General features: G+C 47.1%; 201 protein-coding genes and 3 tRNA genes (2 of these 204 only partly in view). 95 read left to right on the top strand and 109 right to left on the bottom strand.

Annotated elements, in window-relative coordinates; translation table 11 throughout:
• From ACZ5PW_RS03105 to ACZ5PW_RS03075, 7 genes are all read right to left on the bottom strand, one after another.
• A protein-coding gene (locus ACZ5PW_RS03105) for a GspE/PulE family protein (protein WP_464557946.1) crosses the window boundary here: on the bottom strand, positions 1-990 show its 5' portion. 492 nt of this gene lie to the left of the window's left edge; the window shows 990 of its 1,482 coding nt (coding positions 1-990); it begins with the start codon at positions 988-990; the stop codon falls past the left edge of the window.
• A gap of 11 nt (positions 991-1,001) precedes the next feature.
• On the bottom strand, positions 1,002-3,008 hold the full coding sequence (gspD, locus tag ACZ5PW_RS03100) for a type II secretion system secretin GspD (RefSeq protein ID WP_464557945.1): 2,007 nt from the start codon (positions 3,006-3,008) through the stop codon (positions 1,002-1,004).
• Between the two features lie 147 nt (positions 3,009-3,155).
• A complete protein-coding gene (gene mrtJ / locus ACZ5PW_RS03095) occupies positions 3,156-3,608 on the bottom strand; it encodes a JDVT-CTERM system glutamic-type intramembrane protease MrtJ (RefSeq protein ID WP_464557944.1) in 453 nt (150 codons plus the stop codon).
• A 41-nt stretch (positions 3,609-3,649) separates the two neighbouring features.
• On the bottom strand, positions 3,650-4,684 hold the full coding sequence (locus ACZ5PW_RS03090; protein WP_464557943.1) for a glycosyltransferase family 9 protein: 1,035 nt from the start codon (positions 4,682-4,684) through the stop codon (positions 3,650-3,652).
• A 141-nt stretch (positions 4,685-4,825) separates the two neighbouring features.
• Positions 4,826-5,200, bottom strand: coding sequence for a GtrA family protein (locus ACZ5PW_RS03085; RefSeq protein ID WP_464557942.1), 375 nt, complete (start codon positions 5,198-5,200; stop codon positions 4,826-4,828).
• Between the two features lie 5 nt (positions 5,201-5,205).
• A complete protein-coding gene (locus ACZ5PW_RS03080; RefSeq protein ID WP_464557941.1) occupies positions 5,206-6,159 on the bottom strand; it encodes a glycosyltransferase family 2 protein in 954 nt (317 codons plus the stop codon).
• On the bottom strand, positions 6,159-7,676 hold the full coding sequence (locus tag ACZ5PW_RS03075; protein ID WP_464557940.1) for an ArnT family glycosyltransferase: 1,518 nt from the start codon (positions 7,674-7,676) through the stop codon (positions 6,159-6,161). The genes ACZ5PW_RS03080 and ACZ5PW_RS03075 overlap by 1 nt, the downstream gene beginning before the upstream one ends.
• 250 nt (positions 7,677-7,926) lie before the next feature.
• Between ACZ5PW_RS03075 and ACZ5PW_RS03070 the strand changes: the two genes are divergently transcribed.
• Positions 7,927-8,508: a hypothetical protein gene (locus ACZ5PW_RS03070; RefSeq protein ID WP_464557939.1), complete on the top strand. Its 582-nt coding sequence runs from the start codon at positions 7,927-7,929 to the stop codon at positions 8,506-8,508.
• Between the two features lie 255 nt (positions 8,509-8,763).
• On the top strand, positions 8,764-9,738 hold the full coding sequence (locus tag ACZ5PW_RS03065) for a 3-oxoacyl-ACP synthase III family protein (RefSeq protein WP_464557938.1): 975 nt from the start codon (positions 8,764-8,766) through the stop codon (positions 9,736-9,738).
• Between the two features lie 42 nt (positions 9,739-9,780).
• On the opposite strand, the gene cysC is transcribed toward ACZ5PW_RS03065, so the two are convergent.
• Complete coding sequence (gene cysC, locus ACZ5PW_RS03060) at positions 9,781-10,404, bottom strand: adenylyl-sulfate kinase (protein ID WP_464557937.1); 624 nt, start codon at positions 10,402-10,404, stop codon at positions 9,781-9,783.
• Positions 10,404-12,041 carry a mechanosensitive ion channel family protein gene (locus tag ACZ5PW_RS03055; RefSeq protein ID WP_464557936.1) on the bottom strand — a complete coding sequence of 546 codons (1,638 nt, stop codon included), beginning with the start codon at positions 12,039-12,041 and terminating at the stop codon, positions 10,404-10,406. The genes cysC and ACZ5PW_RS03055 overlap by 1 nt, the downstream gene beginning before the upstream one ends.
• A 240-nt stretch (positions 12,042-12,281) precedes the next feature.
• Between ACZ5PW_RS03055 and ACZ5PW_RS03050 the strand changes: the two genes are divergently transcribed.
• The gene (locus ACZ5PW_RS03050; RefSeq protein ID WP_464557935.1) at positions 12,282-12,518 is read left to right on the top strand and encodes a hypothetical protein; all 237 of its coding nucleotides are present in this window, start codon (positions 12,282-12,284) and stop codon (positions 12,516-12,518) included.
• A 162-nt stretch (positions 12,519-12,680) separates the two neighbouring features.
• The gene (locus tag ACZ5PW_RS03045; RefSeq protein WP_464557933.1) at positions 12,681-13,022 is read left to right on the top strand and encodes a hypothetical protein; all 342 of its coding nucleotides are present in this window, start codon (positions 12,681-12,683) and stop codon (positions 13,020-13,022) included.
• A gap of 10 nt (positions 13,023-13,032) precedes the next feature.
• Here ACZ5PW_RS03045 and wecB read toward each other — a convergent pair whose 3' ends face one another.
• From wecB to ACZ5PW_RS03010, 7 genes are all read right to left on the bottom strand, one after another.
• Positions 13,033-14,130: a non-hydrolyzing UDP-N-acetylglucosamine 2-epimerase gene (gene wecB, locus ACZ5PW_RS03040; protein ID WP_464557931.1), complete on the bottom strand. Its 1,098-nt coding sequence runs from the start codon at positions 14,128-14,130 to the stop codon at positions 13,033-13,035.
• A gap of 189 nt (positions 14,131-14,319) precedes the next feature.
• A complete protein-coding gene (radA, locus tag ACZ5PW_RS03035; RefSeq protein ID WP_464557929.1) occupies positions 14,320-15,639 on the bottom strand; it encodes a DNA repair protein RadA in 1,320 nt (439 codons plus the stop codon).
• An 88-nt stretch (positions 15,640-15,727) separates the two neighbouring features.
• Positions 15,728-17,188 (bottom strand): DUF3426 domain-containing protein, encoded by a 1,461-nt coding sequence (locus ACZ5PW_RS03030; RefSeq protein WP_464557927.1) that lies wholly within the window; start codon positions 17,186-17,188, stop codon positions 15,728-15,730.
• Between the two features lie 75 nt (positions 17,189-17,263).
• Positions 17,264-17,788 (bottom strand): hypoxanthine phosphoribosyltransferase, encoded by a 525-nt coding sequence (gene hpt, locus ACZ5PW_RS03025; RefSeq protein WP_464557925.1) that lies wholly within the window; start codon positions 17,786-17,788, stop codon positions 17,264-17,266.
• A 26-nt stretch (positions 17,789-17,814) separates the two neighbouring features.
• Positions 17,815-18,273 carry an N-acetyltransferase gene (locus ACZ5PW_RS03020; protein WP_464557923.1) on the bottom strand — a complete coding sequence of 153 codons (459 nt, stop codon included), beginning with the start codon at positions 18,271-18,273 and terminating at the stop codon, positions 17,815-17,817.
• 6 nt (positions 18,274-18,279) lie between these two features.
• On the bottom strand, positions 18,280-18,765 hold the full coding sequence (locus ACZ5PW_RS03015; protein WP_464557921.1) for a TlpA family protein disulfide reductase: 486 nt from the start codon (positions 18,763-18,765) through the stop codon (positions 18,280-18,282).
• Positions 18,766-18,897: 132 nt separating this feature from the next.
• The gene (locus ACZ5PW_RS03010) at positions 18,898-21,318 is read right to left on the bottom strand and encodes a homocysteine S-methyltransferase family protein (RefSeq protein ID WP_464557919.1); all 2,421 of its coding nucleotides are present in this window, start codon (positions 21,316-21,318) and stop codon (positions 18,898-18,900) included.
• A gap of 421 nt (positions 21,319-21,739) precedes the next feature.
• On the opposite strand from ACZ5PW_RS03010, the gene ACZ5PW_RS03005 reads away from it, so the two are divergent.
• From ACZ5PW_RS03005 to tkt, 8 genes are all read left to right on the top strand, one after another.
• A complete protein-coding gene (locus tag ACZ5PW_RS03005) occupies positions 21,740-22,720 on the top strand; it encodes a sigma-70 family RNA polymerase sigma factor (RefSeq protein ID WP_464557916.1) in 981 nt (326 codons plus the stop codon).
• Positions 22,701-23,489, top strand: coding sequence for an HD domain-containing protein (locus ACZ5PW_RS03000; protein WP_464557914.1), 789 nt, complete (start codon positions 22,701-22,703; stop codon positions 23,487-23,489). Before ACZ5PW_RS03005 ends, ACZ5PW_RS03000 begins: the two co-directional genes overlap by 20 nt.
• Positions 23,486-25,240 carry a tetratricopeptide repeat protein gene (locus ACZ5PW_RS02995; protein WP_464557912.1) on the top strand — a complete coding sequence of 585 codons (1,755 nt, stop codon included), beginning with the start codon at positions 23,486-23,488 and terminating at the stop codon, positions 25,238-25,240. Before ACZ5PW_RS03000 ends, ACZ5PW_RS02995 begins: the two co-directional genes overlap by 4 nt.
• A complete protein-coding gene (locus ACZ5PW_RS02990) occupies positions 25,237-26,046 on the top strand; it encodes a hypothetical protein (protein WP_464557910.1) in 810 nt (269 codons plus the stop codon). Before ACZ5PW_RS02995 ends, ACZ5PW_RS02990 begins: the two co-directional genes overlap by 4 nt.
• Before the next feature lie 11 nt (positions 26,047-26,057).
• Positions 26,058-26,375, top strand: a complete 318-nt coding sequence (locus ACZ5PW_RS02985; RefSeq protein ID WP_464557908.1) for a hypothetical protein — start codon at positions 26,058-26,060, stop codon at positions 26,373-26,375.
• 22 nt (positions 26,376-26,397) lie between these two features.
• Positions 26,398-26,482 (top strand) — tRNA-Tyr (locus tag ACZ5PW_RS02980).
• Between the two features lie 164 nt (positions 26,483-26,646).
• Positions 26,647-27,081 (top strand): ribose 5-phosphate isomerase B, encoded by a 435-nt coding sequence (gene rpiB, locus ACZ5PW_RS02975; protein ID WP_464557906.1) that lies wholly within the window; start codon positions 26,647-26,649, stop codon positions 27,079-27,081.
• Positions 27,082-27,219: 138 nt separating this feature from the next.
• Positions 27,220-29,199, top strand: a complete 1,980-nt coding sequence (tkt, locus tag ACZ5PW_RS02970; protein WP_464557904.1) for a transketolase — start codon at positions 27,220-27,222, stop codon at positions 29,197-29,199.
• A 439-nt stretch (positions 29,200-29,638) separates the two neighbouring features.
• On the opposite strand, the gene ACZ5PW_RS02965 is transcribed toward tkt, so the two are convergent.
• The 3 genes from ACZ5PW_RS02965 to ACZ5PW_RS02955 all read right to left on the bottom strand — a co-directional run bounded on the left by ACZ5PW_RS02965 (position 29,639) and on the right by ACZ5PW_RS02955 (position 34,280).
• On the bottom strand, positions 29,639-29,920 hold the full coding sequence (locus ACZ5PW_RS02965; RefSeq protein WP_464557902.1) for a hypothetical protein: 282 nt from the start codon (positions 29,918-29,920) through the stop codon (positions 29,639-29,641).
• Positions 29,921-30,204: 284 nt separating this feature from the next.
• On the bottom strand, positions 30,205-30,420 hold the full coding sequence (locus ACZ5PW_RS02960; RefSeq protein ID WP_464557900.1) for a YtxH domain-containing protein: 216 nt from the start codon (positions 30,418-30,420) through the stop codon (positions 30,205-30,207).
• Positions 30,421-30,566: 146 nt separating this feature from the next.
• Entirely contained in the window at positions 30,567-34,280 is a 3,714-nt protein-coding gene (locus tag ACZ5PW_RS02955; protein WP_464557898.1) for a DUF748 domain-containing protein, read from the bottom strand.
• A gap of 183 nt (positions 34,281-34,463) precedes the next feature.
• Between ACZ5PW_RS02955 and ACZ5PW_RS02950 the strand changes: the two genes are divergently transcribed.
• From ACZ5PW_RS02950 to ACZ5PW_RS02935, 4 genes are all read left to right on the top strand, one after another.
• Positions 34,464-35,072 (top strand): DUF4390 domain-containing protein, encoded by a 609-nt coding sequence (locus ACZ5PW_RS02950; RefSeq protein ID WP_464557896.1) that lies wholly within the window; start codon positions 34,464-34,466, stop codon positions 35,070-35,072.
• A 14-nt stretch (positions 35,073-35,086) separates the two neighbouring features.
• Entirely contained in the window at positions 35,087-37,279 is a 2,193-nt protein-coding gene (locus ACZ5PW_RS02945) for a sensor histidine kinase (protein ID WP_464557894.1), read from the top strand.
• A gap of 129 nt (positions 37,280-37,408) precedes the next feature.
• Positions 37,409-38,800, top strand: a complete 1,392-nt coding sequence (locus ACZ5PW_RS02940; protein WP_464557892.1) for an HD domain-containing phosphohydrolase — start codon at positions 37,409-37,411, stop codon at positions 38,798-38,800.
• Positions 38,801-38,811: 11 nt separating this feature from the next.
• Positions 38,812-40,197 (top strand): sigma-54-dependent transcriptional regulator, encoded by a 1,386-nt coding sequence (locus ACZ5PW_RS02935; protein ID WP_464557890.1) that lies wholly within the window; start codon positions 38,812-38,814, stop codon positions 40,195-40,197.
• An 85-nt stretch (positions 40,198-40,282) separates the two neighbouring features.
• Here the strand turns inward: ACZ5PW_RS02935 and ACZ5PW_RS02930 are convergent, their stop codons facing one another.
• The 5 genes from ACZ5PW_RS02930 to ACZ5PW_RS02910 all read right to left on the bottom strand — a co-directional run bounded on the left by ACZ5PW_RS02930 (position 40,283) and on the right by ACZ5PW_RS02910 (position 43,033).
• Complete coding sequence (locus ACZ5PW_RS02930; RefSeq protein WP_464557888.1) at positions 40,283-40,912, bottom strand: redox-sensing transcriptional repressor Rex; 630 nt, start codon at positions 40,910-40,912, stop codon at positions 40,283-40,285.
• A 343-nt stretch (positions 40,913-41,255) separates the two neighbouring features.
• Positions 41,256-41,579, bottom strand: a complete 324-nt coding sequence (gene atpE / locus ACZ5PW_RS02925) for an ATP synthase F0 subunit C (protein WP_015853585.1) — start codon at positions 41,577-41,579, stop codon at positions 41,256-41,258.
• Between the two features lie 92 nt (positions 41,580-41,671).
• Complete coding sequence (gene atpB / locus ACZ5PW_RS02920) at positions 41,672-42,358, bottom strand: F0F1 ATP synthase subunit A (RefSeq protein ID WP_464557886.1); 687 nt, start codon at positions 42,356-42,358, stop codon at positions 41,672-41,674.
• Positions 42,359-42,363: 5 nt separating this feature from the next.
• A complete protein-coding gene (locus ACZ5PW_RS02915; protein WP_464557884.1) occupies positions 42,364-42,786 on the bottom strand; it encodes an ATP synthase subunit I in 423 nt (140 codons plus the stop codon).
• On the bottom strand, positions 42,764-43,033 hold the full coding sequence (locus tag ACZ5PW_RS02910) for an AtpZ/AtpI family protein (RefSeq protein ID WP_464557882.1): 270 nt from the start codon (positions 43,031-43,033) through the stop codon (positions 42,764-42,766). The genes ACZ5PW_RS02915 and ACZ5PW_RS02910 overlap by 23 nt, the downstream gene beginning before the upstream one ends.
• Before the next feature lie 515 nt (positions 43,034-43,548).
• On the opposite strand from ACZ5PW_RS02910, the gene ACZ5PW_RS02905 reads away from it, so the two are divergent.
• The 6 genes from ACZ5PW_RS02905 (at position 43,549) to ACZ5PW_RS02880 (ending at position 50,175) form a co-directional block, all read left to right on the top strand.
• A complete protein-coding gene (locus ACZ5PW_RS02905) occupies positions 43,549-45,975 on the top strand; it encodes a Lon protease family protein (RefSeq protein ID WP_464557880.1) in 2,427 nt (808 codons plus the stop codon).
• A 5-nt stretch (positions 45,976-45,980) separates the two neighbouring features.
• Positions 45,981-46,751 carry a hypothetical protein gene (locus ACZ5PW_RS02900; protein WP_464557878.1) on the top strand — a complete coding sequence of 257 codons (771 nt, stop codon included), beginning with the start codon at positions 45,981-45,983 and terminating at the stop codon, positions 46,749-46,751.
• A gap of 56 nt (positions 46,752-46,807) precedes the next feature.
• Positions 46,808-47,299 (top strand): LysM peptidoglycan-binding domain-containing protein, encoded by a 492-nt coding sequence (locus ACZ5PW_RS02895; protein ID WP_464557876.1) that lies wholly within the window; start codon positions 46,808-46,810, stop codon positions 47,297-47,299.
• Between the two features lie 111 nt (positions 47,300-47,410).
• The gene (locus ACZ5PW_RS02890; RefSeq protein ID WP_464557874.1) at positions 47,411-48,604 is read left to right on the top strand and encodes an ion channel; all 1,194 of its coding nucleotides are present in this window, start codon (positions 47,411-47,413) and stop codon (positions 48,602-48,604) included.
• Positions 48,597-49,112 carry a cyclic nucleotide-binding domain-containing protein gene (locus ACZ5PW_RS02885; protein ID WP_464557872.1) on the top strand — a complete coding sequence of 172 codons (516 nt, stop codon included), beginning with the start codon at positions 48,597-48,599 and terminating at the stop codon, positions 49,110-49,112. The genes ACZ5PW_RS02890 and ACZ5PW_RS02885 overlap by 8 nt, the downstream gene beginning before the upstream one ends.
• A 193-nt stretch (positions 49,113-49,305) precedes the next feature.
• Positions 49,306-50,175: a septal ring lytic transglycosylase RlpA family protein gene (locus ACZ5PW_RS02880; RefSeq protein ID WP_464557870.1), complete on the top strand. Its 870-nt coding sequence runs from the start codon at positions 49,306-49,308 to the stop codon at positions 50,173-50,175.
• Positions 50,176-50,523: 348 nt separating this feature from the next.
• Here ACZ5PW_RS02880 and ACZ5PW_RS02875 read toward each other — a convergent pair whose 3' ends face one another.
• Positions 50,524-50,817 (bottom strand): integration host factor subunit alpha, encoded by a 294-nt coding sequence (locus ACZ5PW_RS02875; RefSeq protein WP_464557868.1) that lies wholly within the window; start codon positions 50,815-50,817, stop codon positions 50,524-50,526.
• A 122-nt stretch (positions 50,818-50,939) separates the two neighbouring features.
• Positions 50,940-51,362 (bottom strand): HIT family protein, encoded by a 423-nt coding sequence (locus ACZ5PW_RS02870; protein WP_464557866.1) that lies wholly within the window; start codon positions 51,360-51,362, stop codon positions 50,940-50,942.
• 179 nt (positions 51,363-51,541) lie between these two features.
• Here ACZ5PW_RS02870 and ACZ5PW_RS02865 point away from each other — a divergent pair, with 179 nt between their 5' ends.
• Both ACZ5PW_RS02865 and ACZ5PW_RS02860 read left to right on the top strand, forming a co-directional pair.
• Positions 51,542-52,573, top strand: coding sequence for an elongator complex protein 3 (locus ACZ5PW_RS02865; protein WP_464557863.1), 1,032 nt, complete (start codon positions 51,542-51,544; stop codon positions 52,571-52,573).
• Between the two features lie 238 nt (positions 52,574-52,811).
• Complete coding sequence (locus ACZ5PW_RS02860; RefSeq protein ID WP_464557861.1) at positions 52,812-54,479, top strand: FAD-dependent oxidoreductase; 1,668 nt, start codon at positions 52,812-52,814, stop codon at positions 54,477-54,479.
• 65 nt (positions 54,480-54,544) lie between these two features.
• Here the strand turns inward: ACZ5PW_RS02860 and ACZ5PW_RS02855 are convergent, their stop codons facing one another.
• The 11 genes from ACZ5PW_RS02855 to ACZ5PW_RS02805 form a co-directional block, all read right to left on the bottom strand.
• On the bottom strand, positions 54,545-56,122 hold the full coding sequence (locus tag ACZ5PW_RS02855; protein ID WP_464557859.1) for a hypothetical protein: 1,578 nt from the start codon (positions 56,120-56,122) through the stop codon (positions 54,545-54,547).
• A 140-nt stretch (positions 56,123-56,262) separates the two neighbouring features.
• Positions 56,263-58,035: an ATP-binding protein gene (locus ACZ5PW_RS02850; protein ID WP_464557857.1), complete on the bottom strand. Its 1,773-nt coding sequence runs from the start codon at positions 58,033-58,035 to the stop codon at positions 56,263-56,265.
• Positions 58,036-58,273: 238 nt separating this feature from the next.
• On the bottom strand, positions 58,274-58,963 hold the full coding sequence (locus ACZ5PW_RS02845) for a response regulator (protein ID WP_464557855.1): 690 nt from the start codon (positions 58,961-58,963) through the stop codon (positions 58,274-58,276).
• Between the two features lie 70 nt (positions 58,964-59,033).
• Complete coding sequence (locus tag ACZ5PW_RS02840; protein WP_464557853.1) at positions 59,034-60,875, bottom strand: methyl-accepting chemotaxis protein; 1,842 nt, start codon at positions 60,873-60,875, stop codon at positions 59,034-59,036.
• A 13-nt stretch (positions 60,876-60,888) separates the two neighbouring features.
• On the bottom strand, positions 60,889-62,082 hold the full coding sequence (locus ACZ5PW_RS02835) for a SpoIIE family protein phosphatase (protein WP_464557851.1): 1,194 nt from the start codon (positions 62,080-62,082) through the stop codon (positions 60,889-60,891).
• Between the two features lie 2 nt (positions 62,083-62,084).
• Entirely contained in the window at positions 62,085-63,107 is a 1,023-nt protein-coding gene (gene cheB / locus ACZ5PW_RS02830) for a chemotaxis-specific protein-glutamate methyltransferase CheB (RefSeq protein WP_464557848.1), read from the bottom strand.
• The gene (locus ACZ5PW_RS02825; RefSeq protein ID WP_464557845.1) at positions 63,104-65,878 is read right to left on the bottom strand and encodes a response regulator; all 2,775 of its coding nucleotides are present in this window, start codon (positions 65,876-65,878) and stop codon (positions 63,104-63,106) included. Before ACZ5PW_RS02825 ends, cheB begins: the two co-directional genes overlap by 4 nt.
• A gap of 36 nt (positions 65,879-65,914) precedes the next feature.
• Entirely contained in the window at positions 65,915-66,571 is a 657-nt protein-coding gene (locus tag ACZ5PW_RS02820) for a chemotaxis protein CheW (RefSeq protein WP_464557843.1), read from the bottom strand.
• Between the two features lie 11 nt (positions 66,572-66,582).
• Entirely contained in the window at positions 66,583-67,842 is a 1,260-nt protein-coding gene (locus tag ACZ5PW_RS02815; RefSeq protein WP_464557841.1) for a CheR family methyltransferase, read from the bottom strand.
• A complete protein-coding gene (locus tag ACZ5PW_RS02810) occupies positions 67,842-68,330 on the bottom strand; it encodes a chemotaxis protein CheW (protein WP_464557839.1) in 489 nt (162 codons plus the stop codon). Before ACZ5PW_RS02810 ends, ACZ5PW_RS02815 begins: the two co-directional genes overlap by 1 nt.
• Positions 68,331-68,332: 2 nt before the next feature.
• Positions 68,333-70,555, bottom strand: coding sequence for a methyl-accepting chemotaxis protein (locus ACZ5PW_RS02805; protein WP_464557837.1), 2,223 nt, complete (start codon positions 70,553-70,555; stop codon positions 68,333-68,335).
• A 251-nt stretch (positions 70,556-70,806) separates the two neighbouring features.
• Between ACZ5PW_RS02805 and ACZ5PW_RS02800 the strand changes: the two genes are divergently transcribed.
• A complete protein-coding gene (locus ACZ5PW_RS02800; protein WP_464557835.1) occupies positions 70,807-71,022 on the top strand; it encodes a hypothetical protein in 216 nt (71 codons plus the stop codon).
• Positions 71,023-71,185: 163 nt separating this feature from the next.
• Here ACZ5PW_RS02800 and ACZ5PW_RS02795 read toward each other — a convergent pair whose 3' ends face one another.
• From ACZ5PW_RS02795 to ACZ5PW_RS02780, 4 genes are all read right to left on the bottom strand, one after another.
• A complete protein-coding gene (locus ACZ5PW_RS02795; RefSeq protein WP_464557833.1) occupies positions 71,186-71,671 on the bottom strand; it encodes a phage regulatory CII family protein in 486 nt (161 codons plus the stop codon).
• 369 nt (positions 71,672-72,040) lie between these two features.
• Positions 72,041-72,889: a diaminopimelate epimerase gene (dapF, locus tag ACZ5PW_RS02790; RefSeq protein WP_464557831.1), complete on the bottom strand. Its 849-nt coding sequence runs from the start codon at positions 72,887-72,889 to the stop codon at positions 72,041-72,043.
• 77 nt (positions 72,890-72,966) lie between these two features.
• Entirely contained in the window at positions 72,967-73,647 is a 681-nt protein-coding gene (locus tag ACZ5PW_RS02785) for a queuosine precursor transporter (protein ID WP_464557830.1), read from the bottom strand.
• A 375-nt stretch (positions 73,648-74,022) separates the two neighbouring features.
• Positions 74,023-75,495 carry a GGDEF domain-containing protein gene (locus ACZ5PW_RS02780; RefSeq protein WP_464557828.1) on the bottom strand — a complete coding sequence of 491 codons (1,473 nt, stop codon included), beginning with the start codon at positions 75,493-75,495 and terminating at the stop codon, positions 74,023-74,025.
• Positions 75,496-75,832: 337 nt separating this feature from the next.
• Between ACZ5PW_RS02780 and ACZ5PW_RS02775 the strand changes: the two genes are divergently transcribed.
• From ACZ5PW_RS02775 to ACZ5PW_RS02765, 3 genes are all read left to right on the top strand, one after another.
• A complete protein-coding gene (locus tag ACZ5PW_RS02775; RefSeq protein WP_464557827.1) occupies positions 75,833-77,485 on the top strand; it encodes a glycosyltransferase family 4 protein in 1,653 nt (550 codons plus the stop codon).
• Positions 77,482-78,570, top strand: a complete 1,089-nt coding sequence (locus ACZ5PW_RS02770; protein WP_464557825.1) for a glycosyltransferase — start codon at positions 77,482-77,484, stop codon at positions 78,568-78,570. The genes ACZ5PW_RS02775 and ACZ5PW_RS02770 overlap by 4 nt, the downstream gene beginning before the upstream one ends.
• 220 nt (positions 78,571-78,790) lie before the next feature.
• Positions 78,791-79,759 carry a chemotaxis protein gene (locus ACZ5PW_RS02765; RefSeq protein WP_464557823.1) on the top strand — a complete coding sequence of 323 codons (969 nt, stop codon included), beginning with the start codon at positions 78,791-78,793 and terminating at the stop codon, positions 79,757-79,759.
• 237 nt (positions 79,760-79,996) lie between these two features.
• Here the strand turns inward: ACZ5PW_RS02765 and ACZ5PW_RS02760 are convergent, their stop codons facing one another.
• Positions 79,997-80,743: a purine nucleoside phosphorylase YfiH/LACC1 family protein gene (locus ACZ5PW_RS02760; protein ID WP_464557822.1), complete on the bottom strand. Its 747-nt coding sequence runs from the start codon at positions 80,741-80,743 to the stop codon at positions 79,997-79,999.
• On the bottom strand, positions 80,731-81,306 hold the full coding sequence (locus ACZ5PW_RS02755; RefSeq protein ID WP_464557819.1) for a 5-formyltetrahydrofolate cyclo-ligase: 576 nt from the start codon (positions 81,304-81,306) through the stop codon (positions 80,731-80,733). The genes ACZ5PW_RS02760 and ACZ5PW_RS02755 overlap by 13 nt, the downstream gene beginning before the upstream one ends.
• A 217-nt stretch (positions 81,307-81,523) precedes the next feature.
• Here ACZ5PW_RS02755 and ACZ5PW_RS02750 point away from each other — a divergent pair, with 217 nt between their 5' ends.
• Genes ACZ5PW_RS02750 through ACZ5PW_RS02740 form a run of 3 tightly spaced genes read left to right on the top strand, consistent with a single transcriptional unit; the run spans position 81,524 to position 82,946 of the window.
• Complete coding sequence (locus ACZ5PW_RS02750; RefSeq protein WP_464557817.1) at positions 81,524-82,195, top strand: metallophosphoesterase; 672 nt, start codon at positions 81,524-81,526, stop codon at positions 82,193-82,195.
• Positions 82,196-82,200: 5 nt separating this feature from the next.
• The gene (locus ACZ5PW_RS02745) at positions 82,201-82,671 is read left to right on the top strand and encodes a 23S rRNA (pseudouridine(1915)-N(3))-methyltransferase RlmH (RefSeq protein ID WP_464557815.1); all 471 of its coding nucleotides are present in this window, start codon (positions 82,201-82,203) and stop codon (positions 82,669-82,671) included.
• Between the two features lie 59 nt (positions 82,672-82,730).
• Positions 82,731-82,946 carry a hypothetical protein gene (locus ACZ5PW_RS02740; RefSeq protein WP_464557813.1) on the top strand — a complete coding sequence of 72 codons (216 nt, stop codon included), beginning with the start codon at positions 82,731-82,733 and terminating at the stop codon, positions 82,944-82,946.
• Between the two features lie 140 nt (positions 82,947-83,086).
• Here ACZ5PW_RS02740 and rsmG read toward each other — a convergent pair whose 3' ends face one another.
• The 3 genes from rsmG to ACZ5PW_RS02725 are packed head-to-tail and all read right to left on the bottom strand — an operon-like array spanning position 83,087 to position 85,707.
• Positions 83,087-83,779, bottom strand: a complete 693-nt coding sequence (gene rsmG / locus ACZ5PW_RS02735; RefSeq protein ID WP_464557811.1) for a 16S rRNA (guanine(527)-N(7))-methyltransferase RsmG — start codon at positions 83,777-83,779, stop codon at positions 83,087-83,089.
• Positions 83,780-85,204 (bottom strand): MFS transporter, encoded by a 1,425-nt coding sequence (locus ACZ5PW_RS02730; RefSeq protein WP_464557809.1) that lies wholly within the window; start codon positions 85,202-85,204, stop codon positions 83,780-83,782.
• A gap of 47 nt (positions 85,205-85,251) precedes the next feature.
• A complete protein-coding gene (locus ACZ5PW_RS02725; protein WP_464557807.1) occupies positions 85,252-85,707 on the bottom strand; it encodes a MarR family winged helix-turn-helix transcriptional regulator in 456 nt (151 codons plus the stop codon).
• Between the two features lie 195 nt (positions 85,708-85,902).
• Here ACZ5PW_RS02725 and ACZ5PW_RS02720 point away from each other — a divergent pair, with 195 nt between their 5' ends.
• The 3 genes from ACZ5PW_RS02720 to ACZ5PW_RS02710 all read left to right on the top strand — a co-directional run bounded on the left by ACZ5PW_RS02720 (position 85,903) and on the right by ACZ5PW_RS02710 (position 90,164).
• A complete protein-coding gene (locus ACZ5PW_RS02720) occupies positions 85,903-87,069 on the top strand; it encodes a lysylphosphatidylglycerol synthase transmembrane domain-containing protein (protein WP_464557805.1) in 1,167 nt (388 codons plus the stop codon).
• Between the two features lie 73 nt (positions 87,070-87,142).
• Positions 87,143-88,624 (top strand): sigma-54-dependent transcriptional regulator, encoded by a 1,482-nt coding sequence (locus ACZ5PW_RS02715; RefSeq protein WP_464557803.1) that lies wholly within the window; start codon positions 87,143-87,145, stop codon positions 88,622-88,624.
• A gap of 127 nt (positions 88,625-88,751) precedes the next feature.
• A complete protein-coding gene (locus tag ACZ5PW_RS02710) occupies positions 88,752-90,164 on the top strand; it encodes a sensor histidine kinase (RefSeq protein WP_464557801.1) in 1,413 nt (470 codons plus the stop codon).
• 4 nt (positions 90,165-90,168) lie between these two features.
• Here ACZ5PW_RS02710 and ACZ5PW_RS02705 read toward each other — a convergent pair whose 3' ends face one another.
• The 3 genes from ACZ5PW_RS02705 to acs form a co-directional block, all read right to left on the bottom strand.
• Positions 90,169-92,715, bottom strand: coding sequence for a cache domain-containing protein (locus tag ACZ5PW_RS02705; protein WP_464557799.1), 2,547 nt, complete (start codon positions 92,713-92,715; stop codon positions 90,169-90,171).
• A gap of 332 nt (positions 92,716-93,047) precedes the next feature.
• A complete protein-coding gene (locus tag ACZ5PW_RS02700; RefSeq protein WP_464557797.1) occupies positions 93,048-93,503 on the bottom strand; it encodes a pyridoxamine 5'-phosphate oxidase family protein in 456 nt (151 codons plus the stop codon).
• 12 nt (positions 93,504-93,515) lie between these two features.
• Positions 93,516-95,492 (bottom strand): acetate--CoA ligase, encoded by a 1,977-nt coding sequence (gene acs, locus ACZ5PW_RS02695; protein ID WP_464557795.1) that lies wholly within the window; start codon positions 95,490-95,492, stop codon positions 93,516-93,518.
• 323 nt (positions 95,493-95,815) lie between these two features.
• Here acs and ACZ5PW_RS02690 point away from each other — a divergent pair, with 323 nt between their 5' ends.
• Positions 95,816-98,512, top strand: coding sequence for a bifunctional acetate--CoA ligase family protein/GNAT family N-acetyltransferase (locus tag ACZ5PW_RS02690; RefSeq protein ID WP_464557793.1), 2,697 nt, complete (start codon positions 95,816-95,818; stop codon positions 98,510-98,512).
• A gap of 6 nt (positions 98,513-98,518) precedes the next feature.
• Here the strand turns inward: ACZ5PW_RS02690 and ACZ5PW_RS02685 are convergent, their stop codons facing one another.
• From ACZ5PW_RS02685 to ACZ5PW_RS02675, 3 genes are read right to left on the bottom strand one after another with little or no spacing between them, the layout of a single operon-like run.
• A complete protein-coding gene (locus ACZ5PW_RS02685; RefSeq protein WP_464557791.1) occupies positions 98,519-99,256 on the bottom strand; it encodes an adenosylcobinamide-GDP ribazoletransferase in 738 nt (245 codons plus the stop codon).
• A gap of 54 nt (positions 99,257-99,310) precedes the next feature.
• A complete protein-coding gene (locus ACZ5PW_RS02680; protein WP_464557789.1) occupies positions 99,311-100,132 on the bottom strand; it encodes an SAM hydrolase/SAM-dependent halogenase family protein in 822 nt (273 codons plus the stop codon).
• Between the two features lie 4 nt (positions 100,133-100,136).
• Positions 100,137-101,003 carry a YitT family protein gene (locus ACZ5PW_RS02675; protein ID WP_464557787.1) on the bottom strand — a complete coding sequence of 289 codons (867 nt, stop codon included), beginning with the start codon at positions 101,001-101,003 and terminating at the stop codon, positions 100,137-100,139.
• 251 nt (positions 101,004-101,254) lie between these two features.
• Between ACZ5PW_RS02675 and argS the strand changes: the two genes are divergently transcribed.
• The 3 genes from argS to ACZ5PW_RS02660 all read left to right on the top strand — a co-directional run bounded on the left by argS (position 101,255) and on the right by ACZ5PW_RS02660 (position 104,669).
• The gene (gene argS / locus ACZ5PW_RS02670) at positions 101,255-102,898 is read left to right on the top strand and encodes an arginine--tRNA ligase (protein WP_464557785.1); all 1,644 of its coding nucleotides are present in this window, start codon (positions 101,255-101,257) and stop codon (positions 102,896-102,898) included.
• A 19-nt stretch (positions 102,899-102,917) separates the two neighbouring features.
• A complete protein-coding gene (locus ACZ5PW_RS02665; protein WP_464557782.1) occupies positions 102,918-103,631 on the top strand; it encodes an SPOR domain-containing protein in 714 nt (237 codons plus the stop codon).
• Between the two features lie 342 nt (positions 103,632-103,973).
• Positions 103,974-104,669, top strand: coding sequence for a carbonic anhydrase (locus ACZ5PW_RS02660; protein ID WP_464557779.1), 696 nt, complete (start codon positions 103,974-103,976; stop codon positions 104,667-104,669).
• A gap of 194 nt (positions 104,670-104,863) precedes the next feature.
• On the opposite strand, the gene gap is transcribed toward ACZ5PW_RS02660, so the two are convergent.
• The 13 genes from gap to ACZ5PW_RS02595 form a co-directional block, all read right to left on the bottom strand.
• Positions 104,864-105,883 (bottom strand): type I glyceraldehyde-3-phosphate dehydrogenase, encoded by a 1,020-nt coding sequence (gene gap / locus ACZ5PW_RS02655; RefSeq protein ID WP_464557777.1) that lies wholly within the window; start codon positions 105,881-105,883, stop codon positions 104,864-104,866.
• 26 nt (positions 105,884-105,909) lie between these two features.
• The gene (locus ACZ5PW_RS02650) at positions 105,910-106,467 is read right to left on the bottom strand and encodes a GAF domain-containing protein (RefSeq protein WP_464557775.1); all 558 of its coding nucleotides are present in this window, start codon (positions 106,465-106,467) and stop codon (positions 105,910-105,912) included.
• A 462-nt stretch (positions 106,468-106,929) separates the two neighbouring features.
• Positions 106,930-109,575 (bottom strand): response regulator, encoded by a 2,646-nt coding sequence (locus ACZ5PW_RS02645; protein WP_464557773.1) that lies wholly within the window; start codon positions 109,573-109,575, stop codon positions 106,930-106,932.
• Between the two features lies 1 nt (position 109,576).
• Entirely contained in the window at positions 109,577-110,719 is a 1,143-nt protein-coding gene (locus ACZ5PW_RS02640) for an FIST signal transduction protein (RefSeq protein ID WP_464557771.1), read from the bottom strand.
• A gap of 76 nt (positions 110,720-110,795) precedes the next feature.
• Positions 110,796-112,097 carry a 4Fe-4S binding protein gene (locus ACZ5PW_RS02635; RefSeq protein WP_464557769.1) on the bottom strand — a complete coding sequence of 434 codons (1,302 nt, stop codon included), beginning with the start codon at positions 112,095-112,097 and terminating at the stop codon, positions 110,796-110,798.
• A gap of 74 nt (positions 112,098-112,171) precedes the next feature.
• Positions 112,172-113,509, bottom strand: coding sequence for a cadaverine/lysine antiporter (gene cadB / locus ACZ5PW_RS02630; protein WP_464557768.1), 1,338 nt, complete (start codon positions 113,507-113,509; stop codon positions 112,172-112,174).
• Between the two features lie 111 nt (positions 113,510-113,620).
• Complete coding sequence (locus ACZ5PW_RS02625; RefSeq protein WP_464557767.1) at positions 113,621-115,003, bottom strand: amino acid permease; 1,383 nt, start codon at positions 115,001-115,003, stop codon at positions 113,621-113,623.
• Positions 115,004-115,064: 61 nt separating this feature from the next.
• Positions 115,065-117,365 carry an Orn/Lys/Arg family decarboxylase gene (locus ACZ5PW_RS02620; protein WP_464557766.1) on the bottom strand — a complete coding sequence of 767 codons (2,301 nt, stop codon included), beginning with the start codon at positions 117,363-117,365 and terminating at the stop codon, positions 115,065-115,067.
• 203 nt (positions 117,366-117,568) lie between these two features.
• Positions 117,569-119,557, bottom strand: a complete 1,989-nt coding sequence (locus tag ACZ5PW_RS02615) for a methyl-accepting chemotaxis protein (RefSeq protein WP_464557765.1) — start codon at positions 119,555-119,557, stop codon at positions 117,569-117,571.
• 444 nt (positions 119,558-120,001) lie between these two features.
• A tRNA-Phe gene (locus ACZ5PW_RS02610) sits at positions 120,002-120,077 on the bottom strand.
• Positions 120,078-120,249: 172 nt separating this feature from the next.
• A tRNA-Phe gene (locus tag ACZ5PW_RS02605) sits at positions 120,250-120,325 on the bottom strand.
• A gap of 53 nt (positions 120,326-120,378) precedes the next feature.
• Entirely contained in the window at positions 120,379-122,160 is a 1,782-nt protein-coding gene (locus ACZ5PW_RS02600; RefSeq protein ID WP_464557764.1) for an aldehyde ferredoxin oxidoreductase N-terminal domain-containing protein, read from the bottom strand.
• Complete coding sequence (locus ACZ5PW_RS02595) at positions 122,160-122,588, bottom strand: 4Fe-4S binding protein (protein ID WP_464557763.1); 429 nt, start codon at positions 122,586-122,588, stop codon at positions 122,160-122,162. The genes ACZ5PW_RS02600 and ACZ5PW_RS02595 overlap by 1 nt, the downstream gene beginning before the upstream one ends.
• Positions 122,589-122,971: 383 nt before the next feature.
• Between ACZ5PW_RS02595 and ACZ5PW_RS02590 the strand changes: the two genes are divergently transcribed.
• Positions 122,972-123,241: a hypothetical protein gene (locus tag ACZ5PW_RS02590; protein ID WP_464557762.1), complete on the top strand. Its 270-nt coding sequence runs from the start codon at positions 122,972-122,974 to the stop codon at positions 123,239-123,241.
• An 88-nt stretch (positions 123,242-123,329) separates the two neighbouring features.
• Here ACZ5PW_RS02590 and ACZ5PW_RS02585 read toward each other — a convergent pair whose 3' ends face one another.
• On the bottom strand, positions 123,330-124,253 hold the full coding sequence (locus tag ACZ5PW_RS02585) for an ACP S-malonyltransferase (protein ID WP_464557761.1): 924 nt from the start codon (positions 124,251-124,253) through the stop codon (positions 123,330-123,332).
• A 263-nt stretch (positions 124,254-124,516) separates the two neighbouring features.
• Between ACZ5PW_RS02585 and ACZ5PW_RS02580 the strand changes: the two genes are divergently transcribed.
• Both ACZ5PW_RS02580 and ACZ5PW_RS02575 read left to right on the top strand, forming a co-directional pair.
• On the top strand, positions 124,517-125,635 hold the full coding sequence (locus ACZ5PW_RS02580; RefSeq protein ID WP_464557760.1) for an FIST signal transduction protein: 1,119 nt from the start codon (positions 124,517-124,519) through the stop codon (positions 125,633-125,635).
• Positions 125,632-126,495, top strand: a complete 864-nt coding sequence (locus ACZ5PW_RS02575) for a PAS domain-containing protein (RefSeq protein WP_464557759.1) — start codon at positions 125,632-125,634, stop codon at positions 126,493-126,495. Before ACZ5PW_RS02580 ends, ACZ5PW_RS02575 begins: the two co-directional genes overlap by 4 nt.
• A 20-nt stretch (positions 126,496-126,515) precedes the next feature.
• Here ACZ5PW_RS02575 and ACZ5PW_RS02570 read toward each other — a convergent pair whose 3' ends face one another.
• Positions 126,516-126,875, bottom strand: a complete 360-nt coding sequence (locus ACZ5PW_RS02570) for a response regulator (RefSeq protein WP_464557758.1) — start codon at positions 126,873-126,875, stop codon at positions 126,516-126,518.
• A 510-nt stretch (positions 126,876-127,385) separates the two neighbouring features.
• Between ACZ5PW_RS02570 and ACZ5PW_RS02565 the strand changes: the two genes are divergently transcribed.
• The 4 genes from ACZ5PW_RS02565 to ACZ5PW_RS02550 all read left to right on the top strand — a co-directional run bounded on the left by ACZ5PW_RS02565 (position 127,386) and on the right by ACZ5PW_RS02550 (position 133,173).
• Entirely contained in the window at positions 127,386-128,894 is a 1,509-nt protein-coding gene (locus tag ACZ5PW_RS02565) for a sodium-dependent transporter (RefSeq protein WP_464557757.1), read from the top strand.
• A gap of 3 nt (positions 128,895-128,897) precedes the next feature.
• Positions 128,898-128,993: a MetS family NSS transporter small subunit gene (locus tag ACZ5PW_RS02560; protein WP_464557756.1), complete on the top strand. Its 96-nt coding sequence runs from the start codon at positions 128,898-128,900 to the stop codon at positions 128,991-128,993.
• Positions 128,994-129,210: 217 nt separating this feature from the next.
• Positions 129,211-132,027, top strand: a complete 2,817-nt coding sequence (locus tag ACZ5PW_RS02555; protein ID WP_464560475.1) for a DEAD/DEAH box helicase — start codon at positions 129,211-129,213, stop codon at positions 132,025-132,027.
• Between the two features lie 42 nt (positions 132,028-132,069).
• Positions 132,070-133,173 carry a hypothetical protein gene (locus tag ACZ5PW_RS02550; RefSeq protein WP_464557755.1) on the top strand — a complete coding sequence of 368 codons (1,104 nt, stop codon included), beginning with the start codon at positions 132,070-132,072 and terminating at the stop codon, positions 133,171-133,173.
• Between the two features lie 57 nt (positions 133,174-133,230).
• Here the strand turns inward: ACZ5PW_RS02550 and ACZ5PW_RS02545 are convergent, their stop codons facing one another.
• Entirely contained in the window at positions 133,231-133,578 is a 348-nt protein-coding gene (locus tag ACZ5PW_RS02545; RefSeq protein WP_464557754.1) for a carboxymuconolactone decarboxylase family protein, read from the bottom strand.
• 133 nt (positions 133,579-133,711) lie between these two features.
• Between ACZ5PW_RS02545 and ACZ5PW_RS02540 the strand changes: the two genes are divergently transcribed.
• Positions 133,712-134,524 carry a LysR substrate-binding domain-containing protein gene (locus tag ACZ5PW_RS02540; protein WP_464557752.1) on the top strand — a complete coding sequence of 271 codons (813 nt, stop codon included), beginning with the start codon at positions 133,712-133,714 and terminating at the stop codon, positions 134,522-134,524.
• 80 nt (positions 134,525-134,604) lie between these two features.
• Here the strand turns inward: ACZ5PW_RS02540 and ACZ5PW_RS02535 are convergent, their stop codons facing one another.
• The 5 genes from ACZ5PW_RS02535 to ACZ5PW_RS02515 all read right to left on the bottom strand — a co-directional run bounded on the left by ACZ5PW_RS02535 (position 134,605) and on the right by ACZ5PW_RS02515 (position 143,110).
• A complete protein-coding gene (locus tag ACZ5PW_RS02535) occupies positions 134,605-135,393 on the bottom strand; it encodes a tetratricopeptide repeat protein (protein WP_464557750.1) in 789 nt (262 codons plus the stop codon).
• Positions 135,393-137,846 carry a DNA gyrase subunit A gene (gyrA, locus tag ACZ5PW_RS02530; protein WP_464557748.1) on the bottom strand — a complete coding sequence of 818 codons (2,454 nt, stop codon included), beginning with the start codon at positions 137,844-137,846 and terminating at the stop codon, positions 135,393-135,395. Before gyrA ends, ACZ5PW_RS02535 begins: the two co-directional genes overlap by 1 nt.
• Positions 137,847-138,114: 268 nt before the next feature.
• A complete protein-coding gene (gene gyrB, locus ACZ5PW_RS02525; protein WP_464557747.1) occupies positions 138,115-140,508 on the bottom strand; it encodes a DNA topoisomerase (ATP-hydrolyzing) subunit B in 2,394 nt (797 codons plus the stop codon).
• Entirely contained in the window at positions 140,508-141,671 is a 1,164-nt protein-coding gene (gene dnaN / locus ACZ5PW_RS02520; RefSeq protein WP_464557745.1) for a DNA polymerase III subunit beta, read from the bottom strand. Before dnaN ends, gyrB begins: the two co-directional genes overlap by 1 nt.
• A 134-nt stretch (positions 141,672-141,805) precedes the next feature.
• Positions 141,806-143,110, bottom strand: coding sequence for a DnaA ATPase domain-containing protein (locus tag ACZ5PW_RS02515; RefSeq protein WP_464557744.1), 1,305 nt, complete (start codon positions 143,108-143,110; stop codon positions 141,806-141,808).
• A 318-nt stretch (positions 143,111-143,428) separates the two neighbouring features.
• Between ACZ5PW_RS02515 and ACZ5PW_RS02510 the strand changes: the two genes are divergently transcribed.
• From ACZ5PW_RS02510 to ACZ5PW_RS02500, 3 genes are all read left to right on the top strand, one after another.
• Positions 143,429-144,604 carry a homocysteine biosynthesis protein gene (locus ACZ5PW_RS02510; protein WP_464557743.1) on the top strand — a complete coding sequence of 392 codons (1,176 nt, stop codon included), beginning with the start codon at positions 143,429-143,431 and terminating at the stop codon, positions 144,602-144,604.
• 264 nt (positions 144,605-144,868) lie between these two features.
• Positions 144,869-145,750 carry a DMT family transporter gene (locus ACZ5PW_RS02505; RefSeq protein ID WP_464557741.1) on the top strand — a complete coding sequence of 294 codons (882 nt, stop codon included), beginning with the start codon at positions 144,869-144,871 and terminating at the stop codon, positions 145,748-145,750.
• A gap of 514 nt (positions 145,751-146,264) precedes the next feature.
• The gene (locus ACZ5PW_RS02500; protein ID WP_464557739.1) at positions 146,265-146,774 is read left to right on the top strand and encodes a nitroreductase family protein; all 510 of its coding nucleotides are present in this window, start codon (positions 146,265-146,267) and stop codon (positions 146,772-146,774) included.
• A gap of 77 nt (positions 146,775-146,851) precedes the next feature.
• Here the strand turns inward: ACZ5PW_RS02500 and ACZ5PW_RS02495 are convergent, their stop codons facing one another.
• The 4 genes from ACZ5PW_RS02495 to ACZ5PW_RS02480 form a co-directional block, all read right to left on the bottom strand.
• Entirely contained in the window at positions 146,852-147,535 is a 684-nt protein-coding gene (locus ACZ5PW_RS02495; RefSeq protein WP_464557738.1) for a dienelactone hydrolase family protein, read from the bottom strand.
• The gene (locus ACZ5PW_RS02490; RefSeq protein WP_464557737.1) at positions 147,532-148,488 is read right to left on the bottom strand and encodes a cation diffusion facilitator family transporter; all 957 of its coding nucleotides are present in this window, start codon (positions 148,486-148,488) and stop codon (positions 147,532-147,534) included. Before ACZ5PW_RS02490 ends, ACZ5PW_RS02495 begins: the two co-directional genes overlap by 4 nt.
• Before the next feature lie 152 nt (positions 148,489-148,640).
• The gene (locus ACZ5PW_RS02485; protein WP_464557736.1) at positions 148,641-149,417 is read right to left on the bottom strand and encodes a dimethylarginine dimethylaminohydrolase family protein; all 777 of its coding nucleotides are present in this window, start codon (positions 149,415-149,417) and stop codon (positions 148,641-148,643) included.
• Between the two features lie 24 nt (positions 149,418-149,441).
• Positions 149,442-149,900 carry a hypothetical protein gene (locus tag ACZ5PW_RS02480; RefSeq protein WP_464557735.1) on the bottom strand — a complete coding sequence of 153 codons (459 nt, stop codon included), beginning with the start codon at positions 149,898-149,900 and terminating at the stop codon, positions 149,442-149,444.
• Between the two features lie 172 nt (positions 149,901-150,072).
• Here ACZ5PW_RS02480 and ACZ5PW_RS02475 point away from each other — a divergent pair, with 172 nt between their 5' ends.
• From ACZ5PW_RS02475 to ACZ5PW_RS02460, 4 genes are all read left to right on the top strand, one after another.
• Positions 150,073-150,831, top strand: coding sequence for a glycosyltransferase family 2 protein (locus ACZ5PW_RS02475; protein ID WP_464557733.1), 759 nt, complete (start codon positions 150,073-150,075; stop codon positions 150,829-150,831).
• Between the two features lie 88 nt (positions 150,832-150,919).
• A complete protein-coding gene (locus ACZ5PW_RS02470; RefSeq protein ID WP_464557729.1) occupies positions 150,920-152,635 on the top strand; it encodes a tetratricopeptide repeat protein in 1,716 nt (571 codons plus the stop codon).
• A gap of 207 nt (positions 152,636-152,842) precedes the next feature.
• Positions 152,843-153,457: a TetR/AcrR family transcriptional regulator gene (locus tag ACZ5PW_RS02465; protein WP_464557728.1), complete on the top strand. Its 615-nt coding sequence runs from the start codon at positions 152,843-152,845 to the stop codon at positions 153,455-153,457.
• Positions 153,432-154,445: an efflux RND transporter periplasmic adaptor subunit gene (locus ACZ5PW_RS02460; RefSeq protein WP_464557726.1), complete on the top strand. Its 1,014-nt coding sequence runs from the start codon at positions 153,432-153,434 to the stop codon at positions 154,443-154,445. Before ACZ5PW_RS02465 ends, ACZ5PW_RS02460 begins: the two co-directional genes overlap by 26 nt.
• 51 nt (positions 154,446-154,496) lie before the next feature.
• On the opposite strand, the gene ACZ5PW_RS02455 is transcribed toward ACZ5PW_RS02460, so the two are convergent.
• Positions 154,497-155,867 carry an aminotransferase-like domain-containing protein gene (locus tag ACZ5PW_RS02455; protein ID WP_464557725.1) on the bottom strand — a complete coding sequence of 457 codons (1,371 nt, stop codon included), beginning with the start codon at positions 155,865-155,867 and terminating at the stop codon, positions 154,497-154,499.
• A gap of 211 nt (positions 155,868-156,078) precedes the next feature.
• Here ACZ5PW_RS02455 and ACZ5PW_RS02450 point away from each other — a divergent pair, with 211 nt between their 5' ends.
• Both ACZ5PW_RS02450 and ACZ5PW_RS02445 read left to right on the top strand, forming a co-directional pair.
• Entirely contained in the window at positions 156,079-156,669 is a 591-nt protein-coding gene (locus ACZ5PW_RS02450; protein ID WP_464557724.1) for a LysE family translocator, read from the top strand.
• 99 nt (positions 156,670-156,768) lie between these two features.
• Positions 156,769-157,647 (top strand): NAD(P)-dependent oxidoreductase, encoded by an 879-nt coding sequence (locus ACZ5PW_RS02445; protein WP_464557722.1) that lies wholly within the window; start codon positions 156,769-156,771, stop codon positions 157,645-157,647.
• Positions 157,648-157,817: 170 nt separating this feature from the next.
• Here ACZ5PW_RS02445 and ACZ5PW_RS02440 read toward each other — a convergent pair whose 3' ends face one another.
• The gene (locus ACZ5PW_RS02440) at positions 157,818-158,762 is read right to left on the bottom strand and encodes a LysR family transcriptional regulator (protein WP_464557720.1); all 945 of its coding nucleotides are present in this window, start codon (positions 158,760-158,762) and stop codon (positions 157,818-157,820) included.
• A gap of 131 nt (positions 158,763-158,893) precedes the next feature.
• Here ACZ5PW_RS02440 and ACZ5PW_RS02435 point away from each other — a divergent pair, with 131 nt between their 5' ends.
• Both ACZ5PW_RS02435 and ACZ5PW_RS02430 read left to right on the top strand, forming a co-directional pair.
• The gene (locus ACZ5PW_RS02435; protein WP_464557718.1) at positions 158,894-159,607 is read left to right on the top strand and encodes a 5'-methylthioadenosine/adenosylhomocysteine nucleosidase; all 714 of its coding nucleotides are present in this window, start codon (positions 158,894-158,896) and stop codon (positions 159,605-159,607) included.
• Between the two features lie 44 nt (positions 159,608-159,651).
• Positions 159,652-160,131: an S-ribosylhomocysteine lyase gene (locus tag ACZ5PW_RS02430; RefSeq protein ID WP_464557716.1), complete on the top strand. Its 480-nt coding sequence runs from the start codon at positions 159,652-159,654 to the stop codon at positions 160,129-160,131.
• Between the two features lie 277 nt (positions 160,132-160,408).
• On the opposite strand, the gene ACZ5PW_RS02425 is transcribed toward ACZ5PW_RS02430, so the two are convergent.
• Together ACZ5PW_RS02425 and ACZ5PW_RS02420 are read right to left on the bottom strand one after the other, a co-directional pair.
• On the bottom strand, positions 160,409-160,936 hold the full coding sequence (locus tag ACZ5PW_RS02425; protein ID WP_464557715.1) for a shikimate kinase: 528 nt from the start codon (positions 160,934-160,936) through the stop codon (positions 160,409-160,411).
• A 58-nt stretch (positions 160,937-160,994) separates the two neighbouring features.
• A complete protein-coding gene (locus tag ACZ5PW_RS02420) occupies positions 160,995-161,675 on the bottom strand; it encodes a class I SAM-dependent methyltransferase (protein ID WP_464557714.1) in 681 nt (226 codons plus the stop codon).
• Positions 161,676-161,861: 186 nt separating this feature from the next.
• On the opposite strand from ACZ5PW_RS02420, the gene cbiQ reads away from it, so the two are divergent.
• The 4 genes from cbiQ (at position 161,862) to ACZ5PW_RS02400 (ending at position 164,225) form a co-directional block, all read left to right on the top strand.
• Entirely contained in the window at positions 161,862-162,635 is a 774-nt protein-coding gene (gene cbiQ / locus ACZ5PW_RS02415) for a cobalt ECF transporter T component CbiQ (RefSeq protein ID WP_464557712.1), read from the top strand.
• Positions 162,632-163,333, top strand: coding sequence for an energy-coupling factor ABC transporter ATP-binding protein (locus ACZ5PW_RS02410; RefSeq protein WP_464557710.1), 702 nt, complete (start codon positions 162,632-162,634; stop codon positions 163,331-163,333). The genes cbiQ and ACZ5PW_RS02410 overlap by 4 nt, the downstream gene beginning before the upstream one ends.
• A 22-nt stretch (positions 163,334-163,355) precedes the next feature.
• Positions 163,356-163,757 (top strand): 3D domain-containing protein, encoded by a 402-nt coding sequence (locus ACZ5PW_RS02405; RefSeq protein ID WP_464557709.1) that lies wholly within the window; start codon positions 163,356-163,358, stop codon positions 163,755-163,757.
• Positions 163,758-163,889: 132 nt separating this feature from the next.
• A complete protein-coding gene (locus tag ACZ5PW_RS02400; protein WP_464557708.1) occupies positions 163,890-164,225 on the top strand; it encodes a restriction endonuclease in 336 nt (111 codons plus the stop codon).
• A 95-nt stretch (positions 164,226-164,320) separates the two neighbouring features.
• Here the strand turns inward: ACZ5PW_RS02400 and ACZ5PW_RS02395 are convergent, their stop codons facing one another.
• From ACZ5PW_RS02395 to ACZ5PW_RS02375, 5 genes are all read right to left on the bottom strand, one after another.
• Positions 164,321-165,664: a glutamine synthetase family protein gene (locus ACZ5PW_RS02395; RefSeq protein ID WP_464557706.1), complete on the bottom strand. Its 1,344-nt coding sequence runs from the start codon at positions 165,662-165,664 to the stop codon at positions 164,321-164,323.
• Between the two features lie 202 nt (positions 165,665-165,866).
• On the bottom strand, positions 165,867-166,817 hold the full coding sequence (locus ACZ5PW_RS02390) for a hypothetical protein (RefSeq protein ID WP_464557705.1): 951 nt from the start codon (positions 166,815-166,817) through the stop codon (positions 165,867-165,869).
• A gap of 508 nt (positions 166,818-167,325) precedes the next feature.
• Positions 167,326-169,212, bottom strand: a complete 1,887-nt coding sequence (locus ACZ5PW_RS02385; protein ID WP_464557703.1) for a molybdopterin-dependent oxidoreductase — start codon at positions 169,210-169,212, stop codon at positions 167,326-167,328.
• A gap of 68 nt (positions 169,213-169,280) precedes the next feature.
• The gene (locus tag ACZ5PW_RS02380) at positions 169,281-169,436 is read right to left on the bottom strand and encodes a hypothetical protein (RefSeq protein WP_464557702.1); all 156 of its coding nucleotides are present in this window, start codon (positions 169,434-169,436) and stop codon (positions 169,281-169,283) included.
• Positions 169,437-169,565: 129 nt separating this feature from the next.
• The gene (locus ACZ5PW_RS02375; protein ID WP_464557701.1) at positions 169,566-170,708 is read right to left on the bottom strand and encodes a geranylgeranyl reductase family protein; all 1,143 of its coding nucleotides are present in this window, start codon (positions 170,706-170,708) and stop codon (positions 169,566-169,568) included.
• 108 nt (positions 170,709-170,816) lie between these two features.
• On the opposite strand from ACZ5PW_RS02375, the gene ACZ5PW_RS02370 reads away from it, so the two are divergent.
• Complete coding sequence (locus tag ACZ5PW_RS02370; protein WP_464557699.1) at positions 170,817-171,485, top strand: HAD family hydrolase; 669 nt, start codon at positions 170,817-170,819, stop codon at positions 171,483-171,485.
• 146 nt (positions 171,486-171,631) lie between these two features.
• Here ACZ5PW_RS02370 and ACZ5PW_RS02365 read toward each other — a convergent pair whose 3' ends face one another.
• From ACZ5PW_RS02365 to ACZ5PW_RS02345, 5 genes are all read right to left on the bottom strand, one after another.
• Positions 171,632-172,735 carry a DUF362 domain-containing protein gene (locus ACZ5PW_RS02365; protein WP_464557697.1) on the bottom strand — a complete coding sequence of 368 codons (1,104 nt, stop codon included), beginning with the start codon at positions 172,733-172,735 and terminating at the stop codon, positions 171,632-171,634.
• A gap of 370 nt (positions 172,736-173,105) precedes the next feature.
• Positions 173,106-174,773 (bottom strand): dihydroxy-acid dehydratase, encoded by a 1,668-nt coding sequence (ilvD, locus tag ACZ5PW_RS02360; protein ID WP_464557695.1) that lies wholly within the window; start codon positions 174,771-174,773, stop codon positions 173,106-173,108.
• Between the two features lie 308 nt (positions 174,774-175,081).
• Positions 175,082-175,963 (bottom strand): cell division protein FtsX, encoded by an 882-nt coding sequence (locus ACZ5PW_RS02355; RefSeq protein ID WP_464557693.1) that lies wholly within the window; start codon positions 175,961-175,963, stop codon positions 175,082-175,084.
• Positions 175,957-176,646, bottom strand: a complete 690-nt coding sequence (ftsE, locus tag ACZ5PW_RS02350) for a cell division ATP-binding protein FtsE (protein WP_464557691.1) — start codon at positions 176,644-176,646, stop codon at positions 175,957-175,959. The genes ACZ5PW_RS02355 and ftsE overlap by 7 nt, the downstream gene beginning before the upstream one ends.
• A gap of 21 nt (positions 176,647-176,667) precedes the next feature.
• Positions 176,668-177,021, bottom strand: coding sequence for a hypothetical protein (locus ACZ5PW_RS02345; RefSeq protein ID WP_464557689.1), 354 nt, complete (start codon positions 177,019-177,021; stop codon positions 176,668-176,670).
• A 335-nt stretch (positions 177,022-177,356) separates the two neighbouring features.
• Between ACZ5PW_RS02345 and ACZ5PW_RS02340 the strand changes: the two genes are divergently transcribed.
• From ACZ5PW_RS02340 to ACZ5PW_RS02325, 4 genes are all read left to right on the top strand, one after another.
• The gene (locus ACZ5PW_RS02340) at positions 177,357-178,532 is read left to right on the top strand and encodes a pyridoxal phosphate-dependent aminotransferase (protein ID WP_464557687.1); all 1,176 of its coding nucleotides are present in this window, start codon (positions 177,357-177,359) and stop codon (positions 178,530-178,532) included.
• Positions 178,533-178,634: 102 nt separating this feature from the next.
• A complete protein-coding gene (locus tag ACZ5PW_RS02335; protein ID WP_464557686.1) occupies positions 178,635-179,978 on the top strand; it encodes a glucose-6-phosphate isomerase in 1,344 nt (447 codons plus the stop codon).
• A gap of 125 nt (positions 179,979-180,103) precedes the next feature.
• Positions 180,104-181,537 carry a sensor histidine kinase gene (locus ACZ5PW_RS02330; RefSeq protein WP_464557684.1) on the top strand — a complete coding sequence of 478 codons (1,434 nt, stop codon included), beginning with the start codon at positions 180,104-180,106 and terminating at the stop codon, positions 181,535-181,537.
• A gap of 17 nt (positions 181,538-181,554) precedes the next feature.
• Positions 181,555-182,928, top strand: a complete 1,374-nt coding sequence (locus tag ACZ5PW_RS02325; protein WP_464557682.1) for a sigma-54-dependent transcriptional regulator — start codon at positions 181,555-181,557, stop codon at positions 182,926-182,928.
• Positions 182,929-183,160: 232 nt separating this feature from the next.
• On the opposite strand, the gene rnhA is transcribed toward ACZ5PW_RS02325, so the two are convergent.
• From rnhA to ACZ5PW_RS02310, 3 genes are all read right to left on the bottom strand, one after another.
• Positions 183,161-183,625 (bottom strand): ribonuclease HI, encoded by a 465-nt coding sequence (gene rnhA / locus ACZ5PW_RS02320; RefSeq protein ID WP_464557680.1) that lies wholly within the window; start codon positions 183,623-183,625, stop codon positions 183,161-183,163.
• A gap of 12 nt (positions 183,626-183,637) precedes the next feature.
• Positions 183,638-184,210: a TPM domain-containing protein gene (locus ACZ5PW_RS02315; RefSeq protein WP_464557678.1), complete on the bottom strand. Its 573-nt coding sequence runs from the start codon at positions 184,208-184,210 to the stop codon at positions 183,638-183,640.
• Positions 184,211-184,432: 222 nt separating this feature from the next.
• Positions 184,433-185,800, bottom strand: a complete 1,368-nt coding sequence (locus ACZ5PW_RS02310) for a phosphomannomutase/phosphoglucomutase (protein WP_464557677.1) — start codon at positions 185,798-185,800, stop codon at positions 184,433-184,435.
• A 236-nt stretch (positions 185,801-186,036) separates the two neighbouring features.
• On the opposite strand from ACZ5PW_RS02310, the gene hflK reads away from it, so the two are divergent.
• Positions 186,037-187,134 carry an FtsH protease activity modulator HflK gene (gene hflK, locus ACZ5PW_RS02305; protein WP_464557675.1) on the top strand — a complete coding sequence of 366 codons (1,098 nt, stop codon included), beginning with the start codon at positions 186,037-186,039 and terminating at the stop codon, positions 187,132-187,134.
• A 15-nt stretch (positions 187,135-187,149) separates the two neighbouring features.
• Entirely contained in the window at positions 187,150-188,007 is an 858-nt protein-coding gene (hflC, locus tag ACZ5PW_RS02300) for a protease modulator HflC (protein WP_464557673.1), read from the top strand.
• A 78-nt stretch (positions 188,008-188,085) separates the two neighbouring features.
• Here the strand turns inward: hflC and ACZ5PW_RS02295 are convergent, their stop codons facing one another.
• The 8 genes from ACZ5PW_RS02295 to ACZ5PW_RS02260 form a co-directional block, all read right to left on the bottom strand.
• A complete protein-coding gene (locus tag ACZ5PW_RS02295) occupies positions 188,086-189,192 on the bottom strand; it encodes an HD domain-containing phosphohydrolase (protein WP_464557672.1) in 1,107 nt (368 codons plus the stop codon).
• A 186-nt stretch (positions 189,193-189,378) separates the two neighbouring features.
• The gene (locus ACZ5PW_RS02290) at positions 189,379-189,888 is read right to left on the bottom strand and encodes a peptidylprolyl isomerase (RefSeq protein WP_464557670.1); all 510 of its coding nucleotides are present in this window, start codon (positions 189,886-189,888) and stop codon (positions 189,379-189,381) included.
• 47 nt (positions 189,889-189,935) lie between these two features.
• Positions 189,936-191,222: a DUF401 family protein gene (locus ACZ5PW_RS02285; protein WP_464557668.1), complete on the bottom strand. Its 1,287-nt coding sequence runs from the start codon at positions 191,220-191,222 to the stop codon at positions 189,936-189,938.
• A gap of 229 nt (positions 191,223-191,451) precedes the next feature.
• Positions 191,452-192,111: a DUF3431 domain-containing protein gene (locus ACZ5PW_RS02280; protein ID WP_464557667.1), complete on the bottom strand. Its 660-nt coding sequence runs from the start codon at positions 192,109-192,111 to the stop codon at positions 191,452-191,454.
• A 2-nt stretch (positions 192,112-192,113) separates the two neighbouring features.
• Positions 192,114-193,475 carry a Na+/H+ antiporter NhaA gene (gene nhaA, locus ACZ5PW_RS02275; RefSeq protein WP_464557665.1) on the bottom strand — a complete coding sequence of 454 codons (1,362 nt, stop codon included), beginning with the start codon at positions 193,473-193,475 and terminating at the stop codon, positions 192,114-192,116.
• Positions 193,476-193,619: 144 nt separating this feature from the next.
• On the bottom strand, positions 193,620-194,537 hold the full coding sequence (locus ACZ5PW_RS02270; protein WP_464557664.1) for a DMT family transporter: 918 nt from the start codon (positions 194,535-194,537) through the stop codon (positions 193,620-193,622).
• A gap of 37 nt (positions 194,538-194,574) precedes the next feature.
• A complete protein-coding gene (locus ACZ5PW_RS02265) occupies positions 194,575-195,369 on the bottom strand; it encodes an AraC family transcriptional regulator (protein ID WP_464557662.1) in 795 nt (264 codons plus the stop codon).
• 160 nt (positions 195,370-195,529) lie between these two features.
• Positions 195,530-195,919 (bottom strand): hypothetical protein, encoded by a 390-nt coding sequence (locus ACZ5PW_RS02260; protein ID WP_464557660.1) that lies wholly within the window; start codon positions 195,917-195,919, stop codon positions 195,530-195,532.
• A gap of 218 nt (positions 195,920-196,137) precedes the next feature.
• Between ACZ5PW_RS02260 and ACZ5PW_RS02255 the strand changes: the two genes are divergently transcribed.
• The 17 genes from ACZ5PW_RS02255 (at position 196,138) to fliQ (ending at position 213,602) form a co-directional block, all read left to right on the top strand.
• Positions 196,138-196,575: a Fur family transcriptional regulator gene (locus tag ACZ5PW_RS02255; protein WP_464557658.1), complete on the top strand. Its 438-nt coding sequence runs from the start codon at positions 196,138-196,140 to the stop codon at positions 196,573-196,575.
• 159 nt (positions 196,576-196,734) lie between these two features.
• Positions 196,735-197,106, top strand: coding sequence for a phosphoribosyl-AMP cyclohydrolase (gene hisI / locus ACZ5PW_RS02250; RefSeq protein ID WP_464557656.1), 372 nt, complete (start codon positions 196,735-196,737; stop codon positions 197,104-197,106).
• Positions 197,106-197,981, top strand: a complete 876-nt coding sequence (gene hisG, locus ACZ5PW_RS02245; RefSeq protein ID WP_464557654.1) for an ATP phosphoribosyltransferase — start codon at positions 197,106-197,108, stop codon at positions 197,979-197,981. The genes hisI and hisG overlap by 1 nt, the downstream gene beginning before the upstream one ends.
• A gap of 448 nt (positions 197,982-198,429) precedes the next feature.
• On the top strand, positions 198,430-201,600 hold the full coding sequence (locus ACZ5PW_RS02240; RefSeq protein WP_464557652.1) for an efflux RND transporter permease subunit: 3,171 nt from the start codon (positions 198,430-198,432) through the stop codon (positions 201,598-201,600).
• Positions 201,601-202,065: 465 nt separating this feature from the next.
• Positions 202,066-203,391, top strand: coding sequence for an APC family permease (locus tag ACZ5PW_RS02235; protein ID WP_464557650.1), 1,326 nt, complete (start codon positions 202,066-202,068; stop codon positions 203,389-203,391).
• Positions 203,392-203,598: 207 nt separating this feature from the next.
• The gene (locus ACZ5PW_RS02230; RefSeq protein ID WP_464557649.1) at positions 203,599-203,892 is read left to right on the top strand and encodes an Hpt domain-containing protein; all 294 of its coding nucleotides are present in this window, start codon (positions 203,599-203,601) and stop codon (positions 203,890-203,892) included.
• A gap of 123 nt (positions 203,893-204,015) precedes the next feature.
• Positions 204,016-206,418, top strand: coding sequence for a type I DNA topoisomerase (gene topA / locus ACZ5PW_RS02225; protein ID WP_464557648.1), 2,403 nt, complete (start codon positions 204,016-204,018; stop codon positions 206,416-206,418).
• A 328-nt stretch (positions 206,419-206,746) separates the two neighbouring features.
• A complete protein-coding gene (gene era / locus ACZ5PW_RS02220; protein ID WP_464560473.1) occupies positions 206,747-207,667 on the top strand; it encodes a GTPase Era in 921 nt (306 codons plus the stop codon).
• Between the two features lie 107 nt (positions 207,668-207,774).
• The gene (locus ACZ5PW_RS02215; RefSeq protein WP_464557646.1) at positions 207,775-208,482 is read left to right on the top strand and encodes a YggS family pyridoxal phosphate-dependent enzyme; all 708 of its coding nucleotides are present in this window, start codon (positions 207,775-207,777) and stop codon (positions 208,480-208,482) included.
• A 61-nt stretch (positions 208,483-208,543) separates the two neighbouring features.
• Positions 208,544-209,305, top strand: coding sequence for a motility protein A (locus ACZ5PW_RS02210; protein WP_464557645.1), 762 nt, complete (start codon positions 208,544-208,546; stop codon positions 209,303-209,305).
• Between the two features lie 34 nt (positions 209,306-209,339).
• Positions 209,340-210,173 carry an OmpA/MotB family protein gene (locus ACZ5PW_RS02205; protein ID WP_464557643.1) on the top strand — a complete coding sequence of 278 codons (834 nt, stop codon included), beginning with the start codon at positions 209,340-209,342 and terminating at the stop codon, positions 210,171-210,173.
• Positions 210,174-210,181: 8 nt separating this feature from the next.
• The gene (locus ACZ5PW_RS02200; protein WP_464557642.1) at positions 210,182-210,910 is read left to right on the top strand and encodes an OmpA/MotB family protein; all 729 of its coding nucleotides are present in this window, start codon (positions 210,182-210,184) and stop codon (positions 210,908-210,910) included.
• 22 nt (positions 210,911-210,932) lie between these two features.
• Entirely contained in the window at positions 210,933-211,433 is a 501-nt protein-coding gene (locus tag ACZ5PW_RS02195) for a flagellar basal body-associated FliL family protein (RefSeq protein WP_464557641.1), read from the top strand.
• Between the two features lie 91 nt (positions 211,434-211,524).
• Complete coding sequence (fliN, locus tag ACZ5PW_RS02190; RefSeq protein ID WP_464557639.1) at positions 211,525-212,208, top strand: flagellar motor switch protein FliN; 684 nt, start codon at positions 211,525-211,527, stop codon at positions 212,206-212,208.
• The gene (gene fliO / locus ACZ5PW_RS02185; RefSeq protein WP_464557637.1) at positions 212,201-212,566 is read left to right on the top strand and encodes a flagellar biosynthetic protein FliO; all 366 of its coding nucleotides are present in this window, start codon (positions 212,201-212,203) and stop codon (positions 212,564-212,566) included. Before fliN ends, fliO begins: the two co-directional genes overlap by 8 nt.
• Positions 212,499-213,293 (top strand): flagellar type III secretion system pore protein FliP, encoded by a 795-nt coding sequence (gene fliP / locus ACZ5PW_RS02180; RefSeq protein ID WP_464557635.1) that lies wholly within the window; start codon positions 212,499-212,501, stop codon positions 213,291-213,293. The genes fliO and fliP overlap by 68 nt, the downstream gene beginning before the upstream one ends.
• Before the next feature lie 39 nt (positions 213,294-213,332).
• A complete protein-coding gene (fliQ, locus tag ACZ5PW_RS02175; RefSeq protein WP_464557633.1) occupies positions 213,333-213,602 on the top strand; it encodes a flagellar biosynthesis protein FliQ in 270 nt (89 codons plus the stop codon).
• 86 nt (positions 213,603-213,688) lie between these two features.
• On the opposite strand, the gene rlmB is transcribed toward fliQ, so the two are convergent.
• Entirely contained in the window at positions 213,689-214,450 is a 762-nt protein-coding gene (gene rlmB, locus ACZ5PW_RS02170; protein WP_464557631.1) for a 23S rRNA (guanosine(2251)-2'-O)-methyltransferase RlmB, read from the bottom strand.
• 428 nt (positions 214,451-214,878) lie between these two features.
• Between rlmB and ACZ5PW_RS02165 the strand changes: the two genes are divergently transcribed.
• Both ACZ5PW_RS02165 and ACZ5PW_RS02160 read left to right on the top strand, forming a co-directional pair.
• Positions 214,879-216,498, top strand: coding sequence for a lytic transglycosylase (locus ACZ5PW_RS02165; RefSeq protein WP_464557628.1), 1,620 nt, complete (start codon positions 214,879-214,881; stop codon positions 216,496-216,498).
• 153 nt (positions 216,499-216,651) lie between these two features.
• Positions 216,652-218,016 carry an NAD-dependent succinate-semialdehyde dehydrogenase gene (locus ACZ5PW_RS02160; RefSeq protein ID WP_464557625.1) on the top strand — a complete coding sequence of 455 codons (1,365 nt, stop codon included), beginning with the start codon at positions 216,652-216,654 and terminating at the stop codon, positions 218,014-218,016.
• Between the two features lie 207 nt (positions 218,017-218,223).
• On the opposite strand, the gene aroE is transcribed toward ACZ5PW_RS02160, so the two are convergent.
• The 6 genes from aroE to queA form a co-directional block, all read right to left on the bottom strand.
• Positions 218,224-219,042, bottom strand: a complete 819-nt coding sequence (gene aroE / locus ACZ5PW_RS02155; RefSeq protein ID WP_464557623.1) for a shikimate dehydrogenase — start codon at positions 219,040-219,042, stop codon at positions 218,224-218,226.
• Between the two features lie 369 nt (positions 219,043-219,411).
• Positions 219,412-219,954: a 2-oxoacid:acceptor oxidoreductase family protein gene (locus ACZ5PW_RS02150; RefSeq protein ID WP_464557620.1), complete on the bottom strand. Its 543-nt coding sequence runs from the start codon at positions 219,952-219,954 to the stop codon at positions 219,412-219,414.
• A gap of 1 nt (position 219,955) precedes the next feature.
• Positions 219,956-220,714 carry a thiamine pyrophosphate-dependent enzyme gene (locus ACZ5PW_RS02145; RefSeq protein WP_464557618.1) on the bottom strand — a complete coding sequence of 253 codons (759 nt, stop codon included), beginning with the start codon at positions 220,712-220,714 and terminating at the stop codon, positions 219,956-219,958.
• The gene (locus ACZ5PW_RS02140; protein ID WP_464557617.1) at positions 220,714-221,784 is read right to left on the bottom strand and encodes a 3-methyl-2-oxobutanoate dehydrogenase subunit VorB; all 1,071 of its coding nucleotides are present in this window, start codon (positions 221,782-221,784) and stop codon (positions 220,714-220,716) included. Before ACZ5PW_RS02140 ends, ACZ5PW_RS02145 begins: the two co-directional genes overlap by 1 nt.
• Entirely contained in the window at positions 221,784-222,017 is a 234-nt protein-coding gene (locus tag ACZ5PW_RS02135; RefSeq protein ID WP_464557616.1) for a 4Fe-4S binding protein, read from the bottom strand. Before ACZ5PW_RS02135 ends, ACZ5PW_RS02140 begins: the two co-directional genes overlap by 1 nt.
• Positions 222,018-222,194: 177 nt before the next feature.
• Positions 222,195-223,280: a tRNA preQ1(34) S-adenosylmethionine ribosyltransferase-isomerase QueA gene (gene queA / locus ACZ5PW_RS02130; RefSeq protein WP_464557615.1), complete on the bottom strand. Its 1,086-nt coding sequence runs from the start codon at positions 223,278-223,280 to the stop codon at positions 222,195-222,197.
• 148 nt (positions 223,281-223,428) lie between these two features.
• On the opposite strand from queA, the gene ACZ5PW_RS02125 reads away from it, so the two are divergent.
• From ACZ5PW_RS02125 to ACZ5PW_RS02090, 8 genes are all read left to right on the top strand, one after another.
• Positions 223,429-224,106: a hypothetical protein gene (locus ACZ5PW_RS02125; RefSeq protein ID WP_464557613.1), complete on the top strand. Its 678-nt coding sequence runs from the start codon at positions 223,429-223,431 to the stop codon at positions 224,104-224,106.
• 175 nt (positions 224,107-224,281) lie between these two features.
• The gene (locus ACZ5PW_RS02120) at positions 224,282-224,776 is read left to right on the top strand and encodes a hypothetical protein (RefSeq protein ID WP_464557612.1); all 495 of its coding nucleotides are present in this window, start codon (positions 224,282-224,284) and stop codon (positions 224,774-224,776) included.
• On the top strand, positions 224,776-225,987 hold the full coding sequence (coaBC, locus tag ACZ5PW_RS02115) for a bifunctional phosphopantothenoylcysteine decarboxylase/phosphopantothenate--cysteine ligase CoaBC (RefSeq protein ID WP_464557611.1): 1,212 nt from the start codon (positions 224,776-224,778) through the stop codon (positions 225,985-225,987). The genes ACZ5PW_RS02120 and coaBC overlap by 1 nt, the downstream gene beginning before the upstream one ends.
• The gene (locus ACZ5PW_RS02110; RefSeq protein WP_464557609.1) at positions 225,963-226,757 is read left to right on the top strand and encodes a hypothetical protein; all 795 of its coding nucleotides are present in this window, start codon (positions 225,963-225,965) and stop codon (positions 226,755-226,757) included. Before coaBC ends, ACZ5PW_RS02110 begins: the two co-directional genes overlap by 25 nt.
• 68 nt (positions 226,758-226,825) lie before the next feature.
• A complete protein-coding gene (locus ACZ5PW_RS02105; protein WP_464557607.1) occupies positions 226,826-228,130 on the top strand; it encodes an NfeD family protein in 1,305 nt (434 codons plus the stop codon).
• Between the two features lie 28 nt (positions 228,131-228,158).
• Positions 228,159-228,941, top strand: a complete 783-nt coding sequence (locus tag ACZ5PW_RS02100) for a slipin family protein (RefSeq protein WP_464557604.1) — start codon at positions 228,159-228,161, stop codon at positions 228,939-228,941.
• Positions 228,941-229,948, top strand: a complete 1,008-nt coding sequence (locus ACZ5PW_RS02095) for an NAD-dependent epimerase (RefSeq protein WP_464557601.1) — start codon at positions 228,941-228,943, stop codon at positions 229,946-229,948. Before ACZ5PW_RS02100 ends, ACZ5PW_RS02095 begins: the two co-directional genes overlap by 1 nt.
• A 254-nt stretch (positions 229,949-230,202) precedes the next feature.
• Positions 230,203-230,686: the 5' portion of a ParA family protein gene (locus ACZ5PW_RS02090; RefSeq protein ID WP_464557598.1), read on the top strand. 296 nt of this gene lie beyond the right edge of the window; 484 of the gene's 780 nt are visible here — the first part of the coding sequence; the start codon lies at positions 230,203-230,205; its stop codon lies off the right edge, out of view.

Raw genomic sequence — 230,686 nt, 5'->3', positions numbered from 1 at the left:
TGTTTCCTGATCTCTAATTTCCCCAACAAGAATAATATCTGGGTCCTGTCTCAAAAAAGATCGGATGGTTTTCGCAAAGGTCATTCCAGCAGCTTTATTAACCTGCACTTGGTTAATACCCGAAAGCTGGTATTCGACAGGGTCCTCTACTGTAACAATATTTTTGTCGTCACGGGGGAGTTCACTTAACCCTGCATACAGGCTGGTTGTTTTACCAGATCCAGTAGGCCCTGTAACCAACACAATACCATGCGGCTGTGCAAGTACAGTCCTAAACTGATCCAAGTCTTTACCTTTCAGACCTAACTCCTCAAGATTAAGGATATTTTTAGAACGATCAAGCACACGCAAAACAGCCTTTTCGCCGCTCATGGTAGGAATAGTGGACACTCGAACGTCAACTTCTTTCTGACCAAGTTTAAGAAAGATACGACCGTCCTGAGGCTTGCGGCTCTCTGCAACATCCATCTCACCCATTACTTTGATACGGGCTATTACTGTAGGCTGAAGGCCCTTATCAAGACGTTTAACCGCCTTAAGTACACCATCCTGACGATAACGGACAACAAAGCCGCTGCCCTGTCCCTCAAAATGGATATCACTTGCCCCGGTTGAAATTGCCTGATGTAGTGTTTTATTAACAAGCCTCACAATAGGAGCGTCATCGTGGGACCATCCTAATAAATCCTGCCCGTCCTCACTTTCATCAGACTCTCCTTCCGACTCAACAGAACTTTCCTCTTCCCAGACGGTAAGGGCCTGCTCAAGAAGTGGAAAAAACTCCTCTTCATTTACAATTTCCGTGACCAGATTCTTTCCGAGCTTCCAGGCCAGAAAATCTGCCATAGGCAATGAGTTCTCGTTCTGGAGTAGCACCTTGATTTCCTTCTCACCCGCTTCAACCGGAATAAACTCATTTCGCTGAGGAAAGGTGAGAAATAAGTCGACCACCTCGCGTGGAACATGGTTCAGATCGTAAATGTTACTCAAAGCCTTACCTGCTAACCATCAGACATCGTGGATGAGACATTGTCATCAGTCTTTGCGGAATCGTTCTTGTAGGTATTGAACTCCTGCTCAATAAACTCATCAAATCTTTCGCGCTGATTTCGGTATTTATCCATTTTAGCTTTACTAAGGGCCTCAAGCTGCTCTGTTGTTTGAATAATTCTTGCTGAGAGAAAAACCATAAGAGTCTGCTTGTTTCCGCTTCGTGAAGTTGTTTTAAACAACCAGCCAAGAAGCGGAAGATCTGAAAGATATGGGACCCCGCTCTCATTGCGGGTCTGGTCGGACTGAATCAATCCTCCGATAACCATAGTGGACCCGTCTGCCATTAAAACTTTGGTTTGTGTTGTCCGATCCCTGGTTACCGGAAGCTCAAGTGTACCTGCAGTAGTCGATACAGTATTATAAGTCTGATAGACATCCAATTTTATTAATCCTTCTTCTCGATTAATATAAGGAGTTATTTTCAGCTTGATACCGACATCTTTATACGAATATGTGGAAACAACTGAATCACCAGAGGTTGAGCTCTCACCTGTTTTGAAAGGTCTATTCTCACCTACGAAAATTTCAGCTTCAGTATTATCCAGTGTCATAATTTGAGGAGCAGAAATTAAATTAAAATCTCCTGCTGACTTGGTGAAGTTGACTAAAGCGCCAATAGTGGGAAAAGTATTTCCTGCATAGGAAATAGTATCACCCAGAACACCCATGGAGTATCCCCCAGGAACACTGGAAGGATTCGCGGCGTACCCAGGCAGGTTGCTATTTTCAGATTTCGTATATCCAAGAGTGGCTACACTGCCTCCCAGATCAATACCACCCTGCCATTCCACTCCGAACTCTTTAGCATTATTCAGAGTAGTTTCCAGAACCAGAGCCTCAATGAAGACCTGATCCTGAGCACGATCCAGTTGTTCGACAAATTTGTCAATCTGTGGAATCTGGCTGGCATCAGCCATAACGATCAAAGTATTCGTACTTTCATCGGCAGAAACCTGAGCTCCATCCATCCCGGCTGAACTTGACGAGACGGAACTCCCTGCTTTTCCGGCAGCGGCCTTTCCATCGCCAGATTTTGTAGAAGAACTGGATATTCCCCCTCCGGTAAGAAGGCTTTGCAAAACATCTCCGGCAACAACCGCTTCAATATTATGAAGCCGATAAACTTTCAGCTTTGAATAGGATTCACTGGTCTTATCAAGCTTGGCTACAAGTTTTTCAATCGAATTTATCTGATCCCCAGTCCCTGAAACCAAGAGACTGTTAGCCCAGTCGATGGCCTCTACGATCGGAGGAGCTCCCGTTTTCCCAGCTTGAACCAGCTTTTTGTAAAAAGCATTAATTTTACTTGCCACAGACTTCGCGTTGCTGCTGTCAAGTTCCAGGACAACACTTTCACTCGAATCACCAGATCGCCTTATTATATCAAGCAGTTCTTTCATTCTCTTAACATTACTCTGTAAGTCTCTGACAAGAACGGAACTGGCCATCGGAACAGAGTTAACCTGACCAATATTAGATGCGAATGGCTTTAAAAGTGTGGCCACCTGATCCGCCGACATTTCTTCTTTTAGTTGAAAAACAGAGGTAATGATCTCTTCGCCTTTACCGGGGCTTGGCGAGGATTTAATAACGGGTGAAATTTTCTGGGCATCACGCAGTGGCAGTATGTATGTTACATTATCTCTTGTAACAGCATAGAATCCCGCACCACTGAGAACCTGTTGAAAAACAGCCATCAACTCTGATTCGCTCAACGACTGGCCTGCATAGATACTGATATGAGATCCCGGAAGAGCTCCTTTCTGAAATACAATATTTCGTCCGGTATAACGCCCGACAAACTTGATAAACTCCACCAGAGAAATGCTTTCAAGGTTGGCATGAACCGCATCTCCACCTTCAGGCTGGGCCATAGCCCCCGAAGCTAACATGGTGAAGGAAACCAGAATCGCAAAAAATGAATATTTTATTTTACCAAGCATAATCAGCTTCATAAACTCCACCGGTATCACCCGGGTAAAGCTAAAATTGCCCCCAAAAATTAGATGTGGGGAATTAAAATCGAAAAACAGGCTATCTAAACAATCTATTCATCCTATACTTGCCCCAATCAGTCAAGCACGCCATGACCATGGCCCAGACTACATGAACTGATAAAATAAACAGGCGTTATACGCGAAGTGGATTAAGGTCCCGGGGACTACACTTCGATACCTTTGCCAGATATAGCCGAAAGCTAAAGACGGGACAGAGGTGAGCAGAGCCCAATGAGCCGGCTGATGAATCAGATGCATACAGGCGAAAGTCAGCGAAGCCATAACATTCGCCAGACTCAGCGGCCCGAGCCTCCACCTGTACTTAAGCAGACGGTCGATACCTTCCTGCAAAAGAAATCTGAAAAAAAACTCTTCAATAAATGCTTTGAAAAACAGCCATCCCAAAGACAGCTTTATGTCAGGACTTGGGACATAGAGACCTAAAAATCCAAAGGATAAAAACAGATAAAAGATGGGATCGGTTAAGCTCAACAAGCCCCACTTCAGCTGACACCAAATCCCTTTCAAGATTCGGTTTACGAAATAATCATAAACCATATTAGCTGCGTAATCTCCATTGATACACTGAACCAAGCATACTACACTTTCTCCAGAACCCTATCCAGAACATCTTCAGGCAATAGAGTCTCCAGACATGCCAGATCACCTCTATCACAACTCTCACTTCCGCAAGGCTGGCAGGGAAGGTCAGGAACGACCTCCACATGATCAGGTGAAGGCAATGTCCAGGCGCTGCTGGAAGATCCCGGCATTGTTACGGTTGCAGTTCCGACACCTGCGGCAAAATGCCGGGGCGCGGAGCAGTTACCGATATGAAGCTCGGCCTTCTCAATAAGAGCGGCCATCAGCCTGAGCGAACCGGGCTTTTCAAGCATTACGCATTTATCGCCCAGCCCGGAAATTTCCTTAACTTCAAGAGCAACATCCTTTTCGCCGGGACCGTAGAGAATAAAGAACTTATGGGACGGTCTCTTTTCAGAAATCAATACCAACAGCTTACCATAGTGAGATGCCGGCCACCTCCGGGTATATCTCCGGTGTGAAGGATCAACTGTAATTAGAGGGTCCTCCTCTCTCACTCCCAAAGACTCCAGACACTCGCGGGCCTGTATTCTTTCATCATCACTGACATAAATTTCGGGCCCCTCGCCATTCCATTCAATACCGAGCGGTTTAAGCACCCCGGCTTTATACCCTCCGGCATATCCGTCAGGAATGCTATCCGGCCAGTTCGTATAAAGAAACCTGTTATACCAGGGTGGCATGAATGTAAGCTTGACTGGAGCGTTGCAGAACATCATAACCCAACGGCAACGGGGAAGCTGCTGAAAATCAACAACAAGATCATATCCGGCCCGTCCGACCCTGCGATAAAAACATAGCGCATTAATAGGATTACGCAAATCATCCTTAACAATCTGCCAGACATGACTGACCGCAGGGTGATTGTCAAACACCTGCGCACACTTCTCCTCAGTGAGAATGTGTATTTCAGCCTCCGGAAACCTTTTATGCAAAAGAGCCACCGAAGGGGTGGAAAGAACGACGTCTCCGATCTGCCTGAGCTGGCAGACCAGTATCCGTCTGGGGTTAATCGCGCTTATATCTTTCACTACTTTAAAAGCTCACTATTTAATCAAGCAGAAATTTCTTACCTATGTTTGCATCAAGCAGGCATTGAAGCAGAGCAGCTAAGCATACCCGGCAGCGAAAGTCCAGAACATGCTTATTGTCGAAACAACCTGCCCTTAAGGTCAGCGGAACACATAGCACACAGACATTATATAATTGGCAACCATAGCTGCAGCAGAACCGGCAACAAGAGGAATAATCAGGGGCACTTCAGACCAGAGCAGCACAGCCGCATAGGCGGTATAGTTGATTAGACTCCCAACTCCGTTTGTTATGGCAAATTTATACCATCCGCTCCATGGGGCAGAGCCCTGCTTACGGAAAGTAAAGCCATGGTGTAGATGATAACAGACTGTCAATGCGGCAATGATGGCCGGAATCCTTGCGGCGAAAGAATCCATGCCCATCAGAACAAGGCCGTAGGTCAGGCTGGAATCTATTACAAAGCCGATCCCCCCGATACAGCAAAAACGCAAAAAACGGCTGCTAACTTTCAAAATCATCAATCCTTGCGCTCTTCACAGCATTCGGAGGCACACATACCGGGAGAAGAAAAGTGTAGATATTCCAACCTGCGCATTTCCATGTGTCCTCTGCTAACGCTATTAAGAATTATGCCTATAGCAAAAGAAATACAGGAAATGATACCCACGGAAGCTGAGAGTACAGCTGTTGGAAGCTTGGGAACCAGCCCGGTCTGCAGCCACTCCGTGACAACGGGAATTCCCAGAGCCAATGAAATCAACGCCAGAACTGCCGCAATTCCCGCATAAAACTTAAACGGCGAAATATGCCTGAAAAGATGAACCATGGTCAGCAGTATTCTGAGACCATCCCGATATGTGTTCAGCTTGCTGTGGCTGCCTTCCGGTCTTTTACCGTAAGTCGTAACCATTTCGGCAACAGGCAGACGCGCTGTGATGGAATGGATACTCATCTCCATTTCAATTTCAAAGCCCTGGCTTAGACATGGAAAAGTTTTAACAAAACGTCTGGAAAATACCCTGTATCCAGAAAATATATCTGTAAATGTTCTTTCGAAAACCATGCCGAGAAATTTATTGAATACAGCATTTCCGGCCTGATGCCCTGCACGGTAAGCTTCATCATCATTCTCATGATCCCTGATCCCCACAACCATATCAAGATTCTCAGTGAGCAGTTTTTCAACCATTCCCGGTGCAGCCGAGGAATCGTAGGTATCATCTCCGTCAACAAGGACATAAACGTCGGCCTCAATGTCGGCAAACATCCGTCTGACGACATTGCCTTTTCCCCGTCTGGGTTCAGTTGAAACTATTGCTCCGGCGGCCTTCGCCACTTCCACGGTACGGTCGCTTGAACCGTTGTCATATACATAAATTTCAGCACCCGGCAGACGTCTGGAAAAATCACTGACAACTCTCGAAATTGCGCCTTCTTCATTAAGGCAGGGAATCAGCACAGCCGTTTTCATTAATTTACACCTCTGATAATTTTATCGGGCAGGGAATCGGAAGAAAAAATCAAAAGCTTGTGCCCTTTACGGCTGAAATCCGAAACAGCAACTTTTGATGCTTTGGCAAGAATCGCAGAATTTCCACGGAAAAAATAGTAATAACCGTCTATGGTCTGGGGCTTAAGGTTTTGACCACCTAATTCTCCGAAAAGCATGATTCTCATCCTGCGGGCATTTTTGCGCATTTTCACGTCTTCATTGATTTTAAGGCGTTCTGTACGCTCATATCCTGCCAACCTCATGGCAACATCCTCAATCACATTGGGAACCCACGCATTGTAGCGCATAAGTACAGGCAGATTCTGTTCGCTGACGAGAGCGGCACTCTTCATATCACTTTTAAGCCTGAGAAGGGTATTCTGCTCCGGAACATTTTTAAGGGTAAAAGCCGCAAAAGCGATGATCAGGATCCACTTCACATACAACGCTGCTTTAGGAGCCCTTCCGGCCCAATGCTCCAGACCGATCAGAATCGTAAGCAGCATATAGGGAACTCCGGCAGTAAGATACCTGCTGCCCACCGGGGCCGCTATCTTTAGCGGAGCAAGACTGGATATCATGTACACATTAAAGAAAAGCCCACCAAGAAACAGAATAGCAATGCATTTTTCATTACTTTTTCCTCGCCGGACAACCCAGATTCCAATCAACAATCCGGCGATCAAAACCGGGAGAAGCCCCCTGAATTTGATCAGATTGGTGAAATTCATGAGATACTGAGGGAAGCTGACAAGTAACTCTTCGCGGGTAACGTGAGTCTGAGTCATCACACCGATCCTGCCAAGAATATTTCCGGTATCCAGATAAAAATAGGTCCATTCAAGACCTACAATTAGAAAAAAGAATAAAGAGAAAACAAGAACAGGATTCAACCTGCGCTTCCCTATGAGAATGAGTGCCAGTATTCCCGGTCCGTAATAAATACCTGTCACTCTGGAGCCCCAGACACACCCGGCCAGTATTCCCGCCAATGCCAACAGCCACCAGCTTTCATTTCTGCGCCAGACAAGCAGGCACAGAACACAGCCGAGCAGCCAGGTCATTTCATAAACACCCGGCCAGAGCTGACTGCCCATTGTGGTCATTTTAGGATAAAGGGTAAGCAGAACTGCAGAAAGGACCGCAAAGTTTCTATCCATGACTTCCGAGGCCACAAAGTACATGAGCACAGAAGCCGCAATAGAAAAAAGAACCGGCTGGATATAATAAGTATGGGGTGTGGCACCGAAAATTTTAAGCACAGCCAAAAGAGGCACATTGATTGCCCAGCGCATTGTATGGTGGTTCCATTCAAGATAATGCCCGGAACTGAGAAAGTTGACCATATTCTCCCAGACATCAAGAGAATCTCCCCCTATCTCAATATATTCAAGGGAAGCAATCCGGACTAAGGCTGTAAAAAGAATAAGGAAAAAAACCGGAAGGATATCGGGGAACCTTCGGGAAAAGGAAACAGAAGCTGATTTTGAATCCATGATCTCTGATGATTATACATTAAAATAATGTCCGCACGGGAGCGGAAACTGATACAGCAAGTAAACTACCACCTGCCTCCGGTCAAGACGTTAGCGAAGGATTAACAGAACAACAATATCAAAATCCATCATTCTCAAATGGCAGGAATATATATTTCTAAAACATCTTTGACAATAAGAGCACAAATCCATTAACTTTATTAAGCGTAAATCTTTTATCTTCTTATTCTGTCAAACAATGGGAGAAATCATGAAAAAAAATGTCCTGTGCCTTTTTCTGCTTATGACCTTCATTACGGTCCTTCCCGGACTAAGCACGGCTGATGACAACCTTAGAGACACGATTCTGGAGCTGGAATATACTCCTATCAAAATGGATATTCCTCCATGCTCCTCAAAAATAGCTGTGGTTAAATTCACTGAAACATCCCCAATAAAAGATGTTGGACAAAGCAATCTTTTCAGATACATCCCATCAACCGACATTGGAACATGGATGGGAAAAGCTGTTTATGAGCAGCTGAAGTCTCAAGGATTCGACGTTGAGTATTTTAAAACAATGGATGATGCCGGAGACCTTTTCATCATTACCGGCGTTGCCAATAAGGTCTATATCAACCGCCCCGGACAGTTGGACATGAAATACAAAGTGCAGCTTGACGGCATGGTCACCCGGCAGAACAAACTGCTTTACGCCATGAACTACACATCAAAACAGGAAAAAGACCTGATCAATACCGGTGATAACGCAGGAAAACTTATGGCCGGACTGCATGACACTCTGGGGATCTTTCTCCCAGAAGCAATCAAGGCAATAAACGAAAACAAATAGATAACTACAGGCCCCTTTCATCTACCCCTGTCCGCTTCCCGGGCAGGGGATTATTCATACACTGAAGAAGGTATATAATTTTATTTCTACGTACTTGCTCCAACCCTTAAATACAGCTATTAGAGTTTTTTTCAGGGTTGGACAGGACCTCATCCACTGAGCTCTTCATAGCTTTTCCCGACCTCATTCTCAGTAATTTATTACTGCAACCCCCTTTTGAACCGGCATTTTTGCCTGCAAGATACTTCACGACCAATGAACAATTTCATAAAAAATATAAAATTTCATCTTCCGGAAGCGACTGTAGACTGTCATGAGCTTGATAAAACCAAACCTCACTGGCATGTACAGAACTCACTGCCTAAAACCGGGGTCCGCTACCTGCACCATGCTGCCAAAGAGGAGTCGACCCTTCAATTGGCCTATAAAGCTGCATCGAAAATCATGGACGAGTGTCTACCTGATAACATTCCAGACACATTGATTGTCTGCACTCAGACTCCAGATCAACTTCTTCCCCATGTCTCAGCCTGCCTTCAGCACGAACTGGGGCTTCCCCAGTCCACAAAATGCTTCGATATCAGCCTGGGCTGCAGTGGATACTGTTACGGATTATCGATAGCTTACGGTTACATGGCTGCTGGAATATCAGAAAGAGTACTGCTGGTAACAGTAGATAATTATTCCAAAATAATAGATCCTGAGAATAAGACATCCTACATCATATTCTCAGATGGTGCTGCTGCAACCCTGCTGGAAAAACCGGAAACTGCTCCCGTATTTCTGATGGGAACCGATGGCAGCCGCTGCAGATCAATTCTCTGTGAGAATTCAGGAATCAGCCCAGTTACATCAAATGGCCGTGATGCCTCCATTGCCGCCCCGGACTTTCAGATGGACGGATACAGCGTTTTTCAATTCACGGTAAAGACAATTCCGGCAGAGATTGAAAAACTTGCCCGCCAATCCGGAAACGAGATGGAGGATATCGACATGTTCGTTTTCCATCAGGCCAGCCGCAAGGTACTGGAAACCCTTGGTAGAAAACTCAAAATACCTGAAGAAAAACTTCTAATAGACCTGCATGAAGTCGGAAACACAACCTCTTCAACAATTCCGATTGCCCTGAAGCGTGCTGAGCAGAAAGGACGAATCAAGCGCGGCTACAAAATCATGCTTTTCGGGTTTGGAATCGGGCTGAGCTGGTCCGGAACTGTTCTCAGATACTGATTTCATAAAAACGCTCCTGTATCGCTGCAGGGGCGTTTTTCTTCATCTACCCGCCTGATCCTGCAGCCTCACCTTTTCCAAAACAAACTGCATTACTTTATCCACAGACTCCTGCAGTGTTTCCCCATCCGTATCAACTATCAGATCAGGACTTTCCGGCGCTTCGTAAGGAGCTGATATTCCCGTATAGTTTTTTATCTTACCTTCCCGGGCTAATTTATAGTAGCCCTTCACATCCCGGGATTCACAAAGTGAAAGAGGGCAGGTTATGTAAACCTCGTAAAAATCTCCATCATCAATTACAGCCCGGGCCAAGTCACGATACTCTTTGAGCGGGGAAATAAACGCGCACATACATATTGTACCATTATCGACAAAAAGATTGGCAACCTCGGCAATTCGTCTGATATTTTCTGCACGGGCTGCAGAGGAGAAACTGAGATCGCTGCAAAGCCCGTGACGCACATTGTCTCCATCAAAAACATAGACACGCTTACCCGCATCAAAAAGCTTTTTCTCAACACCATGGGCAATGGTCGATTTTCCTGCTCCAGAAAGACCGGTAAACCAGAAAACAGCCGACCTGTGACCATGCTTATTCTCGCGGTCCTTTCTTGAAACTTCACCTCGAAACCGTTTGAGATGCTTTTGCTCTTCTCCAGCCACTATTCCCCCTCCCGAAAGATATGAACATCTCGCTGCGGAAATGGAATACTGATACCTTCCTCATTAAAGCGCCTGTATATAGAACTGTTTAACTGATGGATGAGCCTGCCCCGATCATGGGGACGCTGGGCCCAGCATAGAAGCTCAAAATCAAGGGCGGAATCACCGAATGAGCGGAACCTTACCCTTGGCTCGGGATCAGAAACGGCCAGAGGATTCTCTTCAGCTATCTGCACAAGAATCCGCTCGACCTTCTCAATATCCGTACCGTAGGCCACACCAATTTTGACCCGTATCCTGAAAGAGGGATACGGCATACTCTGGTTTACGACTTTGCCATTGGTTATGACCGAGTTGGGTATGGTGATCATTACATCATCACGGGTCTGCAACCTTGTACTGCGCATCCCGACCGCTTTAACCTCGCCTCTTTCACCGCTGCTCAGCACAACATAGTCTCCGGCCCTGAAAGGTCTGTCCAGAAAGATTGAGACTCCGCCGAAAAAGTTGGCCAAAGTCTCGCGAGCGGCGAGAGCTACAGCCACACCGGCAATACCGGCTGAAGCGAATATGGCGGTAACAGGTACACCGAAATAGGCTCCGACCCTGTAGAATAGGGCGAAAACAAGTCCGAATGTTATGAGGCGGCAGACGAGTTTGATAACATCGGCATCCAGCGCCTCTTCCTTGATCTTGGACGAAGCGATAATACCCCGCATGACGATATCTCCAGAGACAATTATACCCATACCAGCTGATACAGAGAAAAGCAGCCCCAGTAGAACCGTCAAATATGCAAGGACATCACCAGTGATATTAATCTGTTCAACTGCAATATACTTTATGAACACACAAGTCAGCATGCCTATTACCGGAAAGAACAATCTGCTCAACCTGAGTTTAGTCTTTCTGACCTGATTGTATCTTCGCTGTAGAACAACGACACCCCAAAGCATTATGGAACAGACAATAAATACAATTACAAGCCCCAGCCACTGCCACACTGACTGCCCGTAATATCCTTCGAGCATCCAGTCTGGAAGCCTTTTTAAAAAGCCATCCGGTATCATCCAGCCGGAAGAATAAATATACTGCTCATAAAACCCCGTATAATTATCCCCCTTCTCCGGGCGGTAGCCTATATGCCTGACCTCATTATAAAAACCTTCAAGACGCTCCACTGTTTCAGGAGTAAAAAGAAAAGCCCCCATGCGCGGGCCTTTCTCAACCCTGCCGATGACTATCTCTGTGTGGGGTATGCGCCATTTGACTAAATTATTCGCTTTTACTTCATTCAGGTCAGGAATCTCTTCAAAAGGGGGAAGCTCCATGCGATCCAGAATTTCCCTAAGACGTAATACGGATTCAAGCCTGACACTGCTCTGAAGTGTAGGTGGAACCTGACTGAGATCAAAACAGCGCTCGGCCCGCTGAAGAAATTCCTTGGCCAGAACCATATTATCTTCCAGATCGACACCGGCAGCATATAGTTCGTCAGTATAATAAATAAAACTGCTGAGTGTATCTCTGGGACTGGAAGTATTCGGTGGTTCAAGAGGAAAAAGATTGGAAGCCTGTGCTGGTATTGCCCAGAACAGGAGAAGTAGGAACATGAATCGTTTTATTAAAGCAGACATTTATTCACCCCGCATTTGATGTAATAAACTTATAGCACAAGTATCCAAAACTTTTCTAATTATTTATCATTCAAAGCGCAGAAAATATACTCACGGACTTGGAAAATTCTGTCTGCAATGAATCTTTTAACCTGTAAACGATACTTTCAAGGTTTATGCTTGGTGAAAACTCAAAGCAGAGGGTATGCTGCTAAGGCTCATAAATCTTTAAAGGGCAGTCCCGAAAGCATAGGCGGCATCATGATGAATTATAACAACATCACCGACTCATCTGGATATTTCATCAAAACAGTGCTGACCTTTCTGGTTCTTCAGTCACTGGTAATCCTGATGCATGAATTCACCCACAGCACTGTGGCCTGGCTGCTTGGAACCGGGCATTCACCATTTGGAATCGTATGGGGCAATCCGGTGACCATGACCGGATGGGATGAAGGAGTTGACTATGAGCTTCTGTTTTCTTCCGGGCATGGATAAAGGCTGACGCAACCGGAGTCAGCCCTCTCATTATGCATGGAATTGTCGTTGCCTGCGGTTTAAAATACCTATGCAGCAAAGAACGGCAACTACCCGGATGGAGATTCCAGCTAGTATACTGATTTCTGGTCGCAAATCCATGGAGCTGGTCGCGTACACTACATGCGGCCATTTTACGGCCACGGGGACACAGGCCTTTTCAACAGGGGAACCGGCCTGTCACCATGGTGGCTGTTTATCATCGGGGGAAGCCTTTTGAGCTGGCCTCTCTGGACCCTGTTCTGCAAAGCTCTGCCCAGACTCCAGAAAAATTACTTTCCATCCAACCGTGCAGGACGGTGGACAATTCTGGCTATGACTTCCTTTGCCGTATTTCTTTGGGGCAGCGGAATAAGGGTTATGGCTTACATGGAAGGAACAGACAGAATCTATGGATTCATGGGAATCCCACTCATGCTTTTAAGCCTCTATTTATTCCGCCCCCGCAGCAACAGATCGCAGTAATTATTTTGCTCTACTGAAAGAAATCCACAATTACTTTCCAGATACGTTCAGAAGCATGGCCGTCCCAGCCATCAATTTGAGGTGCTGGGTCACCAGTCCTGTGAAGGGCCGATGCAGTTTCACGCAAAATATCTGTCCCGCAAATCCCGGCCAGTACGTTTGTTCCCTTTTCAATGGTAACCGGACGTTCTGTATTCTCCCGGACCGTCACACAGGGAACTCCTAGAGCTGTGGTCTCTTCCTGTAATCCGCCGCTGTCGGTAATAACCACCTGTGCATCTTTCCAGAGGTAAAGAGACTCGCGGAATGAAAGCGGCGGAAATGTGTGCACTTTTTCGGAAAATGAAATGCCGAACTGTTTCATCATTTTCTCGGTGCGTGGATGAATAGGGAACAGCAGAGGCAGGTCTTCGGCTATTTTATTAAGCGCGCTGACTATCCCCTCAAGGACATCCTTTTTATCCACATTTGAGGGCCGATGCAGGGTCATAAACCCGTACCTTCCAACGTCTTCCTTTAACTTGCGACATTCATATTTCTCAACAACCTCAGGACCGAGCCGCTTCACATTGTGAAAAAGGTTGTCAATCATCACATTGCCTACATGAAAGATAGTATCCTCGGCCTTGCCTTCACGCAGCAGATTTTCCCGTCCGTGGTCTTCCGTCGTGAAAAACAGATTGCTGATGGAATCTGTAACCATTCGGTTTATTTCCTCAGGCATGTCCATATCACCGCTTCTAAGGCCCGCTTCCACATGGGCGACAGGAATATGAAGCTTGCGGGCGGTCACCGAACAGGCCAGTGTAGAGTTAACATCCCCTACAACGACGACAAGATCCGGCTTCTCTTCCATGCACATTTTCTCAAAAGCGATCATGATCGCCCCGGTCTGCTCGGCATGGGTTCCTGTTGATTTGCCCATGTTGAATCTCGGTTTGGGAATATCGAGATCTTCAAAAAAGACCTGTGACATCTGCCGGTCATAGTGCTGACCTGTGTAAACCATTTCACACTGGATGGAATCAATATCGCGTGCAGCACGGAAAATGGGTGCCACCTTCATCAGGTTGGGCCGTGCCCCTGCAACAAGAAATACTTTTTTCATGGATATCTCCAATGCCCAATCAGGGCTTTCCGGGACTAATGAGAGCGACTTAAACGTTGTTCTCCCGCTCAAGGCCCCTCCAGAAATTTCAACAGCCTCCGCCCTCAGGCGCAATTTTTAACTGCGAATCAAATACTCAGAACCTGCCCGGCAATAATGTTCCGCGGTTCCAATTGCCTTTGCGCCAAGTTACTCCGGGCCGAACAGTTTCGCCTGCAACTCATCAAGAGTACGGCAGGTCTCGGACTGATAGATAGGTCCATAACCCAGCCTTTTAGCCTGCTTCAAACGGGTTTCTCCTCCGGAAGCGGGACGAATGCGCCCGTTCAGGTCCACCTCCCCCCAGAAAACAGCTCCCGGCTGGAGCGGGAGGTCATAGAATGAGGAAAGCACCGCAGCTACAACACCCAGGTCAAGCCCGGGATCACGCATGGCCAGACCGCCGCCGATCTTGGCATAAATATCAAGTTGACCCAAGTTCAAATTAAGCCTTTTTTCCAGTACCGCCAGAATCAAATTTAATCGGTTGGTATCAAACCCTAGCGCGGTGCGGCGTGGTATGGATAGCACCGTACGGCTGGCCAATGCCTGCACTTCAACCGCAAAAGGCTTATGCCCGTCCATAGCCATGACTACGGAAGCACCCGAACAGGAATCATCCCGGTCACCCAGAAAAAGAGTCGAGGGGTCTTCCACGATCTCCATCCCTGATTCACGCATGGAAAAAACCACCAGCTCATCACTTGGGCCGAACCTGTTCTTAAGTACCCGCATAATCCGCATCATGTGCTTACGGTCACCTTCAAGGTAAAGAACCGTATCAACCATGTGCTCCAGTAATTTAGGACCGGCAATCTGTCCGTCCTTGGTCACATGGCCCACTATTATCAAGGTTGTGCTTGTTTTCTTGGCAGCTTCAACCAGATCAGACGAAACAGCCCGAACCTGACTGACACTTCCGGGAATTCCTTCAGCACGCGGTGAAGTAAGAGTCTGAACCGAATCAATAATTATCAGGTCCGGTTTCTCCGGTGCTTCTAAGAGTGCCAAAGCCTCTTCAGCATTTGTTGAGGCGACTGCAAGCAGTCCGGAGTGCAACAGGCCAAGACGGTCGGCCCGCCCCCTGATCTGCGCCAGGGACTCTTCACCGGAAAAATAAACAGACTGATTCCCCATACGGGCCTGTTCCGCAGCAAGCTGGAGCAGAAGGGTTGATTTGCCGATCCCCGGTTCACCTCCCAGCAGAACCGCTCCGCCGGGAACAAATCCCTTGCCGAGAACATTATCAAGAGCCCTGAAACCGGTAGAACGGGCTTCCGTCTGCTCCACTGGAATATCAGCAAGAAGAACCGCCTGAGAAGAAGACGGAGAGTGAACCAGTCCGCCTTTCTTACGGACCACAACCTTTTCCTGCAGTGTATTCCACTCCCCGCAGCGGGGGCACTGCCCCTGCCATTTAAGGGCCTGCGCACCGCAACTGGAACAAACAAACACGTCTTTGGTCTTCACTCAAATCTCCTGTTTTAATGAGAAAAGCCGAGCAAATCGCCCGGCTTTCCATAAAATAGCTGACAGAACTAGCCAGTAAAAACCGGCCTTATTTCTCTGGAGGATTCTTGGCATCCACCACGTTGATCACATACTCTTTAACAGCCGGGGAAGGTTTGAAAAAGACCACCATAAAAGGAGTATCCATGCCCGGCTTCAAGAGGGTGTTATTTGAAAGGATCCCGACCTTAGAGGCCAGTCCGGCTTCAATTTCCTCTTTGGACTGTACTTCAAGCTGAAACAGCGAAAGAGTATTTCCGCACATCAGACGCCTGGAATCAAGCACCTGGCCTTTATCATCAAAAAGCTGTGCCTCAACTTCAATCAACTCCTTGGGAGTATTGAAGTTGTTCACAACCTTGCCCTCAATAATAAATAGCTGTCCGGCCTTATCGTTGTTCACATAAAACTGGCGCAGATCCTTGAATGAGAACTTGCTGAAACGCTTGGACGGAGGTTCTTCCTGATCACTGGTTCCGGCATCATCTGATGAAATGAAGGGAATTGAAAATGGAAGGGACTCCCAGACCTTGAAATACCAGGCCGCTCCTGCTCCGCCCCCGAAAAGGAGAAGCAGCACCAGAGTGAGAATCAACCCTTTGCCTTTTTTCTTCTTTTCAGAAGTGGGCAAAGAATCAAGGTCGTCATCAAGGTCAAAACCTACAACATCATCTTCGTCAAAGCCGTCTATCTCTCCATCATCGAGAGCCAGTCCGTCATCTTCCGAGAAGTCCTCTTCATCGACATCTTCATCATCTTCGAATCCGTCAATGCCGGAGTCATCCTCTACAACCTCTTCATCATCTCCGAAAAGCTCATCCTCCGAAAAGTCCTCGCTTTCTTCTTCATCACCGAAAAGGTCGTCATCATCAAAAGGATCGGCACTCTCCTCAGAAGAAATGCCTTCGTCTGATCCGGCTTCGGGATCATCATCCGCACCGAAGAGTTCGTCATCTATATCGAAACTCTCCTCGCCTGCGGGTTCTTCCACGGAATCATCGTCATCAAAAAGATCCGCACCGATTTCAGCATCGTTAGAATTATCGTCAGAACCGAAAAGGTCATCTTCGAATTCATCGACTTCACTGTCGGCAGTATCAGCGCCTATGTCACCAAAAAGATCATCTTCAAGCTCACCTCCGAGTTCGTCAGCGGCTTCACCGAAAATGTCCTCATCAAGGTCCGAGTCATCAGACGCGCTTTCCGGTTCCGGCTCTGGCTCTGGTTCCGGCTCTGGCTCTGGCTCTGGCTCTGGTTCCGGCTCTGGCTCTGGCTCTGGCTCTGGAACGGGAGCAGGCTTAGGCTTTGGTTTCGGTGCAGGTGGGGCCTGTTCCTCGTGAGTATGCTCATCCTGAAGAATAGACGCTACTTCATCTTCAGGCTCCGGAGCGGGAGGGGTCACCTTAAAAATATTACCGCACTTGGAGCATTTAACTTTTGCTCCGCCGGCGGGAATCTTACTCTCGGGTAAATTGAACTTGGTCTCACAGTTTGAACACGTAATAATCATGGACCGCTCTACCTGCCATTCAATAGGTTTAACTGACTAAAAAATCAGATTATAATTCTAAATCAACAGTTTGAACTAGACATTTTCCAGTTCATACACTGCACTTAAATACCTGTATTTCTCAGCATAGTCCATTCCGTAACCTACCAGAAAGCCACTATCAACCACAAAACCGGGAAATTCTACTTCAAGATCAATCTCACGGCGTTCTCTTTTATCGATAAGGGAACAGGTCTTTACGGAAAGCGGGCGACGCTTTTCAAAAACATGCTTGAGAAACTCCACCGAATGTCCGGTATCGACAATATCTTCTATTATAAGAACATGCTTGTCGGCAATGGAAACTTCCAGATCCTTGGAAAAATTCATATTTCCGGTCCTGCTTGTTCCACTGCCGTAGCTGGAGAGCCTGACAAAATCAATTTCAGGATCAGAGCTAAGAGCACGGGTAATATCCGCGAAAAACAGATAAGCCCCTTTGAGCACACAGACACAGATAAGAGGCTCCTGTTTGTAGGTCTCGGATATTTCCTTACCCAGCTCTTCAATTCTTTCAGCGATTATCTCTTTGGAAAAAACTTCTTTAAGGCTGTGGGCCATGACAGTTTTCCTTCATATTTTAACGGTTAAAGTTTCAAAGTCATCGGGATTTCATCACAATCAGGAAACAGAGGACAATTGATGCAGTCCGCCCATATTTTCTGGGGCAGCACATTCTTATCCGTTTCCACAAAACCGAGTTTTGAGAAGAAATCCTCAATGTTGGTCAGCGCAAAAACCTCTCCGATCCCCAGATCGCGGGCTTCCTGAATACATGATTCCACAAGCCGAACACCTAATTTTTCACCCCGGGCTTCTGGAACCACAACCAGAGAACGGACTTCTGCCAGATTATCCCAGCTGATGGCAAGGGCACAGCAGCCGATAATTTTACCGTCGTCCGACTCGGCAACAAAAAAATCACGTAAATGGCCATAAACTGAATTGAGGGGCCGGGGAAGAACCATGGCATCTTTGGTTCTGTCCTTGATGATGAGGTGAATTTCCTTGGCATCCTTCATCACCGCTTTTCTTATTCTGATCATCTAAATTTACCGGTCCTTCAACAATTTCTTGATATAATTTTCAAACATAGCTCCGGGATAGCTGCCTTCCTTATCGAAAACCCGTTTTCCCTGAGTATCGTACATAAGGGTTCTGGGTATGGACTGAATCCTGAAGTAGCTTCCCACATCCTGGTCGGCAAAATAAATGGGATAGTTGAAATCTGCGCCCTTGAGCACAAATTTATCCACGGCGTCACTATCGGCATCAACAGAAACTCCGATCATCACCAGTTCATCATCACTGAATTTCTTGCGCAATTCGATGAGTTCGGGAATCTCAGCACGGCAGGGAGGACACCATGTGGCCCAGAAATTGATGAGTACAACCTTGCCTTTGTTGCCGCTGACAATATCCTGAACACCCTGAGCATTGATCGTCTCGACACCTTCGGCAGTCTCCGCCTTATTGCATCCTGCAGCCAGCACCAGAAACAACGTCAGAAACACACTGAATTTGAAACTTTTACTCATATTTACCCCAATGTTGAAAAATAGACCCGATGCATAAGCTAATGCATTACCAGATTCCCTTAAATAATTCAAAAACACAAAAAGAACACCGCCGCAGAGAATTACTGCGGCGGCACGTATTCATCTATTAAACTACTGCAGAAGATCTTTAGCTACCTTGACCGCTGCCACCGCATCCGTGGACCAGCCGTCCGCACCGATGGAGTCACAGAATCCTCCGGTGATAACAGCTCCTCCGATCATTACCTTCACATCCAGCCCACGCTCCTTAATGAGCTTGATGGTATCTTCCATCCGCACCATGGTCGTGGTCATCAGGGCTGAAAGGCCTATGATCTTTGCGCCATGCTCCACAGCGGCGTTAACGATATCTTCAGCCGGAACATCCTTGCCAAGATCAACGACATTATACCCGTGGTTCTTGAGCATCAGGCAGACAATATTTTTACCGATATCGTGAATGTCACCTTCTACAGTGGCCATTATGATAGTATCTTTTTCGTCTTCTCCACCAGCAGCCTCAAGGAGAGGTTTGAGTTTTACAAAACCCTTCTGGAGAGTTTCCGCAGACTGTAAAAGCTGGGGCAGGAAGTATTCCTTGCGCTCGTACTTTTCACCGACATCCATAATCGCGGGTATGAGGTCTTCATTGACCAGAGCAAAAGGATCACGTCCACCTTCAAGATCGCGCTCAATAAGACCGACGATACTTCCCCGGTCACCTTTGACGACCGCATCAAAAAGGTTTTCAGCTCCTGACTTTTCCTTCTTACTGCCGCCGCCTGCCCCGGAAGCGCTCCCGCCATCCCCGGAAGGAGTCCAGTCGGCATAATTCTCAATATACTGCTCGGCCTGTGGGTCACGGGCGAGCAGAACTTCGGCGGAATGAAGAGATTCCTGCAGACGCGCAGAGTTCGGGTTTGCGATAAACGCGCAAAGCCCCTGTCCCTGACAGAGAGTCAGGAAAGTGGAGTTGAGAAGCTCACGGGCTGGCAGGCCGAAAGATACATTTGAAAGCCCCAGTACGGTGGGCAGATTCCACTCTTCCCTGCAATGGCGAATAAAATCAAGACAGTGACGGGCCGCAGTCGGTTTGGAAGAAACAGTCAGCGCCAACGCGTCAACCATTATAAGTCTGCGCGGAATTCCAATTTCATCAGCCTGCCTGAGCAGTTCGGAAACAACCTGAACTTTTTCTTCACAGGTGAACGGAAGTTTGCTTCCGACAATGGGAAGCAGGATGAAAGGAGCTCCGAACTTTTTGCAAAGCGGTCCCAGACGCTCCATTCTTCCGGGCTCACCGCTGATGGAGTTGACCAACGGAGAACCGGGATACTCCCAGAGAGCTGCTTCAACAGCGTCAGGGTTGGTGGAGTCTATGCTCAGCGGGGCAGGATGCTGAGCGAAAATTTCTCTGGTCAGAGCCGGAAGAATTTCCACCTCGTCCACCATGGGCGCCCCCACGTTGACATCAAGAATGGGAGCTCCGGCAGAAAGTTGTTCCTCGGCAAATTTCATTGCTTCAGTAAACTGGCCCTTCTGCAACTCTTCAATGAGCACTTTTTTGCCGGTAGGATTGATGCGCTCTCCGATGATTGCACCGCGCTGCTCAAAACCGATAGCTACAGAACGGGAACGGGAAGTCAGAACCATCTGACAGTCATCAGAAGGAACAGGGCGCTGCCATCCCGCATCACCGACAGCATTGCGAAGAGCTCTGATATGATCCGGACCGGTTCCGCAGCAGCCGCCTATGAACTTAGCTCCGACTTCAACAAAGCGGGCTGACTGCTCGGCAAAAGGTTCAGGCTGAAGACGGAAAACAGTATTCCGGTTTTCATCAAGTTCAGGCAGTCCGGCATTAGCCTCCACCAAGAGAGGAGAAGAAAGGCGGGGCTGCATGTTTTTCAGGACTTCATAGATTTGTTCAGGTCCCGCACTGCAGTTGGTCCCCATGAGCTCTACACCCATGTTCTGCATGGTATCAATGAAAGTGAGCGGAGAAGAACCGGTGAGACAGGCATTGGGGGATTCAAAAGTCATGGAGATCGCAACAGGCAGGTCGCACACCTCACGGGCGGCAATAACCACCGCACGGGCTTCGGCAAGGTCAAAATGGGTTTCACCGAGGATCAGATCAACGCCCCCCTCAACAAGCCCCTGAATCTGCTCCTTGTATATTTCCACCATTTCCTTGAGAGTCATTTCACCGAGCGGACGCACAAAATGTCCGGTAGGACCGACACTGCCGCCGACGAAGACACGGTCTCCGGCAACACTGCGGGCTATCATCGCCATTTCACGGTTAAGACCTACCACGTCCACATCAGCACCAAGTTTGGGCCGGCTTCCCCCGAAGGTATTCGTGGTAAGAACATTCGCGCCGGCATCGACATAATCCTGATGGACAGATTTGATTACTTCAGGACTTTCAAGCCCGAAAATTTCCGGCGACATTCCCGCAGGCAGACCTCTGCTCTGTAGAAAAGTACCGTATCCTCCATCAAAAAAATATACTCGTCCGTCACCCAGGGCTTTGCGAAAATCAGGCATGGTCTGCTGCTCCGAAAATTTTATGAATGAAAATACCAGCCAAAAAGCTGATCCGATCCAGTTATTCTCTATGAAATAATGTTCCGCACCAATCCCGGCAAAAGCGAGTTCAAGCAGGCTTGAGCCTGAATTGCCTTACAGCTTGCTGTTGTGATTACGCCTGTGGTGGTCGAAGCGACTAGGTCCTTGAGCCACCTGTAAGGGAAAAGTCTTTCTGAAAAAGGAAAGTCGAGGCTTATCACGAAGCTGCATAAAACTGCAAAGCGGTCGAAAAGGAGGGTCTGGTGCGTTGAAACGCTTCTACTTAAAAACATTGAAAAGGACAAATAAAAACTATACCCTTGGAGTTTACAGATATGATCTCAAGTTTTCCATATAATATTCAATTAATTTCAGCCGAACAGGATAACTACCCCGGCCAATGACATCAAAAGACGACCCCATAGAACTGGAAATCGTTGAAAAAGAGGACAAAGTAGAGGTTCCCAAACCGGACTTTCTGCCCACGCCCAAAGCTCGTGGAGAAGTTGCAACCAGAGATCCGCTGCATCTCTACCTGCAGGAAATCAGCAGATTTCCCCTGCTGGAACCCGACGAAGAATTTCAACTGGCCAAGCGCGTGCAGGAAAACGGCGATCAGGAAGCTGCCTTCCGACTCGTATCCTCACACTTGCGGCTGGTTGTTAAAATCGCCATGGATTTTCAACGACGCTGGATGCAGAATGTGCTGGACCTGATTCAGGAAGGCAACGTTGGCCTGATGAAGGCCGTGAACAAGTTTGACCCTGACAAGGGAATCAAATTTTCCTATTATGCCGCTTTCTGGGTGAAAGCCTATATCCTTAAATACATTATGGACAACTGGCGCATGGTCAAAATCGGCACCACCCAGACCCAGCGCAAGCTTTTTTATAATCTCAACAAGGAAAGGCAAAGGCTGCAGGCACTGGGCTTTGATCCGACCACGCAGAAACTTTCCGAGAACCTTAATGTCAGTGAAGATGAAATTACTGAGATGGACCAGCGGCTGGCCAAGAATGACCTCTCCCTGAACCTGAAGTTCGGGGAAGATTCCGAAGCCACACGCATGGATTTTCTGCCCGACCTTGGACCTGGAGTGGAAGAAACTCTTGCCAACAAAGAGATTTCCACATTACTGCTGGAGCAGCTCAGAACAATTGTTCCCGATCTCAACGAAAAGGAACAGGTGATTTTGAACGACCGTCTCCTTTCCGACTCCCCTAGAACCCTGCGGGACATCGGTGAGGAATTCGGTGTTACCAGAGAAAGGGTGCGCCAGATCGAAGCAAGGCTTCTAGGCAAGCTTAAAGAGCGTCTGGCTGGTAAAATAAAAGATTTTTCTCCTGACTGGATACCTGAAGATGAACAAACTGCTTATTGAACTTAAGAAGGAAGCCAAGGCAATGGCCTCGGCCATGCCGGTCCCGGTATTTTACCGTGACCTGGATACCCAGATCGAATTTGCCCGGGACATGTTTTTCGACCATCCACTGGTCATCAGGCTGCAGGAAGATGTGCTGCCTTTCCTTTATGATGAATACGCCCACGGTGTTTACCATTCCAAAAAGGTGGCAATAGAAGCCGGGGCAATTATTCTCAAAGAAGGCGAGGAGATGGATCCTGACCGGATTCGTGAACTTGTGCTTCTGGCGCAGTTCTGCGGACTACTGCATGACAGTTGCCGCCTTGATACCGAACATGCCCTGCGTGGAGCCGAGACTTCAAGGGTGATTCTCAAAAACTATCCCCTATCTGAACGCAGCAAGGATCTCATTGCCGAAGCTATCGCACGGCATGAAGCTTTCAAACCCGAACAGCCGATAGAGAACGATCCCGAATTGGAACTTTTGAGTGGAGCGCTCTATGACGCTGATAAATTCCGCTGGGGGCCGGACAACTTTTCCACCACCCTCTGGGAAATCTGCGACTATGAAGACTGGACCATAGATGAAATCACTGAAAAATTCCCCAAGGGACTAGAAATCATCAAATCCATCGAATCCACCTTCAGAACAGAGACAGGAAGACAGTACGGTCCGGAAATGATAGCTCAGGGAATAAGCATCGGGTCCGCTATATATGAAAAACTGACCGAACTCGCCAAAGATCCCAAATACCAACCCGACGACAAGCCGGAAAGGACTATATGATCCAAAAACGCGGTACTTCCAGAGCTTCCTTAAAGCTGGGCTGCACTTTTGTCCTGCTGTGTTCACTTATGACCGGAGGATGTGCGGCCAAAAACGCCAGAACACCTGAAGTTCAACTCCCTCTCAGTCAGGAAGCACAGCTAACATACGACTATCTGGTCTACATGGACTACAGATCCCGGCTGGGGCAGCTTCTCAGCCGAGGAGTCCGCAGCCCAATGGAGATCAATGAAGCCGCCAAGCTCCAGAAAAAAGCTCTTGAAGCTCTGGACAAAATCATTACAGCCGAACCTTCCGTCCAGCTCTACATTGATAAATTTGCCATATACTGGACCTCTCAGCGGCTTGATGAAGCGAGGTTCACCCTCAAAGAAGCCTTAAGGAAATATCCCTACAACAGGGACCTTACCATCAGCCTCGCCAACACCTATCTGGTCGACAACCGCAATAAAGACGCAGAAGCGGTCCTCAAGGAATATCTTCTGAAAAAACCGGGCGACCTCATAGTAAACACCCATCTGGCGAGGATTTATCTTGAACAGAGAAAGTTCGCACAGGCTCTGGATATACTGAAAGTTATTCCCAAATCTGAACGCAGCGCTCAGATTCACTATCTGCACGGCAAAGCCAGTGCCGGACTCGGTTTGAGAAAACAGGCCATAAACAGTTTCGGCATGGCAGTTGAATCCAAACCAGACTTTCTTGAAGCCTGGGGAGAACTTGCTTACCTGCATGAACAGGAAAAGGATTACGCGGAAGCGGAACGCATTTATTACAAAATGCTCGATTTTCCCAATACCTCGGACCACATAAGGGTTCGTCTGCTGGAACTTTCCCTGAAGCTGAACAATCCCGAGCAGGCCCTTAAGCTCGTTCTGGAAGGCCCTAGAAACAACAGCTTTCTGCTTGAAGCGGCTCAGGCTTTTCTGAGCGCTAAATTTTTCGGACAGGCTTCAACCATTCTTGACATCTTCGCTCAGCAGAAACCTGTCCCGGATGCTTATTACTTCTTCAAGGCATCTATCGCCTATGAAGGAGAAGACGATCCGGCAAAGGCTCTTGAGTATCTGAACAAGATCAGTCCCGAGAGCGATCACTTTGACCGCAGCCTGCAATTCAAAGCCCATCTGCTTCTCGATCTTGAACGTAAGGTTGAAGCTATTGAAGTTATCCGTGAAGGCCAGAACAAATTTCCCGAAGCTGCAAACTTCTACCTGCTTGAAGCCGCACTGCATTCAGAAGCGGGAGAGTTGCAACAGGCGGACGAAGCCCTGCAGCGCGGAAACAGGAATTCTCCGAATGACCCGCAGATACTCTTTCAACTGGGAGTCAGCGAGGAACGCAAAGGAAATACTGAAAAGACCCTGCAATACATGGAACAGATTATTTCCCGTCACCCGGACCATGCGGATGCCCTGAATTTTATAGGGTACCTCCTGGCCGATAAGGGCGAACAGCTTGACCGCGCTCTGGTGCTTATTTCAAGAGCCAACAAACTTGAGCCGGACAACGGTTATATCATTGATTCCCTTGCCTGGGTCTATTACCGCATGGGCAATTTCCAAGAAGCATGGAAGCATATCCAGCGGGCTGTATCGTTAAAACCCGGCCAGCCCGAACTCTGGACCCACTACGGCGATATTGCCAAAGCTCTCGGCAAGAAAAAAGAAGCAGAAAAAGGATACAGGAAGGCCCTGCAGTTCAAACCTGAAAACAGAGCTGAAATACAGAAGAAACTGGATGAATTATGATTCTGAACGTCCGTTTTTTACTACTGCTCTTCTCAACACTCCTGATCTGCGGCTGTGCTGCAAGGCAGTTGCCTGAAAAAGGTCCGGCCAAACTTTACTCCTCTTTTCACGCCAGATATTCACAATGCAACGAAACTGGCATCAGAGCAAAAGCCAGTCTCTACTATACATCCCAAAACAGAGGGCACAGAACAACCATGACCCTCTGGGGAGACTTAGACACCCCCCTGCGCCTGGACGTGCGTGCAGGAATCGGAGCTTACATTGCCCACATCCGTGAAGATGAGACAGGACTGACGGCATTTTATCCGGACCAGAGAACAGCTTACACGCATTCCTCGGCCACACGCGGTGTACAGCAGCTTGGACTGCCCTTTCCTTTTTGCCTTAAAGACCTTGCCGGACTCATCTCCGGCTGCTATCAATCACTCATTCCGGCGAATTATGATTCCGCTATTTCCGTTAATGAAAACGGAAACATGCAATATATATTTAACAGCGGTCCTGTCAGCTCAGTAACGCTGAACGGACAGGGGATACCCGTCAATATGACCGGACGCGGTGAAATTCCATGGACCATGGAACTAGCCTCATTCGAAAATAACAGTAAGGGAAAACCTCTTCCCGGAAAGATAACCGTGTTCACCGAAAACGGTGACAAAGCCGTCCTCCGAATCAAGTCCCGCGAATACGCCGCTGAAAAGTGGCCTGCCGACTCCCTTACTCTGGAGTTGCCAGAAGGGACTGAGACCATTGCACTGGACCGGGATGGCTACCTGCAGTTAATTGAAAAAGAAGCCTTATAAGGGAGGGTGTTATGAGCGGGCAGGAGATGAGCCAGGAAAAAAAAGGAATTGTCGATATTTTCAAAATAGGTCTTGACGTATGGCTGCAAGAAATGAGAGGAGTCTTCTCCAAGCTTATGGGGAACTTCGAAGTTCGTCAGCTTGAAAAACGTCTTGAAAAGGAATACGCACTTCTCGGAAAGATCACCGGAGGTGATGCAAAAGGAGATGCGGAACTCTGCAGTAAGCAGATAGACTTCTTCAAAGACGAAATCAGCAAGCTCAAAAAGGAGCAGGCTGCTAAGCGGGACGTCAAGTACCGTGACAATGAACGTAAAATGGATATCTGATCAGGATATTGCATAATATAGTGGTGGGGTTCCCGAGTGGCCAAAGGGAACAGACTGTAAATCTGTCGGCAACGCCTTCGGAGGTTCGAATCCTCCCCCCACCACCACTTTAATCCTGAACAGACCATTAACAAAACCTAAAAGTACAGGGTGTTGACCTCAGACACCGGAGCACAGCAGTTGAACCAAGGCTCTGCGGAAAACCTTTCCACAGAGCATGTTTATTGTTGTGCCTGTTGGCGTTTGAGCACCCGGCTAAGGAGAAAACGAGATGGCCGGTAAAGTAGTAATCGGTTCGGACCACGGTGGTTTTACTCTCAAAAAATTCGCGATCAAAGTTCTCACTGATATGGGATATGAGGTCGTGGATGCCGGTCCTGAAGAAGCTGTTAGCTGCGACTATCCCGTATACGCTGAAAAAGTGGCAAAAATGGTTACCGAAGAAAATGTCATCGGTATCCTTGTTTGCGGCACTGGACTCGGAATGTCCATGGCAGCCAACAAACATAAAGGCATCCGCGCTGCCATTTGTACAAACGAGTACATGGCTAAAATGTCCCGCGCCCATAACAATGCCAACATCCTCTGTCTGGGTGAACGCGTGACCGGTCCCGGTTTGGCTGAGGACATTATCCGCACATTCATGACATCCGAATTCGAAGGTGACCGCCACCTCCGCAGAATCAGTCTTTTTGACCCTCAGTAGTTCACATCCCGCCAGCAGCATTGCAGGCGGGATTTTTAATTTATAAACAAAAAAACACAGCATTCCAGGGAAATGCGGATTTAATCCGGCATTGATGCTGTCTAAAAAATATCCACTTTTCAAGGGGAGCTCTACAAAATGAGTAATAACCAGCTGGACCAGAAAGCGGTCAATGTTGTCAAAGGACTTATCATGGATTCCATCCGCAAGGCCAACTCCGGCCATCCCGGTGGCTCCATGTCCTCCGCTGACTTTGCCTATGTCCTTTACAAGGATTTCCTTAAATTTGACCCCAGCAACCCCGAATGGGCAGACCGTGACCGTTTCGTCATGGCCGCAGGGCACGAATCCCCGCTGCTCTACTCCATCCTGCATCTCTGCGGATTCCTGTCTATCGAAGACCTCAAACAGTTCCGTCAGTTGGATTCCATCACACCCGGTCATCCCGAGCACGACATGACCCCTGGCGTTGAAGCCACCTCCGGTCCTCTCGGTCAGGGTTTCTGTGTTGGTGTCGGCATGGCAACCGCCGAGGCTTTCCTCAACGCCAACACCAACGATGACGTAGTTGACCACCACACCTATGTCCTTTCATCCGACGGCGACTTTCAGGAACCTGTAGCTCTTGGCGCTGCAACCCTCGCAGGTCTCTGGGGACTCGGCAAACTCATCGTTTACTATGACTCCAACGACATCCAGCTCGCAGGCCCCACCAGCAAGTGTGACTGCACCGACTTCAAAAAAGTATTTGAAGCCATGTGCTGGCACGTTGTTGAGATAGACGGTCATGACCACACAGCCATCCGTGATGCGATTAAAGCCGGTCAGGCTGAAACCGGTCGTCCGACCATGATCATCGGTAAAACCGTAATGGCTAAAGGCGCTGCAACCTGTGAAGGAAGCCACTCCACACACGGCTCCCCTCTTTCCCATGAAGAAATCGAAGCGACCAAAAAGTGCTTCGGGCTTCCTGAAAAAGAAACTTTCTACGTGCCCGAAGATGTTGTTGAACACTTCCAGACACGTTTCCCCGATCTCAAGGCTCTGGCAGCGCAGTGGAAAGAAAAAAGCGACGCAGCTCTCGCAGCTGATGAAAAAATCGCTGCTTTCTGGGCACAGGCCAACACTCCCCGCAACGAAATCAAACTCGAACTGCCTGAGTTTGAAGCAGGTCAGTCCATCGCTACCCGTAAAGCCTGGGGAGCATGCCTTGATGCTATCACCGACGCTCTGCCCACCCTCGTGGGCGGTTCCGCCGACCTCGATCCTTCCAACCAGACTGCGAACTTCCGCAAAAAGGTTGGCGACTTCGCCATTGATGGTAAAACCGCACGCAACCTTGCTTTCGGTGTGCGTGAGTTCCCCATGTCCGTCATTCTTAACGGCATGGCCCTGCACGGCGGCGTGATCCCCTTCGGTGCGACCTTCCTGACCTTCTCCGACTATTGCAGAAACGGCATGCGCATGTCCGCCCTGCAGCATCTGCCTGTCATCTACATCTACACCCACGATTCTTTCTACGTAGGTGAAGACGGTCCTACCCACCAGCCTATCGAGCACGTGGCATCGCTTCGTCTCATCCCCAACATGCTGGTGCTGCGTCCCGCAGATGCACGCGAAACCGCAGTCTGCCTCGAAATCGCCATGGCTCAGACCAAGCGTCCTTCCTCCCTCATGCTCACCCGTCAGGGACTGCCTGTCCTCGGCAAGGATGAGTTCCCGCAGGTTGAAGAAGGCGTTAAGCGCGGCGGTTACATTGTGAAGGACTGCGAAGGCACTCCCGACATGATCGCTATCGCAGCAGGTTCCGAAGTATCAATAGCAATCGAAGCCGCTTCAATGATCGAAGGCAAAAAGATCCGCGTGGTCTCCATGCCTTCCGTTGAACTCTTCGAAGAGCAGGATCAGGAATACAAGGATTCCGTACTTGATCCTAACGTACGTACCCGCGTGGCTGCCGAAGCTGGCCGCCCCGAAGGCTGGTACAAGTACGTGGGAATGGACGGCGCAGTGCTCGGTATCGACCACTTCGGCGCTTCCGCTCCCGCAGCACAGCTTGCTGAAAAGTACGGCTTCACCGCTGCCAATCTCGCTGAGCTGATGAAGAAGCAGTTCTAGTCGCTGGTTAGATATAGAAATTGTAAAGCCCGCCGGACTTGTTCTGGCGGGCTTTTTATTTGATGATTTGTATGTCTCCGACGGCCTCGCGGGGCGTTTGGCCTCCGGCGGCTCTCCGAGGGCGCTTTCAGCAGGACCAGAAGGGCTAAGCCCCTCTGGACTCCCTACCAAGCTATCGCAATCTTAAACGTTGCATTCAAAGACTCGAACTTTCGCTTGAAAAAAATTAATGAATGTGAAGTTGATCGTCTTACTTTCAAAGATATCTTTAGGCATGGTTTCAAACACAGCTTTATTGGAGAAGCTGAAGACAGAGTTTAAAGAAAGCAGAATTCCTTTTCTTATTGATGTACTACGCTGGAAAGTATTCCTGATTACTTTCAAAAGGAAAGCCAACAAGAATATATCATCGTTAAAATTGAATCATCAGCTTCTGTGGCTACCCCGCCAACGCATCCGCCACAGCCACACAAACAGCCAAAGCCGCATTATCACTGCGCCCGGCATACTCCTTGCCGTCTTTGATAAGAACAGCCTTCCAATCTGTCTCTGTAAGACTTCCACGACTCAGGTCCTCAAGTTTGAAGGCCCATCCATCGGTTTCCATCTTTTCTGTTATTTTCAATGCTTCGTGGATGTCATCCATTGCGTATTCAGGCAAATCCTCACCAAGCTTTTCTTTTAACAGCAGGTAGAGGGTTTCGTAGGTATATTCAGCCATGGCATTTCCTCCATATCGTACGGTTATTCAGATGAGCCAATGAAGCACTGAACCGCAAGCAAGTCAACTTCCCTAATCGTCCTCCCTGACCTCAAGGCAAGTCACCAGAGTGACCAGAATATTGATAAATGCTGAAAACAAAAAACACCGGGACAATGAGTGCAGCTACACTACATTGTCCCGGTGTTTATAAATCAATAACAGGTGTCAGCTTTTGAGGACTAGAAATATTACCCACAACCTATACAACAGATTATGGTTGAAAGCAGAAGATTAATACTACCTTAATTTTCCATGGCCTCATTTGCCTTATCTTTCATATCCTCATAGGCATCTTTGGCCTGATCACTCATCTCATCCATTTTATCCTTTGCAGAATCCATGGCCTCATCTATTTTTTTACCAGCCTTTTCCGCAGGTCCTTCTTCACCACAACCGGTCATTGCTCCGAGAAATGCCACCAGACACAGAACAAAAACCAATCTTTTCAACCAATTCATATTGACCTCACAGGTTTAAATCATTCTCTCTTGAGTAGTTCTTACTATGCACACAATATTTTATCATAACTTGTAGCGAAGCATATCAAAAAGTTTTAGGATTCTTAAACCCTTTTTCAAAAGGGTTTAAGCCGCCGGAGGCAAAACTACTTCAAGCCAAGCTCAACACGGGGCCCTGTGGACTTGCCTGTTGCGGACATTCCTTTCAAAAAGACCCGTTCCGCTGCAATGCCTGACTTTTCAGTTAACATCTTTCGGATAGCCTCAGCCCGTTTCCTTGCGAGTTCTGCAAGATCGGTATCGGTAACTTTAATATTGTCACGCAAAGCCTTTTCCATGTCAGGCACAGGCAGGGTTTCAACAAAACCGAGAAAATTCTTCGGTTTCTCAAAAGGAGCATCCTTATAGGCTATTTCCAGATACTCGGGATACTCTTCCTGCGAAATCTCAACTTCCTGAACAGTTTCCGGAGCTCCGCCTTTCTCCTCAAGTTCGAGAAATTTGGGCATTGCAATCTGTCTCTTGAACTCCGCCTGTTCCATGGCGGGAATATCCTCAGGTGAGCTGAACCCGCTTATTTCAAGATTCAATCCCGGGCGCTCGGTCATTGCCTTTGCAACAGATTTGACCTTGGAAAGCTCGTCCTCTTTAAGAACAACCTTACCGGGCTCAAAGGCGATTACATCCATGTTTTCGCTACCGCCCACCAGAGCACCGATCAGTGCGAAGGGTGAAGTGACGGCCTTGACAAGAAGATTGACAATGGCACGCCCGATAACACGCCCCAGACGAAATTGAGGATCAGACAGGTCGCCCTCTACCGGAATATCAAGCCGGATGTTGCCGCTGCTGTCCCTGAGCAGTGCCAGCCCCAGCCCTATGGGAATATTGGGGGCATCGGGATTGTCAACCTTCTGACCTACATCAAACTGGTAGATATCGAACACATTGTTAAGCGCGATATACTCGCCGCGGAGGTTTACCGATACATCCGAACTCAACATCCCGGTACTCACGGGGTAGGCGATAAACTTGGTTGTATAGGGAGAAAGCTGAGTCATATCCAAATTAGAGAGGGCAACCCTTATATCAGTATCCGCTCCCTTATCTGTAGGCAGAATAAAGCCCTCAGCAACAAGAGGGGCCTGCTGGTCAATGGTGGCATTGAAAGACAGGTCCATCCGCTCACCACTGGGCAGTTCAAGATTGCGGACCGCCGAAACCATTTTGGTAATATCCAGATTAAAGGCCGGGGAGACTGACTGATCGGTAAAAAGCACAGTACCGTTAGTCATGAACATCCTGTCCACAAAAATAAAATTCTTCTGTTTCTCTTCATCGCTCGGAGCCTTAACCTCTTCAACCTGAGGGGTTACTGCTGCCGTCTGATCTATGACAGCTTTTTCCGCCACCTTTTCGGCCTGTTCCTCCACAAGGGTCGCGTTGACAGGATCAGCGCGCTTTCCGGTCACCATGCGCGCTATATTAAAAGTCAGATCCGGCTCACGAACCAGCTGTACCTTTGGTTCCACAACACCAATGTTTTTCACTTTCACAGATAATGGCTCGGAAACAAAGTCTATTCCCCTGACTCCAAGTTCATTCAGATGAAAAAATTCCTTATCTCCCTGTGCATCTCGCAGCAGTAGATCCTTCAACTGGACTTTACCCCGATAGGATGCAACAGGCTTATCCGCTGCTGAAAAACTCCAGTTTCCGTTAACGTCGATATGGCCGCGGGCAATATTCATCTGCATCTGTGGTGGGAAGTATCCGTTAAAATCGCGCAACCTGAACTTACGTAGCCTCACACTGCCTTCAGCTTTCAGAGACTGAGGTCCTGCCTTGCCTGCAATATCCAGATAACCACGTTCATTGATCACTGCGGATAAGAACAACTGCATGGGATTTTTTTCCGGGTAGGTAAGATCGTTAACACCGACTTTGATTTCGCCGACTCTGGTTACTGTTTTGCCGGTTGCCGCAAGATCAGTAAATTCTACAACGGAATTATCCAGTAAAAACCTGTTCAGCTCGATCTGCCACTCTTCCTGTTCTGCTTCAGTAACAATTGCCCCGGCTTCTTCAACAACCTTTTCTTCATCAACAGCAGTTTGCCCTGCTTGTGAGTCTCCTTCCGGTGTATCCTTACCCTCAACTGAATTCCTGCGATGCTTCTCAATATAGCTGAGAATATCTATGTTCCCTTCGCTATCCCTCAGCAGCCGCAGGATTGCCTTATTCAGATTGATGGAATCAATGTAAACGGATTTCTCTTTTACATCGACAGTACCGTTGGTCACGGCAAAGCCGTTAAGGCCGATAAGTGTTCTGCCACCCCCTTTCGGAGTAAGTGCCAGATTGCCAACCTCTGCACGAATATTTTTCAACCGGATAGTATCACTCTCCGGAGCAAATATAAAATCACTGCCAAACCCGACTTTACCGGAATCGACATCAAGAGGGAACGGCCCGTCCAGGTAAATATGATAATCCGGTATATCAAGGTCTGACAGAGCTACCGAACCATTAACGGCAAAAGGCTTCAGAAGAAGTTTCCCCTGACCGCTCACAATCTCCGTGGAATTGGAACCTATCTGGAAACCATAACTGGCAGTTGCGTTTTCAGTAGTGCTGACCTCGTCCGCGCGGACATGAATCGGCCCAATTCTCTTCTTGAATCCCTTGCTGAAAGCATTATCAGTAAAATCCACATGTCCGTTTTCCAGTTCAAAACTGCTTACCAGCAGAGCAAGGGCCGGCCCGGTATCCTGCTGATCCTCTTTTGATTTCTCCCCGGCCTCGGCCGAAGGGGCCAGATAATCAAGAATATCCGGTGAGCCATCTTCTTTGAGGCCGATCTTCAGGTAAGGATCACTTAGTTTCACAGAACCGATATGAAGTACCCTGCGCAATATACTGAGCTGGTCAAACCTCACTGAAAGGTCCCTGAATGCGAGCAGAGAAGGACCGCCTTTAGCGGCAAGATCGAAGTTGCTAACCCTGGCGTCACCCTTGATCAGTACACGGGGCATCATACTTTCGCTACGATCAAAAGACAGGGAAAGATTTGCGTTGAGTGTGCCACTATTGAGTGATGTCGTTTCGTATATAGGCAGATAGGCCCAGTAATCTGAAAGGACAGCGTCCTTGAGTGAAAAATCAAACTCAGTCTTGAGGGTGCTGTTAAAAGGCAGGGAATGTCCATCAAGAGTAAACGGGGTACCGTTAATCACCATTTCAAGGGAAGGCTGAACCTGTTTTTCATTATCCCTGCTAAGCGAGGAAGTAAAAGGTACGTATAGATTAATATCCGAAACGACATGACGCATGTCACGAACTTTGTCGTATAGTACAAATGTACCATTGCTTACATTCAGATCTCTCAAGATAAATGGAAATATTTCCTGTTCTTTTTCAGATTCCTCCTCAGGCGTATCTGCTGGCGGAGTCTCGGGAATCAAATCGGATATGCTGCTCCCCCCACGAAAGATAGACAAATCCACCTGTGGATCCACAACCGCGATACTGTCAAATACCGCTGACAGCCTGAAGATGGATAATCCGTCCAAATTTATATCAAACCTGCTGAAGGAAAAGAGATTTCCCTCCCCTTCTTTTTTTCCTATTGCAAAGTCATCAATTTCCAGATGCAGTGTATAAGGATTGAAAGCAACACGGGCTATTTCAACAGGTCTGTTCAGAAACTCCGGAAGTTTGGAAAGAGCCACTTTATGGGCGGCAAAGGGAATGAGCAGAAAACCGACAAGGGTATAGAAAATCAGAACCAGAACGGTAATTACTCCTGTTTTACCCCACCTGTTCAACTTGCTCCATTCGTTGCGCACTTTACTTAGCATACTGTGAATCTCCGTTCCGAACTGAAAGTAACTTTTTCCATTATAAACGATACCAACTTAATACATTATTATCGGCTGAAAAGACAGGGTCATCTCAATTTGTCAACAATACCGATATTGAATAAATATGATGCGGCTGATAGGCTGACAGCGAAAACCACCTTTCGCAAGGAATTAAAAACAATGGCAGAATCAACAGACACAAACACATTCCCCGAAAAAATTAATCCCGGCAGTATCAGCCGGGCTGTTTTATTCTGTTTGCTGTGCCTGCTGCTGTTTTTCTCCTCTTCTGCATCAGCTTCCACGTTGCAGCTGAAAAATCTTGTTCTGGACAATCAGGCCGGAGCCATCATGGCCCGCTTCGGTATCGAGCTACAGACCGATACACAGGTTGAAGAAGCTTTGCTGAACGGTATCCGGCTTAAGCTTGAATGTGAAGCCCGCCTTTTTGAACACAGGAGTATGTGGCCTGATTCAGAAGTTGCGGGGAAGGAATACTTCAACAAACTATACTATGACTCCCTGTCCAAACAATTCGTACTTGAAAAGCCGGGAGCGGATAAAGTTTACAAAAACAAAAGTCTTACAATACTCCTCAGAGAGGAATGGAAAACCATAATTCTCGACCTTGGCCCCTGGTCCACCCTTCAGCGGGAAGAACGCTACAAACTGAGACTCAAAGTGCGCCTTGACCAGACTGATGTTCCCGACTGGCTTAAGAACACATTGTTTTTCTGGTCCTGGGACATTATCCCTTCCGCAACGTATCAACTTGATTTCACCTACTGATCCCGTGTGGTGCCATGACTGAAAAACCCATCAAAATCAGTGTCCCGGACACTAAAGAGCGCAAACGCAGACAACGTGAATATATCATAGCTTTTTTATGTCTGGTGATTTTTGTCGCGCTGGGATTTGTTCAGCTCAAATACATAGGGGTAAACTCCTATCTTTTCGTTGGACTTTTCAACCTCAACTTCATCCTGCTGCTGATAGTTCTTTTCATTGTTGTGCGAAACGGCGTGAAGCTGCTCCTTGAAAGACGCAGAAAAGTCCTTGGCTCAAAGCTGCGCACCAGAATGGTTCTGTCGTTTATGTCTTTGTCGCTTGTCCCCACACTGCTGATGTTTTTCATGGCCATGCAGTTCGTGCAGATCTCAGTGGACTACTGGTTCAAAAATCAGGTTGAAGAATCCATGGTCCAGTCACTTGAGCTCGGCAGGGCATTCTACGCATCCGCCCAGGAAGGACTTGAACGGCGCGGTGTTAACATTATCGAGACCATCAAAGAAAGCCGCTACGCGTGGGGCGGAAAATCCATGCGCAAATTTCTGGGCAACAAACTCGGCGAATACGACCTCGGACTTTTAGGTGTTATAAGGCCTGACGGAAGCAAGCTGAACTGGTATTCTCAAGGCTCGTGGGATAAGGCCTGGAGTGAAATAAACGCCAAAGTTGACTGGGGAGACATGAAGAAGAATCCCCGGTTCTGGTCCACCATTCATCCGATGCCGGGCAACGACATGGTAATAGGCATACTCCCTGTTGATGAAGGCAAAACCGGATTCATGATCCTTGGCGAAAATATAGGACAGGGACTTCTTTACAAGCTGGACAGGGTTGTACAGGGCCTTGATGAATACAAACAGCTCAAGACACTGAAATATCCGCTTAAAATGAGTCTCTACCTGACTCTTGGTGTCACCACGCTGCTGATCATTCTGGGCTCCATCTGGTTCGGCTTCCGGCTGTCCAAGGAACTCTCCGCACCTATTCAGGCCCTTGCCTCCGGTTCCCAGAGGATTGCCAGGGGAGACCTTTCCGTCCGCCTCGAAGACCGGTCCGATGATGAACTGGGATTCATGGTCCAGTCGTTCAACCGCATGGCTGAAGATCTGGAAGAAAGCCAGAAAAGCCTGCAGACAGCCAATGAAAGACTTGCCCAGCAGAATCAAGAACTTGAACGGCGTGGTCGCTATATGGAAGCGGTGCTCAATAACATCACCGCCGGAGTTATCTCCCTTGACGAGGATGGCAAAATCAGCACAGTCAACTCCGCCATTGAAGAAATGCTGGGGATTGATGCCCGCTTTGTTCACGGCAAGGACCCTTTGACCTTGATTCCCGAAGGGGAGCTTTCATCGCTTATTTCCGATGCCCGTTCACACATGGCCAGCAGCCCATACTCCCAGTGGCAGCGGCAGTTGTCCCTCACCCTCGGAGGCAGACACCGTAAATTTCTGGTTAACGTTGTAGCGCTGAAATCAGGCGATTCCAGTGCAGGGATAGTCGCGGTGTTCGAGGATATTACCGAGCTTGAAAAAATGCAGCGAATCGCAGCCTGGCGTGAAGTGGCCAGACGAATCGCCCATGAAATAAAAAACCCGCTGACCCCCATCAAGCTTTCCGCCCAGCGTATGCAGCGCAAATTCGGCAGCCAGATCGAAGATAATGTATTCAGGGAATCCACTGATCTGATTATCTCGCAGGTTGAGCAGATGCAGCAGATGGTTCAGGAATTTTCAGCATACGCCAAACTACCGGAAGTCAGACTCAAGCCGGACAATATTGCTCTTCTACTTGAAGAAATAGTCAGTATGTACCGCAACAGCCATAGCAACATAAACTGGAGCCTTGAGCTCCTCTCCGACCTGCCTCAGCTTGAACTGGACCGTGAAGCAATGCGCAGGGCATTGATCAATCTGCTGACAAACGCAGCTGAAGCTCTGGACGGATGCGAATCTCCATCAGTATCCATAACTGCCATGCACGATCCGACACTTGGGTGGGTAAGAATTGAACTTGAGGATAACGGCCCCGGTCTTTCAGCGGATGAACGGTCCAGAATGTTCGAGCCTTACTTTTCCAGCAAAAAAAGCGGTACAGGACTTGGACTCACCATTGTCAAATCCATTGTTACAGACCATCGCGGGTTCATAAGGGTTAAACCTGCCGAGCCCCACGGAACGATTTTCGTTCTTGAACTGCCCGGCTGATAATTTAACCCTGTCCTTGCCTGCAAACCCACAATCGTGTTTTAATCACAATATAACAGTTGGCACGTACAGATTAAAACCTTACGTTCAGCGCTTCAAAACAGTAAATACGAATATACAGGTATTGAAATGACTACCGATCTTTCATCCTCCAATCCCCTGAACAGTTCATCACGCATCCTGATTGTTGAAGATGAGGCAATTGTTGCCCTTGATATCAAAGGCCGCCTTACGGCTTTAGGGTATGTGGTGACTGGAGTGGTTCCTTCCGGTGAAAAAGCCCTTGAACAGGTCTCGGAACATAGTCCGGACCTGATACTCATGGATATCATGCTTGAAGGGGATATGGACGGTATTGATACAGCTGCCGTAATAAAGGAAGAACACAATATCCCGGTGATCTACCTGACAGCATACGCCGATAACGAGACTCTTAAACGAGCCAAGATAACCGAGCCCTTCGGATATATAATCAAACCCTTTGAAGACAGGGAACTGAACCTGACAATTGAAATGGCCCTGTACAAGCACAAGGCCGAATCAACACTAAATGAAAACCGCCGCTGGCTGACCACTACTTTCAACAGTATCGGTGACGCAGTTATCACCACCGACCGCCACGGACTTATCAAGTCAGTAAACAAAGCGGCCAGTTTCATGCTCGGCAGCACCATCGAATCCCTTTACAACAAGAATTTTCAGGATAAAATCGACATTACTGAATCGGGCTCCATGAAGCAGATCAACCTTTTTGAAAACTTCAAATCCGGGACCATTATTGATGACGGCGTACTTAAGACATCCTCCAAGATAATTCCGGTTTCAATGAATGCTTCAAGCATTGAAGATAAAAATACCGTCATCGGCACTGTGATCGTTTTAAGAGACATTTCGCAACTGAAAAACAGTGAAGCGGCCCTGAAAAACAGCCTTAAGCAGTTGCGCCGTACTTTTGAAGAAACGGTAGTATCCCTGACGGCCATGTCAGAAAAACGCGACCCCTATACTTCCGGTCACCAGCAGCGGGTGGCGGAACTGGCCTGCCGCATAGCAGTGAAAATGAACATGTCCTCCGAAGAGATCAACTGCATCAGGATTGCCGGAATTCTGCATGATATCGGTAAAATATCCATACCGGCTGAAATCCTTTCCAAACCGACAAGACTGACCGATCTGGAAATGGATATGATGAAAACCCATTCTGAAGCCGGGTATGAAATCCTGAAGAATATCTCCTTTCCATGGCCGGTCGCCCAGATAGTGCTGCAGCACCATGAACGTATGGACGGCACAGGTTATCCGAACGGACTCGGCGCAGACAGGATTCTTATGCCGGCAAGAGTCATAGCCGTATCAGATGTTGTGGAAGCTATGAGTTCTCACAGGCCTTATCGGGCGGCCCTTGGTCTGCCCAGAGCAATGGATGAAATAATCCGCGGTCGAGGGACTTCCTATGACCCTGAAGTAGTCGATGCCTGCACTCAGGTAATCGAAAACGATAAATTTACATTTGATTTCTAACGGACCACCAAATGAGCAAAACCATACTGATTGTTGATGACGAAGACGGGATCAGGTACTCGCTGCGGGGAATTCTGGAAGATGAAGGATTTCGCATCACCGAGGCAGACACCGGAGAAAAGGCACTTGAGGCACTCACTGATGACCAGCCGGATCTTGTTTTCCTCGATATCTGGCTACCGGGAATGGACGGTCTCGAGGTGCTGGACAGAATAAAGAAAGAATGGGACTGGATGCCCGTTGTTATGATTTCAGGGCATGGAAATATCGAAACAGCTGTGTCCGCTATTAAAAAAGGCGCCTTCGACTTCATTGAAAAGCCCCTATCTTTAGAGAAAGTGGTCATTACTGCTGAAAAAGCAGTTGAATTTTCCCGGCTCCAGTCTGAAAACAAAGCCCTGAAGACACGTATAGAAGCAGAACAGCCGGCCAGACTCACAGGCCAGTCAGTTACCATTGAATCCATGCGCGAAGTTATCGGTCAGGTAGCGCCAACTGATGCCTGGGTGCTGATTACAGGGGAAAATGGTACAGGCAAGGAGATAGTAGCCCGCTCCATTCATTCACAGAGCCTCAGAGCTGATAAACCATTGGTAGCTGTGAACTGTGCAGCAATTCCGGAAGAACTCATCGAGTCAGAGCTGTTCGGACATGAGAAAGGAGCTTTCACCGGAGCTGAAAGAGCGCAGGAAGGCAAATTCGAACTCGCTGACAACGGAACCCTTTTTCTCGATGAAATTGGCGACATGAGTCTGAAAACACAGGCTAAAATACTGCGCATTCTGCAGGAGCAGAAATTCGAGCGAGTCGGTGGAAGAAAAACCATCCATGTCGATGTGAGGGTAATTGCAGCAACGAATAAAGATCTTTTTCAGGAAATCAAGGAAGGTAATTTCCGCGAAGACCTATATTACAGACTCAAGGTTTTCCCCCTTGAAGTTCCACCACTTCGCGAACGGTCTGAAGATATTCCTTTGCTGATTGATGAGTTCCTAGCCCGCCTTAACCGCAAGCACGGCTTCAAACCCCTTACTTTTACGAACTCCGCACTTAAGGTACTCACCAGTTATTCATGGCCGGGTAATGTCCGCGAACTTAAAAACTTTGTGGAAAGGATGCTTATCATGTTTGGTGGAAAAGAAGTCGGACCGGATAAGATTCCACCTGAAATCGTAGACGGCCCAAAAGCCGACAACAAAAATCAGGAACAGCCTTCCATGCCGCTTCCGGAAGGTGAAGTAGACTTCAAAAAAGCACGCGCCGCTTTTGAGGCACAATTTCTGGAAACCAAGCTTCGTGAGTACAATGGCAACGTTTCAAAACTTGCTGAAGCGGTCGGGCTGGAAAGAAGCTCACTTTATAGAAAGCTAAAAGCCTATGAAATTCAGGTCGACTAATCTCAGACTTACCCTTACCCAAATAAAAAACAGCCGCAATCCTTTGGAATGCGGCTGTTATTGCTTGCAGAGTAAATATCTCTTTTTATTCCATTGAGCTGATATTAAAAGCCACGGAATAAAAGTGATGTGTGAAGTCCACATATTCAACGGGAACTTCCTTAGGCACATCAATTCGTGCCTGAGCAAAATTGACAATGCCCTTGATCCCGCCATCCACCAGATAATTGGCTGCTCGTTGAGCACGTTCAGGCGGGGTGGTTATAATTCCTATTTCGAGTCCGAGCTCATCCACCCTGCCTTTAAGCTGGCGGGTGCAGACAACTTCAAGCCCGGAAACAATCTCACCAATCTTATAGGGATCACAGTCGAATGCCGCACGAATGGAGAAGCCGCGAAGGGCAAACTCTTTATGGCGCAACAAAGCACGTCCGAGGTTACCGACACCGACAAGCGCGCAACCCCAGACCCGGTCCACACCGAGTGACTGCTTGATGGATGAAATCAACTCGTGCACGTAGTAACCGACTCCGCGCACTCCAAACTCACCGAAATAAGCAAGGTCCTTACGGATCTGAGAAGGGTTGACCGAACAGGCCTTGGCAAGTTTTTCCGAAGAAATAACTTCTACACCATCCCTTTTGAGACCGGTAAGAACTTGTATATAAACAGCGAGCCTTTTAATGGTCGCTTTGGGGATATTCTGGGTTTTCACTTTAGTTTCCTTTTTCAATGCCTACAGGCATGAAAAGTATGGGTTGGTCGATTCGGGCTGCAGGTATAAGGAGCCCATACCCTTCCTACCGTTCCGGTATCAAGTCTGATTTGAGCTATCACCGGAAACCCTCTTCTCCGCCACCTTCCATTTGAATACTTTATACACTAAAACCCTTACTTTCGGCTACCCCGTCAGCACGAAATAATTAATTTATGCAGGGTATTATAATGACATCTGTAAACCCCGGACAGATGTCGAAAGTATGTGAAAAAATTAACAATAATATTTTAAAAAAAAGGAGGTCCGAAGACCTCCTTTAAATATTTCCAGCTCCTTGAAATTAGCCGATCAGGGGGTTAGCGAAGAGCAGGATCAGGTTAACAACGAGAGCGTAAATGGCCAGGGATTCTACGAATGCCAGACCGAGAATGAGGGTAACAGTGATTTTACCACCAGCTTCGGGGTTACGTGCAGTACCTTCACAAGCAGCTTTCAGACCGAGGCCCTGACCGATACCACAACCGGCAGCAGCAATAGCCATACCGATAGCGGTAGCAGTAGCGGTAGCGGAAGCAACTTCAGGAGCTACGCCAGCAGCGAATGCTGCACCAGCAGCGAGAACCAGAGCCATGGTGTTCAGAACGATAAGCAGAGCTTTACGCATTGTAAAATCCTCCAAAATATAAGTTTATTTAAGCGGTCGTACGACCATTTCCCCAAAATTAGTTTGCCTTCAATGTTCTTAGAGCCTCACTCCTAGTGAGCTTCTTCCAGAGAGCCTTTCAGATAAATCATAGTCAGCATGAAGAAAATGAAAGCCTGGATCACTTTTGCCAGCATGAACAGGAAGTACATGGGCAGAGTGGCAAATACAGGAGCAAGAATGAACAGAAGAACCAGAACGATTTCCTCACCTCGGATGTTACCGAACAGACGCAGAGTAAGCGAAAGCGGACGGGAGATGTGGGAGACCAGTTCAATGATGAGCATCAAGGGTGACAGAGCCGGAATCGGGCCCATGAAATGCTTGATGTATCCGGCACCGTGAAGTTTGATGCCTATGTAGTTGTAGTAAAGAAAAGTAGCTACGGCCATTGCCGCGTTGGTGTTGACGTTCGCGGTGGGAGCGTCAAACCCGGGAACAAGTCCCATCAGGTTCAGAACCAGAATGTATACGAAGAGTGTACACATGAAAGGAAAAACTTTGCGTCCGCCCTCACCGACGTTGCTAACGACAAAATCTTCCAGTCCGCCGATTATGATCTCGGCCAGGTTCTGTACTCCTCCCGGAACCAGACTGAGTTTTCTGGATACAATGAAACCCAGAATAAAAAGAACCCCCATTCCGAACCATGTGTACCACACGTGGTTGGGAATTTGAGTTCCCAGAGCATGGTTAAGCTCTGTCATGATCAATAATGGATGTGGTAAACCTCCAGCCATGATCCTTATGCCTCCTTCACTTTTTGCCGAAATCCGGCTACGCCCCAAAATATCGCATTCACAACTACCGTACTAAGACCTGCCAGAAGAGCGTATATCGAACACTGCCCCCAGACTATGAGTCCGTATATGGCCAGCCCCGATATAAGCAGCCGACCGTAGAAGCGAACTAGCAAGGACACAACTGCGCCCTTACGCATATAAGCCAGATGCTGACCGAATTTAGCCAGCGACCAGAAGTTGAACGTAATCAGAACCGCTCCTGCTGCCAGACCCAGTGCCCAGTTGGCAAACCCGATGGATAACACGGCAGCGATCAAACACGTTCCTGCAACCAGATACAACTGATTTCGTACAAGGCTGCGTACGTCCGGATGAGTGAAGCCCCGCCTGTGGAGGAATGATTCAATCTTCTGATTTATTTTCATTGTTGCCGGGACCTTTCCCCTGATCCTTTTTCTGGATCCGCTGCACTTCTCCATAAACATTCTTGAAACCGGCAGCGATTCCGAAGCACAAGAAAACAAGCAGAAGCCAAGGCTTCGTTCCCAACCATTTATCGAGATACCACCCGATAGCCAGCCCGACAAAGGTAGAGGCAACCATGTGGGTTCCAATCGTTGCGGCATTGCCTAGCAGATCGAGAACCTCTTTATTCCCTTTAAAAAAGAGCATTGCCACTGTTCCTTAATAATAATTCGGGGTGGACTTTTCGCGCAAAGAGGACTTTGCGCAAACCTTCACAAGTGAGATTCGTCTAGCACAATCACCAATCCTGAGTCAACGGAATCTTTGATCCAGATCCTCTATTTCACTGAAAATTATCAAATGAACGACCAATGAACGAGCATATTGGCAAAAATCACATGAAAGTCATATCCTTGAAGAGCTTTCTGTGCAACAGCTATTTTGTTTTTGAACACTCATTCAGCCCTTAATTACATTTCAAAAAAACATAAACATTTAGTATTTAAGATAAATTTATTTTGTATAAAATTTCACAATCAACTTTTGCATAATTGACCCAATTGACAGAACTTGAAATATAACAGCAATGGCAACCTGCCGTTTTTCATGCCACTAATTTCACCTGTCCTCATGCCGGGAAGTGACATTTTGCACTTAACAACGTAAGTCTAAATAAACAGACTTAACTTTACCGTTTCAACCACAGGATACTTTCAATAAATATGACAGCAAAAGAACTATCTCTGAGCAGACTGAGCTCTCGCCTTGATCCCTCTAAAATCCAGTATGAATCAAGCCTTGATATTCCGGAATCTGCCGGAGACTACGATCTGTTCCAGCCCAGAGCCCTGCAGGCTTTCCGGATGGCTCTGGCCATAAAAGGAACCTGTCACAACCTTTATCTTTCCGGCGATGCAAACTTAGGGCGCAGCTACTTCTCCAGGGAGTATTTTAAAATCAGGGCAGCAAACCAGCCGACCCCGCCCGACCAGCTGTACCTGCACAATTTTTCTCATCAGGACCGTCCAATAGCGGTCTGCCTGCCGGCAGGGAAAGGTAAGGAATTCAAGGAGGCCATGTCGGAAGCGGTTTCACAGCTGAAAGACCAGCTTCCGGCCTGGTTTGAGCGCGAACCGCATATCAAAGCCCATGAAGAAATTTCTCGTTCTTTTCAGGACGAACGGGAGGACCTCTTTACCGATATGGAAGCCCTTGCCAAAGATCGCGGCTTCAACCTTGAAATTGATGATCAGGGCGGACTTACCCTGATTCCGCTGATTGAAGGGCGAATTCTCAATGATGAAGAGTTCGAGCGGCTTGACCCCGATTTGCGCAAAACTCTACGCAACTCAGCTGACGATCTTCTGGCTGAAGTTACTGCAATACTTCGTCGCATCAGCAAAACAGAAGAAGGGTTTCGCAAGGATGAACGCAAGCTTCATCAGGAGAGTGCCAGCGAGTTGCTCAAGGAACTGCTTGCCCCCCTGCACAAGGACTTTGATCAGTTTGAAATTATCAAAAACTACCTCGAAGATATAGAATCGGAGCTTCTCGATAATGTAGACCTGTTCATGGGCAGAGACCAGCAGGGCTCCTCACCTATCCCGGGCCTCCAACTGCCGGAGTCCTCGCCTTCGGATGAACTTTTTTCAAAATTTGAAGTCAATCTTCTGGTGGATAACAGTGAAACACAGGGGGCCCCGGTGGTCATGGCCGACCATCCCACAGCTTTCAACCTGCTGGGTTCCATTGAAAGGGAATCTGAAATGGGAGCCCTCTACACAGACTACACTCTGATCCGGGCCGGAGCCATACACAAGGCTAACCACGGCTATCTGATCGTCTACGCCGATGACATTCTGACCACTCCTTCATCATGGGAAGGACTGCTCAGGGCCCTGCGCACTGGACAGGCCAAAATCGAAGACCCGGTTGAGGGAGAACAAATCCGGACCAAAACAATTGAACCGGAGCCGATTCCCCTGGATCTAACAGTCATTCTTATCGGATCTGAAGACACTTATGAACTGCTGCTTTATAATGATGAGCGGTTCGGCAAATATTTCAAACTCAAAGCCCACCTGCAACTGGCTGCTGACCGGAATGCTGAAAATGTGAGAAGGTTTGTCAAAGTTCTGGGTAAGATAATCAGAGAAGCCGATCTGCTCCCTTTTGACCGCGAGTCACTGGCCCGTATTGTTGACCACTCCAGCCGACTGGCGGAAGATCAGAAAAGGCTTTCCCTGCGTATCCCTCTGATCAAGGAAGTTCTGGTTGAAGCCTCGGCGCTGGCGAAACTGGACGGAAAAACCATGGTCGACATTGCCTCTGTGGCTGAAGCTATCTCCATGAAGGACTTCCGGGCCAATCTTTATGAAGACGAATTCATGAAGGAATACGACCGCGAAGTTATCAAAGTTGAAACCACGGGGGAAGGAGTCGGACAGGCCAACGGTCTTTCCGTAACCCTTTTCGGAGATTATGAATTCGGCCTTCCGCACCGCATCTCCTGTACAGTGGGCGTTGGGCACGGCGGGATTCTGGACCTCGAACGCGAAGCGCGCATGGGTGGCCCGATCCACACCAAAGGCATGATGATCATCAAAAGTTATCTCGTAGGCCTTTTCGCCCAGGACAAACCAATAGTCCTTACCGGAAGCCTTTGCTTTGAACAAAGCTACGCTGGCATAGAAGGAGACTCTGCCTCGGGAGCTGAACTTGCCTCACTGCTCTCATCCATTTCCGGAGTACCCATCAAGTTTGACTATGCCTTTACCGGTGCAGTAAGTCAGTCCGGTACCATAATGGCTGTCGGCGGAGTAAGCCGCAAAATAGAAGGCTTTTTTGAAGTATGCCGCCGCCGTGGATTAAACGGCAGCCAGGGAGTTCTCATTCCAGCTGATAATGTGCTAAACCTCATGCTGAGGGATGAAGTGGTTGATGCAGTTGAACAGGGTAAATTCCATATTTACCCTGTTAAGACAATTGAAGAGGCCCTCCATATTCTCACCGGAGTAAAAGCCGGGACAAAAGGAAGGAACGGTAAATTCCCGGCCGGAACCATCTACAGTAAAGCGGACAAAAGACTGGCGGAACTGGCAAAGCTGGCGGCACAGGCCGAATGTAAAGCAGTTAAAAGAACAGGATAGGAACCATGTCCAACTCATGGATAAAGGAAAAAATGCCCGAATTTGTACGGGACACCTTCAGGGACTTCTGTCTTGCAGGCAGCGCCCTTGAAGAACAGTTCGAAACCTTTGACCGGGAACGCAGTGTCAGTTTCGAAGTTCTTAACGATCTTATAGGCAGTAACATGCACAAGGGACTGCTCTGGAGACTTAAGGATACTGCCCACCTTCTCTTCCGCAATGAGGAGGCAAACCACCTGTCCGGGAGATTTCTGGACTGGGGAATGGGATATATATTTCACGAAGCTTTCAAGCTGCGTGAAGACGCATACCAGAACCTCAATTACGCACCGCTCTTCTCCAATCTTCGCGGCAGGGAAACAATGCTTCCTGAATCCGAGATAGGTCAGGATTTTGTGCAGGTTGTTGAACAGACTGAAGAAAGCATGGAGCGTGAGATAAGCCGAATCCGGTTCATTATCGCCCGTTGCCGCAAACTTTTTCCTATCTATCTGAACAACCACAGCGACAACACCCTGCTGGGACGACTTCTTTTTTCCCAGAATATGCTTATCAGAGAAGTATTTCGTGAAGAATATGAAAACCTTGTGGACACAATTTACGGTGAACACCCCGAGATGCTTTTTGTGCTGGCTTCGAGGAGCCTGAGAAAGGGGGGATGGATGGATAAAGCCGTTGAAGCGGCAGGGCAGGCTTATAAGCTGAGCCCCAAAAATCCCAAAGTGTTGCAAGAAAAAGAAATAGTTGATAATTGGACAAAAACAGTTAAAGTATAACTTGTTGAAAATGGGTACCCAAGTTAATTTACTAATGTGAGGAGGCCTCGAAAAAAATGAAAAAACTGATCTGGCTCGCAATTGCCTTCAGCCTGATGTTCGCATGGGGATGTGCCAAAAAGCAAGTTCCTCAAGAAGAGGTTGTGGTAGTTGAAGAAACCGAAGTTGTTGTAGTTGAAGAAGAACCCGCCGTGGAAGTTGAGGAAGTTGTTCCTCCGACTCCCATGGAAATCTACGAAAGTGAATACAGAAACCTGCCCACTTCCCATGTGGTAACCAAAGGCGAGTGTCTGTGGTGGATTGCTGAATACCAGCAGATTTACAATGATCCCTTTATGTGGCCCCTCATTTATAAGGCCAACAGGGACATGATCAAGAACCCTGACCTGATTTACGCTGGCCAGAACCTTGAAGTTCCCCGCGCAGGATTCAGTCTTGAAGAAGTTAAAGCAGCCCGCAAGCAGGCCGGTGCTCCCTGGAAGGCTCTTGAGCCTCAGGAAGATGCAGTTGTTCCCGGTGAAATGAAAGCTGCTCTCGGTTACCTGTAGAAATACACGTAATTTCCGGACGTTAAGCCCGGCAGTCCATTATGGACTGCCGGGCTTTTCCTTTTCTTTATCCTTGAAAGTGAAACTGAAACAAAGCTATAGTTGGTAAAGGTGGAATCATTTTATAAACCGGTGCTCAACCCCATATTAAAAACTATGTCTTTCAAAGAGTGGCTAAAATCAGGATTCGGTAAACTGGTCATTGCCACCGGAGTTCTGCTGCTGCTCAGCACTCTGGGGTTTTACTGGCTGGAATTGCAGGAAGGAAGTGACACAGGGATTTCCGGAGCTTTATGGTGGGCAGTAGTAACCCTTACTACTGTCGGATATGGAGATATGGTCCCCGCAACTGTTCCGGGCAGAATTCTCGGAGCACTGGTCATGATCTCCGGTATCGGAATGGTTTCTTCATTGACCGGTAATATGGCCTCCATGCTCGTGGAGAGGAAGGCCAAAAAACGCAAGGGACTTTTGAAAGTGAAGATAAACAACCACGTCATTATCCTTGGCTGGAACGACTACGCCATAGGCCTGATCGACTCGCTCAAAAAACAGCCGGACCGCAAGCACTTCAGCCTGGTAATTGTCAGCAGCCTTGAGCAGCAGGAACGCGACGAAATAGCCTTCAAGCTCGACCTTGGAGAGAATCTGCACTTTGTTCACGGGGATATCAGTCAGGCCAATATAATATCCAGATCAAGCCCTGAGACAGCACGAACAGTATACGTTCTATGCCAGGACGGAGTTGAAGCAAAAGAATCTGACCAGCAGGCTATCTATGCTGTACTTGCCCTGCGCACACTGGCCCCCAAAGTTCCGGTCTACGCTGAAATAGCCATGCCTAAAAATAGAGAGCACCTGCTCAGGGCCGGTGCGAATGAAATTCTCGTGCGCGGTGAGATTTCCAGCCGCATGATGGGAATGATGGGAATCAATCCATCCATGTGGTCCTTCTTCAGAAATCTTCTTGGGATTGATAATCCTGGACGCCTCCAGTTCAAACCCTGTTCGGCAGAAGAAAAAACTAAAAGCTGGAAAGAACTGAGCAACCATGTCCGGGAAAACGAAGGAGGTCTTCCTGTCGCGGCCTGCAGGCTGGGCAAAAGCCTCTCCCTTCAAGATGTAATGGATGAGAGTTCGGCGCTGGACCAGTTTATTGTCGAACTTTTCAGATCTTCAGGGCAAGATACCTCTTTGGGCATGCAGGGTCCTGAAGTTGTGATCAATCCTCCGGACAATGAACCGATGTCAAACTATGACGCTTTACTGATCATCAACGCCTCAGGAGGCGAAGGTGATGTTTGATAAAATGAAATCCATACCTCTGTTCCAGGATTTGGACGAAAATGAACTGCTTCAGGTAAAAACAATTTTTGCCAGTATCGCTGTCCGCTCCGGGACAAATCTTATATCAGAGGGAGAGGAAGGCGATGAGATGTTCATTTTAATTGACGGAAAAGTTCGTATCTCCAAACGTATGCTTATAAAAGGCATGAACATCCCGCTGGCGGAAATGAACAATCCGCGCAAGGTTCTGGCAAACCTTGATGACAGCAGCTATCCGGTATTCGGTGAAATAGCGCTCATTGACCGTGATATACGTTCAGCCACTGTAACAGTTGTAGAGGACTCGGAATTTCTCGTAACTGACCGCGACAAATTCTTTGGGCTCATTGAAAAGCACCCGGCAATAGGCTGCAAACTTTTTATGACCATAGGCAGAAGACTTAGCGCCACGGTAAGACGCAGCAATAGTGAAATAGTAAAACTTACCACAGCTCTGGCACTGGCCCTTTCCCGTGCCGGGCAGTGATCTGTTCCTTTAAAAATTCCCTTCACTTTCATTATCAGTTGCATGAGGCTTTTAAAGAACATACTTAATTACAAAATCCAGTTTATAACCCGTGATTCTGGACTTTAATTCCACCTGCAACTATGGAGGAATAAAAGTTTGTCATTTAATCGGTCATTTCAGATCAATGCATTTCCCATAAAAGGAGGGCTCTATGTCGAGATACTGTATAATCCTCGCTGCCCTGTTGCTCTTATTTTCAGCAGGCTGTGCCAAAAAAAGAATTTACTCCACCCCGCCCGTAAGCAGGCACAAAGTTCAGAAACAGGACTCGCCCGAGGTGGTTAAACCGGTATTGAAAACCGATCCATACACTGTACACGGAAGAACCTACATTCCGCATCTCTCTTCAAAAGGATATAAGGCTGAAGGGCTTGCTTCATGGTATGGCGATGACTTTCACGGAAAGACCACGGCAAACGGTGAGACCTACAACATGTACGCCATGACTGCAGCCCACAGGACCCTGCCCATGGGAAGCATGCTTGAAGTGACTGACCGCCACAGCGGCCGTAAAGTTATCGTCAGGGTCAATGACCGTGGTCCTTTTGCCGACCCGGATCTGAGGATAATTGATCTTTCCTATTCAGCTGCCTCAAAGCTGGGAATTGTCAACAAAGGACTGACACCGGTTGAACTGAGAGCTATAGACGATGTCAACGTGGAACCGGTTTCATCCGAGGATATTGTAGCAAGTACTGCTGCACCGGCAAAGGATATTATAGTTGAGCAGACAGTTCAGGCTGAACCGGAAGTCGAAGAGATACTCATATCTGAAACTGCTACAATGCAGGACACTTATTACGTTCAGGTAGGCTCATTTACCGAGTATGATCGAGCAACCGCTATCCTTGAAGACCTGCGTAGCCGGGGTTATGAGGAATCAAGAATGGTTGAAGTAATTGTAAATGGCCAGAAATACATGCGTGTTCAAGCCGGACAGTTTTCCTCCATACCTACCGCTGAAGATGCCATCAGCAGTCTCAGCCCCGACTATGGGGAAGTATTTATTGTGACCCAGTAATAAATAAAACGGCTGCGAATACAATTCGCAGCCGTTTTTTTAATCTTTTGCCAGTAGTAATTGATTACACAAACGCAGAATGAGAACTAGCCGGCAACCCGGTATACTTTTCGAAAAAAGCGATACAGTTTTGACCCAGAACTGCCGTAAATAAACACAGCCGGAAAACACCGGTCCAGCAGTTCATGAAGTTTAACTCAAACGCCAAATCGCGCAATCCCGAAAGTTCGTAAAAAATCAAACATCAGACAGGTGTTGCTCTGGCAGCAGTTCAATGCAAGGGATCTATACAGACGCACTGATCCCTTTTAATTGAGAAATGAATCCCCGCCTGAAAAACAGACCAGACTAACCGTTCAGTTCTGATCTGAACTTACGTGAAAGTCTGAAAACAACCACCTTGCGCGCGGGCAGAGTAATTGCTTCGTTGGTTTGGGGGTTACGCCCCTTGCGAGCATTTTTGTCATAAGCTTCAAATTTACCGAAACCGCTGATGAGCATTGCGTGGTCTCTTTTCACAGCAGTCTTCATGATGTCCAGAATGGACTCCACAAGCTCTTTGATCTCAGCTCTGTTCCGATCAGTCTTCTCGTAGATGTAATCAACAACGCTGGCTTTTGTAAGGGTATTTCCGGTAGCCATTTCCTTTCCTCCGTTGTCCCCGGCCCTGGGGTCAGGGGCGGCGGGTTTAATGTTTTCCGCTGCAGCAGCTACAGTCGGCTATTCAGGTAAGGCGTTATCGCAAGGGGCAAGTTATTTTCAACTTAACCCCTTATCATCTTTTCTATCTTCCGGGCAAGTGCCTGGGCTTCATCCATACTCTCGTACTGACTCTGGTCCCAGTGCTTGATCCCGTCATCTTTGAAACGGGGTATTAAATGCAGGTGGGCATGAAAAACCAGCTGCCCCGCCACTTCATTATTATTCATCATAAGGTTCAATCCGTCAGCCCCGGTAGCTTCTACAATAGCTTTACCGGCAACCTGTGCAGCTGAGACTATTTCGCTTCCCAGATCGGATGGAATTTCCCAGATGTTCTCATAGTGCATCTTGGGAATAATAAGGGCATGCCCCTTGTTGACCGGTCCGATATCAAGAAAACCAAGCATCTGCTCTGTTTCATATATCTTGAAGCAGGGAATCTCTCCGGCTACTATCTTACAGAAAATGCAGTCCTGTTCACTCATGGCTGACTTTTGTCCGTTCTCTAGTGTTGCATGTTACAGTAAATAGTCTTAAACGGCTTTCAAAAGAACGTTTAAGACATTTTTACATAATATTTACCCGACCATTTTTTTTTAATCAAGCTAATTTATTAAATAAAGGCTTAATTTGAGTAATTATTCTACATTGGACCGGCCCTGATATGACCAGCATAAGATTCAAACATCCCGAACCAGAACAATACAAAACCCGCATATGGCCGGTATTTATGCCTTTTATAGGCTGCCCGGCCCGGTGCGTTTACTGCTCACAGGAGAGACAGACCGGAACAGGTGCTAAGTCATTAACTGAAATATATCAAGCTATTGAATATGAAATACCTGCTTTTTTCAGCAACGGGGACCGTTCCCCAATGGAGCTTGCCTTTTTCGGAGGAACATTCACGGCCCTGCCATTCGATTGGCAGATAAAATTCATGAAGCTTGCTGCGCGGTTCAAAAAAAGCGGCTTCATCACCAGAATAAGATTTTCTACCAGACCGGACTGTATCACCCCGGAACAGCTTGGGGAACTCAAAGAAGTCGGACTTGATACCGTAGAACTTGGAATACAGTCCTTTTCAGCCCGGACTCTCAAAAGATCCGCCCGCAACTACAGCCCTGAAACTGCCATGAAGGCATGCCGGACCGTAAAGCAATCGGATCTCCAGCTTGTCATTCAGCTTCTTCCCGGACTACCCGGGTCCTCAGACGGCGATTTCCAACAAGATATCGGACAAACAATTGAAATTGCGCCCGAAGCTGTGCGCATATACCCCTGCCTTACAGTTAGGGGAACTGCTCTGGAAAAATTGTACATCGCCGGAAGATACACTCCCTGGTCGCTGGAGAGAGCAGAAAAGGAAATCGCCGCAGCACTAATCAGGCTATGGGAAGCCCGGATACACGTAATCCGTATCGGTGTCGCCCACGAGGAAGGCTTTGAAAAGAATATTGTTGCCGGCCCGTTTCATCCTGCTCTGGGCCAGTCAGCACGCTCCAGGGCTCTTTACCTTTTTCTTTGCTCTAAACTGGAAAAAAATGGAATCACCCCCAGATCACTCTCAATCCCCTCAAAATATTCGGGAGAATTGTGGGGCCACAAAGGAAATCTCAAACCTCATTATGAAAAGCTCGGAATTTCAGCTAAGAATACTGACTTTTCAAAATCAGCCTGTTTTGAGCTCCATTTCTGATTTCCATATTTTATAAAATGATTTACCTTCCTTTCAGTAATTATTCCTGATAACTAACAGAACTTGGGAAGGGATTACACAATTTTTTACTGATGTTCCCTTTTCCGAATAGAAAAAATAAGTCATATTCAAACTGAATCAGGTTATTTTTTAATATCGACCCCGAAGTTATATAGGCACAGCAGAATATGCCTTTTCCCGGGGGATATTCAAATACTATGAAGGAGATAATGCTGTCATGAGTTCACTTAGCGCCGAAGAAAAATATCACAACTACATTCCGGAAGAGAGCCGCAAATATCTTGAAAAAATGTTCGCGACCTTCAAGGAAAGCGTAAAAATAGAAGTTTATACAGAAGAAGGTCCGCACAAGGAATATAATGATTTCACCCTGAATATCTGCCGGGCACTCGCCACCCTGACCGATAAAATAGATCTGCAGGAGTACCAGATTGACAGCGACATGGGCCGCAAAAGAGAAATTATAGCTTCCCCTACGGTTCTGATTGACCCTGATAAATATGACATCCGCTTTCTTGGAGCTCCTGCGGGCGAGGAAGGCAGAGCTCTGGTGGAATCACTTAACCTGGCCTCTAAAGGCGAGGAGGGAGTTTCCCCCACCACAATAGAAATTCTGGGCAAACTAAGTGAAGACAGGCTTATCAAAGTGTTTTCAAGCCCGACCTGTCCATATTGTCCGGGACAGGCGGTTAACGCCTTCAAAGCTGCGATTGCCAATCCAGCCAAAGTCTCAGCATGGTGCGTATCTACTCTGGATAACGAAAATATGGCTCGCCAATATAATGTAGGCTCAGTACCCCATACCGTTATTAATGATAGCGCTACATTTCTCGGTCTTGAGCCGGAAGAACGCTTTATGGCCCAGGTGGTTTTTCTCAAACCTTTGGAAGAAATTCTTGAGGAAATGCGCGAGGAAAGCCCCGCACCGGAAGAAAATGAATTTGAAAATGTGGATCTGGTTATCATCGGCGGCGGTCCGGCCGGGATGAGTGCAGGGATTTATGCAAAGCGCAGTGGATTAAGCTGCATAATCCTTGAAAAACAAGGAGTCGGCGGGCAGGTTGCCCTGACCCCTAAAGTTGAAAACTACCCCGGTTTTACCAATGTTCAGGGATTTGAATTGGTTGAGATTCTTGGCGCGCATGCCCGTGAATACACGGATATTCACCAGTTCGCAGAAGTCCGGGATATCAAAGCTGACAAGCTTTTTGAAATCTATACCGATGAAAAGAACTACCGGGCAAAAGGAGTTCTGCTTGCCACGGGTGTTAACGTGCGCATGCTGGGCGTTCCCGGTGAAGACAAATTTTACGGGCACGGGGTCAGCTATTGCGCCACCTGCGACGGTAACTTCTACCGTGGCGGTAAAGCCATAATCGTGGGAGGCGGTAACACGGCTCTTACCGACGGCCTGCACCTCAAACACCTCGGCGCAGAAGTCACTATAGTTCACCGCGGAGACAAGTTCCGGGCTGAAAAAGTTCTGCAGGAGGCCGTAACCCGTGAGGGCATCAATATCATGTGGGACAGTGAAGTTACGGAGATAATCGGTGATGACCACGTGGAATCAGCCCGGATAGTAAACCGGAAGGACGGCAGTGAAACAATTGTAGATACCGATGTGGTCTTTGTGGCCATCGGCCATACCGCGAATACCGGGCTTGGGGAGAAGCTGGGTGTCGAACTTCGGGATGACGGTTTCATCAAAGTTGACCCCAACCAGCGAACCAGTGTGGAGAGAGTCTACGCGGCCGGGGATGTAACAGGTGGTGTAAGACAGATCATCACGGCCACCGGACAGGGTGCTGCCGCAGCTCTTGCCGCATTTGACGATTTTACCCGCATGTTTGACGAGGATCAGCAATTGACCAAAAATATCTGGTAATCAGCTTAACAGTCAGGAATGGCCGCCCCTAACAGGGAGCGGCCATTTTTACTACAGCTGCCGGACTATCCTTTGTCCGTAAAATCTTCTTCGTTGTTTGTTATTGCAGGGCCATCACTTTTTTCATCACCAGCATCAACCCCGGACAATGTTTCAACATTTGAACATGAGTCGTCATCCCGGCGTGCGGATTCTGTTTCAGGGTCAGCCTTAAGTCCCCTTTCAACGCTTTTCCTGACCTGCCTTGTCCCGAAGTGGTCATCAATCACCTCGTTACGAAGTGCCGTTATGCTGAATATTTCTCCCTTGCCGATTTTGGCGACTACACGGTTCAGGAAATCACGGATTGAAGCCGCGAGATCATCTTCCTCTGCCCCGCTCTCACTGCTCACCTCGGCCAGTTCCTGAAGCCCGTTTATCATCAGTTTGGCTTCAGGATTGTCCTTCAGTTCAAACAGACCGGCTAGAAGGGACGCGTCAATCTTGCCCAACCCATCAGCCAGAGCCGCATAGATCTGGAACTCTTCAACCAGATCACCATCCACTATACCTTGAACCACCTGCAGTAATGATATGTCCTCACCTTCTCCCTCACTGCTGAAAATAACCCGCCAGCGCGCTTTAAGCTCTGTCGGAAGCTCTGAATCCACGATCTGTTCTGCGCTGAGAGTTCCCTTGAGAAAACTCTGAAAAAGAACTCTGCTTGACGTGTTGATGCGATCAATCTCATTGCGCCTTTCCAGCATACGGCTCCGCACACGCTCCGCCACAACCATTTCCGCCAATTCGTCACGCATATCAGGATCATCAATGTCCTCCAGTTCGGCTTTCAGCATTTCACCGTCCAGATTTTTCAAAGATTGAAATTCCATTTTAATGCTTTGATTGCGGGCCCGAGGTTCGAAACGTTCCTTAAGATTTTCATAGCTTCCGTCATCGATATGATCCCTCCACCCGTCGAGTACGATAACCGCGGTAACGGGATCACTGGCAGCAATTGCTTCAAGTGCTCCGTTGTACAGGGCCTGTTTTGCCGAGCTCAGCTTCTTTGACAGGACTTCCGGTGCACTGGAGCGATAGAGTCTTAAAATTGTCCCTTCAAGCAATTGTTCACCATGAAGCAGGGAAGCTGCGTCAGGACTTATGCTGACAACCTTTAGAATTGAATCAATTGTCCGGGCCGCGGTGCTGTCTTTCCATTTCTGATATTCCCGGGTCTGATGCCTCGCCACGGCATTTATGGCGGTTCTACGCCGCGAAGACAGAATGTCCATAAACCGTTCCCTGCATTCATCATCAGGCAGCTCATCGCAGAGCCTGCTGCCCTCACTGCTGAAATAATCATTAACCTCTGTAACAGCAGCCTGTGCCGCCCCTGCTCTCTTCTGCATCACCCCTGTCTCGGGAGCAGTTAATATCTTCTGCAACCCGTCTTCAAAACGGTTGTATGCATCCAGAACCCTCAGATCGCGTTCTTCATCCGCCCTTGCCCGGGCCCTTTCAAGAACCTCAGCGGATGTGCCTGCGCGGATCCCCGTCATCACGGACTCAAAACTGCCCATTTTACTTTTCCCCACCGAGAGCAGACCTTCAGGAATTCCACCCGCATACATTGATCCACTTTCACCTGCTGTAATTTTCATTTTCTGTTTCTCCTTTTGCATTTTGAAATGAAATAAAAACAATTGAAGACAGAAAAATAACAGCCAGGGCGGACATGATTAACCCAACTCATGTCCGCCCTGGCTGTTTTATTAAAATTATCTGTTGATTCTATTGAGGCTTAAACAGCAAGCACTAGAGGAATAGTAAAAATGAAGGCCGTACCATGTGTCTGCCCCTCAGGAGGACTCTGCACCTTAATACTTCCTCCATGATTGGAAACAATATGCCTTGAAATGGCGAGCCCCAGCCCTGTCGAGCCGAAATCATTGCGCCTGAACTTCTCCACGGAATAAAAACGCTCAAAGATACGCGGCTGGTCCGCAGCAGGAATGCCAAGCCCTTCATCCTGAACAATAATTTTCAAATGATTATCCTCAACAAGATGGCCTACCATGACCGGTTTGTTCTCGGGACCATATTTAATAGCATTCTCAAGAAGATTACGGAGGAGCTGCATCAATTGGTCAGGGTCGGCATGAACTGCATACTCCCCGGAAGTCATCCCGGTAACTAGCTCGACATTTCTTTTCTCTGCAAGGCCGGAACAGGCCTGCCAGGCATTGAAAAGGGCCTCGGCAGGGTCCACCCTGACGAAAGAGCTTCGGTCTCGGCCGCTCTCAAGCCTGGAAAGATTAAGCAGATCATCAACAATCTTACACATGTGATTTGCGTTCTTTTCGATCGTGGACAGAAAATTTTTCTGTACTGATTCAGGTGGCGGAGGATCGGACAACAGCGTTTCCGCATAGCCTTTGATGGATGTCAAAGGAGTACGCAGTTCATGGGATACATTCGCAACGAAATCCTGACGGACAGTCTCAAGCCTTTTGATTTTACTTATGTCATGAAAAACAGCTATCGCTCCGGGACCCTGCCCCGGTTCAACTGTATGCGGAGAGCGGACAATATTGACATCATAAACCCTTTCATCGGGAAGTATCACCTGCACAGTCACCGCGTCAGGACCTTCCGGGGAAGTCAGTTCATGGCAGGCATCCTGAAATTCCGGGCTGGGGATGACCTCCAGAGGATGACGGCCAATACCATTATGAACTTCCGGAAAAATGTCCTGCAACGCCCTGTTCACACTCTGAATGCGGCACCGGCAATCCATTACCATGACTCCGTCCCACATTCCGTTCAGCACTGCCTGAAGCTTATTCTTCTGGCTTGTAATTATCCCTACGTGCTCATCAATTCGTTCAGCCATCCAGTTGATGGATTCCGCCAGCGGTATGAATTCCTTGTCTGGAAAATTCCTGATCCTCCGCTTGTAATTCCCCTGCCCGACCGCTTCGGCTGTTCTGACCATGGACTCCACAGATGAACTGAGTTGAAGCGCCACAAAGCGGATAACCCCATAGCAGACGAGGGCGACAATAGGCAGCGCCCAGAAAAAAACCTTACGCACAGTCCCCATCCGTTCACTCAGTCCGGTCAGGGATTCTTCGATAACAAGAAACCCGGCAGGTGTCCCCGGGGATTCATCCACTCTGATCGCGGCATATAAAACCTCGCGGCCATAAGTGGGATCATTGCGGGTTTCAAAGCCAATACCTTCAGACTCCGCCTGAAGCAGTTCAGAACGGATAAGCTGCCAGTTGCTGCCGGACCAAGAGGTCGGTGAATTGATTCGCCCGTCAGGCAGAACAAAAGCCACCTCCTCACCAAGCATATTGGAAACGGCTGCAATCCGTCCTGCGGGGTCTTCACTTTCAGCTTTGATAAATATACGCCGCGCAAGCTCCAGTTTTTCTTCAGCCATATCTATTGAATCTGCAGCCAGATCCGCTTTCAAAAGATAATATGCAAATCCCAAAGGAAGGCTTACGCATATTGCGGCAGTAAGGCACACGGCTATAAAAAGTTTTGTTTTTATAGAGAATCTCATCTTATTTTTGCACAAAAACAGTTACAGATTATGAGAGGGCAGAGATAGACTAGCACTTGATTCATAAATAAAAATACAGTCCGGTTACAATTGAATGCTAATATCTTTACAGACGCAAGCTAAGACCCCGCCTATGAAAACCGGGTGTTAAATGGATTCTATTTCCACCTGCTGAAGGAAAATATCACGCATGTCAGGGTGGCAAACCCTGCCCGTCCAGATCAGGACGGATTAAATACTAAACCTGCTTGAAACGGTATCCAACCCCTCTGACAGTCTCGATATAGTCAGCGTAGGGCCCCAGCTTCTGGCGCAACCTGCGTATATGTGTATCTACTGTTCTGGAATAGCCCTCAAAGTGGGTGTCCCATACAGTATCGAGAAGATGATCGCGTGTGCGGACTTTGCCTTCGTGCTGCAGAAGCTCGGAAAAAAGTTTGAACTCCGTGGCGGTCAGGGCGACAATTTCACCATCGCACTCAACTGTGTGGGCTTCAAAATCCACGGCCAGACCTTCACGGCTCCATTTACCGGGACGCTTCGGCTCGGCTTCGGTGCTGCGGCGAAGTACGGCCTTAACTCTCAAGACCAGTTCGCGGGGACTGAAAGGCTTGACTATATAGTCGTCCACACCGAGTTCAAGACCTACGACACGATCCACTTCCTCACCCTTGGCGGTGAGCATTATCACCGGAATATGCTGGGTTGCGGTTTCCTGCTTCAACCGACGGCACACTTCAAGTCCGTCGATACCGGGAAGCATCAGATCAAGCAGGATAAGATCGGGACTTTCAGCACGTGCCTGTTCAAGGGCCTTGTGTCCATCCATGGCGGTAACAACCTCGTACCCGGACGAAGTCAGATTGTACTTCAACAATTCTATAGTATCATTATGATCTTCTACGACCAGTATTTTATCTACTGACACATTACTCTCCTTTTGGACGGACCATACCTGTAACAATAATACGCATTAAGACGGGACTGTTACAACTATGTTAATTATCGGTTCCATCGTCTGATTTGTCATTATTACCGGCCTCTGCCACCTCATTAGATGCAAAAATATCAGCGTCCTCCACAATCCTGAAACCGTCAACAGCCCCATTAAGTGACTGCACGGTATAGTTCAGGCTGGCAACGGTACGCTTGAACTCCTCAATGGACTCTGTAGTTCCGGCCGCAGTATCACTCAGATCGGACATCGCTTCACTGATCTGCTCGGCACTGTCGGCCTGATCGCCCATGGAACTGGAAACATTTGCAAACCGCGGCCCCAGAATACGGACCTGATCCACTATACGTCCCAGATCGGCACTCATCTTCTCCACCTCATCCACACCGGACCGGACTTCGGTATTGAACTTTTCCATCTCCATAACCCCGGAACTTACAGCTGACTGCATATCCCTAACCATAAGTTCAATGTCCTCGGCGGCAATTACGGTCTGGTCCGCCAGCCTTCTTATTTCACGGGCAACAACGGAAAAGCCCTGTCCGAACTGTCCGGCTTTTTCCGCTTCGATGGCGGCATTAAGTGACAAAAGGTTGGTCTGATCGGCTATGCGGGCGATAGTGGTAACGATCTGATTAATTTTACTGGCTTTTTCATTAATCGCTCCAAGGCGGGAAGAAACATTATCCGTCGAATCCACCAGACTAACCAGAGACTTCTCACGTCTGGCAATGTTTGATTGCAGTGTTTCAGCCATTTTCGCGGATTCACCGGCACTTTCGGCGACATCATCCATGACTTCAACCAGATCTCTGGAGGTCCGGCTGATAAGCCTGCTGGTGGCGGTGACTTCGTTGGTGGAAGCGGCCTGCCTGTTGACAGCGGAATCAATCTGTTCGGCGGTCGCCCGGATCTTGCTGCCCGCCACCGATACGCTGTCACCTGAATCACGTACTTCTCCTATTATACTGGAAAGCCCGAAAATCATTGTTTCAAAGGAAACGACAAGATTTCCAATCTCGCTTCCCGGTTTCATGAACCTTCCTGCAAAGAAGCGATCCTCGGAACGGTGGCGCATTTTGCGGATGGCAACATGGGCATTCTGCAGGTCGCCCTCGGCAATCAGTTTGGCAATATCCGTAATACGTGAAACCGGCTTGAAAATGAGATTAAGACCGAAAATAAGAAAAAACAGGGTAACCGCAATGAATACAATTCCCATGAACACAACAGTTCCCAAAGTCTGATTGGCGGCCCTGTTCATTGCCGCCAGAGGTACGGAAGTTATCATAGCGCATTCTATACGTCCCGGTTTACGAAAATACCCTGCATCCTTTTCAACCGGATATCTGTCCTTCATTGTTTTTGGGGCATCCGCCGGGTCACCGTGACAAACCATGCAATCCGGCTTGTTGGATTCACCTTCAGCCGTAATAAATGACTCTATCCCGTTAATATTGCGTATTTCGGCTATGAAAGGCCTTTTGCCCTCCTGAGCCATTGCGTCCAACTCCTCGATCACGGCGGCTTCATCACCGGTTGCCATATTGGCTGGATTGCGGGGCTTCGTGGAGGCTGTTTTGAAAGTCAGGTCATGTTTATACTGATCAGGTATACGGCTGAATACTCCGTTGGCGGTAAATGATGTTGACTGAAGCTCGGTGACAAAGTGCCCCTCAGGCAGCAGTTCCGTGGCTTTCGGGCGGATAACCGCCCCTGTATGCTTGCGGACGGCCTTCATGGAATGCAGCATGATTTCTGCCTTGCCCCGGTATTCATTCATCAGGGTCTTACGGGTATAGTCGGAAATCAGCCACATGATGGCCACGGTAAGGGCGATGCAGAAAATTACACACCCGATCATGAACTGCTTGCGGATACTCATCACTTAAGCCTCTTTAGATAAATACAAATTCCACCATTGAAAAATCATCTTCATACATCTCGGCACCCTGAAGAGTCCGGGTATACTCGATAAGCTGGTCAATCGGCGCGCCAAGCGGGCCATCGGTCCCGATCATGAATTCGGTGAACCCTTCGAATTCCCACATTTTTCCGTCAGTGGCCTTACGCAGCTCATAGACACCGTCACTGTAGAGGAATAGCCGTGTCCCCGGATCAACCGTAACACAATCACTGCTATAGGTCATATCCGGCATACCACCCACAATCATCCCCTGGGTCCGCAGCTGCTTTGCCTGACCGTCGGAAATAAGCAGGGCAGGGGGATGTCCGCCGCTGGCAAAGGTCAGTTTACGCTCAGACTTGCAGTAAACTCCGTACCACATGGTAAAATAGAGGTTATTCTGCTGATCCATCTGGAAAGAATTGTTCAGTGCTTCGAGCACCATCTCCGGCTTGAGAAAATCGGTGTCAGGCAGAGTCTGCGAGCGCAGAACATTCATGGCAGAAACTGAGAGCAGGGCGGAACCTACCCCGTGATCACAGACATCAAGAAGATACATGGCAAAATGATCGTCATCCAGCCAGTGATAGCCGAAAGAATCTCCGCCAAGCGAAGCCGAAGGTATAAACCGCCAATCGGTCAGAATATCACCTTCTTTCAACGGATTCGGAAGCAGGGAAGTAACGTAGTCTGCAGCCACGGCAAGTTCCTTGCGCAATTCATCCCGACTTTCCATGAGCTGTTTATAGGCTTCATTTCTCTGGAGAAGGTTTATGTAACCTTTGGAGTGATAGCGGATACGGGCCAGCAGCTCGATCCTGTCCGGAAGTTTGACCAGATAGTCATTGGCTCCAAAAGCGAAGGCCTCTGCCTTGGTTGTGGCTTCCTCTTTGGTTGAAAGGACTATCAGCGGGATGTCCTTAAGCTTAGAGTTGACCCGCATGAACTTGACCATGGTCATGCCGTCTATTTCCGGCATGACCAGATCCTGCAGGATCACGGTGGGCTGCAGATCTTCCGCAGTGGGAATAGCTCTGGTGGGATCACTCACAAAATGAAAATCTATGTCCTCTTCACCTTCAAGCATCCGGCGCACAGCCTCACCGACCATGGGTTGGTCATCTATCAGCAGAACAGAAATTTTATGCTGCGTTAGCAGTTCCTGACTGGAATCCGCATCCTTCATGGTTATTTCTCCTGAAATTTTCGATTAAAATGCCTGATCAGCAAAGCCGGAATATCATTAATCGGGCTCACTTTAACAGCCGCCCCCATCTTCACCGCCGCTCCGGGCATGCCCCATACCACGCTGGATTCTTCATCCTGAGCAATGGTCAGCCAGCCGTACTTTTTGAGCTTGAGCAGCCCCTTTGCTCCGTCAGCACCCATACCGGTCAGAATGACAGCCACAGAGTCCGGTGGAAATCCGGAACAGCAGAGACTTTCAAAAAACAGATCAACAGAAGGAACATAAAGAGAACCGCCGGACCCGGAAGTTATCTGCACCTTGCCTCCGGGGCCCATAATCATATGCCTGTTACCGGGCGCAACGAGCACTTCCCCCTTTCGCAGGGGATCACCGCTCCGGGCTATGCTGACTTTCAGCGAAGTCTGGCTGTCCAGCCACTGGGCGAAATTAACTGAAAACTGCCCGTCAACATGCTGAACAACTGCTATGGCAGCCGGAAAATCCTCCGGCAGTGCTCCAAGAAGCGAAGCAAGGGCGGAAGGTCCTCCTGTAGAGCTTCCTATGGCAAGAACAGGAGGAACTATTCTTTTCTCTGCTGTGGCTGCGGGTCTGGATCTGGACGACCTGCCATTACCCTGAAGTTTGCTGATAACTGAAATTTTGGAGATCAGCCCGGAGGCTCCTTCCAGACTTCCACCCGGACCAAGCTCGGGAGTGGCAACAACATCGAGGGCTCCCGCCCCCATCGCCTTGAAAACCTTTGTTGAATGACTCTCAATACTGGCAGTGACGATAAGAATGGCGCATGGGCAATCCAGCATTATCCTGCGGGTGGCCTCTACACCATCCATCACCGGCATAACAAGGTCCATTAGTACCAGATCAGGAGTATCAGCGCAGCACTTCTCAACACCTTTCTCACCGTTCAAGGCGACCCAGGCAACTTCATGTCCGGCAGAGGAAAGAATCTTCTTCAATACCTCCACAGCCATGGTCATATCATTTACAATCCCTATTCTCATTCGCCCGCACCGCCAATAAGATCTTCAACCGCGGAAAGCAGGGTTTCATCATGAAAACTGCTTTTGGTCAGGTAGTAGTCGGCTCCGGCCTCGAGACCGCGCAGCTTGTCCTCTTTGCGGTCCTTATAGGAAACCATCATAACCGGCACGGATTTCAGATCCGGATCAGCCTTTATTTTTCGGGTAAGCTCCAGCCCGTTCATCCTCGGCATATCCACATCAGTTATAACAAGATCATATTCTCCGGCCAGCAGAGCGTTAAGCCCGTCCTGCCCGTCAACTGCCGTATCGACATCGTAACCGTTATTTGCAAGCAGCTTACGCTCCACCTCCCTAACGGTAAGTGAGTCATCCACCACAAGTATTTTCTGAACCTGCACCTGCTCCCGGGATTCCATCCCGACCTTGCCCAGCCTGCCGCCGGAAAGCAGATTATCTATGGAACGCACCATGTCTTCGGCATCCAGGATCAGAACCGGAGAGCCGTCAGGCATAAGCGCAACCGAGTTTACATCGGGGACTTTTCCGAAACGGTGATCCAAAGGACGCACAACAAGATCCTGTTCGCCGAGAAAATCATCAACCACCAGTCCATATCTGTTCATCCGGTCACTTATCACAACAACCTTAACCGGACCTGAATCCGTGGCGCTGAATGGAGTTCCCAGTACCTGCGCCGCGGGAACCAGCCCCACGTTCAGGCTGTCGAGGGAAACATACTGGCGGTCCTCCACCATCCGCAACTCTTGAGGAAACACGGAAGCAATCCGGGTTATTCTGCTAAGGGGAATGGCATAGGGATGACCGGAAATCTGGACAAGAAGAGTCCTTACCACCGAAAGAGTCAACGGCAACTGCATGGAAAAGGACATCCCATGCCCGGGCTCGGACTCCGCCCGCACAGTACCACCAACCTCCTGAACCATGGCATGAACCACATCCAGACCTACCCCGCGCCCCGAAATTTCGGTAACTTTGCCCGCGGTTGAAAATCCCGGCAGAAACAGAAATTCCATGAGCTCGGCACGGCTCATCTCTGCGGCCATCCTAGCCGGAGCCAGTTTTCTTTCCACTACCTTTTCCCGGATGCGTTCAGGGTCTATGCCTTTTCCATCATCACGGATTTCAATGAAAAGCATGCCCGCACGATGCCCGGCTATAACCCTGACAGTTCCTTTCTGCTGTTTGCCCGCGACAACCCGCTCCTGCGGCATTTCGATTCCATGATCCACCGCATTACGGATCAGGTGGTTGAGAGGTGCTTCGAGTTTATCCAGAATATCCCTGTCAACAGAGGTGTTTTCACCTTCAATTACAAAGTCCACCTCTTTTCCCAGTGACCGCGAAAGATCTCTTACAAGACGTGGAAAACCCAATCCACCGTCGGAAAAAGGACGCATGCGGCTGGCAATGACTTCATGGTAAAGCCGTCCGGAAACATTGTCTGAACGTCTGCGGAAAAGATCGAATTCGTTAATGTGCTTAACGAGATTCACCTGACACTCGGCCAGGGCTGTTTTCAGATCATCCAGAACCTCCGAAGGGCATTCCCCATTAATCACCCTCTCTGAGCCGTCTTCCAGCTCTTTCATCAGATCCCGCTGACAGGACTTGAGTCTTAAAAGAGAAGAAGTGAAACCGGACAATCTTCCGGATTCCACCAGAGCTTCTCCGGCAAGGGCCATTAGCCTGTTCAGATTGCCCGCAGAAACCCTGACAACTGCATCATCAAGCGGAACAGACAAAGATGCTGACTTTTCTTTTTCGTCAGTTCCCTCTGTGGAATTTATTTCTGAAGAATAGTCATTGTCCGCAAATTTTCCTGAACTTGCTTCAGACTCAATAACCGAAGGGGGAAGACCTACCGGACAGACTTTATCACAAACCTCCCTGGCTGCATCCTCATCCCCGCGCAGAGCCTTTTCCATACGCTCCATCAGAGTTTTTTTATCAGCCAGAAATCCCTGAATTTTCTCAGTGCCGAGCTTTGACACCTCTTTATAAATATCTGTAGCCGCAAGGAGGAGATCAATCTGGGTGGAAGAAAGAACAATTTCCCCCCGCTGGCAGGAAACCAGAAGCTCCTCCATGGCGTGAGCCAGCTCAACTGCGTCATTCAGGCCCACAATTCTTGCCGCTCCTTTCATGGAATGTGCGGCACGCATCAGCGGTTCAACCCGGTCCGGAGACTGATTCTTCTCAAGCTCAAGCAGCCCGCTGTTCAAGGATTGTGAATGGCTCTCAGCCTCCATTCTGAAAAGATCAAGCATGGACAGATCTGCCAGTGGCGCATCCTGAACGGAATCTTTCTTCTGCTCAATTGAAGGGGGAGAATCATTTTCTGATTCATTTTCAAGCTTATATGCCATCAACTCGGTGGGATTTCTGAACACAGAGAAAAGTTTTTCAATCTCCGGAATATTTTCATCCAGCCAACCGGAAAGACGTTCCATTTCAAGATCACCCAATGCATTAAAAAATCCGGTGGCATTCCGCAGAAGATCGAAATCGGCAGGGCTAAGATTTCTTTGCCCCTTCCGGCAGGATTCAAGCATTTCCTCCATGGCGGCAGCAAGCGAGACCAGTTCATTCAACCCTACAATTCGAGCCGCTCCTCTCAGTGAACGTACAGGGACCATCAGAGACTCAACAGCTTCCGGAGACTGGTCTTTCTCCAGCTCGGAGAATCCGTTGCTCAGGGAGCGTGAATGATTCCGGGCCTCCATTTTAAAGAGTTCCAGCATTGAAAGATCGGCGATATCACGTGCCACTTTACCTGCTCCCTGTCTTGCTCATTATTTCATGACCTATTTGATTGCACGGTTGAAGGCTTCAAACAACAGTTCTTCATCAAGCAGTGAAATTCTTTTATCCCCGACCTCGAAAAGCCCTCTGGTGTAAGCTGCCGGAGCCTTAGCTACTGTGGCAGGAGCTTCAAGCAGTCCGTCCGCATAGTAGTGCTGAACACCCAGCACCTCATCCGCCGCAAAAACCCATCTTCCGGCACCACGGTCCACACAGATAAACCTGCTGTAAATCCTGAACCCTTTTTCCTCATCAGTAAGATGTTCAGCCTCAAGACCCAGCAAATCCCTGACTGAAACCACAGGAACTATCTGCCCCTCCAGACTGGTCACTCCCCTGAAAGCCTTGCTGTTGCGGTGGGGTACATAACGAACAGCCCTCTTTTCAAGAACCGAGACAAAGACATGGGAAGAAAGAGCAAGCCACTCCCGCGCAATACGGAACACAACCGCTCCGGAAGTTTCCGCATTCTCCTCTTCCTTTACCACTGAAACAGCCCTGGTGTTCTCTTCCAGATAACCGTCCGGTGGTTCCCGGTCCAAAAGGGAAAGACCGGCATCTATAAACTGCGGACAATTATAGCAATGGTTCCAGCTTTCCAGTTCCCGGCAGCTCCGGTCACCGGCATAACCTATGGAATTCCAGCATGATTCGTTCATTTCAGACCTCATCAGTCGTTTCCGGCCCGTCTGACCCGGTTCCTGAGCAATCCGGCCCTGCGGACTTCACCCCGGTTCTCAAGAAGCAGGGCAAGATGCACCAGAGACTCCAGATGGCGCGGTTCCAGATACAATGCTTTTCCATAAAATTCCTCTGCCTTCTCATTATTCCCCTGTGCTTCATAAAGAAGTCCGCACAGGTGAAAAAAATCCGCATCAGGCCCGAGCTGCTCAATTGCCTCTTCACACAACCGCAAAGCTTCTGATGTTTTGCCCAGATCCGCAATTTTCCTTATTTCCGCCACATCCTGAATCATACTTTCCGGATTCAGAGGAGCAGTGCGCCCGCCGGGATCAGCAAGCTGCCTTCTCGACTTGTCCGTAAGTTCAGGAATCACCTCGTCCTTCCTCAAGGAGAAAGCAGGCCTTTTGTCGGCAAAAGAAAACTCATTGGGCCGGAAAGAAATTGAATCCGGGTCATTGAGAAGCGCAGCCACCCTGCGCTTACCCTTTTTGAGGGCAAAGGTCCCCTGCCTGCGCACGGGCGTAAACCATTCATTGAAAACAGGCAGAATTTCAGCATGCCCGACAAACAGCAACCCATCTTCCTTGAGCTTGCAACTCAAAATTTCAGCAAGATTTCTTTTATGCCGCTCATCAAGATAAATCAGCAGATTGCGACAGAATATCACATCATATTTTCCAGAAGGCAGCATCCCTTCAAGGATATTACCGATATGAAAATCCACCGATTTCAAAATCCTGTCTGAAAGTCTTCTTCCCCCCTCACACTTCTGAAAACAATTCAAAGCGTAAGCAGGCAGTTTCGTACGGAATGAGTTTTCCGTAAAAAGGCCGGTTCTAGCTTTTTCTATCGATCTGCGGCTGATATCAACCCCGTCTACCTGAAAGCATGAAGTATCAAATCCCGCGGCAAGGAGAGTCATAGCCACCGAATACGGTTCCTCGCCTGTCGAGCATGGAGCACTCAAAACCCTGAAGTCTTCCCCGCCTTTCTTCGATGCAGCCTCAAACAGCAGGTCAAAAGGTTTTCCGTCCCGGAAGAACCACGTTTCGGGAACTACTATCTCTTCAACCAGTTCGCCCTGCTCTTCAATACTCTCAACCAGTAATTTAAGGTAGGACTTTTCATTACATCCGGTAACTCGCATCCGCTTGCTCAGAGCATGACTGATCCCGGACCTTCCAAGAGATTCCGGAGAAAGTCCCATGGCTTTGTTAAGAATTTTGTAGAAGGGCTCCAGATTCATTATTTACCATCTTTTGTAAGGACGTTCTCATCCGGGAAAAGCACCTTGCGCAATTTATCCGTCAAAAGCCTTTGCGGCTCCACAAGCTGCAGCATGCAATCCTTTATGCGGGCAACTCTTCCAAGCCAGGGGGCCTCAGGGATTACGACACCGGGAGCTTCAAAATCAGCTTCCTTCAGTTTGACGGTCTCGGTTATATTCTCCGCCAGCAGACCGATGAATTTTGATCCTTTGTCACTTTCCCCATCAAGATCAGCTACATCCAGAATTATTATCCGGCTGGACATAAGAGACTTGCACGCAATGTCACAGGCAAGCATGGATAGATCCACCACCGGTGTGACCGACCCCCGATAGTTGAAAAGACCTTTTACAAACTCCGGAGACCGGGGCAGCTCCTTGTAAATTGCGGGAGGCACGACTTCGGTAATCATAGAAGCTTTCAAACCGTAGATGTATTCCCCTATTCTGAATGTAAGTACCAGCATGACTATTCACTCACCTTGAATCGGGTAACTTCCTCTCTCAACCCCTGAACGGCTTCATTGAGCTGTATGGCAGCGCGGTTGAACTCACCAAGGGCATCAGAAGTGTCCGAAGCGGTATCCGAAAGCTGGGCCATGGCTTCACTGATCTGCTCCGCGCCTTCTGCCTGAGCACTCATCCCGTCATTGACAGTATCAATGCGCGGGGTAAGGTCCCGCACTCCTCCCATTATACCTTCCAGTTTCTTTCCGAGTTTTCCGGCTTTGGTAACTCCGAACTGAACATCAACAGCAAATTTGTTCATTTCCTCGACACCGGTATCAACCGATATTCGCATATCCCCGATCATCTTCTCAATTTCAATGACAGCGACCGCCGTCTGATCCGCCAGCCTGCGTATTTCTCCGGCAACAACTGAAAATCCCTGACCGAATTTCCCGGCCTTTTCCGCCTCGATGGCCGCGTTCAAGGAGAGAAGGTTGGTACGGTCCGCTACCTTGGTAATTGTGGACACAATGCCTTCAATCGAATTGGCCCGCTCATTAATTTCAGCCAGTTTTCCGGTTATCGATTCTGTTCCACGGCTCAGTTCGTCCATTATCCTGATCATGGTTTTCAGACCGTCCTGACCGTCAGAAGCCAGCTCTCCCATGCCTGAAGCAGAATGGTTAAGCTGATCCATAGTCCCTGCAAGTTCCATGGAATTCGCGGAAATTTCGGAGCTTGTTGCACTTATCTGGCTTGTGGCCGCCGCCTGCTGGGTTATCGTTACCTCCAACTGACGGGCTGATGCCGCAATCTCGGTAGAAGAAGTGGTTACCTGAATACCGGAACGCTGAACCTGAGCCACCAGGGAAAAAAGATTTTCAACCATCTCCCGGACCGCAAGATAAAGCTGGCCGGTTTCATCAAGGTTATTCCTTTTATCTCTATGCTTGATTGCCTTCCGGGCATTGGGACAGCTCTGGTCCACTTCCTCGATTATTTTTTTCGCCGATAACAGATCTCCACCGGCGACAACTTTAACAAGCTCGACCATATGGCTAACCGGATTGGCAATGAGGCCGCTTGCCCAGAAAGAAATCGCAAGAGTAATTACCAATAGGACAAATCCCGTGCCTGTAAGCCAGGTTACAAGAGTATCGAGGACTCCCGTAAGCCTCTGAGTTACTCCATTGTAGTCATCCAGATATACCCCGGAACCGATAATCCATCCCCAGGGCTTGTAATAGGTAAAAACCGAAATTTTGGTTCTTCCCTGTGAATCATTTCCCGCCTTCCAGAGATACTGCTTTGTACTGAGCTTACCTTCGCCGGCCTTTACGGCCTGATCTATAATCTCTTCTACAAATCCCTCACGCCCGCCAACCGCGTCCACCAGAGCTCCGTCAGTATTGGCTGAATTAGAAACAATGAACCGGCCCCTGTTTTCTCCTTTGACTCCTAACACCCATACATATCCGGTCTTGCCTATGGTCGTTTTAAGCATGGACTTGCGCAGAACTTCGACAATATTATCCTCCATATGCACAGCAAACATGCCGGTGATAAAATTGTCCTGATCTCTAAGAGGTGAATAGATCACAAACCGGGTCCCATGGTCCTGGGACTCAAACTTTTCAACGGTACGGCCGGACAGCACATCGTCAATGACCATGCTGGCCTGCCCTTTGTCGTCAAGAGAATAGAAAATATCACCCAGCCTGCGATTACCGTTCTCCGCAGGTGCTGTGCTGTCAACGACCAGCATGTCCCCTTCTGGGTTGATGCGCTGAAAAATGGTGCAATACGCTCCCGAGATTCTTGAGGCTTCTTTCAGGGCCGTAATAGGTTTGGCACGTCTTTCCTTATAAATAAGCCTGTTATCACCTATCGAAAGAATCGGCAGAGTCACTTCTGCCACCCCCTCGGTGCGATGGTTGTTTACCGGCCAGTCGGAAACTTTCTTTGAAACGGTTACAGACTGCCCGCCTCCAAGAAGGGACTGCAGAGCCATGGCAGCGCGGCGGGTTTCTTCCGTCAACAGACTGGAGGAGGTAAGGCACTCTTCATAAAGATCGCTGGTCAACTGGGATACATGAGACTCTACAAGAGCCTGCACCTCCTCTTTCATGCAGCTCTCCATCTGCCCTTCTAGTATATCGGTAATGATGAGCATAGCCACAATGGGTATAATCGCGGCTCCGCAGGCAATGGTTATGATCTTTCTTCGAAGTGAAAAGCGCATCGGATAATTCCTGTGTACCGTTGCTGAAGATAAAAACAACGGCCTTTTTTACAGTTTAAATAATTTCAGCTCCACAGCCTTTCCTTTGTATTTTTTTTAGGTGATTAAATCAATGACCATGGGGCTCTCAGGTTATTTCATGAAATATATCATTTCAGGGCGTAAAGAGATCCTACTTTCGGACGATAGTTTAAACATGAACCTGTGGGATATTCCATCCAAGGTATCCCCGCCACTCATGGAGGAGTGTTATGTATTATCACGGATTTGATAATAAGGCCGTATCAGCCACAAAGTACTGGACCAACAAAGATGACGAACTTGTATCCATCCTTTTCGCCAAGATAATCAACAAGACCGTGACCACACAGGACACCTGCCCCGAACAGGAGCAACTGGTAGAGCAGATGGTCAACAACCTCTTTGATGTCTGTTTCTATATCAATAAAGACGTGCACAACTGCTAAACAGGGCAACTGCGAATAAGCTTTCATCCTGTTTACACCAAATTACCGTTCTGAACGGTTAGATTTGGAGCTGAAAAAAGCCCCGGCAAAATAATTTTGCCGGGGCTTTATCAGCGTCCAACTCCCCGTGCGGGGAAATGACTGCAGTCAATATGAGAAAAGTTTAGCCGATCTGAGCCAGACGGGGCGCATTCTTGGCCTTCTCTTCTTCAGATCTCTTACGCAGGTAGTGAACCATGGTAAGAATTGCGGTAATAGCTTCAAAACCTTCCTGCTCAACAGAATCAACAAGATCATCGGAAGGATCAGTCTGCAGGGCACTTTTCAGGGCCTTGGAGTATCTGCCGAAACCGTCCATGAGATCAAGAGCCATGTAGTTGGCTTCATCAGGATCTTCAGGATTGATATCCATGGGAACCAGTACATAACCCATGATATTGGCCAGTCTGGTCAGGGGGCGGATGCTGCCGGTGGACTTCATGATGGGAATCAGTTCTTCAACGCCGACCTTTGCACCTTTATCCTCGGGATTGATCTCACGAAGAAGTGTGGGGTAAGGCTTGCTGATTTCATTAGCAATGTCACGGGCAGGCTTATCATTTTTAAGAACAACATCCTGCAGAAGCTTGGTCAGTTCATTATTTGCCATGGTATTTCTCCCTTGTTTGAATTATTTTGTGTTTACCACTCACCCAGACTAATAGCGATATTCATGCCATTTTGCCGGGCAATAATAAGTTAATTTTTTATATAGCAAATTAAGTGTGTTAAAAAATCACACTTACATTCGACAACGGCTTTTTTGCTGCCTCACAGGAATTATTCTTACATCACAAGAAAAAGAATTATCCCGCAAATCACTGCAGAAGCACAAAGAAGGCTATACAGCGAATGCACATCTCTTGCAAGGCTTGATTTACGTAATATCAATCCCCTATGTCAAGGTATGAATTCGATGCATTAAAAAAAGGACACTGCTTATAAACAGTGCCCTAAATGTAGTTGAGCAACTCTTGATTTACTGATCAATGCCTAGAGAATCAAGATAGACTTCTCCGGAAAAGGTAAGTTCCGCCCCGCCTTGAAGAAAAACATTGGAATCTTCGATGATTACCTTGAGTATTTCACCACCGGAAGTCTTAATCCGCACGGCATCATCGGTCAGCCCGAGTCTGTTCAGGGTAACCTGAACCGCACTGACTCCCGTACCACAGGCGTAGGTTTCATCCTCAACACCTCTTTCATAGGTACGCACTATCAGGCTGTCATTATCATCTATCTGGACAAAGTTTACATTTGTCCCGGCCGGAGCAAACGCCTCATGATACCTGAAGGCACTGCCAAGCTTTTTGATATCAACATCTTTAACATCAGCAACCTGGACAACCACATGCGGGACGCCGGTATTTGCAAAGTGATATTCATAATCCTGACCGTCAATGGAAAGAGTCTGCTTTAGTGCTACATCCTGAGGAGGGGTCAACTGAACCTTCACTTCTTCAAGAACAGGAAAAACCTGCACTTTTATAGGTCCGGCATCAGAGCCGAAAACATGCTCTTCTCCGGCAATTCCGAGTGCATGGGCAAGCCTGCCGGCACAACGGGATGCATTACCGCACATTTCTGCCCTTGAGCCGTCTGAATTATAAAACTGCCAGACAAAATCAAGATCTGAATCTTCAGGGGCATTCTCGATGAAGAACAATCCGTCAGCATATACGCCGAAAGACCGCTGGCAGAGTTTCTCTGCCCAGAGAGGCATTTTTTCCACTGGAACACCAAGCTCGCGGTTATCAATGATTACAAAGTCATTTCCGCAACCCTGCATTTTATAGAAAGGAATGGATTTACCGAACATATCACTCATCAGAAGTCCCTCCGTAATTCTTCATTATCAAAACATGCATTATCAATCACACTGATCACTTAGTCAAGTTTACCTGCTTACGCTCCATAAACCCGGGTATGAATGCGTCTGGCCATATACAGGAAAGGAGTATCCATTACCGCCACAATGACCTTGAACATGTATGTTGTCAGCAGAATTTCAAGCCAGACATCGAGCGGGAAAAGGCCCCACAGAGCAACAAAACAGAAGACAGATGAATCCAGCAGCTGGCTGACAAGGGTTGAAGCATTGTTGCGCAGCCAGAGGTGCCTGTCTCCCATCTTTTCTTTCAGCAGATGGAAAACATACACATCATGCAGTTGAGAAACCAGATAGGCGCAAAGGCTTCCCAGTGCTATTCTAGGAAGAAAGCCGAAAATAACTTCAAGGTGAGGCTGGGCGAAATCATCCGGAGCGGGAACAAATTCAAGGGCCAGCTGCATGTATCCGACAGCCATCACCAGAATGATAAAACCGAGATACACAGCCTTTTTCGCTTCTTTTTTACCATGAAACTCACTGAGCATGTCGGTTGAAAGAAAAACACTGGCATAAAGGATATTACCCAGTGTTGTCGTTAACCCGAACAGTTCTATGGTTTTTAGAACCTGAACATTGCAAAGAATCAGGTTGAATACAATCAGCCCGAACAACCCTGTCTTTCCAAAAAATCTGTAAAGAACCAGCACAAGGCTCAAATCCAGCAGCGCGAACCCAATCCATAATATTTCGTTCATTCTAATGTCTCCGGCGGCCGGAAAATATGAAGAGAGCCGTCCCCCTTCAAGCAAATCAATGCCGACTCCCCGACCGCTTCTAACCCGATATTTATAATTCCTGTTTAGATCGTATCAATACAAAAAAATCATCACCCGAGCCAAGCAGGCTCAAGTTCGATTTTGCTCCTAGCTCAAATCATCAGTAAAGACCATGTCTCAAGACTACATATTATAATTATACAAACAGAACATCAATCTATTGTGTGGAATGGCCACGCGATAAATTCAAAATACACAGCATATTGAGCAGAAAGATAAAAAGCACCCGTCCAATTCCGGACGGGTGCTTTTAAACCAGCCTGACAGCTATAGGCTGATGGAGACCTCAGTAATTTACATTATTCTCAACTTGGGGCGAGCAGGAGAGATAACAACCCTGTTCCGCCCGTTCTGCTTTGCCTCGTAAAGAGCCTCGTCTGCTCTCTGGACAAGCCCGTTTTCAACAGCGAAACCGGCAGGGCATATAGAGGAGACGCCTATGCTGGCAGTGACGTTGAAGCTTGTTCCGTCAAAAACCATGTTGGTTTCCTCAATCCTCTTCCTGATTCGCTCCGCAAGCATTTGAGCATTATTTTCTGTGGTATGGGGGAGAATAATCACAAACTCTTCCCCTCCGTACCGGGCGATAAAATCTGTTGAGCGCAGAGTACATTCAAAAAGCCTTGCAACCTTTTCCAGAACCATGTCCCCGGCCAGATGCCCATACGTATCATTAATGTACTTGAAATGATCAAGGTCGATCATAAGCAGTGATAAATCAGTCTTCAGACGCTGGTGACGCTTGAATTCCTCTTCAAGACGCTCGTCAAAGCTGCGGCGGTTATAGACCCGGGTCAGGCCGTCACGGTCAGCACGGGTCTTGATCTTGTCAAACATCAGAGCGTTGTTCAAAGCCAGTGAAAGATGGTTCACGGCAGCGTTGAGGGTTGAGACCTGATCCTTGGCCAGTCTCACATTCCGCTCACACAGCATAACCAGACAACCGAACTTGTCTCCCCGCGCAACCAGCGGCAGGGCCAGCACGCGGCCTGAAGCGGGACTGTAGGACATGCTGTTTTCACACACAGAAGCCGTTTCGGATACGTTATATCCCGCAACATCCAGTCCGCTAAGCGAACTGATGTTATCAATCATTAAATTTGTCCATTCGCCCTGAATTTCGGGCATCATTCCCGGTGTGAGATATATTTCCGCTTCAACATGCTTTCCAGTTCCAAGAACGTTCCAGAATGCACCCTGAACAGAAAGAACAGGAAGCATCATCTTAAGGTCCCTTCCGGCCTGAGCCAGAATTTCTGCAACTTCCAGCCTCTCCGTTGCATTGGAAAGAACGGTATTGAGAAACATAAGTTGCTCTGTCTTGCGGCTGAGCAACTCGCGCTCCAGAATGATCTCTTCCGTCATCCGGTAAAGATCCCCATAAAGACTGGAGACTTCTTTGGCCCTGAAAAGGGCATCCTGCACTTTTGAGCTTGTCAGCGGTGAACTTACAACTGCCAGAAATCCGTCTTCGAGAACTTTCTCAAGGTCGACATTCTCCTGATCATCCTGAATAAGAATACGCTGGGTGGATTCAAGATTGCGATATGCATCCCGAAGAGATTCGGGAAGATAATCCCAAACACGCTGCGGAATCCAGGTAGCCGAAGGCTTCTCCCTGGCTTCAAGTTCCTTTTTACCGGGAAGGCTTCTTTCCGAGAAATTCCTCAAAAAGAACCCGGGACCGAGAGAATCCTCGATCTTTCCGGCTTCACTACTGTTAAGACCGAACCCCCAAAGCAGTTCGGGCCTGCTTCCACTTTTCATTTCTGGTCTCCTTCTTTGCTATAGTCAGCTGTCAGAAAAACTTTTCAGACATGATTATGCAAAAAAAAGACCATTCAACCATTATCCCCTTCCCCGGCTAAACGCTAATCTTCAAGTCCAGCCGGGGATCATACAAATTAATTCTTTCTATTTCGGGAACCTGAGCAAAGTTAAATTTATAACACGACTCAATCTGGTGTAAGGGTGAAGCATACACCCAAAAGCAGGATACAGTTAATAACAGGAATCGACTGCCGGATTTCCGGCACCCTGAAAACCTTTGCCCGGCAAATAAATCCTTTGACAAGAATGGTGCAAATATGGCTTGAAGAACATTATGGAAACTCAAAGAATATGGGGAACTTTGGATCCCTTCTACGAGGCAGGGCCGATACTTGGCAGAAAAGTAGCCAACATCGGATTTATAAGCGCGCTTTTCAACTTAGATCCGTTTGATGAATACCATTTTTTCCTCTCCGGATCCGGTGCGCGCAACGGATTAAAGGAATTTTTAAACCGCAATTTCCCTGCATTACTCAATTCCGGAAAGATAAAGATCATGGACCGCAGGGAACTTCCCTCTGCAATCTCCAGTCAGGAGTATTTCTGTTTCCACCAGTCGGACTGCATACTCTATCCTCCCCATCTGGCAAGAATAAGAAACATGCTTGCCAAAAACATATTTCCCATCACCGGGACCACCCATTCTTTGAGCTACAGCAATTACGGATCTTCTTTCCTTAATTATCTCTGGAAAGGCACTACCGATAGAGACTGCATTGTCGGTACGTCCTCGCTCGGAACAAAGGTTGTTGAAAACTACCTCAAGCAGCTGCGCGAAGGTTACGGACTGAACGAGCAGGACTATCCATCGCCCCAACTCAAAACAATACCCCTTGGAATCAATCCGGAGCCGCTGTCTCCACCTGAGGAAGAGCAGAAAAAACAAGCCTCTCAACAACTGGGCTTTGCAGAAGACGAAAGGGTGAATATTCTGGTTTTCGGCAGAATCGCCCACTACTCCAAAATGGATCTCCTGCCCCTTCTGCGGGCGATGCAGCGACTTTTTGCCTCTGGCATGAAACGGGATAAGGTGCGGCTGATTCTTGCCGGATGGCTGGATGACGAGGATGATTTCCCGGAAACCATGGCCCAACTGGCAAAAAACATGGGGCTGGAACTGGTAATAGTTGCCCGTCCTTCGGAAACGGTCAAACTGGATCTGTACCGCGCCGCCGACATCTTTATTTCCATATCCGATAATCCGCAGGAAACATTCGGACTGACCGTACTTGAAGCCGGAGCCATGGGCCTTCCGGTTATTGCATCGGAATATGATGGCTATCGGGATCTGGTTGTAGACGGTAAAACCGGATTTCTGATTGAAACCATAGGCCCTGCCGAAACTCAAGATCTGGACCCGATGGCTCCCCTGTGTTTTGACAACCAGTACCATCTTATGATGGCGCAGCAGACAGCCGTGCTTACTCCAGCCCTGGCACAATCTCTTGAAAAGCTTATAAACAATAAAGCGTTACGCCAAGAAATGGGACAGGCAGCAGTCGAACGGATACAGAAGCAGTTCACATGGAAGCAGGTTGTATTACAGTATGTAAAACTCTGGGAAGAGCTGAATACTGTCCCGGTCAAGACCGAGACTCTCCGCAAGGCTAAGCATCCAATACAGGTAAGATACGGGGAGGCTTTCGGGCACTACACATCATCCACCATCACCCCTAAAACAATGGTTGCCACCGGAGTTACAGGGCAGGCAATCTATCACGGTCGTGAGTTTCCGCTTATCTACCGGGGAATTGAAAGATCTCTGCAGCAGGAAGTAATTAAAAAAATGGCTTTTTTCGCCCGCAAGCCCATCAGCGTCAGAGATCTGACCGGGAAAATAAGAAAACTGGCCCCCACCCTTTCAGACAGCGAAGCACGGTTTCATATTCTATGGTGTATCAAACATGATATTCTGGAAAAGTTATGATTAAAAAAAAAGTCATACACCACAGCGCGCTGGCTGCAAGCGGAGGAGCCACGAGAGTAGCCCAGCTGATCATGAAAGGAATGGAGGAGAATGGCTATGAATATGCCCACAGTTTTGAAGCTTCCGAGAAACCGGGGGAAAAACTGATCAGCCCGGAAGAAGCCGCTGTAGCTATCCCCGAAAATTCAATTGTCCACCTGCATTCATCAGCAGACCCGGCCGCATTTCTTTCAACCCTCCCTGCTTCTGTGAAAATAGTAGCTACCCTTCATGACACCCAGATGATCACCGGCGGCTGCTCCTACCCTTTGGACTGCCCTCATTTTGCCAAAAAATGTATGAATCCATGCCCGAGAAATTTTCCTGATTCAGAAAGAAAAAGACAACGTAATATACAGGCCCTTATAGAGAGCAAAGTCCTGCTTGTTTCCCCCTCCAGATGGCTGGCCGGGCTGGTTCGGAATGCCCATAAAGACCTGAAGGCCAGAATTATTCCTAACGGCATTCCCTGGCCCGAAAATCCCGGAGACAAAAGAAGGGCCCGTAAATACCTAGGGCTGCATCCGGCCTCAAAGGTTGTCCTTTTTGTCGCGCACGGAGGACAGAAGGCAGGGTACAAATCCGGTCCGCAATGGGCCGACTACTGGTCCCTGATCAAAAAGAAAACACCGGAGGCTGTTGCTTTCGCCATTGGCGGAGAAAAAAATGAACGTAATGGGGATTTTGTAACCATACCTTATGTTGACAGAGATACACTTACCCGATTTATGCTGGCTGCCGACGTACTCGCCTACCCCACACTTGCAGACAACCACCCTCTTGTCATTCTGGAAGCAATGGCAAACGCCCTTCCCGCAGTCAGCTACTCGGTCGGCGGGATTGTGGAGCAGATAACAAATGGTGAAAACGGCATCTTGATCCCCCCTTATGAAAAGGATAATCTCGCCGATACAGTTTCAACACTTCTGAACAACAGGCTCGTTGCGGAAAAACTCGGAAATGCGGGATTCCATAAGGGCCGAAGCAGATTCAGCAGTACGCGAATGGTCAATGACTATTTAAAATTATATTACAGACTGGTTTAAAATTGTATTTTTGTGTTATTTTTTCATAGAATTCACTAAAAGAGGATTGATTCCAGTTGACATTTCTCCGAGTTTACACTGGAAATACAGGCTCAAACCAAATTATAAAATTGAAAAACATCTTTCATAAACAGCAGTTTCAAGCTAAATTAAACTGAGTAGTAGCAGTACAAAATGTTTAACGCAGGCATGACACGTCATATAAATAGGGGGGATGAGAATGGCCCATACCAATATACTTCTTGAGTCAGGCACCAATGAGCTTGAAATAGTTGAATTTTACATTGATGAAATTGACAACGTCCATGACGACTCCACTCGCCGCAGCTACTACGGCATCAACGTTGCCAAAGTTGTTGAGATAATCAGGCTGCCCGAACTCACAGACATGCCTGACGCTGCCAACGACGCTGTCCTCGGTGCTTTTGACCTAAGATCCGAAATTATCCCCCTGATTGATCTCAGCCGCAGAGTGGGAAAAAACAGGATTGAAGATGAAGCTCCGAAAGTAATCGTCACTGAATTCAATAAAATTTCCACTGCCTTTCTTGTTTCCGGTGTAACAAGGATTCACCGCATTAGCTGGGAACAGGTTGAAGCTCCGAGCAAGCAGGTTTCTTCCCTGACCGCAAACTCCATAACAGGTGTGGTCAAACTGGAAGGGCGAATCGTATTTTTGCTGGACCTTGAAAAAATTGTCGCCGACCTCAACCCCGGTATGGATCTAACCGATCTGCCGGAAGCGGACCTGATCAACAAGATCGAGCAAAGGCAACTCAAAGCCCTCATTGCAGACGACTCCACCATGATCAGACGTATGATCGGTCAGATGCTTGAGGACGCCGGGTTTAAGGTGACCAGAAGCCATAATGGTAAAGCTGCGTGGGATAAAATCATGGAATGGCGGGCAAGAGCAGATTCCGAAGGAAAATCCATTGACGATTACGTTGACATCGTTGTCACCGATATTGAAATGCCGGTAATGGACGGTCACAACCTTACCAAGCGCATCAAGGATGACCACGAGCTACGCCATATCCCCGTATTGCTTTGCTCCTCAATCATTACCGATACCCTTTACCATAAAGGGGAATCAGTAGGAGCCAACGATCAGATTTCAAAAGCTGAAATCAACCAGCTTGCAGAAAGAGTTTTTAAACTCATTGAGTCGTCAAAGCAGTCCGAATAAAAACAGATCTTACTTGATAGCAACAAATCCGGAAAACTCCGCAGAACCATTGGTTCTGCGGAGTTTTCTTATTTTGCTGAGACAAATGATACAATCAGAATATGCAGGACAACCCCTGTAAAAGGAACCTGCCCCCCTTTCCGAAGAGCATCGGATCATATTACCGTTTAAGCAGCTACTTGGATGGCTGCTGCTCCGCCTCTCTTTATCCACATTCCGGATTACAGGCTTTAAAAATTATCTGATCCAGATCAAGGAACACATTCGCCCTGTTTCTTTATCCCTGCGGTAAGAAAAGAATGTCTCGGGCATTGAATAGGTACACATGTCCATGGAATAAATATTCCGTGGTTCAAGCCCTGCCTTCTGCAACTGGTCTTCAGTCATTTTCCATAAATCAACAGTGCTGTCTGATTTATTGAAGTACTCCTCAAACCCCGGCTCGAAATCAGTTTCAAAATTCACAAACTGCGCAGTCTGCGGACTGAGGCTTGGTCCCCTTACGGCAAAAAGGTCGCAGGGATCGCATGAATAATGCTCACATATGCGCTTAACACCGTTCCCGGGAAAGTTCATAGCGTTGCCGCGCCAGCCGTTATGCAATGCTGCAACGAAATCACCGTTTTTATGGGCCAGCAGAATGGGCTGGCAATCTGCGGTTTTAACGACCAGAGCATGTCCTTTCAGGGAAGTGGCCAGCCCGTCGCCATCAAGTTCGGACTGGTCCCCGGGAGAACCGGTCTCCAGATCGAAATGGATTATGTCACCATGAACCTGCCTGCATTCATGCCAGTAGCCGACACCAAGAGATGCGGCAAGTTCAGTACGATTGGCCCTTACATCAAAAGGATCATCGCCGACATCAAAGGACAGGTTTCCACCATCAAACGGGGCCTTGCATTTACCGCCCTTTCTGGTTGTGAAAACAGCTGATACATTTTCAAGTCCCGGAAAAACAAAGGGAATATAAGTCAGTTTCGCCATATCATTTCCTTATCGGTACAAATCAGTTCAACAGGCTGGTCCCACGGTTCACGGGGAAAACCATCTACAATCTGAAAAGAATAACAGACTCCCACGGAAATAAAACCTTCCTTACGGGGTCTGGCGAGAAAACGGTCATAATAACCGCCACCGAATCCTATGCGATAACCGTCTCTGTCAAACCCCACACCCGGAACAATCACCAGATCCGGATTGACCGCGTCGGGGAATTCGCAACGGGACCTGCACGGCTCCTTGATACCAAAAGAACCGCTGGTCAAATCCTTTTCAGCCCGGACAACACCGAAGTCCATATGTCCGGGTTCATCACGCCGGCAGCACGGCATAAATAATCTCTTTCCCTCAGCCCAGGCATCCTGCAGGAGTGGGCGGACATCCACCTCGTTCCTGACAGGCCAGTAAAGAAGAACCTCTGTAGCGTCCTTCCACTGCTCAAGCTCCATTACCGTTTCGATTATATCACGGCTCGCAGAGTCAACTTCAGGACCGGCCATGCCGGAACGCAGCTCAAGAAGCCTTTGCCTCAAAACATTTTTATCCATTACCGTTCTCCTCTCCTGAATTAACGGTTCAATTGATTTCATCATGCATTTGAGGGAAAAATCAACAAGAGAGTGAAACAATAAAGCGACTTTCAAATGTCCGCCAACCCATCAGGCTCTTTCCGGACCATTGGTTTTTACAAATGAAAATGGTATCTAAGGTACCCAAGCAGATACGAAAACAGCTTTCTCAATATTTCAATAAACCGGAGTTAGTATGTCTCAACAAACCAGATTCTGGATAGCTTTCGGAGATATTCACCAGAGCACCAGTCTGCCGAAACTTATTCCAGACATTGATAAGGCGGACGGGATCATCCTGACCGGAGACCTGACCAACCACTCCCCCGAAGGGGCTGTGGAAAAGGTGTGGGAATCAGTATACTCGCGCAATGCCAACATACTGGGGCAGGCCGGAAACATGGACCGCTCCAATGTAACTGATTTTCTCAAAAGTAAAGAAGCCAACCTGCATTGTGAAGTAAGAGAACTGGCTCCGGGTATAAAAATCATGGGAGTCGGCTGCTCCATCCAAACCCCATTCGGAACTCCCAGTGAAGTGAGCGAAGAAGAAATGTCCCAGATGCTCGAAGAAACTTACGCAAAAGCAGGATATTACGACAGATTAATACTTGCTGTACATGATTCCCCTCACAATACCGCCCTTGACGTAATAGGCAACGGTATGCACGTAGGCAGCAAATCAGTCCGCGCATTCATCGAAAAACACCAGCCAGATATTGTCATCAGCGGCCATATCCACGAAGGATTCGGGGAAGATGTTATCGGGGAGTCACCTGTTTTCAACCCCGGGATGGCTTCCGGAGGCGGATACGTAAAGATTAGTCTCAAAGATGGTGAACTCAACGCAACACTCAAAAAAGTTTAGGTAGAATGAGTAAAATCAGATTTGTGTGGGTTGGAAAGCTCAAAGAGCCTTTTTTCAAAGATGCCTGCGACCATTATACAAAAAAACTGGGCCGGTTTCATAAACTGGACGAAACCATCCTCAAAGACGCGCCCGGCAAACTTCCGCCCGAAGAGAAAGTTCAGCGGGAAGGGAAAGCCATACTCGATAAAATCAAGCCTTCGGACCTGCTTATCTGCATGGATGAAAAAGGCAAGGAAATGACTTCGGTAGAGCTTTCCCGACAACTGCAGCGCTGGACCGAAGACCCGAACCTCACTCCCTGCTTTGTAATCGGGGGGCCCTTCGGTTTATCTGAAGATGTGAAGAATGCCGCCAGAGTAAAACTGTCGCTGAGTAAAATGACATTGCCCCACGAACTGGCCCGGACAATGCTTCTTGAACAGCTGTACCGTGCTGCTTCTATTTTACGCGGCTCGCCTTACCATCACGTTTAAAAAGCAGCTACAAATGGTATGAGGCAAACACCAATCAGAAAAAAAGGGATAAAATCAAGATGATTAATATGGAATATCTCGAAAAGCTCGAAGAATACATGACTTCCGGAGACATGAAATTCGAGTTCGACAATGGAACTGAAGAAAAGCGCTTTGAAATACTTGAATTTCTGGAAAAGCTCATGGATGTTGCTGAAATAGCGGATGAACACGCAACAAAGCTCATCTTCAAAGAAGGCATGCTCAATCAGCTTGCCGGTGGCGGACAGGAATAATTTTTTAAGCCGGTCAGGATTTTAAATATCCTGACCGGCCATTATGTTTTCAGATATCGGGTGAAATAAAGCCTGAAGCAGTCATCTTAACCCTGATTCCATCATATACACCCAGTCAATTTTTATCCCGGAAGAACCTCTTAAACCTGTGCTGCTTTCAGTGCCCAGAAATAATGTGTCTTCTCCCCGGCTTTGTAATCCCTTACTGCTTCAAGACTGAACCCGAAAGACTCAATTTCGGAATTCTCCGGCGCCTGATCATTGGACAAGATGATCACCCGGCCATTTTCTGCAAGCATTCCTGAAACGAAGGGCAGAAGTTCCTTCCATGGCATAAAAGCCTTGCTGAGGATCAGGTCCGCGGGGAGATCTTCTTCCGAAATATTTTCAGCCCGCCCCTGAAAAACAACTGTCCGTGGGAGTTTCATGGACCGCAGCGCGGTACGCATAAAAATGGAACGTTTCTGGCGGGATTCCACCAGATGGTAACTTCCTTTCTGCCATACACAGCGCAGGGGTATTCCGGGAAGTCCTGCTCCCGCCCCGAGGTCCAGTGTGACCGGTTCTTCAGGAAGGCTCAGCGAGTTTAGAAAATCCGCAAGATGCAGGCTATCAATAACCAGAGAACTGAATACCTCTCTCCACCCCGAAGGGCCGACAAGGTTCATGGATTTATTCCACTTCACCAATAGATTGAGATATTCCGCGAGGACTTCAGCCTGCTTTTCTTCCTGATCGAAACCATCGCCAAGACTTTGATCGTCTGTCAATTCCCTGCCTGCCTTTCTGGCGGCTTTTATAACTTCTTCGCTGGTGACATTCTCCGCGGCCATCTAGTCCTCCTTATTGTTTCCGGCAGATTGCACACAAAGAGGTTCTTTGACAACTGTGGACTTTCTTAGCATCGCGCGGAAGGATATGAAGACTGCCAGAAGACACAGTCCTGAGAGAGTAATCAGGGAATAGCGCATAACACTCAGAAACTCGGTTGCTGACTCAGGTGAAACCGGAGCATTCCCCATAATGGTGGAAAGGAAAATGGCGATGATAACCATACTCGCCACCATTCCCAGAGTCCTCAGCCCCCCGGTAACAGCCGAAGCAAAACCGAAACGTGACGGAGGGACACTGCCCATTAAAATCATCATGTTCGGCGAGGAAAACAGGGAAAATCCAATGCCCAGTATAACAAACATTGTATAGAGATAAGACAGTTCAGTTTCCTGCGTAACCATTGCCCCCATTACAGTACCTATTGTACAGGCGATCATGCCCAGTAAAGCAAGGAAACGGGGGGACACCTTATCCGCAAGCCTTCCGCATGGAGGAGAAAGCAGTGCCTGAATTACAGGCTGAACAACAAGAACAAGCCCCGCGTCATGAGGGCTGAGGCCTTTGACACTCTGCAGGTAAAGGCTGAACAGAAAGACTATCCCGAACGTTCCGGCATAGTTGATAAACTGAACCAATGATGCATCGGCAAAATCCAGCCGTTCCTTGAAAAGCTTCAGTTCCACCAGAGGGGACGAAGACCTGTTCTGCATCCAGATGAACAATCCGAATCCAGCCAGTCCGCACGCCAGAAGAGACGGACCGAACCAACCGGCATTAAGGCTTGTACCTCCGAAGACTATTCCGGCAATTGAAAAAACAACTACAAAACTGCCGCCGAAATCAAATTTCTCGGTTGAAGCGCGGAAGCGGCCATTCAAATTGCGGTGAGCTACTATGTAGGAAATTCCAAGCGGAATCATACCCAGCCAGTAAAGCCAGCGCCATCCAAGATGCGAAGCTACCAGGCCACCGACGTAAGGTCCGGCGGAAAGCCCCAGATAAACCGCGGCAACAGCAAGCCCCATTGCCCGGCCCCGCTCTTCTTTGGGGATAGAATCGGTCAGGAGAGCCATGTTTGTGGCAATACCCATTGCTCCCGACATTCCCTGAGCCATCCGTAGAAGTATTACCGTGTCAATTGACCGGGCAAAGCCGATCATGAAAGTGAAAACAGCGAAAAGTAGAACACCGAGCCTGAACATGGGCTGTCTCCCATGCATATCGGCAAGTCTACCAAGAGGAAGAAGAAGTGCTGCAACGCTTCCTATGTAAATTGATTCAACAAGGCTGAGATCAAGGCCGCTCGCCCCCAGATCATGCCCCATAACCGGCAGGGTTATGCCTACGGCTGAAAACATGAACGGCATGGTGAACTGGGTCACAGCCACAGTGAATATCACCGCTTTCTGTTTAGATTCATTCATAAATAAATTACCTGCTGTGGCCTTATGCCACTCTTAACATATAATACTTAAAGAGCATCCCAGTCTATGGATGTGCCGAGCTTTGCTCTGCAGCTGTCAATAATCCTGACCATAAACCCCAGCATGAGTTCTTTTTCTTCAGCATCAAGACAGGCAAGCATACTGTCGTTGCTTTCCTGCAGGGCAATATGCAACTCATCAAACACATCCAGGGCTTTCTCTGCCGGATATACAAGTTTCTGGCGTTTATTATCAGGATTCTCCTCTCGATAGAGGAAACCTTCTTTCTCGAGTTTAGCAACTGTTCTTGCAGTTGCGCCTTTATCAATACTCAAAATTATTGAAAGTTCATCCTGAGTTCTCCCGGGATGCCTCACGGCCTGCATGATGAACCCTATCTGGCCGTAAGTAATTCCGAATTTATCAAGTCTTTCTGAAAGGACTGTTTTGTGCAGCCTGACCATCTGCGCGGCCATGTATCCGAATTTCACCTGCTGAGACACTTATACCTTCCAATTTTAATTATTGTTGCACAGTCAACTGTTGACCTAGCAACTATACACATATTCTCTTCCTGTCAAACCATTACAGTTACCGGTATGTTAAGATTTACCCAGTGCCATTGTATAAGGATTATTGCCTGAAAATCTTAAAATGGGTAGAAACTGCTCATAACAACGCAATAAGGAACTGTAACCTTGAACTACCCGAATCCGAATACAGATAAAAAATCCGCCTTACTCTCAAATCTTTTCCGGCTTACGCTGGCCGCGGGGCTCTTATGGTGGCTGATCAGCTCGGGGAGCATTAAACCTGAATACCTGACGGTTCAATCCAGCCGTCTTCCGCTTCTTCTCAGCGGTGCAGTTGCACTCCTAACCGCCATGAGTCTCAGCGGTATCCGTTACAGAGAGCTTCTCAAAGGCGGAGGAGTTGTCTTTCCCATCAGCGAAAGCATGAAAGCCAGCTCCATAATGTATTTTTTCACCCAGTGTGTACTGGGCCCGGCCAGCGGGGATGTAGCCCGTTTTTTCTATACAGTTAAAAGAACGGGAAACAAATCCGGCACGGGAGCGGCCATAATGATTGACCGTTTTATAGGAACCATGGGGCTTTTCATGCTTGCCGGCCTGGGCATGATTCTCAACTGGGAACTTGTTGAGTCATCACAGACTCTGCGTTTGATTGCAGTACCTCTTCTAGCGCTGCTTTGCGGTCTATGGATGAGCTTCTCACTGGCATTTCTGGCTTTGATCAAAAACAGGAAAACAGCCTTGCTCCTTGGAACATCATTCCCGGTAATGGCAGGCATTCTATGCTCTGGCGAATTCTCCTCTTTTGTAAGTGATGAGATTGGTCCCGTATTGCTTGCAGTTTCGGCTTTCTCCCTTCTCGCTCCTGTACTTGCTCCTGAAATGCTTGAAAACGGCATTATAAGAAAAAAAATACTTAGAAATTCGAAAATTGGCGAAAAAACATCAGAGTTCATCTCTGCGGTTTTCCTATACCGAAACAGCCCTGACATAATTCTGAAGACAGTTGTTGTCACAGCCGTCCAGCATCTGCTGCTGATCCTGTCTCTTTTTCTTTTCTCTCTTTCCCAGAATCTGCCGAGTACACCGGATTTCATGGCAATCTTCTTTTCCGCGCCATTGTCATTCCTCGCGGGAATCATTCCCGCTCCGGCAGCGGGACTTGGAGTCAATGAAGCGGCATTCGAGACCCTCCTGCGGCTCGCCACAAACGAGACAGTTAACGCAGGAGCATCAGTTTATCTCATGCACAGAATATGGACCACCATGTTCAGCCTTTCCGGGATTCCATTTATCCTCAGCAAGAAAGGGAAAAAGGTTGCCTCTACATAAAAGCTATGCTCAACTGAATATATATCCCACTGCCCTGATAATTTATTCACTATCTGATTAAACAGGTTCCACTATGGCAAACGTTCTGATTATTGATGACGATCCTTTCATCGGTGAACTGCTGGTCGCAATTGCCAGTGATCTAAACCATCATGCTGAAAATGCCCTTACCTTGAAAGAGGGCATGGCTCTGGCCCGTGAAGAAAGATTTGACGTTGTTTTTCTTGATGTTGTCCTTCCGGACGGCAACGGACTCAACGCCCTTCCCGAGCTTCAGCAGTTGGGAAATGTTCCCGAAGTTGTAATCATCACCGGGAAAGGTGACAGCAAGGGAGCGGAACTGGCCATCAACTCAGGAGCATGGGATTACATTTCCAAACCTGCAAGTGCGGAAGAGTACATGCTTCATATGCAGAGGGTTCTGCAATACCGGACTGAAAAACAGGCCTCCAGACCCAAGCTTGGGCATCACAACATTGTCGGCCGCTCAAACTCCATTATGCGCTGTCTGGATCAGGCGGCAAAAGCCGCCGAAAGCCATGTCGGAGTTCTGATTCTGGGGGAAACCGGGACCGGAAAGGAACTTTTCGCAAAAGCGGTCCATGACAACAGTTCCCGCCGCAAGGGTCCATTTGTGATTGTCGACTGCGCCTCCATTCCGGAGAACTTGGTAGAGTCCATTCTTTTCGGCCATGAGAGGGGAGCATTCACCAGTGCGGACAAATCGCATCAGGGACTGATCACCAAAGCTGACGGGGGAACACTTTTCCTTGATGAAGTAGGAGAGCTTCCCCTATCTCTGCAGAAATCTTTTCTGAGAGTGCTGCAGGAACGCACTTACCGCCCTGTGGGTGGGCACGAAGAGCTGGAAAGCGATTTCCGTCTCGTAGCAGCAACCAACCGGGACCTGGAAGCTCTTGTGCATGCCGGAAGATTCCGGCAGGATCTGCTATACAGACTGCAGGCTTTTACGATTGAACTTCCTCCTCTGAGACAGCGCGGAAGTGACATCCGCAGGCTTGCCCAGTATTATCTGAATAAACTGGCTGTGGACTTTGAATCTCCCCCTATCAGTGTTTCAACCGATTTTTTTGAAGCGCTAAAGTCCTACGCCTGGCCGGGAAATGTCCGTGAACTGTTCAATGTTCTCGAGCAGGTATTTACAGCCAACAGCGAAGCAGGTGAGTTTCTGCCGATACACCTTCCGGTTAAAGTCCGAGTTGCAGCGGCACAGGCATCCGTACTCCCCAAGGCCGAGGCCAAAAGCACACTAACCCTCATAGCCGGAAACAAATTCAAAAAGAACAAAGCCGGTTCACCCGGACCGGAATTTTCTTTCCCTTCCTGCAGAGATAAGGAATCAAAAGATTTTCCCCAGTTGAAAGACTACCGGGAGCAGGCACTGGAACAGGCTGAAAAGCTCTATCTGGAAAGTCTGATCATGCATTGCAAGGCCAATATGGGACAGGCGGCAAAAACCGCGGGGATATCTGTTTCCCGTCTTTATGCGCTATTGAAAAAACATGACATCAAGAAAAAGTTCATTCTGAATTGATCTCAACCCGTGAATATGAGGTTCTTTTTCCAAAATTAAACATTCCCGATATTGCAATAACAGGTCTTCTACAGTTATATTCATTAACAAACTCTATCCGGATAACTAATGATTTCCAAGGAAGCGTATGGACAACCTGCCCAGCCTCAAAAAATTAGGTGAAAAACTGGACCTGTTAAAGAAACTCAAAGATGAAGGACATGATGAACAGGCCGAAGCTTTGGCCCAGAATATTTTTGAAAACTATGCTTTTGCCCGCGACAACTGCCTGCGCATGGAAGACAACCTGATTGCAACACGCAATACTATTACTGAACTTGAATCCAACAACCGGAATCTGGAACAGAAACTCAAGGAAACGCTAGCTGCATACAATTCCGACTTCAGAACATTTCAAAGATTTTCCAATGCCCAGACATATGTAAACAACCTTAAATCAGTTTCTGCACTGCCTGACATCCTCGGACAGATCGCTTCTGAACTGGGTGCTTATAAAATTTCCATCGTTCTTGACCGTGACACATGTTCCGGACTTCCCCTTGACGGTATTCCCACTTTCCATCTTAAAGGCTGTATGCGTTATATTGATGCGACATTGTGTAAGGAAAAAAATCGTATTTTCATAGGGCCCATCTCTAAAATGATGCGTCCAGATATTTTCTTCGGAGACCCTGATATGTCACCGGAAAACGGAGGTTCATGCTTTGCCTTCGGACTTATGGATAAATACCACCCTGAAAAAATGATCGGGCTGCTGTCTTTCTATGACCCGTCAGTGGAACGCTACCACCCTGAAATGGGAACGGACTACCTTGAACATTTCTGCTCTTCCCTGGCATCGGCGGTAACGGATGTCATCACCCACCAGAAATCCGAATTGCTTCATCAGGATGTGGACCGCATAACCCGCCACGACCTGAAAACACCGCTGAATGCGGTAATAAATCTCCCGCACCTGCTCCTTGCTTCGGAAACAGACCACAGCCGCAAGGAAATGATAAAAAGCATTCAGGATTCAGGCTACAAAATGCTCGCGCTGATAAACAGATCCTATGATATTTACCGCATGGAGTCCGGCAGTTACGTGCTCAAGCCGGAAAAAGTGGATATGTTGCCCATGGTCGGGCAGATCAGGATGGACCTGCTGGATAGAATTGAATCAAAGCGTCTTGAACTGGTCATAACTGTTAACGGACAGGCTCCTGATGGCGCAGTTGGTTTTTTTGTTCGGGGAGAAGAACTCCTGCTGTTTTCGATGCTTGCCAATCTGCTGAAAAACAGTGTCGAAGCTGCTCCGGAAAACAGTTCAGTCAACATAGCTCTCTCTGATTCGGAGGGTGCTACTGTGAGGATACATAATCTCGGAGAAGTCCCCCCTGCCATCAGGGACATTTTTTTTGAAAAATATTCAACAGCAGGAAAAGCGGAGGGCACTGGCCTTGGAACATACTCCGCAAAACTGATCGCCAATGTACATGGCGGAGACATCAAAATGGAAACCTCTGCTGTAAACGGAACAACTGTTACCGTAACCCTTTAAAACTTTACCGGATAACTCTTGCATTCACTGGCAGCTTGAAAACAAACTTTGCCCCCTGCCCCGGACTGGACTCTATACTGAAGCTTCCCTCGTGATTTTCAGTAATTATAAAATAAGAAACCGATAAGCCAAGACCGGTTCCCAATCCTTTGGGCTTGGTGGTAAAGAACGGTTCAAAAACCCTTCTCCTGACTGAATCATCCATTCCCGGGCCATTGTCCTTCACTTCCGTGACCACATAATCGCCCTCGGAATAAACCCTGATCGTAATCTGTGGCTCCGTTTTCCGGTCTTTTATTTCGTGCATAGCCTGTGCTGCGTTGCCCAGAAGGTTTAATAATACCTGCTCAATTTCTGTTGGAGAGCATATAACGTGAGGCAGATCATCTTCAAAATCTCTGATTATTTTTATCTGTCTGAAATCATATTTTTTATCCAGATCATAATCCTTTGAAGCCAACTCAACGGCTTTTTCCGCCAGTTCATCCAGACGGCATGAAGTCCTATGGACATCGGATTTGCGGCTGAAATTAAGCATATTGGTAATAATATTGGCAGCCCTTGAAGCCGCATCCCTTATACCGGAAAGCATCCGGAAGATACCCCGGCTTTCAATGTAATTGTTAACAGCCTCGATTGAAGTTCCCGATCTCTCAGCTTCCTGAGCATTCATTTTCAAATCAGGAGAAAGCCTTCTTTCTATATTCTGAGCCCCCTGCATGATCCCCCCAAGGGGATTATTTATTTCATGGGCCATACCGGCAGCAAGACCGCCCACAGACATCATTTTTTCCGTCTGAACCATAACCTCTTCAATACGGACCCGGGAGGTAACATCATCCAGGCGCACTACCGCCCCCTCAAATCCATTTTTGACCAGTGGATAGACAGTTATATTTTCATATCTGATCTCGCCATTGACCCTGCGCGGGATGCGAACTCTTTCTTCAACTTTACCATCTATAACCGCAGTCCTGGCTTTTTCAAACTCTTCTGCCAGTTCGGGAAGAACTTCCCTCAACGGTAAACCGCGGACTTCATCATAATTTTTACCGGTGGCATCCGCTGCCCGCGCGTTCCACTGGTTAACAGCACCAGATGCATCCACTCCCACGAGAATGGAAGGCATGGAATCAAGTATATTCTGCTGATGGTTGCGCAAAGCAAGCAGTTCCTGTCTGGCCTTGTCATGCTCCTCAATCTCGGATTCCAACTTGAGATTTGTGGCTGAAAGCTCACGGTTACCCTGCTCCAGTGCTTCCATCAGCTTTTCTTTCTCAGCTATACCTGTCCGGATTGATACTATCATTTCGCGGATAACCATCCCCAGTTCCTTGGTTTCCGTCGGACCGCCCACAGGAATCTTGGAAGCATCCACTCCACTCTCGCGAATGGCCCTTGCTCCTGCAGTCAGCTTAAGCAGAGGGAGAACTATGCTGCTTGACCAAATAGCCGCAAAAGTAAGTGCAAGCGCCAGAACACCTACGGAAATAGCTGTTATTTTCCTGCGCAATTCCAGGCCGGGATCTTTCAATTCATCTTCATAAACAGTTGAGCAGACATACCAGTCCAATGGTTCGAAATGTCTGACATATGCTCTTTTGCGGAAACGAAAATCCCCGACATTACCCGGAGGTTTATCCCACATATAATCATGGACGCCAATCCCCTTTGCTGCAGTAATCAATTCATCAAACAAAGGAGCTCCTGTTTCCGGATTAATGAGAGTATCCACATTCTTTCCCTCATAGGATGGATGAATTATAATCTCTCTTTCTCCCGAAATAATAAAAACATAACCACTGTTCCCTATTTTAATTTCAGAGAGAGTCTGCCTTAATTCATCCAGAACAGCTGCAAAACGCTTCTCAACTTCTTTATCTATATCATCAATATAGACTCCTGATCCGATAACCCAGTCCCATTCATCAAACAGGCTTACATAGGATAGTTTGGCCCGCTCTTCGCTCACCCCCTCAGCTAAAGGCTTGGGCCAGAGATAGTCTACATATCCGCCACCATAAGCCTCACATACTTCTCGGAAAGCGACAAAAATATTGTTACCAACTCCCTGAGCACGTTCGAATTCGGGATTATCGAGAATTTCACCTTCAAGCTCAGTCATTATCGGATGCATAACCATTCTGGGTACCGGAGAAGTGGTATCGTTAACCCAGATATATCCTACCCCATCATCGTAACGTATACCTCTGAGTTGCTGTAGGCTTAACGCCTTGGCCTCATCCTCTGTAAACCCACCCTCTTTATACTTCCGGTAATTCATCAGAACTATACTGTAGGCGATATCAACAATGTCCTGCAGCTCAGCCTTGCGCCGCTCAATGGCTGCATCCCGGAAAAAGACAAGGCTCTGATATTCAATAGAAACATTAAGGAGAGTCGACTTTATTATATCCTCTGCATGCCGGAACTCAGATTGATAAACGGCTTCCGTGACATACTCCTGAGCAAAATAAGACAGTCCGACCGTGGTGAAAATCACCAGACCGGCTACGAAAAGCAGTATTATTGCCCGCATGGATTTAAACATTAATTCCTCGCGATCCGGAAACAGAAGTCATCAAGATCAATACAGGGTTCAATTAGTTGCTATAAATATTACCACACTAACAAAACGCGGTAAAACTAATTGGGTCATGTGAAGGGAATAATGTTATGTCGGGCTTAATGTCGGCTTAAAAGACAGAATTCTGTCAGGGCTGGACTGATTATTCAGGAATTACATAATTACGGCGCAAAAAAATGTCCGGGGGATGCAGCCGGACAACCTGTCGTTCAGGTTTTCGCTGCATCCCCCGGACTAAACATACTATTATTTAATGAGTCTGATGACAAATCGCTCCGCTCAAAAAGACGCCCTATCTATAACTTTCCAGAAAAAAAGGCTTTCTCCGGTCCATCAAGTAGCAGGAAAGAATTTACCTTAATACGGATAACCGAACACTCCGGACCATAAAAAACCCTCGCGATTGAATCCGTTGATTCCGAAATCAGGTCCATAATTTCTCTTTCTTCATCCTTATCGGATACCTGCACAAACTCACCTTCAACTGTGAGGGCTTTTATGCTTTCCCGGTTGTTCTCCAGCTTTCCATCACGGTCATCAATCAACAGACTAACCTTACGGCTGTATTTCAGATTCTCCCATTTCTGGCTGTCTCTGCTGCTCAGCATGTAGATTTCCCGTCCGTCACCAGCGCAGCAATACCCCATAAGCGAAGTATATGGGCCTTCGGAGCCCTGCGTGGCAAGCACGAGCATGCTATTCCGGTTCAAAAAATCAATACACTCTTTTATTTTCTGCTCACGATCAGACATTAAAACTCCAGTTTACTCGAAAAGTTCTTTCTGCCCTTCGATAAGGCCACCGATAATCGATGCATCAGAAAGAGTTGAGGTGTCCCCGAAATCATCATTACCCACAGCTATACGTCGAAGAATACGGCGCATGATCTTACCGGAACGGGTCTTGGGCAAGCCTTCGGAAAACTGGATAGCCTCAGGAACAGCAATGGAGCCTATTTCCTTACCGACCCAATCCTGAAGTTCCTCACGCATTTCATCATCCTCATCAATTCCGTCCCGCAATGTGACGTAAGCATAAATGGACTGTCCCTTAATCTCGTGAGGAATACCTACCACCGCAGCTTCGGTTACATCAGGATGAGCCACCAGAGCCGACTCTATTTCAGCAGTCCCCAGACGGTGACCGGAAACATTGATCACGTCATCCAGACGACCCATAATCCAATAGTTTCCGTCCTCATCAACCCGTGCACCGTCACCTGTCTCATACTTGCCGGGAAAGCGCTCGAAATATGTTTTCATGTATCGCTTTGAATCGTTGTGAATACCGCTCAGCATCCCCGGCCACGGCTCGTTGATGACCAGGTGGCCACCTTCATTGACATCAGCCGGAGAACCGTCACTGCGCAACACGGAAGCACTGACTCCCGGAAGGGGCTTTGCTGTGGAGCCGGGTCTGAGTTTATCAACATAGGGTAGTGGAGAGATAAGAATTCCGCCTGTTTCAGTCTGCCACCATGTATCAAGCAGGGGGATTTTTCCTTTGCCCACATGTTCGTGATACCACATCCAAACTTCGGGATTGATGGGTTCGCCCACTGTTCCGAGAATACGCAGCGATGGCATGTCGTGTCTTGCGGTCCATTGCGTTCCTTCGCGCATCAGAGCCCTTACCGCAGTGGGAGCAGTGTAAAAGACACTCACTCCGTAACACTCCACAATCTCCCAGTACCGGTCCGGTCTCGGATAAGTGGGAACGCCTTCATAGAGCAGTGTTGTCGCTCCCAGTGAAAGCGGACCATAGACTGTATAACTGTGCCCGGTGATCCAGCCGAGATCAGCGGTGCACCAGTGAACGTCATCATCCTTGAGATCAAAAACCCACTGTGTCGTGTGGGCCGTTATGGCCATGAAACCGCCTACAGTCTGGACTATGCCTTTTGGTTTGCCGGTGCTTCCCGAAGTATAAAGAATGAAAAGAGGATCATCCGACTTAAGCTGTGCGGGTTTGCAGTAATCAGAAATGTCCGCGGCCGAGATTTCCTCGTGCCACCAGGTATCACGCCCCTCAAAGAATTCAACTTCCGCTCCTGTCCTTCTGACCAGAATAACCTGCTCAACAGAAGGACACTCGAAAAGAGCTTCATCCACGTTACGTTTCAATGGGATGACCTTGCCCCCACGCAAAACTCCGTCCGCGGTTATAAGAATCTTAGCGTCGCAATCGAGAATCCTGTTCTGAAGGCTCACCGCTGAGAACCCGGCAAAAACAACAGAATGAACAGCACCTATGCGGGCACACGCCAGCATGGCCACCACCAGTTCGGGAACCATAGGAAGGTAGAGTGCGACCCGGTCTCCTTTGCCTACTCCCATTTTGAGAAGCACATTTGCAAATCTGCACACTTTGCGGTGCAGCATGTGGTAGGTATATACCGACACATCCTCTTCAGGCTCTCCCTGCCAGATCAATGCCGCCTTATTGCGGCGACCTTCTTCAAGGTGACGGTCAAGGCAATTGTACGAAGCATTCAAACGGCCACCGGAAAACCATTTGTATTCCTTTTTATCCGGATCAACTTCAAGAACGGTCCTGAAATCCCGTTGCCAATCCAGAAGTTCACGCGCCCTTTCAGCCCAGAATTCCTGATTATTTTCACCCGCCTTACGGCAGGCCTCTTCGTATTTATCCTTATCCAGAAAAGCCTGTTTCTGCATATTTTCGGGAGGGTCAAAAGTTCTCTGTTCATCCATCAGGCTTTCAATAGCGTTATCAATCATATTTAATGGCTCCGGCTCACCTTTTTTGAATAAATTATGCACTTCTGTTAGTCATATACTCTGTTTCCGTAACCTTGAACAGTGCTGTTCCACCTATTGCCCGGGAAGAATTCCAAAGTAAAAACAAATACTGACCCGGTTTTGCTTGATATGGTAAGCAATAAACAGATATGTTTTTATAAATTGCAGCGGTAACCTCAAATCAGAACTTATTTATCGATAAATCCATGCCCGGAATCAATGAGTGCCGTTGATATTATTTCTCCTCTGCCAGCCGGAGGAATCTTAAAAAGCGCAAAGCGCATCAGCTTCAAGAGGAATTCATGAGCGTCATCAATCTGGAATATCTTTTTCAGCCGAGATCAATCGCGGTTATCGGCGCCACCAATGATCCCTGCAACCCCGGACAGATTCTCATGCGTAATCTGATGGGCGGAGGATTTCTCGGCCCGGTCATGCCAGTCAGCACGGACGCCGAAGCAATTTCCGGAGTTCTGACCTATAAAGATGTGGAAGATCTTCCCAAAGTTCCTGATCTGGCTGTTATCTGCCGCCCACTGCAGGATTGCCCGGCTCTTCTTTCAAAGCTCAGTGAAATAGGTGTCAGAGCGGTCGCATTAATCGGTCCCGGATTCAGCGCCATGCCAGAGGATGAAAAAAACAAACTGAGAGGAGAGCTTCTGCGTGCCGCAAAATCCCCGCAGATGAGAATTCTGGGGCCCAAAAGCCTTGGTTTCATTATCCCTACCCAGAACCTGAATGCAAGTCTCGCCCCTCTTCCGGCAAAGGCGGGAAAGATAGCTTTTGTCTCCCAGTCGGACAGTTTTATCCCCACCGTTCTGGACTGGGCCGCTACAAATGATATCGGATTTTCACATGTAATTTCCCTCGGCAGCCGCATAGATTTGAGCTTTGCGGATGTGCTTGACTACCTTGGTTCGGATGCCCAGACCCGCTCGATTCTGCTCTATATCGAGTCCATAAATGATGCCCGCGAATTCATGTCCGCCGCAAGGGCTGCCTCACGCAATAAGCCTGTTCTGGCAATACGCCCGGGACAGTCGCTGCAACATGTCACAAACGAACTGGCCCATCTGGACAATCCCATGGCCGCCAGAACGGATGAAGCGTACGATGTTGCTTTCCGCAGAGCCGGTATGCTGCGGGTGCAGACCATAGATGGACTGTTTGACGCGGCCCAGACTCTGGCAAGCCTTCGGCAGCCGGTGCGTGGGGACCGTCTGGCCATTATTGTAAACGGTACCAGCGCCGGACTGACTGCGGCAGACGGCCTCATGAGGCGGGGGGGCAAACTTTCCAAGCTTTCCGAGGAAACAGTAACCAAACTTGATGATATCTTTGAAGGGCAATGGAGCAGATCAAACCCGGTTACAATTCGCTACAATACCTCCGGCCAGAAATACCTTGATGCCCTTAAGGTACTGATCAAGGACAAAGAAGTAGACGCGGTTCTGGTGGTTCATGTTCCTTTTGCGGGGATCTCAAGCATGGAAGTTGCCGAAGTTCTGGCCAAAGGGCTGAAAAGAGTCCGCCGAATGGTGCTTACATCATGGCTAGGCTCTGATATGTCCCGAAAATCCAGAAGAATTTTTTCGCAGTCTGGCATTCCCACATATGAAAGCGCGGATCAGGCTGTGCGGGCTTTCATGTATATGGCCGAATACCAGCGAAACCAGGAGCTGCTTACTGAAACCCCTGATTCACTCCCCACGGACTTCTTCCCCGACACCACCACCGCCCGTGAGACAGTCCGCAAGGCTCTTTCCGAAGGAAGGGAACTCCTTAACGAACCCGAGGCGAGAAAAGTCCTTGCGGCATACGGATTGCCGGTAGTTGAAACAAAAGTAGCTATATCAGCCCGTGAAGCGGTGATTGCCGCAGATGAAATAGGGTGTCCGGTCGCCCTTAAAATACGCTCTCCCCAGATCAGCCAGCCCTATGATGTCGGAGGAGTAGTGCTTGATCTTGAAAGTCCGGAAAAAGTATGGGAAGCGGCGGCGACAATGCTTACCCGGGTCAACCGCCAGCGCCCGGACGCCTATATCGAAGGGTTCACTGTCCAGAAAATGGGACGCAGACTCGGAGCCCACGAACTTTTCATCTCAGCTTCGGCTGATACCACTTTCGGCCCAGTAATCCACTTCGGTCACGGCGGCATGACCCGCGAAGTTGTCCTTGATCAGGCCATCGCCATGGTCCCGCTGAATATGAGTCTGGCGAGGGAGCTTATCAGCAGGACCCGTATTTCAAGACTGCTTTCCGGAACCCCCACCCAGCCCCCGGCTGATATCGATGACCTCTGCCTGACCCTGATACAGGTTTCTCAGCTGTTCATTGATATTCCACAGATAGCGCATCTTGATATCAACCCTCTTTACGGGGACGACACAGGCGTACTCGCTCTCGGTGCTAAAATTTCCGTTGTGGAATGCGGGGAGGACTGCCCGCAACTGGCAATCAGGCCCTATCCCCGCGAACTTGAAGAGTGTGTGGTGCTTAAGGACGGCAAACAGGTTACCCTGCGCCCTATTAGACCGGAAGACGAACCTGCTCATTACGAATTTCTGGATAAAGTTTCAGATGAAGACATGCGCATGCGCTTTTTCGGAGTTGTGCGCCGGGATTTCGACCATAAGGATATGTCCCGTTTTACACAGATAAACTATGACCGCGAAATGGCGTTTATCGCTACAGCAAACAATGAACACGGCAAGCCGGAAACACTTGGTGTTGTGAGAACATCCACCAAGCCGGATAATTCCGAAGCTGAATTTGCCATTGTGGTCCGCTCAGATCTCAAAGGCAGCGGTCTGGGATCGATGCTCTTTCATAAGATAATCAGATATACAAAAGACCGTGGCACTCACTGGCTTGTGGGACAGACCCTTTTTGAAAACAAGGCAATGCAGGGCCTCTCCCGCAAATTCGGATTTGAAATCAGCGAGAATTACGAAGAAGATCTGGTAGAAATGAGGTTGGACTGCTCCAAACCTGATTAAACAGGATCAATTGATTGCGGCAAAGGCCAAAAGGGCAGATAATTCTGTAAGCACCAGAGCAGCACCAAGAAAATCACCATTAGCTCCGCCTACCTTTTTCGCAAGCCTGTATAGAAATAGAAGAGCAGCGGAAAAAACAGCAAATCCGGACAGCAGGGTATATGGCGAAACTGTTAACAAACCTACTGCCAAAGCTGTAAACAGTCCAAAACAAAGCGAGAGGCTATCTGCTCCTTTCATGGTCAGAATGCCCTGTCCCGGTCTTGCAATGGGAAGAACCAGACGCCCGAAAAAGGCATTACCAAACCTTCCCAGCGTAAACACCCACAGAACAGCCCCGAATGCCTGAGCCTCATAAATATAGTAGAATCCAAGCACCTGCCCCAAAACAGCCAGAACAGCCGCGAGAACACCGAAAGCTCCGGCACGGCTATCCTTGATGATTTTCCAGAATCTGTCAGGGTCAGGATAAGGTCCGGCACCGTCTGCTATGTCGGAAATACCGTCAAAATGCAGCCCGCGGGTAAGATAAACGGAACCTGCTACAGTCAGCCAGGCCTGCATCCAGAACTTGCCGTCAAAAAGTCCCATGTAAAAAGGCAGAACTATTACAGTTCCCAGCACAAGGCCGGTCAGCGGCATCCACTTTACGGTGCGGGCGAGATCGTCTGCTTCAATATCCATCACCGGACCAAGTCTGCTCATGAATCCAAGAGTTATTAGAAAGTCACGGAATATATTCATAATTTAGTCATTATGCCCAACACAGCCGGATGACTCGCAACAGAAGGACAATGTTTATTTTTCAGGTGGACACCGGGTAGTCCATTTAAGGGTAAGTTTATCGCCGGGCTCAAGGCCCAGCATTTCAGAAGCAGCTCCCCTGTTCAAGGCAAGTTCGTAATAGCCCTGACTGCCCGCCAGAATCCCGGTAGCTCCGGCTGCAAGCTCGGAATAACAAGAAACCCGCTCAACACAACTGGGATCATTACCGGAAAGTAATTGCTCTTCAGGAATGAACATGCGCTCGGGGATATCATGATCATCAGGAATATTCAGAACAAGGTTTCCGAAGCGATCCTTATGCAGCACAGTCACATCCACCCCGTCTGATCTCAACTGCGGTCTGTTTATCCCCAAACGCACAATGTCTCTCAGAGGAAGCTTCGGCCCGAGAGATTCCAATAATGTACCGCAGGCAATCCCGGCAGCAATCGGAGCGAACAGATCTCGGCCATGAAACGTGGCTGAACTATTTATTTTTCCGGCAGTTTCACTGAGATCAGTCACAATCACGGTTCCACCGAATTTGTCCTCCGCCAGTTCTATTATGCCGTTATCCGGAGCGATAACTGTCCTGCTCCCGAACTCCGCGCCAATCAGACGGCGGGAACTGCCCACACCGGGATCAACAACTGTTATAAAAACAGTATCCTCCGGAAAATGATCAATTGCCGCCGCCAGAAAAAAGGCTGCCTGCGAAATACAGAACGGCTCAACCCCGTGGCTGACATCTATAACTTTGGAGTCAGGTGCATGTGCTTCCAGAACTCCCTTCAACTGTCCAACATAGGGATCATCCAATCCGAAATCCGTCAAAAGCGCGATGGGCCTGCTCATTTAACTACCTCGGTACGGAAAAACCTTTTCCGAGAACGCTGAATGTTGATTCAATAATTACAAACGCTTTGGGATCAATGGTCATAATCGTGGCTTCAAGCCTTTTAAGCCGGAATGAATCGACCACGGTCATGATAACCGTCTTGTCCTGTCCCGTATAGCCCCCGCGGGCATTAAGCAAGGTAGTTCCTCTGCCAAGTTTGGACATTATCGCCCCTGAAACATCCTGTGGGCGGGAAGTAATGATAAACACCATCTTGCGCTGGTTGAACATCCGCTGGACCGCGTCTATGGCAGCTGAAGCCACATATATCATTGCCAGCGAATACAGAACATCATCCAGATCAAGCCATAAAGTTCCGGTTCCAAGCACCACGGCATTGAACCCCATTGAAAACTGACCGACCTTGATCCCCAGTCTTTCGCGGGCAAGCACCTGAAGAACTCCTATACCACCGGATGACCCCAGCGAACGCAGACAGATACCTGAACCAAGACCGAGGATGACCCCGCCTGCAAGCACTGCCAGCCACTTATCATTAAAGGGTATGGTCCAGGGAACAAGCTCAATAAAAACACTGAGTGTGACCATGCCGTAAAGACTGTACCAGAAAAATCTTCTGCTGATAAAAAACCAGCCGACCATAAAAACAGGAATATTGAGCAGAAAAACCCACAAGCCGGAAGAGAGCTCTGGAAAAATATAATATGTCAGCAGTGCCAGCCCTGAAATACCGCTGGGCAGAAAAGCATTGGGAATTATCACCGCCTTCACCGCAAGGGCTGTCAAAAAAGAACCTAGACTTAATAATCCAATATTCCAAGGTATTGCATAGCTTATTCGCTGAAAGCGGCTAACGACTGCATCCATTTTCTTTTCTCCTTTATATGGAGCCGTTTTTTATTGTATTAGTAAAAATGAAAAGGACGATTTACGATTGTACCGAAATAAGACTCTTATTGTAGTCTGTAAATACATTTTTACCCCCGTAATGAATACTTGGAAGCCTCAACGAAAGATGATAAGCGAAGCTTGCGCAAAGCTACGAACAGCCCCCCGGAGATATAAACCCAGATAGAGAGGGCTGCTTATCATAATTCCATAAGGAGATTTCATCCGAAATGAAAGCTAAACAACACCTCGAAAAAGTTCTCGGTTCCATTCTTGAAGAAAAAGGTTGGGAATGGCCGGAAAAGGCTGTCATCGAACCTCCCAAAGACAAGAAATTCGGCGACATGTCCGCAAACATTGCCATGATGCTTTCCAAGCAGGCAAAAATGAATCCGCGAGCCATTGCCGAAGAGATCAAGAACCGACTCGAAGGCGACAAATATATTGAACAGGTCGATATAGCCGGACCCGGCTTTTTGAACTTCACCTTTTCCAGTTCCTTCTGGCAGGACATGATTCCTGTTGTTCTGGATAAGGCAGATGACTACGGCCGCAGTGAAATCGGCAAGGGTACCAAAGTTCAGGTAGAATATGTCTCCGCCAACCCCACCGGCCCCCTGCACATCGGTCATGGACGCGGAGCCGCAATCGGTGACTGCCTTGTGCGCATTCTCGACTTCACCGGATTTGATGTCGAAGCGGAATACTATGTTAACGATGCCGGACGCCAGATGCTGATCCTCGGCAACTCCATATGGGTCCGTCTGCAGCAGTCACAAGGGCGCGACATTGCTGATCCTGAAGATTTCTACAAAGGTGAATACATCAAGGATCTCGCAGCCGAGGTGCTGGAACTCAATCCCGGCATTCTCGACATGAGCGAAGATGAAGCTGTAGCCATCTGCCGCGAATACGGCAAAGACCAGATTCTCGAAGGCATCAAGAAAGACCTCGCGGCCTTTGATGTCCGCCATGATGTCTGGTTTTCTGAAAAAAGCCTTGTGACCGCCGGGAAAGTTGAAGAAACCTTCGCGGACCTCAAAAAACGCGGAATGGCCTACGAAGATGACGGGGCACTTTGGTTCAAATCCACCGAACTCGGTGACGACAAGGACCGTGTGCTGCGCAAATCCAACGGCGACCTCACTTATTTCGCATCCGACATCGCTTACCACGATGACAAGTATAAACGAGGATTTGACCTTGTTGTCGACATCTGGGGTGCTGACCACCACGGTTACATTCCCCGCATGCAGGCCGCTGTGGAAGCTCTGGGCAAAAAAGGCCAGCTTGATGTTATCCTCGTTCAGCTGGTAAACCTGCTGCGTGGGGGCGAGCAGATCGCCATGTCGACCCGCGCCGGTAAATTCGAGACTCTTGAAGATGTTGTGAACGAAGTCGGCCGCGACGCGTCCCGCTTCATGTTCCTTTCACGCAAAAGTGACAGCCATCTTGATTTTGATCTTGATCTGGTCAAACAGAAGACTATGGACAACCCTGTCTACTATGTTCAGTACGCACACGCTCGTATTTGTTCTGTTATCCGCAAGGCTGCAGAACAGGGAATCGATATCCCCGAAGTTGGGGCGGCGAGCCTTTCCTGCCTGACCAACGAAGAAGAACTTTCCCTGATGAAACTCATGGACCAGTTCGCCGATGTTGCCGAAAATGCGGGTAAAAACATGAGTCCGCACATTATCAGCTACTATCTGCGAGATCTGGCGAGCGCGCTGCACAGATTCTACACAATGCACCATATTCTCTCCGCTGATGAAGAAGTCATCAAGGCGAGACTGCTGCTGCTTAAGTCCGTTGGCCAGACTCTGGCAAACGGACTGCAGCTTCTTGGTGTTTCCGCCCCTGAGCGTATGTAATTACTAAACGGAGATAAAAATGGCTGCTCCCAAAGGCAAAAAAAAGACCGCAACAACACAGGAAAAAACCTACACTTTCACATTCACGGTCCCGGAAATGATCGGGCTGTGCGCCGGGAGTGCGGCTGCCCTGTGCGCTTTCTTTGTACTGGGAATACTGCTGGGGCGCGGCTATCAACCGGAAAAAGATATGCCTGAACTGGCAATGATGATGCCCAGCCAGTCCAGTAACGGTTCCGGTGAAATCAAAGGCGGCGTACTCAAGCCCGAAGATCTTGACTACATTGACCAGTTAAAGAAAAAACCTGAATCAGCTGTTCGCAAAGAAGAAAAAGATGAGCAGCCAGCAAAAGCAGCTGTAAAGAAAAAGGAAGAAAAACCTGCAGCTAAGCCGACTGAAAAACCAGTCCAGGCTATAGCCCCTAAAACCGCTCAGCCGGAAACAAAAGTTGAAATCGATAATCCTGAAGAAACTAAAGGACCGGTTTACAATTACACATATCAGGCTGCATCATTCGGTGTTGAAAGCAGAGCCGCTGATTTCAGCGACAAGCTCAATGCAAGCGGACTGAAATCATATGTAGAACCGGGGGAAAGCGGAAACCGCACTTGGTACAGGGTATTTGTCCTTCATACAGGAACTCCGGAATCAACAGACGGTATGAAGCGGATTCTCCTTAAATTCGGCATCAAGAAACCTCTTCTTAAAAACAAAAAACCTGTTTCTCAGTAAATGAGATTAGATTCAAATCATAAAAAGACTCCCTGGAAGTTTCACACTTTCAGGGAGTTTTCATTTTCAAAAAACAACATCATGCCAATCCGTTTTTCCATATGAATTATCTTTATGGATTCATAAGCTAACGGACGGACATGATACCAAACATCGGAGTCTACATTGAAAGACTCCAGAAACCCTCCCGATTGATGTCTTTTATATCTAATCGGAGACTCCGGCATTAACTTTATATTCATATAAAACTCTTTTCGAGCACTTACTTGCAAAACTGCGGGTATACTATGTATGATCTCTCAAACAGACATTAATACTAATCATAACCGGCGGAGATCTGAATTGATAAAAACGCTTCCATTGCTAACATTTACAATACTTCTGATCCTGATCTGCAGTCCTGCCTCAGCCGGAAATGAAACAGCAGTTGAAGAACTGGTAAGCCCTGCAGACAACTCACTCCTGCTCTTGAGGGAAGGCAATCTGCGTTTTGTGAAAGGGACCAGTGTCTACCCGAATCAGACTTCCCACCAGCGCAAAGTTCTGGCCATAAAGGGGCAGAGGCCTTACGCCACAATCATCTGCAGCTCTGACTCAAGAGTTGATCCCGTACTCATATTCGACCGGGGGCTGGGAGATCTGTACGCAATCAGATCCGCCGGAAATGTGGTGGGGAAGGAGTCTCTGGCATCCGTTGAATATTCAATGCTTGCTCTGGAGACACCTCTTCTTGTAGTCATGGGGAACACCAGAAGCAATCTGATAAGAGCGGCTGTGGATAAACTGAAAATGGAAGGACACATGCCCGGACTTCAGCAAAAACTGGAGCCGGCAGTAAAAATGACTAAAATTCTGTATCCTTCCCTTGACGGGGAGAAGCTTATCGACAAAGTTGCTGAGACAAATGTCAGACAGGTTATGAGAGAAATTTTAAGCCAGTGCCCGGCTGTTCTGGAGAAAATAAGATCCGGAAACGCCCGTATCATGGGTGCAATTTACGATACTGACAGCGGTACTGTGCGTTGGTTAGGACCATAAAATGAAAAACCGGCAGCTCCAGATGTAGGGATCTGAATCTACCGGTTTCTCAAATCTTAAGTACCACCCTTCGAGCGGGCCGGAGCCAATCTCCGGCCCGTTCAAAAGTTTTCGGGAGGTTGCGTCTCCCGGAAGGCGCGTAAAGGCAGCTTCCACTCATGCCTTACACGCCTGACAGGGTTCTCACCCTTATGCTACAATCCGCACTTGCCCATGTAATCAATGAGGTCGGCAACGCGGCAGGAGTAGCCCCACTCGTTATCGTACCAGGCGTATACTTTGGCGAGGTTGCCGCCCTGTACGACTGTGAAATCAGCTTCAACAATACCGGAATGAGGATCGGCAAGGAAGTCACTGGAAACCAGAGGAGCTTCGGAGTAGCCCATGATTCCTTTGAGATCGCCTTCTGCTGCACCCTTGAGAACGGCCTTGAGTTCTTCAGTTGTGGTATCCTTGTTAAGAACTGCAACGAAGTCTACGAGGGAAACTGTGGGTGTTGGAACACGCACTGAGTAGCCTTCGAAGCGTCCGGCCATTTCAGGAATAACCAGAGCAACTGCTTTAGCAGCACCGGTGGAGGTCGGGATCATGTTGCAGGCAGCAGCACGTGCACGGCGCAGGTCCTTGTGCGGCTGATCGAGAATACGCTGGTCATTGGTGTAGGCGTGGACAGTAGTCATAACACCTTTTTCAATGCCGAACTTCTCGTGCATGGTCTTTACAATCGGTGCCAGGCAGTTGGTGGTGCAGGAAGCATTGGAGATAATGTCGTGCTTCGCAGGGTCGTAATCGGTATGGTTAACGCCCATTACCACAGTGATGTCTTCTTCCTTGGCGGGAGCGGAGATGACAACTTTTTTTGCGCCGCCTTCAAGATGCTGCGCAGCAGTGGGTCCGGTGCGGAAAATACCGGTTGCTTCAACTACAACGTCTACACCGCACTCTCCCCAGGGAATCCTTTTAGGATCACGCTCTGCGAAGTTCTTGATAGTGAAGTCGGAACCGACATACATAGTGTCGCCTTCAACTCTGACTTCAGCAGGAAATTTACCGTAGTTGGTATCTCTTGCAAAAAGGGCAGCGTTGGTTTCAATATCGAATAGATCGTTGACAGCAACAACTTCAACAGTGTCGCGATGTCTTTCCCAGATGGTTTTTACAACCTGACGGCCGATACGGCCGAAACCGTTAATACCTACTTTTACTTTACTCATTTCTATATCCTCAAAAAGGGGACGGGCTAGTCGTCTACCCGGTAAATGTATTCGTTTGCCAGTTCACTCGCACGTTTGAGCGCGGAGTACATGCGCGCATTCTCAAGAGCAAGACCGGAAAGGTCGGCAACGCACTTAAGAAAATCAAGTTCTTCCTCAGTGAATTCACGTTCCTCAGCGGAGTAAACACGCAGAACACCAATCACCTTTTCACCGCGTGCGGTGAGGGGAAGAACAACGAGAGAAACGAGACCTTCTTTCGCAGCTTCCTCGGGATACTGGAAACGGTCATCGCTGCGGACATCCTTGATGGAAACAATCTTACCTTCGAGAACTTCCTGATCCAGGCGGCTCTTTGCAACCTCAACCGGACCTTTTTTCTCATAACGAGCAGAAAGACCGAATGAAGCGTCTGCCAGAAGAGTTTCACCCTTACGATCAAGCAGCCTGATAAAGCAGCCTTTGAGGTCCATTTCTGTTGCCACTTTCTCGGCAATGTTATTCAGAACCTTTTCAGGCTCCAGGCTGGAGTTGACAGCTCTGGTAATTTCAAAAATCGCTTTGTAGAGTCTGGTTGCACCCATTTCTCATACCTGCCTTTTTTGTGTTTATTTAAAAATCAGGACCCTCCACTGCAGGTCCCTTATTTCTAGCCTTTCATCCCATTCAGGTTACTTGCAATCTAACAGATAAAAAAATAATTTTCATGTAAAAAATGACCACTTTCCAACATTTTTTTAAAAATTACTGCTAAACCTTGTTCGTTTCTGAACATTTTTTTCGGTTTCGACATCAATTCACGGCACCATATTATCAAGTAAATCACACGACTATAAAAACAAAAAGCTGTCGATAAAACCGATTTAAATCAACATATTAAACTCAAAAGACAATAATATGACAACTATAACACAATAATAACAGAATTAAATATCTAAAATGAATCTTAAGTAAAAATACAGTCTAAGGAAGAGGGATAAAAGGAAATAAAAATCTAGATCAATCAGCTATGAATTGTGCTTGGGGCATATCTAATAATTACCTGGCTACTTCAATGAACTCATCCGCTCCATAAATGAATCAACTTTGTTTTCCAGAACATGAAAAAGGTTCTCCACTTCTGCACCGGCTTTTTCATAGCCCGCTCTCTCAAGCTCCATGGCTGCATAATACGCCCCGGTTTTGCCGAAATTACCAAGCATGCTTTTAAGGGCATGGGATTCAAGTTCTATAAGGGAATAATGTTTTTCATCGATTGCCTTATTAATTTTTTCAATTCTGGCAGGAAGCTCGACCTTGAGCACTTCGATCATCTGAAACAGAAACTCTTTATCATCATTGAATCTTGCAATCAGTTCCTCAAGAGTTGGGATTTCCTCATTATCTGAATATAGAGTTTTCTTTTCCCCGAAATAAAAATCATCTAGTGGATGGTCACGCTTTGAGTCCATACCTTTTGAAAATTCTTCAAGCCTTGAAAAAAGTCCCTTCCAATTGATAGGTTTCGAAATATAATCATCCATCCCCGCCTCAAGGCATATATCAGCATCGCCTTTAAGGGCATGCGCCGTCATGGCCAGAACAGGAGTTGGTTTGAGCCCGTTTTTACTTTCATAGGCTCTTATGTGGGCAGTGGCTTCAAGGCCGTCCATCACCGGCATCTGCAAGTCCATCAAGACCAGATCAAAATCACCGGATATAAACTTTTCAAAACCCTCATGGCCATCCTCGGCAATAGTCAACTCGTGACCCCATCCTTCAATCATGTACTTTGCAACATTCTGATTGAGCCGTGTGTCCTCGACAAGCAGAATCCTCATAGGTGATGAACTGATCAGGAAGTCAACCTTTCCGGGTTCCGGACCGGATTTCAGGCATGAATCATCCGAAAGGGCATGCATAAGAGAAGCAAACAGATCTGAAGATGTTACCGGCTTGTAAAGAAAAGAATTGGCCCGAACTTCATCCTCATCAAATTCAAACTGTCCCTCAACTGCACCGATCATTATAATCAGGGTACTATTAAGCTGCGGGGGGTCAGTAACAGAATGAAATAAAAGGTTACGCTCCAATCCGGGAAGGTCCAGATCACTTATCACAATTCTAAACGGATTTTCATTCTCCACCGCATTGTTTATTTTAAGCAGGGCGGTAGAAGAGGAATCACTTTCCTCAACAAGGGCTCCCCAGCTTTCCAGCATGTCTCTTAAAATACTCCGGCTTGTACTGTTCTTATCCGCGACAAGCACTCGAAGCCCGGAAATCTCTTCCCTGCCGAGCATTACCATGTAACCGACATTCTCTTTTATAATATTCAGAGGCAGGGTAAAACTGAAGGTACTTCCCCGTCCGACTTCACTGGTACAGGTCAACCTTCCCCCCATCAGGGATATAAGCTGAGAACTGATACTGAGCCCCAGCCCTGTACCGCCACGAGAGCGGGTCAGGGATCCGTCTATCTGCTCAAAGGCATTAAAAATAGACTGTTGTTTCTTCTCCGGTATCCCCGGTCCGGTATCATGTATGTTACACTTCAGGTCACCGATTCCATCATCTATTTTTTCAAAAAAGACCTCTACAACGATCTCCCCGGACTCTGTAAACTTAATCGCGTTCGAGACAATATTGAGAAGAACCTGCCGAAGCCTGTCGTTATCACCTTCAACTATTTCAGGAACATTTTTTCCAATCCTGAACATCAACTCCAGCCCCTTTTCGCGGGCCTTAACGTAAAGAAGACGCAAACACTCAGCCACGAGCTCACGTATATGAACCTGTCCTTTCTCTATCACCAGCTTGTTGGCTTCTATTTTCGAAAAATCCAGAATATCGTTGAGAACACTCAGAAGGGAATAGGACGTGCTTTTAAGCTGACGCATGAATCTTTCCTGACCGCCGCTCAAAGGAGTATTCAGCATAACCTCGGCAAGACCGATTATTCCGTTAAGCGGAGTGCGGATTTCATGACTCATATTGGCTAGAAAAATAGATTTGGACCTGTTAGCCTCTTCAGCCGCCTCAAGAGCCAGCTTTAATTTTTCTTCGGCCTCCTTGCGCACGGTGATATCAATGATGAAACCGTCAAAATGGGTTATTATTCCACTCTCAGGATCAATTCTCGCCTGTATGCTCATGGAGCACCAGAAAGTTGAACCGTCCTTTCTTCGGCGGAGCGTTTCATAACCTATAAGTCTGCCCTGTTCTCTCAACTGAGCATGAACCCACTCCCTCTCATCCGGATTCACATACACAGTCTGGGCAATTGACTTAATACTGCTGACGAGCTCTTCCGGATCCTTATAACCGTACATCTGGGCCAGACGCCTGTTTACATAAAGATAACGTCCAGAAGGAAGGGATTGGAAAATACCCACCGGAGCAGCTTCATACAAAACCCTGAGTCTCTCTTCACTTTCTTCAAGAGCCATCTGAGAAGCTTTAAGCTCAGCGGTCCTCTCCTCAACACGCTCCTCCAATTCCTGTAGAAGACCGGTAAGGCTCAGGTTGGCGTCCATCAGTTCCGCAGAACTCAGCTCAAGGGACCGTTCAAGCATCAGACGGTCGGCATCCGCCGCGTGGTACGCCTCATTAACAGCCTGCACAAACTTCAGCATCTGACCGTCAAGGCTACTCAAATCCTTTTTGAGATGTCTTTTAAGCTGACGCTTCAGAAGATTATGCAGGTCATTCATATTATTTACTTTCCCTGAAAACTGTAATTGTCATTGTCTGGTTGTGCAAAAGACATTCTCCCCCTCTTCCTAAGGGCGCCAGCTCTCCGTAAGAATAATATCCGGTGACTGCAGCCTGTTCACCAATGACACTGATCGCTGCTTCAACCTCTTCCTCAACCCTCTGCCCCAGAACAAGCTTGCGTCCAACACAGCTGACACACAAGGCAAGTTCGGCTTTTCCGCCGATATCTGAAATACTCAACCCGGCTGCATTTTGTGCTCCATCAACAAGACGGTCTTTGTTAGCCTTCATGAATCTTACGTAAACACCCTCAGGCACATCCCCGGCGAATGTCATGGACTTTTCTTCTTCGCTAACTCCCAGAATTGTCCGGACAAGCTCATTCTGCCCCGTTCCGTTCAAACACATGCTGAGAGGGAAATGGAGACCGGCCGCGGGCAGGTCAGCAGCAAAATCGCCAAGATATTCCTTATACAGTTCCAGAGCAGACTTATTGTCCAGTTCATAAAGTTTGCTGCCCTTTGATCTGGTCACGAGTCTCTTTGGACCGAAAGGGTCCCAGCCCCCGATTGATCCGCATCCCACTTCAAGGCTCTCAGAATAAAAACCCAACAGGACTAGTCCATTTGCGACAAAACCCTTTTCTCCAAGAATATAAGTTTCAGCAAAACGGGAACCGTCTCCGGCAAGCCCTCCGCTGACAGACACTCCCCGGGGCAATGCCCCGGTTATCGCCCGGGCCAGCTCGGTCCCGTTAACGTTGAGTCCATCAGAAAAAACCAGCACATGAACCAGATTATCACGGGAAAGCTCCCCTGCAAGCCCGGCAGCAACGGAACTGACATCCCTACCATCTGAGAACCCTCCGCAGGCAGACCGGACCTCAGTGTTAGAAAATCTTACCGCTGTAACCGATACAGATTCATCATATACCCGTTCACCGTTGACTTCCCCCGCAGTGGAACAGCCTACTGTAGTCGCTGACGGGAAAGACCTGGATATGTCCTTAAAAAGTTCCTCATTCTTGACTGCACTTCCTGAACAGAAAACAAAGACTAGCCCGGCGTCATCCATGCCAAGGGATTCCAACCCAACTTTCCATCCCGTATCCGGGGTCCATACCGTTTGAACTGATTCCATAATGCCTCTCTGTCTGGACGTACAAATACAGCATAAGTATTATAACCAATAAAACTGATTATGCAATACAATCAGACTATGACCCGCTATTGCGCAGCTTATTCAAAAAACGTGAGCGAAAAGTTTCACTCATCATACCCTTTTTAACTGCCGGAAGTTTCAGGAATCCTCCAAGAAGATAACGCATAAAGCCCTCACTGCGGCTGTTGGGGTTATCAAATATAAGATTCTGTAAGGTTCCGCGTTCAAGAGATTGCAGTATAACCCTTTCAAAGCTGTCCTCAGGATGAATCACACGCTGCTTGCGTTTATCCATACCCAGTGCTCCAGTCTTGCATTTCAGAGCGCAAACCCCGCACCCCAGACAGATGCTTTCGTCTATTTCAGCGTAAGACAGTTTTTTTCTGTCCGGGCCCATATCTTTCTTATGAATAGTTATGGCATCAATAGGGCAGGCTTTTGCACAAAGTCCGCAACCGTTACAGTCATCCAGATCAACTGCAGCCATAAAGGTAGATGAGACAAGGACTCCCGGATAGCCTGAATATTTAATTCCATTCATCAGGTTGCAACAGCATCCGCAGCAGTGACAGAAAAACCCGGCATCCTGTTTTACATTGTCGGTTGTAATGGTAAATCCCATTTCTTTGGACCTGGCCATGATATCATTCATTTCCGATCTTGAAATTTCACGGGCAAATTTATTGCGGATAAGAAATCTGGCGGCTTCTCCCATTGAAGTGCAGGTTTCAAGATCAACATCACACCCCTGAGTGCCAAGATGCATTTTCTCATGACGGCAGGAACACAGGCTGACAGCAAACAGATCCTCACCGGAAATTAATGATTCCGCCCGCTCATAATCGAGAATCTCAACATGATCCATGTCACGGACTGTTTCCTCGTAAGGCAGCGCGCGCATAACCGAAACCTGTTGCCCGTCCCCGAAATTTGCTCGCAGAAAATCCTTTTCACCGAACATGTAATTATGAAAAAGCTCAGCCCACTTCTTTGAATCAAGTTCTCCCTGTGTCCGCATCATAGTAAATTCAAAGAATCCGATGACAAAGGGACTGATCATATAGGTATAGTGATCCTCCTCCCATAAATCGCAGACAAGTCCCTTGAAACACATGGATTCCAACATTGGTTTCAAAGCCTTCTCATGCATTCCCGTGAGTTTTGTGATACGTTCAACTGAGGAAGGACGGTAAGGCATACGCACTATAAGATCAGCCTCAGCCGGAGTATACAGGGCCTTCAACATTTTATGCAGAGCATCTGACCACGGCATACGCACAGTGGTGTTGTCTACTTTCTCACCCAGCCGACGATAAATATCTTTTCCAATGATGTGTCCCATAAGCAGGAAGTACATTCCAAAAGGTCTTATTGGCAAGGATGCATGTAAACATAGATAATCGACCTAATATTTTAAAAAAGCCTGATGCGTTACATACTGTCTTTAATTTTACGTTCAAACTCAGTGCGGTCCTTTCCAACGTAGAAAATAAAAGTGCAGAGCATCACGATCATGCAGCCGATAAGGGCATCCTTTGCTGCTCCGGAAAGGGCGATAAGGCAGAAAGCACAAGCCAGGAGAGCCGAAGTAATCTGCAGCCACGCTTTTTTGGCGTGGAAACCATAGCGGCGCAGCAGGTTAAGGGCGGAATAGAAATAAGGAGGCAGGGTCAGCAGTACGGCAATTGACGCGATGTTTCCAAACAGGGACTGAGTATTTCCACCTTTTGATAGAAGCATCAAAACAACAAGCAGAACGCTCATCATCGCTGAAGACATGATCAATCCCATTACCGGGGTTCCGTGACTGTTCTTGCGCCCGAAAATTTCCGGCAGGGTCCCGTCGCTGGCAGCCCTTGCTCCGGCCTGTGAGACAAGCATCATCCACGAACCAAGCGAGGCCAGACACGCAAAAGCTGTCACAGCGGATACAAGTTTCGGAACATATTGGGAAAACGGCATTGAAGCGCAGATGTGCCCCATAGCCAGAGAGAAAGGCGCGCCTGATGCGGCCATCTTATCTGCCGGAAACATGCCGGAAATGGCTGTGCAGGAAAGAATATAAACCAGCCCGGCCAAGGCTGTGCCGATCATGGTTGAAAGTGGAATAGTCCGTTTGGGATTTTTTACCACCGCCGTATTGACCGCCGCTGACTCAACTCCGATAAAACTCCAGATGCAGAGAATAATCGCAGCCAGAACAGCGGAGTCCGGGGTGTGGCCTTTAACCAGCCAGTTGGCGTTGAACTGGACAGTATCGAAATACATCCAGCCAGCTGTGCCGGTGATTACAACCGGGACAAGCAGAAGGACAACTCCCACTGAAACCAGACGCCCGATCCAGTCGGCCCCGAGGATATTTATGCCGGTAAAAATCCAGATAATGGCAATAGAAGTTATCCCTGAGGAAACAGGGTCCTGCAGTGCCGGAAAGAAGACTGAAAGATAATCAACGCCGGTAATCGCGATGGCAAGATTTCCTATCCAGTTGGCGTGGTAATAAAGAAGCCCGGACTGATATCCCAGAATGGGTGCAACCTCACCGGAATAAGCGATAGGCCCGCCTTCCTGCGGATCTTCCATTCCCAGACGTGAATAAACATAAGCCAGTGCCAGAGCACCCACCAGAGCGACCGCCCAACCCAGAATTGAAATACTGCCTATGGAAGCGAGGTTGGCCGGGAGTAGAGCGATACCCGAGCCCATCATGTTACCGGCTACAACTGCCGTACAAGCTACCACGCCCATTTTTTTATGTTCCGCAGACATATCCATCTCCCTTTTGCCTTCTGCCGCCCGCTGGAACAAAACAATTTTTCATAAGCAGGCTTCAGAATTTAAAATAATTGAACGGGACTTCACCGCCAATTGTACTAACCGTTATTCAAGCCGTTTTTTGTTCACAGCCTTTCTGTAAAAATATAGCGGAACGCTGGTAAACACACCCACGCCCGCAATAAGGAATCCTATGTAGCCCGCAGAAGCCGCCACCCCCTCATCGAGCACGGCCTTCGGGGGAATGAATCCGAAAACAAAAACAAATATACAGGTTACTATCGCCAACCCTGAAACCAGCCATATCCCCGCCTTGCCTCCGGGAATGGTATATCCACGCTTCACTTCCGGCCTGATGTAGCGCAACCTGATGGCAGCCGCGAACATAAGGAGATACATGATCAGATAAAGTTGTACTGCAAGAGCACTCATAAGCATAAACGCGCTTGAAACCGTGGGCATAAAAAGAATCACACAGGAAACCAGAGCGGAAAGACCACTCTGGATGAGCAGAATATTGGTTGGAATTCCGTACTTATTAATCTTGCGCCAGCATTCAGGGAGATACCCATCGCGTGCAACTTCCCTGATTCCCTTGGAGGGTCCGACCATCCAGGTAATGACCATTGTCAGTGCGCCGTACGCCATAAGAAAACAGATTATCGGGGTCATGAATTCCATTCTGTGAATCTGGAAAAGTTTATCAAAAGCCTGACAGACCCCGGCACTCAGGCTCACTCCGTCCGCGGGAACAACCATGGCAATAGCAAGTGATCCCAGTGCGGAAAGACCGATGATCAGCACACTGGCCGCAAATATGGCTTTGGGATAGTTAACCGAGGGGTTTTTGACTTCATTGACATGAACCGCCGACATCTCCATACCCGTAAAAGAAATAAGCATGGCAGCCAGCAGCATAAGCTGCTGCAGATTCTCGATATCCGGCATCAAAGCGGTAACAGCGAAAGGTATCTGCACTGTGTTACCGGAAGCAACATGATCAATGCCGAGCACAATAATCAGGAGCCCCGGAACAATGGTTCCGGCAATTGCTCCGGTGGAACTGAAAAATGCAGATATTTTCATGTCCCGGAAGTTAAGGAAAGTAGCCAACCACAACGCCACCTGAATAACCGCCACAATGAACCATTTATTGGACGCAAGCTCAGGGTCGAAGGTATAGGCGATTGCCGAAGCACCGAAAGCTAGCACCGCAGGGAACCATGGCAGATTCTCCACCCACTGCATGAAAATGGCCACAAATCCCCATTTGGGACCGAAAGCCTCTTTCACCCACAGGTATACCCCACCCTCGTCATCCCAGCCCGAAGCAAGCTCAGCAGAGACCAGAGCAGATGGAATAAAAAAACATAAAGAACCGAGAGCAAGATAAAAAATCAGCCCCCAGCCATATTCCGCCAATCCCGGCAAAGCCCGGAGTGACAAAATAGCCGCCACGTTGATCATCATCAGTGTAAAAACTGACAATTTGGTTTTTGAATCCGATCCAGTCAAATTTTGCCTCCGGCAGCCCTTCGGGGGCATAAAATCACTTTTTCAGGCACATGGTCTTAAAGAACTTTTTGCCGTCACGTTCTATGCGTTCTACGCCGTGGATATCACTTTCATATCCGGGAAAAACGTTTTCAAAGTCCTGACGGGCTTTAAGATAATCAAAAACAGGCTGGGCCTTTTCATTAAAAATTTCCCCCCCCATAATTACCGGGATGCCCGGAGGATAAGGAACAATCATGACTGCCGGGATACGCCCCTTCATAGCACTGAGTTCAACATACTCAACATTCTTACGGACTACCGCGTGATAAGCTTCGGAGGGTTTCATGGCCTGATCCGGAATAACCTGAAATGCAGCCTGCATTTTATCAAGCAGCTCATGCTCTTTATAATAGTTATGAATTTCATTGCAGTGGTCTTTAATACCCACTCCGTCATAGGCATCAGGATAAGACTCAACCAGATCAGGCTGAACGATATTCAAAGGAGCATTCATATCGTAAAGTTCCTTGAACTTTAACAATCCTGCCAGAAGAGATCCCTGCTTGGCCGAGTTCGTCCCCATTGAGTTGAGCATAAGAAATGAATAGTAATCGGTCTTTTCGCAAACAATTCCGTGATTGATAAGGTAATTGGTGACGATGGCTGCCGGTATTCCCTCATCATCCATACTTCCGTCTTTCTGAAGCCCCGGAGTGGTAAAAGTCAGCTTGATAGGATCAAGCATGGCGTAATTGTCTTCAATATCACCGAAACCGTGCCAGTTATCCTTTGAACTGAATACCCACGGGTGTTGATTTTCACAAAGGTAAGCTGCGGGAACATGCTCGAAATCCATTATTTCACCGTCAACATCCACCTTTGCGGGCTGCCACATTTCAAAGAACCAATCATCGGCTTCACGCTTTTCACGGGCTATGAGGGAAACCTTTTTACGCAGCTTCACAGCCTCTTTTATTGTTTCATGCATCAGAGTCTCGCCACTGTCGTCCATCATTTTAGTAGCAACATCCAGTGAGGCAATCATACTGTACTGTGGCGATGTTGAACCGTGCATCATGTATGATTCATTCAATTCATCGCGATCGATCTCCACATGGCTGCCATTGCGGACATGAAGCATGGAAGCCTGAGAAAAAGCAGTCAGAAGCTTGTGGGTTGAGTGGGAGCAGAAAATAGGCGGGTGATTTTCATTGAGATCGTCATCAGCCATACCGAAATGCCCCTTATAAATGGGATGAAAACGGGCATAGGCATACCAGGCTTCATCAAAATGGAGGTTCTCAACACTTTTCTGCAGCTGCTTCTTGATGTTTATTACGTTATAGCAGACGCCGTCATAAGTGGAATTCGTCAATGCTGACATGCGTACACGCTGCTTCTTCAGTTCCTCGGGAATGAGGGAGTTACTTTTGACTTTTGACTTAATGGATTTTTCAGAGAACTCGGAAAGGCGGCATGGGCCGATTATACCCCGTTTGTTGCGCCTTGGAACCATGTAGATAGGATAGGCATCAGTTATCACCATGGCATAGTTCAGAGACTTGTGGCAGTTGCGGTCTACAAAAGCGATATCATCACGCACCAGCTGGCTGCGCCAGATAATCTGATTGACGTTTGATGTTCCGTTGAGAACATAAAAAGTATGGTCAGCACCGAAAACACGCGCTGAATTGTTTTCCGCATCCCCGACCACTCCGCTATGGTCGAGCAGGGAACCAAGCTCAGGAACGGATATGGAAAGATCGGAACGAAAAACATTTTCACCATAAAACTTATGCATCGCAACACCCGCCGGACTTTTGAGAAACCCTTCGCCGCCCATATGTCCCGGAGTATGCCACGCATATTTATAAGCTTCAGAGTATTTTACCATCTCCCCGAAAAATGACGGATATACCGAACGGACATACTCAAGAAGACGGGTTTCTATACGACCGGACACGAATTCCGCTGTATCTGCTGTTTTCCATAGGAATTCAGTTATCTTAGAGAGAACATCAGTGGGAATATTCTCCATTGCCAGTCTGTCAGTCAGTAAAAAGACTGGAATGTTTTTATTACGCCTGCGAATGGAATCCAGCAGAATTTCCGGTTCCATATCCTCTCCGGCTATTTCACCCCTAATATCCCAGTCAATAACGACCGCTCCGAAATCGGCACGGGACATGAAGACTTCCACAGCATCTCCATAGCTGTAAGATGGGTGGACAGAACATTTCTGCTCATTGACAAGCTCTTTTTCCAGTTCACGCAGTCTTAATCCTTCATCGGTAGGCGCTTTAAACTGTCCGGAGACAATAAGAACAGGCCAGTTGTATTTCGTTATCTTCATTCCCGATACTCCTGATTCATTTAATAGATTAGACTTACATTACAGATTACGCCTGAAATTCTACTTCATATAAATCAGTACAACATTTTGCTGCTTCAAGCCATAGTGCGTTATAAAAAAACAGATTACTTTTTAATGACAATAAAAATGCCCTCATGGAAAATACATGAGGGCATTAATTTCAGGGGGTAATTAATATCAGTTTAGAACTTTTCAAAATCCTGATCATCAGCACCCATATCCAGTGCAAGACCGTCAAAATCGGATGGTTCCGATTTGGTGGAAGGCCTGTGCTCGGTTACCGGTGCATGAGATGCCTGAACCGAACTGCTGGAAGATTTTGGCAGTGCCTTGGGCCTGAAATGCCTGACTCCGCCATGTCCGTTTACTTTAAAGAATGACATTGTGCTTTCCAACTGCTGACTCTGCGCGGAGAGTTCTTCACTGGTTGAGGCCATTTCTTCAGATGCGGAAGCATTCTGCTGAATTACAGAATCAAGCTGAGCGATAGCCTTGCTGATCTGATCCGCGCCTGAATTCTGCTCGGCGCTGGCAGAGGATATCTCCTGAACAAGTTCAGCGGTTTTCTGGATATTGGGGACCAGATTCTCAAGCATTTCACCGGCTTTTTCGGCCACATTCACAGTCGTAGACGAAAGCTCGCTGATTTCTCCGGCGGCATTACCACTGCGCTCTGCCAGTTTACGGACTTCAGCGGCAACAACCGCAAACCCCTTACCATGCTCACCGGCCCGGGCCGCTTCAATGGCAGCGTTAAGAGCCAGAAGATTGGTCTGACGGGCAATCTCTTCAATAATTGATATTTTCTCAGCAATATTCTTCATTGCCGAAACTGCTTCATTAACAGCGGTTCCGCTGGCCTTGGCATCTTCAGCAGATTTAATGGCTATATTCTCTGTTGTCTGGGCATTGTTGGTATTCTGCTGAATGTTGCTTGCCATTTCTTCTATGGAAGCTGAAACTTCCTCAATAGAAGCAGCCTGCTCAGTGGCCCCCTGAGAGAGCCCTTCAGCTGACGCTGAAAGCTGGGTACTTCCGGAAGCAACATTTACAGATCCTTCCCGGACATCGGAGACAACCCGAGTGAGCTGCTCTGCCATCTCCTTCATATTACCGTAAACACCAGTCGCAGGCTCCTTAAATTCCAAATCAAGATCACCTTCTGAAATACTGCGGGCAACAACAGCGATCTCTGAAGGATCGCTTCCCAGCTGCCTACTTACAGTTCTGATAATAAACAGTGCAGTCAATATTCCAACAGCAAGGGCGGCCACGCTGATTATTATAGTTAAAGTGATAGCCTGGTTATTCCCTGCCTGCAGCTTCGGTCCTAGCTCATTTTGGTCAGACATGACTGAAAGCTTCACATCTTCCACATCCTGAGCGATTTCAGGACCGAGTTTATCAAGCTTCCCGCTAATAACATCATTTCTGGCGAGGATAGTCTTAGTTACACTTTTAAAGGCACTGTGATACTGTTCCTTTAAATCAATAATGTCAGAGAGAAGCTTGCGCCTTTCCAGATTCCGTAAACTAAGCTCCAGCTCACCCAGAACTCCCCCCAGAGCAGCCATTTCATTATCGACTCTATCTACTGCATCATTGGAATTATCCTGCAGAAATTTAGCAACATAAAGTCTTGCTAGTAGGAGATTACGCATAGCCTGCCCGCTTTTCACGGCAGCCTGCATATCATTGTCACGTTCAGCGGTGCTGAGAATCTGGGTCAGTTTGCGTTCCATTTGAGGCCCGGCAATATTAAGGACATTGTCCACAAGACGATTACGCTCGGCCCAATAGCCTTTAACCTCATCAAAATATCGATTGTAAGAGTTCACTCTCTCATTCGCCTCAGCTATCATCCGTGACCTTTCCGGATGCTTGATCTCCTTAAGTGATCTATCAAGAAAATCACGCATTTCTTTGAAATTACTGTCATATTTCTGAATTTCAACTTTATCCCCGGTGACAACAAAATCCCTGACATTCATACGAACCATAAGCATGTTCGCCTGCAGCCTGCCACTCAGATTTGTATCACGCGCAAGATCCCGGTACTGGGAAAATCCAGTACTTGAATTTTCCAAAGCCCAGAAAGAAATTCCACCAAGAATCAGTAGAAGAGCCAAAACAGAACTAAAACCGAGCATCAGTTTGGACGAAAGTTTCATATTACCCCCTGGAAAGTCATTTTCACACTATTGATGCCAAGACGGTTTAACTACAATACACAAAATAATCATTTTTTGACAATTAATTTTGAACTTAACCTATTTATTCCCTGATGACCAAACAACTATTCAAACCAAATAAACTTTTATGTAAAGACAGATAGCCTCTGATATCATTTTATTACATCATTTAAATATATTGGAGACAAAGCAAATGTGAAAGAACAACTCTTAATCAGAGAAAAGGGTGTTCTTAAATACAGAAAGCATTTCCAAATTATCCAACTGGGGTAGGCTGAACTAAATAAAAAACGCACACGGAAGCATGCAGATGAATTGTAAAATGTAGATAAACGGCTCTACCTCAAAGACAGGGGCGATAGAATAATCCGATAAAAAACAAAAAGCCCTCATGATTTCTCATGAGGGCCATTTATAGCAACCTGGTGCCGAGGGACAGAATTGAACTGCCGACACGGGGATTTTCAGTCCCCTGCTCTACCGACTGAGCTACCTCGGCGCCGGAAGAGATTAACTACGCATAACAGTGATTCATGTCAACACTTTTTGCAAATTAATAAAATTATAACTGCAAACAAAATTCAGAATTATATACTGCTAATTCTAAATTGCTGACAAACAGCAAAAAAAAGCGCCCTCAAGATCCGGTCATGAGGGCGATTTATTGCACGTGGTGCCGAGGGACAGAATTGAACTGCCGACACGGGGATTTTCAGTCCCCTGCTCTACCGACTGAGCTACCTCGGCGCCGCTGAGGAGAGATAACTATCGAAAGCTTCGCTCCTTTGCAAGCACTTTTTTTATTTTTCCTGATTTTTTTTCAATCCCAGCTCTTCCAGATGTGAGTCAGACACCAGTTCACGTATCCGGCGAGAATACTCCGCCTTGAGATTTTCGAGATACTGCGGGTCTGTCTTTCCTTTCCAGGTGGTCACTTCATGATAACGTTTGGGTATCTTTATTGATTCAGGGTCATAGCCGGTATCGAAACGCACTTTCCAACGCATGCTTCTGATTCGCTCGCCTATCTCATCCATATTCCGAGCAATTTCAGGGTAACCGACAGATTCAAGGCATTCACTAAGCTGCTCATCACTATAAACACCCCTGCCGAAAAGACAGGAAACCATTGATGTTAGAAATGCCCGACCTGTTTCATCTTTTATTAGAAAATCGCACACAGCATCTGCATCCTTGGAATCGTTTTTCTGATCCCAGGAATATCCTCCGGAATCAAGGTGGGAATGCCTGAATCCGAGACCTTCGGCTACATAGAAAGTTTCACCTGTTGCATATCCGGCCATTTCCTGTCCGAGCACACAGGCAAAATCCTCACCGCCATACTTTGCTGCCGCAACGAGGCTACCCTTGCCCAAAGCCTGATAAAAATCATTTTCAGCTTCACCAAGATAGTAAACAGCTTTTTTATAGTTCTCGGCATCACCGAAAGAAAGTGGGACAATGGTTTCTTTCTCGCTGACCAGACCTTTCTCGAAAGCCTCGGTAGCCCAGGCCAAAGCTACCCCTCCGGACATAACATCAAGCCCGGCCTTTTCGACCTCATCCATTATTCCCAGCACCTGAAAAGCATCTGTTACTCCAAGCATGGAACCAGTGGCAAAGATCGGTTCGTAATCATAAGCCACCTGACGGTAAAGATACTGATTCTGGACCATGAACTTTTCACGTACAAAGCCGATATGAATACAACCTACCGGACAGCCGGCACAAGCCGCATTTCGCAAAAGAGTATCATCTGCAAATTTCTCTCCGGTAATACCTTTTATTTCATCGTCTCTGGTAGCCTGCAGGTTGCGCCAGGGAAGTGACTTCAGCTCATTAAGGGCGTTGAGGTTGGCTGCCGTTCCGAGGTTATGATATTTACTCATCATATCGGTGGAAGTCATTTTATCGTAAACCTGCTTATAAACCTTTGTGTATTCCTTGTTCTCAGGCAGCGCAAAAGAACCGTCTCCCAGAATGACAATTCCCTTAAGATTTTTTGATCCCATCACCGCACCAGAGCCAAGCCTTCCGAAATGACGATAGGTATCAGCATTTATACAGGCCATTCCGGAAAGATTCTCACCGGCGGGACCGATACGCAGAATACTTCTATGGCCTGAACCGGGAAACATCCTCCGCAGTATTTTTCCGGTTTTAAAAACATCATTCCCGGCAAGAAACTGTACATCCTTGACTTCAAGATGCTTCATTCCGATAGAAAGGCATGAAAGACGCTCAGCACGGCCTTTGATTACTATCGCGTCATAATCCGCAAAACGGATTGCCAGAGCAGAACGTCCTCCGGCGTGGCTTTCCGCAAACTGATCATGATAAGGAGATTTGAAAGAGCAGACTGTTTTACTCATAAGTGGAAAAAGCCCGGTCAAAGCTCCAATTGAAAAAATGAGAGGCTGTTCAGGATCATCCCAGGGACGATCGGCGTGCCCGTACTTGTCAAACAGCAAAGCCCCAAGGCCGCTGCCCCCGGCAAATTCATTACGCCCTTCGACTTTTGCAACACTGCCCTTTCCTGTGGAAAGATCAACGATAAGAACTCTGAAGTGATCGCGTATCATTATGAGTCCTCCTTTTTTTCCTGTTCAGTGGATTCAACCATTTCAAGACACTCATGAGGACAGAAAGAAACACACCTTCCACAGTGGATACAGACATAAGGCCTGTCTTTCAGGTCAAGGTAGATAGCATCAACCGGGCAGGCTTCAGCACATTTTCCACATCTTATACAGATATCTTTTTTGTGCATCACCCCACCGCCCTTTTTGCGTGGCTTCATAGCTCCTGTAGGGCAGGCTTCGGCGCAGGGTGCGGGAGAACAGGCCAGACACACTTTAGCTTCAAAGCCAGTGGACAGACCTCCGGAAGAAGATATTCTTATTCCGGCTGTATTCCACGACAAAAGCTTATGAACAAGCCTGGCACAAGCGAAAGAACATGAATGACATCCGATACAGCGTTCCATTCGGGAAGCGGTCAAAGTTTTCATCTAGAACTCCAATAATCAATATTCGTATTAAAAATACATTAGCATTCAATTAATGAGCAGCAGTCTATATTGCATTAAGTCGCAAACTTTAAGACAGCTAATCTTCAAAATAACATGTCCATGACAATTAAAAAATGAAAAATCGGAAAAAGAATGCTTCAATTATGAAAAGCAATGATGTTTATAGGATATAAAGCTACTGTAATATATTATACAAATACATTTTATCCGGCTAATTATGACATATTTCAATTTTGCCCATCGAAGAAAAAACAAGCATAACTTGACGAAACAGTCTTTAATGATACTATTTTAATATGGCAATTTTATAAAAAACCCGAATGGGACAGCCATCAATATTAATCTGATACATGGAGGCGGTTATGAGTATTGACAGTTCAGAGCTTAGAAGCAAGATTCTTGGCCTGTATCCCGAAATTGAGAAGAATGGAATTGAACTAAAGATTGAATTCAGCGACGAGAAGGAATCTTGGATTGTAACAATGGTTAAGAACGGGGAAACCCTCTTTACTCATCTTGAAACAGAAGATGCAAACCAATGCCTTGTTGGTAAGAAGTGCTTTTACCTTGAGAACCAGATCATGGGATTCATAGACGCATACTGCAGCTCTTCAAGTGCCTGCAGTACCTAATTAACTTAATATAAAAACCGCCCCCAAGATTAGTCTCGGGGGCGGTTTTTATATAAACAGGTAATAATTTTTACAGACAGAATCCGCACTACTTTATTGCCTGAGCCTGTTCTAAATTACCGATGCCTTTACCTTCGTAATCTTTACCCTTTAAGTTTGCTGCAAGAAGCTTAGTCAAAACACCTTTAGGGCCAAGTTCAAGGAAATTGCGTACGCCGTCATTATACTGGTTGGCGATGATTTCAATCCAGCGCACGGATGAGGTCATCTGGGAAGACATGATTTCCCTGATTTTATCAGGATTGCTTTCAGTTGCCGCGGTGGCATTGAAATAAACCGGGAACGCAGGGGATTTCCATTTCAATTTTCCTAGATAAGCTGAAAATTCATCCGCAGCCTCCTGAATCAGCGGACTGTGAAAGGCCCCGCTAACAGGAAGGGGGACCGCACGCCCCTTATTTTCTTTAATAACAGCACCGGCTGCCTCGATTGCCGCTTTCTCACCGCTTATTACATACTGGGCAGGTGAATTGTAGTTGGCTATACGAAGTTCTTTACCGGACTCATTTGCGCCATGTTTAACAGCTTCCTCCACACCTTCCTGTGTCATCTTGAGAACTGCCGCCATACCATGATCTTCGTTCGCCACCTGGGACATGAGCTTTCCGCGCAGGCAAACAGCTTTAATAGTTTCTTCGGTGGATAAAATTCCGGAAGCTCCAAGAGATGCAAACTCACCAAGACTGTGTCCGGCGGTAGCCGCAGGCTTAAGACTGTCTTTAAGATAGAGCCAGACGGAAAGGTTGACCACAGTGAGTGCCGGCTGCAGGGCATCTGTCTTAGCCATAGCCGCCGCATCGCCTTCCCAGTATATTTCACGCAGGGCAAGGCCGGATTCCGCTTCGGCAAATTTCCACATATCCATTGCGGCGGACCACTCTTCGGCGAGATCACGTCCCATCCCAGGCTCCTGTGAGCCCTGTCCGGGAAAAAGTATTGATAAATCAGACATTTTATTTCTCCTTAGATTTAATCTTCAGGCATTATTCAGGCCTGTTGGTATATGAAATTTACAATTGTATGCTTTTGTTGGAATCAGGTTATAAAAAACAGATTTAACTGTTCAGTTCAAGCTCAATATTTATATTCGCAGGTGTATTTAATTGTAAATTATGTAAATATTACATTGCACCGTGAACCATATATTATATAGTCTTCTCTTATAAAGAAAAACAATACCGGCCTGTTATTGATACGCGTTCAAAAGAGGAAGTTATGAAAATAAAACTGGATCGCAGCGGAACAGCTCAATCATTTGAGAGAACAATCAGCAGCCTGACTGAAGATCCCGGCATAAAGGGCATTATTGTGTTCAGCTGTGACAGGAACGGCTATACTCCCGAACAGCTCGACCCGATTTTGAAGTCATGCCCGGTCCCTGTTTCGGGCGGAATATTTCCCAGCATTCTCAACGGACATGAAAAACTGGAAAAGGGTAACATAGCTATAGGAATGCTTACTGCCCCGGAAACTGTCACTATTCGGGGAATGAGTGATCCGGATATTATTTTTGATCACATCCTGGATCAAAAACTGGAAAAAAAAGACATCACCGATACTATTCTCGTCATTACTGACGGCCTTGCAAGCAGAATATCCTCATTTGTCAACGCTCTTTTCATCAACCTTGGTCTGGAAGTCAATATAATCGGCGGCGGAGCCGGGTCACTGAGCCTTGACAGAAAACCCAATGTGCTGACCAACTCCGGTATTCTTGAAGACAGTGCAGTTCTTACATTCATACCCTCCTCCAGTAAGGTGAGTATCAGTCATGGCTGGTCACCTGTCAAAGGACCCTTCAAAGTAACCGAATCTGAAAGGAACATTATAAAATCACTAGACTGGATGCCTGCCTTCAATATCTACAAGGAAGCAATCAGAAGCCACTCCGGACAATATCTGACAAGAGATAACTTTTCGGAGCTTGCCATGTCTTACCCTCTGGGAATTTCGAAAATATGCTCAGAACATATCATCCGGGACCCGGTAAAAATGGACAGTGATGGAAACCTGATCTGTGTAGGAGAGATACGGGAAGGATCTTTTATAGAAATCATGCATGGAAGTCCGGAATCCCTCATTGAAGCATCATTATCCACTTCATTGAAAAACGAGGAAATGCCAACCGGTCAGAATTCAATGGCCCTAATAGTGGACTGCATTACAAGATTTATTTTCATGGGTGACAGATTCGAAGATGAACTTAAGGCCGCGGCACCTCAGGACATTCCAATGGCAGGAATACTCTCTTTCGGAGAAATAGCCACTAAATTCAAAGAATCCCTTGAGTTACATAACAAAACGACAGTGTTAACCATTCTGGAGGAAATATGAGCATAAGAATCCAGGAACAGATCCTGTTTGAAATAGCAATGTCTCTGGGTACAAGCCTGGATCTTGACACAATGCTTTCCAATGCACTTGGAACTTATTTAAGACGGCTATGCTGTATGGGAGTGACTGTATATCTTAAAACCGATGACCTTTCACCTTACAGCATCAATTTCAGTATACCCAGAAAACGGGACAATAAAACTCTGACCAAAGTTTTTCTAGATAAAATAAACACTGATAATGAGACAAAGCTTACCGAACTATACAATAAAATCCCCATCTATATCCAACAGGAAGGCAATCATTACTACCTGATGGAGCTACCCGGAGCAGGATTTATGCTGCTTGAAAAAGGGCTTACTCCACTTAGCAGATCACTGTTGAAATCATTGCAACAGATTAATGTTAAACTGACTGAGTCGATCCTCACATGTCAGACTCACCGGAAAAATGAAATACTGAACATGCAACTCAAAAAACAGCTACATGACATAAAAATCATTGAAGCAGATCTGATCGAGGAGAGAAAAAAGCATCAGATTATTTTTGAAAATTCCCCTGTAGGGATTGTCTATTATGACCGCAAAGGATTCATCACAGACTGCAACCAGAAATACGTAGAAATAATGGGCTCAACGAGGGAAGAACTTATTGGTTTCAACTCCGCCCTGTACAGCTCCGAAATAATCCGCCAGAAGCTTGGTGAAGCACTGCAGGGAATACCAGTAAAATTCGAAGGTGAATACACCTCCGTAACAGGAAACCGTACTGCTATTATCAGGTCAAACTTCACTCCCGTCACCCCGGGGAGTAACAGTACGGAAGTAATAGTTACCGTAGAAGAAATTTCACAGCAGTAACGCGACTGATTATAAGACGGTCAGGAAGCCAGCACATCTTCGACTTTGGACTCAAGCTCTTCCTTGTCGATCGGCTTAACACAATATTCATTAGCGCCGTGCTTGAGGGACTCCCTTGCCGTTTCAAGAGTAGGATACCCGGTCAGCATTATCACCTTTATTTCGGGAAGTATCTTCTTGATTTCCTCAAGGACTTCCACCCCGGTCATTTTTTTAAGCTTAATATCCAAGATAGCAAGATCTACCTTATTTCGACCCACAAATTCAATAGCTTCCTCCTCTTCAGAGAAGACAGAAACCTCGTATCCTTTGCGCTCAAGTATTCGCTTCAAGAGAATACCTGCATCAACTACATCATCAAGAACAAGAATATGCGCCATATCATTAACTCCATCATCTTTTCTTGAGCGAAGCATAATACCAACCCGCCAAGGAAGTCGAGAGCGACTTCAGCCAATCATACTTATTTATTTTATCCCGGCTCATATCTCAATCTGAACAACTCCGGCCACTGACAACCTAAAAAGTAAGTAAATACATTTTAACAGGCTGTTTTGTATGGTTTTAGATGAATAAGCATATGTTCCATGCAACACATGATTTTAAATAAAGCACCTTAATGCACCATACTTGAGCAGCAATAAAAAAAATATTGAAATTAAATTAAACACCCAGTCAATTATTCACAATCAACGTAAAACATACCCTTTTTACCATGCTCCTGCTTAATTGAAGCGGGTTTTCGCTGCACAATTTGATGGACAATAATCAAAATATATTCTATGGGGATTCCTCAATTATGCGATTGCGCATATTTACATATAGTTTTTGCTGATTTCGCAAAATGGTTGCGGTTTTCAGCTGTCTTTTTTTACAGGAGTTCTTACAACATGCAAAAGAGAGAAACTTGGGGGTCCCGTACCGGATTTATTCTGGCCGCTGTGGGCTCTGCAATCGGACTGGGTAACATCTGGCGTTTCCCCTACATGGTTTATGAAAACGGCGGAGGCGCGTTCCTCATTCCTTATTTCGTTGCAATGCTTGCTGCGGGTATCCCCTTCATGATTCTTGAATTCGGTCTTGGACAGAAATTCAAAGGATCCGCGCCGAAGATTTTCTCCTCTATTTCCAAAAAATGGGAATGGCTCGGTTGGTGGCAGGTAATGGTGTCATTCATCATTGCTTCTTATTATGTCGTAGTTATCGCATGGGCTATTAACTACCTCGGACTGGCTTTTTCACAGGGATGGGGAGCCGCGCCCAAAGAATTCTTTTTTGGAGAATTCCTCGGCCTTACAGACTCCCCCATGAATCTCGGTGGTGTGCAGGGTAACATCTTTGCCGCTACCGCAGCAGCCTGGGCCTTTACTTTTATTGCTATTTTTACCGGTGTTAAGGGCGGCATTGAAAGGGTGAACAAGATTTTCATGCCTGTGCTCTTCTGCCTCGTTTTTGTATTTATCGCCCGTGGGCTTTCCCTTCCCGGTGCTGTTGACGGCATCAACTGGCTGTTCAAACCCGACTTTTCCGCTATCATGAATGGTAAAGTATGGGCCGACGCTTTCGGCCAGATCTTCTTCAGCCTGTCCATCGGTTTCGGTATCATGCTGTCTTATTCCAGCTACCTGCCCAAGGAATCCGATATCAACAACAACGCCTGTATGACCGTTTTCATCAACTGCGGATTCAGCGTAATCTCCGGTATCATGATCTTCAGTGTGCTCGGCTACATGGCCCAGCAGCAGGGTGTTCCCATCAGTGAAGTTGCCGGTGCAGGTGTGGGGCTTGCTTTTGTAACCCTGCCTACCGCTATCAACCTGATGCCCGCTCCCGCATTTTTCGGAGTGCTCTTCTTCCTCGCGCTGACTGTTGCAGGACTTTCCTCCATGATCTCCATCACCGAGGTTGTGGTTTCATCCATCATCGACAAGATGAACGTTTCCCGTAAAGTCGCAGCAAGCATATTCTGCGGAATAGGCTTCCTCGTCAGCTCCGCGTTTGCAACCGGCGGCGGACTGTTCCTGCTGGATATCGTTGACCACTTCGTCAACAACTTCGGTATCCTTATCGGCGGTTTTATTGAAATCCTGTTCATCGCCTGGTTCTGCGATCTTGAAGCACTGCGCGTACACGTTAACAAGACCTCTGAAATCAAAGTCGGCGCACTTTGGATGAACAGCCTGCGCTTTGTTGTTCCGGCAATGCTCGGCTTTATGCTGGTGTCCAACTTCATAGGTGACATCTCCGAGAACTACGGCGGCTACAACACCGATGCAATCGTGGCCTTTGGCTGGGGTGTGCTTTTCGCCTGCCTCGCATTCGCTATGATCTTCGCTTCCAAAGAACGCGCCTTCGCGGGTATCGCTTCTTCCAACAGCAGCTTCCTTAAAAGGGGATAAATCATGGAAACCAGTGCAATCATAATGATGGTATTCGGACTCGGCATTACCTGGGGCGGAGCTATCGCCTGCTTTAGAATAGCTTTCAACAACAAGTAGCAGTTTAATTGAAATAAATAACAAAAACGGCGTTCCGCATATGCGGAACGCCGTTTTTGTTTGCGTAAAAGAATGATTAAGTCAGGTAAAAAAACTTGACGAATCTTCAACGCGGTATGACTCTGTTTACCTTAAACAAACAAAGATACAGGGCCAGCATTTGAAATACAAAGACAACATTCAGGAATATATAGATTCACTGCTCTCTTCTCCTGTAATGGGAGATCAGGTTGTTCACCACCGGGTTATTGAAGGACATGACCCATCTTTCGGAGAACCCCGGCGCAGCTTTTCCCCTTCCATTAATGCCGTATTGGGATTCAGGGATATTGAACATCTTTATTCACATCAGGCAGAAGCAACCGACTACGCAAGGGCAGGGCGCAATGTAGTTGTCGCCACACCGACCGCAAGCGGGAAAACCCTTACATACAATCTCCCCGTTCTGGAACAATGCCTGAGAGATCCTGACTCACATGCCCTGTATTTATTTCCCCTGAAAGCTCTCGCACAGGACCAGCTCAAAACTTTCAATGAAATGGCAGCACTGATGCCCGAAAACTCCCGCCCGGAAGCTGCCATTTATGATGGGGATACGACTCCGTACAAACGCAAGAAAATACGCGACACTCCGCCTGCAGTAATCCTGACCAATCCGGAAATGCTGCACCTGTCCATGCTTCCCTATCATGAAAAATGGGCTCCCTTCCTGGCCGGACTGACCCATATTGTTGTGGATGAAGTTCATACCTACCGTGGCGTGATGGGATCACACATGGCAATGGTTTTCCGCCGCCTGCTGCGTATATGCAAATATTATGGAGCTGACCCTTCATTCGTATTCTCATCGGCCACAGTGGGCAATCCATCAGCTCTGTGCAGAGATCTTACCGGACTTGAAGTAAGCGAAATAACCGAAAGCGGAGCCGCATCCGGCAAACGCAACTTTATTTTTTTCAACCCTGTTTCATCCCCTTACAGTGCCGCCATTCAACTGCTCAAGGCAGGTCTTGCACGTGGATTGCGGACAATTGTGTATACGCAGTCCCGCAAAATGACGGAACTCATCTCCATGTGGGTCAATGAAAAAGCAGGAGAATACAAAGACCGAATCAGCGCATACCGGGCCGGTTTTCTGCCAGAGGAAAGGCGTGAAATAGAACAAAAGATGTCTTCAGGAGATTTGCTGGCGGTAATCTCCACAAGCGCTCTTGAACTGGGAATAGACATTGGCGGACTGGATCTTTGTATTCTGGTCGGATACCCCGGATCGGTCATGGCCACTCTGCAACGTGGCGGACGTGTTGGTAGAAGTCAGCGTGAATCAGCTGTTATACTTGTCGGGCAGGAAGATGCACTTGACCAGTATTTCATGCGCCACCCGGACGACTTTTTTTCCCGGCCTCCTGAGAACGCTGTACTCAATCCCTATAACCCCGTGATAATGGAACGGCATCTTGTCTGTGCGGCTGCTGAACTGACCCTGCGAGATGACGACTATCTTCTCAAAGACAGTGAGATTAAAAAGCGCGTAGAGCAGTTGGAAAAAAACGGAACCCTGTTGCGTAACAGACGCGGAGATGAGATCTATTCCAAGCGCAAACGTCCGCACCGGGATGTCTCACTGCGGGGGGCCGGTTCAACACTTCATATAGAAGACACTGCCAACGGCGAGGCTATCGGAACAATCGATGAAGTCAGGGCCTACTCGGAAGCCCACGAAGGGGCTGTCTACATTCACCGAGGGACCACATACAGTATCAAGGAACTCGACCTTGGTTCTAAGAAGGTACGCGCATCAAGAGAACGAGTCGGTTATTACACGAGAGCAAGAAAAAACAAATCCACAGAAATACTCGAAGTTTATTCCCAGAAAAAAGTTTTCGGCACTGTCATGCGCTTCGGCAAGCTCAAAGTAACTGAGCAGGTCACCGGATATGAGAAAAGGGCTGTAAGAGGCGGAAAGCTGCTTGGAATAGTCCCTCTGGATATGCCCCCGGTTATTTTTGAGACGCAGGGGCTCTGGATGGAAATATCACCGGATATAAAACGCAGGGCCGAAGATGATTTCGTACATTTCATGGGAGGAATCCATGCTGTGGAGCACGCAGCAATCGGAATTCTGCCCTTGCTGGTTCTGACTGACCGCAACGATCTTGGTGGAATATCGACCCCCATGCATGAGCAGGTGGATGGCCCGGCAGTGTTCATTTATGACGGCATCCCCGGAGGAGCGGGACTTACCATGCAGGCCTTTGAACAGGCTGAGGAACTCCTTGAACGCACATTGCAGATCATTGTAGACTGTGAATGTGAACTTGGATGCCCCACATGTGTCCACTCACCCAAATGCGGTTCCGGCAACCGCCCCATTGACAAGGCTGCGGCTATATTTGTTCTTGAACAGATGGTTAACGGAAGACCACCTGAAAAAATAGAGGATATTTCTATGGTACTGGTACCCTTCGGCGAAGATATCAAAGAGGAAAAGAAAAAAAATCCTGACTCATACGGTGTTCTTGATGTTGAAACACGCCGTTCAGCTCAGGAAGTAGGGGGATGGAACAAAGCGGAACGCATGGGAATATCCATTGCTGTCCTCTATGATTCCACAGAGGATAAATTTTTCGAATATGAAGAGGACCAGATTCCTGAAATGATGGAAAGGGCCAGCAAACTGGACCTTATTATCGGATTTAATATCGAAAGATTTGACTACAAAGTCCTTTCAGGGGTTCACGCCTTTAACTACAAAGCACTTCCCACCCTGGACCTGCTCTTGAAAGTATATGAAAGACTGGGATACAGACTCAAACTGGATAACATCGCGCAGGCAACAGTAGATGCGGCTAAAAGTGCTGACGGACTTAAAGCTCTAGAATGGTGGAAGGAAGGGAAACTTGATCTCATATCAGAATACTGCAAGCAGGATGTTGCAGTGACCCGTGATGTGTATCTGTTTGGACGTGAAAACGGCTACGTGCTATTTACCAACAAGGAAAAGAAAAAAGTGAGATTACCGGTTGACTGGTAAGCAGGCCCGCTAAACACTGCAGGAAATCCTGCAGGAGGAATCATGTCCGATATCTCAGAACTGAACAGTTGCTACAAGCTTGAATCACTCGGAATTTTGCCCGACTACTGTCTGCAGGAAATTTTCAGCCGTGAATTCAGTAATGCTGATACTGCGAGAACAGCATTGCTTCTTTCTAAAGAAACCAGAGACAAAGTCGTTTCCAACCTGAATATAATCCGCGCTGAACTGGTGGCATCAACAATAGAAAAGTATGAAGCAGGCAGGCTTGAAATAAACCGGACCAGTTTTGAAAAAACCTGTGAAAGCCTCATGGACCGGGTACAACACCTCAAAGAAGCTGGATTGATCAAGATTCCTGAAGCTGGAATTGATGACTCTTTTTTGAACCTTAACGAAGATCTGCAAGCCTGCTCGGACTCCCTGCCTAATTTCAATCTGCATCACCTGGATCACCATGATATTATTTTATGGTGGGATCTGGCGGCCAAAAAAATAAAATCTGTTTTCGGCAAAAGAGCGCAGGTGGAAAATATTATTCTTGAAAGACTGACTGATGATTTCAGTATGGAACTATTCGCGCATTCAATAAACGACATAAGTGACAATCAACTTACTGAAACAGCGAATGAACTGCGTCATAACTGCTCAGATTACACCAGAATACGTCTGGACATGATAGAATCTTTTTTACTGTCTCTAAATTCAGATTCTTCTAACAGAAAACTTGTAGAAGATCTGGCCCTGCACTTTCCCGATAATTCTGATTTCAGGGACAGACTGTACAGACTTGGGCCATTGTTACTGATTCCTTCATTGAAAGAGGATCTGCCGCTGGAAGATACCGCTATGAGCCTGTACAAACTCAAACACATCTATGATGAGTCAGGCCCGGAAGAGATGCTTAAGTTCACTGCTAAAATTGATGACCATTTCTTTCGGCGGGGACTTGCGGTTGTTATTTCGGGTATGGATCAAAGTTACGCCAAGAGAATTATCAGGGAACGTAAAAAAGCCCAGCTCGATGAAACTGTGATTAAGCTTAAAATGATTTTTGACGCGGTAATGTGCATCAGAAACAAGGTCAGCAGCTATATCATGCTCGAACTTATGAGCTCATATACTGTTTATGATTTTGAAGAATAGAAGCACAAAAGAACAGACTGTTTCACCTGAAGCCGCCTGTTCTTTTGTGGTCAATAATTAATCAATTTTACCAAGTTCCTTAAGCAAAGCTATTACACGGGCAGTTTCACCTGAAGCCATTGTTCCCCCCAGAGATACAGCCACTGCACAGCTTTCAAGTATTTCACCCACAGTTACTCCGTCTTCCAGAGCCTTTTCAGTCTGGTAAAGAATGCAGGCTCTGCAGCCGCTCACAAGAGCCCCTACGACTGCCATCAACCTTTTGTTTTTTCCGCTTACCTCACCATCGTTATAAACTTCTCCATGAAATGCATCATGCAGGTTCGCGATTTCAGGCATTAGTTTTTTGTATATTCCCCAGTTGCTGCCAATTTTTTCTTTAAGTTCAATTTGATTTTCAGACATATTTTCTGCTCCTTTTTTAAGCAGACTGTCTTACCTGAAGACATTAGACAAACTAATATTTTTTATTTAAAACATAAGCATGATTGATATCAGTAAAGCAGCGCAATTAACTCCGGACCTTCTCAGGTCTTTTATGGCAGCAGTGGATACAGGCAGTTTTACAAGTGCAGCATCCATTGTGCACCGTACACAGGCAGCTGTGAGCATGCAGATGAAACGGCTTGAAGAAGACCTCAAGTGTACTCTTTTCAATCGCGAAGGAAGGGGGGTAACTTTAACCTCGGAAGGCGAGATACTTTATCGCTACTCGGCTAGAATAATTGAACTGCACGATGAGGCTCTTTCTGCCATATCAGTACCCAGACTGAATGGTGTGGTGAAATTAGGAGTTCCGGACGATTATGCAACCATGCATCTGCCCGGAGTTCTCAAAGAATTCGCTATCAACCATCCAAGGGTTCAGGTGGATGTCTTTTGCGATTCTTCTTCAAACCTCATTAATGAATTATCAAATGGAGAACTGGATTTAATTATCACCACAGATCATGAAAAAACTAAGTATTCCGCATCACTTGAACTAAACTGGATTATTCCGGAAAGAATGGATACGCAACAGATTGAAATACTTCCCATAGCACTGTTCCACCCAGTATGCTGCTACAGGGACAACGCACTGGAAGCACTTGAGAAAGCGGGACGAAAACACCGTATAGCTTATGGAAGCCCCAGTCTTGCAGGACTGCTCGCTGCGGTTCAGGCAGGTCTGGCTATTGCACCGGTGACAAAGAGTACAACTGCCGCAGGATGCAGACACGCTCTGCCATCAGATGGTTTACCGAATATTGAAAGTGCCTATATCGCCATCCGGTTCAAGCCGGGTAAATGCCCGGACTATGTATCAACCTTCGGAGGATTTATAGCTGACGGTCTTGGAATAAAAATCTGATCCATCCAAAATAAAAAACGGCAGATTAAATAGCATAATCCGCCGGTTGATAAGAAACATTTATCACGCATTCATATCTTTCAGTACTTCTCCATCAAATAATCGAGCTTATACCGCACTGCATATGGATTAGGATAGGTATCCACAACTGTCTCCAACAGCTCAGCAGCTTTCTTGTACTCATGCCGGTGTTCGTAGATGTCAGCCAGCATGAATACTGCTTCGGCGTGTATATCCTCCGGCACTCCTTCCATCTTTATCAGCTTGTCCAGCTCTGATTCAGCCCTTTCCCAAGCCTGAATCAAAGTTAGGGTATGGGCCATTTCATAAAGAGATCTGGCTTCAGTTTTAGTGTCGGACGTGCTTTCAACAATATCGTTGTAGGTATAAATCGCCAGATCGTAATTTCTGAGCTTTCTGAAAGTTTCAGCCAGCATCAACCTGGTGGAATCCAACTGTTCCTGCGGCTGATCAGGAAATTCAAGACTTTTTTCAAGGGCTTCAACCGCAGTTTTTAAATGATTGCCGCGGATATACATCTCTGCCAGCTGACGTTTCATAACGGCAGCCAAATCCTTGCGGTGACCGAACTCTAGGTACATAGCCTCTAGGATAGCCGCCCCGCGTTCACTGTCATGCCTGACTTCCGAGGCAATCTTCACCAGATGATTCCAGGCCTCAAGACGGTACTTACCCTGCGGATTATCCTGCAGATATCTTTCAAATCCCTTTTCGGAATCAGCGTAATAACCACTGATAAAATTAGTCCGGGCTTTTACAATCACTTCCGGAACACTCTCAGTGGAATTCTCACACCCCTGCACTGTAAGGAGCAGGGATGCGAGAATTATAACTATTAATCTTTTCATTAGGCGGTTTCTTCAGGTTCAATTTCAGAAACGATATCGTCACTTGCTTCCTGAACGAGATCGAAACCGACAACAAAGTCGCCATCATCCATGCGTACAAGCCTTACACCCTGAGTTGCGCGTCCAACCAGAGACACGTCCTTTACACCCATGCGGATAATCTTATTGCCGGAGGTAAGCAGGACAACTTCATCATCCGGAGATACCATGATCGCCCCAAGAACCTTACCGGTCTTGGTAGTAACACGCATGCTGATAATACCTTTGCCGCCGCGTGTCTGGAGACGATGCTGTTCAATATCGGTCCGTTTTCCATAACCGCCCTGGGAAACAGTAAACAACTGAGCCCGTTCAGGATCACCTGTTACAACACCGGACACAACTTCATCTCCGGGCCTTAGGGCAATACCTTTAACACCACTGGCAACTCGTCCCATCGGTCTGGCATCATGGCAACTGAAACGGATGGATGTTCCATTTCTGGTAACCAGTACGGCTTCAGAATCGGCACTGACTTCTTTTACGGTAATCAGCTCATCACCTTCCCTGAGCGCAACAGCACGGATGCCGGACTGGCGGCAGTTACGGTAAAGGGCAATTGAGGATCTTTTAATCATCCCGTTCTTGGTTACGAACAGGAAGAAACACTCTTCCTCAAATTCACGCATGGTCATTGCGGTGGCAATGGTTTCGTCCTTTTCAAGCGGCAACAGGTTGGCGATGTGCGCACCGCGTGCAATGCGGCTTGCTTCAGGAACCTGATGAACCTTGATTTTGAACATCTTACCCTTGGAGGTAAACAGCAGCAGGTACTGGTGGTTGGATGTGGTCAGGAAGGTATGGATAAAGTCTCCATCCTTGGTCTGAACACCAGCGATACCCTTACCACCGCGTTTCTGCTTATGGTAGTTGGAAAGCGGAGTGCGCTTGATATAGCCGCGTCTTGAAAGAGTTATAACCGCATCGTCATCGGGGATCAGATCTTCGATGTCGATATCATCAGGGTTATGGTCCATAAGAACTGTCTTACGTGCTGTGGCATAGTTCTCTTTGATATCAACCAGCTCGTCACGGATAACGCCCTTCAAAACTTCATCATTGGCAAGGATAGATTTGAAGTATTCGATCTTCTTAAGAATTTCGGCATACTCTTCAAGGAGTTTTTCATGTTCAAGGTTGGTCAGACGCTGCAATCTCATGTCGAGAATAGCCTGTGCCTGAACCTTGGAAAGTTCAAAACGCTCCATCAGGCCGATACGGGCTTCATCACCATTCTTGGAACCACGGATAATCTTGACAACTTCATCAATGTTATCAAGTGCGATGCGAAGACCTTCGAGAATGTGGGCACGCTTTTCACACTTATCAAGATCAAAACGGGTTCTGCGGATAATAACTTCACGGCGGTGATCCAGAAATGCTGCAAGAACCTGTTTGAGGTTCATGAGCTGTGGACGGTTGCCGGAAACAGCCATCATGTTGATACCGAAACTGGTCTCAAGCTGGGTAAATTTGTAAAGGGAGTTGATGATGATATCAGCAATTGCGCCCTTCTTCAGGTCAACAACAACTCTAATTCCCTTACGGTCTGATTCATCACGCAGGTCGGAGACACCTTCAATTTTACCTTCACCTACCAGCTGGGCAATCTTTTCAACCATGCTGGATTTGTTCAGGGCATATGGAATCTCAGTAATAACAATGGACTGACGGCCGTTCTTTTTCTCCTCTACATTAACCACACCACGGATTTTGATTGATCCGCGGCCGGTCAGATAAGCCTCTCTTAATCCCTTGCCGCCAAAGCAGAGTGCACCGGTAGGAAAGTCAGGACCTTTGATGTGGCCCATGAGCTCCTCAATCGCGCAACCGGGATTGTCGAGCAGATGAACAGTGCCGTTGATCAACTCTCCTAGGTTATGGGGCGGAATGTTGGTCGCCATACCAACTGCAATACCGGAAGTACCGTTGAGCAGCAGGTTGGGAACTTTGGTGGGCAGTACAGAAGGTTCCTGCAGGGAGTTGTCGTAGTTGTCGCGGAAATCTACAGTCTTCTTTTCAAGGTCGGCCAGAAACTCGGAGCTGAGCTTGGACATCCTTGCTTCTGTGTAACGCATTGCCGCTGCAGCATCACCATCAATGGAACCGAAGTTACCCTGACCGTCAACAAGCGGATCGCGCATGGAAAATTCCTGCGCCATACGAACAAGGGCATCGTAGACAGCAGAGTCACCGTGCGGGTGGTATTTACCGATTACGTCACCGACCACACGTGCAGACTTCTTGTAGGCCCTGTTATAAGTATTGCCCAGCTCGTGCATGGCGTAGAGAATACGCCTGTGCACAGGCTTCAAACCATCCCTTACATCAGGAATGGCGCGGCCTATGATAACGCTCAAGGAATACTCCAAGTACGATTTCTTAAGCTCTTCTTCAATTGTAATTTGAGACATTGTTTCTCCAGTATTTGCCTTCGGCGACCCTACCGGGGTCCCTCCGGGGGCCAGAGAAACTTTTTGGAAAAAGTTTCTCTGGACTCTTCAAAAACTTTTAATAGTTTTCGATATTTAACAACTTATTAAACACGTCGGTCGAAAAACTTTACGGGGCGCAATTCTTGACTTTATAGAAATATTTATAAGCCACGCAGAGCGAAGCCCCGATAAAAAGTTTTGAGGGGTGGGGTCTGGGGAGGGGCCCCTCCCCAGACGCCGAAGGCCCCTAAATATCTAATTCCTGAACAGCGAGAGCGTTCTTTTCGATAAATTCACGTCTCGGTTCAACGTTATCACCCATGAGATCTTCAAATATCTCATTTGCAGCTGTAGCGTCTTCAATGGTTACCTGAAGCATGGTTCTTTTATCCGGATCCATGGTGGTTTCCCAGAGCTGCTCGGGGTTCATTTCACCCAGACCTTTGTATCGCTGAAGGTTGATACCTTTGTATGCTTCTTCCATAACAGCATCCATCAGCTTGAAGATACCTCTGAGCTTGGTGATGTTCTCACCGCGTTCGATGGTGAAATCAACTCCTGAGCATTCATCCACAATCTTGCGGTTGCGGTCGTAAGCGTGCCTGAAAAGCTTGGAATTGAAAAATTCCACACCAAGTCTTGTGCGGTGCCCGTTTTCGTTCTCGAAAACAACATAAACGCGCTCTTCACCTTCATCATCTTCACGCTCAACAGTAACTTTGTAGCCGTTATCCTGCATGGCGCTGATAAAAGACTGGGGATCGCTGTCAGTGAATTGGTCAGGAGTAATCTTATCTTCAAGGCCCACAAGAGCGGCAAAAAGAACATCGGAAATGCCCATATTCACTGCTTCGGTTATTTTTTCCTTGATGAAACGGATATCATCAAGCAGCTGGACCAGATATTCGTTAATATATTCCTGTCCGTTGGCACTCCTGATGGTTATGTCCTTGGCAACTCTTTCAGCCAGCAGAGAATAAAGCTCGGCATCGTCCTTGATGAACTTTTCGTATTTACCCTTGGCAATACGATAGAGAGGCGGTTGGGCAATATAAAGATGACCGCGCTCAATAAGCTCTTCATACTGTCTGAAAAAGAAAGTCAGCAGCAGGGTTCGGATATGGGAGCCGTCGACATCGGCGTCAGTCATGATAACGACCTTGTGGTAACGCAGTTTGTCAAAGTCCTTCTCTCCATCCTCCTGACCGATACCGATACCCATGGCTGTGATCAGGGCACGGATTTCCTTGTTACCGAGCATCTTGTCAAAACGGGTCTTCTCAACGTTCAGAATCTTTCCGCGCAGAGGAAGAATAGCCTGATGCTTGGGGTTTCGTCCCTGTTTTGCGGAACCGCCCGCGGAATCACCCTCAACTATGAACAGTTCACTTTCAGATGGGTCCTTGGACTGGCAGTCCGCAAGTTTACCAGGCAGTGAATGGTCTGAAAGGGCTCCTTTGCGGCGAACAAGATCACGTGCCTTACGGGCTGCATCTCTTGCGCGGGCCGCATCGACCACTTTTTCCACAATGGCTTTTGCGTCTTTGGGATTTTCCTGAAAGTAGGATGAAAGTTTGTCATAAACCATACCGGAAACAATCCCGACCATTTCAGAGTTTCCGAGCTTGGTCTTGGTCTGCCCCTCAAACTGCGGATCAGGAAGCTTTACACTGATAACTGCAGTGAGCCCCTCACGAACATCATCACCGGAAAGCTTTATTTTAAGTTTCTTGGGCAGATCCGAATTCTGGATGTAGGTATTGATGGCACGGGTCAGTGCACCTTTGAAACCGGCAAGGTGCGTTCCGCCTTCAACTGTACGGATATTGTTGGCAAAGGTATTGGTGTTTTCCTTGAAAGCAGTATTGTACTGCACCGCAAGTTCAGTAATGACGTTGTCAGTCTCGGTTTCAGCATAAATGACGTCACTGACTGTGGTCTGCCCTTTGTTCAGGTCTTCGACAAAAGAGACAATCCCGCCGTCAGCCTTGAAATTAGCCTTTTCGTTGGTCCTTTCATCCACAAACTCAATTTCAAGGCCTTTATTCAGGTAGGCCAGTTCGCGGAATCTCTTTTTCAGGGTATTGAAATCAAACTGATTGGTTTCAAAAATTTCTTCATCCGGACGGAAGCGGATGGTTGTACCGGTAGTGACAGCATCACCAATGCACTCCAGAGGGCCCGTAGGAACCCCTCTCTCGTAACTTTGGCGGTAAATCTTACCCCCGCGTCGAACTGTGGCTTCAAGATGCTCAGAAAGGGCGTTTACGCATGAAACACCGACACCGTGGAGACCACCAGATACTTTGTAGGCATCATTGTCGAATTTACCTCCCGCGTGAAGAACGGTCATAACGATTTCAAGGGCGGGCTTTTTCTTCTTGGGATGAATGTCAACAGGGATACCGCGGCCATTATCGGAAACGGTAACACTGTTATCCATGTGCAGGGTTACTTTGAACTTACTGCAGTATCCTCCCATGGCTTCATCGATTGAGTTATCCACCACCTCATAAACGAGATGATGAAGTCCCCTGATATCGGTCGAACCGATATACATGGCGGGTCTTTTTCTAACCGCGGCAAGTCCTTCAAGGACCGTAATCGATTCCGCGCTGTAATCTTTGTTCTGCTGGGACATTAAACGTCTTCCTCGCTGTAGTAAGTCTCTTCCTGAACCTTCATGGGCATGACAATAACCAGATATTCATTGTCATCGTCACCGGTGACACCGCACGGCGCCTCGGCCCCGGTCAGGGTAAAGCTGATGTTTTCGGACTGGAAATGCCCGAGGATTTCAATAAGGTTTTTAGTGGGGAAAGCTATTCGTTCCATTTCACCGGAAAATTCTATCTCCATAGACTCAGTGGCTGTACCCACTTCCTGTCCCTGGGAGAAAAGAACCAGCTCGCCGGGGTTGAAAAGAAATGAAGCGCAACGGTTGGAGTCGGTGTTAAAGATGGAAATACGGTCCAGAGCATTGGAGAGCTCGGACTTTCCGACTTTCATTCTGGACACGTCATCATCATTCAATTTGGAAAGAAAATTTTTGTAATTCGGGTACTGGTAATAGCTCAGCGGCAGACTGAAATTTTCTTTCCCATCAGCTGTCTTGAAAAAAAGTCTCTTTTCACTGAGGCTCATTTCTATTTCATCAGCAGTCAGCCATTTTTTCAGTTCTGCAAGATACTTCTTCTGGATCAGAATTCCTTCTTCCGGAAGAAGCCCGTGAATATCATCATTTATGAATTTAAGGCGAGCGAACTGGTGTCCGTTCAGGCCGCAGACTTCCACATAATTACCCTCATCACCGGAAGCGGGCACAATATTCATGCAGGCAATTGCCTCCATGCTGTCTTCGTCACTAATGCAGAAAGCTATTCTTTCGATGAGTTCAAGGAGAAAATCCCCTGACCAGAAAACAGCTCCCTCTGAAGGGAAATCAGAAAATTTCTGGAACCAGGTAGGATCATTAACCGGCAGCTTGTATTTTCTTGAACCCTGTTCCACCAGAACAGAAGAAGAATCCGCTTCACTCTTCAAGGTCAGTTCACCGGAAGGAAGCTTGCGGACAAGATCATAAAAAGCACGTCCCTGAACTCCGGCAAGACCCTCTTCCATAATCTCGGCCGGGTATGTTCCGCAGAATTCCAGATTGGAATCAGTGGACATGATTCGCAGGCTGCCTTCTTCACTCTTCAGCCAGATGGTGCGCAGGTAGGCGGCTCCGGTCTTGGCTGGAATAATGCTGGCGGACTTCTGCAACCCTTCGATTATTTCATCCCTGTTCACCTTTAAATACATATATATTCTCCTTGTTGTTTTAGTAAGTACGGTTCGAATGTTTCTTTTTTATTTAAGTGTATGAAATTGTTGATTAAAAATAGAACATTCATTGTGTTAATTAAGTGACATAACTACACGATTTATGAACTATGTCAGTTTGAGACACGCAGCAGACACTTATTCTTCAAGTCTATCAACACCCTTTTCAAAACTTTATCATCCCTCTGTAATTCTTGTATTTTTTTAACTGAATAAAGAACGGTAGAGTGGTCTTTTCCTCCAAATGTCCTTCCAAGGGCAGGGTAGGATATCCCCAGAAGTTCCCTGCACAGATACATGGCTATCTGCCGGGCATGGGCGATCATTTTATGCCTTTTGCTGCCTGTCAGGTCGGACGGTTTAAGGTTGAAATGGGTTGCGACAGACTCGATCACATACTCCGGTGTAAGTGTCTCATCCGCTTTTTCTTCCGTATTGCTTAAAATATGTTCAAAATCCCGGTCATCCATATTTTTCCGCACCAACTCACGGAAAGCCGAGAGTTTGATAATGATTCCCTGAAGGTATCTGAAGTCGTGAAAACGTTGCGAAAGAGTCAGGATCTGATCTTTGCTGAGAGGAAGCTTCTTGAGCTTGCACTGTCTTTGAACGTAGCTTGCACGTATTTCCAGATCCGGACGTTTCAAGGTTACAATCAGGCCCCATTCCAGTCGTGACTTGAGGTTTTTGTCCATGAAGTCATAGGAGGCCAGTTTGTCGGTGCAGCTGAATACCATCTGTTTTCCATGTTCATAAAAATGGTTGAAAATGGATATCAGCTCCTGCTGCAGGTGTTCGTATTTAGCTATCTGCTTGAGATCATCCAGGAAAAAATATTCGTGTTCAAAGAAATGGTTTCTGGCGCGGATGGAATCGTTTCCGAAACGTACAGAGTAAATATTCTGGACATCATCCACATTCCCGAGAAAAATTTTTTCGCGCTCCACTTTCTTACTGATTTCATTGGCTATGGCTTTCAGCAGGTGGGATTTTCCGGAGCCGCTTTTTCCACAGATTACAAAAGGGTTGAATGAAACATTGTCCACTCTTGTAACTTCTTTGGCTGATGCCAGTGGAAAGTAGTTCTTCTTGCTGATCAGGAAATTTTCAAAAGTGAAATTGTGACCGAACGGAAAGTCGATCTTTTTAGTGCTGCTGAGCTGTCCGCCAGAGTTTTTTGTGACTGAACCGTTATTGGAGTAGGATATTGAAAAACCGCTACCCAAAAAAAGGCCCAATTGTTCCTCGAAACGGTCCTGAATACTTGATTTGAACCATTGCCCGAAAAAAGCGTGGGGGAATGTTACTATTACTTCCCCGGTTTCATCGGAAATATCGATGTTGATAGGATCGAACCAGCGGGCGAGTTCTGTTTCTGAACAGGAATTTGAGAGGTGATTTCTAAGTGCTTCTTTCACGAGTTCTCTGATTTTTTTGCGGGTCTTGTAAGTGTCTGAAATTATATATTAAAAACCTTGTCCATTTCTGTTCCCGCGACCACAGGTTCTTATACATTAAAATATAGCTCAAGCCAAGCCGGATTAGCTCTCTAAAACGTTTTTGCTGTTGAAAATAATTAAAACCCTTCGGGAAAAATAAAATTGCAATATGAGGCCATTTGAGCCACAATCTCTGCTCGTCCTTCAGGCTGTTACTACCAGCTTTAATACCAGTGCATACCACAGTCGTATTTTCCACAGCCTGTACATTAACCAAATTCCAAACGGAGTCTTTCAATGGCCACTACCTTTGAAGTCAATAAGACAATTAAAGAAATCAACGATCGAATCAAAAAAGGTAAGGCTGTAGTCGTCAACGCTGAGGAAATGGTCGATATCGTCCGTTCCAAAGGAAAAGTTGAAGCAGCCAAAGAGATAGATGTTGTCACCACCGGGACATTCTCTCCCATGTGCTCTTCTGGTATGTTTTTCAATATCGGGCAGGTTCCGCCCCTGATGAAGACTTCAGAGGTCTGGTTGAATAATGTTCCCTGTTATGCGGGGCTCGCTGCTGTGGACTCTTACATAGGCGTTACCGAGCCCTCTGAAGATGACCCCTTGAACAAGGTTTATCCCGGGCGTTTCGCCTACGGTGGAGCTCATGTTATCGAGGATCTGATCGCAGGGAAGACCGTTCGTCTTAAAGCCAAGGCTTACGGGACTGATTGTTATCCCAGACGTGAAATAGAAAAGGATGTATCTCTCAAGGACTTGAAGGATGTGACCATCCTCAACCCCCGTAACTGCTACCAGAACTACAACTGCGCTGTGAACATGACCAGCAGGACCATCTACACATACATGGGACCGCTCAAAGCCAACCAGCGTAATGCAAACTTTGCCACTGCCGGTCAGCTTTCTCCGCTGTTTAACGATCCATACCTGAAGACTATCGGTATGGGGACACGCATATTCCTCGCCGGCTCAAAAGGGTATGTTGTCGGAGCTGGAACTCAGCATGTAAAAAATCCGCAGCGTAACGAACGCGGTATTCCTTTGACACCATCCGGAACACTCATGCTTAAGGGCAGTAATGTTGCCGATATGGATCCACGCTATTTCCGTGGTTTGAGCTTTCCCGGCTATGGTTGTACCGCAGCGATCGGCGTTGGAATTCCTATTCCTGTTCTCAACGAGGAAATAGCCTGGTACACAGGTGTAAGCGATGCTGAAATCCAGATGCCGGTCAAGGATTACGGTTATGACTACCCTAACGGTGTCGGCCAGATTTTGGGTCATGTTACTCTTGAGGAACTCAAGTCTGGGTCAATCACTGTTAACGGCAAGGAAATCCCCACAGTTCCCTTGACCAGTCATTCCATTTCCCTTGAAATTGCAGACAAACTCAAGGACTGGATTGAAAAGGGTGAATTCCTGATTTCCGAACCGGTTGAAGAGATCGAATCATATTAGTCTTTTGTCTATGCCCTCAGGGGCATTAAAATGTGTTTTCGACAAGTTTTGATCATTATCGAAATCCGGCAGATGCAATCATCTGCCGGATTTTTTTCTTGACTGTAACATTGCCTTGCAGCCATTCTCCCTTTTCACGTCTAACTTCCTATAACTGCACTGAAAAATGATAGGGATTCCAAATGAGCATGCTTATTTGGACGCCGGACGAATTAATCTGTTCATATCAGCAGATTTTCCGGCAGGCCCACCGGAGGCAAGCAAATGAACACCAGGAGTTTTAAAGCGGATATTCTGCTGCTGATAACTGCCATTATCTGGGGAGCCGCGTTTGTGGCCCAGAGGATCGGCATGGATTATATGGGGCCGCTTACTTTCAATGCGGTCCGTTTTGCTTTGGGAGCTCTTGCCCTTATACCCCTCATCCAGCGTATGGATCGGGAGAAGAAGCATGACGGGACATATCAGGAAGTTGAAATATCTTCTTTCGTAAAAGGCAGCATTCTTGCCGGGGGAGCACTTTTTCTAGGAGCAACTTTTCAGCAGTGGGGCCTTGTATATACCACTGCCGGAAACGCGGGGTTTATTACCGGCCTTTATGTTGTCTTCGTGCCTATTTTCGGTTTGTTCTTTAAACAGAAAACCGGTCTACCTACCTGGATAGGTGCTGTGCTTGCTGTTATCGGTATGTATCTACTTTCAGTGAATGAAGATTTTCACATTGAGAAAGGAGATCTTCTAGTTCTGTGCTGCGCTTTTTTCTTTGCCGCGCACGTAATTGTGATTTCCTTGCTGGCCAACAGGGTTGATCCGGTTAAATTTGCGGCCGGCCAGTTCGCCGCCTGCTCCATTTTCAGTTTCATAGGTGCGTTCATTCTTGAAGATGTCTCTATCTCCGGTATTGTCAGTGGAATTGTTCCGATTCTTTACGGCGGGCTTATGTCAGTAGGTGTTGCCTATACATTGCAGGTGGTGGCACAGCAGGATGCCAAGCCTGCACACGCGGCCATTATCCTGAGCCTTGAGTCGGTTTTTGCCGCATTGGCAGGATGGCTGCTGCTCGGCGAAGTACTTTCTGTTCAGGGAATTATAGGATGCGGTCTGATGTTAAGTGGTATGCTGATATCACAGGCTAAGTCTTCATGATTATGATTTTTAAGATGAATAAGAATCGTTTCCTGTTGAGATAGGGCTGAATATTACCCGTTATAATTCAAAATTTATCATGATCATTTGGACATATCTGAGCCGAATATTTCGTGTTCACTGCTATGTTGAATGATATTTTTATATATCTGCTATTAAAACAGCCCCGAATGCAATTTTGCATTCAGGGCTGTTTTGTTTAGGGCAAAAAGTGGCGGTGCCGAGCGGTTTGTTGAGGGAGGAGTTCGGCACCGCCAGTAGGGGTTGGACTGTAAATTAACCAAAAGCTATTTCAGACCAAATCAGGGGTGTGATTATTTGTAGAATACTATAGTTAAACCTAAAATCAAGTATAAATATTATTTTTTGAAAGTACTTCTAATAGGACGCCAAAAATGCTGAGTTTCGGATATATGCGAGGCGTTTAATTCCGCCAAAAATATGATAGAAGTGATAATAACCTGTGGTAAAAGCATATTAGTTCTAAATTATTTAAAATTTTCGGGAGATAAAAATGGATGTTTTTGAAGCAATTTACAGCCGCAGAAGTATCAGAAAATATGAAGACAAACCTGTGAGTGAAGAACTGGTCAAGGAAATGCTCGGTGCGGCTATGATGGCCCCAAGTGCAGGAAATGCCCAGCCATGGCAGTTTGTTGTTGTTGATGACCGTGAAAAATTGGACGCTGTACCGGATATAAATCAGTATGCCGCAATGTCCAAGAACGCCCCTCTGGGGATTCTTGTATGCGGAGATCTGAGTCTGGAAAAATATGCAGGTTACTGGGTGCAGGATTGTTCCGCAGCGATTCAGAATCTGTTGCTTGCCGCACACGCAAAAGGGCTTGGAGCTGTATGGACCGGAATTCATCCCATTGAAGAGCGTGTTGAGGGGTTCAAAAAGCTTTTCAACCTGCCTGAACAGGTTATACCTCTGGGATTCATGGTCATCGGCTGGCCCGCCCAGGAGTCAAAAAAGAAAGACCGTTATAAAGAAGAAAGAGTTCACCGTAATAACTGGTAAAATGGTTATTTTAACAAGCCCCGAGAAACATTTTCGGGGCTTGTTTATGACAGAATATAAGACTTTGATTAATTATTCTAAAATATCCATTCCAATATTTCAGCCCACATTTTATCCGTTGCATCTTTGTTGAATTCTGGATTTACTGGATTGGCAAAACCGTGTTTCAAACCATCCAGTTCAATAAGTTGCCAATCAGCTCCAGCCGCATTCATTTCTTTTCTGAATTGGGCAGCATGCTTTTGAGGTACAACCGGGTCATTATTGACATGCAGAACAAGAAGCGGGCATTTGATGTCATGTTGCTGTGCAGGATGTGATGTATCCAGATAACCGTATACACTTACAGCACGTTTGATCTCCGCTCCGGATCGGGCCAGTTCAAGTGCGCATCCGCCACCGAATGAGAAACCGAGAGCAGTTATTGTTTGATTATCCACTTCCGGTTGTTCCGCAAGTGCCTGCAGGCAGACTTTTGCTCTCTCGCGCATAAGCAGTCTGTCATCACGGTAAATGCGATGTATTTTTCTGGCCTGATTGATGTTTTGTGGACGGTTATGGACCCCGTAAAAATCTGCGGCCAGAACAGCGAATCCCTCCGTGGCAAGCCTTTCTGCCTGTTTCAGGACTGCAGTGCTTAACCCAGTATATTCATGGATGAGAAGTATTCCGGGTAATTTTCCATGTTTTTCCGGGTAGATTAATTTGTGATTCAGTTCCGTCCCGAGGTGTACCTGTTTGATTGCTTTTTGAATGGTCATCCGTTGTGGTCGTCATCGAAATGTTTCTTTAATCTGATCATCGAACCGCAAAGTCCACCTGTTTCCTCACAATCATAAGAATCAGTGTCTTCTTTGGGTTCAACGTGGATGGTAACCTGACAGTTGGACAGTTCTGCCTGAATGCATGATTCTATTTTAGTACATAAGTCGTGAGAGCTTGCTATGGTCGATTCACCGGGCAGGAGCAGGTGAAAGTCCACAAAACGGTTGGACCCTGCCTTGCGTGTCCTGAGTCCATGATAGAGTGCTTCTTTTCCGGCACACTGGCGGATTGATCTGTCGATTATGTAAAGTTCTTCATGAGGGAGTGCGTTGTCCATTAGTCCGGAATAGGATTTCTTGATGAGTGAAAATCCGGTGAAAACAATATTTCCTGCCATCACCATAGCTATTACAGGGTCGATGAATGCCCATGAAGGGGGAGTGAAAAGCATTACTCCCAGGCCTGCGACCAGACCAATCGAGGTCCATACGTCGGTAAGGAGATGTTTAGCGTCTGCTTCAAGGGTGATTGAATCGTGAATCCTGGCCCCTTTGAGCATCAGGCGTGCAGTTACAAAATTAACAGCCGATGAAACAAGGGCTATAAAAAGACCCGCTTCTAGATTTGAAGGTACTTCCGGGTGGATAAAACGCTCTACCGAAGCATAGACAATTCCTATGGCGGCGATAAGTATGAGCATTCCTTCTGCACCGCTTGAAAAGTATTCGGCCTTTCCGTGTCCGTAAGTATGCGCCGGGTCCGCAGGCTTCAGAGCGAGATTGAGTGAAGCAAGTGCGAAAAGTCCGGCTGAAAGGTTCACCAGTGTTTCCAGAGCATCAGAGAGCAGCCCTACGGAATCTGTAATGTGCCATGCCCATGTTTTAAGGACCATGGTGACAAGTGAGGCTGCGATTGAATAATATATATATTTTTTAGGGGATTCGGACATGAGGATTACTCTGTTTTATAAATTAAGCCTTCCCGGGAAGGGGCACATTCTCAGATTGTAATACCTTATTAAAGCGGTTGCGTTAAGTTCTGATCCCGTAAATGAGATTCATACTCCTGAAATGAAAATGTGCTGTACTTTGACTCCCTTTATTACCAGCGTAATGAAAGGCAGGTAAGGCCTCCGTCCATTTTTCTGAACTCGGACATATCAATATAATCCGGGTTGAATCCATTTTTTTCCAGAAGTTCGGCAGTAGCCGGGAATCCGGCGGGAGCTAGAAGTTTATTACCCAGAAAGAGGCAGTTTGCAGAATACTCATCCCCTTCAGGAACTGTTATTTTCTTGAACTTCCTGAATTCATCACGCTCGGAAAATCTTTTGCTCATAATCAGGGTTTCTGGGTCAAGGGCGGAAAGTTCTGTTTTCAGATGAGGCATGCCCCGGTCAAAAGGAACAGGAACGGCTTTGCAACCGAATCGTTCAGCAGTCTTGGCGAACTGTTCGTATCCAGAACGGTTGGTACGGGTATCTATTCCCACATAAAAAGATCTGCCCATAAGCAGAACATCTCCGCCTTCCATAAGTCCTCCGTCTTCCATACGGATGACTTCTTCTGTCAGCTCAGATATTGCGGAACTTATTATTTCTACTTCCCCGCGCCTGGATTCTGCCCCCGGACAGGTCAGAAAGGCCGCAGTCCCACCCTCAAAAGGAATCATAACCGCAGTATCCTCTACGAAAACCGAATCGGGATATTCATCAACCGGTGAAAGCTCAGTAACTTTTATGCCGGCCTGTTTAAAATAATCAACGTAGTTTCTGTGTTGAACGAGCGTAAGGTCTATATCGGGGCATCCGAGACCAGCCTCTGTCAATCCCTGTCCCATGCTGTGTGAAGGGGTTCTTACAATAGCTTTTGTGAACATGTACTGTCTTCCTTCCTTTTCCTGCTACTGAATAGGTGCTTCTTTAGCTTTCTGTTCTTCAGCTATGAGAGTCAGTTTGGAGCGGATATACTGGCTGGCAATATTTCCTGCCTCATCATTCTGAGTGGGAGCATAGGCGGAAATATCTTCTGCTATCTGTTTTTCCATACGCTCGGATTCCATGAACATGATGTAGATAAGAACGAGTGCTGAGTCATTTTCATCAGTGCCGCTGCAGAGTTCTTCAATCTGGTTGCGCGGTACGGTTTCCAGCAGCCGGTCTATGAACATTCCCACCCATTTTTCGTAGAGATCTGTAATGGGTGGAATCATGGATTTGATATTCTTGACCGCTCCTTCATCGATGTTGGGCATTGTCATGGCTATGAACTCACCGAGAGCATCCTGACGGGCTTCTTCGTTCTCAGTGCATTTCTTCATTAAAATTTTTTGAATATATTCTCTTATTTTTGACTCTTCCATATTCTTTTATCCCCTGTTCTGAAATATTTATTATGTATAAATTGCTGAGGGATGATTACTAGAAAGCTCGGCGTCAGGCAACCGGCTTGATTGCTCTTATGCTTTGGTGGTAAGGCTCCAGCATAGCAAACCAGACAGTAATTCCACATAAGTTTCAGGAGATATATAACAGATGGTAAACGGGAAAAAAGTAGTAATGGTTATGCCTGCCTACAACGCGGCGTCCACTTTGAAAAAAACAATAGATGAGCTTCCGCCGGATGTTGTTGATGAGATTCTGCTGGTTGATGACTGCAGCAGGGATGACACTGTGGCACAGGCCGAGATTCTGGGTATCAGAACTGTGGTTCATACCTGCAATACCGGATATGGCGGGAACCAGAAAACCTGCTATAGAACAGCTCTTGAAATGGGTGCTGATGTTGTAGTCATGGTTCATCCGGATTACCAGTATACCCCACTGATCATATCGGCTATGGTTTCACCTATCGCCAATGGTGTGTTTGACTGCATGCTCGGTTCCCGTATTCTCGGTACAGGAGCACTTAGGGGGGGGATGCCGCTCTATAAGTATTTTGCCAACAGATGCCTGACAATTTTCCAGAATCTTATGGTTGGCTATCATCTTTCCGAATACCACACCGGATACAGGGCTTTTTCTAGAGAACTTCTCGAGACTATACCTTTTGACGATAACAGTGATGATTTTGTTTTCGATAACCAGATGCTCTGCCAGATAATTTATTCCGGCTATGATATCGGTGAAGTAACCTGCCCTACCCGCTATATGGATGACTCTTCATCAATCAGTTTTGCACGGTCCGTAAAATATGGTCTGGGTGTGCTCCGCTGTTCTACCGAGACTCTTATGCATCGTTTAGGGTGGATGGACAGCGGTTTTTTGAAAGCGGTTAAAAAACGCGGCGAGTAGTCTGTATCCATCAAATCAGTTCAAACAGGTATACTGCAGGTTGCAGAACAATTCCTGTAATTAATAAAAAGCAACAGGCGGAAAAGTCATGAGCGCTATGAATAGCGGTTGGGATTTGAAAAATGTGCTGATCAGTGCTGCTCTGCTTTCGGCTATGGTTATAGCTGTTTATGGGCAGTGCGGCGGTTTCGAGCTGGTCACCTATGATGACACCAGTTACGTATCCAACAATGAACGGGTCATGCAGGGGATATCCATTGATAATATAAAATGGGCATTCAGCACATTTCAGCTTTCAAATTACCATCCTTTGACCGTGGTATCCCATATGATGGATACTTCCCTGTTTGGCGATTCCCCCGGAGCTCGCCATCTGGTCAATGTGTTCCTGCATCTGCTGAACGTGCTTCTTTTCTTCTTTTTCCTGCTTAAGGCTACTTCTGATTTTGAAGACGGTGGATTGCTGCCGTCTTTTTTTGCTGCAGCTCTTTTTGCAGTCCATCCGTTGCATGTGGAATCTGTTGCATGGGTTGCGGAGCGCAAGGATGTTCTTTCCACCTTATTCTGGCTTTGCGCCATGCATAGCTGGGCATCATTTGCAAAACGCGGAAGGGTTGCGGATTATGCGTTGACCTTCTTTTTTACCGGAATAGGAATTCTTGCCAAGCCCATGGTAGTTACTCTTCCGGCTGCCCTGCTGCTCCTTGATATCTGGCCGCTTAAGCGTCTTGATTTCAGAGGTAATATTGTTCAGCAGTTTTCAAGATTGCTTCTTGAAAAAATACCTCTTCTTATTTTATCCGCCCTTTCATCCGTGCTTACTTTTCTAGCTCAGGAAGGGGGCGGAGCTATGCAGTCCATAGAGTCCTTTCCTTTGTCATTGAGGATATCCAACGCCCTGGTTTCTTATGTAGCCTATCTTGGAAAAATGGTGGCTCCGGTAGATCTGGCGGTATTTTATCCATATCCCCACGTAATTCCGGTCTGGGAACCGGCACTGACTTTGTTGTTTATTGTTGCTGTCAGCTTAATAGTATTGAAATATATAAGTAAATTTCCCCTTGGGGCAGTGGGATGGTTCTGGTATCTGGGAACGCTTGTTCCGGTAATCGGAATTATTCAGGTTGGTGACCAGTCGATGGCTGACCGCTATGCGTACATTCCGTTTATGGGATTGTATATGCTGATTTCTTTCGGTGTTGCCCGACTGGTGAGGGCTGGAAGGATTCCCGGTAAGGCAGCGGTTGGCTCAGGGGGTATTGTGGTTGCTGCTTTGCTGGCGGTTGCATTTACTCAGGCAGGGTACTGGCGAAACAGTGAGTCTCTGTATGAAAGAGCATTGTCTGTTACGGAAAATAACCATCACATGAACTACAACTACGGCAATCTTCTGGAGCGTAGTAAAGATTATTCAAAAGCGGCCAAGCATTTCAGGGCCGCCATAAAGGCCGACCCTTCCCACTTCAAAGCCATGACCAATCTTGCGAATATTCTTTCCCGCAGGGGCGAAGTTTTTTCTGCCATGGAACTGTATCAGCGGGCGCTTGAGCTTAATCCCAACTATGCCACAGCCTATGCGAATCGTGGGATAGGATATCATAAGCAGGGAAAACTTGATTTTGCACTTGCTGATTACCGCAAAGCTTTGCAGCTTGATCCTGATAACGCAAACACTATGGTTAATGTAGGTCTTTTGTATTATATGCGTGGTGACTACGGGGCTGCCAGAGAATGGCTTAATAAAGCTCTTAAAATAGACCCAGACAATGAGGCTGCCCGCAAGAATATTGGTATGATACCTTAAATTGCCCTGATTGTTCTTTATCATCAATTCAAAATCATAATCCGGGTTTTATGATTAAAAATGCATGGTAAGATTCCTTCATGGGATGTATTTACTTATCTGCATATGTTGCTCTTACGTACGGTGAACAGTGTTTACAATATTGTTACTGTTTGCTAGTAAATGCCCATGAATATGAGCAGAAATAAAGATCACGAGCATCAGTGCATGAGACGCAGAATCCTTGATGCCGCCAAGGAGTTGTTCGCTAAAGATGGATTTGACAATGTTTCCGTGCGCAAAATTGCTGCCAGAATCGATTACAGTCCAGCGGCTCTTTACAGGTATTTCAAAAACAAGGAAGACCTGATTCTTTCTCTCAAGCAGGAGGGACTTGCCAGATTTGCCCAGATGCAGGATCACCTTGTTGATATTGCCGACCCATTTGAGCGCCTGCATGAGTGCGGTCGAATATATCTGAATTATGCCCGTAGCGAGCCTGAGTATTATGACCTGCTTTTTAATCGCAGTGCTCCTTCCTTCTGTGATCCTGAAAAATGGGTGGGAGAACCTCACCGTAATTTCATAAATTTCAAGGACAATGTTCGGGAATGTATTGAAACGGGCGTTCTTGGTGATGTCTCAGTGGATATAGCTGTTGCTTCACTGTGGTCTTCAGTGCACGGTCTTGCTTCACTTGTAGCCAATGGCCGCTTGCAGGGAAATCTCCCTGATATGGATATGAATACGCTATGTGAAGATGTTCTGGATTTTATAACTATTCCGCAAAAAGAGCGGGCCAGCCGGGAGATTTGTAATGACAGCGATAAAGGTGGTTCCTAAATTATCTTATCTTCTGTTTGTTGCTTTTATTTTAAATTTATCTTCTGTTTCCCAATGCCTTGCGGCTAAAGCAACGACATTCAAGTGTGAACCTGCATCCCGAATAATTTCACTGACCGGATTTACCAGACCTCGCGTAAGTATGACTCTTGTCAGTGAAGAGTCGGCCATGTGCACCAATGTTTATGCTGATGTTGGTGATACAGTTGGTAGTAACGGCCGTTTTGCCGAACTTGATCCGACTTTTATTAAACTTGATATTTCACAGCTTATTGCAGACAGGACACGGCTTCAGTCCGATGTCACCTATTACAGTAAGGAAGCTGAGCGTTACAGAAAGCTGGTCAAGAAAAGCACTGCCGCCCAGTCTGAGCTTGATCTGCATATCCGTAATTTGAAAAATGCGGAATCACGTCTTCGCGCTACCCAGCTAAAAATAGATATCGACCGTGAACACCTTCGTAGATATACCCTGCGCGCCCCGGTTGGCTGGCGTGTTATCAAGCGTTATATCGAGCCCGGTGAATGGGTGACCAAAGGTGAGAAGGTTGCTGAACTGGGTAATTTCAAGACTCTTCTTGTTCCTTATGCGCTGACAATCAAAGAACTCAAGGAAGTCCGCTCCATGAATGGAAAGGTTAATTTCAAACTTCCCGACCTTGATATTACTGTAGCTGCTGAGCTTGAGCGTATTTCTCCTGACTTTGATCCTGAAACCAGAAAGGTTGAAGTGGATTTTGAAATTGCAAAGGGTGATTTCGAATTCAGGGGTGGTCTGCGCACCGAACTTGATCTTGAAATGGATGATCCCGGCGGATCTGTCCTTGTTCCCGCATCAGCGATTGTAAAGGCTTATGACGACAGCTTTATTGTCCGTCCTGACGGGGTCAGAGTTAAGGTTCTTGTTCTTGGAACCGCCAAGGATGGAAGGATAAGAGTATCTTCAAGGGCCGTTAAAGCCGGACAGGAATTCCTGTTGAATCCTTAAGTGTCATATATATTTTGTTTAACCCGCTGAGCATGCTTGGCGGGTTTGTTTTTATCTTTTAATCCCCTCACTTATTATTTCATTCAATATTTCAAGTCCATGACGTAGCTCTTCTATACTCTTTGGTCCGCTTAATGAAAGTCTGATCATCGGTGGGACCGGGCTGTCACCCACAGCGAATTTTTCAGCGCTGAAAATGTTCAGGCCTTTTTCCCGTGCTCTTGTTTCAAGCATGAATCCCCGCCATGGCTCAGGAAGTTTAGTCCAAAGGAAAAAGCCGTTGGGGTTTCCTGCAAATATCATTTCGGATGTCAAATCACGAACAGACTCAAAACGCAGCTGAGCTGCCTTACGCTTAAGGAGCATGGTTTTCTCTGCTGTCCCATCCTGTATCCACTGGCAGATAAGCTCCGTATTGAGCGTTGGAGTCATCCATATTGAATTCAGGATCGCGTGTGCGAGTTTTTCCCGGATTTCTCCTGTGGCAGACATAAAGGCCACCCGCAATCCGACTGCTATAGTCTTGGAGACTCCTGCGATATGGACGCTTCTGTCCCGGGCGAAGGATGAGACCGGAGGCAGAATGTTGTCGACTGTCAGGGCGTAAGCATCATCTTCAATGATGGTTAGTCCGTGCATGGCGGCGGTACGGGCTATCTCCTGTCTGCGTTCAATGGACATGCATGCAGTGCTCGGGTTTTGTACTCCCGGCATAAGATATAATCCGCTAATGTTGTCTCTTCGGCAGACTGTGTCCAGAATATCCGGAATCATACCCTGTTCATCCATCTGAATGGGAACCAGTTTGATCCCGAGCATTGCGGCAAGGGTCTTCATTCCCGGATATGTCAGGTGGTCTGTGGCTATTCGCTCACCTGAACGGAAAAGAGAACTCAGGCAGCAACTGAGTCCGTGCTGTGCTCCGGAGCAGACCAGTATTTCATCCGGATCAACTTCCATCTGGTAAAATTTAATCCATTCCGCACCTGTTTCGCGGTGTTCCGGCAATCCGTGAGGATCAGTATATTGCAGAAATGTATTAAGGTTACGTCTTCTGGTAAGACGCTTCATGGCATCTTGAATATCCGGATCCAGTTCGTAAAAGGTATTAACCAGTCCAAGCTCGATCATGCCCGGAGCATGCGGCTCAAAGGAAACCATGGGCGTATTTGTAATCGCGTCCTGAGCGATAAATGTTCCTCTGCCCACGGTCCCGCAGACCAATCCTCTTTTTTCCGCTTCTGCATAACCCCTTGTCACGGTGCTGACGTTCATTTTCAGACTGTCTGCCATATCCCGATGTGTCGGGAGCTTTTCTCCGGGCTTCAGAATGCCCGAATAAACATCTCTTTCAATGGCATCAGCCAGTAGCTTGAACTTGGGTCTGTTTTCTTTTTTTAATTCAGGTAGCCATTTTGTCATGCACACAATGTTTTCATTGACTGCATACAATGTCAAGAATATGAATACAATCTGACAAATATATGCAGACAATTAACTTGAGGCAGTTTGCCATTAACTGGATCTTCATTGGTTGTAGTGAAAATTAATCGCCATATTTTAAATCGGACATATAAAATAAAACTATTTTTTTTAATGAAATCTGTATTTATACTATGAAGAGGAGCTTACAATGCAGGAAAATTTCTGGGCTTTTTTAATTTTTGTAATTGTGATGACCGGAACCCCCGGTCCCGGAAATCTTACTTCGATGGCTTTGGGGCAGGCGGTAGGCTTCCGCAGATCAGTACCATTTTTATCCGGAGTGGTAGCCGGAGGGCTGATCATGGATGTCCTGGTCGTGATAGGGCTTGCGGAGCTGTTTCTGGCATCCCCTCAGGCTGCATCAGTTCTGAAGGTTCTTGGTATGGTGTATATCCTTTATCTTGCCTGGAAGGTGATGGGGATGAACAGCGGTGCAGAAACCGGGAGGACCTCATTCAGTTTTTATGAGGGTATCATGCTTCATCCACTGAATCCGAAACATTATGCCATGACTGTATCAGCATTCGCACAATTTGCTGATCCGCAGGCTCCCAGATTCATGGAGATATTTATTTTTGTGGCTACTTTCAGTTGTGGAGCTGCTTTCTTTCATTCTCTCTGGTGTTATGCCGGAGAGTCATTGCTTAAAGTGTTGAGCAACCGCAGGACCCGCTATGCCGTGAATACTTCCATGGTGATTCTGATGGTAGGGGCGACTGTTTACGCACTTTATAACTGATTCCAGTTAGTAGAGCCTTGTTTACCTTTTGAGTGTTCGCGTGTTATCTCCATTCTTTGATATTTAAGTTAACTCTAAGTTTGCAAGAGGATATGGATAATGAGTAAAAAAATAGGTTGGATAGGAACCGGAGTTATGGGCGGGTCCATGTGCATGCATCTGATGAAGGCAGGACATGAAGCATTTGTTTATAACCGGACCAGATCAAAAGCGGACGCTTTGGTGAATGAAGGAGCCCAGTGGTGTGAATCACCGGCTGAAGTTGCTGAAAAAGCAGATATAATATTTACCATAGTTGGATATCCCACAGACGTTGAAGAAACCATTCTTGGCGAAAATGGTGTTCTGGCAAACGCGGCATCAGGAAAAATAATAGTGGATATGACTACTTCTGAACCGGCTCTTGCTGAACGTATTAATGAGGCCGCTGCTGCTAAAGGTGTCAAAACTCTTGATGCACCTGTTTCCGGTGGAGATCTGGGTGCAAGAAACGCGACTCTTGCCATCATGGTCGGTGGAGAACAGGATACTTTTGACGAAGTGAAAGATCTTTTTGATGTAATGGGAAGCAATATAAGGCTGATGGGTAAATCCGGTGCCGGACAGCATACCAAGATGTCTAACCAGATTCTCATCGCCGGAACCATGATAGGCGTTGTCGAATCCTTGCTTTACTCCTACAAGGCCGGAATGGACTTGAATGAAGTCATTGATGTGATTGGCTCAGGAGCGGCAGGTTCCTGGTCCATAAACAATCTGGGTCGCAGAATTGCCGATAATGATTTCAATCCCGGATTTTTTATCAAGCACTTTGTGAAGGACATGGGAATTGCTCTTGATGAAGCCAGACGTATGAATTTGTCCCTGCCCGGACTCGCACTGGTGAATCAGTTCTATGTCTCCGCCATGGCCCTCGGTTACGAGGAACTTGGAACTCAGGCGCTGTATAAAGTTCTGGAAAGAATGAATGATAAATAATTGTGGTTATTTATAAAGCCTAGTCCTGAATATAATTAAAATGACTGGGCTAAAAGTCATCGGGGTGCTTGATTTAATGTTCCCTGCGGAAACCACTTGAACCGGATTCTCTTTCTGCTCCGGGTTGAGTGGTTTCTGTTTTTACGGCTCAGAATATTTTTCATCTGAAATTAATCGCATAGATCCAGTTTAGCGTAGTTTTTGTTGAGCTCTTCACGGAAGTGCTTTTGGAACTCATTTTCAGTGATGCTAATTTTCTTTTCTTTGAACTGAACACAGGCAATGGTGTTTTGAAGTTTTTCTGTTGTAGGGCGGATAGTGACAATTTTCCCTGATGCTATCTGCCTGTTCATAAGATGGCTTACGGTTATGCCCAGCCCCATGTCCTCCTCTATTGCCCTTACAATTGCTCCGGAGCTGTCTGCTGTTAAAACCATATTCAGTGATTGCGGCTGCTGTTGGTAATGTAGTTTGAACCAGCTTTTGAAAAGGGAAATATCTGTCTTGTAGCCAATGAAATTTAGTTTGATAATCTGATTGTAATCAGCTCCGATTACTCTGGATTCATGGTATTTTTTAGAGCAGGCCAGTACAAACTCCTCTCTTAAAACCGGTGTTATGGAGTAGGAGGAGCTTCCGCCGGGGGTATCCATTATGAATGGGAGAATATCAATGTATGCGAAATCAAGCCTGCCTTCGGAAACCATGGAAAATAGAACTTTTGGCTCGTGCAATTCCAGCTGAAAAGTTACCTGCGGATATTTTTTGTAGAATGAGGCAAAAATACCGGGCATGTATGTTCGCCCGAATTCAGTGGGAGCGCCAATTCTTAATATACCGGAAGGGATATCCTTACTTTCATTGATGTGTCGTACTCCAACTTCCAGCTCCTCCAGAAAATTCTGAACTATTCCATAGAGACGGTGTCCCGCAGAAGTGGGGATTAGCTTCCGGTTGACTCTGGTAAACAGCTTTGTGTCGAGTTCTTCTTCAAGTTTCTTGAGATGCTGGCTGACTCCGGATTGAGTTATGTGCAGTTCTCCAGCAGCAGCGGTGCTGCTCTGTAGGTTGTATATGTGGAAGAATACCTTCAATCTATTCAGGTCGGGCAGCATTAAATTTCTCACTTTAGTAAAACTAATCTAAAAAATTAGAACGATTAATTTTACTAATTAACTCCTCTAAGCATATCCTGCAAGCATTCAAACGGTCACAAGTTGCCGTCGTTAATAAAGAGGAAAAAGAATTGAAAGTCGGAATTATTGCAGCAATGGAAGAAGAATTGTCAATGCTTGTGGACAGGCTGGACAACCCCGTTGAAACCCGCTTTGGAAATCTGGTTTACCATACCGGATGTATCGGTGGTGTGGAGGTTGCCTTGTTCATGTGCGGAATAGGCAAGGTGAATGCCGCTGTGGGAACAACTCTTCTTCTTGAAAAATTCAAGCCGGACTGCATCATAAATACCGGTGTTGCCGGAGGTTTTCCGGAAAATATAAATATTGGTGATATAGTCGTTTCATCTGAGGTCCGTCATTATGACGCAGATGCTACGGCTTTCAACTATGAAATGGGCCAGATACCGCGAATGCCCGCAGCTTTCGAGGCTGACAAGGTCCTTCTGGGCTTGGCTCAAAAGGCATGGATTAATGATGATGGAGTTACAGTCCATCAAGGAACGGTTCTTTCCGGTGATTCTTTTGTCCATACCCCCGAGCAGGTTGAGCGTATTGCCAGATTCTTTCCTGATGTAATGGCGGTGGAAATGGAAGGAGCCGCCATAGCCCAGACAGGTTTTCTTTTCAAAGTTCCTTTCATTCTTATCCGCTCCATATCAGATAAGGTTCGGGAACAGGGCAATTCCGAAATTTATGAGAAATGTATGGAAAAGGTTGCCTCCAATTCAGTCAGGATGGTGCTTTCCATGATTGACGGTCTGTGTGAGTGTCTAGCTGCCTGAATTACCAAATTGTCATTATTTTTTAATAATCTGTGGAGAACGAAATGAATAAAATTGAGAGTTTTAAAATAGATCATACCAGACTTGAGCGGGGAATATATGTATCCCGCAAAGATGCAGTTGGGCCCGAGACAGTCACCACTTTTGATCTGCGCATGAAGGAGCCCAATAAAGAAGCGGCTCTTGATCCGGCGGTTGCCCACACTCTTGAACATATTGGCGCGACTTTTCTGCGCAATCATGAAGAGTATGCTGACAGCGTCCTGTATTTCGGGCCTATGGGATGCCTTACCGGGTTTTATCTTCTGCTTAAAGGCGGTCTTGATTCCAAAGAAGTTTCCCCTTTGATCCAGCAGATGTTCAGGTTTGCGGCTGAGTTTGAAGGGGATATCCCCGGAGCTTCCGCGGTAGAGTGCGGAAATTATAAACTGATGGACCTTAGGGGAGCCAAGGCTGAAGCTGAGAAGTATCTGGTCGAAATCCTTGAGGGAATAGGCCCGAAGAATCTGGTTTATCCCACTTAGGATATATTAGTATTTGCAGATGGTGAGAGAATAACTGATTGATGCAGGAATTGATGCGCAGTCAGAAGCTTAAATTGCATTGATGCTTGAACGTGTCAGCAGAGTTGAAAACTCTGCCACCCGGGAATAAAGATTCAGTGTCGGGCCGTATAACAAGATGAAAATGGTCTGAAGGGATCTCTTTTCAAGTAGATCTATTCGTTCTTTGAATACGGAATAAAAAGAGGCTTTTCCATTTAACCGGAAAGGCCTCTTTTATTTTTCTGTATTAGTTACATCAAATAGAGATCTTATCGAGTGTGTCCTGCAGGATCTCTTCCTCACTCTGGTCAGATCGCACGATGTGGTGTGACGCTTCCATGAAGCTGGGTTCGAACCTGTTCAGCATAAGAGAAATCTGTTCGCGGGCGTCTTCCGATCCGTCGGATGCATTAAGCATGGTCATAAAATCGGACATGATACAGATTACCTTTCCGTTGTCCTTAAGAAGATTGCGTATCTTTTCGGATTTTGCCGCTCCACGGGGCATACTTACAATCTGGTTGTCGGACTCAGCTATTTTTTCCACAACCGGGTTGCCGTCACTGCGGGTGATGATCACAAATTTACGGCCAAGCTTATCTGCTACTTTTTCAGCAATGGATTTCCTCAGGTCGTCATTGAGGCAGAAAATGAAAACATTTCCGGAATCCCGTCCGCCTATAAGCATGTCCTTGGCCATGCCGGGAACATAAACATTTCTTTTTTCCCTTTCTTCCACCTGATATTCAATATCTACAAAATCCGAGTTTTTATTCTGCATCATGGCTCCTTGTTCGTTTGGTGAGCTTAGCAATTAATCACTGGCAGGAGTTGCGGCAAGACTATTTTCTTATAAAATGGACAGTTCTTTTATACTGCTGGTCTCCGGGAAGCTCTTTTGAAATATAGTCCAGTTTCCAGTCTGGTTCAAAAAGTCCGCAAGTGAAATCAAGAAGGCTGAATAAGCCATTTTCTATCCGTGCCTGCGGATACATTTTCATGAAATCTGAATGATCCATTTTTAAGTGCCTTTTGACAAAATATACCGGCCTGAAAGTAAGCAGCATTTCAGATCTGGAACGTTTTTCCAGACCTTTTAAAATAGCGACAAGATGTCCATTGGAAATATTTATTTTACCTAGGATATCAATAAGCATTCCCATATCGAAAATCCGCTCCGGAGGGTCGTACGCAAAATTGCAGACTTTGAATTCAACATTGTCAACTCCGTAGAGCTCAGCGAGCTTTCCGGCTCCTGCAATAACTTTCGGCTCCATGTCGTAACCAACAACTTCGCGTGCTCCGCAATTGCGGGCATGGAATGTGAAATGACCCATATTGCAGCCGAGATCGCAGACGCTTTTGCCTTTGAAATCCAGCTCGGTGAATTCCGGGTCAATTCCATCAATTTCATGTCCGACACCTTCAGCCAGAGCTTTATCTTCAAAATCGTACAGCGGCCGCCAGATAAGTTCTTCACCTACTTCTTCAACTATTCTTTTAAGTTCTGTATTATTGTCCATTCCGGAATGTCCATTTTGCTTTCAGTTTTATAAATAAATGTTTTATGAAGTATTTCTATTGGATGTATTTTAACGAATATAGACCATGCATATAACTGTAATGAAAGATCAACTCAAGAAAGTGATTCGGATTGCATGGATTTTTAATGCGTGCTACCTCCTTGAGCGAAATCAGGAGTAGCATTTTTGCAGCAGATAACCGAGCCTTTTGTATCTGGAAAATCTTTTATACACTCAGCTCATCCCGGGGTAAGGGTTGGCTGTGCATTTCTTATTTCCCTGTTCGGTGCAATGGTCACAAATCTAAACGCTGCTGTTGCGGTTTTTGTTGCGGGGATAATCTTTTCGGCATCTGCGCGTCTTCCCTTTTGGCCGCTTATCAAAAGATTGTTTGTGGTTAATCTTTTTATTCTCTTCTTGTGGGTATTTCTTCCTTTTTCCCGTCCGGGTGAGCCTCTGCTGTCGGTGGGACCGTTTGTTGCGTCTTTGGAAGGCGTTCTCTATACTGCTGTAATAACCTTGAAATCAAACGGGGTGGTGCTTGCCGTAACATCTTTAATCTCCACTATGCCGGTCCAGACAATGGGTGCTGGCATGCAGTCATTGAAGATTCCGGAGAAGTTCTGCCGTCTGTTTCTATTTACCTGGCGTTATATCCATGTCATGCGTACGGAATTTTTCAAAATGCGCAGAGCTGCCGCCATGCGTGGGTTTATTCCCCGCACGAATCTAAGGACTTATAAAACATATGCCTGGCTAATGGGTATGTTGCTCGTCCGAAGTCTCGACAGAGCGCAACGGGTCTGGCAGGCAATGCTATGCAGAGGGTTCAGCGGAACCTTTCATACTCTCAACAGATACAGGATATCAAACAGAGATTGGTTGGTTGTGAGTATGAGTGTCTTTTTTTCAATCTTTTTTATTTTTCTGCAGTTTAGCCCGATCGAGGTTTTCAGGTGAGTTCAAGTATATTTTCCCTTAATAATATCAGCTTTGCTTATCCCGGTGGAAAGGAAGTTCTCAGCGGAATTAATTTTGAGCTGAAAAAAGGAGACAGGGTTGCCCTTACCGGACATAACGGCTCGGGCAAGACCACCATGCTTCATGTCATCATGGGGCTTCTTACTCCTTCTTCGGGTGAAATTTTATATAAAGGTCATCCGGTTAAGGGCGAAAAGGGATTCCGTGAATTGCGCAAAGGGGTCGGATTGCTATTCCAGCAGGCCGATGACCAGCTTTTCTGTCCTACTGTGATAGAGGATGTTGCTTTCGGGCCGCTCAATATCGGGAAATCGGTTGAAGAAGCCCGCAGAATTTCAGAATATACCCTTTGCACTCTCGGCCTTTCAGGTTATGAAGACAGAGTCTCGTATCATCTTTCCGGTGGTGAAAAAAAACTTGTTTCGCTGGCCACTGTGCTGGCAATGCAGCCGGAAGCTCTGGTTCTGGACGAGCCGACCAACGATCTGGACCCGTCTATGCGTGAAAGGCTCATTGAGATTCTCAATTCACTTGATGTGTCTTTGCTGGTGGTTTCCCATGATCTGGATTTTTTGCAGCGGGTTACTCAAAGCGAATATTCATGTCTTGGAGGGGAATTGCATCAAGGTGGGGCCAAGTTTGACAAGGGGTGCGACCTAAGTGCCTGCAAAGTTTAAATTCGAACTCCAGGAGTGTACCATGCGCAATGTAAAAATTGTTTTTCTCTTGATTACCGCTGCTTTTATTATTTCCGGATGTTTTGGCGATGACAGTAACAAAGTTAGCTTGAAGGTTCAGGCTACAGCCTATACTTCCCATGCAGAGCAGACTTCAGCCCACCCTTTTCTCGGAGCATGGGGGGATGAACTGAAGCCGGGCATGAAGGCAATCGCGGTCTCACGTGATCTTATTGCCAAGGGACTAGTTCATAATACGAAAGTTAAAATTGAAGGCCTTGATGGAGAGTATCTTGTTAAAGACAAGATGAACAAGCGGTGGACTGATAAAATAGATATCTACATGGGATTGGATACCGCTGCTGCAAAGGAATGGGGTAAGCGGGAAGTGACTATTACTTTTGAGAAGGCCGAGAAAAAGTAGCCTGTTTCCCGAGTGCTCGAGGAAATCAAAATCATGCTTTATTTTTATTGCTGATTTACGTAAGGATGTGCCTTCGCGACGCCTGCTGCTGATTGCGGCAAATCAGTTTGTTGCGAAGTTACGGAGACTAATTTGAGCGAACGGAAAAGAAACCCTCATCAATCCATCAGGGCTTACTGCCTCTGGTGCATGGGAGGAAGTCCGCAGCTTGTGAGAGAATGTGAAGATGAAGACTGCTCACTTTATACTCTCCGCGGGCCCAAGACCGAGGAATCTCAACGTACTTGTATCCGGTCTATCCGCAGGCATTGTCTGGCCTGCACCGTTGGTGATCGTCAGGCAATAAGGGATTGCAAGGAAAAGGAATGCTTCCTGCGCCGTTTCAGGTTCGGGGTTCATCCCAAGACTATTAAGCGCCGCAGAAAAAGGCAGGTTGAAAAGAGTCAGCTTATGCTGCCGGGAATGTGAGAATATTTTATCTGAGCAAAGATAACTAATTGGAAAAAGGTGCAGATTTCGGATGACCCGAAGTCCGCACCTTTTTTTTTATGGATGTTATTATTTTACAGTACAGGCAGATAGGTGGAAAGTTCGTATTCAGTAACCTGAGTCCTGTAGTGGTCCCATTCCTGAATTTTGTTCATGTAGAGATTCTTATGAATATGGTCGCCGAGGCACTCTTTGACAACTTCACTGTTTTTCATGGCCACCGCGGCTTCATAGAGGTTCCCCGGGAGTGCGGTTATGCCGTGCTCAGAGAGAGTGGGGGCATCCATAGCAAAGACGTTTTCTTCGATGGGATCTGGCAGCTTGTAGCTTTCATCTATGCCTTTGAGTCCAGCCGCAAGCATTACAGCAAAGCAGAGGTAAGGGTTGGCGGCCGGGTCCGGACAACGCAGCTCCATTCTGGTGGCGTTTTCCTTGCCGGGCTTGTACATGGGCACTCTGACGAGGGTTGAGCGGTTCTTGCGGGCCCAGGAAACGTAAACTGGTGCTTCGTACCCCGGTACCAATCGTTTGTATGAGTTGACCCACTGGTTGGTGACGCAGGTCATTTCCGGAGCGTGTTTCAGGATACCCGCAATGTAGCTCTTGCCCTCGGGACTGAGGTGGTATTCATCATTGGCATCGAAAAAGACGTTTCGGCCGTTTTTAAACAGGGATTGGTGTACATGCATGCCAGAGCCGTTTTCACCGAATATCGGTTTAGGCATGAAAGTGGCGTAGATGCCGTGTTTGCGGGCAACTTCTTTGACTATTACCCGGTAGGTCATGGCTGTGTCAGCCATCTTCATGCCTTCGGCAAAGCGCAGGTCAATCTCGTGCTGGCTGGGTGCTACTTCGTGGTGGCTGTATTCCACATCATAGCCCATCTGTTCCAGAGAAAAGATTATGTCACGGCGTACGTCATTTCCGAGGTCAAGCGGGGGAGCATCAAAGTAGCCACCGCGGTCTATTATTTTGGTTCCTTTTTCATCCTGGAAGAGAAAGAATTCAAGCTCGGGGCCTACATAGTAGGTATATCCGCGCTCGGCAGCTTTATCGAGGGTTCTTTTAAGTACCCAGCGGCTGTCGCCTTCATAGGGAGTTCCGTCAGGGTTCTGAATATCGCAGAACATGCGTGCTACCGGGCGTTCTGTGGGGCGCCATGAGCAGAGCTGGAATGTTGTGGGATCGGGTATGGCTATCATGTCGGATTCTTCGATACGGGTGAATCCGAGGATGGAGGAACCGTCAAATCCCATTCCTTCTTCAAAGGAAGCCTCAAGCTCTTTGGGGGTGATCTGAAAGCTTTTGAGGGTTCCGAGGATATCCACGAACCAGAACTGGACAAAGCTGATGTTGTAGTCGCGGACGGCCTTTAAAACATCATCAGCATTTTTGCAGTTAAAAATTGGCGCAGTCACAGTTTTCTCCTCCTTGGTAAAAAAGAAGTTTGGTTAGTTAAGCCCGGATACCATCGTGACAGTCTTGCCGGACTATTTATGTGTTTTTCAACGCGTTGATATGATTGAAAATTGAAATGTGAAATTATTGATAATCATCAAGATAATAGCTGATTATGAGTTCTTTATGCAAACAGAATCCGTACTTGGAACATGCTGCATTTTATTGATTTTCTATCAGATCACGAACTTCTCGGAAAAAAGTGAGGATAAACGCAGGACTTTGCGTTTCCGAATCAATATCAAGGCGCTCGAAAAAGGATACTATATTTCCTTTGGGAGTTCGTGTGCGCTGGAAGTGCAGTTCGTGAAGTGCTCCTTCAGGAGCCTTGAACGAAAGAACCCACTCCCGGCCTTCCTTCCGCCATATTTTTGAAACATTATTCTCTCTTACCGATGTCAGCAGAAAAACAAGTTCATTAAGGGTGAATGGGTGTCCGGGCCTGCCGGGCATTCCCAGAAATTCTCCATTTTCAGATTTTATCACCACAGGCAGTTCTAAGAAATCTTTTTCCGGCTCTATGGCACTTTGGTCCGATGCAAACTCATAAGATTCCGACTCACCGCTATCTTTCCTGATTGTGACAACTTTTCTGGCGGTAACTCGCTCCGGCTGCTGCAATCCCCCAATGCCCGCTACTGCTTCTCGGATTTCATTCAAAATAGTGATGCTGTCCGGAGAGCCGTTTTTTTGAAGTTCAACCAGCTCTTTTAGTGATTTTTCGATCCGCATGAGACGTTGTTCTGATTTTGCTTGTGCTGTAACCAGTGCGGCCAGTCCATTCATCATCTGAGTCGTTGTCTTGGTCAGCTTTTGAAAATCATCGCTGCTTACTTCTGCTTCTTTCTTGGTTTCCGATAGCTGACGATTTTCCTTAACAGACTCGAATTCTATTAAAAGTTTATCCCGAATCTGCTTTACGGAATAGTTGCTGTTAAATAAGTCACGAATGCGGAGGCATAATTTATCCGTACCTTTTCTGAATCTGAGCGGCTTGCCGTGTCCTGAAATAAAGAAAAATTCGGGAAATTTCTTGCGATAACTTTTAATAGTGGTGACAGAAACACCGGTAATCTGTGAAAGGTCTTTGTGAGTAAATGTTTCAGTGCTCATAGGTGCATAGTTCCGGTTGGTCTTTTAGGTTATCAGTTAAATATAATACATTGCCGGTTTAAAAATATACCCGTGATATGAGCTGTCCGGCATGAATGCTTTCGGTCATGGATTTTTCCATGGCAACTTCATTCCATGGTAATATTATGAGTCAGATCGTCAGCTCAATGGCCTATAATAAAAAATATAATCACTTTATGCCTTATCGATAACTTTAAAAGATAAGCAAGTCAATATGTTTAAGCTCAACCCCTTTTAAGATCTTAAAAATAGAACGACTGCCACCTTAATGATGACAGTCGCTCATAATACAGAGGTCGTTTAACCTGTCCGGCTAAAATAGTGGAGTATTAACAACCGGACCGGGCAAGCATACTCTTCCGAAGTACAGAAAATCAAGCCAATTCAGATATAATAGCGCCAAGCGTTAATTATGATTCGAGTTTTCTGGCCCGGCAGGAAGATATGAGGCTGTAAATATTGCCTTTTGATATTAGGCTGCCGCTAATCATGAAGGCTCAAGCCATGCTTTCTGGCTGTAATAAGCCGCTCCGAATCCCATGTCAGTCAACAGCGGTTCAATGATGGTGTTGGCGCTCCTACCATATTTCATCCATCCTCCCCGCCGGAGTATTGCAGTTTCAGGATGGATGGTTGAATCATATTTGATCCGTACTTTTATCTTGCCAGTTGATGTGCAAAGTGACACTTCCGAATTTTCGGAAATTCCTTTCAGCAAGGGCGATGAAGGTGAAATTGATAGATCAGGTAGCCCGGACTGTTTTTCAGGGGGGATCTGTGAATGGAGATAGTTCTTCCTGACCAGTGTAAGCAGGTTGAAGCCATCAGCCTCTGATTCATGGTCAAGTTTCTGAGGAAGATGCATTTTTCCATCAGGATGTCCAAAGGTGAAATTTTCGTATGCAATGTCAGGCCATTCTGTCCGCGCAAAACCTCTTTCACGCAGTTCATCAAGTGTTACACTGATTGATGGTGAACGCATGGCTATTTCCAGACATTCTTCAGCAGGTGGAATGGGATTATTGGCAAACAGCCTTTTGCCGAGTTCCCGTATGATCTCAAAATCGGATCTTGCCTGACCTCTGGGCTCGAATGCCTTGCCTGAACAGCATATAATGTTGTGTCCTGCACTGCCCAGAATGTCTTCTCTTTCCATTGTGAGCGCACATGGGAGTATCAGGTCTGAGCGAATTGCCGTGTCATTCATGAAAGCGTCAACAGTGACCACAAAATCGCAGTTTTCCAATACTCGCGCGGCAGATGTGCAGTCCGGAACCTGATTAGCTACATTTATTCCGTCAATCCATATAAACCGGACTTTCCTGTCACGTCTTTTGAGATCATTTTCAAGTTTTTGAAGGAGTATCTTTTTCTCTGGGGGAGTTTCCGGAGCTTTTGTCCATGATGCAAAATTGCGTCCGGAGGAAATGTTATAATAAAAGCCGCATCCCTTTTTTCCTATCTTACCGCTCAGTGCACACAGGGCTGTGATGTACCTAACGTTTTCCCCGCCGAATTGGTATCTCTGGACTCCCCATCCGATAAGTGACGAGATTTTTTTATTAGATTTATAAATTTGGTATAACTTATTTATCTTATCTGTGCCTACTCCGCATATTTCTGAAAGATGTTCCAGTTCATATTTATTCAGGAGTTCTGAAAAGGATTCAAATCCCCTGCTGTTTTTTATGGGTTCAGGATCAGCTTTATGATCATTGATCAGCATTTTGGTTATGGCGGCGGCAAGAAATCTGTCTGTTCCGGGACGTATAAGAATTGTTTCATCACTGAGTTTTTCATTTCCATCTCCACCCGGAGAAATGGAAACAACCTTGGTTCCTTTATTCCTGACTTTTTTGATGAGCCGGTTGATATGAATTGAACTGCGCGAAAGGTCCCTTCCCCAGTTGATTATTATTTCAGCATTATTAAGGTCGGATATTTCATTCTGGTCAAGAGTTCCGAAATTACGGAGAACTGCTTCGCATCCGGCTCCGTCGCACAATGATCCGTATGTTTCCAGTGTTCCCAGAGTTCTGAATAATTCTTTGCTGGCTTTGGCCAGTACTCCTCTGTATCCGAAACCTTTGATGTGCAGGATTTCCTCGGCTGAAAGCTCTTTTATCTTCTGCTCGCAAATATCAAATGCGGTTTTCCATGAAACGGGTTCAAAAATCCCGTTTTTTTTCAGGAGAGGTTCTGTAATGCGCTCTGGGTGATTAATTCTTTTCAGAAGTCCTTTACCTTTTGAGCAGATCAGTCCCTCACTGAATGGATGGTCCGGATTACCTCTAATGAGAGCAGTACCCTCTTTTTCTTCAACCATGAAGGAGCATGTGCCCATGCAATCCAGTGTGCAGGCAGATTTTTTCATCTCTTAACTCTTATACTGTTTGTGATTATCGGTAGCTTAACGATAGTAATGTTTTACTTTTAATACAGTCAGTTCTGAAATCTGGTGAGCAGGGAAAGGATAAACAGTACCAGAAGAGCAGCCAGTAGGATTGTGTTGATATTTATGCCACCTTTTGCCTTTTGCTTTTTGCGGTAGCCAAAGATCAAAAAAAGAACGGCTATGAATAGGAGTAACTTGAACATTAGTACCTGCGGTAGGCCTTCAGTAATTCTCTGAAGGCCATTGGTGCTTTAGATTCGTAAGGCTTATGAATACATTGCTATTCGCTTAGTAAATTTTCTTTCACCAAAAATCAAAGTTTCGGGACGGACTCAGTCCCATTGTTTTTTTATTAAAAATTTATATGAGCGGATCCCGTGTACCATATCGGCTAGAATACGTGGCATGGATCTGAATGCAACTTTGAATGACATGTGTTTAAGCAGAGGCTGGGAGTAGAAAAGGGTCCAGCGCAGGCGGTTGGAGTATACAAGTTCTGGGAATACATATTTTTTCAGGCGGTCGCGGTAAAATTGTTCCGGATTCCTGTTTTCAGCCAGACCACGGGCGATTGCCTCACCGGCATAGCGGCCGGTCTGCAATGCGTAGAAAATGCCCTCACCGAACAGGGGCTCCACAATCCCCGCAGCATCACCGGCGAGAATTGTCCTTCCAAAACACGGGTTTTTCATGAAGTTGCCGTATGGAAGTGGAAATCCCCGCATGGGCAGGGATTCCGGGTTGTTGATTCCCTGTACTTTCAGGAAATCCATGAAAGTTTTCTTGAAGTTGGTGGTGCAGCGGTTTAACGCCCCTATTCCGGTTACCACCTTATCTTTGGCGGGGAAGACCCATATATATCCAGCTCGGAGGTGACCTATATAAAGTTCGGGCTTGGTTACTTTGCGTGGATATTCTTTTGCATCAAAGATGATCTCGATTGTTGAGGCCATGTCTGACTGCCACTTTTTTTTGTCATAGGGAAGAAAGCGACGGATTGTTGAGTTAACACCATCGGCCCCCAGAAGGTATTGGGCTTTGAAGATGCGTCTGGATTTTGTTTTCACTTCTGCGTTCCGGTAATCACATTCACATATTTCCTGTCCGGTAAAAATATCAACTCCGGCATTTGCAGCTTTTTCAAGAAGGAAGTAATCAAAGTCCATCCGGTCCACGAAGCGGAAAGGTATTGAAGATTCTGCGTCTCGGATATTGTAATCACGGTAATTGATCGAATACTCTGGCGATTCAAAGTTTATTATACCTTTGTTCTTGAGGCACTCGACATCACAGCCGTACAATTTTTCCAGCAGTTTTGTTGTCTTATAGGTAATAAGTCCGCCACAAAGCTTTTTTCTTGGAAATTCCGCCTTGTCTATCAAGGCAACTTTCAACCCTTTTCGGGCAAGGATACAGGCAGCGGTTGAACCTGTGGGACCTGCTCCCGCAACGATGACATCGAATTTACCGGACACGTGGACTCCTGATATGTTGAAAACTCAATATGTGGTTGATTTAAGTTAGGTTTTAATACCGTTAGAAACACGCTTGGGCAAGCAAGACCGTACAAAAGATATCGGATTATGAAAAAGATTGAAGCTATCATATTTGATTTTGATGGGACTCTGGCTGAGTTGACTATTGATTTCAGTGAGATGAAGAAAAGACTCAAAGCTCTGGGCAGTGCATTTATGGACCCGTTACCTGAGCGGGACGACCTTCCCGCTCTAGAGTGGGTTGATTTTATGGCTGACTGCCTTTCAGAAAATGACCCGGATCTGGGCAAGGAATTTCATACCCGCTGCCGGTTTCTGATCATAACAATGGAACTGGAGGCTGCGCGTAACGGGACCCTCTTTCCCTTTACCTGCGAAATGCTTTCCGGTTTGCGGGAATCAGGTGTTAAAACGGGAATTATTACCCGTAATACCGCATCTGCCGTGAGGCAGATGGTTCCGGATGTTGAGAGTATCTCCGGATGTTTTTTAGCCCGTGAAGATGTTCAGAAAGTCAAGCCGCATCCGGATCATCTTTTCAAGGCTCTTGAGATAGTAGGAGTTAAGGCGGAAAATGCTTTGATGGTCGGTGACCATAAGATTGATATTGAAACCGGGAAGAATGCCGGGGCCATGACCGCCGGAGTCGCAACAGGACGGATATCTATAGAAGAGCTCGAGAAGGCAGGACCTGATTTTGTCGCAGCTGATTGCGCTGAATTGATGGTTAAGCTGCAAGAGGCGGGTTTAATATGATAAGCCAGAGATAAAGGTTACACCATACAAATAACAAAGCCCCGGCGGTATTCACCGCCGGGGCTTTGTTATTTTAATATATTGGATAGCTATGAGATTTTTGTTCCGCTTCAGTCGCAATTAATGAGTAGTCTGGGCGGGTGATATTAAATGGTTACCAGTTTATAGTTCCGGGAGCCTAAACCTATTGTCTCGGCATACTTAAGACCGAATCCGTCAGGAACTTCCGGAGTGAGGGACCTGAATTTATCATCGCCCTGACTGAGCCCCTCAGGCAGGCGGCTGGGGTAAAGCGGTGGGGCGGCGTTAATCATGTCCAGAGAAGCCTGATCAACTGCAACCGGGTCAGAAGATATCATTACTCCAAGATCCGGACAGATGGGCGCATCGCTATAACCGTGGCAGTCACAGTCCGGAGTGATGTTCATCAGAAAATTGATATGCATGGCAGGGCGTTTGAGATGGTCCAGAATTGCCTTGTTGTATTCTATAAGGCGATTGGTGAATTCTTCCACATCCCTTTTCCAGTCAATTATGATTGCTTTGTACCTGCATGATAAAAAGCAGCGTCCGCAGCCGTGGCAGTGTCCCTTCATGATGATCTTGCCATCATCGTCAAGGTCCAGGGCATCAGCAGAACATTCCCCGATACAGACCCCGCATCCGGTACAGTTCTCGGGTTTAAGTTTTGGCCCGGTTGATACGTGGACATGCATTTTGCCTTTCTTGGAAGCGCACCCCATTCCTATATTCTTGATTGCTCCACCGAATCCCGCGAGACCGTGACCTTTAACATGGTTGAGGGTCACCATCATATCTGCTTCCGTGAACATACCACCCACGTAAGCTTCGGAAATATGATTTCCCTTGTAAGGTATTGTGACCTCATATTCGCCTCGAAGTCCATCGCCAAATAGGACCGGTGCGCCGGTGATGTTGGGATCATATCCATGACGTGCAGCCAGCAGGCCATGCGATACAGACTCTCCCCGGTCTCCCACATAAAGAGTGCTGGTGTCGGTGAAAAAGGGCTTGGCTCCGGCTTTTTTGAGAAAGTCGACGATGGGCCGCAGGTTTAGCGCATTGAGGTATCCGGTGTTTCCGCTTTCCCCGAAATGGACCTTAAGTGCAACCAGGTTTCCCGGATCAACAATGGCGTTCAGGCCTGACTGCTTAAGCAGTTTTTTCATGCGCATGGCATGCGGTGATTTGCTGCTAGTACGCAAATTCCAGAAGTATACTTTGGACATGGATAATTCCTCCCGGGTTTGAGGATAGGGCTTTTTTATTGAAATACGAGCACGGCTGAATTGTGCTCTACTGCTGTTCTGATGCTTGAAAGGGACAAGTTATAAACTGCTTATTGAGTTGTCCATCTATTATTGTGCTGTTTCAGAATCATTAGGTCATGATTCATATGAAAATGAAGGTGGGTATTTGAAAATATATTTTCATAGCTTAGCTGAAAACTACACTGTTCTATAACCTGTTTCAGTCCTGAAAAGGATTTAACAGTCCCGGATGATGATAAAAATAAGGTGTTGGTCTGGAGATGGGGATGAGTTTGGAATGTTCTAATACAGGTGCGGGAGATGCTGATGATCTCCCGCACCTGTATTATTATTTTTTATAAACAGCACCAGTAGATGCGGAAGTGACATTCTGGCTGTAACGTTTGAGGAAAGCCGATGGCATTTCTTTTTCAATGGGTTTGAAATCAGCTTTGCGGCGTTCAAGTTCTGCTTCATCAAGCATGACGTTGATGGAACGTCCCGGAATATCTATTTCAATGACATCGCCAGTCTGGACCAGTCCTATCGCCCCGCCGGAAGCCGCTTCCGGTGAAACGTGGCCGATGGCCGCGCCACGGGTTCCGCCACTGAAACGGCCGTCAGTAATAAGAGCCACATCAGCACCGAGTCCCATACCCGCGATTGCTGAGGTGGGGGTGAGCATTTCGCGCATTCCGGGGCCGCCTTTTGGGCCTTCGTAAAGAATTACAACTGCATCACCTTTTACGATTTCATTTCCGAGAATGGCTTCCACTGCCTCTTCTTCGGAATTGAAAACCTTGGCGTTGCAGGTGCGTTTCATCATTTCAGGGGCAACCGCGGATTGCTTAACAACGCATCCGTCTTCGGCAATGTTACCGAAGAGAACTGCGATACCACCTTCCTGAGAGTACGGGTTGTCTACGGGGCGTACAATAGAATGGTCCTTTACTTCGGCGTTAAGTGCTTTGATATTTTCGCCCACTGACAGTCCGGTAACGGTCATGGCATCCAGTTCAATGCGCCCGGATTTGGACAGTTCAGCCATAACTCCCTGGATACCTCCCGCGGCGTTGAGATCTTCAATGTGGTCGGGACCGGCAGGGGAAAGTTTACACAGGTTGGGGGTGCTGCGGCTGATTTCATCAAAAACCGTGAGATCCAGTTTCAGTCCTGCCTCGTTGAAAATGGCGGGCAGGTGCAGAACTGTGTTGGTGGAGCAGCCTAGAGCCATATCCATTGTCACAGCGTTCTTGAGGCTTTTCTCGGTAACGATATCACGGGGCTTAATATCTTTTTCCAGCAGGGTCATGATCTGGGAACCGGCCGCCTTAGCAAGGCGTGTACGCTCGGCCATTACTGCGGGGATAGTTCCGTTACCGGGAAGTGCAAGACCGATAGTCTCGGACAGGCAGTTCATGGAGTTCGCGGTGAACATGCCTGAACATGATCCGCAGGTGGGACATGCGCTCTGTTCCAGAACGGAGAGCTCGTCTTCGCTCATGTTGCCTGATTTAACCTGTCCAACACCTTCAAAAACAGTGATCAGGTCCACTTTTTTGTTATCCTTGCGACCTGCCAGCATGGGGCCGCCGCTGCAGATAATGGTTGGAATGTTCAGCCGCAGAGCTGCCATGAGCATGCCGGGAACGATTTTATCACAGTTTGGAATCAGCACCAGTGCGTCAAAGGGGTGCGCGGTAGCCATGATTTCAATTGAGTCGGCGATGATTTCACGGCTGGGCAGAGAGTAACGCATACCCGCATGGTTCATGGCCAGCCCGTCACAGACGCCGATGGCCGGAAATTCCATGGGAACACCGCCAGCTAGACGGACTCCGTCCTTTACCGCACGGGTGATGGTGTGCAGGTGAACGTGGCCGGGAATAATTTCGTTTGCAGCGTTGCAGATACCGATAAGGGGGCGGCTGACCTCGTCCTTGGAAAGACCAAGTGCGTAGAGCAGGGAGCGGTGGGGGGCTTTCTCCAGCCCGCCAGTCATTTTTTTACTTCTCATTTTTTACCTCTTATTAGACATGCCTCCGGCGGCCCTGCCGGGGGCCTTAAACCTTTTGGAAAAAGGTTTAAGAATCCCAAAACTTTTTATTAGGGCTTCGCCGCTTTGTGTGGCGGTTTTTACGTTATCAAAAGATATATCGTTATGCAGAGTCTCTGCTTATTTCAAAAAATTAAGTTAAGTCCAACGAAAATATATAGTCTTCATGGGCTTAGGGGAGAGGGGGATTGTTAATAGGAAGTAGAGAGGCCGCTTTGTGCGCTGGCGAAGGGGGCTTTCAACTTCCTATTAAGCCGCCGGATGAATATTTAACTCTTAACAGCTACGAAGCTGCTCAACATTCCGATGAGAGTGACAGTTCCCATAAGGATCGCACACTGCTCCGGTGGAAGAAAGGTGATCTTCATGAACAGCGGCGGAAAATTCAGGATATCGGAAAATAGCTGCTGGGCTCCGTAAAGGATACCAAGGGCAAGAGAGCTTCCGAAGAGTCCGAGCAGTGCTCCTCCGGTAAGCAGGGGCAGCCTGATGAACCATTGTTTGGCTCCCACGAGATAGAGAATTTCAATCTCGTCGTTCCGGGTCATCAGGGACAGGCGCATGGTGTTGCCGACCACAAGGGCCACAACAAGACCGAGAAAGCCGATTACGGGCCATACAATGGATTGAGTAAGGTGAATCCAGCCTCTGGCAAGGTCGATCTGCAGGGGATTGTAATGAACCTTGTCCACAAAGGGAAGCTCTTTTAGTTCTCTCAAAAGATTTGCGGCCCAGCGGTCATTCTCAACCCCCGGTTCAACAGAGAAAGACAACAGTGCAGTTGCAGGAAGCGGATTGCCGTTTTCGCCAAGCCATGAAAAATCATCTGAGTTATTCAGTGCTTCGGAAAGCTGCTTGAGAGCAGTATCCGGAGTGAAAGTGCGTAAGTCTTTGAGACCTTCTATGGTTTCCAGATCTGCCCATTGTTTTTCGATTTCGGGAAGAGGGGCTCCTGCCTGCCAGAAAATCTGCACTTCTACCTGTCCGCGCGATTTGAGGAGCTCCTGATTTACGTTGTGGAGAGTTATCATGAACAGTCCTGCAAGCAGGGAAACCATTGTTACCGCAATGAGGGTAAACAGGTTAGCCCAGGGATGGAGTCCAAGATCCCTTATTCCTCTCCCGGCAAGTCTGAAAAAGAGGGTCAGCATGGGCAGCACTCCTCAAGAATATGGGCCGGAGGATCGCAGACCTGTCCGCCTTCAAGGTGTATGATTCTCGCATCCGGAACCGTCCGCAGTATTTCACGGCTGTGAGTTGCCATTACAATCGTAGTACCATGAGTGTTGAATTGCTTGAAAACTTCCATGAGGTGCAGGGAGAGTTCAAAGTCGAGGTTGCCTGTGGGTTCGTCCGCAAGTATCAGCTTGGGGTTTACCACCATGGCACGGGCGATAGCCACCCGCTGCTGTTCTCCGCCTGAAAGCTGGCGGCATTTGGTGTAGCTTTTGTTATCAAGGCCGAGGGCACGGATTATGGCCCTTACCCGTTTGTCGATTGTGGATTTTGGCATGCTGCGTACTGTTAATGCCAAAGCAACGTTCTCATAGACCGAGCGGTTGGGAAGGATTTTGAAATCCTGAAATACAACGCCCAATTCCCTTCGAAGCATGGGGATCTGCCCACGTTTCATATTGTGGAGTTCATAGCCCGCAACAGTCCCTTGCCCACGTTTTAGAGGAAGTGCTCCGTATAAAAGGCGCATGAGTGTTGTTTTTCCCGCACCGGAATGTCCGGTCAGGAAAATGAAATCTCCTTTGCCTATGTTCAGGGAGATATCTTTAAGTGCCCAGTTTGAACCGAAATTGTAAGACAACCTGTTGAGCCGGATCATTCAGTAACCGTTTCTGTTGGGTTAAAATTTTACTTTGAGAGTCTGCCCGTCTGAGGTTGTGCATCTTCCCTGTCCGCCGCCCTGAAAAGCTTTAGCGGGATTATCGAGGTCGAAGTCGCATTTCATGCTGACTCCGTTGTTGTCGAAAAGGGTAACGCTTTTTTCTCCGTATTTCATCTGTCCGGTGAAGACTGTTTCGTCGGGGAGTTCCGCTCTTACGGAATATTTATGTAATCCGCGCAGTTCAGAGGCCACCATTTCAGCCCGTCCGAGTTTGTCTCCCTGATCGGAGACGAGATCGCCGTTCATTGTAACCGGAGCGCATGCAGCAAGACCTGTAAATATGGTGATCAGCATCAATAGTCTGTAAATCATCTTCAATCTCCTTGCCAGAGGTTGTAGCAGGGGCGGGCTTCTTTTGCAAAATACAATATTATTGCTTTATGAAAAATATACGATTTTCGGTCAACGGCTTTAACGTTTCGGTGAAAAGTTTCAACTTTCCACAGAAATATTTACCTTAGGCCTGTTTTCATTTAAGTTCCGTTGTAAAGCATGGACCGGAATCTTTTTTCTGAGAACATTTCGGCAGAAGAGTGTCGCTTTGAAATTCAGGCTATGACTGACTCGAAATATGAGTTCCGGTATTGCTGACTAAATCGTTAGGTGCCCAAGGGAGAAACATATAACTCAAGCAGCAGGAAAGAGATATGAAAATTTCTGAAAGACTTATGAGAGCCAAGCCGTCCGCAACGCTGGCAGTAAATGCCAAAGCACAGGAGTTGCGCGCACAGGGTAAAGAAATTGTCAGCCTAGCAGTTGGCGAACCGGATTACCAGACTCCTGAGCATGTCTGTGAAGCCATGAAAAAAGCTGTAGATGACGGTTTTCACCGTTACACCGCAGTGCCGGGACTTCCCGAGCTGCGTACAGCTGTCGCCAACTACTATGGCAAATTCTACGGTGCGAAAGCCGTGGCTGATAATACCATCGTCAGTAACGGCGGCAAACAGGCCCTGTACAATCTTTTCATGGCCCTCATTGATCCGGGCGATGAAGTGCTGATTCCCGCTCCCTACTGGGTAAGTTACCCCGCAATGGTTGAACTGGCTGAAGGGACACCCGTAATCGTTCCCACTACTGCGGAATCCGGTTTTCTGGCGGAGGTGAAAGATCTTGAGGCTGCCTGTACCGATAAAACCAGACTGCTGATCCTGAATACCCCTTCCAACCCCACTGGCGGGCACTATCCTCAGGCACAGCTTGATGAAATCGCCAACTGGGCCAAGTCCAAAGGTATCTTTATCGTTTCCGATGAAGTTTACGACCGTCTGGTTTACGAGCCGGCCGAGTACTCCACTCTCGCCAACTTCTGGGAAAAGAACCCCGAGCATGTAGCCATCGTAGGCGCTCTTTCAAAAAGCTTCGCCATGACCGGCTGGCGTGTAGGAACCGCCCTTGCCCATCCCGATCTGGTGAAAGCCATGGTCAAGATTCAGGGGCAGTCCACCTCAAACGTCAACACCATGGCCCAGAAAGCCGCTCTTGCTGCTTTTGAAGGCCCCTGGGATCTCATCGATGAAATGAAGGTCAACTTCATGAGACGTCGCGATATCGCATACGATATCATTACCTCCTGGCCCGGTGCTGTCTGCCCTAAACCTGACGGAGCATTTTACCTCTTCCCGGTTCTGGATGCTTTCTACACCGAAGAAACTCCGGATTCCGCGTCAATGTGCACTAGGATTTTGGAAGAAGCGGGTGTGGCACTTGTGCCCGGTTCCGCTTTCGGTGATGACCGTTGCATACGCATTTCCTACGCGGTTGATGATGAAGTTCTGAAAACTTCACTCAATAAGATCGGTAAAGTGTTGATGAATAAATAAAAATTACGTAAAGATAGTCATATTTGAGAATAGACTTTATTATCCCCTTCCGGCTGTGAATGCCGGAAGGGGATATAACACCATAATATATGGAGATCGAATATGGCTGCTAATATTCTGGACTGGACAGACAGTTGGTTTGAAAAGCTTGATTCCGAATCCAAGGCTGATTCGGCAGGCAGTATCGCCGCCCGCTTCAGCGGCGAAGTGGCCGAAGGAAAACTTCCCTTCTGCTCCATGCCTTTTATGGCCGAGCTTCTTCATGATCTGGATGGCCTTGAAGACTATGTAAGAAGCTTCGACCACATGCTCCTGCTTGGTATCGGGGGGTCCGCCCTGGGAGCCAGAGCCTTGCAGAAAGCTTTTTTTCCTGAGCAGGATCAACCCTGCCATGAAGGCCCATGGCTCTGGATAGCAGACAATGTCTGCAGCAAAACTCTTGATGCCTATCTTGAAAAACTTCCCCTTGAAAAGACTCTCGTTGCGGTGGTTTCCAAATCCGGCGGCACGATTGAAACCATAAGCCAGTATTTTCTTGTGCGTAGAAAAATGCAGGAAGTTCTGGGTGATGTCTGGAACCGCAATGCGATTTTCATCACAGACAAAGAAAACGGATTTCTGCGTGAGCAGGCGGATGAGCTTGATATCCGTACTCTGGAAGTTCCTGATAATCTTGGGGGCAGGTATTCTGTCCTTTCCGCTGTGGGGCTGCTCCCGGCAATGTTTATGGGCATTGACTACCGCTCTCTTGTGGAAGGGGCTTCGGCGGTGCTTTCACCTCTGGCGTCACCTGATCTTAATTCTGACATGCTGCGCAACCACCCTTCCTTTAAGTTAGCCTGCTGGGGAGCGGCATTGATGGATAAGGGTTTTAATGAGCTTATCTTCTTTTCTTACATCCCGCAGTGGGCCTGCTTCGGGCAATGGTTTGCCCAACTGTGGGCGGAGAGTTTAGGCAAGGAAGGTAAAGGAAGCCAGCCTGTTCCTGCCACAGGGGCAACCGACCAGCACTCGGTAAATCAGATGTTTCTTGATGGTCCGCGTAACAAGGGGTGTCTGTTCCTAACCTGCCCTTCTCTTCCAGAAGGAGCTGCTTTTCCTGATGATATCCCAAAAAAGTTCGCTTACCTCAAAGGCAAAAATTTCGGTGAGCTTATTCATGCGGAGGGACTGGGGACAAAAATGGCACTCAGTGCCAACAATGTTCCGCTAGTTGAGATGCAGATGGCTGCTGATAGTGAGGAGTCTGCGGGAAGGATGATGGGACTACTCATGGCCGCAACTATTTTTACCGGTTGGCTGATAGAAATAAACCCCATTGATCAACCTGCGGTTGAAATGGGCAAACTGCTGGCCAAAGCCAGACTGGGGGCTTCGGGCCTTGCAAGTGAGAAGGAAAGTCTCGATGCTTTTCTGAGTACGAAACGCGAGGAGCAGAAGTTTTAATCCCGTTCTATTACTATAAAACATTTATATCTCAATCGGCCGCCTTCATCAGGGCGGCCGATTTGCTTTTGCAGGCGAAGGCTTATAAGTAGGTACTACATAAACCAAGCCGTCGGAGGCCTCGATTGGAATCGAATAATCAGGATATTCAGGTAAAATCATTTCAGCTTGTCAAGCTGCTTTCATGGACGCTGCTGGTGGTTATCATTGCCAGCAGTCTCGGTCTCTCGGTTTTTCTGGCCAAACATGCCGATGAAACTCTTCTGGAAAAACAGAAAGAGTTTGCTTTGCTGCAGGCGGAAAACCTTAACCACCAGATATACAGACGGTTTATTCTGCCGACCATTATCGGTTATGGCAAAATCGGGCTCAAGAATAAGGAGCAGATGGAAAGGCTCGATCAGGTCGTACGCTCGACCATGCACAGCTTCAAGGTGAACGAAGTCCGCATTTATGATCCGGGAATGATCATTTCCTATTCAACAGACAAGGAGTTGATAGGTAAAGATGATCTGGGAGGGGAATTTATTAAAAAAGTGATGGAAGGTGGTGAGCCCAAGTATGAGTTCATAAGCAAGAAATCCACACTGGGCCTTCTTTTTGATCTCAATATGCGCCCCGGAACCATGCTGCTGAAAATTGTATATCCTTTGAGATCAGAAAAAAGCCTGAATATTGAAGAGAATGTGATTATGGGTGTGATGGTAATTACACAGGACATTACCGAGGATTACCAGTCGGTGATAAACTTCGAACGCCTGATACTTTTTACATCAAGTTTTTCCGCTCTCATACTTTTCGCGACGATTATGGCAATTATCCGCCGTGCGGACATAATCAATACCCAGCGGATGGAAGAGCGGCAGCAGTTTGAAAAGGAACTGAACCAGAGTGAAAAGCTTGCCAGCATCGGGCGCATGGTTTCCGGTGTCGCTCATGAAATCCGCAACCCTCTGGGGATTATCAGGTCCAGTTCAGAGCTTCTGCTCAAAAGGATGAATGACAGTGATCCGATGAATGCCAAGATTCTGGGGGCTATTCATGAAGAAACCAAGCGTCTGAGTCGTACTGTCAGCGATTTTCTTGATTACGCTAGACCGCGTAAAATTGCCCTGACCGCACTTGATCCCGCTGAACTGCTGGACAAGATTTATATGTTCATGGAATCCAAATGCAGGGAATCGAACATCGAGCTTAAAAGGGATTATGTGCACGGTCATAAAGTCTGCGGAGATGAGGACTTGTTGTACCGGGCTTTCTACAATCTTATCGGGAATGCCGTTCAGGCGGTGGATAAGGATGGGACAATCTCGGTAGGGATCAAGGAAGTTGAGAACGGAGTGAATGTTATTTTTACCGATACCGGGTCAGGGTTCTCTCCTGAAGTTATTGATAAGGTTAAGGATCCTTTTTTTACCACCAAAGACAGCGGAACCGGGTTGGGACTTGCCATCGTGACCAATATTGTGGAAAGCCATAACGGAAAGTTCTCTATAGGTAACAGCCCTGAAGGTGGGGCGTGTGTGAAAATCTTCTTACCTGAAAAGAAAGACTGCTGATAAAGCAAAAGAATAATATGTCTGCAAATATACTGATACTTGATGATGAACAGAACTACCTGCTCATTCTGGAGGCGCTGCTTTCAGATGAGGGGTACACTATTACTGCCCTCTCAGACCCTGAAACCGGGCTTGCCTATCTTGATGAATCTGAGGTTGATCTGGTCATAACGGATATGAAAATGCCCAAGCTAACCGGGCAGGACGTGCTTGAGCATGTGAAAAAGAATTTTCCGCATATCCCGGTGATAATCATGACCGCGTTCGGGTCTATTGAATCCGCAGTTGAGGCCATGAAAATCGGTGCTTTTGATTATATAACCAAACCGTTCGCCAACGAGGAGCTTCTACTCTCGGTTACAAAAGCCGCCCAGTTCGCAAGGGCACAGCAGGAAAACAGACAACTGCGTGAACAGATCAAAGACCGATATTCACCGAGCAATATTATCGGCCGCTCCAAGCCGATGATGCAGGTCTTCGATATGATCTACAAGGCAGCTCCGGGTAACTCGACTGTATTGGTCACAGGTGAATCCGGAACCGGTAAGGAACTGGTCGCCCAGGCAATTCATCAGGCTTCTCCCCGCTGTGACAAGCCTTTTGTTTCTGTGAACTGCATGGCTTTTAATGCCGGTGTTCTGGAAAGTGAGCTCTTCGGTCATGAAAAAGGTTCTTTCACCGGGGCCGTGGCCCGCAAGCGTGGACGTTTTGAAGCTGCTGATCAGGGTACTCTGTTTCTGGATGAAATAGGCGAGATTTCACACGACATGCAGGTTAAACTGCTGCGGGTACTGCAGGAGAAGACCATTGAGCGTGTCGGTGGCGGTGAGACCATTAAAGTTGATATCCGTATTGTTGCCGCCACGAACAAGAATCTCAAGGAAGCTGTTGAAAACGGTGAGTTCCGCGAGGACCTTTATTACAGGCTGAACGTGGTCAGTATCGAGATGCCTCCGCTTCGTGAAAGGCGCGAGGATATCCCTTTTCTGGTAGACCATTTTCTTGCTACCTACTCTGCGGATAACAATAAAAAGTTTGATGGTTTTTCTCCGGCGGCAATGGATTTCATGACCGGCTATGAATGGCCCGGGAACGTTAGACAGTTGCAGAATGTTGTGGAGCGTTGTGTTGTGCTCAGCTCGGGTACTGTTATTGAAGCTGATGATCTTCCGGCTGAGATCAAGGATGAGGAGTCTCAGTTCAAAAGTGCTGTAGACCTGCTGCCTACCAAGCTGAACCTTGCTGAAACCCTCGATAAGATTGAGGCAACGCTGGTCAGGAGAGCTCTGGTTCACAGCAATTTCGTGAAAGTTGAAGCCGCTGACATGCTGGGAATCTCCAAGAGTCTGCTGCAGTACAAGCTGAAGAAATACAGTATCACAGGTAAGTAGGCCTTTTTGGGCACAACGGAGAGGCATAAGTTACCCTTATTACTTTTCTCTCAGAGCTTGCCATCAAGCTTATTCTTTGGTCCTTTTCAAATAGAAATCCCGCAATACAGTTACTGTATTGCGGGATATTTTTTTAAGAGCAATTCAGGGTGATTACATTTTACTGAAGAATGTGGCGAATAAAAATTCCATTCTGCAGGAGCCAAGTCGGACTGCATCAAAGTTGATAAAGTCAGATTCCCTCGTCTTCTATAAGGTCACCGGATGAAGCCGCTCCTCTGGCAAGTTCGTCACAGCGTTCGTTTTCGGGGTCACCGGAATGACCTTTTACCCAGCGAAAAGTTACATCGTGTTTCTCCAGTAAAGGTATGAACTGAAGCCATAGGTCCTTGTTCTTGACCGGTTTTTTCGCCGCGGTTTTCCATCCGTTTTTCTGCCAGTTATCAATCCATTTTTTGGTAAAGGCGTTTTTTACATACTGTGAGTCAGTGTAAAGTGTGATTTCGCACGGCTCTTTCAGTTCGGTTAAGGCTGCTATCACGGCCCGCATTTCCATGCGGTTGTTTGTGGTCTTCTTATAGCCCTGAGACAGTTCCTTGCGGTGTTCATTGAAGAGAAGAACCGCTCCGTAACCGCCTTTTCCAGGATTCCCGAGGCATGATCCGTCAGTATATATGGTTATTTTTTTTTTGGACATCAAATATCTTCTTTATTCCTTGTAACCCGATGATTCTGGGTCAGTCATGTTGCCGTTTTCACCCTGACTGTAGACCGGTATTACCGGTTGATCCGCTTCAACTTTGCTGAGTCTTTCCCAGATCATAGACAGGGCGGTCATAAGTGTCGTCGGCCAAGCGTCATTGCTGAAATTGTCGATAAAATGCTTCTGTTCAAGTTCTTCAATGAAGTTTGTGCCAAGTGCATGCCTAACCAGCCCCGGAAAGGACATGAATACTTCTTCATAAGAAGGTGAAATCCCGATGTATAGCTCGTTTGATTCCAATTCCGGTTGGGATAGACGCTCAGTAGTAATCTGGATTTTGACATTAACTCCGAACTCATTGCGCATGCTTCTGATAAAACCCTGCACAAAGTTTCTTTCTGATTGGCTGAGGATTTTGGTCTGGTCCCAGAGTGAATTCCGGGCCTGAATCTTTTCCAGCGTAGTCTGGTTATTCATCCAGAATGCCCAGCCGACTATCCCGAATATTATGATCATTCCTACCATGCGCAGGAATTTCTCACTTACCGTCTTGCCATGTGGTTTAAAAAAAAGAGCCATCTGATTTACCTTTGAAAGTTAATACTTTCGACATTGTCCTGTGGATGCTTTTATTGCTGCAGCACAGTTTCTTATAGCATATATAGACTTACGTCAGATACTTGTGCCTCTATGGCCGCCCTTCGGTTTTCAATTAGTATTGAAACCAGTAAGTACCTTGTTGGGTTACATTACCAACTATTTGCTTTTATGTAAAAAGTGCCCTTTTATTCAAAAGAGGCATCACTCCTCAAAATTCTGGCGGAGTTTTTCCAGCAGGGTTTCTACAGTGTTCCTCATTTTATCAAGGTGTTCAGGGGAGTCTGCTTCAAAGCGCATTGTCAAAGCCGCCTGAGTATTGGAAGCGCGGACTAAGGCCCAGCCATTTTCAAAAATGATTCTGGCTCCGTCTATGTCAATAACTTCATATTGTTTGGAAAGTTCTTTAACTGCATTTTCAACAACCTTGAACTTGATCTGCTCAGGGAAGTCAATACGAAGTTCAGGGGTGAAATATGTCTGTGGCCAATCGTCAAGCATTTTGGAGAGCGGTTCTACGGCTTCGGAAATGATTTCAACCAGACGCAGCGCGGAGTATATCCCGTCATCAAAGCCGTAGAAACGGTCGGAGAAGAAGATATGCCCGCTCATTTCTCCGCCGAGCTCAGCATCTGTTTCGGCCATTTTAGCTTTCATGATTGAGTGCCCTGTTCTGGCCATGACAGCTTTCCCGCCGTGCTTCTCTATATCATCAAAAAGCAGATGGCTGCATTTGACATCTCCTATGACAGTGCTGCCCGGTTTACGCCCAAGCATCTCCCGAGCATAAACCGCCAGTAAACGGTCCCCGGGAATCATTTCTCCTTTCTCATTTACAGCCCCGATGCGGTCAGCATCCCCGTCAAGACCGATTCCTGCTTCCGCCCCGTGCGTGACCACTGCTTCTAAAAGATCTCCCATGTATTTTTCCACCACCGGGTCCGGGTGGTGGTTGGGAAAATCGCCGTCAGGATCACAATATAATGGTATAACGTCCACTCCAGCTTTGCGCAGCAAATCCAGCGCGATGTGTCCTCCGGCTCCGTTCCCGCCGTCAAGAACGATTTTTACAGGTCTTTTGATTTCAATGTCTTTGAGGAGGTCTTCAATGTAATAGGGGACAATGTCATGGCCCGAAGCCATGCCCTTACCCGAGTTGAATGTGCCCGATTTCATGATTTCATATATTTCCTGAATATCACCACTGTGGATGGTGGTATCATTTCCCCAAATCTTGAATCCGTTGAATTCAGGCGGGTTGTGGCTGGCGGTTATCATCACTCCGGCTTTATAATTCAGTTTTCTGGCTGCGAAATAGAAAGCGGGACTGGGAACCAGGTCAAGGAAAAGGACATCAATACCGCAGGAGTTAAGGCCTCTTATAATGGCCGACTGATATGCCGGAGAACTGTGCCTGCAGTCATGTCCCACTACCGCCCGGTCCCAGCCTTTAGATTTGAACCATGTGCCGCATGCTTTGCCAAGCTGCTCAACCCATTCTTCATCAAAATCACTTCCCACCACGCCTCTTATATCGTAGGCGCGGAAAATTTCGCGTTTTATGTCCTTCATCCAGCCCAGCTCCTTTAAAGTGGATTATCCATTATGAATTCAGATGGCACATTATGTATCAATTGAATCGTTGCAAGGGAACTATAATCAGGTTCTATGTAAACTTACGGAATCTGTTGCAGTTGTCCGTTTTCATATTTATAGTATAGTAATTGGCGTCTTGAAACACACAGTCTGTACTTGTTGCTGTGACTTTTTTATTAACTGCACGGTCCGTATATCCGATTTTCCTTGATATGTCGGTCCGTCTCGCCTATCAATTTATCATGAACTGGGATTGGGACAAATTATCCGAACAACGGCAGAGGAACAGTGGCGGCGGAACACCCAAGCCGCCCAACATGGACGATTTTAACTCAACTTTCAAAAAACTTCGCGGAAACGGCGTTCCCGGCGGTAAGTTTATCGTACTCGGCATTATCCTGCTCTGGTTCCTTTCAGGAATCTATATTGTAGAGCCTGATGAAGTCGGTGTGGTAACAAGATTCGGCAAATATGTTGCCACCACCGGACCCGGACCGCACTACCATCTTCCGGTTCCCATCGAATCGGTTATGAAGCCGAAGGTTTCACAGATCAGACGTGTTGAGGTCGGTTTCCGTTCTTACGGATCCTCGCGCTCTTTCACTCAGGGACAGTCTCGTAATGTGCCTGAGGAATCTCTCATGCTTACAGGTGACGAGAACATCGTAGATGTTCAGTTCATTGTTCAATACCAGATCAATGATCCTGTCAATTTCCTTTTCAGGGTGAGCAATCAGGCCAAGACAATTCAGGATGCCGCTGAAGCCGCAATGCGTGAAATTATCGGTAAAACCAAGATTGAACTGGCTCTGACAACCGGTAAGCTGCAGATTCAGACAGAGACAAGACTTCTGCTTCAGGAAATTGTTGACCGTTATAAACTGGGCGTAAATGTTCTCGCAGTTCAGTTGCAGAACGTACATCCGCCGAACGAGGTTATCGACGCCTTTAAAGACGTTGCCAGTGCCCGTGAGGACAAAAGCCGTTTCATCAACGAGGCGGAAGCTTACCGCAATGATATTCTGCCCAAGGCCAGAGGTCAGGCGGCTGTTATTGTGAATCAGGCTGAAGCTTACAAAGAGTCCAAGATCAGAAAGGCTGAAGGTCAGGCCAGTCGTTTTATGGCGGTCTATAAAGAGTACCAGAAAGCCAAGGATATCACTGTGAAGCGTCTGTATCTGGAGACAATGGAGAACATCCTGTCTAATCCTGATGTCAAGAAAGTCATTCTTTCCAGTGACTCGGCCAAGAAGGCACTGCCCTTCCTTTCTCTGGACGGTGGAGCACTTCCCGTCAAAACCGGTAAATAATGGGGGAATAGAATTATGAGTTTACTCAAAAAAGGTTCCGCTCCCCTGGCAATACTTATTATTGTTGCCGTACTGGGGCTTGCCCAAAGTGCCTATATAGTTAAAGAAACTGAGAAGGCGATAGTTTTGCAGCTTGGTAAGCCCAAGTCCGGTCCCATGGGGCCGGGATTGCATTTCAAGCTGCCTTTCGTCCAGAACGTGATTTATTTTGATTCACGTCTTCTTGAATATGATGCCCGTCCGGCTGAGATTCTGACCAAGGACAAGAAGAACATGGTCGTTGATAACTACTCCAAGTGGCGTATTGCCGACCCCTTGCTGTTTTATCGTACCGTGCGCTCCATCCCCCGTGCTCAGGCCCGTCTGGATGACATCATTTATGCGGAGCTTCGCGTGGCCCTTGGTCGGTACACCCTGATCGAAATTATCGCCAGTGACCGAACCGCTATCATGGAAGAAGTGACCCGGACTTCAAACAGCCTCCTCGATCCTTATGGGATTGAAGTGCTTGATGTCCGTATCAAGAGAACTGACCTTCCCCCGGAAAACGCCCGTGCAATTTACGGACGTATGCGGGCTGAGCGTGAGCGTATGGCAAGGCAGTATCGTTCTCAGGGTAATGAAGCTGCTTCAAGAATTACTGCTGCAGCAGATAAGGAAAGAGCGATTACCATTGCTGACGCTAACCTGAAGGCTGAGATTCTTCGAGGTGAAGGGGACGCGGTGGCAACCAAGATTTACGCTGATAGCTTCGGCAAGGATCCCCGTTTTTACGAGTTCAAGAAATCTCTTGAAGCGTATGAAGCTGGATTCAAAGGAGATACTCGCGTGATTCTCTCTCAGGATAATCCGTTTTTAAAATACATGAAGTAGGCTTTTTAAGCTTAAAAATAAAAAACTCCCCGCGGCGCTAAGCTTTGGGGAGTTTTTTTTATTGCAAAAGTGTATTCTTTATCCGTCAGGATAATCCCTGCGCAGAGCAAGAATTTCATCAATATCGTCAAAGAAAAGTTCGGTCAGGTGGGGATCGAATTGTTTCCCCTTACCTTCATCAAAATACTTTTTGATTCTATCCATATCCCAGGCCTTCTTGTAGACCCTTTCACTGCCGAGGGCATCGAAGACATCTGCTATGGCGGTTATCCGTCCGTAGACGTGCACATCTTCAGCGGCCAGACCACGGGGATACCCTTTTCCGTCCCAGCGTTCATGATGCTCATAGGCTACGATTGCCGCAGCTTTTATGATAGGGCGGTGCGAGTGTTTGAGAATCTCATGACCGATGGTGGTGTGGGTTTTAATAACTTCCACTTCTGCAGGTGTAAGTTTTCCGGGCTTGTTGAGAATGGTGTCCGGGATTCCTATTTTTCCTACATCATGCATGGGTGAGGCCAGACGCAGCAGATCGGCTTCTTCCTTGTCGAGTCCGTAACGGCGGGCGAGTATGTAGGAAAGTTCCGCAACGCGGCGAACATGGTTGGCTGTTTCATTTGAACGGGTTTCAACTACTTCGCCAAGGGTCAGGATAATTTCTTTCTGGGTTTCAATCACTTCATCCTGAAGAGCCATGAACGCATCCTGGGCTTCTCTGCGGACTTTTACTTCACGCCGCAGATCTTCGGTGCGCCTCTGAACTTCGGATTCAAGGTGTTCCTTGTACCTTCTGTTCTCTTTTATGAGTCTGGCTCGTTCAAGGCCCTGTCCCAGAGCGTGTTCCAGAATGCTCAGATCAACAATCGGTTTGGTTACGAAGTCCCATGCGCCAAGTCTTACAGCATTGATGGCATCCTGAATCAGTCCTGCACCGGACACGACAATTATCGGAGTGTCCGGATTTTCTTTGGAGACGGATTTGAGAACTTCGAACCCGTCAACCTTGGGCATATTCAGATCCACAAGAACGGCATCCGGTTTTTCTTTTTTGAATAGCTCCAGTCCCTCTGCGCCATCCCCTGCTCCGATAATTTCAAAACCGGAATCACTGAGATAGTCGCTGATTGTTTCGCGGACAAAGGCTTCGTCATCAATTACGAGAATGGTTAGTTCTGAATTATCCAAGGCTTACCCCTGATACGTTTTTGGCTGAAAACAACTTACCCCTGCGGACAAGTATGGTATAGCAAAAAAATCTTTTATTTAATACTTTTAATATCTCCCTGCGAAAAATACGGAGCGATTGCAAAAAAACAATGCCGGAAAGTAATTGTACTTTCCGGCATTGGATAAGATCATATGTAAAAAAGACTAGTCCTCGAAACGTTTCATTGAAATGATGCTGATGGGATCAACAGGAACATCATCCATCGGTCCGTATGAACCTGTTTTCACTTTCTTGATTTTTTCTACGGCTTCCATGCCATCAACAACCTTACCGAAAACACAATAGCCCCAGCCCTGAGGATTCTTGCCGCTGTGGTTGAGGAAACCATTGTCCTTTACGTTGATAAAGAATTGAGATGTGGCGGAATGAGGGTCCATAGTACGAGCCATGGCGAGGGTTCCCACTTCGTTTTTAAGGCCGTTATCCGCTTCATTTTCAACTGGAGCGTGGGTGTCTTTCTGTTTCATATTGAAATCAAATCCGCCGCCCTGAACCATGAAGTTGTTAATAACTCTATGGAAAAGGGTTCCTTCGTAAAAGCCTTCGTCTACATAGCGCAGAAAGTTCTCAACAGTTTTAGGTGCTTCCTTTTCAAAAAGCTCGATGAGCACTTCACCTTCAGGTGTTTCCATCAGTACCATGGGGTTGGACATGTTATATTCCTCCGATTTTTTTCTTGCCCTGTTGGGGAAAATTTCACTTACAATAAAAAGAAAAAGTAAGCTACTCCGAGTATCATAAGCACTATGCTCGGCATGGCAATTTTTTTCCAGGCCGGGTACATGTCCACTTTAAAATATTCACAGGTGAGCAGGAAGCAGATGTGCAGCGGCGAGGCCATAATCCCGGCAAAGCCGGAAAACATGCACAGCATTGCCCATGCCGGAAGCTGGTCTGACAGTCCTGCCGCGTGGACAAGGCCGACGACGAGAGGCATGGCAGCTCCTACAAAAGCAAGAGTTATGCCCGCAATGAACCCCACAAGAAAAGGAATTACCACTGCAGCCGCAATCAGTGCCGCTTCTCCCCCGGCAATTCTGGATAGCTCGTCAATCACTCCGCTTTTGCCCAGAACATCCTTGAAAACGAAAACGCATACAATCATGAAGATCATGTTCAGGAAACGTTTTTCAAGAAGGAGGCCGCGTATAATACCGGAAGAACCGGGGTTGAGGTAAATGGCTGAAGCGATTGCAAGTGTCAGGGCCATGATTATTCCCACTTCGAAAGGGATTGAAGTGGAGACAGACGCCAGCAGCAATTCGAATATCAGAGCCCCGGCAATAGCCGTAAGCAATGGCATACTTTCGATTAATACTGTTTTTATACCTGCCCGCTTTTCATTAATACTTGTTTCATCTCCATTGTTTTTCATCGGGAGAACAGATGGCCTTAAAAAGAAAAACCAGCCGAGGGCTATGCAGGCAAAGGCCCCTGGAAATGTGTAGCTTATGAATTGGAAAATGGTCATGGAGCATAGTGCCGCCGCCAAAATCATCCCCGGATAAAGGGGCCAGGCCAGCTCCCATACATGTCTGAACCAGTAGTTTATGACTGTTTTATCCCTTGCCGTTACATCCAATCCGCCCGAGGCTTCCTGAATCATGGGGGCGGAGAATATTGCTCCACCGGGCATGGGCAGAAGTCCTATCAGGGCAGGGAAGAAAACCAGTCTCAGGCGTGGGTTGCGAAGGTATCCAGTAAGGGAATCCATTATTCGTCCTGCCTGCCCTGTCTTTTCGAGAAGTCCGGACAGAACCATGATCAAGGCAACTATAAGCGCAAGAAAGACGGTTTTGGAATCAACCAGAGCAGTTCCGGCTGCTTCAACAAACGGGCCGGCACCCATGGAGGTGAGTGCTGCAAGAGCTGCCGCCCCGATTATTATCGAGGGGCCCACCCCCAGCCGTAACCGTATACCGGCCAGCATGCATATAAAGACGAAAATTATTTTGAAAAGAGGTAAAAGGCTGATGATGAAGTCCATGAAAACCTACCTTGAGTGTGAGGTTGATTGATAAATCAACAGGCATGTGTGAGCATGTCACCAAGTGGGATAAAATGCAAAATAAATGCTTCCTGACTTGTCCGTGCACAGCAATGAAGAATTGCGGGTTGGTATGTATGCGCGGTTCTATTTCCCGGATCCGGACTTGAGGATGGATTGAACCTTAACTATGGGTTTACGGGAGTAGTGAAGGTAAATTAATTCAGCTTCAGGTAGGGTTTATGGCTTTGCTGCCATTGAATATGACCTGCCATAATCTTTCGAATGCATGGCCGGTATTTTCAGCATCCTGCGGATCTGATTCAAGAAGCGAGATCGCTTTTTCGTAAAAACTCAAAGGACGGGTGAGTATTCTGTCTTTCCGGACCATGAAGAGACCGGTTGCGGCACTGGCGATAAATTTGGAAGGGGATGGACGTTCAAAAAGCTGTTCGTAAATATATCCGACCGGAATGTCTTTACCCCAGCCGAGCCATTTCCCCTTTTTCTCAGGGGCAGCCATCTGGTGGGGCCTTCCCTGCTTGTCGCAGACCATGCGGAACCAGGCAAAGCCCTTGAATGGGATATTGCGCTCCATGTTTTGAGCTATGATTGAATTGAGCGTTGAACAGTCGGCTCCTTCCTCCATATGGAAAAAAGGGGTTCCCTGCAGAAAAACCGTGAAATCCGGGAAATCGGGATAAAGGCGCACAATATGGGTTAGATAGGTGTGGGACTCTCTCCCTGTATTCGCCAGTCTTATGGCACCCTCAATTTCGGCCTGCCCTTTGTTGTAGACAGTTGCGGTACAGCATAAATCTTCAATCCAGGACAGGTCTTCCCTGTAGCGGGCTATAACCGCCCCGACCCTTTCACTGTCGTATTTCAAAGCTAATCCTCTCTCTGGCAATGTAGATTCAGCGGGCAGCTGCGCAGGACCAGGAAACCTAATATTCCTGCTACTGTTGAAGCGATCAGAATACTGAACTTGGCATCAATGATAAAGTGGGAAGTCTCATCCCATGCCAGTGTGGCAATAAAGATAGACATGGTAAAGCCGATGCCTGCCAGCAATGAAGCACCGAGAAAGTGCCCCGGTTGCATTGTCCTTGGCATGTCAGCTATGCCGATTTTGATAGCCAGCCAACTGGCAGAGCAGATTCCGACAGCCTTACCTAAGATCAGACCTGTGAAGATACCGAGACTTACCGGGTTGAAAGGGTCAATTCCTCCTTCGCTGCTGAAATTGATTCCGGCATTGGCCAGTGCAAAGACAGGCATGATTCCGAATGCCACCCAGTGGTGGAGGTTGTGCTCTATTCTTTTCAGAGGGGGCGAGGCCATTAGAACATCCCTGCCCATATGTCCCAGAGCAGAAAGCATTTGCTTGTTTGAGAGGGTTACGGCACCGGTGCCGCTGGCATTGCCATAATCGCTGATATGTTTGTTCATTGATTCAGTGAAATCCTGACAGCATATTCTGGTTGAAGCCGGGATGGTCATTGCGGCCAGAACTCCAGCAACAGTAGCGTGTACTCCGCTTTTCAGAAATGCAAGCCACATGAGGACGCCAAGCAGCAGGTACGGCAGCGGGGATCTGACTCCCATACGGTTTAGAAGCAGCATGCAGACAAAGAAGAGCATTCCCAGACCGATGATCCAGACAGATACTCCCGAAGAATAGAACACTGCTATAACCAGTATTGCTCCGATATCATCCACAATTGCCACTGCGGTGAGGAATACTTTGAGACTCAAAGGAGCTCGGTCCCCAAGCATGGAAAGCACTCCCAGCGAAAAAGCGATATCTGTTGCCATGGGAATCCCCCAGCCATGAGCTGACGGGGCTCCGTAGTTGAACACCGCGAAAATAAGCGCCGGAGCTATCATTCCTCCTATGGCGGCGAAGATAGGTAGTGAGGCCTGCCTGAATGAGTTAAGCTCTCCAACAAGGATTTCTCGTTTGATCTCTAATCCGACCAGAAAGAAGAAAACAGCCATCAGGCCGTCATTAATCCATAAAATAGCGGGTTTTGATAGAATAAAATCTCCCGCTCCTATGGTGAGATTAACATTTTTAAATGCTTCGTATAGGTGTCCCCAGGGTGAGTTGGCCCAGATAAGGGCAATGATCGTGGTGATGATGAGAACCAGACCGCCTGATGATTCAACCCTTACAAATTCATAAAAAGGGTGCAGCATGTTGTCGATTGTTCTTGGTCCGGATCTGTCGAATACTTTCGCTTTGCTCATGGTGACTCCTGTTGACTCCAAGAGGGAATATTTATGATGAAAGCTGTAATGATTTCAATATGAATTCGATTAATATAGCTTCGGTTCATATCATCGCGAAAAACATAGCAGAAAGTATTAGTAAAATAAAAGATCAAGTTATTATTAAATTTGTTCCTTCTTAGGTCGAATATCTTTTTTGGGGGAAAAGCGGCTTAGTATTCCCGATATGGACAGAATTCCTGAAAGTACAAGTACACACCCTGCCAGGTGATACCAGTGTAGATCTTCACCGAGCACCAGCGCGGACAAAAAGACTGCTGAGACCGGCAATATCCCGGTAATGATTCCAGCTGAAGATGCCGGGACATGTACGACTCCGGCAAACCAGAATAAGTAGGCCATAACAGTTACAACCAGACCGTAATAAATGACCGCCCCCCATGTTTGCGGGGTGACTCTTGAAAAGTTAACGCTGAATGCTTCATAGATCGCGCTGGGTAGAAACCATAGCAGTCCAAGCAGGCAGATTATAGCTGTTGCAGCTAATGGCGAGATCGGTTCTTTTATCCATTTGCGGAGCACAAGAAATAGAGATTCCGCTGCAACCGCTCCAAGCACCAGCATAAGTCCCAAAAAGGAATTCTGCCCGTCACCAGTGGATTGTCCACTGCCGATTATTATAATCCCGGCAAATGAAAGGATAATTCCTGTGAGAGCGCTCGCGGAGCATTTTTCCTTGAAAAATACCCAGCCTATTATGCCCATGAACATAGGTGTTGTACTGGTTACTATGCCTGCTGATGCCGGACTTATATCCTTGAGACCGTACAGTAGCAATACAGTGAATAAGAATGATCCGCATAAGGCCTGTAATGCCAGAATCATCCAACTTGCCTTCGTCAATTCAGGAAATCCGCCTTCTCTGTAGAAAAGGATGGGCAGTATTGCCACTGAAGCCAGCAGGAAGCGAAGTCCTGAAGAAAGAAAGACCGGAAGACCGTCTACCATGATTTTACCAGCTACAACCGAGCTGCCGACAATAATCATTGCCAGCGAGAGATTTAGATATGCTTTAACCATTCAATACTCCTTTTGGAGATTGAGACTAAGCATGCGTCTAATATTTGTTTTGGATAAAATTGCGGTATTTGCCGGGAGTGATGCCGAACTGTCTGCGAAAGTGTCTGGTGAGGTGGCTCTGATCGAAAAATCCACAGGTTGCTGCTATCTCTGCCAGTCTTAATCCTGAATCGAGCATTGTTTTAGCCCGGTTGACCCGAACCTGTGTAAGATAGGCATGCGGGGTGATCCCGGTATGTTTTTCAAAAACCCTAATAAAGTGGAACGGACTTAAGCCTCCCAGCTCGGACAGTTGCTCAAGGTTTGAATCATCAGTGTAGCAGTCTTCAATATATTCACGGGCAATCTGCACTGCCCTGTGCTCGCTACCTTCCGGCGGTATATTTCTCTGGCTATCTGCATGGCGGGTAATCCAGTTGATCAGGAGGGTTAACAGGAGGGTTTCCTTTTCCAAGGATGAGGTTTTTTCTTCATCAAGAATTTTATGAACTTGAATGATCTGGTTGGCCAACTGGCTGTCATCAAGAATTCCGGCTCGAAAATGGGGTTGAAATGATTTCGGAGAAATTTCAGCGGCCGCATTTTTCATAAGCTCTGGGGGCAGGTAGAACATGCGGTAGGTCCAGCCTTCTTCAGAAAATGCATGACCGTCATGGGATTCTCCGGGAACAACAAGATTGATAAGTCCCTTGGAGGCAACCAGGTTTTCCCCACGGTATCTGAATCCCATTGCGCCTCTTTCAATAATTCCGACAGCGTAGTCCTCATGCATATGTCTGGAGAAATTCTGATTAGTATAGCTGGCTCTCAGCATTTCCACACTGCTCTTCATGAATGGAATTCTTTTGAGTTTTATTAATTCCGAGTCTTTTGGGGCTGGGGATTTTTTCTCCATGAGTCAGAGAATAGTATCAGAGCTGGATATTGCAAGTAAAAATGCCGAGAGCAGATACAACTCCTCCCGGCATCAATTAGCTGTTCAGGAAAGATTTCTACTGGTTGGAGTGTGCTTCTTTGATACGTGCTGCGAGATAGTCCTTTGACTCAGCGTCGTCAGCGTCAAAGCAGTGCCCGTCTTCACCGAGAAGTCCACCGGGAACAAGATCACCCAATTCGTCCGGATCGGTGATGCAATCGCCGAAAAAGCAGACTGAAAGCCAGCGGTCTGCCGGGTCGTCATCAATGACATCGACCATCACGTAAAGAGGCCATTTGGTCTGGGAGGTTTTTACACCGCGCATGGAATAAGTGACGCCGGGACGGGCATGAAATTCAATTTTTGTGTCACCAAGCGATTCCAGAAGTTCTTTGAATTCTACGAAAACTTTTTTCACTCCAGCAGGGTCCTGTTCCCATTCAGAAATAAATTTTTCCAGTTCCATTATAAACTCCTTGATAGATTCTGTTACATCCCAGACCGGACCGCTCCAGTCTGCAAAATTATGATTAAATTCATCATTAAGACATATTTTTGTCATTAATTTGCGATATTCATACTCTTATGTCTCGATATGGGCAATCAGGATTTGACATTGGTATTCAATCCAATGTAGGGAGACTGTATTCGTAACGGTAAACACAAAATCTTGGATACAGTTTAATGAAGTCAGCACAGGATATTTTTGCCGAATACCTTTCACGGCAACGACTTAAGATGACCCCTCAGCGCAGAACAATTCTGCAGGTGTTTCTCGCCGAGGAAGGCCACGTTTCCTCAGAAGAGCTGTACAACCTGATAAGAAAAGAAGATTCTTCCATCGGTCAGGCTACAGTTTACCGTACCCTGAAACTTCTTGCCGAATCCGGCATCGCAAAAGCTGTCGATTTCAACGACGGTGTAATCCGCTACGAGCATAAGTACGGTCATGAGCATCATGATCATCTTGTCTGTGAACGTTGCGGCAAAACCATCGAAGCAGTAGATAATGAAATCGAACATCTGCAGGAAGAACTCGCAAAGAAGCATGGTTTCGTGCTCACCCATCATGAAATGTACCTCTTCGGCGTATGCAAGGAGTGCCAGGAAAAAAGCGAATAAACACGCAGATATTTCCTTAACACACCCAAAAGCGCCGCCTGAACACAGCCGGCGCTTTTTTTGTGTTCATGGAATCTCTATACAGGCAGCAGGCTGGAATATATTCCAATTTAGTAATCTTCAAACAGGCTCATAAGGCCGCTCCAGACAGAGGATTGTATGATCAAGCCAGATTTTGAAAAAATGGAACTCATACCTGCCATCGCGCAGGATGCCGAAACAGGAGAGGTCCTGATGATGGCATACATGAATGAAGAAGCATGGAATAAAACGCTTGAAACCGGTGATGCCCATTACTGGAGCAGAAGCCGGAGTACCCTCTGGCATAAGGGCGGCACATCGGGCCATGTTCAGAAGATCAAGTCTATCAGAATTGACTGTGACAGTGACACTCTTGTGCTGCTTATTGATCAGATTGGCGGGGCTGCCTGCCACAAAGGTTATAGAAGCTGCTTTTATCGTGAACTAAAGGACGGCGAAGTTATTGAATGTTCGCCCATGGTTTTTGACCCCAAGGAGGTATACAAATAATGTCCAATAAGCTCAAAATCGGTCTGCCTAAAGGTTCCCTGCAGGATTCAACCATCAAACTCTTTGCCAAATCCGGCTGGAAAATCAACCTGCACCACAGAAACTACTTTCCGGATGTAAACGACGAAGAGCTCAATATTTCCATGTGCCGCGCGCAGGAGATGGCGAAATATGTCGAAGATGGCATTCTTGATGTCGGTATGACCGGTAAAGACTGGATCCTTGAAAACAACTCTGATGTTGTTGAAGTTTCCAGCCTCGTATACTCCAAAGTCTCAAACCGTCCTGCTCGCTGGATTCTCGCAGTAGCCGGAGATTCCCCCTACCAGAAGCCCGAAGATCTTGCGGGAAAAAAAGTTGCCACTGAACTTCTCGGTGTAACTAAGAAATACTTCGAAGATAAAGGCATTGATGTAGAGGTTTTTTATTCTTGGGGAGCCACTGAAGCCAAGGTGGTTGAAGGGCTTTGCGATGCTATTGTCGAGGTTACGGAGACCGGAACCACCATCAAGGCGCATGGGCTCAGAATCATTGATGAAGTGATGCAGACCAACACCCGTCTGATTGCCAACAAGGAAGCTTGGAATGATCCTTGGAAGCGTAAGAAAATAGAAAATATCAATCTGCTTTTGCAGGGTGCTCTCCGTGCTGAGAAAATGGTCGGCCTTAAAATGAACATGCCTAAGAAAGCTCTTGAACAAGCCATGAAGGTAATGCCCAGCTTGAATTCTCCCACTGTTTCCTCGCTTTCCGATGCCGAGTGGGTATCCGTTGAAATCATGGTCGAGGAAGTTGTTGTCCGTGAGCTTATCCCTCAGCTCATTGATATGGGCGCAGAAGGCATTATTGAATATCCTCTCAATAAAGTTATTTAATCATAATCCTGCCGTTTGATAAAAACCCGGAAAGTTGAAATCTTTCCGGGTTTTTTATTACTTAAAGACAGGATAAGTGCCGGTAATGTAGTGGTTTATGGAATCTTTTTTATCCCTCAAAGCGGAACACTGGTGTAAATCCAACATAGCTGCTTGTCAGAAAATTTTGCAGCAATGATCAAAATAGTCATGTGTGCTTTACATATAATCGCTAGAGTATTATCGGTGAACGCTGTTTACAGTGTGCGTTAGAATTGTTCTACTGCTAATAATATATTCGGTTCAATTCCAGTTTCTTCCTGAAAACATATATGGCCCTGCTCAGGCATGGTCGGTGCAGCTTAAGTCAGATTTAGGTATGACAGGCTGTGGTCCAGGAAGTGGTTTCTCAATAAAAAAGTGTATGTTCACTTGTCCATTAGCGTTATAGATTTTCGGAGGCATTTCCATGAAAGGCTTGCTGCGTTTCACATTGAAACAGACTGTTTTCATCAATGTTATTTTTGTACTGCTGATGGTTGTCGGTATTTTCAGCATGACAGATCTTCCGGTGGAACGTTATCCGAACGTGCACATGGGCAAGGTGATGGTAAGCGGCTTTCTGCCGGGAGCTTCTCCGTCTGATGTGGAAGCGCTGGTAACCAAAAAGATCGAAGATGCTTTGGACGATCTAGAAAATGTTGAATATATCCGATCGCGGTCTTTTCGTGAGCGTTCGAGCATCATGGTCAAGTTCATTGATGATACTGATTATGCAACGGGCTATGACGAATTAAGATTCAGGGTACTGTCGATCCAGAATGATCTTCCGAGGGAGATGGACCCGCCCAGTTTTATGGAGATCAATGTCAGTGAATGGCTTCCGGTCATCAGGCTGTGTCTGGTAGGCGACCGTGCTAACCGGGCCCTGTCCATGATGGCTGACGAGATAAAGGTCCAGTTGCGGAAGATACCGGGGGTTAATGAGGTTGAGATAGAGGGGGAGTATACCCGTGAATTTCATGTGAATCTCGATCCACGTAAACTGGTCCGTTTCAAGCTCACCTTTGATGATGTAGCAAGGGCACTCGATGAGGCAAATATTTCCATTCCTGCCGGAGACTTTGTTGCCGCGAGCGGTGAATATGTCATTGTAGTTGATGAGAGGTTTCGTACCCGTGAGGAGATTGCTGAAACCATCGTGCGCATGGACGGAGACGGTTCTTTTGTAACTGTCGGCGATGTTATGAGTGATGCCCGTGTTGCTTATCGTGATCCTCAGGTGATCACCTCCATTAACGGGCATAATGCGGTTACTCTTAAGATCGTTAAATCTGTGGACGGTAACGCGGTCACAATCGCTGAAGAAGTTGAAAAGATTGCTGATTCATTTCATGAACCTCTTGAAAAAGAAGGGGTCAGCATTGTTTTGACCAGTGATCAGCGTCTGCACATTGACGACGCGCTTAATACTCTTGGCATGAACCTGCTTGTGGGTATAGTGCTGGTTTTTATAGTTATTTACCTTGTTATGGGCTTCCGTAACGCAATGCTGACCACGATCGGGGTTCCTTTTGCCTTTCTGGTTACCATGATCATAATGAAGCTGACCGGGAACTCGCTCAACCAGATAACCCTGTTTTCCTTTGTTCTCGTTACGGGGATCATAGTTGATGACGCTATTGTCGTTGTGGAGAATATCTTCCGGCATGTGCAGGAGGGCAAGCCCCTCAAAGAGGCGGTAGTGGACGGAACTGCGGAGGTTTTTCTGCCCGTTGTTTCGGCAACTGCAACCACTGTTGCCGCGTTTCTGCCCATGCTTATTATGTCTGGATCTACCGGGGAGTTTTTTGCTCAGGTTCCCAAAGCAGTTACCTTCGCCCTCATAGCCTCCCTGATTGAGTGTCTTTTGATTCTTCCTCCGCATTTTCTGGATTGGCCGGGTGCTAAAAGCCTTGCCTTGAATAGTGAGAGGCACACTCGTGAGCCGGCCTTCATGCATCCTTTGCGCAAATGGACAGACGGACTTCTGTCTGTTGTGATGCGTTTCCGTTTCAGTTCCTTGACAGTTGTGCTTGTGGCTTTCATATCAGCTATTTTTATTCTGGGAGTTTCTCTCAGCGGTACTTTGCCGTTGATCAAAATCAAATTTTTTCCTGATGACTACTCACTTTATTATATTGAGCTAGAAGGCCCGGAAGCGACCCCTATCGAGGTTACTTCCGATAAACTTAAGCGTATTTCGGTATTTGTGGAAAAGATGGGGCCGGGCATGGCCAAGTCGGCCACGGCATTTGCCGGTTTTTATCAGAATGAGGACTACGAGATGGTCCATGGCAGCAATCTCGGAAATATCGTGGTTGAATTGCCGGCCAAGGAAAAACAGGTTTTTGCGGATGCTCCGAAAAATGATCCAGGCAGCCATCTTGAGTATATGCGTAAAGCCCTTGAACAGTTTGACGAGGAGGGGTGGACATTCCGTGTGCGCCCCGAGAAGGACGGGCCTCCTACCGGAAAGGATATAAACATACGTATTCTGGGTTCCGATCATGCCTCTGTGAAGGAGCTGACCTCGGCAATAATGAGATTTATCAAGGAGAATGAGGAGCTTGGTCCTCATCTTGTTAACCTCTCCACAGATGACGGTACACCCAACCGTATTTTCCGTTTTGAGCCGTTAAAGGAGAGAGTGGCTGAATACGGATTAACCCCCAGACAGGTCGCATCGTTATCGGGATCTGTTCTTGACGGCAGATTTGTCGGTGAATTCCGGCTTTCTGATGAAGATGTGGACCTCCGTCTAAAGATTGACCCTGATTATCTGCTCACTCCTGAAGATGCTCTGGCCATACCTGTACTGGAACATAATCAAAGTCCGGTCCGTCTCGGGGATATCTGTGATGTCTCCATTTACATGGAATCGGGGCAGTTCAACCGTTTTATGAGCCAGCGTGCGGTGACTATCACCGCAAATATCAAGCCCGGTTCAAGGCTTTCATCTCCAGCCGCAGTTAACAGGGTTCAGAAGTATTATGAGAGTGTGCGGTTAGACTATCCGGGGGCAACTATTAACTTCTCCGGTGAGTTCGAGTCGACCAAGAAGTCCTATACCTCGCTTGTTTATGCTTTTCTAACCGCTATTTTGATCATTTATCTAATTCTGGCGACCCAGTTTCAGTCTTATGCCCAGCCGGTTATCATTCTTTCTGCCGTGGTTTTTTCCCTGACCGGAGTAATTCTCGGGACCTTTGTGTCTCAGACAATATTCACTGTAAACAGTTTCATTGCCACTGTCGGTGTAACCGGTGTCGTGGTCAATGACTCCCTTGTGCTGCTGGATTTCATGAATAAGCTCTATAAAGGTGGAATGAACCGCAAGGAAGCCATGCGAGAAGGAGTGCGTATAAGACTGCGCCCCATTCTGCTTACGACTCTGACCACAACTCTTGGACTGCTGCCCATGGCTGTGGGATTTCCTTCCTACTCGCTGGTCTGGGGTGCTATGGCTTCAACATTTGTTACCGGTCTTTGTACAGCTACTTTTCTGACTTTGTTCATAATCCCCATTGAATGGGATCTGCTCATGGGTTTTATGGAGTGGCGTGAGAATCGCAGAAAAAAGAAGGATGTAGTCTCCTAATAAAGTACTTGCCTTTCCCGGCAATTTAATAATGGTCGCTTATAAAATCCCGTGCAGCTTATGTTGCCCGGGATTTTTCAATTTATTGATACAGCAAGCCATTCTTGCAAGTGCCGAAGCATATTGTCTTTTATGTGTTTGCAGCATTTTGCGGTATTGCGAATTCAATTCTTATTTTTGAGTAATTTATTAATACTAAATTTCCTTTTTGATCATAAATGGTAAAAAAAATCTGGACATAATTGTAATATCCGAGCAAAAAAACCTGTTTGTACACAGATACGGAACAATGTCTGGGAATCAGAAATTTCTTTTATCTCCAGCAGGGATGCTCAGGCCGGGACGTTTATCTTGTGTTTTTTTGTTATGGCTCTTTCCTGTGTTGCCGCATACTTCCATACTCGCGCCATTTTCAGAGTAGGGGGCAGGGAAGCTGGATAAAATATAAAAGGGGTGTGTTCCGGAATGGATAATTTACAAAAAAAATACGGGTTTTGGACTGCAACTGCAATGGTTGTGGGAATTGTTATAGGCTCCGGTGTATTCTTTAAGGCAGATGATGTCCTCAAGGCCGCAGGAGGTGATCTCCCTACTGCCCTGATCGCATGGCTGATCGGTGGGTCCATCATGGTTGTCACAGCATATGTTTTTTCAAAAATAGCTACCCGCATCGAGAAGGTAAACGGTCTCGTGGATTATTTTGAAGAAGCATATGGTGAAAAGGCCGGCTATATGGTCGGCTGGTTTATGACCTTCATTTACTACCCGACCCTTGTGGCCGTTCTTGCATGGGTTTCCGCTAACTATACTGTGGGCCTCATCGGAATGAAAGATGCTCTCTGGCCTCTTTCATTTGTATATTTGACCGGTTTTTTTCTTCTCAACTACTATTCACCTGTTCTGGCCGGTAAATGGCAGGTTTCTTCAACTGTAATCAAGCTCATTCCTCTTGGACTTGTGGCCATTGTCGGCGGAATAGCCGGACTGACCAGCGGCCAGACCATGCAGAATTTCGTCCAGACTGCTGAAGCCATTTCAGGCAGCGGTGGCGGACTTGCCGTTGCAACTCTCTCAACCGCTTTTGCCTACGAGGGCTGGATCATCGCAACTGTAATCAATGCCGAACTCAAGGATGCAAAACGCACTCTGCCCAAGGCTCTGGTTGTAGGGACAATTGCGGTAATGACCATCTACATGCTTTACTATCTCGGAATTTCAGGGGTGCTGACTAATGATCAGGTTCTGGCCGAGGGCGATGCTGCACCGGTTCGTGTTATTGAAATGATTTTCGGTTCTGTAGGCGGAACACTGCTTACTGTTTTCGTTATTATTTCCTGTCTGGGAACTCTCAACGGCCTGATCATGGGTTGTGCCCGCGGCATGTTTTCCATTGCTTCCCGTAATTTGGGGCCCAGAGCGGACCTGTTCAAGAAAATCAACCCCGTTACCAACAGCACCAGCCACTCCGCTATTCTGGGATATTTCCTTTCTCTGTTCTGGCTTATGGTCTGGTATGGTAACTTCCACGGCTGGTGGGGACAGTTCATGGATATCTCAGAACTGCCCATCGCATTCCTTTATGTTATCTACATTTCCATCTACATCTGGGTTATGAAAACTTTTACCGAACTCGGTCCGCTGGGCAGATTTATCTGTCCTGTGCTGGCCGGTTGCGGTTCAATTTATATAATCTGGGGTGCAATTCAGAAGGATATGTTTATTCACTTCCTGATTCTGGCTCTGCTGATTGCCGGAGCCGGAGTAGCCCTGATGAACAGCTCCAGACGCTAACCAATTTGCATTAAAAGAAAATAATCGTATGATACCCGCATTGCCTCGAATGTGGGTGTCAGACTGTCAGGAAAGCAAGATCTGAATTGTTGCTGCGTCAAAGATCCGATTGTTTTTTCACCAGTCTGTTGATTTTGAGTTTGTCAGCATAATCAAGCCCGCATTTTAAAATGCGGGCTTTTTGTTTAACGGGAGTAAGGTGAATATATGGGCAGTCTTGAAGAAAAGCTGGCTGAGCTTAACAGAAAATATGCTTTGGCTCTTGGTGATCGAGTAGCTGAACTTGAAAAAAATCTTGCAGACTATGAAAGTTCAGGTTCCATGGTGGATTTGGTGAAGCTTTACAAGGGAGCGCATGCGGTGGCAGGTTCGGCAAGAACTTTCGGACTTCCTGAGGTGACAGTCAAGGCCAAGGAACTGGAGTTGGCTGCACGTGATGGAAATGAAACAAAAATTTTACATGATAAATTATGCGCTTTAAAAAAATGCATTTCTTCCTGATTCTTGAGATAGTTAATAATAATATCTGAAGGTTTTGGTCGGTGGTTTTGAAGGGGGTATGTACCTTCCGAATGATTTTTTATGGTTGCATAGTGTCTACTTGATGGTTATAGGCTCCAAACTATGAGCAAAGATTTGATTGTTGTTGAGTCCCCGGCAAAGGTGAAGACTATTAGCAAGTTCCTTGGAAAGAACTATCAGGTGGCTGCTTCCGTTGGCCATGTGCGGGATCTTCCGAAGAACAAGCTCGGAGTCGAAGAAAACGGTGATTTTACCCCACAGTACCAGATCATTCCCGGAAAAGAGGATGTGGTCAATAAACTGAAGAAGGCTGCAGCAAAGGCTGATCATGTCTTCCTGGCTCCTGACCCCGACCGTGAAGGAGAGGCTATTGGGTGGCACGTTGCGGCCATCATCAAGGAAGTCAATGAGAATGTGAGCCGTATCCAGTTTAACGAAATTACTGCCAAGGCCGTTAAGGAAGCATTGGAGCACCCCAAGCCGCTAAACGAGCAGCTTTTCGATTCCCAGCAGGCGCGTCGTATTCTGGACCGCCTGGTTGGCTACAAAATTTCCCCCATCCTCTGGAAAAAGGTGAAACGCGGCATTTCCGCAGGGCGCGTCCAGTCTGTTGCCCTCAAGCTTGTTGTGGAGAGAGAAAAAGCCCGCCGTGCTTTTATTCCCGAGGAATACTGGCTTTTCAAAGCGCATGTTGAGGGTGATAATCCGCCTCCTTTTGTTGCTGACCTTTGGAAAGTGGACGGTAAGAAGGCTGAAATAGGTTCTGCTGAAGAAGCAGAAGCTCTTGAAGCTTCTGTCAAAGGAGTTCCTTTTGAGATTACCGATCTTACTGAAAAGGAACGCAAAAGAAATCCCCTGCCGCCTTATATCACTTCCACCCTTCAGCAGGACGCAAACCGCCGCCTGGGATATACTGCGAAAAGAACCATGACTCTTGCTCAGCGTCTGTACGAAGGTGTCGAACTCGGGGAGAAGGGAACAACAGCTCTCATCACCTACATGCGTACCGATTCCGTCCGAATTGCCAACGAAGCCCGCGATACAGCCAAGAAGGTTATTCTGGAGAAATACGGCAATGAGTTCTATCCGGAAAAGCCCCGGCACTATAAGTCCAAAGGTGGGGCGCAGGACGCTCACGAAGCGATCCGTCCTGTTGATGCTTCAATTCTTCCCGAGGATGTGAAACCTTTTCTTCCGGCGGACCAGTTCAAGGTTTACAAGTTGATCTGGAACCGTTTTATTGCCTCTCAGATGGCTCCGGCCCGTTTCTGGGATACCGTGGTCACCATTGAGGCCAAGGACACCATCTGGCGTTCAAAGGGCGAGCGTCTGCTTTTTCCCGGTTTCATGCGTGTGATCGGTAAAACCGGAGATGAAAACCTTGTTGAGCTCCCCAAGCTTGAAAAAGGTACGGTACTCAAGGTCAACAAGATTGACAGTGAACAGAAGTTTACTCAGCCGCCGGCCCGTTACTCCGAAGCATCTCTGGTGCGGGAGCTTGAGGAAAAGGGTATAGGCCGCCCCTCTACCTACGCTTCCATTATTTCTACTATCCAGGATCGCGGTTACGTCAATCTTGATGAAAAGAAATTTATTCCAACCGAGCTTGGTTTTGTTGTCAGTGATCAGCTCTCGGAACACTTCAAGGAGCTTATGGATGTAGGGTTCACTGCAGCCATGGAAAAGCAGCTTGATGATGTTGCAGAGGGCAAGATGGAGTGGACCTCGCTGATGAAAAGCTTTGTTGACGGGTTTTACCCTACTCTTGAAACCGCTTCCAAGGAAATGAAGCGCGGAGGAGAGGATACGGGTATCACCTGTGAGAAGTGCGGCAGTCCGATGGTAATCAAGTTCGGTCGTACCGGGGAATTTCTCGGCTGCTCCAATTATCCTGACTGCAAGAGTATCGTCAATTTCACCCGGGATGAAAAAGGCAAGATCGTTCCCCTTGAAGATGAAGCTCCTGAGGACACCGGAGTCACCTGTGACAAATGCGGTTCTCCCATGGCAGTAAAACGCTCCAGTCGCGGAGAGTTTCTTGGGTGCACTGCTTACCCAGACTGCCGCAATATCAAGAATTTTGAACGTGACGATGAGGGTAAGATTAAAGTCGTTGAGACGGCGGAGCCGAAAGTTGTCGGTAAGTGTCCAGACTGCGAGAAGGGTGATTTAATTATCAAACATGCCCGTAGCGGCAGCCGTTTTATTGCCTGCTCAAATTATCCTGACTGCAAATATGCAAAGCCTTTCTCAACCGGGGTAAAGTGCCCGCGAGAAGGCTGCAAGGGCGATCTGGTTGAGAAAAGCTCCCGCCGTGGAAAGATTTTTTATTCCTGTGACCAGTATCCGGACTGTGATTATGCCGTTTGGTATCCTCCGATAGATGGTCCGTGTCCAAAATGCGGTCATCCGGTTCTGGTCAAAAAGACTACCCGTGCCAAAGGAGAGCATATAGCGTGTCCTGAGAAAGGGTGCGGTTATGTTCAGGAGTCTGAAGAAAGCTGAAATTGATAACCACCTGTTTTCACGTGAAACTAGAAAAAGTCTAAATTTTTTGTAGTTGAGTGAAAGACCAATTCAACCCTTTCCAGCTTTGATTTGGAAAGGGTTTTTTGTGTGTGACTGAAGGGCTTCGGCCAGAGGGTATTTTGAAATTGGCGTAGCAGAGGAATTTCGTGTACTTTGCAATCGGTAGTTGCGGGGATCATGTTTCGTAACTTCAGCCAACAGCAGCTTTATGGCTCTGTTTGTGGAGGGAATCGGGATTCTGATCTCTGTTCCGCCTTATCACTAATAAATTCAATCGGTGCAGCAAGAGCGCCGTAATGAGGAAATAATAATGTCTGAATATAAATTCGGCTGGGTCGCACTGATCGGCCCCCCCAATGCCGGTAAATCCACATTGATGAATCACTATCTCGGCCAGAAGGTGGCAATCGTGTCTCCCAAACCCCAGACCACCCGTAACCGCATCAGCGGTATTCTGAGTAACGATGAGTCACAGGTTGTTTTTCTGGATACTCCCGGTATCCACCGCATGCGTGGTAAGATGAACCGTTTTCTGCTTGATTCTGCATGGGAGGCGCTGGGCAACTCGGATGCTATTATAGTCCTTTTTGATGCAGCTCTGTATGCTTCCAAGCCTCATCTCATGGAGAAGGATCTGGAGCCGGTGGTCAAATCTGTCAATCAGTCCCGCAGACCGGTTTTCGTTGCTGTTAACAAAGTTGACAAAGTTAAAGATAAAGCCAGATTGCTTCCGGTTATGGAAAAAGCCCAGGAATTCTGGCCTGAGGCGCAGTTCTTTCCTGTTTCCGCTTTAAAGGGCGAGGGGGCGGATGTGCTTCTGGAAAAAGTCGTTGAGGCTCTACCGGAAGGAGCGCCCATGTTTCCTGAAGATCAGATCTCAACTGTTCCTCTGCGCTTTATGGCTTCTGAAACTGTAAGGGAAAAACTTTTTATGAGTCTTCAGCAGGAACTCCCCTACAACACTGCGGTGGAAATTGAATTCTGGACCGAGGAAACAGACCGCAATCTGGTTAATATCGGGGCAATAATATATACGACCAAAAAGAACCACAAAGGTATGATCATTGGTAAGGGTGGCCAGAACTTGAAGAAAATCGGTTCACAGGCCCGTCAGGAACTCGAAGAGATGCTCGAAATGAAAGTCATGCTGGAACTGTGGGTCAAAGTCCGTGAAGGCTGGACTGAAGATGTCGGCTTTCTGCGCTCATTGGGACTCGGCGAGTAGCCGGTTTCGATGAATCTTGTCCTTTTGTTTTCTTTTTATTAAAGAAATTTATATAATCAACCGAATTTTACAGTAGGCCGTTTTTATAAACAGGCGGCATTGATCGTATGAGTAACAGGGAAAAAGAACTTAAGTGCAACCTCGCTGAGGTTAAGGAAGAAGTGGCTGATGCGGCATTCCGCTGCGGGCGTAAAGTTGATGACGTTACCGTTTGTGCTGTTTCCAAGCTGCATGCCGCTTCAGATATCGAGATATTATATAATGCCGGGCACCGTTGCTTCGGGGAGTCCTATGTTCAGGAGGCCCTAGCCAAGCAGCAGGAGTTGTCCGGGCTTGATATCGACTGGCATTTTATTGGTGGACTGCAGTCCAAGAAGGCCAAACAGGTAGCTGGTAATTTCAGCGCGGTGCACAGCGTTGATTCTTCCAAGTTAGCTTTTTTGCTGAATAAAAAGGCTGAGCAGCTTGAGGTTGTTCAGAACATTCTTATTCAGGTCAATACGGCAGGGGAAGAGCAGAAAAGCGGTGTGGGCGAGGAACAGCTCCCTGCACTTATTGAAGAAGTGCTCGGGTTGAATAATATCAAACTTGTAGGTTTGATGGCTCTGCCTCCGTTTTTTGACAAACCTGAACAGGCCAGACCGTATTTTGCCCGCTTGAGAATGCTTGGCGAAGGTATGGAGAAACTGTTCGGGATAAGCCTTCCCGAGCTGTCCATGGGCATGACCGGTGATTTCAAGGTTGCAATTGAGGAAGGTTCCACCATGGTCAGGGTTGGAACGAAAATATTCGGAAAAAGGCCAGGATACTGTTAGTTTAAGTGCAATGTAACTAAACGTGAACAAGGGCTTTAAAACTACCTAACAGGCGGAACTAATGGATCTGGGTACAGTCATAGGCATCGTGCTCTCTTTCGGGCTGGTTCTCTCGGCTATTCTTGTCGGTAGTTCTCTGACTATTTTTATTTCTGTTCCGTCTATGCTGATTGTTATTGGCGGGACTATCGGGGCATCATTGGTCAACTATCCCATGGGACATGTGCTGGGGGTTGTCGGTGTAATCAAGAAAACTTTTTTTTCCAGCCTTGAATCGCCCTCTGAAATCATTGATAAGTTCATGGATTTTGCTAACCGCGCCCGCCGCGAAGGTATCCTCTCGCTTGAGCCTGCACTTAAGTCCATAGAGGATGATTTCCTTCGTAAAGGGTTGCAGCTTACGGTGGACGGTCTTGAGCCGCAGGTCATTCAGGAGATTCTGGAGACTGAAATCCAGTACCTGGAGAACAGGCACGAAACCGGCGCCGAGATTCTCAAGATTTTTGCTGACTTTGCTCCGGCCATGGGCATGATCGGTACTGTTATCGGTCTGGTGCAGATGCTTCAGACCATGAGTGACCCCAGTACCATCGGCCCGGCAATGGCTGTTGCACTGCTGACCACTCTTTATGGAGCTATTCTTGCCAACCTTGTATTCACTCCCATGTCAGGCAAGCTTAAAACACGCAGCAAAGAGGAGATTCTGCTCCGTGAAATGGTCATGGAAGGGATAATTTCTATTTCCAAAGGTGAGAACCCCAAAATCATAGAGGAAAAGCTGAACAGCTTTCTGCCTCCGAAAATCCGTAAAATAGTTGATTAATAACTGATCGATAGCAATTGCCGTAAGGAGCTGCATGGGTAGAAAGAAGAAGCCGCCTGAGCCGGAAGGCCAGCCTCTGTGGCTGGTGACTTTCAGTGATCTCATGACTCTCATGCTTACCTTTTTTGTCCTTCTGGTAAGTATGTCGGTTGTTGACGAGCGCAGGAAGCTTGTTGTCCTCGGTTCCATCATCGGTACCTTCGGCTTCGGAACCAAGGGATATGATGTTTTATCCCAGAATGACGCACGCCGTACTGTTGAGGTGGGACCGTTGGAGATCACTTCCGATCTTGAGCCTATCAAGCCGCTGTTGTGGGAATTTGCAGAAGAAGACCTTCGCTTTGAGTCCAACCGTTTTGTTCAGATTCTTTCCATCGGTGCCGATGTCCTTTTCACACCAGACAGCACCAACCTATCTCTTGAAGGCGAGAGAATACTGGACACGGTTCTTCCCGTCCTCAAGCGGGTCAAGCATCCGGTTATGGTGGCCGGCCATACTTCAATACTGCGTGACGAGCTGGGAGAGGACTACCGAGTGGAGGATAAGAATTTAACTCCTGATATTTCATGGAAAATATCTTTGGACAGGTCACTGGCTGTTTACAGTTATCTGGTTAACAAGGGTATGAATCCGGAGATGTTGAAGCTTGAAGCTTTTGGTAAATTTCGCCCCCGGCATCCTAATTCAAACCCTGAAGGAAGAAAAATGAATCGGAGGGTGGACCTGGTCCTAGATACCCGCAGTGCCGCCGTGGAAAAAGAGTTGAAAGAATACCAACGTCCTGTTGAAAAAGATGAATCCTTCAAGTTCGATGGATTTGAATTTCCTATCGGTGATCCCCGCAACCCTGAAACACGGGATCAGTGAGGTAGGCTGTGGGCAGGGATAAGGTAAAAAAGCCGCCGGAGCCGGGCGGGGGGTGGCTGGTAACTTTTTCAGATCTGGTGACCCTGCTTTTGACTTTTTTTGTGCTCCTGCTAAGTATGGCTTCAATGGACCAGAGCTTTATTACCCGCGTGACTATCATGCCTGCTGAACTTGGCTTTCTTGATAAGCGCAGCGCGGGAAGGGTGTCTGCCAAAGTAAAGCTCGTCAGTGAGTTCCTTGAAAGACCCTGGGAGGTTCTGGAGAGGCAGAACCGGATAAAAGATCTTCTTTTCCCGGATGATGTACTCCCACCGGATATGGACCGCTCCACTCTTGATGAAAACCTGAAGGTATTGGCAAAACCCGAGGGGGTCGCGTTGGTGCTTACTGACAAACTGCTGTTTCCTCTTGGTGAGTCTAAGCTTGACGAGAGTGCCAAAAGGCTGCTTTACCAACTGGTTCCGGTTCTGGACTATCTGGGCACGGCTGATGTAAATGTTGCCGGGTACACTGACAACGTGGGTGGCATGAGTCTGTCAAATTTTGAGCTTTCCGGCGACAGGGCAATGTCTGTGCTCACTTTTTTTGTGGAGCAGGGGATTCAGAACGAAAGAATGACGGTTTCAGCTTACGGGCCTACTTATCCGATGTTCAGCAATACGACACCGGAAGGCCGTAACCAGAATCGGCGAGTGGAAATATTGATCAAAACCACCCCGCATATGGGTGGATATTAACTAAACGAAGAGGCTGACAGAAATGGCTGACGAAAGTGGCGAAGAGCCGAAAAAGAAAGGTGGACTACTGAAGTGGATCATCCTTGTGGTGCTGCTGGCAGCTCTTGGTGGAGGCGGGTTTTTCGCCTATCAGAAATTTTTTGCCGCTCCGCCGGAGGATGCAGCGGAAGCTCCTCAGGAAGATACCGCTGCTGACCCCGATCAGGGGCCTTTACCTGGAGAAGGCTTCAACGTGACACTTCCGACTTTTGTTGTGAACCTTGCCGACCCTCTTGGGCGAAGGTATCTCAAGCTGGGTGTTGATGTTGAAGTGGTCAGCGAGGAAGCTGTTGCTGAGCTGTCCAAAAAAGAGCCGATGGTTAAAGATACCCTGATTCTTCTGCTTTCAAGTAAGACATTTCAGGATCTTTCCAGCATGGAGAGCAAAATCCTTCTTAAAAAGGAAATTGTTGACAGGCTCAACCAGATTCTGGGCGGCTCTAAAGTTTTACAGGTATATTTCACAGATATGGTTATCCAGTAGCATGGAAATTGCTGGTAGGTTTTTGGCAGTCATTAATTTGTCGCTGCTTCACCGAGGGTAACTGTATGAACATAGTCGGAGGTAAACTGCAATGATGTCTGATGATCTTGATCAGGATAAACTGGCACAGGAATGGGCGGATGCCCTGACCGATGATTCTGATGACGGTGATCCTCTGGCTGATGATCTTGGTGGCGGTGGTGATGAAGCCCTAGCAGATGAATGGGCTGCTGCTCTTTCCGAACAGGATGACTCCGGAGGCAGTGACGAAGACGCGTTGGCCGATGAATGGGCCGCTGCTTTGGGTGAGCAGGGTGATGACCTGGGCGGGCTTGGTGGCGGCGGTGGCGGTGGCGATGCCGACCTAGCAGATGAATGGGCTGCTGCGCTTGCTGAAGATACCGGTGATGATATCCGCAAGGAGAAAGAACAGGAATTTCTCAGGACTCAGACCCGTGATGCTGACTTCAAGGATATGACCAACGAGGCTAAGAACCCCAGACATGACGGTTCCCGTCGTGATCTTGACTTTATCCTTGATATCCCTCTTGATGTTTCCGCTGAGCTGGGACGCTCCAAAATGCTGATTAATGAATTGCTTCAACTCGGAACCGGCTCTGTTGTAGAGTTGACGAAGCTGGCCGGTGAGCCGCTTGAGATTTATGTCAACGGCAAGCTGGTCGCACGTGGAGAAGCTGTCGTCATTAATGAAAAATTCGGTATAAGACTGACAGACATCATCAGCCCTATCGAGCGGGTGAAGCATCTTGCCTAACGCAACATCCATACCTCCCATGGTGCCGGATGCAGGGGTCGGCTCCATTCTCAAAATGGGTGGGGCCTTGTTTTTCATACTGGCGATGCTGCTGCTGGCTTTTTACCTTTTGCGGAGATTCAATATCGGTGGCAGTTTTCCCGGTGTACGCAAGGGGGCGCTACAGATTGTTGACCGTCTTCCGATAGGCCCCCGGCAGAATATTACAGTGGTCAAATACAAGGATCGCGAGATGGTGGTCGGGGTGACTCAGGATCGAATAACTTTGCTGCATGCAGGGGATGAAGGGCATGAACCCAGAAATAAAGATTTTTCCGGATATCTTGAAAAAGAAAGTTCCGGCTCTTCTGACTCTTAGCGTAGTTCTTCTGCTGATTCTGCCTGCAGTTGTCTTTGCGCAGGAACAGACTATTCCCACGCTGACGCTCAATCTCGCAGCAGGACAGGAGGAGCCCGAGCAGGTCGCCAAGATGCTGGAGATCCTGTTTCTGCTGACCGTTCTGGGGATGGCTCCTTCAATACTGCTGACGATGACTTCATTCACCCGAATAATCATCGTTTTTCATTTCTTGAGGCAGGCGATGGGAACCCAGCAAATGCCGCCCAACCAGATCCTTGCTTCCCTGGCTATTTTTATGACTGTAGTCATCATGATGCCGACCGGAAAAGCTATAAATGACACGGCTCTGCAGCCTTATCTCAATGAGGAGATCGGGTTCAGTCAAGCTTTGGACAAAGCCCAGATCCCGGTTCGCAGCTTTCTCTTCAAGCATACACGGGAAAAGGATCTTTCAATTTTCTACTCCATTACCGGCGAAAAAAGACCTGAGACCAAAGAAGATGTAAATACTATGCTTCTGGTTGCTGCTTACACCATCAGTGAGCTTAAAACAGGATTTACTATCGGGTTCTTAATTTACATACCTTTTTTGATTCTCGATATGGTTATCGCCAGTATCCTTCTAGCGATGGGTATGATGATGCTGCCGCCGGCAATGGTTTCACTGCCTTTTAAAATTTTGCTCTTTATCATGGTTGACGGATGGTCGCTCCTGACAGGATCAATCGTCAACACGTTCCAGTGACCGGGGGAGTAGTGCGTCTTTTTTACCTGGAGGTTTGTTATGACTCCTGAATTTGTTATCGGCTTCGCAAGACAGTCAATTGAGCTGGCCCTTACGCTCGCCCTGCCCATGCTGGCAGTGGGGCTGGTTGTAGGTATTTTCGTATCAGTTATTCAGGCGGCTACCCAGATTCAGGAGATGACTTTAACCTTTGTTCCGAAGATTGTTTCAATGTTTCTGGCCCTGCTTTTCGCTTTCCCCTGGATAATGGACAAAATGATAGAGTTTACCAGAAATATATTTCTAAACCTCCCTAATTATATAAAATAGAAAAAGTTTAGACTTTACTTAAAAACTAAGCCCCGCAGTGCAGAGTAACTCTGCACTGCGGGGCTTTGACATTCAACATACTGTTTTTATGATGATAATCTTCTTGAAAACTCACTGATAAGCATCGCACCCGCCTGAGCAACGTTCAAGGAGTCAAAGTCACGGCGAAAAGGGATATGAATAAGTTTTTCGCAGCGTTTTTCTACATTGAATCGTATTCCCTTTTCCTCATTGCCAAGGACCAGAATCGACGGACTGTTCAGTTCGGTGGTATAGGCCGGTGAGGAGTCTTCAGACAGGCCAGCCCCGTATATACTTATTCCCAAGTCCAACGCTTTATCCAGAGCCTGAGATATGTTGCTTACCCGGGCCACTGGTAATTTGGTCAGCGCTCCTGCACTGGCTTTGACCGCTGCAGGTCCTAAAAACGCTCCACCATGTTTCGCGGTCACTATCCCCGCACCGCCGAGAGCATAAAGGGTGCGGGCCAGAACTCCGATATTTCCGGGATCCTGTACCTGGTCCAGAACTACCAGCAGGGGCAGTGGGGCTTCGCTGATTGTCTGCAGCAGGTTGTCATAATCCGCGAATGAAAGAGCAGCGACTCGTGCGATTACCCCCTGATGATTGCCTGTAAATATTCGGCTCAGTTCAGCTTTGTCGGCTATTTTGTACTTGATGCCGAATTTTTTGCATCTTTGGATCGTGCGCTCGAAATTTTTGTCCTGACGGCCTTTTTGTAGAAATAGCAGGTCGATCCTTTCCGGAGCGTCCAAAAGTAGCTCCTGGACCGGTTTACGGCCCGCTATGATAGTATTGTCATTATCTCTGGTATTGTTTTTCATCATTTTTTGCCTTGTATATTTAAGTACGCTGAAAACATCGGGACTTCTAAACTGTTGAAGCTGCCTAGTCCAGTCTGTTTAAAACAGTGCGTGATGGTGGATTTTGATTGCTCAATTAAAAAGATATGTTACATTTTCCCAGTTTCAGGGACGGGGTAAAAGGTATCGTTTTCAAACGGTAGATTTCCCGAAAACCCTTATGGCACAACTGTTTCTGTAGCCTATTCCTTTTGTTTTACTATTGCAAACGGTCCAACTTTAGGATAGCTCTACTATTGTTTGATTTCATCAAAAATGCACGGAAAACTCTTTAATAATTAAGTCCTTGAGCATAATAATGCCGCAAGTAAGCGGTTAAAATCTATACTTTTTCTAAATAATCTATGGATAAGATCAAAACTTTTGCAGTCAAGACTGACAAGGGGTCGAACATGCTGAATTCGCTCCGTTTACTGGCATTACTGGCAGTTTTTTTTATTTTTGCCGGGTGTGCTGCCAAAACCGCACCCGTAGCTGAAAAGGAGGTTTGCGATCCTCCTGTTCAGGTTGAACCAAAAATTGAAACCGAGGCTGAAGTCGCGGATTCTGGCCTGCAGCCTCTGGACCCTGAGCTTGAGGAAGCTCCCGAGGAACCGGAATCCCTCACCCCTGAGGAACAGAAGGTTCTTCAGTCCAGTAATGGTATATATTTTAATCTGGATGAACACGACACAAAAGAAGTTCGCCAGTATTTCGGGTTTTTTACACATAAGGCCCGTAAAACCTTCGCCCGCTGGCTGAAACGCTCCGAGCCTTTTCTGCCTTATGTGCGTCAGGTCCTCTCTGATAACAATATGCCGCAGGACCTTGCCATGCTGCCTTTCGCTGAAAGCGGATACAATGCATGGGCTTATTCCCGCGCAGGTGCTGCCGGGATGTGGCAGTTCATGCCTTATACAGGGCGCAAGTTCGGTCTGCGTGTTGACTGGTGGGTTGATGAAAGACGTGATCCGCACAAAGCCACCAAGGCTGCAGTTGAATATCTGAAAGTTCTCCATGAAATGTTCGGTGACTGGCATCTAGCCCTTGCTGCTTATAATGCGGGTGAAGGTAAGATCGGCAGGGCTTTAAGGAAGACCGGCTGTGATAACTTTTTTGATCTGACCAAGAACAATTACAAGCTCAGCTACCGCTACAGACTGCGCAAGGAAACCAAGAACTATGTGCCCAAGTTTATAGCTATTTCCAAGATTTTCAAGAATCTGGAAGAACTTGGGTTTGATAATATTGATTGGGATAAAGGCATTCAGGTTGAGACTATCAAAGTTCCCGGTGGAACTGATCTTCTTGCCCTGGCAAAAGCATGTGGCATGAAATGGAAAGAATTCCACCATCTCAACCCCCATTTCCGCCGTCAGGTCAGCCCTCCCGATGGCGAGATCAATGCATATCTGCCAGAGCGGGTGATGGCTGACGCTTCTGATTATCTTGAATCTCCGGGTGCACGTCCATTCGCGGGCTACAAACGGTACAAAATCCGTTCAGGAGACTCCTGGTATCGAATCGGACGCAGATATGGTGTTCCTGTTGCAGTTCTTAAATCTGTCAACAATCGCAGATCCAATCTGATCAGGCCGGGGCAGTACATCATGATTCCCGGTAAGGATTCTCAAAAATCATTTTATTCCGCAAAGAAAAGTAAGACCCGCCGTACTGCACAGAGTCGTTCCAACTACCGTGTACGCAGAGGGGATACTCTCTGGGATATTTCAAGGCGTTATAATGTGAGCGTGAAGACTCTGCGTAAAACCAATGGGCTTTACTCCAACAAGCTCAAAATTGGACAGAAGCTCTATATTCCTGATAATAATGCCCGAAGCTCCGCCCGTTCTATCGCAAAGGCAGAGAATGTGAAGCAGCAGCTTGTCAGGTATCGTGTCAGACGCGGCGACAATCTCTGGAAGATCGCCCGCCGTTTCGGAGTCAAGGTTTCTTCTCTCATGAAATGGAACAGGCTTAATTCCAAAAGTATCATCAGACCTGGTGACAGGCTTAAAGTTTACGTTCGGTAGACTGTTTTCCCGATTAAAACCAAGGGCGGCTGCATGATTGCAGCCGCCTTTTTCGCTTTTAGGAACTTATCCATGATGTCAGACTGGTTGCATTTTAAGCCGGTTTGGTGGAGGTTGTTCCTTTCTTTCAGTTACAACAAGGTATAATAGACCATGGCAATTCAAAGCACCAATCCCATGAATGGAAAAGTCGAAATGGTTTTCGACGAACTTACTTCTGAACAGACCGATATAGCTCTTGGCAATGTTGAAGCCGCCTATCGTAAGTGGCGTAACACTCCGGTCGAGCACAGGGCAGACTGTTTAAAAAGTCTGGCTCTGGTTCTCAGAGAAAAAGCCGATGATTTTGCTTATCTTATGGCAGTCGAGATGGGTAAACCCTTGAATTCCGGCAGGGCTGAAGTCCTTAAGGCCGCGACCGTTTGCGACTATTACGCTGAAAATGGTGCGGCAATGCTTGAGAGAAAGGAGATGGCAGTTGATGGGATGCAGGCATATGTGGAGTATGCCTCCATGGGTACTGTTCTGGCCGTTATGCCCTGGAACTATCCGGTTTGGCAGGTTTTACGCATTGCTGTTCCTACTCTTATGGCCGGAAATACAATGGTGCTTAAGCACGCTTCAAATGTCCCGCAGTGCGCTTTGGCTATTGAGGAGGCTTTTCAGGAGTCGAAGTTTCCTGCAAATGTTTTTCGTACTTTGTTAATTGGTGCGGGACAGGTTGAGTCTGTACTGGAGCATGATTCTGTTGTGGGAGTGTGTCTCACCGGAAGTGAAGATGCCGGGAGGAAGGTTGCAGCCATTGCGGGTTCAAAGCTGAAAAAAAGCGTGATGGAACTTGGCGGGAGCGATGCTTTTGTTGTTTTGGCGGATGCAGATCTTGACAAGGCCGCCGAGACCGGTGCTGCTTCCCGCTGCTCCAATGCGGGACAGGCCTGTATCGCTGCAAAGCGTTTTATTGTTCACAATGATGTCTATGATGATTTTGTGGGCAAGTTGAAAGCTCAAATGGAAATCATTCCAGTCGGAGACCCTCTATCTGAAGAGACTGTTATGGGTCCAATGGCTTCTCATGCTTTCAGAAATGAGTTGCAGTCCCAGGTTGACCGCTGTGTTTCCGCAGGTGGGCAGGTGCTTATGGGCGGACAGATTCCTGATGGTGATGCAGCATTTTATCCCGCTACTATAATTTCGGGAATCCCGTTTGATTCAGATGTGGCTCGTGAGGAGTTTTTTGGTCCGGTTGCAATGATATTTCGTGCTCAGAATGAAGCAGAAGCCATGAAAATGGCCAATGACAGCCGTTTTGGTTTGGGAGGGGCTGTGTGGACCAGAGACGAGGGAAAGGGGCTTAAATTAGCCCGCCAGATCGAAGCAGGCCTCGTCTACGTTAACGGCAGGGTTAGCAGCAGGCCCCCTTTGCCCTTCGGCGGAGTGAAGAACTCCGGCTACGGACGAGAATTGGCAGAACATGGAATCCGCGAGTTTGTGAATGTAAAGTCCATCTGTATTGGTTAACCCCTAAAGGCTCCCGCACGTAGCCCTGCCTTTATCCCGTATCCTGTTATAATTATGAAGATATTTTTTACGGGCTAACTGTCCGAAATACAGACAGTTAATTAGAGATAAGTCATGGTACAATTAAAAAGCTCCAAGTAAGCTTTTTTTAAATAATCAAGACCTCTCAGATTGTTTACAGTTGGATGGTTTTGACCTTCCGTTTTTCTATAGATTCATCAGCAATAATTGGCGTGCTTCTTTCTCGTTCAGCTCAACCCCAGTCCATATTTTGAATTGCTCAAGCCCCTGGTGGATGAACATTTCTATGCCATGGAGGATTTTGCATCCTTTTGTTTTTGCTTCTTTGAGTAAAATTGTCTCCATAGGATTGTAGACAAGGTCGTAGACTATTGTTTGTTCATCCTGATTATCCATGATCATGGGGTTGATCTTTTCAAATTTACCGGACATTCCCAGAGAAGTAGAGTTTATAACAAGATCAAAGTGTTGATCTCCTCGATGCTCCCAATCTATAGATGACATTTTAAACTCGCAAGCAAGATCATCAGCTTTGCTTTCAGTCCTGTTGGTTACGTATATTTCTTCTATATTCAATTCCTTAAGACCTGTGAGCGCAGCGCGAGCAGCTCCACCAGCTCCGATCACAAGAGCTCTCTCAATCTGATCACAATACGGCCGTAGTGGTTCGGAAACCCCCGCAGCGTCAGTATTATCTCCCACGATTTTATCATCCCGCCAGTAAAGTGTATTCACCGCACCTACGGAACGAGCACGCTCCGTCAGTTGATCAGTGAAGTCCATTACGGATAGTTTATGTGGAATTGTCACACTCGCGCCGGAAATTGGCAGGTCGCGGAATGTGCGCATGAAGCTCTCCACTTTTTCCGGCATGGTAGGCCACTTCATGTAAACAGCCGGGATATCATATTGATTGAAACCCCAGTTGTGAAGCAGGGGGCTCATAGTATGTCCCAAGGGGTGTCCAATTATGCCAAAAAGTTTCTCAGGTCTGAAAACGTTCATATTTTGCTCCTGTGGACATTTGTGTTTGTTCGCAGTGTCCAAATCGTTTTTTTGCAATAAAACGCTTAAATTTGGTGATAAAATCTGGAGTTATATTGAAAGGCAGGATGTCTGTGTTTGGACAGTCCGGTCTAAACTAATTGATTATGCAAATTGTCGCAAATTCCAAGATGTCAGCAGAATAGACTATTAACCAACATACAGGTTGTGGGCTTCCGGGGAAATTTTTATTGCATTTTGGAGGATATTAAACCTGTTGCAAAAAGGATCAGTCCTGCTGAGAGAATTCCGGCAGAGCGTCCGGAATCAAAAAGCCCGGCACGAATCTGATTCCTGCCGGGCTTATACTTGCTGATTATGACTTTGTCATTAAATGGCATCTGCTCCAGCTTGAAGAGCTTCGGCATTTTTAGGAATCAGATGGCTGTAGTGAGCGGAAATCACGTTTTCAAGAGAGTCGATGACTGCCTGAAGTTCCATGATTCCTGTCGCTTTTACGAAAGCGCCCAGAGCAACCATGTTTGCCATGCGGGTATTACCGATCTTGTCGGCAATTTCGTTGCAGGGGACCATGTAAGACTTTATTCTCTCAGTATCGACCAGGTCTGCGTCAATAAGAGAAGAGTTAACAATCTGGATGCCGTTATCCTGAAGCATGGGCTGAAACTTATCAAGTGAAGGACGGTTCATGATTATCAGACTGTGAGGCCTGCGGATAATCGGTGAACCGATTTCATCTTCGGAAAGAACAACGGTACAGTTTGCCGTGCCTCCGCGCATTTCAGGTCCGTAAACAGGAATATAGGTTACATTGAGATCTGCATTCATGCCGGAGTAGGCCAGCAGATTACCGATGAGCATAACGCCCTGTCCGCCGAAACCGGCAATGATGCTGTCGAGGTATTTGCTCATCCTAGTCCTCCGCGGTTACGTCTTTATATTCACCCAGGGGGAAGTAGGGGATCATTTCGGATTCAACCCTTTCGTTAGCCTGAATGGGAGTCATTCTCCAGTTGGTGGGGCAGGTTGCGAGCAGTTCGATGAAACCGAAGCCGAGTCCCTTCTGCTGCACTTCGAAAGCCTTTTTCATGGCTTTTTTGGCCTTGCGGATGTTTTTTACATTATTCAAGGCAACGCGTGCAGAGTAAGCAGTTCCACCAAGCTGTGCAATTATTTCAGCCATGCGGATTGCCTGACCTTCCTTCATTGGATCTCGTCCGGCAGGTGAAGTCGTTGTTTTCTGACCTTCCATTGTGGTGGGGGCCATCTGTCCACCGGTCATTCCGTAAACTGTGTTGTTTACGAAAATGATGGATACTTTTTCACCGCGGTTGGCAATATGCATGATCTCAGCCATACCGATGGAAGCGAGGTCGCCATCACCCTGGTATGAGAGCACGAATTTGTCGGTACGGGCGCGTTTTACACCGGTTGCGACTGCTGGAGCACGTCCGTGGGGGGCTTCAACACTATCCACATTCAGATAGTTGTAGAGAAACACGGAGCAGCCGATGGAGGTGACGAGCAGGGTGTTTTCCTGCAGGCCCATTTCGGTAAGCACTTCTCCAGCTATTCTGTGGGCTATGCCGTGTTGGCAGCCGGGGCAGTAGTGTGTGGGCACATCAACGATAGCATCAGCCCTGTCAAAGGCGAGAATTTCTTGTTCACTCATTATTCTTTCCCTCCAAGGCTTTTGAGGATCGGCTCCTCGAAGTCGTCGGGAGTGGGCAGGTTACCGGGCATGAAGCCGAAGAAATCACTGTCGGTGATAGTGCGGATTGAAAGGCGCACGTCTTCAACCATCTGTCCGAGGTTATGCTCAATTGTCAGGAATTTCTTACCCTGTTCAGCCAGATCCTTGAGATGGGCTGAAGGGAAGGGGTAGAGAGTGATGGGGCGGAAAAGACCTACCTTGTGACCCTCTGCACGAAGCTTTCTGACTGTGCTCTTAACGATGCGGCCGATTGATCCGTAGGCAACGACGATAAGATCAGCATCTTCTGTTTCAAAGAGCTCCTGCTTGGTGTTTTTGGCCATATCATCATACTTGGCCTGAAGTGCCTGGTTATGCCCGGCAAGGGAGCCTTCGCTAAGGAAAAGTGATTTGATGATTCTGTGATCACGGTCCTTTGCGCCTTCGATACGCCATTCTTTACCTTCACCTTCGGGCTTTTCTTCCGGTGTCCATGCGATGACAGGCTCTTTCATCTGACCGATGATCGCATCACCGAGAATCATCACCGGATTGCGATATTTGAAAGCAAGGTCAAATGATTCAATCACGAGATCGTAGGCTTCCTGACAGGTTCCGGGAGCAAGAACGAGAGTCCGGTAATCACCGTGACCGCCGCCTTTAGTTGCCTGAAAGTAGTCACCCTGGCTGGGGCCGATGTCTCCAAGCCCCGGTCCGCCACGGTTCATGTTGACGATAACTGCCGGGAGCTGGCTGCCGGCAAGGTATGATATGGCTTCCTGCTTCAGGGATACACCCGGGCTGGAGGAAGATGTCATGCAGCGCACACCGCATGCCGCAGCACCGATGAGCATGTTTGCCGCAGCCACTTCACTCTCGGCCTGAACGAATTCACCGCCCACTTTGGGCAGTTCCGCGGACATATATTCCGGAATGTCGTTCTGCGGGGTGATGGGGTAGCCGAAATAGCATTTGAGTCCGGCAGCGATAGCGCCTCGGGAGATGGCCTCATTGCCTTTGATGAAAAGCTTTTCGCCGTTCTTAGCCATTACTTATCTCCTTTGGCTTTCTTGGTTCTGTATACCCGGATTGCTATATCCGGACAGATCAGCGCACAGGAAGTACATCCGGTACACTGTTCCATATCCTCAGCCTTGACTTCAGCAACTTTATAACCGTGCTGGTTGAATCGGTCGGATTGCCTTATTATTTCCTTTGGACAGACAGTGGTACAGAGCAGACAGCCCTTACACCGTTCTTCCAAAAATTCTACTCGTGACATCCTAATCTCCTGTTACCGTGACAGAAAAGCCCGTCATTTCGACGGGCTGGGACCTGTGAGTCTTCAAAAAAAATGTAGCACATGAAAAAAAATGTGACTGTTGAAAAACAGACTATAGCTATTTGTTCTTATGCGCAAATTTTTCGCTCAAAAATATGGCAAACCGATATTTGTATCTTATTTTATATACATTGAGTCCCCATAAGAGAAAAAGCGGAAGTTATTATCAATTGCCTTCTTGTAGGCATTCAATACATTTTCCCTTCCGGCAAGAGCGGAGATCATCATGACCAGAGATGACTCAGGGAGGTGGAAGTTTGTCAGCATCTTATCCACCACTTTAAACTCAAAGCCGGGGTATATGAAAATATCCGTTTCACCTTTGAACTCGGCGATTTCCCCGGTCTGCATGAATGCTCCCTCAAGAGTTCTGGCTGAGGTGGTTCCAACGGCTATAACCTGTCTCCCTTCGGACTTTGCTTTGCGAATGGCTTCTGACGTTTCTTCTGGAATTTCAATGTATTCACTGTGCATTTCATGATCACGGATATCCTCAGCCCTTACCGGGCTGAAAGTACCGTATCCGACATATAGAGTGACTTCGGCCCGCTCGATACCTCTGTCTTTTAGCTTTCGGTTGATCTCTTCTGAGAAATGCAGACCCGCAGTGGGTGCAGCAACTGAACCGGCTTTCTCGTCACAGGCATAAAGGGTTTGATACCGTTCATTATCGGTCTCATCTGCTGCACGGCGAATGTATGGTGGAAGGGGGATGTTTCCACACTTCTCAAATATGCTTTTCAAATCTCCTTTCCATTCCAGTTCCACTTCCGAGAGCCCGAATTTGCCTTTTCCCTTTACTTTAAGGGTCATTCCGCAATCAAAATGGATGATGTCTCCCGGCTTTGGCCCCTTTGAAGCTCTCAGTAACCCCTTGGCATGAGCTTTGTACCCCCCCGGTACCGGTACCGGTTCAATAAGAGGGAGGGGGGTAAGCAGCAAAAATTCCACCCGCCCTCCGGTAGGTTTTTTACCGAATATTCTCGCGGGGATAACCTTTGAATTGTTGGCGACGAGAAGGGCCCCGTCTGGCAGAAGATCTACTATATCTGTAAAGTTCATTACTTCTGTGTCACCGGTCTGCCTGTCGAGAACCATCAGCTTTGAGCCATGGCGCATTTCCGCAGGGCATTGTGCTATCTGGTTTTCAGGTAATTCAAAGTCGTAGCTTTTTAATAGAAAGTCTTTATTTGTTACGTTCATATTTTCAGTTTTCTTTATTGGTGATAATCTGGTAAGAATCTACTCAGCAGGCACGGTAATGCCCCGTCAGAGCAGTGTTTGTTCTTTGATTGTCCGGTCAGGCTTAAGCCTGATTTTCACGTTGATCATGAACTCCGGATTGTGCTTTATGAAATGGTTATCTGTAGCAGAAATATCTAAAATCACAATGATTCCAGCTCCTACGGCGCGTCGTTACGCATCGCTGTTCAAGGAGTTTCTCCCGAGTAAAAAAATGGGCCGGGTCACCAAATATCCGGAATCCGCTGTGGAGATATTCCAACGGATTGTATCATTATATAATGATGGAATGGTAACCACGGAAATTGAGCAGCAGCTTCGTTCCGAATATCCTCGTACTATTGAGGTCAGCCCCTCAGAGCGGAGTGTTCCATCACAGCCCTCTATGAACATACAGGCTGAACTCAGTGGAGCTTTCGCTGAGATGATGGACAAAATGAGCCGGTCACTGGAAGTGATAGCAGACCAGAAGTCAATCATTGAGGAACAGCGAGAAGATATTTACAAGCTCAAAAAAGCTTTTGTTCTTCTTGCCCGCAGCCAGAAAAAAATCAAGGCCCTTCCGCAGCTCGATATAAAATCCATTACCGAAGAATACGATGAGCGCACCAATGCCCTGGAGCAGAAAGATGTGGAACTAGAAGTGGCTACCACTGAATTGGCGCAGGAAAACAGTAACTTGAAGCACAAGCTTGAGGTTATGGAAGCTGAGCTCATCCGGCTCCGAAAGGACAGACGGGAAATGGAAAATTATTTTCTGGACAAAATTAAAAAGCTTCAGGGCTGATCACAGTTTTGCTGGCTCTGATTTGATTTTTTGGCCGCTAAACTGTAGATAAAGTCTAGAAGAAATGCGGGTTATCATGTATATAAGCCGGAGCCCGTATGAATCAGAATATTTCAGGTCCAGCCTTGCTGGCGTAAATTTCAATAAGCTTTTGCATTAGAATCGGAGGATTAACATGCAGACCTACATTAAGACCTTTCTTGTTTCCCTGCTTTTCGTGGCTCTTGCCGGGTGTGTTGCCGGTACCAATAAATCTTCTTCAGAAGAACCAGCAGTTGCAGCCGCAGGGGTGTCTGAAAGTTATGAAGAATTTGTTCCTTACACTGAGTTTGATGACATTGCAGTGCCTAACGAACTCAGTAGAGTTCCTGACAGAACATTCATATATGAAAACAGTGACTTTAAAACCGGTATGATAGTGATGGAAGGCCGGGTTGAGAACCAGAGTCTGATTGACTTCTTTGTTAATCAGATGTCAAAAGACAACTGGACAAGGGAGAATTCCATTATCTCCAATGTGTCCACACTGGTTTTCAAGAAACCTTACAAAAGCTGCATGATCAGAATCACCGACGGCACTTATAATACTGAAGTAGAAATTTATGCAGTTGAACTAAAAGCTGAAGCCCTTCGCGATTCCAGCGGGGTTCATGAACAGAATCTACAATAATGAATGAACATCTCAATTTTGACTGCTTTTTAGGAAAACGTATCCATCTGGGAGTTTGCGGTTCAATAGCAGCGTACAAGTCACTGGACCTGTTGCGCATGTACCGCAAGGCCGGAATAGAGGTCAGTGTTACTTTGACCGATGGAGCGCAGGAATTTATCAAGGGCCTCAGTTTTGAGGCCCTTGGTGCTTTCAAGGTCTGGGAGAAGATGTTTCCGACAATGGATGATACATTCGGACATCTTGAGCCCGGGCAGGCTGCTGATGCCATGATGATCGTACCTGCAACTGCATCAATGCTTGCCCGCATGGCTCATGGTCTGGCCGATGATATGCTCGCATGCCAGGCTCTCGCCTTCAGTGGTAAAAAGCTTGTCGCCCCGGCAATGAACCCGGCAATGTGGGATGCGGCGGCCACCAGATCCAATTGCGAAACCCTTAATGAACACGGTGTAGAGTTCATCGGTCCTGATTGCGGGGATGTTGCCTGCGGTGATCATGGAAGGGGACGCATGGCTCCGCTTGAGGCTGTTTTTGCGGCCGGCTTGAGAGCTGTTTCCCCTGACGATATGAGCGGTAAGCGTGTGCTGATTACCCTTGGCCCGACTCGCGAAAAATGGGATGCGGTCCGCTTCTGGTCCAACCCTTCATCCGGCCTTATGGGAGCTTGTCTTGCTATGGCCGCGTGGCTGCGGGGGGCTGAAGTAACTGTTGTTTCCGGTCCTGTTAAGTGGTGGTTTCCCGATGATGTGAATGTGATCAGGGTGGATTCTGCGCAGCAGATGTTTGATGCTTGCATGGAAGTGTGGCCTGATTGCACGACCGGATGTTTTACTGCTGCTGTTGCCGATTTCAAGCCTGTTCCGCATGGGGCGGGTAAATTCAAAAAGGCCGGCAATGACAATCTTACCGTGGAATTTGACTCCAACCCCGACATTCTTAAGACCGTAGGGTCAGTCAAACGGGATGATCAGCGTCTGGTCGGTTTTGCTGCAGAGACTTCCAATATCAAGGATGCAGCAAAAGGTAAGCTTGAGCGTAAAAATCTTGATTTGATTGTTGCCAATCCGATTAATGTGCCCGGAGCCGGATTTGAGTCCTCGACAAATTCAGTTTATATACTGGATAAAGCCGGACGCTCCGAAGAGTGGCCGAATCTTTCTAAAAATGAAATTGCGTGGCGGATATGGGATCACCTTCTGCTGAACTGAATGTTCTGGAGTCTTTCAGGCCGTGGTATCAAAACGGCCTGCAATATATTTATAAAGAAGCACTGCCGGGATTGGAGCAGCTTGAAAAAGCTCCTTCTCGGCAGGGTGCAGTTGCGCGTGCCGGTTTAAGTACACAACAAAGTGCCGCGCAGGGACCGCTAAGAAAGAATCCGGTTTCTCAAGATAGGGGAGCCCCTTCCACTAAGCCTCCACAAGGGTCTGCAAGGAGCGGCTTTCAGCAACCGACTCCTGCTGCCAGACCTTCCAGAGTCCCTACTGCCAGAAAGAGGGGACCGGAACCCAAAACTGATTTTCCTGCACCTGATATCTGGCCCGCTCCCTGGAGTTCTCTGGCGGAAAGAATTTCTCCCCGGCTGCAGATTTTCTGGACCTACTCAAAACTCGGACAGGATTTATCAGGGCAGGCAGATGGTGAGCGACGTAAACTTTTTCAGTCTCTGATAGGTTATATGGGACTTCCCAAGGGTGCTATCTCATTTTGGCCCTGTACCAGCTGGAACGGAGCTGAATTCGAAAACCGTCCTGACATTTTCTGGAAGGGAGTCAAATCCTATGGAGTTAAGTTTGTTGCCTGCTTCGGTGACGAGACCCGGTCAATTATTGCTCCCGATGCTCCATCCAGTGCTGCTTCCGTTCATGTAAATGATGTTCAGCTTGTTGCTTTACAGGATCCTGATTTCCTTAAAACCCTTCCTCCAGATGAGCAGCAGTTGCTTTGCATTTCTCTGCTGCGTCTCCCCTTATTTTAAATTCTCTTTTGTTTATTTCTTCTCCGTGTGATGGCATTATATAAAAAATGTAATCACACGGAGTTGTAATGCTGCCATTTAGTTTCAAATCAAAACTGATTGTCTTCTCAGTCCTGATTTCGTCTTTTATCATGTTCAGCGGGGTGGCCCGGGCTGCGGAGGTGAGTATCCTCAGTGCGGAAATTGAAAGCGCAATAAGCCCCGCTCAGGTCCAGCTTCTGGAAGAAGTGATCGCGCAAGCAGATGATGACAATCACGACGTTGTTCTTCTTAGGATCGATACTCCGGGAGGGTTAGGGACATCTATGCGTGATATGGTCAAGATCATAATGAATTCTGATCGACCAATAGTCACGTGGGTGGGACCTGACGGGGCTCAGGCTGCTTCAGCTGGAACATTTATCGTTGCAGCTTCACAGATTGCATCCATGGCACCGGGGACAACAATCGGAGCGGCAAGTCCTGTATCATCTTCGGGGGAGGATCTGCAGGGTACTATGGGCAAGAAGGTGACCAATGATATGGATAGTCTTATCAAAGGCATTGCTCGAAAGCGGAACAGGAACATTGACTGGTATTCCGAGGCGGTCCGTGAAGGTTCCAGTCTTAGTGCTGAGGAAGCCGTTGCTCTTAATATAGTAGATTTTCTGGCAGTATCTGTAGATGATTTAATAGAGCAGGCCGGCGCCAGAGGACTGGAGAAGGGGGTTTCCAAAGTGAAGTTTTCGAAAGATGAAGTTGAAATCATCGAGTACGAACCCGGTTTCAGATATTCCGTACTTTCATGGCTTCTTGATCCTCAGGTCGCATATTTCCTTTTGCTTGGCGGGATATTGGGAATATTCTTTGAACTTTCACATCCAGGAACATTGTTGCCCGGTGTGATCGGCGGATTCTGTCTTTTGACAGCTCTTTATGCCATGTCAATTCTTCCTACAAATGCAGCAGGGCTTTTACTGATCGCTTTTGGAGCAGTGCTCTTTATCCTTGAAGTGTTTATAGTAAGTTTCGGTTTACTCAGTATAGCTGCGGTCGCCAGTCTGTTTGTCGGTTCTCTGGTCCTTTTTAGAGGTGACGAGATGTTGCAATTACCATTGGGAACAATTCTGGGAACAGTCGTTTCATTTTCCGCTTTCGCAGTCCTGCTTATTTATCTTGTGACACGGGCTCAGCTTCGCAAATCCGGTGTAGGGCTTCAATCCATGGTAGGCCTTGAAGGAGTCGTTCTCATTTCTGAACAATCAAAGATGAAAATCAGGGTAAGAGGTGAAATATGGAGTGCCGTGAGTGAAGAAGGCGTAATTTATGAACAGGGTACAGCTGTTCGCGTTGTTCATGCTGATGGTCTTACCTTGAAAATTGTAAGAAAATAGTGATCAAATAATCATTCAGGAGGATTTTATGACTTTTATTATTCCAGTTGTTCTATTTGTGCTGTTTTTTATGATCACGGCTTTGAAAGTCTTGAACGAATATGAGCGTGGAGTGATTTTCAGGCTTGGACGGGTGATAAATACTAAAGGTCCCGGACTGATAATCCTGATCCCAGTGATTGATAAGATGGTTCGTGTATCATTAAGAATAATGACTCTTGATGTTCCTCATCAGGATGTGATCACTAGAGATAACGTTAGTGTCAAGGTCAACGCTGTTGTTTATTTCCGTGTCACAGATCCCAGCAAGGCGGTTCTGGAAGTTGAGGATTTTATGTTTGCCACATCTCAGCTTGCACAAACCACCCTCCGTAGCGTATGTGGAGGCGTTGAGCTTGACGACCTGCTTTCCAAACGTGACAAGGTCAACAGTGAGATTCAGGAAATTCTCGACACTCATACCGATCCGTGGGGAATTAAAGTCAGTACCGTTGAGCTCAAGTATATTGATCTGCCGCAGGAAATGCAGCGGGCAATGGCCAAGCAGGCCGAGGCTGAGCGTGAGCGCCGGGCCAAAGTCATCAATGCACAGGGTGAATTTCAGGCAGCTGATAAACTATCAGAGGCTGCAAAAATAATTTCAAAACACCCTGAAGCATTACAATTGAGATATTTGCAGACTCTAAGAGAAATGTCTGCTGAAGGAAAATCTTCCACCATAATCCCTCTCCCTCTTGATTTATTGAAAATGATGGCACCGCTAAGCGGCAAGGGGGAGGCAATTGAAAAACACGACGAGAGCGATAAATAATGAAAGTCCTAGTCACTGGAGCAGCCGGCTTCATCGGTTTTCATCTTTCAAGCAGACTTCTGGCTGAAGGTCATGAAGTTGTAGGTCTGGATATTCTTAATGATTACTATGATGTAAACGTTAAGAAAAACAGGCTTAAGCAGATCGAAGATAATGCGAATTTCAAGTTTGCCTACATGGACATGGCAGACAGAGCGGCAATGGAGAAACTTTTTGCTGAAGAAAAGTTCACTCATGTCGTAAACCTTGCCGCTCAGGCTGGAGTTCGTTATTCTCTCGAAAATCCGCAGGCATATGTTGATTCCAACGTGGTCGGATTTATGAATATCCTTGAGGGCTGCAGACACACTGGAGTTGAGCATCTGGTCTATGCATCTTCAAGTTCAGTGTATGGACTTAACACCTCAATGCCTTTCAGTGTGCATGATAATGTTGACCATCCGATAAGTATGTATGCTGCTACCAAGAAATCCAATGAATTGATGGCTCATTCTTACAGCCATCTTTTTAATATCCCAACTACCGGACTAAGATTCTTTACTGTGTACGGTCCATGGGGCAGACCGGATATGGCTCTTTTCCTTTTCACTAAGGCCATATTTGAAGATAAGCCCATCAATGTATTTAACCATGGTAAAATGCTTCGTGATTTTACTTACATTGATGATATTGTTGAAGGCGTTGTGAGAGTCATGAAAAATACTGCCACTTCGAATCCTGACTGGTCCGGGGATAATCCTGATCCGGGTACAAGTCCTGCTCCTTTCCGCATTTATAACATTGGCAATAATCAGCCGACTGAGCTGATGCGCTATATTGAAGTGCTTGAAGAGTGTATTGGCAAAAAGGCTGAAAAAAACATGATGCCCTTGCAAGCGGGAGACGTTCCTTCTACTTTTGCCAATGTAGATGACTTGGTTAGTGATGTAGGATTTAAACCGGATACCTCTATTGAAGAGGGGATAGCTAAGTTTGTCGAGTGGTATCGCGCTTACTATAATGTTTAGATTTTCTTAGCGATTAATTTCAGGGCCGCTCATTGAGCGGCCTTTTTTTTGTCTCTTTTAAGTCGCTTCATTCGCTTTGTGGAGATTCCTTTGTAATGTCTGATGGTTAACAAGTGATCATTATTAACAGTCGTTTTCTTGATTTAAATTTTTTTTCAGTCTACTTTGTGCGTTGAACGTTATGCGTCAATTAGGTAGCACGTGTTTCACGTGAAACATGAAAATTTGAAATCTCATGAACAGGACGGTTTCAAGTGGCAAAAAGAATCGTAGTTGCAAACCAGAAGGGTGGAGTAGGTAAAACTACTACCTCCATCAATTTATCCGCATCTCTGGCCGTAATGGAAAAAAAAGTTCTTCTTGTGGATTGCGACCCACAGGGGAATGGGTCAAGTGGGCTTGGATTCTACCCTGGTGACTCCAGAGAAAATGTTTATTCTGTACTTTTTCAGCCTGAAAGAGCACATGACGCAATTTATCAGACAGACATCCCGTATCTTTCATTAATGCCAGCCAGTCAGGATCTGGTCGGAGCGGAGATTGAACTAATAGATAAGATGGGTAGAGAGTACTACCTAAAAGAGCTTGTTGAAAAAGTTGATGATGATTTTGATTACATAATATTTGACTGCCCCCCTTCTTTGGGATTGCTGACAGTTAACGCCCTTTGTGCAGCCAAGGAGCTTCTGGTGCCGCTGCAGACAGAATACTATGCTCTGGAAGGAGTGGCACAGCTGC

The sequence above is a fragment of the Maridesulfovibrio salinus genome (genome assembly GCF_055394525.1).
Note: the sequence above shows the minus strand (reverse complement) of the source record. Positions and strands in the feature narration are given on the sequence as shown.

Excerpts from the sequence above, each read along its gene's own strand:
- ACZ5PW_RS02935 (WP_464557890.1), top strand. The coding sequence starts at position 38,812 with ATGAGCAAAACCATACTGATTGTTGATGACGAAGACGGGATCAGGTAC.
- ACZ5PW_RS02995 (WP_464557912.1), top strand. The coding sequence starts at position 23,486 with ATGATCCAAAAACGCGGTACTTCCAGAGCTTCCTTAAAGCTGGGCTGC.
- ACZ5PW_RS02430 (WP_464557716.1), top strand. The coding sequence starts at position 159,652 with ATGAATAAAATTGAGAGTTTTAAAATAGATCATACCAGACTTGAGCGG.
- ACZ5PW_RS02265 (WP_464557662.1), bottom strand. The coding sequence starts at position 195,369 with ATGAAGAGCAGTGTGGAAATGCTGAGAGCCAGCTATACTAATCAGAAT.
- hflC (WP_464557673.1), top strand. The coding sequence starts at position 187,150 with ATGAGTTTACTCAAAAAAGGTTCCGCTCCCCTGGCAATACTTATTATT.
- hisG (WP_464557654.1), top strand. The coding sequence starts at position 197,106 with ATGTCCAATAAGCTCAAAATCGGTCTGCCTAAAGGTTCCCTGCAGGAT.
- tkt (WP_464557904.1), top strand. The coding sequence starts at position 27,220 with ATGAGTAATAACCAGCTGGACCAGAAAGCGGTCAATGTTGTCAAAGGA.
- ACZ5PW_RS03010 (WP_464557919.1), bottom strand. The coding sequence starts at position 21,318 with ATGCCTGATTTTCGCAAAGCCCTGGGTGACGGACGAGTATATTTTTTT.
- ACZ5PW_RS02210 (WP_464557645.1), top strand. The coding sequence starts at position 208,544 with ATGGATCTGGGTACAGTCATAGGCATCGTGCTCTCTTTCGGGCTGGTT.
- ACZ5PW_RS02665 (WP_464557782.1), top strand. The coding sequence starts at position 102,918 with ATGGCTGCTCCCAAAGGCAAAAAAAAGACCGCAACAACACAGGAAAAA.
- ACZ5PW_RS02470 (WP_464557729.1), top strand. The coding sequence starts at position 150,920 with ATGAGCGCTATGAATAGCGGTTGGGATTTGAAAAATGTGCTGATCAGT.
- ACZ5PW_RS02255 (WP_464557658.1), top strand. The coding sequence starts at position 196,138 with ATGAAGTCAGCACAGGATATTTTTGCCGAATACCTTTCACGGCAACGA.
- ACZ5PW_RS02880 (WP_464557870.1), top strand. The coding sequence starts at position 49,306 with ATGTCGAGATACTGTATAATCCTCGCTGCCCTGTTGCTCTTATTTTCA.
- coaBC (WP_464557611.1), top strand. The coding sequence starts at position 224,776 with ATGAATGAACATCTCAATTTTGACTGCTTTTTAGGAAAACGTATCCAT.
- ACZ5PW_RS02425 (WP_464557715.1), bottom strand. The coding sequence starts at position 160,936 with ATGATGCAGAATAAAAACTCGGATTTTGTAGATATTGAATATCAGGTG.
- ACZ5PW_RS02230 (WP_464557649.1), top strand. The coding sequence starts at position 203,599 with ATGGGCAGTCTTGAAGAAAAGCTGGCTGAGCTTAACAGAAAATATGCT.
- ACZ5PW_RS02940 (WP_464557892.1), top strand. The coding sequence starts at position 37,409 with ATGACTACCGATCTTTCATCCTCCAATCCCCTGAACAGTTCATCACGC.
- ACZ5PW_RS02870 (WP_464557866.1), bottom strand. The coding sequence starts at position 51,362 with ATGAGTGAACAGGACTGCATTTTCTGTAAGATAGTAGCCGGAGAGATT.
- ACZ5PW_RS02270 (WP_464557664.1), bottom strand. The coding sequence starts at position 194,537 with ATGGTTAAAGCATATCTAAATCTCTCGCTGGCAATGATTATTGTCGGC.
- ACZ5PW_RS03030 (WP_464557927.1), bottom strand. The coding sequence starts at position 17,188 with ATGATTATTACGTGTTCAAACTGTGAGACCAAGTTCAATTTACCCGAG.
- ACZ5PW_RS02915 (WP_464557884.1), bottom strand. The coding sequence starts at position 42,786 with ATGAAAATAAATCAGAAGATTGAATCATTCCTCCACAGGCGGGGCTTC.
- ACZ5PW_RS02545 (WP_464557754.1), bottom strand. The coding sequence starts at position 133,578 with ATGTCTGAAAATCAAATTGAACTTAAAGAAAAAATTGGCAGCAACTGG.
- ACZ5PW_RS02710 (WP_464557801.1), top strand. The coding sequence starts at position 88,752 with ATGGACAACCTGCCCAGCCTCAAAAAATTAGGTGAAAAACTGGACCTG.
- ACZ5PW_RS02335 (WP_464557686.1), top strand. The coding sequence starts at position 178,635 with ATGGCTGCTAATATTCTGGACTGGACAGACAGTTGGTTTGAAAAGCTT.
- ACZ5PW_RS02285 (WP_464557668.1), bottom strand. The coding sequence starts at position 191,222 with ATGGACTTCATCATCAGCCTTTTACCTCTTTTCAAAATAATTTTCGTC.
- mrtJ (WP_464557944.1), bottom strand. The coding sequence starts at position 3,608 with ATGGTTTATGATTATTTCGTAAACCGAATCTTGAAAGGGATTTGGTGT.
- ACZ5PW_RS02750 (WP_464557817.1), top strand. The coding sequence starts at position 81,524 with ATGTCTCAACAAACCAGATTCTGGATAGCTTTCGGAGATATTCACCAG.
- ACZ5PW_RS02840 (WP_464557853.1), bottom strand. The coding sequence starts at position 60,875 with ATGAGTATCCGCAAGCAGTTCATGATCGGGTGTGTAATTTTCTGCATC.
- ACZ5PW_RS02325 (WP_464557682.1), top strand. The coding sequence starts at position 181,555 with ATGTCTGCAAATATACTGATACTTGATGATGAACAGAACTACCTGCTC.
- ACZ5PW_RS02875 (WP_464557868.1), bottom strand. The coding sequence starts at position 50,817 with ATGGCTACCGGAAATACCCTTACAAAAGCCAGCGTTGTTGATTACATC.
- cadB (WP_464557768.1), bottom strand. The coding sequence starts at position 113,509 with ATGTCTGCGGAACATAAAAAAATGGGCGTGGTAGCTTGTACGGCAGTT.
- ACZ5PW_RS02865 (WP_464557863.1), top strand. The coding sequence starts at position 51,542 with ATGACCAGCATAAGATTCAAACATCCCGAACCAGAACAATACAAAACC.
- ACZ5PW_RS02620 (WP_464557766.1), bottom strand. The coding sequence starts at position 117,365 with ATGAAGATAACGAAATACAACTGGCCTGTTCTTATTGTCTCCGGACAG.
- ACZ5PW_RS02850 (WP_464557857.1), bottom strand. The coding sequence starts at position 58,035 with ATGAGATTCTCTATAAAAACAAAACTTTTTATAGCCGTGTGCCTTACT.
- ACZ5PW_RS02260 (WP_464557660.1), bottom strand. The coding sequence starts at position 195,919 with ATGGAACTGGAAAAATTTATTTCTGAATGGGAACAGGACCCTGCTGGA.
- ACZ5PW_RS02905 (WP_464557880.1), top strand. The coding sequence starts at position 43,549 with ATGACAGCAAAAGAACTATCTCTGAGCAGACTGAGCTCTCGCCTTGAT.
- ACZ5PW_RS02775 (WP_464557827.1), top strand. The coding sequence starts at position 75,833 with ATGGAAACTCAAAGAATATGGGGAACTTTGGATCCCTTCTACGAGGCA.
- ACZ5PW_RS02310 (WP_464557677.1), bottom strand. The coding sequence starts at position 185,800 with ATGAAGGACATAAAACGCGAAATTTTCCGCGCCTACGATATAAGAGGC.
- nhaA (WP_464557665.1), bottom strand. The coding sequence starts at position 193,475 with ATGAGCAAAGCGAAAGTATTCGACAGATCCGGACCAAGAACAATCGAC.
- ACZ5PW_RS02555 (WP_464560475.1), top strand. The coding sequence starts at position 129,211 with ATGGGAGATCAGGTTGTTCACCACCGGGTTATTGAAGGACATGACCCA.
- ACZ5PW_RS02575 (WP_464557759.1), top strand. The coding sequence starts at position 125,632 with ATGAGCATAAGAATCCAGGAACAGATCCTGTTTGAAATAGCAATGTCT.
- ACZ5PW_RS02145 (WP_464557618.1), bottom strand. The coding sequence starts at position 220,714 with ATGAGTGAACAAGAAATTCTCGCCTTTGACAGGGCTGATGCTATCGTT.
- ACZ5PW_RS02420 (WP_464557714.1), bottom strand. The coding sequence starts at position 161,675 with ATGGACAATAATACAGAACTTAAAAGAATAGTTGAAGAAGTAGGTGAA.
- hflK (WP_464557675.1), top strand. The coding sequence starts at position 186,037 with ATGTCGGTCCGTCTCGCCTATCAATTTATCATGAACTGGGATTGGGAC.
- ACZ5PW_RS02960 (WP_464557900.1), bottom strand. The coding sequence starts at position 30,420 with ATGAATTGGTTGAAAAGATTGGTTTTTGTTCTGTGTCTGGTGGCATTT.
- atpB (WP_464557886.1), bottom strand. The coding sequence starts at position 42,358 with ATGGCTGGAGGTTTACCACATCCATTATTGATCATGACAGAGCTTAAC.
- ACZ5PW_RS02120 (WP_464557612.1), top strand. The coding sequence starts at position 224,282 with ATGCAGACCTACATTAAGACCTTTCTTGTTTCCCTGCTTTTCGTGGCT.
- hpt (WP_464557925.1), bottom strand. The coding sequence starts at position 17,788 with ATGGCCCACAGCCTTAAAGAAGTTTTTTCCAAAGAGATAATCGCTGAA.
- ACZ5PW_RS02135 (WP_464557616.1), bottom strand. The coding sequence starts at position 222,017 with ATGTCACGAGTAGAATTTTTGGAAGAACGGTGTAAGGGCTGTCTGCTC.
- ACZ5PW_RS02765 (WP_464557823.1), top strand. The coding sequence starts at position 78,791 with ATGGCCCATACCAATATACTTCTTGAGTCAGGCACCAATGAGCTTGAA.
- ACZ5PW_RS02600 (WP_464557764.1), bottom strand. The coding sequence starts at position 122,160 with ATGATACGCGATCACTTCAGAGTTCTTATCGTTGATCTTTCCACAGGA.
- rlmB (WP_464557631.1), bottom strand. The coding sequence starts at position 214,450 with ATGATGAAAAACAATACCAGAGATAATGACAATACTATCATAGCGGGC.
- rsmG (WP_464557811.1), bottom strand. The coding sequence starts at position 83,779 with ATGGCCGCGGAGAATGTCACCAGCGAAGAAGTTATAAAAGCCGCCAGA.
- ACZ5PW_RS03045 (WP_464557933.1), top strand. The coding sequence starts at position 12,681 with ATGCGGCCATTTTACGGCCACGGGGACACAGGCCTTTTCAACAGGGGA.
- dapF (WP_464557831.1), bottom strand. The coding sequence starts at position 72,889 with ATGAGTGATATGTTCGGTAAATCCATTCCTTTCTATAAAATGCAGGGT.
- ACZ5PW_RS02390 (WP_464557705.1), bottom strand. The coding sequence starts at position 166,817 with ATGAGCACTGAAACATTTACTCACAAAGACCTTTCACAGATTACCGGT.
- ftsE (WP_464557691.1), bottom strand. The coding sequence starts at position 176,646 with ATGATCCGGCTCAACAGGTTGTCTTACAATTTCGGTTCAAACTGGGCA.
- ACZ5PW_RS03055 (WP_464557936.1), bottom strand. The coding sequence starts at position 12,041 with ATGTCTGCTTTAATAAAACGATTCATGTTCCTACTTCTCCTGTTCTGG.
- ACZ5PW_RS02405 (WP_464557709.1), top strand. The coding sequence starts at position 163,356 with ATGCGCAATGTAAAAATTGTTTTTCTCTTGATTACCGCTGCTTTTATT.
- rnhA (WP_464557680.1), bottom strand. The coding sequence starts at position 183,625 with ATGTCCAAAAAAAAAATAACCATATATACTGACGGATCATGCCTCGGG.
- ACZ5PW_RS02510 (WP_464557743.1), top strand. The coding sequence starts at position 143,429 with ATGGCCACTACCTTTGAAGTCAATAAGACAATTAAAGAAATCAACGAT.
- ACZ5PW_RS02795 (WP_464557833.1), bottom strand. The coding sequence starts at position 71,671 with ATGGCAAATAATGAACTGACCAAGCTTCTGCAGGATGTTGTTCTTAAA.
- atpE (WP_015853585.1), bottom strand. The coding sequence starts at position 41,579 with ATGCGTAAAGCTCTGCTTATCGTTCTGAACACCATGGCTCTGGTTCTC.
- ACZ5PW_RS03065 (WP_464557938.1), top strand. The coding sequence starts at position 8,764 with ATGAACAATTTCATAAAAAATATAAAATTTCATCTTCCGGAAGCGACT.
- ACZ5PW_RS02235 (WP_464557650.1), top strand. The coding sequence starts at position 202,066 with ATGGATAATTTACAAAAAAAATACGGGTTTTGGACTGCAACTGCAATG.
- ACZ5PW_RS02485 (WP_464557736.1), bottom strand. The coding sequence starts at position 149,417 with ATGTTCACAAAAGCTATTGTAAGAACCCCTTCACACAGCATGGGACAG.
- ACZ5PW_RS02345 (WP_464557689.1), bottom strand. The coding sequence starts at position 177,021 with ATGATTTACAGACTATTGATGCTGATCACCATATTTACAGGTCTTGCT.
- rpiB (WP_464557906.1), top strand. The coding sequence starts at position 26,647 with ATGGCCGGTAAAGTAGTAATCGGTTCGGACCACGGTGGTTTTACTCTC.
- ACZ5PW_RS02125 (WP_464557613.1), top strand. The coding sequence starts at position 223,429 with ATGAAATGGTTATCTGTAGCAGAAATATCTAAAATCACAATGATTCCA.
- gyrB (WP_464557747.1), bottom strand. The coding sequence starts at position 140,508 with ATGTCCCAGCAGAACAAAGATTACAGCGCGGAATCGATTACGGTCCTT.
- ACZ5PW_RS02495 (WP_464557738.1), bottom strand. The coding sequence starts at position 147,535 with ATGACCATTCAAAAAGCAATCAAACAGGTACACCTCGGGACGGAACTG.
- ACZ5PW_RS02910 (WP_464557882.1), bottom strand. The coding sequence starts at position 43,033 with ATGCTCTTTTTTAAAGGGAATAAAGAGGTTCTCGATCTGCTAGGCAAT.
- ACZ5PW_RS02760 (WP_464557822.1), bottom strand. The coding sequence starts at position 80,743 with ATGGCGAAACTGACTTATATTCCCTTTGTTTTTCCGGGACTTGAAAAT.
- ACZ5PW_RS02365 (WP_464557697.1), bottom strand. The coding sequence starts at position 172,735 with ATGTCCAAAGTATACTTCTGGAATTTGCGTACTAGCAGCAAATCACCG.
- ACZ5PW_RS02615 (WP_464557765.1), bottom strand. The coding sequence starts at position 119,557 with ATGAAACTTTCGTCCAAACTGATGCTCGGTTTTAGTTCTGTTTTGGCT.
- ACZ5PW_RS02990 (WP_464557910.1), top strand. The coding sequence starts at position 25,237 with ATGATTCTGAACGTCCGTTTTTTACTACTGCTCTTCTCAACACTCCTG.
- ACZ5PW_RS02440 (WP_464557720.1), bottom strand. The coding sequence starts at position 158,762 with ATGCTGCCCGACCTGAATAGATTGAAGGTATTCTTCCACATATACAAC.
- ACZ5PW_RS02490 (WP_464557737.1), bottom strand. The coding sequence starts at position 148,488 with ATGTCCGAATCCCCTAAAAAATATATATATTATTCAATCGCAGCCTCA.
- ACZ5PW_RS02535 (WP_464557750.1), bottom strand. The coding sequence starts at position 135,393 with ATGAAAAGATTAATAGTTATAATTCTCGCATCCCTGCTCCTTACAGTG.
- gspD (WP_464557945.1), bottom strand. The coding sequence starts at position 3,008 with ATGAAGCTGATTATGCTTGGTAAAATAAAATATTCATTTTTTGCGATT.
- ACZ5PW_RS02885 (WP_464557872.1), top strand. The coding sequence starts at position 48,597 with ATGTTTGATAAAATGAAATCCATACCTCTGTTCCAGGATTTGGACGAA.
- ACZ5PW_RS02745 (WP_464557815.1), top strand. The coding sequence starts at position 82,201 with ATGAGTAAAATCAGATTTGTGTGGGTTGGAAAGCTCAAAGAGCCTTTT.
- argS (WP_464557785.1), top strand. The coding sequence starts at position 101,255 with ATGAAAGCTAAACAACACCTCGAAAAAGTTCTCGGTTCCATTCTTGAA.
- ACZ5PW_RS02690 (WP_464557793.1), top strand. The coding sequence starts at position 95,816 with ATGAGCGTCATCAATCTGGAATATCTTTTTCAGCCGAGATCAATCGCG.
- ACZ5PW_RS02165 (WP_464557628.1), top strand. The coding sequence starts at position 214,879 with ATGCTGAATTCGCTCCGTTTACTGGCATTACTGGCAGTTTTTTTTATT.
- cheB (WP_464557848.1), bottom strand. The coding sequence starts at position 63,107 with ATGAGAATAGGGATTGTAAATGATATGACCATGGCTGTGGAGGTATTG.
- ACZ5PW_RS02465 (WP_464557728.1), top strand. The coding sequence starts at position 152,843 with ATGAGACGCAGAATCCTTGATGCCGCCAAGGAGTTGTTCGCTAAAGAT.
- ACZ5PW_RS02770 (WP_464557825.1), top strand. The coding sequence starts at position 77,482 with ATGATTAAAAAAAAAGTCATACACCACAGCGCGCTGGCTGCAAGCGGA.
- ACZ5PW_RS02380 (WP_464557702.1), bottom strand. The coding sequence starts at position 169,436 with ATGTTCAAGTTACTCCTATTCATAGCCGTTCTTTTTTTGATCTTTGGC.
- gap (WP_464557777.1), bottom strand. The coding sequence starts at position 105,883 with ATGAGTAAAGTAAAAGTAGGTATTAACGGTTTCGGCCGTATCGGCCGT.
- ACZ5PW_RS02505 (WP_464557741.1), top strand. The coding sequence starts at position 144,869 with ATGAACACCAGGAGTTTTAAAGCGGATATTCTGCTGCTGATAACTGCC.
- ACZ5PW_RS02820 (WP_464557843.1), bottom strand. The coding sequence starts at position 66,571 with ATGAACGAATCATGCTGGAATTCCATAGGTTATGCCGGTGACCGGAGC.
- ACZ5PW_RS03000 (WP_464557914.1), top strand. The coding sequence starts at position 22,701 with ATGAACAAACTGCTTATTGAACTTAAGAAGGAAGCCAAGGCAATGGCC.
- ACZ5PW_RS03070 (WP_464557939.1), top strand. The coding sequence starts at position 7,927 with ATGAAAAAAAATGTCCTGTGCCTTTTTCTGCTTATGACCTTCATTACG.
- ACZ5PW_RS02680 (WP_464557789.1), bottom strand. The coding sequence starts at position 100,132 with ATGAGCAGGCCCATCGCGCTTTTGACGGATTTCGGATTGGATGATCCC.
- ACZ5PW_RS02810 (WP_464557839.1), bottom strand. The coding sequence starts at position 68,330 with ATGCTGGTACTTACATTCAGAATAGGGGAATACATCTACGGTTTGAAA.
- ACZ5PW_RS03005 (WP_464557916.1), top strand. The coding sequence starts at position 21,740 with ATGACATCAAAAGACGACCCCATAGAACTGGAAATCGTTGAAAAAGAG.
- ACZ5PW_RS02315 (WP_464557678.1), bottom strand. The coding sequence starts at position 184,210 with ATGGCTCTTTTTTTTAAACCACATGGCAAGACGGTAAGTGAGAAATTC.
- ACZ5PW_RS02565 (WP_464557757.1), top strand. The coding sequence starts at position 127,386 with ATGCAAAAGAGAGAAACTTGGGGGTCCCGTACCGGATTTATTCTGGCC.
- ACZ5PW_RS02685 (WP_464557791.1), bottom strand. The coding sequence starts at position 99,256 with ATGAATATATTCCGTGACTTTCTAATAACTCTTGGATTCATGAGCAGA.
- ACZ5PW_RS02205 (WP_464557643.1), top strand. The coding sequence starts at position 209,340 with ATGGGTAGAAAGAAGAAGCCGCCTGAGCCGGAAGGCCAGCCTCTGTGG.
- ACZ5PW_RS02095 (WP_464557601.1), top strand. The coding sequence starts at position 228,941 with ATGAAAGTCCTAGTCACTGGAGCAGCCGGCTTCATCGGTTTTCATCTT.
- ACZ5PW_RS02950 (WP_464557896.1), top strand. The coding sequence starts at position 34,464 with ATGGCAGAATCAACAGACACAAACACATTCCCCGAAAAAATTAATCCC.
- ACZ5PW_RS02955 (WP_464557898.1), bottom strand. The coding sequence starts at position 34,280 with ATGCTAAGTAAAGTGCGCAACGAATGGAGCAAGTTGAACAGGTGGGGT.
- ACZ5PW_RS02455 (WP_464557725.1), bottom strand. The coding sequence starts at position 155,867 with ATGACAAAATGGCTACCTGAATTAAAAAAAGAAAACAGACCCAAGTTC.
- ACZ5PW_RS02500 (WP_464557739.1), top strand. The coding sequence starts at position 146,265 with ATGGATGTTTTTGAAGCAATTTACAGCCGCAGAAGTATCAGAAAATAT.
- ACZ5PW_RS02385 (WP_464557703.1), bottom strand. The coding sequence starts at position 169,212 with ATGAAAAAATCTGCCTGCACACTGGATTGCATGGGCACATGCTCCTTC.
- ACZ5PW_RS02785 (WP_464557830.1), bottom strand. The coding sequence starts at position 73,647 with ATGAACGAAATATTATGGATTGGGTTCGCGCTGCTGGATTTGAGCCTT.
- ACZ5PW_RS02715 (WP_464557803.1), top strand. The coding sequence starts at position 87,143 with ATGGCAAACGTTCTGATTATTGATGACGATCCTTTCATCGGTGAACTG.
- ACZ5PW_RS02900 (WP_464557878.1), top strand. The coding sequence starts at position 45,981 with ATGTCCAACTCATGGATAAAGGAAAAAATGCCCGAATTTGTACGGGAC.
- ACZ5PW_RS02355 (WP_464557693.1), bottom strand. The coding sequence starts at position 175,963 with ATGCTGACCCTCTTTTTCAGACTTGCCGGGAGAGGAATAAGGGATCTT.
- aroE (WP_464557623.1), bottom strand. The coding sequence starts at position 219,042 with ATGAACGTTTTCAGACCTGAGAAACTTTTTGGCATAATTGGACACCCC.
- ACZ5PW_RS02835 (WP_464557851.1), bottom strand. The coding sequence starts at position 62,082 with ATGAAGGATGCGGATTCCAGTCAGGAACTGCTAACGCAGCATAAAATT.
- topA (WP_464557648.1), top strand. The coding sequence starts at position 204,016 with ATGAGCAAAGATTTGATTGTTGTTGAGTCCCCGGCAAAGGTGAAGACT.
- ACZ5PW_RS02150 (WP_464557620.1), bottom strand. The coding sequence starts at position 219,954 with ATGAGCAAATACCTCGACAGCATCATTGCCGGTTTCGGCGGACAGGGC.
- ACZ5PW_RS02290 (WP_464557670.1), bottom strand. The coding sequence starts at position 189,888 with ATGTCCAACCCCATGGTACTGATGGAAACACCTGAAGGTGAAGTGCTC.
- ACZ5PW_RS02800 (WP_464557835.1), top strand. The coding sequence starts at position 70,807 with ATGTATTATCACGGATTTGATAATAAGGCCGTATCAGCCACAAAGTAC.
- ACZ5PW_RS02675 (WP_464557787.1), bottom strand. The coding sequence starts at position 101,003 with ATGGATGCAGTCGTTAGCCGCTTTCAGCGAATAAGCTATGCAATACCT.
- ACZ5PW_RS02340 (WP_464557687.1), top strand. The coding sequence starts at position 177,357 with ATGAAAATTTCTGAAAGACTTATGAGAGCCAAGCCGTCCGCAACGCTG.
- ACZ5PW_RS02965 (WP_464557902.1), bottom strand. The coding sequence starts at position 29,920 with ATGGCTGAATATACCTACGAAACCCTCTACCTGCTGTTAAAAGAAAAG.
- hisI (WP_464557656.1), top strand. The coding sequence starts at position 196,735 with ATGATCAAGCCAGATTTTGAAAAAATGGAACTCATACCTGCCATCGCG.
- ACZ5PW_RS02650 (WP_464557775.1), bottom strand. The coding sequence starts at position 106,467 with ATGGGTGCAACCAGACTCTACAAAGCGATTTTTGAAATTACCAGAGCT.
- ACZ5PW_RS02160 (WP_464557625.1), top strand. The coding sequence starts at position 216,652 with ATGGCAATTCAAAGCACCAATCCCATGAATGGAAAAGTCGAAATGGTT.
- ACZ5PW_RS02105 (WP_464557607.1), top strand. The coding sequence starts at position 226,826 with ATGCTGCCATTTAGTTTCAAATCAAAACTGATTGTCTTCTCAGTCCTG.
- ACZ5PW_RS02480 (WP_464557735.1), bottom strand. The coding sequence starts at position 149,900 with ATGGAAGAGTCAAAAATAAGAGAATATATTCAAAAAATTTTAATGAAG.
- ACZ5PW_RS02705 (WP_464557799.1), bottom strand. The coding sequence starts at position 92,715 with ATGTTTAAATCCATGCGGGCAATAATACTGCTTTTCGTAGCCGGTCTG.
- ACZ5PW_RS03080 (WP_464557941.1), bottom strand. The coding sequence starts at position 6,159 with ATGAAAACGGCTGTGCTGATTCCCTGCCTTAATGAAGAAGGCGCAATT.
- ACZ5PW_RS02815 (WP_464557841.1), bottom strand. The coding sequence starts at position 67,842 with ATGAATCTGGAGCCCTTCTACAAAATTCTTAACAAAGCCATGGGACTT.
- ACZ5PW_RS02110 (WP_464557609.1), top strand. The coding sequence starts at position 225,963 with ATGGGATCACCTTCTGCTGAACTGAATGTTCTGGAGTCTTTCAGGCCG.
- ACZ5PW_RS02985 (WP_464557908.1), top strand. The coding sequence starts at position 26,058 with ATGAGCGGGCAGGAGATGAGCCAGGAAAAAAAAGGAATTGTCGATATT.
- ilvD (WP_464557695.1), bottom strand. The coding sequence starts at position 174,773 with ATGAGAAGTAAAAAAATGACTGGCGGGCTGGAGAAAGCCCCCCACCGC.
- acs (WP_464557795.1), bottom strand. The coding sequence starts at position 95,492 with ATGATTGATAACGCTATTGAAAGCCTGATGGATGAACAGAGAACTTTT.
- ACZ5PW_RS02475 (WP_464557733.1), top strand. The coding sequence starts at position 150,073 with ATGGTAAACGGGAAAAAAGTAGTAATGGTTATGCCTGCCTACAACGCG.
- ACZ5PW_RS02460 (WP_464557726.1), top strand. The coding sequence starts at position 153,432 with ATGACAGCGATAAAGGTGGTTCCTAAATTATCTTATCTTCTGTTTGTT.
- ACZ5PW_RS02240 (WP_464557652.1), top strand. The coding sequence starts at position 198,430 with ATGAAAGGCTTGCTGCGTTTCACATTGAAACAGACTGTTTTCATCAAT.
- ACZ5PW_RS02645 (WP_464557773.1), bottom strand. The coding sequence starts at position 109,575 with ATGAATGACCTGCATAATCTTCTGAAGCGTCAGCTTAAAAGACATCTC.
- ACZ5PW_RS02215 (WP_464557646.1), top strand. The coding sequence starts at position 207,775 with ATGAGTAACAGGGAAAAAGAACTTAAGTGCAACCTCGCTGAGGTTAAG.
- ACZ5PW_RS02895 (WP_464557876.1), top strand. The coding sequence starts at position 46,808 with ATGAAAAAACTGATCTGGCTCGCAATTGCCTTCAGCCTGATGTTCGCA.
- ACZ5PW_RS02635 (WP_464557769.1), bottom strand. The coding sequence starts at position 112,097 with ATGTACTTCCTGCTTATGGGACACATCATTGGAAAAGATATTTATCGT.
- fliQ (WP_464557633.1), top strand. The coding sequence starts at position 213,333 with ATGACTCCTGAATTTGTTATCGGCTTCGCAAGACAGTCAATTGAGCTG.
- ACZ5PW_RS02370 (WP_464557699.1), top strand. The coding sequence starts at position 170,817 with ATGAAAAAGATTGAAGCTATCATATTTGATTTTGATGGGACTCTGGCT.
- fliN (WP_464557639.1), top strand. The coding sequence starts at position 211,525 with ATGATGTCTGATGATCTTGATCAGGATAAACTGGCACAGGAATGGGCG.
- ACZ5PW_RS02450 (WP_464557724.1), top strand. The coding sequence starts at position 156,079 with ATGCAGGAAAATTTCTGGGCTTTTTTAATTTTTGTAATTGTGATGACC.
- ACZ5PW_RS03020 (WP_464557923.1), bottom strand. The coding sequence starts at position 18,273 with ATGATCAGAATAAGAAAAGCGGTGATGAAGGATGCCAAGGAAATTCAC.
- gyrA (WP_464557748.1), bottom strand. The coding sequence starts at position 137,846 with ATGTCTCAAATTACAATTGAAGAAGAGCTTAAGAAATCGTACTTGGAG.
- queA (WP_464557615.1), bottom strand. The coding sequence starts at position 223,280 with ATGAACGTAACAAATAAAGACTTTCTATTAAAAAGCTACGACTTTGAA.
- ACZ5PW_RS03075 (WP_464557940.1), bottom strand. The coding sequence starts at position 7,676 with ATGGATTCAAAATCAGCTTCTGTTTCCTTTTCCCGAAGGTTCCCCGAT.
- ACZ5PW_RS02640 (WP_464557771.1), bottom strand. The coding sequence starts at position 110,719 with ATGGAATCAGTTCAAACGGTATGGACCCCGGATACGGGATGGAAAGTT.
- ACZ5PW_RS02550 (WP_464557755.1), top strand. The coding sequence starts at position 132,070 with ATGTCCGATATCTCAGAACTGAACAGTTGCTACAAGCTTGAATCACTC.
- ACZ5PW_RS02595 (WP_464557763.1), bottom strand. The coding sequence starts at position 122,588 with ATGAAAACTTTGACCGCTTCCCGAATGGAACGCTGTATCGGATGTCAT.
- fliP (WP_464557635.1), top strand. The coding sequence starts at position 212,499 with ATGAACCCAGAAATAAAGATTTTTCCGGATATCTTGAAAAAGAAAGTT.
- ACZ5PW_RS02700 (WP_464557797.1), bottom strand. The coding sequence starts at position 93,503 with ATGTCTGATCGTGAGCAGAAAATAAAAGAGTGTATTGATTTTTTGAAC.
- dnaN (WP_464557745.1), bottom strand. The coding sequence starts at position 141,671 with ATGTATTTAAAGGTGAACAGGGATGAAATAATCGAAGGGTTGCAGAAG.
- ACZ5PW_RS02540 (WP_464557752.1), top strand. The coding sequence starts at position 133,712 with ATGGCAGCAGTGGATACAGGCAGTTTTACAAGTGCAGCATCCATTGTG.
- wecB (WP_464557931.1), bottom strand. The coding sequence starts at position 14,130 with ATGAAAAAAGTATTTCTTGTTGCAGGGGCACGGCCCAACCTGATGAAG.
- ACZ5PW_RS03050 (WP_464557935.1), top strand. The coding sequence starts at position 12,282 with ATGATGAATTATAACAACATCACCGACTCATCTGGATATTTCATCAAA.
- ACZ5PW_RS02855 (WP_464557859.1), bottom strand. The coding sequence starts at position 56,122 with ATGAAAATTACAGCAGGTGAAAGTGGATCAATGTATGCGGGTGGAATT.
- ACZ5PW_RS02740 (WP_464557813.1), top strand. The coding sequence starts at position 82,731 with ATGATTAATATGGAATATCTCGAAAAGCTCGAAGAATACATGACTTCC.
- ACZ5PW_RS02100 (WP_464557604.1), top strand. The coding sequence starts at position 228,159 with ATGACTTTTATTATTCCAGTTGTTCTATTTGTGCTGTTTTTTATGATC.
- ACZ5PW_RS02570 (WP_464557758.1), bottom strand. The coding sequence starts at position 126,875 with ATGGCGCATATTCTTGTTCTTGATGATGTAGTTGATGCAGGTATTCTC.
- ACZ5PW_RS02780 (WP_464557828.1), bottom strand. The coding sequence starts at position 75,495 with ATGAAAAGTGGAAGCAGGCCCGAACTGCTTTGGGGGTTCGGTCTTAAC.
- ACZ5PW_RS02560 (WP_464557756.1), top strand. The coding sequence starts at position 128,898 with ATGGAAACCAGTGCAATCATAATGATGGTATTCGGACTCGGCATTACC.
- ACZ5PW_RS02860 (WP_464557861.1), top strand. The coding sequence starts at position 52,812 with ATGAGTTCACTTAGCGCCGAAGAAAAATATCACAACTACATTCCGGAA.
- ACZ5PW_RS02445 (WP_464557722.1), top strand. The coding sequence starts at position 156,769 with ATGAGTAAAAAAATAGGTTGGATAGGAACCGGAGTTATGGGCGGGTCC.
- ACZ5PW_RS02585 (WP_464557761.1), bottom strand. The coding sequence starts at position 124,253 with ATGTCTGATTTATCAATACTTTTTCCCGGACAGGGCTCACAGGAGCCT.
- ACZ5PW_RS02730 (WP_464557809.1), bottom strand. The coding sequence starts at position 85,204 with ATGAATGAATCTAAACAGAAAGCGGTGATATTCACTGTGGCTGTGACC.
- ACZ5PW_RS02590 (WP_464557762.1), top strand. The coding sequence starts at position 122,972 with ATGAGTATTGACAGTTCAGAGCTTAGAAGCAAGATTCTTGGCCTGTAT.
- ACZ5PW_RS02140 (WP_464557617.1), bottom strand. The coding sequence starts at position 221,784 with ATGGCTAAGAACGGCGAAAAGCTTTTCATCAAAGGCAATGAGGCCATC.
- ACZ5PW_RS03015 (WP_464557921.1), bottom strand. The coding sequence starts at position 18,765 with ATGAGTAAAAGTTTCAAATTCAGTGTGTTTCTGACGTTGTTTCTGGTG.
- ACZ5PW_RS02195 (WP_464557641.1), top strand. The coding sequence starts at position 210,933 with ATGGCTGACGAAAGTGGCGAAGAGCCGAAAAAGAAAGGTGGACTACTG.
- ACZ5PW_RS02945 (WP_464557894.1), top strand. The coding sequence starts at position 35,087 with ATGACTGAAAAACCCATCAAAATCAGTGTCCCGGACACTAAAGAGCGC.
- ACZ5PW_RS02580 (WP_464557760.1), top strand. The coding sequence starts at position 124,517 with ATGAAAATAAAACTGGATCGCAGCGGAACAGCTCAATCATTTGAGAGA.
- ACZ5PW_RS02805 (WP_464557837.1), bottom strand. The coding sequence starts at position 70,555 with ATGCGCTTTTCACTTCGAAGAAAGATCATAACCATTGCCTGCGGAGCC.
- ACZ5PW_RS02755 (WP_464557819.1), bottom strand. The coding sequence starts at position 81,306 with ATGGATAAAAATGTTTTGAGGCAAAGGCTTCTTGAGCTGCGTTCCGGC.